Origin of the sequence: Pseudomonas frederiksbergensis, from assembly GCF_003732665.1 — a bacterium.
Classification (GTDB): Bacteria; Pseudomonadota; Gammaproteobacteria; order Pseudomonadales; family Pseudomonadaceae; genus Aquipseudomonas; species Aquipseudomonas frederiksbergensis_G.
This window is the reverse complement of the sequence record NZ_MOBP01000012.1, coordinates 115,344-308,307: the sequence shown is the minus strand read 5'-3', so window position 1 is coordinate 308,307 and position 192,964 is coordinate 115,344. Positions and strand designations below refer to the sequence as shown.

The following is a 192,964-nucleotide window of genomic DNA, read 5'->3' as shown; positions in this document are numbered from 1 at the left end:
CAGGTTAATCTCGGGCCAGCGCTTCCTGGCGCCCATGGCAAGGCAGGCCCGGGTGATGGCGCACGGGCCCGGGCGATCAAGCTCAATTGCTTTGAGAACGGATTGATCATGGAAACCGGCGGACGGCATGGCGCGGTGCTGAGGTTCCTGCCGCCGCTGACCATTAGCGAATCGGAAGTGGGTATGGTGCTGGATCGCTTCGAACAAGCGGTGAAGAAATCCGGTGAAGCGCGTCAGCTCTATGCAACTGAAAAAGCCTAAACCCTGACACCGACCCTGTGGGAGCGGGCTTGCTCGCGAAGGCGGTGGGTCAGTCACTATCAATGTTGACTGTACCGACGCCTTCGCGAGCAAGCCCGCTCCCACAGGTTTTTTTATTGCCAGGCTAATCTCGGGCCAGCGCTTCAATCGGATCCAGCCGCGCCGCGTTGCGCGCCGGTACAAACCCGAACACGATCCCGATCAACGTCGAACAGACAAACGCCATGATGATCGAGCCCATCGAGAACACCATCTGCCATTCCTTCACCAACAGTGAAAAGATGAAGCCGATGCCGAACGACAGCGCAATGCCAATCGTCCCGCCCACCAGGCACACCATCACCGCTTCCACCAGAAACTGCTGGCGAATGTCCGACTGACGCGCGCCTACCGCCATGCGGATGCCGATTTCCCGGGTACGCTCGGTCACCGAGACCAGCATGATGTTCATCACCCCGATCCCCCCGACCACCAACGAAATCACCGCGATCAGCGACAGCAGCAGCGCCATGGACTGACTGGTTTTCTGCACCGTTTGCATGATGCTGTCGAGGTTGTAGGTGAAGAAGTCTTTGATGCCGTGGCGTTGCTCCATCAGTTTGATGATGTTGTCCTCGACCACTTTACTTGGCTGCCCGTCCTTCATGCGCACGGTGATGCTGTCGAGGTAGTGCTGGCCCAACAGACGACCGGCCGCCGTTTCGTAAGGCATCCACACGTTGAGGGCCTTGCTGGTGTTGAACACGCTTTTCTTGTCTTCGGTGACGCCGATCACCGTGCACGGCAGGTTGTCGACCAGGATCACCTGGCCCAGCGGATTCACGGTCGGGCCGAACATCCGCACCCGGGTGTTGTGGTCGATCACCACCACCTGCGACTGGCGCCGGGCATCGTCCTTGCCGAACGAAACGCCTTCGCCCAATTTGATCCCACGGACCTGGAAATAACTTTCGCTGACACCGTTGACCGTCGCGGTCACGTCGATGTTTTCGTAACGCAGCAACAGGTTGCGCCCGACGTTGGGCGTGGCGCTGTCGATGTAATACTGCTCGCTCAACGCCGTGACGTCGGGCAACACCAGGGTTTCGATGGCGGCGGAGCGACTGTCGCCCCAGTCGGTGCCGGGGAAAATCTCGATGGTGCTGCTGCCGATGGCAGCAATGTCCTTCAGGACATAGCGCTTGGCCCCTTCGCCGATGGCCACGATCGACACCACCGACGTGATGCCGATAATGATCCCGAGCATGGTCAGCAAGGTGCGCATCCGGTGCGAGATCAGCGCAACCCAGGCCATGTTGAACGCTTCGCTGAACAGGCCGAGGCTGGCAATCAGGCGATTGGCTTGCTTGACCTTGGGCGCACGTTCCTCCTGCGCCGGCAGCTCTTCTACCGGTCGCTCCAGGTTGACGCGGTCGCTGAGAATCTCGCCGTCCTGAATCTCGATGATGCGCTTGGCATTGGCCGCAACTTTTTCATCGTGGGTGACGATGATCACCGTGTGCCCCGCCGCGTTCAGCTCCAGCAGGATCTTCATCACCTCCTTGCCGCTGGCGGTGTCGAGAGCGCCAGTCGGTTCATCCGCGAGGATCACTTCGCCGCCGTTCATCAACGCCCGGGCGATACTCACCCGCTGCTGCTGGCCACCCGAGAGTTGGCTTGGCCGATTCTTCAAATGGCCTTTGAGCCCCAAGCGATCCAGCAGCACCTTGGCGCGGTTGTGCCGCTGGGTCTCGGTGACCCCGGCATAGATCGCCGGCATCTCGACGTTGTGCAACGCACTCAGGTGCGGCAGCAAGTGGTAGCGCTGGAAAATAAAGCCGAAATGGTCACGCCGCAGCACCGCCAGTTCGTGGTCATCCATGTCGCTGGTCTCGCGCCCGTCCACTTTGTAGCTGCCGGACGTGGCGTGATCGAGGCAGCCGAGGACGTTCATCAGCGTCGATTTGCCGGACCCGGAGGCGCCGGTGATCGCCACGATCTCGCCGGCATGGATGCTCAGGTTGATGTCTTTAAGCGCGGTGAAATCCTTCTCCCCAGCGGTAAAGCTGCGGGTCACGCCTTTGAGTTCCAGTAATGGCTGGGTCATTGTCAGGCCCCTGCCACGGCGGGCGCTGGTTCACCGATGACGACCTTGTCGCCTTCTGCCAAGCCTTCCTTGATTTCGGCGCGCACGTTGTTGTTGATGCCGGTCTTGACGTTGCGCATCTGCGCCTGGCCCTCGGCATCCAGCACCCGTACCGGAAAGCTGCCGTCGCCGTTCTTCGAACCCAGCGCCGCCACCGGAATGGTCAGCACGTCCTTGGCCTTGTCCAGCACGATGCGTACTTGCGCGGTCATGGAGATACGCAAGCGATGGTCAGGATTGGGCACGTCGAACAGGCCGTTGTAAAACACCGCCGTGTTTTGCTTGGTGGTGCCGGAGGCCTGGGTTTCGAGGAAGTTTTGCGGGGCCGGTTCAGTGCCGCGCAGCTTGGCGTAGTAGCGTTTTTCCGACTCGCCGAGGATGGTGAAATACACCTCCTGGCCCGGGGTGATGTGAATCACGTCCGCCTCGGAGACCTGGGCCTTGACGGTCATGGTGTCCAGGTCCGCCAGTTTCAGCAGGATCGGCGCCAGTTGTTGAGCGATGACGGTCTGGCCTTCCTGGGTCACCACGCCGACGACGTAGCCATCGATGGGCGCGACGATGTGGGTGTAGGCCAGGTTGACCCGTGCGGTTTCGATCTGGATGCGCGCGTCCTTGATCTGCGCATCGAGGGACACCAGGTTGGCGTTCTGCACATCGTAGTTCGACTCGGCGGTCTCGTATTCCTGCTTGGAAATGGCGTCGTCCGGTTGCAGCTTTTTGTAGCGATCGTAGGTGGCCTTGGCGTCCTTGAGTTGCGCCGCGGTGGCGCGTTTTTTCGCCACTAGGTTTTCTTCATTGACCTGGGATTGGCGCAAGGCGTTCTGCAACACCACCGGATCGATTTCCGCCAGCCATTGGCCCTTGGTCACCTTGTCCCCCAGTTTTACCTTCAGGGATTTCAACTGCCCCGAGACCTGGGCACCGACATCCACTTGCTTGATGCCTTGCAGGATGCCGGCGGCCAGCACGGCGTTCTCGATATCGCCGCGTTCGACCGTGGCGGTCAGGTACTCCGGTGGTTTGCCGGGAGATTGAGCGCTGTAGAAAATCAGACCAGCCACCACGACCAGTACGCTCACAATAGCGATTTTGCGAAACTTCGACTTTTCCATAAATGACCACGAATGCGTTGATGTCAGACCCGGCCAGACAGCGGCCGGGAGCCATTGATGAGAGCGTCGTGCTGCCGGTGAACGTCGGCCCTCAAGGTTGGCGAAACCCTTTTTTCAGGGGATCGCCGGCATTGCCGGGTGACGACTGTTCTGCACGAAGTGACGACGCCTATACGTAGTCATTGGCGGCCTCCTCATCGAGGATCGGGAGGCTGGCCTGCCACCAGGCCGCCAGGTTGTGAACGTGTGGTGCCTTGAGGATGGTGAAATGGTTGCCCGGACCGTACCAGATACTGAGATTGGGTACATGCTTGCGCCAGCCTTCGATCATGTCTTCTTGCTCGCGTTTGTTACCAGCCGTGTCCAGGGTCGGATCGTCGGCCAGTACCAGGTTCACTGGACCGTCGTATTGATGTTGCGGTTGGTAGACCGTGCGCAACGCCGTGCCAAAGGCCCGCGCCGGTCCGTTCATGGAATTGGCCGCCGAACGCTGGGGCAACATGCCGGCGCGGACCATGCCGGCATGGAGCAAGCGCATCTGCCCGGAATCGTCCTGGGTCGCGAAAGCCTTGGCATCGATGCCCAGGGACTTGCCCGACGCCAGTTGCATCGCTTCAATCAAGCGCTTGAGCACGCCCATGGCGGTATAGGGTTTGCCGACCACGCCGTTGCCGCCCGGTGATTCGCTGTCGATCAACGTCAGCGATGCCACGTCACGGCCATTGGCGCGCAGGCGTGCGGCCATTTCGAAGACGATCCAGCCACCGAAGGAGTGCCCGAGCAAATGCACCGGGCCGTCGGGCTGCACCCGTTCCACCGCTTGCAGATAAGCTTCGGCGGCGGTTTCCACCAGGCTGTACGGCACGGTGGTGCCATCCAGTCCGCGATGTTGCAGGCCGTGGATCGGCCAGTCCGGACCAAAGGCATCGGTCAGGCCGATAAACCCGGTGACGCTGTCCCCTGCCCCCGGTACACAGAAGATCGGGGCCTGCCCGGAGCGCCCGCCCTGGATGGTCAACAGCGGTTGGTACTCGTTTCTTGAGGCGGTTGGCGCCGGGCGTGAGGCCGCGCTGTGCAGCGCTTCGTCGATGACCTTGGCCAGCGTCTGGATATGCGGGGCCTGCATCATGCTCTGGTGATCGCCGGGCACCGTGACGCACTGGATCTGCGTCTTCGGCAGCACGGCGTCCCAGCCCAGGTAACCAGAATGCTCCGGCGCATCGTCCTTGCGTTGCTCGGCGATGAACAGGTGCACCGGCGTGCTCACCGGGTACACCGTGTAGTGCGCCAGTGCATGGCCGTGGGCGACTTCGCGATCCAGGTAGTGCCACAGTTGCTCGGCGCTGTAGGCCGCCAGTTCAACCGGCAACAGACCTTCGTCGCGGCAATGCTGCACCAGGCCATCGAAATCGAAACGGTTGGCCTGCAATCCGGCCAGTTTGGCAAGCACCGGGGTGACGTCCGATGCCTGGGCTTTCCAGAACACCTCGCAGCGATCCAGCAGATGCACGTTGTGCGCCTCGCCCGGTGTCCAGCGTGCCCGGCCCTGATCCACCAGACGCGGCAGATAGGTATCGATCAAGCCGAGGAATTCGACCTTCTCGTCCAGGCCCATCAACTGGATGGCGATCTCGTAGGCCAGCACCCCGCCGAACGACCAACCGGCCAGGCGATACGGCCCTTGTGGCTGTACCGAACGGATGATGCCCACCAGGCGCGTCGCCAGGCATTCCATGGTCTGCAATTGCTCCTCGCCCCAGGGAATGCCCGGCAAACCGTACACCGGAGTGTCCGGATCGATGTGCTTGCCCAGCGCCGGGAAGTAGACGTCGAGGCCGCTGAATTCATGTACCAGGAACAGCGGATTTTTCGTCCCGGCCTCACGTACCGGCAGGACCCCGGCCGGCGATGAAACATCGCTGTCCCGGGCTTCAAGCATCGCCGCCATCGAGGCGACGCTTTCATGCTGGAACAGCTCGGCCAGGGAAATGTTCAGTCCGGCCTGGCCCATCATTCCCACCAGTCGGATGGCCAGCAGCGAATGCCCGCCCATTTCAAAGAAGTTGTCGTGACGACCGATGCGTTCCAGTTTCAGCACCTCGGCCCACAAACCGGCCAGGGTGGTTTCCAGACCGCCGTGCGGCGCTTCGTAATCGCGACTGGCGTAGGCATCGAATTCCGGCACCGGCAGTGCGCGGACGTCGACCTTGCCGTTGAGCGTCAGCGGCAACGTCTGCAGTTTTACGAACGCCGCCGGGATCATGTACTCCGGCAACAGCGATTGCAGTTGCAGGCGCAAGGCTTCGGCATCGAGGTGTTCAGCCCCGGTGTAGTAAGCCACCAGGCGTTTATCGCCCGGGCTGTCCTCGCGGGCCATGACCCAGGCTTCGCGCACGCCGTCGCACAGGTGCAGGCGCGCCTCGATTTCGCCGAGTTCAATGCGGAAGCCGCGAATTTTCACCTGGCCGTCGTTGCGATCCAGGTATTCGATGCTGCCATCGGGCAACCAGCGCCCGAGGTCGCCGGTGCGGTACAGGCGTGCGCCTGTCTTATTGCTGGTGAGGTCATCACTGAAGGGGTCGATGATAAAGCGCTCCTCGGTCAATTCAGGACGATTCAGGTAGCCCAGGGCCACGCCCGCGCCACCGATATGGATTTCCCCCGCCACCCCGACCGGCACCGGTTGCCGGGCGGCGTTGAGGATGTAGATCCGGGTGTTGCCGATAGGTCGGCCAATGGGCACGCTCGTTGCGCCCTCCGGCACTTCTGTTACCGCGTGCGTGGTGGCGAAGGTCGTGGTCTCGGTCGGCCCATAGCAATGCACCAGTCGCAGTGCCGGAGCGTGGGCCAGCAAGCGCCGGAAAGACGCCGGATCGCCGCGTTCACCACCGCACAGCAGAATGCGCAGGCGTGCCAGGGCATCGGGGATAAGCATCAGGTACTGATTGAAAATGGCCGTGGTCACGAACAGCACCGTCACTTTCGATTGGGTCAGGGCCTGGCCGAACTGCGTCGGGTTGAGCAATACCTCGTGATCAATCACCACCATGCGTCCGCCATTCAGCAGCGCGCCCCAGACCTCCATGGTGCTGGCGTCAAAGGCCGGGTTCGACACGAAGGCGATGCGCTCCTGCTCGCTGAAATCCGCGTAACCGTTGTTGATCGCCAACCGGCCAATGGCCAGGTGCGGCACGATCACGCCCTTCGGCTGACCAGTGGAACCGGAGGTGTACATGATGTACGCCGGGGTATCGCTCGTCTGCGGCAGCGCTGTGACGGGCAGTTCGTCCGGCAGCAGCAAGGTATCCAGATCCACGCGCAAGGTGCCTTCGGCCACAACCCTGTCACTGCGGGTCAGGATCAAGGTGGCCGCGCTGTCCTCCAGCATGAAGCGCTGGCGATCCTGCGGCGCGTGGTGATCCAGCGGCACATACACGGCGCCGCACTTGAGGATCGCCACTTGGCTGATCACCAGGTCGAACGAGCGATTCAGCAGAATCGCCACCCGCGACTGCGGCGTCACGCCTTGCTCGCGCAGGTAATGCGCCAGGCGATTGGCCCTTGCATCCAGTTCGCCGTAGGTGAGTTGCTGCCCGGCGTGCTCGATGGCAATCGCCTCGGGGCGAACCTTGGCCTGGGCTTCGAACAGACTGTGAACCGTCTGCTCATGGGGGTAGATCGTATCCGTGGCATTGAACTCGACCAGCAGTTGCTGACGCTCGCTCAACGGCAGGATCGACAGGCTGCGCAACGGTGCTTGCGGTGTGCGTTCCAGCGCATCCACCAGGCTTTCCAGCGCCGCATGCATATAGCCGCAGACCCGATTCGCACCGATCTGCGCCACCACCAGTGCCGTGAGCACGAACGCTTCGCCGAGATCGTCGACGTTCAGCGACAGCGGATAGTTGCTCCACTCTTCGCCGCCCAGGCCTTCGATGCCGCTCCAGGCCGACTGAGCTTCAGTCGTTACCTGGGTTGCACTGTGCCGATAGTTCAGCAACGCGCTGAACAGTGGCGCCGGCGCACTCACGCCGCTGCAACGCTGGGCCAGGGCCAATGAAGCGTGCTCATGACCGAGCAACGCGGCGAGGCGTGCATGCGTCGCCTTCACCCCGGCTTTCGCGCCCAGCGTCCCGACATCCACCCGCAACGGCAAGGTGTTGATAAACAGACCCAGCGCCCGGTCGGCGCCTTCGCCGCCCTGCATCCGGCCCATCAGTACGGTGCCGAACACCACGTCTTCGCGACCGGAGACGCCCGCCACCACTTGCGCCCAGGCCAGGTGATGCAGGCTCGCCGCACTGACACCCAGTTGCCGCGCCTGCACTCGCAGACGCCGGCTCAAGCCTTCTTCCACCACCCGTTGCGCCTGCTCGACGCCGCTGCTGTCGCCCTGCACATCGTGCAGGCCGAACGGCAAGGTCGGTTCCTTGATGTCGCCGAGCATGTCGCTGAAAAACGCTTCGTGGGCACTTTCGCTCATGCCCAGTCGAGCCTGGGCCACGTAGTTGCGGTACGGCACGGCTTCGCCCAATTGCGCTTGCTGTCCGAGCAAATACGCCTGCATTTCGTGCTGGATGACTTCCAGCGCGGTGTGGTCGAGGGCGATGTGATGGAACAGCAACAAGGCGACCCAACGTTGCTGTTTTTCGTCGAAGGCACAGGCCAGGCGCAGCAACGGCGCCTCGCGCACATCCAGACGGTAATGGCTTGGGTCGAAGCGCTCGCGAAGTTGCACGGCGACATCGCCCGGTGCGACCACGCATTCTTCAACGATCAAACGCGCTTCGCGCAACACCACTTGCACCGGCTCGCGCAATCCTTCCCACAACACGGCCGTGCGCAGGATATCGTGGCGACCGATCACGCCTTGCAGCGCATCGACGAAGGCATCCAGCCGCGCCCGATCCTCAAGGTTGAACAGCGCCTGTTGCAGATAGAGGTCACCCTGCTGCGCCGCCAGGTGGTGATACAAAATCCCTTCCTGGAGCGGCGCCAGTGCGTAGATGTCCTGCAAGTTGGCCACGCCACCCGGAATCTTCGCCACGACCTGCTCGATGTCGTCCTGGGACAGCGTGATCAACGGCAACATGTCCGGGGTGATGCGTTGGCAGTTCGGTGCGATGGCGTTGCCCGGCACCACAATTTCAGTACCGCCACCGACCGCCGCCGCCAGCGCTGCCAAGGTCGGCTGGCCGAACAGCACCCGCACATCCGCGCTCAAACCGGCCTGGCGCATACGCTCGATCAGCGTCACCGCCAGCAGCGAGTGACCGCCCAGTTCAAAGAAGTGATCGTGACGCCCGACCCGCTCGACGTTGAGTAATTCGGCCCAGAGTTGCGCCAGGGTGGTTTCGACGGCGCCTTGGGGTGCCTCGTAGCCATGGGTGACCACGGAATCCAGATCCGGTGCCGGCAAAGCCTTGCGATCCAGTTTGCCGTTCGGCGTCAGTGGCCAGGCATCGAGCTGCACATAGGCAGCCGGCACCATGTATTCCGGCAGTTGAGCGTGCAGATGTGCACGCAGGGCCTGGATGTCCTGGGTTTCGCCCGTGTAATACGCCACCAGGCGCTTGTCGCCGGCGACGTCCTCGCGAGCCAGCACCACCGCTTCCAGCACCGCTGGATGAGCCGTGAGGCGAGCCTCGATTTCCCCCAGTTCGATACGGAAGCCACGGATCTTGACCTGATCGTCGTTACGGCCCAGGTAGACGATATTGCCGTCCGCCAGATAGCGACCGAGATCGCCGGTGCGGTACATCCGCGCATTCGGTTGGGTGCTGAAGGGATCGTTGAGGAAGCGCTCGGCCGTCAATTCCGGACGGTGCAGGTAACCCCGCGCCACCTGGACGCCAGCGATGTAGATCTCCCCCGCTGCGCCCATGGGCACGGGCTGCTGATGGCCATCGAGCAGGTAGATTTGGGTGTTGGCCACCGGTTTGCCAATCGGCGTACTGTCCGGCGTCTCAGGTCCGGCGCAGTTCCACGCGGTGACATCCACGGCGGCTTCGGTCGGGCCGTAGAGGTTGTGCAACTCGGTGCCCGGCAATTGCAGTTTGAAGCGCCGCACCAGTTGCCCCGGCAGCGCCTCACCGCTGCACATCACCCGCACCAGGCCCTTGCAGTCGCTGACATCGCCAGCGGCGAGGAACACGTCGAGCATCGACGGCACAAAGTGCAGCGTGGTGATGCGCTCGGCCTGGATCACTTCGCGCAGGTACGCCGGCTCGCGGTGACCGCCGGGACGGGCCATCACCAGCCGTGCGCCAGTGAACAGCGGCCAGAAGAATTCCCACACCGAGACGTCGAAGCTGAACGGGGTCTTTTGCAACACGGTGTCTGCTGCGGTGAGCGTGTATTCGTCCTGCATCCACAGCAGCCGGTTAACCACACCGCCGTGCTCGTTCATCACGCCTTTGGGCATGCCGGTGGAGCCGGAGGTGTAGATCACGTAGGCGAGATTGTCTGAACTCAGGCCTGCTACCACAGGATCACTGATCGGCTGGGTCGAGAAGCCTTCCCCGTCCAGCAGCAAGACCCTGGTGTCCGTCGCCGGCAGGCTGGCCTGCAACGCACGTTGGGTCAGCACCACCGTCGGCGCGCTGTTTTCCAGCATGTAGGCCAGGCGATCGGCCGGGTAATCCGGGTCCAGCGGCACGTACGCAGCGCCGGCTTTCAGAATCCCCAACAGCCCCGCGACCATTTCCAGGCTGCGATCCACACAGATGGCCACGCGGTCATCCGGGCGGATGCCCAGCTCGATCAAGCCATGGGCGATCTGGTTGGCGTGGCGGTTCAGTTCTGCATAAGTCCAGTGGCTGTTTTCGAAGCTCACGGCGATGGCCTCAGGACTGACCGCGACCTGCGCGTCGAACAACCCTGGCAAGGTCAGCCCTTGCGGGTACTCGACCGCCGTGTCGTTGAAGGTGCGCAGCAGATGCTCGTGCTCGTCATCACCCAGCAGCGGGATTTGCGCGAGCACGGCGTGTTCGTCGGCGACCATGGCGCGCAGGACGGATTCGAGGTAACCGAGGTAACGCTCCATCGTCGCTTGATCAAACAGCGCAGTGGCGTACTCCAGCGAACCGAACAAGCGGCCACCGATTTCCGCCATGTCCAGCAGCACATCGAATTTCGCGGTGCGGCTGGTCACGCCCAAGCCTTGCAGGGCCATATCGCCCAGCTCCAGGCCGGCGCTTTCGCTGTTCTGCCACGACAGCATGGCCTGGAACACCGGGCTGTGGGACAGGCTGCGCACCGGGCGCACCACTTCGACGACTTGTTCGAACGGCAAGTCCTGATGGGCCTGGGCGCCCAGGGTTTGCGCCTTGACCTGTTGCAGCAAGGTTTCGACCGTCACGTCCGCCGACACTTCGATGCGCAGCGCCAGGGTGTTGACGAAGAAGCCGATCATGTCTTCGACCTCGGCGCGCAAGCGGTTGGCGGCGGGTGTGCCGATGACCACATCGGTTTGCCCGGACAAGCGACTGAGCACCGTGGCCCAGGCTGCCATGATCGTCATGAACAACGTGGTGCCCTGACGCTGGCTCAAGGCTTTCAGCGTCTGGGTCAACGTTTCGTCGAGCGCCAGACCGACAGCGCTGCCGGCATAGTCCTGCTGCGCCGGGCGTGGCCGATCGGATGGCAAGGTCAACAGCGCCGGGGCGCCGGCCAGGGTTTGCTGCCAGTAGGCTTCCTGTGTGTGCAGCACTTCCCCGGTCAGCCACAGGCGTTGCCAGATGGAGTAGTCGGCGTACTGGACCGACAGTTCCGGCAGCGGATCTTCGCCACCGGTGCGGAACGCTTCGTATAGAACGCCCAGTTCGCGAGTCAGCACGTCGGCGGACCAACCGTCCGAGACGATGTGGTGCAGGGTCACCAGCAGCACATGGTCATCATCGGCCATGCGCACCAGTCGGCCACGGACCAGCGGACCGTGTTCCAGATCGAAGGCCTGACGCGCTTCTTCGCCAGCCAGAATCAACAACTCGGCTTCGGCCTCCGGGTGCTTGGCCAGCGACTGCAATTGCAAGGCGAAACCGCTGTCGGCCGGTGCGATGCGTTGCTCGGCGTCCTGCCCGTTTACCTGCACAAAGGTGGTGCGCAAGGATTCATGACGGGCCACGATGCGGTTCAGGGCGCGGGTCAGCGCAATGTTGTCGAGTTCGCCGCGCAAGCGCAGACCGGTGGGGATGTGATACGCCGCGCTCGCGCCTTCCAACTGAGCGAGGAACCACAGCCGTTGTTGGGCGAAGGACAGTGGCAAGGCCTGGTCGCGGGAAACCGGGACGATATCCGGTTGGCTGCTGCGGGCGGATTGGGCCAGCACGTGCGCCAGGGCGATCAGGTTCGGGTGGGCGAAGACGTCGGTGAGGCTCATCTCTACACCCAGTTGCTGGCGGACCTGGGAAATCAGGCGCATGACCAGCAGCGAGTGGCCGCCGAGTTCGAAGAAGTGGTCGTGGCGCCCTACCGCATCGACTTTGAGCAAGTCTTGCCAGATCTGCGCCAGGGCGATTTCGGTCGTGCCCTGCGGCGCTTCGTGGGTGCGATTGGCGAAAGCCGTCGCGTCCGGAATGGGCAAGGCCTGGCGGTCGAGTTTGCGATTCGGCGTCAACGGCAATGCTTCAAGGCTGACGAAGGCGCTGGGCAGCATGTACTCGGCCAGTTGCGGTGCGAGTTCGGCGCGCAGGTTGGCAGCGCTCAGGGTCACGCCGGTTTGCGGCACGACATAGGCGACCAGACGTTTGTCGCCCGGCGCGTCTTCGCGGACGATCACCGCGACTTCTTTCACGCCACTGCACTCGCCCAGGCGCGCTTCAATCTCACCCAGTTCAATACGGAAACCACGGACCTTGACCTGGAAGTCGTTACGGCCCTGGTATTCGAGACCGCCGTCCGGGCGATAACGCGCCAGGTCGCCGGTTTTGTACAGGCGCGCGCGGGGTGCATCGCTGAACGGGTCGGCGATGAAGCGTTCGGCGGTGATTTTGTCGAGGTTCAGGTAACCCCGAGCCACGCCGTCACCGCCGATGTAGATTTCACCCGTGACGCCGAACGGCACCGGTTGCAGGTGCGCGTCGAGCAGGTAGATGCGGGTGTTGGCCATCGGCGTGCCGATGCTCGCATTGCTGTTCAGCGCTTCGTAGGTCACGTAGGTCGCGGTGCAGGAAACCGTGGCTTCGGTCGGGCCATAGGTGTTGACCAGTTTCGTGTGGGCTGGACGAATCTGTTCCCACATTTGCAGTTTTTGCGTGGACAGCGCATCCCCCGTGACATTGATCAGCCGCACGTCGCGCAACTGTTCCTGGGCCAGCGCCGGGTTGTAGTGCCATTCGGCGGCCAGGGTGTGCCAGTGGGCGGCGGTCAGGTGCAGGAAGGTTGGGCGGATGTCTTCGTTTTGTGAGGTGCCGAAAATGCCGCGGCTCGGGGCCAACGTGGCGCCCGCGATCAGGGCCGGGAAGATTTCCTCTACCGACAAATCGAAGTTCAGGGTGTTTTGTTGCAGCACGGTGTCGGCCGTTTTGAGGCCAAACAGTCTGATGGCATCAAGGGTGTAGTTGACCAAACCACGGTGCTCGATCATCACGCCTTTCGGTGTGCCGGTTGAGCCGGAGGTGTAGATGACGTAGGCCAGATGACGCACGCCCAAGGACAGGATCACCGGGTTGTCGTCATAGCCATCGGCGACGCGCTCGGTTTTATCGAGCAGCACCACCGGTACGTCCAGCGCTGGCAGACGGTTTTGTAGCGCACATTGGGTCAAGAGCACCGATGGAGTGCTGTCGCTGAGCATGTAGGCCAGACGTTCAGCGGGATACGCCGGATCCAGCGGCACGTAACCGGCGCCGGACTTGAGAATCGCCAGCAGACCCACCAGCATTTCCGCGCCCCGTTCGACGCAAATCGCCACCCGATCATCCGGGCGAATGCCCAAGCCGATCAGGTGATGGGCCAATTGGTTGGCCTGACGGTTCAGCTCGGCATAGCTCATCTGCTGGCCGTCGAAGATCACGGCGATGGCGTCCGGTTCGGCTTCGACCCGGGCTTCAAACAACTGGTGAATGGTTTTGTCCCGTGGATACGGCACATGGGTGTCGTTGAGATCGACCAGCAAGCGCTGGCGTTCAACCTCGTCGAGCAGCTCGATTTGTTCCACAGACACCTGATCGTCCGCGACCATGCCGCGCAGCACGCGTTCGAAATAGCCGAGGTAACGTTGCACGGTGGATTCGTCGAACAACGCCGTGGCGTATTCCAGGCTGCCGAACAACTGGCCCTGAACCTCGCCGAGTTCCAGCGACAGATCGAATTTGGCGACGTGGTTGGCCGCGCCGATGCCTTCAAGTTTCAGCTCGCCGAGCACCAGGTCGGCGTCGTTTTTTCCGCCCAGGTTCTGCCATGACAGCATCGCCTGGAACAGCGGACTGTGGGCCAGGCTGCGCACCGGGTTCAGCACTTCCACCACTTGTTCGAACGGCAGGTCCTGATGGGCCTGGGCGCCGAGGGTTTGGGCCTTGACCCGGGTCAACAGCGTTTCAACAGTTGGCGCGCCAGAGACATCAACGCGCACCGCCAGGGTGTTGACGAAGAAACCGATCAGCCCTTCGACTTCAGCGCGGGTACGGTTGGCCACCGGTGAACCGATCACCACTTCATCCTGGCCCGAGAGGCGGCTGAGCAGCAGCGCCCATGCGGCCATCAGCGTTGTGTACAGCGTGGTGCCGTGGCGTTGGCTCAGGGTTTTCAAGCCGCTGGTCAGCGCTGCGTCGAAGGCCAACGGAATTGCGGCCCCTGCGTAATCCTGTTGCGCCGGGCGTGGCCGGTCGGTGGGCAGCATCAGCAATGCCGGCGCGTCAGCCAGGGTTTGTTGCCAGTAGTGGTTCTGGGTTTGCAGCACTTCACCGCTCAACCAGCGGCGTTGCCACACGGCGTAATCAGCGTATTGCACGGTCAGCGCCGGCAATGGATCGTCGAGGCCGTGGCGGAACGCTTCATACAACGCTGCCAGTTCGGTGGTCAGCACGCCAATCGACCAACCGTCGGAGACGATGTGGTGCATGGTCACCAGCAGCACATGGTCCTCGGCATCGAGGCCAATCAAGCGGCCGCGAATCAATGGGCCGTGTTCCAGATCGAACAGTTCGACGGCTTCTTCGGCGGCCAGCAGTTGCAGTTGCACCTCGGCGTCGGCCTGGGCTTGCAGGTCGTGACGAATCAGCCTGAAGCCAATATCGGCCGGGGCGATGCGCTGGAAGGCGTCCTCGCCCTGGGCCTGGACAAACGTGGTGCGCAACGCCTCATGACGGGCAACGATCCGATCCAGTGCGCGTTGCAGAGCCACGGCGTCCAACCTGCCGCGCAGACGCAGACCCGCGGGCATGTGGTAAGCCGCGCTGCCGCCCTCCATCTGCGCCAGGAACCACAGGCGCTGTTGGGCGAACGACAGCGGCAAGTCTTCATCCCGGGAAACCGTGACGATCTCCGGCAAGGTGCTGCGACTGGCCTGGGCCACGGCTTGGGCCAGCGCGGCGAGTTCGGGTTGGGCGAACAGGTCGGTCAGACCGAGTTCCACGCCGAGGCGCAGACGCACCTGGGAAATCAGCTGGATCGCCAGCAGCGAATGGCCGCCGAGTTCGAAGAACTGATCGTGACGGCCGACTTGCGGCAGGCCGAGCAGGTCTTGCCAGATGTGGGCGAGAGCGATTTCGACTTCACCGACCGGAGCTTCATAGGTGCGGGTGATCAGCGAAGCGAGGTCCGGCACGGGCAACGCTTTGCGGTCGAGTTTGCCGTTGGGGGTGAGAGGCAATGCATCGAGGTGCACGTAGGCGGCCGGGACCATGTAGTCCGGCAGTTGGGTTTGCAGGTGCCGGCGCAGCGCGTCGATATCGAGGGTTTGCGGCGCGGTGTAGTACGCGACCAGGCGTTTTTCGCCGGGGATGTCTTCCCGGGCCAGGACCACGGCTTCGTTGATGTCTGCGTGTTGGGCGAGTTTGGTTTCAATCTCGCCGAGTTCGATGCGGAAGCCGCGGATTTTCACCTGATCGTCGTTGCGGCCGAGGTATTCGATGTTGCCGTCATTCAGGTAGCGGCCCAAATCGCCGGTCCGATACATGCGGCCGTTGCTGCTGAAGGGATCACTGAGGAAACGTTCGGCGGTGAGGTCGTCGCGGTTCAGATAGCCCCGCGCCACACCGGCGCCGCCGATGTAGATTTCGCCCGGAACACCCAAGGGCACTGGTTGCTGATGTTCGTCGAGCAAGTAGAACTGGGTGTTGGCGACCGGTTTGCCGATGTGGGCGGCGAAACCGTCCTCTCTATCCATCGAAACCCAGCTTGAGTAGGTCGTGGTTTCTGATGGGCCGTAGAGGTTGCACAGGCGCTGGACGCTGGTTTGTTCGAACAGGTTTTCTACGAGGCTGCGTTTGAGCGCTTCGCCGGCGACGTTGACCGTGTGCACGGTTTTGCTGAGGCCGCCGGATTCGAGCAAGGCCTTTAGCGCCGAGGGTACGGTGTTGATGAGGGTGATGTCGTTTTGCGGTTCCAACACATTCTTAACGACGGTAATGCTGCCGCCCGAGGTCAGCGGCGCAAAACACTCGTAAACCGCGAGATCGAAGTTCAACGACGTTGAGAACAGGGTTTTTGCCAACGTGGCGTTATCGAACGAGCGATGGGCCCAGGTCAGGAAGTTCACCGTGTTGCGGTGTTCAATCATCACGCCTTTCGGCAACCCGGTTGAACCGGAGGTGTAGATCACATAAGCCAGATGCGCCGGGGTCAGGCCTTCAATCACAGGGTTGGAGACGGATTCGTCCTGCCAAATGCTGCTATCCAGATTGATGACCGGCATCGAAGCTTCAGCCAACAGCCCCAATGTCGCGGCTTGCGCCAACACCACGGCCGGCGCGCTGTCTTCGAGCATGTAAGCAATCCGATCCAGCGGATAAGCCGGATCCAGCGGCACATAACCGCCCCCAGCCTTCAGAATCGCCAGCAACCCAACGACCATATCCGCCGTGCGCTCCACACAAATCGCCACCCGAGAATCCGCCCGCACCCCCTGCCCGCGCAGGTAATGCGCCAACCGGTTCGCCCGTTCGTTCAACTCGCGATAACTCAACCGCTGCTCACCATGAACCACTGCCACGGCGTCCGGAGTCCGCTCAACCTGAGCCTCAAACAACCCATGAACCGTCTGATCCACCGGGTACACCGCTTCGCTGGCATTGAACTCAACCAACAGCTTCGCCCGCTCCGCCACCGGAAAGATCGACAACCCGCGCAACGCCGTCTCAGGCGCAAATTCCAGCGCATCCGTCAGACTTGCCAACGCCGAGTGCATGTACTCACACACCCGTCCGGCCCCAACCTCAACCACCGCTTGCGCGGTCAGCATAAAGTCGTCACCCAGATCATCCACGTTCAGGCACAACGGATAGTTGGTCCGCTCTTCCATGCTCAGCGTCTGGATCCCGCTCCAGGCCCCAACCGCCTCGTCGGACACCGTGCCCGCCGCGCTATGCCGGTAGTTCAACAAGGTGCTGAACAGCGGCAACGAACCCGGCACCCCACTGCAACGTTGGGCCAGGGACAACGAAGCATGCTCATGCCCCAGCAACGCCGAGAGCCGGGCATGGGTGGCCTTGACCCCGGCCCGTGCACCTTGAGCCCCGACGCTAACGCGCAACGGCAAGGTATTGATGAACATGCCCAGCGCCCGATCGGCACCGTCGCCGCCCTGCATCCGGCCCATCAGCACGGTGCCGAACACCACTTCTTCACGACTCGACACCCGACCCACCACCTGCGCCCAGGCCAGATGCACCAGGCTCGCGGCGCTAACGCCAAGCTGCCGCGCCTGCACCCGCAGACGCCCGGCCAACGCTGAATCGACCATTTGATGCTGTTCTTCGATACCGCTGCCGTCGCCCTGCACATCCTGCAAACCGAAGGGCAGTGTCGGCTCATCGATATCGCCGAGCATGTCGCGGAAGAACGCTTCATGTTGCTCGCGACTCACGCCCAAACGGGCCTGGGCCACGTGATTGCGGTACGGCACCGCAGCGCCGAGTTGCTGCGACTGACCCAGCAAATGGGCCTGCATTTCATGCACCACCACTTCCAGCGCCGTGTGGTCCAGGGCCATGTGATGGAACAGCAGCATGCCGACCCAACGGTTATTGACCGGATCCTGCGCATAGGCCAGACGCATCAACGGCGCCTGGGCGATGTCGAGGCGGTAATGACGCGGGTCGAAACGGCTGTGCAACTGCTGCACCACATCCCCCGCCGCCGGATCGGCCTCGACCTGTTCAACAGCCATTTGCGCGTCGCGCCAGACCACTTGCACTGGGGTTTCGAGGCCTTTCCAGACCATGCTGGTGCGCAAGATATCGTTGCGCGCCACTACGCTCTGCAACGCCTGGGCAAATGCGTCGACCCGCTCGCGGTTGTCAAAACCGAACACCACTTGCAGCACGTACGGGTCACCTTGGGTCGCCGCCAGGTGATGGTAAAGAATGCCTTCCTGCAACGGCGCCAGGGCATAGATGTCCTGCACGTTGGCGATGCCGCCGGGCACGGTGGCGACGATGCGGTCGATGGCGTCCTGATCCAGGTCCGCCAGGGGCAGCATGTCCGGGGTGATGCGTTGGCAATCCGCAGTAATGCGATTTACCGGGACCACGACTTCCGTCTGCTCCCCCACCGCAGCGGCCAGTGCCGCCAGGGTTGGTTGACCGAATAGCACGCGGACATCGGCAGCCAGATCGACCTGGCGCATGCGTTCGATGAGTTTCACCGCCAACAGTGAATGGCCACCGAGTTCGAAGAAATTGTCATGCCGGCCGATCTGCTCGATCTTGAGCAACTCCTGCCAGATGGCGGCGATGGTGTGTTCGACTTCGCCTTTCGGCGCGGCGTATTCACGACTGGCGTAGGCTGCCGAATCCGGCGCTGGCAGGGCCTTGCGGTCGAGCTTGCCGTTGGTAGTCAGCGGGAACGCAGCCAGGGTCACGAAGGCGCTCGGCACCATGTATTCCGCCAAGGATTCCAGTAGCTGAGTGCGCAAATCCGCGACTGACAGCAGCGTGTCCTGATTGGCGATCACATACGCCACCAGGCGCTTGTCTCCCGGCTCATCTTCCCGGGCGATGACCACCGCTTCGCGCACGTTGTCGCACGCCGCCAGTTTCGCTTCGATTTCACCCAACTCGATGCGGAAACCGCGAATCTTCACCTGATCGTCGTTACGGCCCAGGTATTCAACGCTGCCGTCCGCCAACCAGCGACCCAAGTCACCGGTGCGGTACAGCCGTGCGTCGGCACGGCCGCTGAAGGTATCCGGGATAAAGCGTTCGCTGTTCAGTTCAGGACGGTTCAGATAACCACGGGCGACACCCGCGCCGCCGACGTACATTTCACCGACCACACCTACGGGCACTGGCTCGCGCTGAGCGTCGAGCACGTACAGTTGCAAATCGGGAATGCGCCCACCAATCGGGCTAATGCCAACAAGCTGAGCGTCGTCGGCGGTCAGTGGGCGATAAGTCACGTGCACCGTGGTTTCAGTGATGCCGTACATGTTGACCAGTTGCGTCTGCCCATTCTGCGCACGGGCATACCAGGGCTTGAGAATCCCGGTTTCCAGCGCTTCACCGCCGAAAATCACCTGCCGCAGGTTGTGGGTCAGAGCGCTTTCGCCCTGCGCCGCAATCAACTGGCGGAACGCGCTCGGAGTCTGGTTCAGCACCGTGACACCGGCCTCGCACAGCAGCGTGTAGCAATCTTGCGGCGAGCGGCTGACCAGTTGCGGCACCACCAGCAAACGACCGCCGTGGGTCAGCGCGCCCCAGATTTCCCAGACCGAGAAGTCGAAGGCAAACGAGTGGAACAAGGCCCAGACGTCTTGCGGGCCAAAGTCGAACCACTCCTGCGTCGCCGAAAACAACCGGGCGACGTTGCGATGTTCGACCATCACACCCTTTGGCAAACCGGTCGAACCCGAGGTGTAGATCACGTAAGCCAGGTGCGATGACGACAGGCCCGGCACCGACGGATTGGCGACGGATTTATCCTGCCAATCGTCGCCATCGAGATTGATCAGCGGCACCGAAATCGCGCCCAGCAGATGCTCGGTCGCCGATTGCGCCAGCACCGCGACGGGCGTGCTGTCTTCCAGCATGTAGCTGATCCGATCCTGGGGATACGCCGGGTCCAGCGGCACATAACCGGCGCCCGCCTTCAGAATCCCCAGCAGGCCAACGATCATCTCCAGGCCCCGTTCAACACAAATCGCCACCCGATCATCCGGGCGAATGCCCAGCTCGATCAGGTGATGGGCAATCTGATTCGCACGGTTGTTGAGCTCACCATAAGTCAGCGTCAACGCTTCAAACGCCACGGCCACTGCCTCGGGCTGCGTGAGCACCTGGGCTTCGAACTGCCGATGAATCAACGCGTCATGGGCGTAAACGCTGTCCGTGGTGTTCCAGGTTTCCAGCAACTGCAAACGCTCGGCTTTCGGCAGGATTTTCAAGCCGTGCAACAGTGCTTGCGGCGCTTGCTCCAGCGCGTCGACGAGGTTTTCCAACACCGATTGCATGTAGCCACACACCCGACCGGCACCAATCTGCGCCGAGGCCATGACTGTCAGGTTAAAACCTTCGCCGAGGTCATCCACCGACAACGAGAGCGGATAGTTGGTGCGTTCTTCACCGTCCAGCGTCTGGATGCCATCCCATGCGGCGATGGCTTCGGTGGACACCGGGCGCGTGCCGAGGTGACGGTAATTCAGCAGTGCGCTGAACAACGGCGTCGGCGCGGCAACACCGCTGCAGCGCTGGGCCAGTACCAGCGACGCGTGTTCGTGACCGAGCAACGCGGTCAATCGTGCGTGGGTGGCCTTGATCCCGGCGCGCACGCCTTGGGCACCCAGGCTCACGCGCAATGGCAAGGTGTTGATGAACATGCCCAACGCACGATCAGCGCCCTCGCCGCCCTGCATCCGGCCCAGCAGCACCGTGCCGAACACCACGTCGTCCTTGCCCGAGACGCGGGCCAAGACCTGCGCCCAGGCCAGGTGATACACGCTCGCCGCGCTCACGCCGAGCTGACGGGCCTGAGCCCGCAGGCGTTTGCTGAGCACCGCGTCCACCACCTGGCGGACTTCTTCAATGTCGCGGCCCTCGCCCTGCACATCTTGCAGGCCGAAGGGCAAGGTTGGTTCGTCGATGTCGCCGAGCATGTCGCGGAAGAACGCTTCATGGTCCTCGCGGCTCACGCCCAACCGGGCCTGGGCCACGTAGTTGCGGTACGGCACCGAGGTCCCGAGCAAGTGTTCCTGGCCGAGCATGTGCGCTTCGATTTCCGCCGTGAGCATGCCCAACGACGTCGCGTCGTCCACCATGTGGTGGAACAGCAGCATGCCGATCCAGCGCTGGTTGGCCAGGTCTTCGGCAAAACCGATGCGCATCATCGGCGCCTGACGGATGTCGAGGCGGAAATGCCGTGGGTCGAGGCGTTCGCGCAGTTGCTCGGCGATGTCGCCTTCAGCCGGGTCGAGCACAATCTCGTCCAGTCCCAGCGTGGCGGCACGCCAGACCACTTGCACCGGTTCGTCCAGGCTTTCCCAGACCACGCCGGTGCGCAGGATGTCGTGGCGCGAAACCACGCCTTGCAGCGCTTTGGCGAAGGTGTCCAAACGCTCGCGGCTGTCGAAGGAGAACATCGCGTATTGCAAGTACGGATCACCCTTCTGCGCCGCGAGATGGTGATACAGGATCCCTTCCTGCAACGGCGCCAGGGCGTAGATGTCCTGCACGTTGCTGATGCCGCCGGGCACCGCCGCTACGACGCGGTCGATGTCTTCCTGGCTCAACGTCGCCAGGGGCAACATGTCCGGGGTGATGCGGGTGCAGCCCTCAGGAATGGCGTTGGTCGGGACGACGATTTCTGTCGCGCCACCCACTGCCGCCGCCAGCGCCGCCAGGGTGGGTTGGCCGAACAGCACACGGACATCCGCCGCCAGATCCACCTGGCGCATGCGTTCGATCAGTTTCACCGCCAGCAGCGAGTGCCCGCCCAATTCGAAGAAGTGATCGTGGCGACCGACCTGCTCCAGTTGCAGCAGCTCCTGCCAGATTTTAGCGATGGCCACTTCGGCCTCGCCCTGGGGCGCTTCGTATTCGCGGCTCACCACCGAGGACTGATCCGGCACCGGCAATGCCAGGCGATCGAGCTTGCCGTTGGTGGTCAGCGGGAAGGAGGTCAGGGTCACGAAAGCGCTCGGGACCATGTAGTCCGCCAGTGTTTCCAGCAACTCGGCACGCAGTTCGGCGGCGGTCAGTTGCTCGCCGTCCTTGGCAATCACATAGGCCACCAGGCGTTTGTCGCCGGTGTCCTGACGAGCCAGCACCACCGCTTCGCGCACACCGCTGCACGCCGCGAGTTTGGCCTGGATCTCGCCGAGTTCGATGCGGAAACCACGGATTTTCACCTGGTCATCGTTGCGGCCCAGGTATTCGACGCTGCCGTCGGCCATCCAGCGACCGAGGTCACCGGTGCGGTACAGACGAGCGCTTGGGTCGCTGCTGAACGGGTTATTGAGGAAGCGTTCGGCGGTCAGTTCGGCGCGGTTCAGGTAGCCACGGGCGACACCCGCCCCACCGACGTACATTTCACCGATCACCCCGACCGGCACCGGCTCGCGCTGGGCATCCAGCACGTACAGTTGCAGGTCGGGAATGCGCCCGCCAATCGGGCTAACGCCGATCAATTGCGCATCGTCGGCGGTCAGTGCCCGATAGGTGACGTGGACCGTGGTTTCGGTGATGCCATACATATTGACCAGTTGCGTCTGCGCATTCTGCGCTCGGGCGTACCAGGGTTTGAGGATGCCGGTTTCCAGGGCTTCGCCGCCGAAGATGACTTGGCGCAAGCTGTGGCTCACATCGCTTTCGCCCTGGGCCGCGATCAATTGGCGGAAGGCACTTGGCGTCTGGTTCAACACCGTGACCCCAGCCTCGCACAGCAGCGCATAGCAGTATTGCGGCGAACGGCTGACCAGTTGCGGCACCACCAGCAATTGGCCGCCGTGGGTCAGCGCGCCCCAGATTTCCCACACGGAGAAGTCGAAGGCGAAGGAATGGAACAAGGCCCAGACATCTTGCGGGCCGAAGTCGAACCACGGCTGCGTCGCCGAGAACAGCCGCGCAACGTTACGATGCTCGACCATCACGCCTTTAGGCAGACCGGTGGAGCCCGAGGTGTAGATCACGTAGGCCAGGTGCGCCGAGGTCAGGCCCGGCACGTCAGGGTTGTGCTGTGCCGGCGGGGCTTCGTGGCTGGCTTCGATCAGGTCGAGCAACAGTGTCTGCAGGTTCATTTGCGGCAGTTGATCGCGTAATGGCAACTGCGTCACCAACACCACCGGGCTGCTGTCGTAGAGCATGTAGCCGATGCGCTCGGCGGGGTACGCCGGGTCCAGCGGCACGTAACCGGCGCCAGACTTGAGGATGCCGAGCAGGCCGACGATCATTTCCAGACCACGCTCGACGCAGATCGCCACCCGATCATCCGGGCGCACGCCCAGGGCCAGCAAACGATGGGCCATCTGATTGGCCCGGGCGTTGAGTTCGCCGTAGGTCAGGGACAGGTTTCCAAACACCACGGCGACGGCATCGGGTTGCGCCGCTGCCCGGGCTTCGACCTGGCGGTGGATCAGCTCGTCATGGGCGTACTCGATGTCCGTGGTGTTCCAGGTGTCCAGCAACTGCAAGCGTTCGGCGGCTGGCAGCACGGTCAAATCGTGCAGCGGCGTTTGCGGCGCTTTTTCCAGGGCCTGCACCAGATTGTCCAGGGCCACTTGCATATAGGCGCAAATGCGCTCGGCACCGATCGGTTTGGCCACCAGCGCGGTCAGGTAGAAGGCTTCGCCCAGGTCATCGACGTTCAGGGTCAGCGGGTAATTGGTGCGTTCGTCGCCGCCCAGGGCCGAAATGCCTTGCCACGCCGACAGCGCGTCCTCGGTGACTTCGCCGGAGCTATGTCGATAGTTGAGCAACGCACTGAACAGCGGCGTCGGCGCGGTCACGCCGCTGCAACGCTGGGCCAGTGCCAGGGAGGCGTGTTCGTGACCGAGCAACGCGGTCAATCGTGCATGGGTGGCCTTGACCCCGGCCCGTGCGCCTTGTGCGCCGACATCGACACGTAATGGCAAGGTGTTGATGAACATCCCCAACGCCCGGTCCGCACCGTCGCCGGCTTGCAGACGACCGAGCAGCACGGTGCCGAACACCACGTCGTCCTTGCCAGACACCTTGCCCAGCACCTGCGCCCAGGCCAAATGCACCAGACTGGCAACGCTCACACCGAGCTGCCGCGCCTGGGCCCGCAGGCGTTTGGACAGCGCCAGGTCCACCGGTTGGCGCGCTTCGTCGATGCCATGCCCGTCGCCCTGCACATCCTGCAAGCCGAACGGCAGGGTCGGTTCATCGACTTCGCCGAGCATGTCGCGGAAAAACGCCTCGTGCTCCTCCGCACTCAAGCCGAATCGCGCTTGGGCCACGTAGTTGCGATACGGCATCGCTTCGCCCAACTGGTCGTTCTGACCCAGCAGGTGCAGTTGCATCTCGTGCTGCATCACGTCCAGCGCGGTGTGGTCCAGCGCCATGTGGTGGAACAGCAGGATCGCCACCCAGCGGTTTTGCCCGGCATCCTGGGCATAAGCGACATGCAGCAGCGGCGCGTGGCGCAGGTCGAGGCGGTAATGCCGGGCGTCGAAACGGTTGCCCAGTTGCGTGGAGATATCGCCAGCCGCCGGGTCGAGATCGACGTGTTCCGGCTCCAGCAAGGCTTGGCGCCAGACCACTTGCACCGGTTCGTCGAGGCCTTCCCAGACCACGGAAGTGCGCAAGATGTCATGGCGACCGATCACCACCTGCAAGGCCTGGACGAAGGCGTCGAGACGTTCGCGACTGTCGAAGGCGAACTGGGTTTGCAGCACGTACGGGTCGCCCTGTTCGGCGGCCAAGTGGTGATAGAGGATGCCTTCCTGCAACGGCGCCAGGGGGTAGATGTCCTGCACGTTGGCCGCGCCGCCGGGGACGGTCGCGACGATACGGTCGATGGTGTCTTGGGTCAGGGTGGCGAGCGGCAGAAAATCCGGGGTGATGTGCTCACAGTTCGCGGGAATCAGGTTGGCCGGGACGCTGACTTCCTTGCCGCTGCCAATGGCCGCCGCCAGTGCCGCCAGGGTTGGCTGGCTGAACAGGATGCGCACATCGGCGCTCAAGTCGGCCTGGCGCATGCGTTCGATCAAGGTCACCGCCAGCAGCGAGTGGCCGCCGAGTTCGAAGAAGTGGTCGTGACGACCGACCCGTTCAACCTTGAGCACGTCGGCCCACAGCCGCGCGAGGGTTTGTTCGACTTCGCCCTGAGGGGCTTCGTATTCGCGGCTGGCGTAGGCATCGGCGTCCGGGATCGGCAGTGCGCGGCGGTCGAGTTTGCCGTTGGCGGTCAGCGGAAACAGGTCCAGTACCACGAAGGCGCTGGGCAGCATGTAGTCGGCCAGGGAGGCGGCGAGTTCGGCGCGCAGGTCTTGTACTGACAGGCTCACCTGTGGCTGTGCGATCACGTAAGCGACGAGGCGTTTTGGTCCGGATTCATCCTGACGGGCCAGCACTACGGCGTCTTTCACACCTGCGCATTCGCCCAGACGCGCTTCAATTTCGCCGAGTTCGATGCGGAAACCACGGACTTTCACCTGGTCATCGTTGCGTCCCAGGTATTCCACATTGCCGTCCGGCAACCAGCGACCAAGGTCACCCGTGCGGTACAGCAAGGCCCCTGGGCTGAACGGGTCCGCCACAAATTTCTCGGCAGTGAGTTCGGGACGGTTCAGATACCCCTTGGCCACACCGTCACCGCCGATGTACAACTCACCCGCCACGCCAATCGGCACCGGTTGGCCCTGTGTATCCAGCAGGTACAGCCGCGTGTTGCCGACCGGGCGACCAATCGGAATGCTGCCCGCGCCGGCCTGCTTGATTTCGTAGGTAGCCGAGAACGTCGTGGCCTCGGTCGGGCCGTAGCCGTTGAGCAGGTGCTGCGGCGCGCCTTCTTTCAGCACGCGGCTGATCACGGCCGGGTCGAGCACGTCGCCGCCGACGATCAGGTAGCGCAATTGGCCAAACACGGTCATCAAACCGGCGGCGTATTGGTGGAACAAACCTGCGGTCATCCACAACACGCTGATCTTTTGCTCAATCAGCAGCGTGCGGAAACGTTCCTGGGAGAGCAACACGTCCTGCTCGACGATCACCACGCAACCGCCATTGAGCAAGGGTGCCCAGACGTCGAGGGTGCTGGCATCGAACGCCGGATTCGAGGCGAACGCCACGCGATCCTGGGCGTTGAATTCGGCGTAGCCGTTGTTGATCACCAAGCGGTTGATCGCCCGGTGCGGGACCAGAACGCCTTTCGGTGTACCGGTCGAACCCGAGGTGTACATGATGTAGGCCGAGGCTTCGCTGGACTGTTGCAGTTGTGGGTCGCTGGCCAGGTTATCGAGCGTTACCGTGTCGAGATCCACGCGTTGTACGTCTTCGGGCACGACAGTTGAACTCAGCGTCAACACTGTCCGCGCCCCGCTGTCCTGCACCATGAAACCCTGGCGTTCGAGCGGCGCGCTGATGTCCAGCGGCACATACACAGCGGCACATTTGCTGATCGCCAACTGGCTGACCAGCAGTTCAAGGGAGCGCTCCAGCACAATCGCCACGCTCTCGCCCGGCTGAACGCCGAGGCCAAGCAGGTGGTGGGCCAGTTGATTGGCCCGGGTGTTGAGTTCGTTGTAAGTCAGGCTTTCGGTGTTATGAACCGCCGCTGTTGCATCCGGGTGCGCCAGGACCTGCGCTTCAAACAACCCGTGAACGGTTTTGTCCTGCGGATAGCTTCTGGCCGTCGCGTTGAAGTCCACCAACAGTTGTTGACGCTCGGCGGTCGGCAGGATCGGCAGGCTGAGCAACGCGGTGTCTGGCGCCTGCTCCAGCGCTTCGACCAGATGCTGCAACGCGATATTCAGGTACGTACAGATACGCTCGGCGCCGATGTGTGGCACGGCCAGCGCGGTGATGCGGAAACCTTCGCCCAGATCATCCACCGACAGGGTCAGCGGGTAGTTGGTGCGTTCTTCGTTGCTCAGCGACTCGATGCCGTCCCACGCCGTCAGGGTTTCTCCCGACAGCGCATGCGCGGCGCTGTGCCGATAGTTGAGCAACGCGCTGAACAACGGCAACGGCGCGACCACGCCGCTGCAACGCTGGGCCAGGGCCAACGAAGCATGTTCATGACCGAGCAATCCGCTCAGGCGCCCGTGGGTGGCTTTTACCCCGTCGCGCACGCTCAACTCACCGAGATCGACCCGCAGCGGCAAGGTGTTGATGAACATCCCCAGCGCCCGTTCGGCGCCCTCGCCTCCCTGCATCCGGCCCATCAGCACGGTGCCGAACACCACGTCTTCACGTCCGCTAACTCGGCCCAATACCTGAGCCCAGGCCAAGTGGTGCAGGCTCGCCGCACTCACGCCCAATTGCCGGGCCTGGGCACGCAGACGACGGCTCAGGTCGGCGTCGAGGTCCAGTGCGGATTCTTCGATGTCACTGCCATCGCCGCGCACGTCCTGCACACCGAACGGCAAGGTCGGCTCGTCGATATCACCGAGCATGCCGTGGAAAAACGCTTCGTGCTCCTCGCGGCTGACGCCCAGTCGCGCTTGACCCACGTAGTTGCGATACGGCACCGCTGCGCCCAACACATCGGCCTGACCCAGCAGATGCGCTTGCATCTCCTGCTGCACCACTTCCAAAGCGACGTGATCGAGGGCCATGTGGTGGAACAGCAGCATCGCGACCCAGCGCTGATTCGGCGCGTCGTGGGTGAAGGCGATGCGCATCAGTGGCGCCTGTTGCATGTCGAGGCGGTAATGCAGGGTGTCGAATTGTTCGCGCAGGCGGTCGGCGATTTCGCCTTCGGCGGCGTCAAACTTGATTTCCTCGACCGCCAGTTGCGCTTTGCGCCACACCACTTGCACCGGCTCGTCGAGGCCCTGCCAGAACACCGACGTGCGCAGGATGTCGTGGCGGTCGATGACGTTTTGCAGCGCACGGGCGAAGGCGTCGAGGCGTTCGCGATCGGCGACGGTGAACGTGGCTTTCAGCACATAGGGGTCGCCCTTCGGCGCGGCGATGTGGTGGTAGAGAATGCCTTCCTGCAACGGCGCCAGCGGGTAGATGTCCTGCACGTTGCGCGCACCACCGGAGACGGTGGCGACGATACGGTCGATGGCGTCCTGGTCGAGTTTGACCAGGGTCAGCATGTCCGGGGTGATGTGGGTGCAGCCCAGATGGATGTTGTTGGCCGGGACCACGGTTTCATGATCGCTACCCGCTGCGGCGGCCAGCGCCGCCAGGGTCGGTTGACCGAAGAGCACACGAATGTCCGCCGACAGACCGAGCTGGCGCATACGTCCGATCAGGCTCACAGCCAACAGCGAGTGACCGCCGAGCTCGAAGAAATGGTCGTGACGGCCGACTTGCGGCAGGCCGAGCAGGTCTTGCCAGATGTTTGCCAGGGCGATTTCGGTTTCGCCAACCGGGGCTTCGTAGGTGCGGGTGATGACGGCGGCGGAGTCCGGGGCTGGCAGGGCTTTGCGGTCGAGTTTGCCGTTGGGGGTTAATGGCAGTTTTTCGAGATGCACGTAGGCAGCCGGGACCATGTAGTCCGGGAGTTGGGTTTGCAGGTGGCTACGCAACTGATCGATGTTGAGTGTTTCTGGCGCGGTGTAGTACGCGACCAGGCGTTTTTCGCCGGGGATGTCTTCCCGGGCCAGGACCACGGCTTCGTTGATGTCTGCGTGTTGGGCGAGTTTGGTTTCGATCTCGCCCAACTCGATGCGGAAACCGCGGATTTTCACCTGATCGTCGTTGCGGCCCAGGTATTCGATGTTGCCGTCGTTCAGGTAGCGGCCGAGGTCGCCCGTTCTATACATCCGGCCGGTTGTGTTGAAGGGATCGCTGAGGAAGCGTTCGGCGGTAAGGTCGTCGCGGTTCAGATAGCCCCGCGCCACGCCGGCGCCGCCGATGTAGATTTCACCCGGGACGCCCAGTGGCACGGGTTGTTGGTGTTCATCCAGCAAGTAGAACTGGGTGTTGGCGACCGGTTTGCCGATGTGGGCGGCGAAACCGTCCTCTCTATCCATCGACACCCAACTTGAGTAGGTCGTGGTTTCGGATGGGCCGTAGAGGTTGCACAGGCGCTGGACGCCGGTTTGTTCGAACAGGTTTTCGACAAGGCTGCGTTTTAGCGCCTCACCGGCCACATTGACCGTGTGCACGGTTTTGCTGAGGCCGCCGGATTCCAGCAACGCTTTAAGCGCTGACGGTACGGTGTTGATGAGGGTGATGTCGTCTTGCGGTTCCAGCACATTCTTAACGACGGTAATGCTGCCGCCCGAGGTCAGCGGCGCGAAGCATTCGTAGACTGCCAAGTCGAAGTTCAACGACGTTGAGAACAGGGTTTTCGCCAACGTGGCGTTATCGAACGAGCGATGCGCCCAGGTCAGGAAATTTACCGTGTTGCGATGTTCAATCATCACGCCTTTCGGCAACCCGGTGGAACCGGAGGTGTAGATCACATAAGCCAGATGCGCCGAGGTCAGGCCTTTAATCACAGGACTCGAGACGGATTCGTCCTGCCAAACGCCGCTATCGAGATTAACCACAGGCATCGAAGCGTCCGCCAACAGCCCCAGCGTGGCGGCTTGCGCCAATACCACGGCCGGCGCGCTGTCTTCCAGCATGTAAGCAATCCGATCCAGCGGATAAGCTGGGTCCAGCGGCACATAACCCCCGCCAGCCTTCAGGATCGCCAGCAACCCAACGACCATATCGGCGTTTCGTTCAACGCAAATCGCCACCCGAGAGTCCGCCCGAACACCCTGCCCGCGCAGGTAATGCGCCAACCGGTTCGCCCGTTCATTCAACTCGCGATAACTCAGGCGTTGTTCACCATAAACCACTGCCACGGCGTCCGGCGTCCGCTCAACCTGAGCCTCAAACAACCCATGAACCGTCTGATCCACCGGGTACACCGCTTCGCTGGCATTGAACTCAACCAACAGCTTCGCCCGCTCCGCCACCGGCAAAATCGATAACCGGTACAACGCAGCCTGAGGCGTCTGTTCCAACGCCTGCACCAGACTTTCCAGCGCCGCATCCATATAAGCGCAAACCCGCTGCGCCCCGATGCCAGCGCCCACCAGCACGGTCAATTTGAAGCCATGACCCAAGTCATCCACGTTCAACGTCAGCGGATAGTTGGTGCGCTCTTCGCCACTCAACACTTCCATGCCCCGCCATGCATCCACCGCTTGGGCCGAAACATCGCCCACCGCGCTGTGCCGATAGTTGAGCAACGCACTGAACAGCGGCAATGGCGCGACCACCCCGCTGCACCGCTGCGCCAATGCCAGCGACGCGTGCTCATGACCGAGCAACGCCGTCAGCCTGGCATGGGTCGCTTTGACTCCGGCCTTCACGCCTTGAGTACCGACATCGACCCGCAACGGCAAGGTGTTGATGAACATCCCCAGCGCCCGGTCAGCGCCATCGCCGCCCTGCATCCGGCCCATCAGCACCGTGCCGAACACCACGTCCTGCTTGCCCGACACCTTGCCCAGCACCTGGGCAAAAGCCAGATGCACCAAACTTGCCGCACTCACCCCAAGCTGACGGGCCTGCGCCCGCAGACGCACGTCCAGCGCTGTATCGACAAATTGCGCATGTTCCTCGATATCGCGGCCATCGCCCTGCACATCCTGCAAACCAAACGGCAGGGTCGGCTCATCGATGTCGCCGAGCATGTCGCGGAAAAACCCTTCGTGTTCTTCGCGGCTGACACCCAGGCACGCCTGGGCCACGTAATTGCGATACGGCACGGCGGCGCTCAGTTGATCGGCCTCGCCCTGCAAGTACGCCTGCATCTCGTGCTGCACCACTTCCATGGCGGTGTGGTCCAGCGCCATGTGGTGGAACAGCAACGTCGCGACCAGACGCTGATTGGCTGCATCCTGGGCGTACGCCAGACGCATCATCGGCGCCTGACTGACATCCAGTCGGTGATGGCGCGGGTCGAAGCGCTGGCTCAATTGGCCGACAGCATCTGCGGCGGCCGGGTCGAGCGTCACCTCTTCCAGATGCAGTTTCGCTTCACGCCAGACCACTTGGGCCGGGGTCTGCAGGCCATCCCAGACCACACCGGTGCGCAGGATGTCATGGCGATCAATCACCCCTTGCAGCGCTTGAATGAATGCATCCAGACGCTCGCGGTTTTCAAAGGCGAATTGGCTTTGCAGCACATAAGGATCGCCCTGTTCGGCGGCCAAATGGTGAAAGAGGATGCCTTCCTGCAACGGCGCCAGGGGGTAGATGTCCTGCACGTTGCGGGCGCCGCCGGGGACGGTGGCTACGATGCGGTCGATGGTGTCCTGGGTCAGGTCGGCCAGCGGCAGCAAATCCGGGGTGATGTGTTGGCAATCGAGCGCAATCAGGTTCGCCGGAACGCTGATTTCCTTGCCGCTACCGACGGCGGCAGCCAATGCCGCCAGGGTTGGCTGGCTGAACAGGATGCGCACATCGGCGCTCAAATCCGCCTGACGCATGCGCTCGATCAACGTGACCGCCAACAGCGAGTGGCCGCCCAGTTCGAAGAAGTGATCGTGACGACCGACCCGTTCCACCTTCAGCACATCGGCCCACAGGCGGGCGAGGGTTTCCTCGACTTCGCCCTGGGGGGCTTCGTACTCGCGGCTGGCGTAGGCATCGGCGTCCGGGATTGGCAATGCGCGGCGATCCAGTTTGCCGTTGGGCGTCAGCGGGAACACATCCAGCACCACAAAAGCGCTGGGCACCATGTACTCGGCCAGCGAGGCGGCGAGTTCAGCGCGCAACGCTTGCGCTGACAGGCTCACACCCGGTTCGGCAATCACATAACCGACCAAGCGTTTCGGCCCGGACTCATCCTGTCGCGCCAGGACCACGGCGTCTTTCACGCCCGCGCACTCAGCCAACCGGGCTTCGATCTCGCCCAGTTCGACACGGAAACCACGGATTTTCACCTGGTCGTCGTTGCGCCCCAGGTATTCCACAGTGCCGTCCGCCAGCCAGCGCACCAAATCGCCCGTGCGGTAGAGCAAGGCATCGGCGCTGAAGGGGTCCGCCACAAATTTTTCGGCAGTGAGTTCCGGGCGGTTCAAATACCCTTTGGCCACGCCATCGCCGCCGATATACAACTCGCCGGCCACACCAACCGGCATGGGCTGTTGATAGGCGTCCAGCACATAGACCCGGGTGTTGCCCACCGGGCGACCAATCGGAATGCTACCGTCGCCGACAGCCTTGATTTCATAGGTCGTGGTGAAGGTCGTGGCTTCGGTCGGGCCGTAGCCGTTGAGCAGATGCTGCGGCGCGCCTTCTTTCAGCACGCGGCTGATCACGCCCGGGTCGAGCACGTCACCGCCGACGATCAGGTAGCGCAACTGGCCAAACACGGTCATCAAACCGGCGGCGTATTGGTGGAACAAGCCTGCGGTCATCCACAACACGCTGATCTTTTGCTCAATCAGCAGCGTGCGGAAACGTTCCTGGGAGAGCAGAACGTCCTGCTCGACGATCACCACGCAACCGCCATTGAGCAACGGCGCCCAGACGTCGAGGGTGCTGGCGTCGAACGCCGGATTCGAGGCGAACGCCACCCGATCCTGGGCGTTGAATTCGGCGTAGCCGTTGTTGATCACCAAGCGGTTGATCGCCCGGTGCGGAACCACAACACCTTTCGGTGTACCGGTCGAGCCCGAGGTGTACATGATGTAGGCCGGGGCTTCGCTGGACTGTATGAGTCTTGGGTTGGATGCCGGACTGTCGAGCGCCAAGGTGTCCAGATCCACGCGTTGAATGGCTTCGGGCACTGTCGCGGTGCTCAGCGCCAGCACGACTCGCGCCCCGCTGTCCTGCACCATGAAACCCTGGCGTTCGAGCGGCGCGCTGATGTCCAGCGGCACATACACGGCGGCGCACTTGAGGACGGCCAACTGGCTGACCAGCAGCTCAAGGGAACGCTCCACCAGAATTGCCACGCTCTCGCCCGGCTGAACGCCGAGGCCAATCAGGTGGTGGGCCAATTGGTTGGCACGGGTGTTGAGTTCGTTGTAGGTCAGGCTTTGTCCATCATGAACCGCTGCCATCGCCTGCGGTTGAGCCAGCACCTGCGCTTCAAACAACCCATGGACCGTGCTGTCTTTCGGATAGCGGCGAGCGGTGCCGTTGAAATCCAGCAACACCTGCCGCAGCTCGTCGTCCGGCAAGATACTGAGCTGATGCAGCGCCAGCTCCGGTGTCTGCTCCAGGGCCCGGGCCAGGCCCGCCAGCGCCGTCAGCATGTAGTCGCCGACCCGCTGCGCGCCGATCTCGGCCAACGCCAGAATGCTCAGGCTGAAACCTTCGCCCAGGTCATCCACCGACAAGGTCAGCGGATAGTTGGTGCGCTCTTCACCGCCCAGGGATTGCAAACCGGCCCAGGCTTTCAGCGACTCGGTGGTCGGGGCCTGCGCCGTGCCACTGTGGCGATAGTTAAGCAGCGAACCGAACAACGGCGCCGGTGCCGGCACGCCGCTGCAACGCTGGGCCAGTGCCAGCGAGGCGTGTTCATGGCCGAGCAGCGCCGCCAGGTCGGCGTGGGTGGTTTTGACGGCATCCCGCGCGCCCTGCCCGGCCAGTTTCACCCGCAGCGGCAAGGTGTTGATGAACATGCCCAAGGCCCGATCCGAGCCGTCGCCGCCCTGCATCCGGCCCATCAGCACGGTGCCGAACACCACGTCTTCACGCCCGGACACAGTGCCCACCACGCGCGCCCACGCCAAGTGATGCAGGCTCGCGGCGCTCACCCCCAATTGCCGGGCCAAGGCCCGCAGGCGCAGGCTGAGCGTGGCGTCGATCGGCAGATGCACTTCTTCGATCAGCGGTTCATGTGCCGGCACACCGGTCAAGCCGAACGGCAGGGTCGGCTCATCGATATCACCGAGCATGTCGCGGAAAAACCCCTCATGGGCGTCGCGGCCGACACCGAGACGGACCTGCGCCACGTAGTTACGAAACGGCATCGCGGCAGGCAAGGCCTCGCCCTCGCCGAGCAGGAACGCCTGCATCTCATGCTGCACCAGTTCCAGCGCGGCGTGGTCCAGGGCCATGTGATGGAACAACAGGATCGCCACCCAACGGTTGTTTTCGCGGTCCTGCGCGCACACCAGGCGCATCAGCGGCGCGAGGCCCACGTCCAGACGGAAATGCTGCGTATCGAAACGTTGTTGCAGTTGCCCGACGATATCGCCGTCGGCCGGGTCGAGCGTGATTTCTTCCAGTGCCAATGTCGCCTCGTGCCAGACCACCTGCACCGGCTCGTCCAGCCCTTCCCACACCACTGAGGTGCGCAGGATGTCATGGCGATCAATCACACCTTGCAAGGCTTGGGTGAAGTCGTCGAGGCGCGAACGTTGCTCGGCGCCGAACAGCGCTTGCAGCACGTACGGGTCACCCTGCTCGGCGGCGAGGTGATGGTAAAGAATGCCTTCCTGCAACGGCGCCAGGGGGTAGATGTCCTGCACATTACCGGCGCCGCCGGGCACGGTTTCGACGATGCGGTCGATCTCGTCCTGGGTCAGGCTGGCAAGGGGCAGCATGTCCGGGGTAATGCGGAACGCCGGGCTCAGCCAGTCGCCACCGTTTCTCGTCACCAGCGCGATCAGTTCGTTCTTATGCAGGCCAAGACTGTCCCACAGCGTGCTGTCCAGCCCTTCGTCATCGCCCAGGATCACAAGGTCACCATCATCCAGTTGGAGACGGATCGGGTGCAGAGAAAGAACGGCCATCAAATCGCTGAATTGCATCGAAGAACCTGCTTTTTTGAATTCGGGGGTGGTTGACGATGAAAAATGTGCTTTTCAGATACGGCGTGGCGCCTGAACGCGGGAATCGGCAGCGCTTCAGGGGCCGAGGGCGGCGCATGGGTCAGGGCTTTGAATGAAAGTCGGGGCAAAAAACCAGCGCTGGTCGGCAGTTGTCTGCCGCAGCAATAACGCCCTTTACTGGTCGAAAAAATTAGAACATTCGAGGCCGAATGTCTGTCATGGGAAGCAGGGACAAGCCCTGTGGTGGATCGCGGCGGATTCGCAGGGTCGGGGGCAATCCGATGGGACAGCCCCATCGGATTGAGTGTGCGCAGGGATCAGATGCGGCGTTTGCGCGTCAGCGCGGGGATTTTCGTCAGGGGCACTTCGACCCGTTGCACCCGGCCTACAGCGGCGGCCACCAAGGCCAATGTCGGTTGACCAAACAGCACGCGGACATCGGCCTCCATGTCGTCCTTGCGCATGCGTTCGATCAGGCTGACCGCCATCAGCGAGTGCCCGCCCAGTTCGAAGAAGTGGTCATGACGCCCCACCCGTTCGACCTTCAACAACTCGGCCCACAGCACCGCCAGTTTCGTCTCGATATCGCCCACCGGAGCTTCATAGTGACGGGTGGAATAGGCGCTGCTGTCAGGCACTGGCAGGGCCTTGCGGTCGAGTTTGCCGTTGGGGGTCAGCGGCAATTTTTCCAGGCGCACGTAGGCGGCGGGCACCATGTATTCCGGCAGGAGTGCTTGCAGGTGTGAGCGCAAAGCGCCTGTGGTTGGCGTTTCTGCCGAGGTGTAGTAAGCGACCAGACGTTTTTCGCCGGGCACATCTTCACGAGCGAGGATGACGGTTTCCTGGATGTCTTCGTGTTGGGCGAGTTTGGCTTCAATCTCGCCGAGTTCGATGCGGAAACCGCGGATTTTCACTTGATCGTCGTTGCGGCCCAGGTATTCGATGTTGCCGTCGTTGAGGTAGCGGCCCAGGTCGCCGGTGCGGTACATGCGGCCGGTTGTGTTGAAGGGATCGCTGAGGAAGCGTTCGGCGGTGAGGTCGTCGCGGTTCAGGTAGCCACGCGCCACGCCTGCGCCGCCGATGTAGATTTCACCCGGCACGCCCAGAGGCACCGGTTGCTGATGTTCGTCGAGCAAATAGAACTGGGTGTTGGCGACGGGTTTGCCGATGTGGGCGGCGAAACCGTCTTCTCTATCCATCGACACCCAGCTTGAGTAGGTGGTGGTTTCGGATGGGCCGTAGAGGTTACACAAACGCTGAACACTGCTTTGTTCGAACAGGTTTTCTACGAGGCTGCGCTTCAGCGCCTCACCGGCCACGTTGACCGTGTGCACGGTTTTGCTGAGGCCGCCGGATTCCAGCAACGCTTTGAGCGCTGACGGTACGGTGTTGATCAGGGTGATGTCGTCTTGCGGTTCCAGCACATTCTTAACGACCGTAATGCTGCCGCCGGAGGTCAGCGGCGCGAAGCATTCGTAGACTGCCAAGTCGAAGTTCAACGACGTAGAGAACAGGGTTTTCGCCAACGTGGCGTTATCGAACGAACGGTTAGCCCAGGTCAGGAAGTTCACCGTGTTGCGGTGTTCGATCATCACGCCTTTCGGCAACCCGGTGGAACCGGAGGTGTAGATCACGTAGGCCAGATGCGCCGAGGTCAGGCCTTCAATCGATGGATTGGAGACGGATTCGTCCTGCCAAATGCTGCTATCCAGATTGATGACCGGCATCGCAGCGTCGGCCAACAACCCCAATGTCGCGGCCTGCGCCAACACCACCGCCGGCGCGCTGTCATCCAGCATGTAGGCAATCCGATCCAGCGGATATGCAGGATCGAGCGGCACATACCCCCCGCCAGCCTTCAAAATCGCCAGCAACCCAACGACCATATCGGCGTTTCGTTCAACACAAATCGCCACCCGCGAATCCGCCCGAACACCCCGCCCGCGCAGGTAATGCGCCAACCGGTTCGCCCGTTCATTCAACTCGCGATAACTCAGGCGTTGTTCGCCATAGATAACCGCCACTGCATCCGGCGTGCGCTCCACCTGAGCCTCAAACAACCCATGAACAGTCCCATCCAGCGGATACTCAGCCTCAGTCGCATTAAACCCGGCCAACATCCGCTGCTCCAGAGCGTCCTGCAACGGCACACAACTCACCGCTGCACGAACATCCGCCACCATCGCCCGCAGCATCCGCTCCAGGTAACCGAGGTAACGCTGCATCGTCGTCGAATCAAACAGCGCCGTTGCATATTCCAGCGCCCCCTGAATTCGTCCATCGATTTCCCCCAGGTCCAGGGACACATCGAACTTCGCCGTCCGCCCCGCAGCCCCCAGCCCTTCCAGCTTCAAATCGCCTAAAGCAAGCTCCACGCTTTCGGTGTTCTGCCACGACAACATGGCCTGGAACACCGCACTGTGGGACAGGCTGCGCACCGGTTTGACCAGTTCCACCACCTGTTCGAACGGCAGGTCCTGATGGGCCTGGGCACTCAAGGTCTGGGCCTTGACCCGTTGCAGCAGCGCTTCAATGCTCGGCTCGCCCGAGACATCCACCGGCAAGGCCAGGGTGTTGACGAAGAAACCGATCAGCCCCTCGACTTCCGAGCGCAGACGATTGGCCACCGGCGTGCCGATCACCACGGTCTCTTGCCCCGACAACCGCCCGAGCACAGCGGCCCAACCGGTCAGCACCGTCATATACAACGTGGTGCCGTGGCGTTGGCTCAACGCCTTGAGGTCCGCCGTCAGGTCCGCATCGAACACCACCGGTATTGCGGCGCCTGCATGGTTCTGTTGCGCCGGTCGTGGCCGATCATGGGGCAGCATCAACACTGCCGGGGCATCCGCCAGCGCGGCCTTCCAATAATCGCCCTGGGTGGTCATCACTTCACCGCTCAACCAGCGGCGTTGCCACACGGCATAGTCCGCGTATTGCACCGGCAGTGGCGGCAAAGGATCGTCCTTCCCGTTGCGGAACGCTTCATAGAGCGCGACCAGTTCCCGGGTCAGCACGCCGATGGACCAGCCGTCCGAAACGATGTGATGCATCGTCACCAGCAGCACGTGTTCGCGCTCGCCCAGGCGGATCAACTGACCGCGAATCAGCGGCCCGTGCTCAAGATCGAAGGCTTGCGTGGCTTCCTGCGCAGCCAGTGTTTGCAGCTCACTTTGCGCCTCGGCATGGCCGCACAGGTCGACAAGCCGCATGGCAAAACCTGTGTCACTGGCGGCGATCAACTGAGTGGCCGACGACGTGAAGCTAGTCCGCAACGCCTCATGCCGGGCGACGATCCGGTCCAATGCACGTTGCAATGCGTGGCGATCCAGATCGCCGCTCAAGCGCAGGCCCGCCGGCAGGTGATAGGCCGCACTGGCGCCTTCGATGCGCGTCAGAAACAGCAGCCGTTGTTGCGCGAACGACAGCGGCAACGGTTCATCACGGCTCACCGCCACAATCTCTGGCAAGTTGCTGCGTCCCGCTGATGACACGGCTTGCGCCAGTTCGCTCAACTGCGAATGGCTGAACAACTCGCTCAACGCCAGTTCCACACCCAGACGCAAACGCACCTGGGAAATCAACCGCATCGCCAACAGTGAATGACCGCCCAGCTCAAAGAACCGGTCATGCCGACCGACTCGATCCAGGCCCAACAAGTCTTGCCAGATTTGCGCCAGCTCCGACTCAACCGCTTGCTGCGGCGCTTCGTAGCCATAGGCATTAAGCGCCCCGGCATCCGGCGCTGGCAGCGCCTTGCGATCGAGTTTGCCATTGGGGGTCTGCGGCATGTCATCGAGCAGCACGTAGGCCACCGGCACCATGTATTCGGGCAGTTGCGCGAGCATCAAGGCTCGCAGCACGTCCACCGATGGCGCCGTTTGCGCTTTGTAGTAGGCCACCAGGCGTTGCTCGCCGGGACGGTCTTCGCGAACGATTACCACCGCCTCCGTCACCCCTTGGCAGGCAGCCAATACGACTTCGATTTCACCCAGTTCAATGCGCAAACCACGGATTTTCACCTGACCGTCATTGCGCCCCAGGTATTCAAGCGTGCCGTCGGGCAGATAGCGGGCGATGTCGCCTGTTCGGTACATCCGGCCATGGCTGAATGGATTGTCGAGGAATCGCTCCTGCGTCAAATCCGCACGATTCATGTAGCCACGCGCCACGCCGGCACCGCCGATATAGAGCTCGCCCGACACACCGATCGGCACGGGTTTGCCGTGGGTGTCGAGCAGATAAATCTGCGTATTGGCGATCGGCCGGCCGATGCTGACCTGGCCGCCGCACGTGTCCTGAACCTGTAGGGCTGAGGACCAGATAGTGGTTTCGGTCGGCCCGTACACGTTGAACAGGCGCTTGACCTGCCCCGCCACGCGCACCGCGAGGTCCGCCGGCAATGCTTCACCGCCACACAGTACGGTCAGCGAAGCATCCCCCTGCCAACCCGATTCCAGCAACATGCGCCAAGTCGCCGGGGTTGCCTGGGCGATGGTTGCGCCGCTGCTGGCAATCACCTCGGCCAACAACCGGCCATCGCGGGCCTGATCCCGGGAAACCAGGACAATTCGTGCCCCGCAAACCAGCGGCAGGAACAGCTCCAGACCGGCAATATCGAAGCCCAGGGTCGTCAGCGCCAATACACGATCAGCGCTATCAACGCCGACGGTGTCCCGCATGGCGCACAACAGATTGACCACGCTGCGATGCTCGACCATCACGCCTTTCGGCTTGCCGGTCGAGCCCGAGGTGTAGATCACATAGGCCAGGTCCGTCGCTTGGGCACTCGACACCGGAGGATTGGCGGTGGACAGCTCCTGCCAGGCTTCGCTGTCGAGGTCGAATACCGGCATCGACGCTTCGGCCAGCAGGTCATGGGTGGCGGCGTGGACCAGCAACGCCACGGGGGCGCTGTCTTCGAGCATGTAGGTCAGGCGATCGAGGGGATACGCCGGGTCCAGCGGCACATACGCCGCGCCCGACTTCAAGATGCCCAGCAGGCCAACCAACATGCCCAGGCCACGTTCGACGCACAGGGCCACGCGATCATCCGGCCGGACGCCAAGGGCCAGCAGATGATGGGCGACCTGATTGGCGCGGCTGTTCAGTTCGGCGTAGCTCAACGATTGATCGCCAAACACTATGGCAACTGCATCCGGGGACGCCTCGACCCGGGCCTGGAACAACTGCGGCAGCGTCTGGTCTTGCGGGTAAGCCGCCGCAGTGGCGTTCCAGGTGTCGAGCAATTGCCGGCGTTCATCCACCGGCAGACTGTCGAGGTCGTACAGCGGCGTTTGTGGCGCGTTTTCCAGCGCCGCCACCAGGCTTTCAAGGGCCAATTGCATGTACCCGGCGACCCGTTGCGCGTCGATCCCGAGCACCGCTTGCACCACCAGACTAAAGCCTTCGCCCTCGTCATCCACGGCCAGGGACAGCGGATAGTTGGTCCGCTCTTCCCCGCCCAGGGCCTCCATGCCCTGCCACGCGGAAACCATTTGCGCCGTGACTTCGACGGCGCAATGACGATAGTTGAGCATCGCGCTGAACAACGGCGTTGGCGCCGCCACGCCACTGCAACGCTGTGCCAGCGCCAACGACGCATGTTCGTGGCCCAGCAGCCCGGTCAGGCGCAAATGGGTGGCTTTCACCGCCGCCCCCGCGCCCTGGCCGCCGAGGCTGACTCGCAACGGCAAGGTGTTGATGAACATGCCGAGCGCACGGTCGGCTCCCTCGCCCCCCTGCATCCGCCCCAGCAGTACGGTGCCGAACACCACGTCATCGCGACCGCTGGCCTGCCCCAACACCTGAGCCCAGGCCAGATGCATCACGCTGGCGGCGCTGACGCCCAACTGTCGCGCCTGACTGCGCAGGCGTTGGCTCAACCCCGCCGCCACCGCCACTTTCACTTCCTCGACCCCGGAGCCATCACCCTGCACATTCAACAAGCCAAACGGCAACGTCGGTTCGTCAATATCGCCAAGCATCTCGCGGAAAAAGGCTTCGTGTTCGCCCTGGCTGACCCCCAGACGCGCCTGGGCCACGTAGTTGCGGTACGGCACCGCGTCCCCCAACTGATCGGCCACACCGAGCAAATGCGCCTGCATCTCCTGTTCCAGGGTCTCCAGCGCCGTATGGTCCAGCGCCATATGGTGGAACAGCAGCGTCGCGACCCAGCGCTGGTTGGCCGCGTCCTCGGCAAACACCAGGCGCAGCATCGGCGCCTGACGCACATCGAGGCGGTAGTGCCGGGCATCGAAGCGTTCGTGCAACTGCGCGGCGACATCGCCGAGGTCCGGCTCAAACTGTTCGCAGATAAGTTGGGCCTGGCGCCAAACCACCTGCATCGGCTCAACCAAACCGTCCCAGACCATCGAGGTGCGGAGGATGTCATGGCGGTTGATCACCTGTTGCAGCGCTTGGGCGAAGTCGTCGAACCGCTCGCGGCTTTCAAACCCGAACTGGGTTTGCAGCACGTAGGGATCGCCTTTTTCCGCCGTCAGGTGGTGATACAAAATGCCTTCCTGCAACGGCGCCAGCGGGTAGATGTCCTGCACATTGGCGACACCTCCCGGCACGGTGGCAACGATGCGGTCAATGGCGGATTGGCTCAACGCGGCCAGCGGCAGCATGGCCGGGGTGATGCGTTCGCAGCCTTCGACGATGGCGTTGGCCGGCACGACCACTTCCGAGTGCCCGCCCACGGCGGCGGCCAGGGCCAGCAAGGTCGGTTGGCTGAACAGCACCCGCACATCCACGGCCAGATTGACCTGACGCATGCGTTCGATCAAACGCATGGCCAGCAGCGAATGACCGCCCAGTTCAAAGAAGTTATCGCGACGACCGACCTGTTCCACTTTCAACAGATCCGCCCACAAACCCGCGAGGGTTTGTTCGATTTCACCCTGCGGCGCCTCGTAAGCCTGACTGGCATAGGCGTCGGCTTGTGGCGCGGGCAGCGCCTTGCGATCGATCTTGCCGTTGAGGGTCAGGGGGAACACCGGCAGGACCACGAACGCGCCCGGCACCATGTATTCGGCCAGGGCAGCGGACAATTGCTCGCGCAACGAAGCAACCGTCAGCGTGGCATCCGGCTTGGCCACCACGTAGGCCACGAGGCGTTTTTCACCGGACTCATCGGCCCGGACCAACACCACGGTGTCCTTCACGCCTTCGCAGGTGACCAGTTTGGCCTCGATCTCGCCGAGTTCGATGCGGAACCCACGGATTTTCACCTGATCATCATTACGCCCCAGGCATTCCAGATGGCCCTCGGGCAACCAGCGACCCAGATCGCCGGTGCGGTACAGCAAGGCGCCGGGTTCATTGCTGAACGGGTCGGCGATAAACGCCTGGGCGGTCAGTTCCAGACGGTTGAGGTAACCCTTCGCCACACCCCGACCACCGATGTAGATTTCACCGACTACGCCCAACGGCGCGAGCTGCTGGCGGGCGTCGAGCAGGTAGAGTTGCGTGTTGGAAATCGGCCCGCCAATCGGCACGCTTTCGGCGTCCGGCGCCACGGTTTTCACTTCATAGGTGGTGGCGTAGGTGGTGGTTTCGGTCGGGCCGTAGCAGTGCACCAGACGCAACTTCGGCGCCAGGCTCAACAAGCGGCGGAAGGACGCCGCGTCGGCCCGTTCGCCACCGCACAGCAGGATGCGCAGGCCACCGATGGCGTGCGGGATCAGTTGCACGTATTGGTTGAAAATCGCCGTGGTGACGAACAGCACCGTCGCGCCGGAATCGGTCAACACCTGGGCGAAGCATGACGGCTCCAGCAGGGTTTCATGGTCGATCACAATCACTCGGCCACCGTTGAGTAACGCGCCCCACACGTCCATGGTGCTGGCGTCGAACGCGGGGTTCGAGGCGAAGGCAATGCGATCCTGATCATTGAAATCGGCGTAACCGTTGTTGATCACCAAACGGTTGATCGCCCGGTGCGGCACCAGCACGCCCTTGGGCTGACCGGTGGAACCGGAGGTGTACATGATGTAGGCGATGGTTTCGGCGGATTGCGCCAACGCCGGATCGTGGCTGGCCTGGTTGGCCAGACCCAGCGTATCCAGGTCGATGCGGCGTGCACCTTCGGGCGCGTCTTGTTGGCTGAACGTCAACAACACCGAGGCCTGGCTGTCTTCCAGCATAAAGCGCTGGCGTTCCAGGGACGCATTACGATCCAGCGGCACATAGGCCGCCGCACATTTGAGCGCCGCGAGTTGGCTGGCCAGCAAATCGAGGGAGCGCGGCAGCAGGATCGCCACGCGATCATCCGGTTGCACACCCACACCGATCAGGTAATGCGCCAGTTGGTTCGCCCGTCGATTCAGTGCGGCGTAGCTCAACACTTCATCGCCATGCACCGCCGCAACCGCGTCCGGTGTGTGGGCTACTTGCGCTTCGAACAACGCCAGCACGGTCTGGTCCTGGGGATAGGCGCGGGTGGTGGCGTTGAAATCCACCAGCAGTTGATTGCGCTCGGCCGGCGGCAAAATCTCCAGATGACGAAGTGGCGTTTGCGGCGCTTGCTCCAGTGCCTGCACCAAGTGCTCGATGGCCGTGTGCATGTAGGCGCAGATACGCCCGGCGCCGATGCCTTTCTGCACCAGCGCGCTCAACAGGAAACCTTCGCCCAAATCATCCACCGACAGGGTCAACGGATAATTGGTCCGTTCTTCGGCGCCCAGGTTCTGCATGCCCTGCCACGCCGTTGTCGCTTCGGCGGACACCGCGGCAACCGCGCTGTGGCGGTAATTGAGCAACGCACTGAACAGCGGCGCCGGTGCCGCCACGCGGCTGCAACGTTGCGCCAATGCCAGGGACGCGTGCTCGTGACCAAGCAACGCGGTCAGCCGCGAGTGCGTCGCCTTGACCCCGGCGCGTACGCCCTGCTCGTCCAGGCTGACCCGCAGCGGCAAGGTGTTGATGAACATGCCCAGCGCCCGGTCCGCACCGTCGCCGCCCTGCATCCGCCCCATCAGCACGGTGCCGAACACCACGTCTTCACGCCCGGACAAACGCCCGATGACCTGGCCCCAGGCCAAGTGATGAAGACTGGCCGCACTGACGCCGATCTGCCGCGCTTGAGCCCGCAGGCGTCGGCTCAGCTCGGGGTTGACTGCAAGCTTGGCTTCCTCGATGCCGCTGCCGTCGCCCTGCACGTGCTGCAAACCGAATGGCAGGGTCGGCTCGTCGATATCGCCGAGCATGTCGCGGAAAAACGCTTCGTGTTGTGCCTGGCTGACCCCCAAACGCGCCTGGGCCACGTAGTTGCGGTACGGCATGGCCTCGGCCAATCCGCCTTGCTGCCCCAGCAAATGCGCCTGCATTTCATGCTGCACCACTTCCAGCGCAGTGTGATCGAGGGCGATGTGGTGGAACAACAGCATCGCCACCCAGCGCTGGTTGGCCGGGTCCTCGGCCACCCGCAGGCACAGCAGCGGCGCCTGGCGGATGTCGAGGCGGTGATGGCGGGAGTCGAAACGCCCGTGGAGCTGGGTGACGACATCGCCGTCATCCGGGTTCCACGCCACATGCTCGACATCGAGCCGGGCCTGGCGCCAGACCACTTGCACCGGTTGTTCCAGGCCTTCCCAGAGTACGGCGGTGCGCAAGATATCGTGGCGGTTGATCACGCCCTGCAAGGCTTGGGCGAACGCCTGAAGACGCGGTTCGCTGTCGAAGGCGAACAGCGATTGCAGGACGTAAGGATCGCCCTGCCCGGCAGAAATATGGTGATAGAGAATGCCTTCCTGCAACGGCGCCAGCGGGTAGATGTCCTGCACATTGGCGGTGCCGCCCGGGACCGTGGCGACGATGCGGTCGATGGCGTCCTGATCCAGGCTGGCCAGCGGCAGCATCGCCGGGGTGATACGTAAACAGTCCGCGGTGATGCCATTGGCCGGCACTACGATTTCATTGCCACCGCCCACTGCGGCCGCCAAAGCCGCCAGGGTGGGTTGGCCAAACAGCACGCGCACGTCAGCGCTGAGGCCAACCTGGCGCATCTGCTCGATCAGGTTGACCGCCAACAGCGAATGCCCGCCCAGTTCGAAGAAGTGATCGTGACGACCGACCTGCTCCACGTTAAGCACTTGCGACCAGAGCCGGGCCAAAGTGATTTCGGTGTCGCCGATGGCCGCTTCGTAGCCACGGGTAATGATCGACGCTTGATCCGGCGCCGGCAGGGATTTGCGATCGAGCTTGCCGTTGGCGGTCAGGGGCAAGCTGTCGAGGCGCACGTAAGCGGCCGGCACCATGTAGTCCGGCAGCCGCGCTTGCAGATGAGCGCGCAGGTTTTCCAGATCCACCGCGTCATCGGCGGTGAAGTACGCCACCAGACGTTTCTCCCCCGGCACGTCTTCGCGAACCAGGACCACGGCGTCTTTCACGTTTGCGTGCTGGGACAGTCGGGCTTCGATTTCCCCCAGTTCGATGCGGTAGCCACGGATTTTCACCTGGTCGTCGTTGCGGCCCAGGTATTCGATGGTGCCATCGGGCAAGTGGCGCCCCAGATCGCCCGTGCGGTACATCGATTGACCGTTGAAGGGGTCGACAATGAATTTTTCAGCGGTCAGTTCAGGCCGATTCAGGTAGCCGTTGGCAACACCCGCGCCGCCGATAAACAACTCACCGGCCACGCCCAGCGGCACGGCGCGCAATTGCGCGTCGAGCACGTAGACCCGCGTATTACCAATCGGCCGGCCAATCGGAATGCTGCCCGCGCCAACTGACGTGATCTCAAACGTGGTCGAGAAGGTCGTCGCTTCGGTCGGGCCGTAGCCATTGAGCAGATGCTGCGGCGCGCCTTCTTTCAAGACGCGACCGATCACCGCCGGGTCGAGCACATCGCCCCCCACGATCAGGTAACGCAACTGCCCGAACACCGCCATCAAGCCATCGGCATATTGATGAAACAGCCCCGCCGTCATCCACAACACGCTGACCGATTGCGCCAGCAACCATTCGCGCAAACGGGCCTGGGACAGCAACACATCCTGCTCGACCACCACCACGCAACCGCCATTGAGCAACGGTGCCCAGACTTCGAGGGTGCTGGCGTCGAAGGCCGGATTGGAGGCGTAGGCCACGCGATCCGCCGGGGTGAAATCGGCATACCCGTTGTTGATCACCAAACGGCTGATCGCGCGGTGCGGCACCAGCACGCCTTTCGGAGTGCCGGTGGAGCCCGAGGTGTACATGATGTAGGCCGGGGTTTCGCTCGATGGTGAGCGCTGCTCACTACGAACAGGCTGGTTAGCGAAATCCATAAGATCCAGATCAACCCTGCGCACGCCTTCGGCCAACACCTCGTCACGGCGGGTCAAGGCCAGCACGGCGCCGCTGTCTTGCAGCATGAACTGCTGGCGCTCGATGGGCGCGTTGACGTCCAGCGGTACATACACGGCAGCGCATTTGAGGATCGCCAATTGACTGACCAGCAAATCCAGCGAGCGTGGCAGCAGGATCGCCACTGCTTCGCCCGGTTTCACCCCCAGCCCCAGCAGATGCGCGGCCAAGTGTTCGGCTTTAGCGTTCAGTTCGCCATAGCTCAGGGTTTGCCCGGCCTCCACAGCGGCGGGCGCGTGCGGCCGAGCCGCGACTTGCGCTTCAAACAAGGCGTGGACGGTCTGTTCCCGGGGATACGCGCGGTCGGTGCTGTTGAAGGTCTGCAACACCTGTTCGCGCTCGGCAGCCGGCAGGATCGCCAGGCTGTTGAGCGGCGATTCCGGCGCACTTTCCAGCGCAGTGACCAGGCCCTCCACGGCGGTTTGCATGTAGTCGCACACACGTTGCGCGCCGATCATCACGCTGGCCTGCACGCTCAAGGCGAAGTCATCGGAAAAATCGTCCACCGAGATAATCAGCGGATAGTTGGTCCGCTCCCCGGCGCTCAGGGTCTCGATGCCGCTCCAGGCCTGGCTGGCTTCGGCCGACATCGCCTGGGTCGCGCTGGTGCTGTGGCGGTAATTCAACAATGCGCTGAACAGCGGCGTCGGTGCCGCCACGCCGCTGCAACGCTGGGCCAGCGCCAGGGAGGCGTATTCATGACTGAGCAAGGTGCTGAGCCGCCCATGGGTGGCTTTCACCCCGTCGCGCACACTTTGCGCACCCACGCCGACCCGCAGCGGCAAGGTGTTGATGAACATGCCCAACGCCCGGCTCATGTTTTCCGAAGCCTGCATGCGCCCCAGCATTACCGTGCCGAACACCACATCGTCGCGGCCCGACACGCAACCCAACACCTGGGCCCAGGCGAGGTGGATAACACTCGCGGCGCTGACCCCCATCTGCCGGGCTTGTGCCCGCAAGCGGCGGCTCAGTTCCGGCGGCAACTGACGGTGACTTTCTTCGACAGCGCTGCCGTCGCCCAGCACATCCTGCTGGCCGAAGGGCAAGGTCGGTTCATCGACATCGCCGAGCATCTGGCTGAAAAACGCTTCGTCAGCCTTGCGCTGGCTGACCTGCCGGGTCCGGGCCACATAGTTGCGATACGGCACCGCAGCTTGCAGTTGCCCGCCCTGCCCCAACAAATACGCCTGCATTTCATGCTGCACCACGGCCAGTGCCGCATGGTCGAGGACCATATGGTGGAACAGCAGCATCGCCACCCAACGCTGGTTGAGCGTGTCTTCGGCAAACACCAGCAACAGCAACGGCGCCTGACTCACGTCGAGGCGATGGTGCCGGGGATCGAAACGCGCTTGCAGTTGCGTCATCACATCGCCGTCGACAAGCTCGGCGCTGATGTCTTTCAAGCCCAGCCGAGCATGACGCCAGACCACTTGCACCGGCTCTTCCAGCCCTTCGCGGACGATGGCGGTGCGCAGGATGTCGTGGCGATCAATCACGCTTTGCAAGGCGTCGGCAAAATCCGCGAGGCGTTCGCGGGTGGTGAGGGTGAACTGCGCTTGCAGAACGTACGGATCGCCCTGGGTCGCGGTCAGGTGGTGATAGAGAATCCCCTCCTGCAACGGCGCCAGCGGGTAAATATCCTGCACATTGGCGGCGCCGCCCGGCACCGTGGCGATGATCTGGTCGATGGCCGCTTGATCCAGGCTCACCAGCGGCAGCATTGGCGGGGTGATCCGCGTGCTTGCGGCCGGGATGGCATTGGCGGGAATGTCGATGTCGCCGGCCTTGCTGGCGTCATATTGCCCGGCCTTGATCAGTTCGATCAGGGTTGCCTTGTGTTCGCGCAGCAAGGCCAGCACCGCCGGCTCGCCCAGTGATTGTTTCCTGCCCCGTACGACGAGTTGGTCGCCCTTGACTGAGAGCTGTACGTCTTTTTCTTTTAGCGTGGCCAACAGTTCGATCACAGTCACAGGACAATCTCCATTTTTTCTGTCGTTGCCGCGTATTCCGAGAGCGTGGGTTGCTCGAACAACGTCCTGACATCCGCTTCCATGCCGGCCTGGCGCATGCGCTCCATCAGGCTGACGGCGAGCAGGGAATGCCCGCCCAGTTCGAAGAAATGGTCGTGACGGCCGACGCGCTCCACGTTGAGGACTTCCGCCCAGAGTTGGGCCAGGGTGATTTCGGTTTCGCCGATGGGCGCTTCGTAGCCACGGGTGATGACCGACGCCAGGTCCGGGATCGGCAGCGCCTTGCGGTCAAGTTTGCCGTTGGGGGTCAGCGGCAAGGCATCGAGACGCACGTAGGCGGCGGGCACCATGTAGGCCGGGAGTTGGGTTTGCAGATGAGCGCGCAGGTCTTCGATGTCTGCGGCGTTATCCGTTGAGTGCAGGGTGAAATAGGCGACCAGGCGTTTTTCGCCCGGCACGTCTTCGCGAGCGAGGACGGTGGTTTCCTTGACGGCTTCGTGTTGCGCGAGTTTGGCTTCGATCTCGCCGAGCTCGATGCGGAAACCACGGATTTTCACCTGGTCGTCGTTGCGACCCAGGTATTCGATGTTGCCGTCGTTCAGGTAGCGGCCCAAGTCGCCGGTGCGGTACATCCGCCCGTTGCTGCTGAAGGGATCGCTGAGGAAACGTTCGGCGGTGAGGTCGTCGCGGTTGAGGTAACCCCGCGCCACGCCTGCGCCGCCGATGTAGATTTCACCCGGAACGCCCAGTGGCACCGGTTGCTGGTGTTCATCCAGCAAATAGAACCGGGTGTTGGCGACCGGTTTGCCGATGTGCGGGGCGAAACCGTCTTCGCGATCCATCGAGACCCAGCTTGAGTAAGTCGTGGTTTCTGACGGGCCGTAGAGATTGCACAGGCGTTTGACGCTGGTCTGTTCGAACAGGCTTTCCACCAGACTGCGTTTAAGCGCTTCACCGGCGACGTTGACCGTGTGCACGCTGTCGCTCACCCCGCCCGATTCCAGCAGCGCCTTGAGCGCCGAGGGCACGGTGTTGATCAGTGTGATGTCGTGTTGCGGCTCCAGCACGTTGGTCACGACGGTAATGCTGCCGCCCGAGGTCAGCGGCGCGAAGCATTCGTAAACCGCCAGGTCGAAGTTCAACGAGGTCGAGAACAGGGTTTTCGCCAGTGTGGCTTCGTCAAATGAGCGATGGGCCCAGGTGAGGAAGTTCACGGTATTGCGGTGTTCGATCATCACGCCTTTCGGCAATCCGGTGGAGCCGGAGGTGTAGATCACGTAGGCCAGGTGCGCTGACGTCAGCCCTTCAATCGATGGATTGGCGACGGATTCGCTGTACCACGAAGCGTCATCCAGATCAATCAACGGCACCTGGACATGGGACAGCAGCCCGCGAGTCCCGGCCTGGGTCAACACCGCCGCCGGGGCGCTGTCCTCCAGCATGTAGGCGATCCGATCCAAAGGATAAGCCGGATCGAGCGGCACGTAACCGCCGCCCGCCTTCAAGATGGCCAGCAAACCGACGACCATCTCGGCACTGCGCTCGACACAGATCGCCACTCGCGAATCCGGCTGCACCCCTTGTTTACGCAGGTGATGGGCCAAGCGGTTGGCTTTTTCGTTCAGCTCGCGATAACTCAACTGTTGTGCGCCGTGTATCACGGCCAGCGCATCCGGCGTGCGCGCCACCTGAGCCTCAAACAACCCATGAACCGTCTGGTCAACCGGATACAACGCTTCAGTGGCGTTGAACGTCACCAATAGCTTCTCGGACTCAGCGGCCGGCAGGATCGACAACCCATGCAGCGGCGCTTCCGGCGTCTGTTCAAGCATGCCGATCAAGCCGCGCAACGTCTGCTGCACATAACCGCAGATGCGTTGCGCGCCGATCCGCGCCGGGGTCATGACGGTGAAACTGAACGCCTCGCCCTGATCATCCACCGACAAGGTCAACGGGTAGTTGGTGCGTTCCTCACCGCTGAGCAAGTCGATGCCATTCCAGGCCGACAGCGCTTCGGTCGACGTCATGGCCCCGGTGTGGCGGTAGTTGAGCAAGGCACTGAACAGCGGCGTCGGTGCTTCCACCCCGCTGCAACGTTGCGCCAGCACCAGCGAAGCGTGCTCATGGCCGAGCAAGGCACTGAGTCGCGCATGGGTGGCTTTCACCCCGGCACGCACGCCTTGCTCGCCCACTTTTACCCGCAACGGCAAGGTATTGATGAACATCCCGAGCGCTCGGTCAGCGCCCTCGCCGGCCTGCATCCGGCCGATCAGCACGGTGCCGAACACCACGTCATCCTTGCCCGAGACTTTGGCCAGCACCTGGGCCCAAACCAGGTGATACAGACTTGCCGCACTCACCCCGAGCTGGCGGGCCTGGACACGTAAACGGCGGCTGAGGTCGGCGTCGATGTCCTGACGCACTTCCTCGATGCCGCTGCCATCGCCCTGCACGTCCTGCAAACCGAACGGCAGTGTCGGCTCGTCGACATCGCCGAGCATGTCACGGAAGAAGGTTTCATGGGCCTCGCGGCTCACGCCTAAGCGGGCCTGGGCCACGTAATTGCGGTATGGCACAGAGGCCGGCAAGCCCTGTTCCTGGCCGTGCATATGCGCCTCGATTTCCGAGGCCAGCACGGCGAGTGACGTCGCGTCGTCCACCAAATGATGGAACAACAGGATGCCGACCCAGCGCTGATTCGGCGTGTCCTGGGCATAGGCGATGCGCATCAGCGGTGCCTCGCGGATGTCCAGGCGATAGTGCCTTGGGTCGAAACGCTGATGCAGTTGCTCGGCGATATCACCGGCCGACGGTTCCAGCGAAACCCCTTCGACAACCAGCCGCGCCTCACGCCAGACCACTTGCACCGGTTCGGCCAGGCCTTCCCACAGCACGCCCGTGCGCAGAATGTCATGCCGGGCGACCACGGCTTGCAAGGCGTGGCTGAAACTGATCAAGCGTTCGAAACTGTCGAAGCCGAACATCACATATTGCAGGTACGGATCGCCCTGGGTCGCCGCGAGGTGGTGATACAGGATCCCCTCCTGCAATGGCGCCAGCGGGTAGATGTCCTGAACATTGCTGACGCCGCCGGGGACCATGGACACGATACGGTCGATGGCCGGTTGATCCAGGTTGGCCAGGGGCAGCATGTCCGGGGTGATCCGTTGGCAATCCGGCGCGATCCGATTCAGCGGCACGATCACTTCTGTGTAGCCGCCCACCGCAGCAGCCAGGGCCGCCAGGGTCGGTTGGCCGAACAGCACGCGGACATCGGCGCTCAAACCGGCATGCCGCATGCGCTCGATCAGCTTCACCGCCAGCAGCGAATGGCCGCCCAGTTCGAAGAAGTTGTCGTGACGGCCAATCTGTTCGAGGTCCAGCAGTTCTTGCCAGATCGTCGCCAGGGTTGTTTCCACCGCGCCTTGCGGTGCGACGTACTGCTGCGACGCCACGGCAGACTGATCAGGTGCGGGCAATGCCTTGCGATCGAGCTTGCCGTTGGCGGTCAACGGGAACGCGGCCAGGGTGACGAAGGCGCTTGGCACCATGTAATCAGCCAGGGAGAACAGCAGTTGCGAGCGCAGTTGGCTGACGCTGAGTTGCACGCCTTCCTGCGCAATGACATACGCCACCAGACGCTTGTCCCCCGGCGCATCTTCCCGGGCGATGACCAGCGCTTCGCTGATACCGTCGCAGGTGGCCAAGGTCGCCTGGATCTCGCCCAATTCAATGCGGAAACCACGAATCTTCACCTGTTCGTCGTTGCGCCCCAGGTATTCGACGCTACCGTCCGCCAGCCAGCGGCCGAGGTCGCCGGTGCGGTACATCCGCGCGTTTGGCTCGCGGCTGAACGGATGGCTGAGGAAGCGTTCGGCGCTCAGTTGCTCGCGGTTCAAGTAGCCCCGCGCCACACCCGCGCCGCCGACGTACATTTCGCCAATCACACCCACGGGGACGGGCTCGCGCTGCGGGTTGAGGATGTACAGCTGCAAATCGGGAATGCGCCCGCCAATCGGGCTGACGCCTGGCCGCTCGGCGTCGGCTGAAGTCAGTGCGCGATAGGTCACGTGCACCGTGGTTTCGGTGATGCCGTACATGTTGACCAGTTGCGTCTGGTCATTGAGGGCGCGGGCATACCACGGTTTGAGCATGCCCGGCTCCAGCGCTTCACCGCCGAAAATCACCTGGCGGATGCTGTGGGCTCTTGTGCTTTCGCCTTGGGCGGCGATCAGTTGACGGAAGGCACTCGGCGTCTGGTTCAACACCGTGACCCCGGCCTCGCAGAGCAAGGCATAACAGTCGTCCGGCGAACGGCTGACTGCTTGCGGCACCACCAGCAAGCGCCCGCCGTGGGACAACGCGCCCCAGATTTCCCAGACCGAGAAGTCGAAAGCGAAGGAATGGAATAAAGCCCAGACATCTTGCGGGCCGAAGTCGAACCACGCCTTGGTTGCGGAAAACAGCCGGGCAACGTTGCGGTGCTCGACCATCACCCCCTTCGGCAGGCCGGTGGAGCCCGAGGTGTAGATCACGTAGGCCAGGTGCGCCGAGGTCAGCTCAGGCACCTGCGGGTTGACCGTCGATTGGCTGTGCAGCGAGGCGCAATCGAGGTCGATCACCCGCACCGATTCTTCGGCCAGCAACTCGCGGGTGGCGGCATGGACCAGGATCGCCACGGGGGTGCTGTCTTCCAGCATGTAGGCGATGCGCTCGGCGGGATACGCCGGGTCCAGCGGCACGTAACCGGCGCCGGATTTCAGGATGCCGAGCAGGCCGACGATCATTTCCAAACCGCGTTCGACGCAAATCGCCACGCGGTCATCCGGGCGAATGCCCAGCAACAGCAGGCGATGGGCAACCTGATTGGCCCGGGCGTTGAGCTCGCCGTAGGTCAGGGATTGATCCTCGAACACCACCGCCACGGCTTGCGGCTGAGCATTCGCTTGCGCTTCGAACAGGCCATGGACGGTGCGGTCATGGGCGTAAACGCCGGTCGGCGCATTCCAGGTGTCGAGCAATTGTTGACGTTCTGCCAGTGGCAACACCGTCAAGTCGCGCATTGCGTTGTGCGGCGCGTGTTCCAGCGCGTTCACCAGGCTTTCCAGCGCTACCTGCATATAGCCGCAGATGCGTTGCGCGCCAATCTGCGCCTCGACCTGCGCCGTCAGGCTGAAGCCCTGGCCCAGGTCATCGACGTTCAGGGTCAACGGATAGTTGGTGCGTTCTTCGCTGGCCAACAGGTGCATGCCGCTCCAGGCCGACAGCAATTCATCGGTGACCTGCACGGCGCTGTGGCGGTAGTTCAACAGTGCACTGAACAGCGGCGCCGGCGAGGCCACTCCACTGCAACGTTGGGCCAGGGCCAGGGAGGCGTGTTCATGCCCCAACAACCCGGTGAGCCGTGCGTGGGTGGCGGAGACGGCGGCGCGGACATTTTGCGCATCGATCTGCACGCGGATCGGCAAGGTGTTGATGAACATGCCCAAGGCTCGATCGGCCCCTTCGCCGCCCTGCATCCGGCCCATCAGCACGGTGCCGAACACCACGTTGGGTTGGCCCGAAGCCATGCTCAGGACCTGAGCCCAGGCCAGATGCACCAGGCTCGCGGCGCCGACGCCGAGGCGCCGGGCCTGGGCGCGCAGACGCAAGCTCAGGGCCGGGTCAACCGCTTCGGTCACTTCTTGAATACCGCGCCCGTCACCCTGGACCTGGGCCAAGCCAAACGGCAGGGTCGGTTCGTCGATATCCCCGAGCATGTCGCGGAAGAAGGTTTCGTGTTGCTGCTGGCTCACACCCAAACGGGCCTGGGCCACGTAGTTGCGATACGGCACTGCCGCGCCCAACTCTGCGGCCTGGCCGAGCAGGTGCGCCTGCATTTCGTGGCGTACCACTTCCAGCGCTGTGTGGTCGAGGGCCATGTGGTGGAACAGCAGCGTCGCGACCCAGCGCTGATTGAGCGCGTCCTGGGCAAAACGGATGCACATCAACGGCGCCTGGTGGAGGTCGAGGCGATGGTGGCGGGAGTCGAAACGCTCGCGCAACTGATCGGCGATATCGCCTTCGGTGGCGGTGAACGTCACTTCTTCCACATTCAGTTGCGCGTGGCGCCAGACCACTTGCACCGGTTCTTCAAGCCCTTCCCAAGCCATGGAGGTGCGCAGGATGTCATGGCGATCGACCACGACTTGCAGTGCCTGGGTAAAGGCGTCGAGGTGTTCGCGGCTGTCAAAGGCAAACTGGCTTTGCAGCACGTACGGGTCGCCCTGTTCGGCGGCGAGGTGGTGGTAGAGGATGCCCTCCTGAAGCGGCGCCAGGGGGTAGATGTCTTGCACATTGCGGGCGCCGCCGGGGACGGTGGCGATGATGCGATCGATGGCGTGCTGGGTCAGCGTGGCCAATGGCAGCAGGCTTGGGGTGATGTGTTCGCAGTCGTGCGGGATCAGGTTGGCCGGGACGTTGATCTCTTTGCCACTGCCGACGGCTGCAGCGAGGGCGGCCAGGGTCGGTTGGCTGAACAGGGCGCGCACGTCGGTGCTGAGCCCGGCCTGGCGCATGCGTTCGATCAGGCTCACAGCCAGCAGCGAGTGACCGCCGAGTTCGAAGAAATGGTCGTGACGGCTGATTTGCGGCAGGCCGAGCAGGTCTTGCCAGATGTTTGCCAGGGTCGTTTCCGTTTCACCGAGGGGGGCTTCGTAGCCTCGGGTGATGACGGAGGCCAGGTCTGGCGCCGGCAGGGCTTTGCGGTCGAGTTTGCCGTTGGGGGTGAGTGGCAGTTTTTCGAGATGGACGTAGGCCGCCGGGACCATGTAGTCCGGGAGTTGGGTTTGCAGGTGGCTGCGCAACTGATCGATGTTGAGTGTTTCTGGCGCGGTGTAATAGGCGACCAGACGTTTTTCGCCGGGGATGTCTTCCCGGGCCAGGACCACGGCTTCGTTGATGTCTGCGTGTTGGGCGAGTTTGGTTTCAATCTCGCCGAGTTCGATGCGGAAACCGCGGATTTTGACCTGATCGTCGTTGCGGCCCAGGTATTCGATGTTGCCGTCATTCAGGTAGCGGCCCAAATCGCCGGTCCGGTACATGCGGCCGGTTGTGTTGAAGGGATCGCTGAGGAAGCGTTCGGCGGTGAGGTCGTCGCGGTTCAGGTAACCCCGCGCCACGCCGGCGCCGCCGATGTAGATTTCGCCCGGCACGCCCAGTGGAACGGGTTGTTGGTGTTCATCCAGCAAGTAGAACTGGGTGTTGGCCACGGGTTTGCCGATGTGGGCGGCGAAACCGTCTTCGCGATCCATCGACACCCAACTGGAGTAAGTCGTGGTTTCGGATGGGCCGTAGAGGTTGCACAGACGCTGGACGCTGGTTTGCTCAAACAAACTTTCCACCAGACTGCGCTTCAGCGCTTCACCGGCGACGTTGACCGTGTGCACGGTTTTGCTGAGCCCACCGGACTCCAGCAACGCTTTAAGCGCTGACGGTACGGTGTTTATTAGCGTGATGTCGTCTTGCGGTTCCAGCACATTCTTAACGACATTGATGCTGCCGCCCGACGTCAGCGGCGCGAAGCATTCGTAGACCGCCAAGTCGAAGTTCAACGAGGTCGAGAACAGCGTTTTCGCCAGAGTTTCACTGTCAAACGAACGATGCGCCCACGTCAGGAAATTCACGGTATTGCGGTGTTCGATCATCACGCCTTTCGGCAACCCGGTGGAACCGGAGGTGTAGATCACATAAGCCAGATGCGCCGAGGTCAGGCCTTCAATCGATGGATTTGCGACGGATTGATCCTGCCAAATGCTGCTATCCAGATTGATAACGGGTATCGAAGCGTCAGCCAACAGCCCCAATGTCGCCGCTTGCGCCAACACCACGGCCGGCGCGCTGTCTTCCAGCATGTAGGCAATTCGATCCAACGGATAAGCAGGGTCGAGCGGCACATAACCGCCCCCAGCCTTCAGAATCGCCAGCAACCCAACGACCATATCGGCGTTTCGTTCAACGCAAATCGCCACCCGCGAATCCGGCTTCACACCCTGCCCGCGCAGATAATGCGCCAACCGGTTCGCCCGTTCATTCAACTCGCGATAACTCAGGCGTTGTTCGCCATAGATAACCGCCAGCGCATCGGGCGTGCGCTCCACTTGGGCCTCAAACAACCCATGAACCGTCTGATCAACCGGGTACACCGCTTCGCTGGCATTGAACTCAACCAACAGCTTCGCCCGCTCCGCCACCGGCAAAATCGACAACGCTCGCAGCGATGACCCCGGCGCGGACTCCAGCGCGTCCACCAGACTTTCCAGCGCCGTATGCATATACGCGCAAACCCGCTGCGCCCCAACCTGCGAAGTCACCAACACCGACAACGCAAAGCCGTTGCCCAGATCATCCACATTCAAGGTCAACGGATAATTGGTCCGCTCTTCCCCGCCCAGCGTCTCGATACCGTGCCAGGCCGCCTGATACTGCGCCGACCCATCCACCACCGCGCTGTGGCGATAATTGAGCAATGCGCTGAACAGCGGCAGTGGCGCGACCACCCCGCTGCAACGCTGTGCAAGCACCAGCGGCGCATGTTCATGCCCCAGCAGCGCCGTCAACCGCGCATGGGTCGCCTTGACCCCGGCCCGCACGCCTTGCGCACCGACATCGACCCGCAGCGGCAAGGTGTTGATGAACATGCCTAGCGCCCGGTCGGCCCCCTCGCCGCCCTGCATCCGGCCCATCAGCACGGTGCCGAACACCACGTCCTGCTTGCCGGAGACCTTGCCCAGCACCTGGGCAAAGGCCAAGTGAACCAGGCTCGCCGCACTCACACCGAGTTGCCGCGCCTGGGCCCGCAGCCGCTGATTGAGTGCCGCATCCACTGACTGTTTGGCTTCCTCGACATCACGACCATCGCCTTGTACATCCTGCAAACCAAACGGCAAGGTCGGCTCATCAACATCGCCCAGCATCTCGCGGAAGAACTTTTCGTGCTCCTGCTGGCTCGCCCCCAAACGGGCCTGGGCCACGTAGTTGCGATACGGCACCGCTGCGCTCAACTGATCGGCCTCGCCCAGCAAATGCGCCTGCATCTCGTGCTGCACCACAGCCATCGCGGTGTGGTCGAGCGCCATATGGTGGAACAGCAACACCGCCACCCAACGCTGGTTCCGCGCGTCTTCGGCGAAGGCCAGGCGCAGCATCGGTGCCTGACTGATGTCCAGTCGGTAATGCCGTGGGTCGAATTGGTCCTGCAACTGCGCGGCGACATCTCCGGCAGCCGCGTCCACATCGACCTGCTCCAGATGCAGCTTCGCCTGGCGCCAGACCACTTGGGTCGGTGCCTCCAGGCCTTGCCACACCACGCTGGTGCGCAGGATGTCATGGCGGTCGATCACGTTTTGCAGCGCCGCAATGAAGGCCTCCAACCGCTCACGACTGTGCAGTTCGAACACGGCCTGCAACACATACGGATCGCCCTGCTCGGCGGCCAAATGGTGATAGAGAATGCCTTCCTGCAACGGCGCCAGCGGATAGATATCCTGCACGTTGCCCACACCGCCCGGGACGCTGCTGACGATATGCTCAATCGCCGCTTGATCGAGGGTGATCAGCGGCAACATGGCCGGGGTGATGAGTTCGCAATTGGATGGAATCAGATTCGCCGGAACGCGCACTTCGCTGCCGCTGCCCACCGCAGCGGCCAGTGCCGCCAGGGTCGGCTGACTGAACAACACCCGCACATCGGCACTCAAGCCTGACTGACGCATCTGCTCGATCAGCTTCACCGCCAGCAGCGAGTGGCCGCCGAGTTCGAAGAAGTGGTCGTGACGACCGACCTGCTCGACGCTGAGGATGTGTTCCCAGATCCGCGCCAGGGTGATTTCGGTTTCGCCCACCGGAGCTTCGTATTCACGGGTGACCAGCGCTTCCAGGTCCGGCGCCGGCAATGCCTTGCGGTCGAGCTTGCCGTTGGGCGTCAGGGGCAGCACGTCGAGACGCACGTAAGCGGCCGGGATCATGTAGTCCGGCAACTGCGCTTGCAGGTGCGTGCGCAGCGCTTCGGCATCGGGCGCTGCGTCCTGCTCGTGCAGGGTGAAGTAGGCCACCAGGCGTTTCTCGCCGGGCACGTCGGTGCGGGCCAGCACCACGGCGTCCTTGATTGTGGCGTGTTGTGCCAACCGGGCCTCGATCTCGCCCAGTTCGATGCGATAGCCACGGATTTTCACCTGGTCATCGTTACGGCCCAGGTATTCCACAGTGCCATTGGCCAACCAGCGCGCCAGATCGCCCGTGCGATACAGCAAGGCGTGCGGCCCGGTGCTGAACGGATCGGGCACAAACTTCTCGGCGGTGAGTTCGGGGCGGTTCAGATAACCATTGGCCACGCCGTCGCCGCCGATGTACAACTCGCCCGCCACGCCCAGAGGTGCCGGGCGCTGGTGGGCGTCGAGCACATAGACCCGGGTGTTGCCGACCGGGCGGCCAATCGGAATGCTGCCCGCGCCGGCCATGGTGATTTCATAAGTCGTGGAAAAAGTCGTCGCTTCTGTCGGGCCGTAGCCATTGAGCAGATGCTGCGGCGCACCGTCCTTCAGCACACGACCGATCACCGCCGGGTCGAGCACATCGCCGCCGACGATCAGGTAACGCAACTGGCTGAACACGTCGCTCAAACCGGCGGCGTATTGATGGAACAACCCGGCGGTCATCCACAACACACTCACCGATTGCTCGAGCAGCAAAGCGCGCAAGGCGGATTGCGCGAGCAACACATCCTGCTCGACCACCACCACGCAACCGCCATTGAGCAGCGGTGCCCAGACTTCAAGGGTGCTGGCGTCGAACGCCGGGTTGGAAGCGAAGGCCACCCGATCCTGGGCGTTGAATTGCGCGTAACCGTTGTTGATCACCAAGCGGTTGATCGCCCGGTGCGGCACCAACACACCTTTCGGCGTGCCGGTGGAGCCGGAGGTGTACATGATGTACGCCGGAGTTTCGCTGGATTGCGCAAGGCGCGGGTCCTGGCTCGGCAGGTTGTCGAGCGACAACGTGTCGAGATCCACTCGCCGGGTGCCGGGGGCGACAGGTTCGTCACGGTGGGTCAGCACCACGGCGGCTTGGCTATCTTGCACCATGAAGTGCTGGCGTTCGGCGGGCGCGTTGACGTCCAGCGGCACGTAGACGGCGGCGCATTTGAGGATGGCCAATTGGCTGACCAGTAGCTCAAGGGAACGCTCCAGCAGAATCGCCACGCTCTCGCCCGGCTGAACGCCGAGGCCAATCAAGTGGTGGGCCAATCGATTGGCCCGGGTGTTGAGTTCGCGGTAAGTCAGGCTTTGCCCGTCGTGGAGCGCCGCGGTTGCCGACGGATGGGCGCGGACCTGCGCTTCAAACGCTGCGTGCACGGTGCTGCTGCGCGGATAGATGCGAGCGGTGGCGTTGAAACCGGTCAGCACCTGACGACGCTCGACCAGGGGCAGCACATCCAGACTGTGCAAGGCGGATGTCGGAGCGGATTCCAGTGCCGTGGCCAGGCGTTGCAGCGCGGTGTTCATGAACGCGCAAACCCGCTCGGCACTGACGCCGCCCGAGACCAGCACGGTCAGGGCAAAGTCGTCGCCCAGGTCGTCGACCGACAGGGTCAATGGGTAGTTGGTGCGTTCTTCACTGTCCAGGGCTTCGATGCCCTGCCACGCGGCATCGACGGCCTCCGACGGTTCGCCGGAGTGACGGTAATTGAGCAAGGCGCTGAACAATGGTGTCGGCGCGGCCACCGCACTGCAACGCTGAGCCAATGCCAGAGATGCGTGTTCGTGGCCGAGCAACGCCGTCAGTCGTGCGTGAACTGCTTGCACGCCGGCCTTGACGTCCTGACCAGCCACATCAACCCGCAGCGGCAAGGTATTGATGAACATGCCCAAGGCGCGATCAGCCCCCTCGCCGCCCTGCATCCGCCCCATCAGCACGGTGCCGAACACCACGTCGTCCTGACCCGAGACACGCCCCAGTACTTGCGCCCAGGCCAAGTGATGCAAGCTCGCCGCACCCACGCCCGACTGGCGGGCCAGACGTCGCAGGCGACGGCTCAGGTCGCGGTCGAGGACTAGCCGGGCCTCTTCGATATCACTGCCATCGCCCTGCACGTCTTGCAAACCGAATGGCAGCGTTGGCTCGTCGATATCGCCGAGCATGCCGCGGAAGAAAACTTCATGTTCTTGCTGGCTCACGCCCAAACGGGCTTGGGCCACGTAGTTGCGATACGGCACCGCTGCGCCCAACTCTGCGGCCTGGCCGAGCAGGTGCGCCTGCATCTCGTGGCGCACCACCTCCAGCGCGGTGTGGTCGAGGGCCATGTGGTGGAACAGCAGCATCGCCACCCAGCGCTGATTGGGTTTGTCCTCGGCGAAGGCCAGACGCATCAGCGGGGCCTGGGTGATGTCGAGGCCATAGTGGCGGGCATCGAAACGGGTGTGCAATTGCCCAGCGATATCCCCGGCCTGCGGGTCCAGAGCGAGTTCGTCCAGACCCAGTTGCGCCTCGCGCCAAACCACTTGTTGCGGTTCGTCGAGCCCTTGCCAGAGCACGGCGGTGCGCAGGATGTCGTGGCGGTCGATGACGTTTTGCAGGGCCCGGACAAAATCGTCCAGGCGTTGGCGGCTCTGCACCGCGAATCGCGCCTGCAGCACGTACGGATCGCCCTGCCCGGCGGACAGGTGATGGAAGAGAATGCCTTCCTGCAACGGTGCCAGCGGGTAGATGTCCTGCACGTTGCCCACGCCGCCCGGGACGCTGGCGACGATGCGGTCGATGGCGTCCTGGGTCAGATCGGTGAGCGGCAGCATGTCCGGGGTGATGCGGGAGCAGTCCGGGTGAATGCTGTTGGCGGGAACGATGATTTCGGTGCGGCCGCCGACGGCTGCGGCCAACGCGGCGAGGGTTGGCTGGCCGAAAAGGACTCGGACATCGGCGCTGAGGCCGGCCTGGCGCATGCGTTCGATCAGGGTCACGGCCAGCAGGGAGTGGCCGCCAAGTTCGAAGAAATGGTCGTGACGGCCGACACGTTCGACGTTGAGGACGTCCTGCCAGAGTTGCGCCAGGGTGGATTCGACTGCGCCGAGTGGGGCTTCGTAGCCTCGGGTGATGACGGAAGCCAGGTCTGGCGCCGGCAGGGCTTTGCGGTCGAGTTTGCCGTTGGGGGTTAGTGGCAGTGTGTCGAGGTGGACGTAAGCCGCCGGGAGCATGTAGTCCGGCAGTTGGGTTTGCAGGTGGCGGCGCAGTGCGTCGATATCGAGGGTTTGCGGCGCGGTGTAGTAAGCGACCAGGCGTTTTTCGCCGGGGATGTCTTCCCGGGCCAGGACGACGGCTTCGTTGATGTCTGCGTGCTGGGCGAGTTTGGTTTCGATTTCGCCGAGTTCGATGCGGAAACCGCGTATTTTCACCTGATCGTCGTTGCGACCCAGGTATTCGATGTTGCCGTCGTTCAGGTAGCGGCCCAAATCGCCCGTCCGGTACATCCGGCCGTTGGCGTTGAAGGGATCGTTGAGGAAGCGTTCGGCGGTAAGGTCTTCGCGGTTGAGGTAACCCCGCGCTACGCCTGCGCCGCCGATGTAGATTTCGCCGGGCACGCCCAGTGGCACGGGTTGTTGGTGTTCATCCAGCAAGTAGAACTGGGTGTTGGCCACGGGTTTGCCGATGTGGGCGGCGAAACCGTCTTCGCGGTCCATCGACACCCAACTGGAATAAGTCGTGGTTTCTGATGGCCCGTAGAGGTTGCACAAGCGCTGGACGCTGGTTTGTTCGAACAGGCTTTCGACCAGGCTGCGTTTGAGCGCTTCGCCAGCGACGTTGACGGTGTGCACGGTTTGGCTGAGGCCGCCGGATTCCAGCAACGCTTTAAGCGCTGACGGTACGGTGTTGATCAGCGTGATGTCGTCTTGCGGTTCCAAGACATTCTTAACGACCGTAATGCTGCCGCCCGAGGTCAGCGGCGCAAAACACTCGTAAACCGCGAGATCGAAGTTCAACGACGTGGAGAACAGGGTTTTCGCCAACGTGGCGTTATCAAACGACCGATGCGCCCACGTCAGGAAGTTCACGGTGTTGCGGTGCTCGATCATCACGCCTTTCGGCAACCCGGTGGAACCGGAGGTGTAGATCACATAAGCCAGATGCGCCGACGTCAGGCCTTCAATCGATGGATTGGAGACGGATTGATCCTGCCAAATGCTGCTATCGAGATTAACCACGGGCATCGAAGCGTCAGACAACAGCCCCAATGTGGCGGCTTGCGCCAACACCACCGCTGGCGCGCTGTCTTCCAGCATGTAAGCAATCCGATCCAGCGGATAAGCTGGGTCCAGCGGCACATAACCGCCGCCCGCCTTCAAAATCGCCAGCAGCCCAACGACCATATCGGCGTTTCGTTCGACGCAAATAGCCACCCGCGAATCCGCCCGCACACCCTGCCCAAGCAGGTAATGCGCCAACCGGTTCGCCCGCTCATTCAACTCGCGGTAACTCAGGCGTTGTTCGCCATAGATAACCGCCAGCGCATCCGGAGTCCGCTCAACCTGAGCCTCAAACAACCCATGAACCGTCTGATCAACCGGGTACAACGCTTCAGTGGCGTTAAACGTCACCAATAACTGCTCGGATTCAGCAGCGGGCAGGATCGACAACCCATGCAGCGGCGCCTCAGGCGTTTGCTCCAGCATTTCGATCAAGCCGTGCAGCGTCTGCTGCACATAACCGCAGATCCGTTGCGCACCGATCCGTGCCGGGGTCATGACGGTGAAGCTGAACGCCTCACCCTGATCGTCCACCGACAGGGTCAACGGATAGTTGGTGCGCTCTTCGCCGCTGAGCACCTCGATCCCGTTCCAGGCCGACAGCGCCTCAGTCGAGGTCATCGCTCCGGTGTGGCGGTAGTTGAGCAAGGCACTGAACAGCGGCGTCGGTGCCTCCACGCCACTGCAACGTTGCGCCAGCACCAGCGAGGCGTGCTCATGGCCGAGCAGCGCACTCAGCCGCGCATGGGTGGCTTTCACCCCGGCACGCACAGAGGTTGCGCCCAGGCTCACCCGCAAAGGCAAGGTATTGATGAACATACCCAGTGCACGGTCAGCACCGTCGCCGGCCTGCATCCGACCGACCAGCACGGTGCCGAATACCACGTCGTCCTTGCCCGACACCTTGGCCAGTACCTGCGCCCACACCAGATGATACAAACTCGCCGCGCTCACCCCGAGCTGGCGAGCCTGAAGCCGCAGTCGACGGCTCAGATCAGCGTCGATATCCTGGCGAAGTTCCTCGATCCCGCTGCCATCGCCCTGCACATCTTGCAAACCGAACGGCAGCGTCGGTTCATCGACGTCGCTCAGCATGTCGCGGAAAAAAGCTTCGTGGGCTGCGCGGCTCACGCCCAAGCGGGCCTGGGCCACGTAGTTGCGGTACGGCACCGAGGCCGGCAGACGTTGCGCCTGGCCGAGCATATGCGCTTCGATCTCCGAAGCGAGCATCGCCAGCGAGGTGGCATCGTCCACCAAATGATGGAACAACAGGATGCCGACCCAGCGTTGTCCGGGTTCATCCTGCGCATAGGCGATGCGCATCAGCGGCGCCTCGCGGATGTCCAGGCGATAGCGCCTCGGGTCGAAGCGTTCGTGCAGTTGTTCGGCAATATCACCGGCCGACGGTTCCAGCGAAACCCCTTCGACGACCAACCGCGCTTCACGCAGGACCACTTGCACAGGTTCAGACAGACCTTCCCAGAGCACCCCAGTGCGCAGGATGTCGTGCCGGGCGACGACCGCTTGCAGTGACTGGCCGAAGCTTTCCAGACGCGCGAAGCTGTCGAAGCCGAACATCACATATTGCAGATACGGATCACCCTGGGTCGCCGCCAAGTGGTGATACAAAATCCCCTCCTGCAACGGCGCCAGGGCATAGATGTCCTGCACATTGGCGATGCCGCCGGGCACGGTGGCGACGATGCGGTCGATGGCGTCCTGATCCAGGTCGGCCAGGGGCAGCATGTCCGGGGTGATGCGTTGGCAATCCGCAGTAATGCGATTCGCCGGAACCACGACTTCCGTCTGCTCCCCCACCGCTGCCGCCAGTGCCGCCAGGGTTGGTTGACCGAACAACACGCGGACATCGGCAGCCAGATCGACCTGGCGCATGCGTTCGATGAGTTTCACCGCCAACAGCGAATGGCCACCGAGTTCGAAGAAATTGTCATGCCGGCCGATCTGCTCGATCTTGAGCAATTCTTGCCAGATGGCGGCGATGGTCTGCTCGATTTCGCCTTTCGGCGCGGCGTATTCACGACTGGCGTAGGCCGCCGAATCCGGCGCTGGCAGAGCCTTGCGGTCGAGCTTGCCGTTGGTGGTCAGCGGGAACGCAGCCAGGGTCACGAAGGCGCTTGGCACCATGTATTCCGCCAGGGATTCCAGCAACTGCGTGCGCAAGTCCGCGACTGACAGCTCTGTGTCCTGATTGGCGATCACATACGCCACCAGGCGTTTGTCTCCCGGCTCATCTTCCCGGGTGATGACCACCGCTTCGCGCACGTTGTCGCACGCAGCGAGTTTGGCTTCGATTTCACCCAGCTCGATGCGGAAACCGCGAATCTTCACCTGATCATCGTTACGACCGAGGTATTCAACGCTGCCGTCCGCCAGCCAGCGACCCAAGTCCCCGGTGCGGTACAACCGCGCTTCGGCACGGCCGCTGAAAGTGTCGGGGATAAAGCGTTCGTTGTTCAGCTCGGGACGGTTCAGGTAGCCGCGAGCCACACCGGCACCGCCGACGTACATTTCGCCGACCACACCCACCGGCACTGGCTCGCGCTGGGCGTCGAGCACGTACAGTTGCAAATCTGGAATGCGCCCACCAATCGGGCTAATGCCAACAAGCTGAGCGTCGGCGGCAGTCAGTGGGCGATAAGTGACGTGCACCGTGGTTTCGGTGATGCCGTACATGTTGACCAGTTGCGTCTGCCCATTCTGCGAGCGGCCATACCAAGGCTTGAGAATCCCGGTTTCCAGCGCTTCACCGCCGAAAATCACCTGGCGCAATCTATGACTCAGGTCGCTTTCGCCCTGCGCCGCAATCAACTGGCGGAACGCGCTCGGCGTCTGGTTCAGCACCGTGACACCGGCCTCGCACAGCAGCGTGTAGCAATCCGCCGGCGAGCGACTGACCAGTTGCGGCACCACCAGCAAACGACCGCCGTGGGTCAGCGCGCCCCAGATTTCCCAGACCGAGAAGTCGAAGGCAAACGAGTGGAACAAGGCCCAGACGTCTTGCGGGCCGAAGTCGAACCACGGTTGCGTCGCCGAAAACAGCCGCGCCACGTTGCGATGTTCGACCATCACGCCTTTGGGCAAACCGGTCGAACCCGAGGTGTAGATCACATAAGCCAGGTGCGATGACGACAGGCCCGGCACCGACGGATTGGCGACGGATTTGCCCTGCCAATCGTCGCCATCGAGATTGATCAGCGGCACCGAAACCGCACCCAGCAGATGCTCAGTCGCCGATTGCGCGAGCACCGCGACTGGCGTGCTGTCTTCCAGCATGTAGCTGATCCGATCCTGGGGATACGCCGGGTCCAGCGGCACATAACCGGCGCCCGCCTTCAGAATCCCCAGCAGCCCGACGATCATCGCCAGGCCCCGTTCGACACAAATCGCCACCCGATCATCCGGGCGAATGCCCAGCTCGATCAGGTGATGGGCGACTTGGTTCGATCGGGCGTTAAGTTCGCCATAAGTCAGCGTCAACGCTTCAAACACCACGGCCACTGCGTCCGGCTGCTCAGCTACCCTGGCTTCAAACAAGCCCTGAATCGTAGCGTCACTGGCGAACTCGCCCAGCGGTGCATTCCAGGTGTCGAGCAACTGCCGACGTTCGGCCGCCGGCAAAATCGTCAGGTTGTGCAACAGCGTTTGCGGCGCGTGCTCCAGCGCATTCACCAGGCTTTCCAACGCCACTTGCATATAGCCGCAGACACGCTGGGCACCCACCTGCGATATCACCTGCGCCGTCAGGCTGAAGCCTTGGCCCAAGTCATCGACGCTCAATGTCAGCGGGTAGTTGGTGCGTTCTTCGCCGCCCAGCGCCTCGATTCCGCTCCAGGCCGCAGACTCGCCCAAATGGATAGGTTCCGCGTTGGAGTGTCGGAAGTTGAGCAACGCGCTGAACAGCGGCGTCGGTGCAACCACCCCACTGCAACGCTGGGCCAATGCCAGTGAGGCATGTTCATGCCCCAACAGCCCGGTTAGCCTTGCGTGGGTCGCCTTGACGGCGGCGCGTGCGCCCAGGGCGCCGACGCTGACCCGCAGCGGCAAGGTATTGATAAACATGCCCAGCGCCCGTTCGGCGCCCTCGCCGCCCTGCATCCGCCCCATCAACACGGTGCCGAACACCACTTCTTCGCGGCCCGACACCCGGCCGAGCACTTGCGCCCAGGCCAGGTGAACCAGGCTCGCGGCGCTCACACCGAGCTGCCGCGCCTGGGCTCGCAGACGCCGGCTGAGTGCGGCATCTACAGACTGTCTGGCTTCTTCGATATCACCGCCGTCGCCCTGCACATCCTGCAAACCAAACGGCAGCGTCGGTTCATCGATATCGCCGAGCATGTCGCGGAAAAACGCTTCGTGCTCCTCACGGCTGACGCCAAGGCGCGCCTGGGCCACGTAGTTGCGGTACGGCACGGCATCGCCCAATTGTTGCGACTGGCCGAGCAAATGCGCCTGCATTTCATGGCGCACCACTTCCAGCGCCGTGTGGTCGAGGGCCATGTGGTGAAACAGCAGCGTGGCGATCCAGCGCTGATCATCCTGGGCAAAACGGATGCACATCAGCGGCGCCTGGCGGATGTCGAGGCGATGGTGGCGGGAGTCGAAACTCGCCTGCATCTGCGCGAGGATGTCACCATCCTGATCCGGCATAAACGCTTGCTCGACACTCAGCACAGCATGGCGCCAGACCACTTGCACCGGCTCGTCCAGCCCTTCCCAGGCCATCGAGGTACGAAGGATGTCATGGCGATCAATCACGCCCTGTAAGGCCTGGGTGAAATCGTCCAGGCGCGCGCGGCTGTCGAACGCGAATTGTGCCTGCAGCACGTACGGATCGCCCTGCTCGGCGGCGAGGTGGTGATAGAGGATGCCTTCCTGCAACGGCGCCAGGGGGTAGATGTCCTGCACGTTGCCGGCGCCGCCGGGGACGCAGGCGACGATGCGTTCGATGGCGTCCTGGCTCAACGTGACCAGCGGCAGCATGGCCGGGGTGATGCGTGCGCAATCCAGCGCAATCAGATTCGCGGGAACCTCGACCTCGCGGCTGTCACCGCCGACCGCTGCGGCCAGCGCGGCCAGGGTCGGTTGACTGAACAGCACGCGTACATCGGCACTCAAACCGGCCTGACGCATGCGCTCCATGAGGCTGACGGCCAACAGCGAATGGCCGCCCAGTTCGAAGAAGTGATCGTGACGACCAACCTGTTGCACATTGAGGACTTGCGCCCAGATTCGCGCCAATGTGATTTCGGTTTCGCCGAGGGGAGCTTCGTAGCCGTGGGTGATAACGGCATTCAGATCCGGTGCCGGCAAAGCCTTGCGGTCGAGTTTGCCGTTGGGGGTCAGCGGCAAGGCGTCGAGGTGAACGTAGGCCGACGGCAGCATGTAGTCAGGGAGTTGCGCGTGCAGATGGCGGCGCAAGTCGTCGATGTCCAACGCTTCTGGCGCCGTGTAGTACGCGACCAGGCGCTGTTCGCCGGGCACGTCTTCCCGGGCCACGACCACGGCTTCCTTGACTTCAGCGTGTTGAGCCAAACGGGTTTCGATTTCGCCGAGTTCGATACGGAAGCCACGGATTTTCACCTGGTCGTCGTTGCGGCCCAGGTATTCGATGTTGCCATCTGGCAGGTAGCGGCCCAGATCGCCCGTGCGGTACATCCGGCCGTCGGTGCTGAAGGGGTCGCTGAGGAAACGTTCGGCGGTGAGGTCGTCGCGGTTCAGATAACCCCGCGCCACGCCGCCGCCGCCGATGTAGATTTCGCCCGGCACGCCCAGTGGCACGGGTTGTTGGTGTTCATCCAGCAAGTAGAACTGGGTGTTGGCCACGGGTTTGCCGATGTGTGCCGCAAAGCCGTCTTCACGGTCCATCGACACCCAACTTGAGTAGGTCGTGGTTTCCGAAGGGCCGTAGAGGTTGCACAGGCGCTGGACGCTGGTCTGTTCGAACAGGCTTTCCACCAGGCTGCGTTTGAGCGCTTCGCCGGCGACGTTGACGGTGTGCACGTTGGCGCTTACACCGCCCGATTCCAGCAAGGCTTTAAGCGCCGACGGCACGGTGTTGATCAAGGTGACGTCGTGCTCGCCCTTCAACAGTTCCAGCACATTAGTGACGACATCGATGCTGCCGCCGGAGGTCAGCGGTGCGAAGCATTCATAGACCGCCAAATCGAAGTTCAACGACGTCGAGAACAGGGTTTTCGCCAACGTCGATTCGTCGAACGAACGATGCGCCCAGGTCAGGAAGTTCACCGTGTTGCGGTGTTCGATCATTACGCCTTTGGGCAACCCGGTGGAACCGGAGGTGTAGATCACGTAGGCCAGATGCGCCGAGGTCAGACCTTCAATCACAGGGTTGGAGACGGATTGCTCCTGCCAAATGCGGCTGTCCAGATTGATCAGCGGCATCGACGCTTCGCTCAGCAACCCCAGTGTGGCGGCTTGCGCCAACACCACTGCCGGCGCGCTGTCCTGCAACATGTAGGCAATCCGATCCAGCGGATAAGCCGGGTCCAGCGGCACATAACCGCCCCCAGCCTTCAAAATAGCCAGCAACCCGACGACCATATCCGCCGTGCGCTCCACACAAATCGCTACCCGAGAATCCGCCCGAACACCCTGCCCGCGCAGATAATGCGCCAACCGGTTCGCCCGCTCATTCAACTCGCGATAGCTCAAGCGCTGCTCACCATTGACCACTGCCAGCGCATCCGGCGTGCGCTCAACCTGAGCTTCAAACAGCCCATGGACCGTCTGGTCCAGCGGATACTCAGCCTCGTTAGCATTGAACCCGGCCAACTGCCGACGCTCGTCCACCGACAAAATATCCAACGCCTCCAGGGATGACCCAGGCGCGAATTCCAATGCATCCACCAGGCTCGCCAACGCCGTTTGCATGTAGGCGCCCACCCGCTCAGCGTCCACCGCTCCCGCCGTTTGCACGCTCAACAGGAAGCCTTCGCCCTGGTCGTCCACCGACAACATGCACGGATAGTTGGTGCGTTCCATCACACCCAGCACTTCAGTGCCGGCCCACAGCTCGACGCCATCGTTGTCCTGGTGCGCACTGTGTCGGTAGTTCAGCAAGGCACTGAACAGCGGCAACGACGCCGGCACCCCACTGCAACGCTGGGCCAGTGCCAGCGACGCGTGCTCATGGCCGAGCAGCGCGGTGAGCCGCGCATGGGTCGCCTTCACGCCACTGCGCACGTCCTGCTCGCCCAGTTTCACCCGCAACGGCAAGGTGTTGATGAACATCCCCAGCGCCCGGTCGGCGCCTTCGCCACCCTGCATCCGCCCGAGCAAAACGGTGCCGAATATCACATCGTCGCGCCCGGAAACACGCCCCAACACCCGCGCCCATGCCAGATGATGCAGGCTCGCCGCACTCACCCCCAGCAGTCGCGCTTGAGTGCGCAGGCGCTGGCTCAGGACGGGATCAAGGTTGAGCTTGACCTCCTGGATGCCACGGCCATCGCCCTGGACCTCACGCAGACCGAACGGCAGTGTCGGTTCGTCGACATCGCCGAGCATGTCGCGGAAGAAGCGTTCATGTTGCTCACGGCTCACGCCCAGCAGGGCCTGGGCCACGTAATTGCGATATGGCGTGGCCGGGCTCAGCCCCTCGGCTTCACCGTTCTGGTAAACCAGCATCTCGTCGTGCATCACGTCCAGCGCGGTGTGGTCGAGGGCGATGTGGTGGAACAGCAGGATCGCCACCCAGCGCTGGTGGCTCGCGTCCCAGGCACAGGCCAGGTGCATCAGCGGCGCGTTGCCCAGGTCCAGACGGGTGTGGGCCGGGTCGAAGCGCCGGGCCAATTGGCTGGCGACATCGCCCAACGCCGGATCGGCTGCGATGTCTTCAACGCTCAGGGTTGCCTGGCGCAAGACCACTTGCAACGGCTGGTCCAGGCCTTCCCAGACCATCGCCGTGCGCAGGATGTCGTGGCGATCGATCATCGCCTGCAACGCCTGGATAAACCCGTCGAGTTGGGCACGGCTGGTCATGGCGAACGACGCTTGCAGCAGGTACGGATCGCCCTGCTCAGCGGAAATATGGTGGTAGAGAATGCCTTCTTGCAGCGGCGCCAGCGGGTAGATGTCCTGCACGTTGCCCGTGCCACCCGGGACTTTGGCCACGACGCGGTCGATGGTGTCCTGGTTCAATTTCACCAGCGTCAGCATTGCCGGGGTGATAAGTGAGCAATTCGGGGTAATGCCATTCGCTGGCACCACCACCTCATTGTTGCCACCCACCGCCGCCGCAAGTGCCGCCAGGGTCGGTTGACCGAACAACACTCGCACATCAGCGCTCAAACCGGCCTGGCGCATGCGTTCGATCAGCTTCACTGCCAGCAGCGAATGCCCACCGAGTTCGAAGAAATGATCGTGCCGCCCAACCTGCGCCACGCCGAGCACGTCGGCCCAGAGGCTGGCCAGGGTTGTTTCGACCTGACCGATGGGCGCTTCGTATTCACGGCTGGCAAAGGCCTCCGCCTCCGGGACCGGCAAGGCGCGGCGGTCGAGTTTGCCGTTGGGCGACAGCGGCAGTTTTTCCAGCAGCACATAGGCTGCCGGGACCATGTAGTCCGGCAACAGGGCCTGAAGATGGGCGCGAAGCGAATCAGCGTCCGGCGCAGTGCCGTCCGTTTGCGCGGTGAAGTACGCCACCAAACGCTTGTCGCCGGGGCTGTCCTCACGGGCCAACACGGCCGCCGACCTGACGCCGGCATGCTGGCCGAGGCGGGATTCGATCTCGCCCAGTTCGACGCGAAAACCACGGATCTTGATCTGATCGTCGTTGCGGCCCAGGTAATCGATGCAGCCATCCGCCTGATAGCGGCCAAGGTCGCCAGTCTTGTACAGACGCCCCTCAGCGTTGAACGGATCGCGAATAAAACGCTCGGCGGTCAGTTCCGGGCGATTCAGGTAGCCGCGAGCCACGCAGGCACCGCCAATATGGATCTCGCCGGCCACGCCGACCGGCACCGGTTGCAGGTGTTCGTCCAGCAAGTAAATGCGGGTGTTGGCCACCGGTTGGCCGATGGCGGGCAGGATTGGCCAGCTCGCCGCATCGTCCGCCAGGGTCAACGCCGTGGTCACGTGGGATTCGGTCGGGCCGTAATGGTTGTGCAAACGGCAGTCTGGCAGGCGTTCGAAAAACCCACGGATCTGTGGCGTGATGCGCAATTGTTCGCCAGCGGTGATGACATCCCGCAGCCCGCAGGCCAGTGGTCCGCTCGCGCCATCGCTGATCACCGTTTCCGCCAGGGCTTGCAGCGCCACGCACGGCAGGTACAGGCGTTCGATGTTTTGCTGGGCGATATGCTGGAACAACGCGTGGAAATTCAGGCGGGTGTCGGCATGGATCAGCGACAACTCGGCGCCCGCGCAGAGGGTGCTGAACACTTCCTGGAACGCCACGTCGAAACCGAGGGCGGCGAACTGCAAGGTGCGCGCCGGCACTAGCTGCGCGATTTGCCACTGCATCAGGTTGACCAGCGGCGCGTGGGCCATGGCCACGCCTTTCGGTTGGCCGGTTGAACCCGAGGTGTAGATCACGTAGGCCAGGTGATGCGGGGCCAATTCGCGAACATCGGGATTGGCTGTCGGCTGACCGCGGAAACCGGCGTCGAGCAGCAACACCGGCACGCTCACCTGCGGGAATCGTTCTTTCAAACGGCTTTGGGTCAGCAGCACTTTCGGCGCGCTGTCCTCCAGCATGTACGCCAGGCGTTCGGCGGGATACGCCGGGTCCAGCGGCACATAACCGGCGCCGGCCTTGAGAATGCCGATCAGCCCGGCGACCATTTCCAGGCTGCGGTCCACGCAAATCGCCACACGTTCGTCGGCAGCGATGCCCAGTTCGATCAGGCGATGGGCGATCTGGTTGGCGAGCTGATTGAGCTCGCCGTAACTCAGGCGCTGGTCTTCATAGGTCACCGCGATGGCCTCAGGCTGCGCGGCGGCATGGGCTTCGAATAACTGATGGATCAGCCCCGACGGATAGTCCGCGTCGAAAGCATTGAAGTCGTTGAGCAACTGCCCGCGCTCGGCGTCGGGCAGGAAGGCGAGGTTGTGCAGCGGCGTATTCGTATCTTTATCAAGGGCATCGACCAACGCTTCAAGCACGGTGTGCATATAGCCGCAGACGCGCTGGGCGCCAATCCCGGCGACGGCTTGCACCGTCAAGCCGAACGATTGACCGAGATCGTCCACCGACAGCGAGAGCGGAAAGTTGGTCCGCTCTTCGCCACCGAGGATCGTCACACCCGCCCAGAGCCGGGCATTGCCCGCATCTTTCGGCGCCTGCGCGCCCACGGCGCCGTGGCGGTAGTTCATCAACGCGCTGAACAACGGCGCCGGCGCGGCAACCCCGCTGCAACGTTGGGCCAGGGACAACGGCGCATGCTCGTGGCCCATCAGTGCCGCCAGCCGCGCATGGGTGGTTTTCAGCGCGGCCAGGACACCCTGCCCGCCTGCATCCACCCGCAGCGGCAAGGTGTTGATGAACATGCCCAAGGCACGCTCGGCATCTTCACCGCTGTGCAATCGGCCCATCAAAACGGTGCCGAACACCACATCCTGACGCCCGGCCAAACGCCCGACCACCTGGCCCCATGCCAGGTGATGCAGGCTGGCGCTGCTGACGCCCAACCGCCGGGCCTGGGCGCGTAACCGCTGACCCAGTTCGGCATTCAGCGGCAGCGACGCCTCTTCCATGCCGCTGCCATCGCCCTGCACATCCTGCAAACCGAACGGCAGGGTCGGCTCGTCCACGTCCCCCAGCATCTCGCCGAAAAACACTTCCTGTTGCGCGCTGCTCGCCGCGAGTCGAACCTGCGCCACGTAGTTGCGATACGGCACCGACACCGGCAACTGTGCCGAACGGCCCTCGCTGAAGGCCTCGATTTCCTGGCCCAACAGTGCCAGCGACGTCGCATCGTCGATCAAATGGTGGAACAGCAGAATCGCCACCCAACTCGCGCCGGCCACGTCTTCGGCGAAGTGAATGCGCATGAGCGGGGCCTGGCGCAGGTCGAAGCGGGTGTGGCGTGGATCGAAACGGGTTTGCAATTGATCAGCGATATCGCCCTGGGCCGGGTCCAGCACAACCTCATGGGCGCCGATCCGCGCTTCGCGCCAGACCACTTGCACCGGTTCGTCCAGCCCTTCCCACGCCACCGCGGTGCGCAGGATGTCGTGGCGTTCGATCACCGATTGCAGGGACTGCACGAAGGTGTCCAAGTGTGCGCGACTGCCCATGCGCAGCGTGGCTTGCAGCAGGTACGGGTCGCCGATTTCGGTGGCCAAGTGGTGATAGAGAATGCCTTCCTGCAGCGGGACCAGGCCGTAGATGTCTTGCACATTGGCCACGCCACCGGGAACGCTGGCGACGATACGGTCGATTTCGTCCTGGCGCAGTGTGGCCAGGGGCAGCATGTCCGGGGTGATGCGTGCGCAGTGCGGCGTAATGCCGTTGGCCGGGACGATGATCCCGGTGCTTGCACCTGCGGCGGCGGCAAGCGTGGCCAGGGTTGGCTGGCCAAACAACACGCGCACATCGGCATTCAGGTTGACCTGACGCATGCGCTCGATCAGCTTGACCGCCAACAGCGAATGCCCGCCCAGCTCAAAGAAGCGGTCGTGACGCCCTACCTGTTCGACCCCCAGCAGCTCGACCCACAACGCCGCGAGAGTAATTTCCACCGCGCCCACTGGCGCTTCATATTCACGGCTGGCATAGGCTGTTGAATCCGGTGCCGGCAAGGCCTTGCGGTCAAGTTTGCCGTTGGCGGTCAGCGGGAATGTCCCCAGCGTCACGAACGCGCTGGGGACCATGTACTCGGCCAACGAGCCCAGCAGTTGGGTGCGCAATTGCGTGGCGGACAGTTGTTCACCGTCCTTGGCGATCACGTATGCCACCAGGCGTTTGTCCCCCGGTTCGTCTTCCCGGGCGATGACCACGGCGTGACGCACGTGGTCGCACGCCGCCAGTTTCGCTTCGATTTCGCCCAGTTCAATCCGGAAGCCGCGGATCTTCACCTGGTCATCGTTGCGCCCCAGGTATTCCAGGTTGCCGTCCGCCAGCCAGCGGCCGAGGTCACCGGTGCGGTACATCCGCGCATGGGGTTCAGCGGCAAACGGATCATCGATAAACCGTTCTGCGTTCAACTGCGGCCGGTTCAGGTAACCCCGGGCCACGCCGGCGCCGCCGACATACAACTCACCCTCGACACCCACCGGCACCGCTTGGCCGTGGGCATCGAGCAGGTACAGGCGCAGATCGGGGATGCGCTTGCCGATCGGGCTGACGCCGATTAATTGCGCATCGGCGGCGGTCAACGGGCGATAGGTCACGTGCACCGTGGTTTCGGTGATGCCGTACATGTTGACCAATTGCGTTTTCGCATTGGTTTCCCGGGCATACCAAGGCTTGAGGATGCCGGTTTCCAGCGCTTCACCACCGAAGATGACCTGGCGCAGGCTATGGCTCAAATTGCTTTCGCCCTGGGCCGCGATCAACTGGCGGAACGCGCTCGGCGTCTGGTTCAGCACCGTCACGCCGGCCTCGCACAGCAGCGCGTAGCAATCTTGCGGCGAACGGCTGACCAGTTGCGGCACCACCAGCAAACGGCCGCCATGGGTCAACGCGCCCCAGATTTCCCAGACCGAGAAATCGAAGGCAAAGGAATGGAACAACGCCCAGACGTCTTGCGGGCCAAAGTCGAACCAGTCCTGAGTCGCGCAAAACAATCGGGCAACGTTGCGATGTTCGACCATCACGCCTTTGGGCAGACCGGTCGAACCGGAGGTGTAGATCACGTAGGCCAGGTGCTGTGCCAGCGAGCTGACATCGGGGTTGTGCACCCGATCCGACGCTTCGAGCTGATCAAGCAACAACACCGGCGCATCAACAGCCGGCAGCAGTTCAAGCACTGCCGATTGAGCCAGCAACGCTACCGGCGCGCTGTCATCGAGCATGAACGTCAGGCGTTCCAGCGGATACGCCGGGTCCAGCGGCACGTAACCGGCGCCGGCCTTGAGGATGCCCAGCAGGCCGACAATCATCTCCAGCCCACGCTCGACACAAATCGCCACCCGCTCATCCGGGCGCACGCCAAGGTCCAACAGGCGATGCGCGACCTGGTTAGCCCGGGCATTCAACTCGCTGTAAGTCAGGCGCTGATCTTCAAACACCACTGCCACGGCATCGGGTTGCGCAAGCACCTGGGCTTCGAACAAGCCATGGATCGTGCGGTCCTGCTCGTACACCGTCTCAGTGGCGTTCCAGGTTTGCAGCGTCAGGACTTCGGCCGGCGTCGGCAAAACAAACCCGTGGACCGGCAAACCGTGATCCGCCAAACCCTGCTCCAGCACATGCATGAAGCGCTCGACCATCGCCTCGACATCGGCTTCTTTGAAATACGCCTCGTTGTAGGTGAAGTGCATCCACGCCGTTTCGTCGTGGGGGCTGGTGCGGATGTGGATGGTCAGCGGCGTCTGTTCGTGGTTGCTGGAACTCTTCACCACACTGGCCGGCGCCTGGCCGTACAGGAACTGATGGTCGACTTGTTCATAGGAGAACGACAGGTCGAACAACTGGGCGCGGTCGTCGCGACGCAGGCCCAGGGAACGGTTCATATCGCTGAGCGGGTAACGCTGGTGGCGATAATCCTGCTTGAGGGTGCGCGCAATCTCCTGGGCCAGTTCCGCAAACGACAGCTCATCACTGAATTGCAAACGCACGGCACTGACCTGGGTGAACAAGCCCAGGGTGTTACGGAAACTGGCGTTGGAGCGGTTGAGGATCGGCAGGCCGATCACCAGCTCATCCCGTTGCGGCGTGCGCACAAAATAGACATACAGCGCCGCCAGCAGCACATGGAAGCGCGACACCTGGAGCGATTGCGCCAGGACATCGATGCGCTCGTTCAGCGAATGCGGATAGCGTTGGGTGACGACTCGGCTCGGCGCCCCACGGTCCGGGTACTGATCGCGGTAACGGGCGACGAACAACGGCTCCGGCACATCGCGGTATTTCTCCAACCAATAGGCCTGGTCACGCTGGAAGCGCGGGGACTCACGATAACGGGCATCGTCATGGATGAATTCCACATAGGACGGCGCCGCCAGCTCCGGCACTTCATCGTTTTCCAACGCGCTATACAGCACGCCAACCGAATCGAACATCAGGCTGATGCCCCAGCCGTCCTGGATCAGATGATGGACGTGGGCGACGAAATAGAACGACGCGTCACCGAGCTTGGCCAGATGAAAACGGAACAGCGGACCACCGTCCAGCGCAAAGGGACGCTCAATCTGCTGCTGCATCCAGGCTTGCACCGCGGCCTCTGGGTCGGCGCTATCGGAGAAGTCCTGCAACGGCACCTGCTCCGCCATGGCAGCGGCCAACGCCTGCATCGTCGCGCCCTCTTCGCCCACGTTGGGCAGCAACACCGTGCGCAGGGCATCGTGCTTTTGGATCAGCAGATTGATGGCCCGCTCAAAGCGCTCGGGGTCTACGCTGCCCTTGATCTGGATGTAGCCACCGATGGTGTAGAGCGGCGAGTCGCCCTGGGTCATCTGGTCGAGCCAGATGTCGCGCTGTGCGGCGGTCAATGGGTAGGCAGGCGACAGATCGAGACGTTGATTCATGCCCGGCACTCCACTGCACGCACGGCCTCAGCCACGGAAAAACCTGTCGCGACAAAGTCGCCCAACACACGAGCAGCGATAAATTTCATAAGTTCCTTCTCGAAGATTTGTCAGTGCCACCCGACGCAAAAGGCGCCGGGCACGCTTGGAGTGGGTATGGAATCAGTGCGCCGAACCGGCCTGTGGTCAGGCTCGGCGGCGATGCAGGCAGATGTGGCGGGTGCTACGCCAGGGAACTCAGGTTCTTGTCGCGCACGGTGCAGTTGATATCGGAGACGATGTTGCCGTCGGCGAGCTTGATAATGCGGTCGGCCAGTTGGAAATACTGGTCGTCGTGCGTGATGATCAGCACCGTTTTGCCCCGATGCTTGAGGTCCGGCAGCAGCTCTTCATAGAAGAACTTCTTGAACGGCGGGTCCTGGTCGGCGGCCCATTCGTCGAGCACGTAGATTGGCCGGTCTTCCATGTAGGCACAGACCAGGGCCAGACGTTTTTGCTGGCCGTAGGACAACTCCTTCATGGTCGAATAACCGAGGCCATCAATCTTGATCTTGTCCGCCAGGCCCAGGGTTTCCAGGTACTTTTGCGCCAGTGCCGGACTGCCCTCTTCTTCGTCCGGGCCGATCAGGCGATTGAACAGGTGGAAGTCGGAAAACACCGCCGAAAACAGGTCACGGAAATCGCTGCGGCTGTCATCGGTAATGTTCGTGCCGTCGAGCAACACTTCGCCACTTTGCGGGATGTATAGGCCGCAGATCACCTTGGCCAAGGTGCTTTTGCCGCAGCCATTGCCGCCGACGATGTAGATCAACTCGCCAGACTGGATGCTCAAATCGATTGGCCCCAGGCCGAACCCGGTCCCGGTGACTTTGTCCTGGTAATGCATGCTCACGGCTTTCAGCTCGATGCTGTCCCAGTATTTCTTGTGGTCCAGCAGCAAGGTGGCGGGCGCCTCGGGTTCGACCGGGTCCGGGTGTGGGTCGTTGATCGAGAAACCGAACTCGGCCAGGCGCGTACAGGCGATCCGGCCACCGGCCAACACTGGCATCGCCCCTACCAGCAGCGACAACGGCCCCATGATGTAGAGCACCGCGAGCACACTGGCGGTCATCACTTCCGGGTCAAGTGCAGCGACCATGGGCGCGGCGAACAGCAGGCAACCGATCAACAACGACAGAGTGAACTGGCCGACGTTATCGGCGGCGGTGTACCACAAGCGCTCGACGAAGTTGAAGCGCGCCACCCGGGTCGAGGACGCCTGGATCGCCGAGCGGGCAAACCAGCGACGGCGGATGCCGTTGAGCTTCAGTTCCTTGAGGCCGAACACCAGGGCATGCGTGTATTCATTGAACGAGGTGAACTCGTCTCGCACCCGGCCGGAGTAGCGTATGCCGCCGAGAAAGAAAAACGTATACAGCACCACACCGACGAACATCAGCGACAGGGTCAGGGCAAACACCACCCACGACAGGTAGGCCAGGTAGGCGATGCCGAACACAAACACCGTGGCCTCGATCAACACCGTGGGCATGACCACCAGGGTGGTGTTCAGTTGCGGGATGTCATTGGTCAACATGGTCAGCACGTTAGGCGGGCCGCGGCGGTCGACTTCTTCCAGGGGCGTGGCGAGAATCTTGCGGCACAGGGCAATGCGCAAGCGGGTCATGATGCGCATGCTGGCGTAAGCCGGGAACAACGCGGCGCCATTGCGGAAGATCAGCGCCACCACACTCAGGCCGACAAACCAGATCAGCGCATCGGTGCGCGCGCCCTCTTCATGAATGGCTTTGTTGATCACGCTGACCACGGCGATGGAAGCCACGCCGCTGATGATGCCGGTGATCAAGGTGAAGAGGGTCAACCAAGGGTGGCTACGCCACATCAGACGCATGACCGAGCCCGGTTTCGGCTTTTTGTCCTTCTTTGGCTTCTTCTCTTTCTTCTCGCCTTTCATTGATCACTGTCCTCAAATGGGCTCACCGCAAGGCATCAAGTGTACGGAGGGTGAGCAAATCGGCTGTCCCGGATTGCCGGTACAAATGCCGTACAGGCGATGCCTTATGTTTCCTGCCAGACCTGGTTGCGGGAGGTCATCTCGCCCATGGCCACGACAATCAAACGCGGCTCTTCATAAGGGTCACGGGCGTGGGCCACGAGCATGTTGTCGAGCATGATCACGTCGCCCTTTTGCCAGTCGAAGCGCACTGCGCAGGACTCATACGCCTCGCCGAGCAGCGCCATGACTTCATCTTCGATGGGCGTGCCGTCGCCATAGCTGACCATGCGCGGCAAGCGGTCTTCACCGAACATGTCGAGCAGGTCCTCGCGCATTTCTTCCCCCAGGCAGAACGGGTGATGCAGCTGCACCTGGTTGAAGAATGCCGGTTCGCCCGTGACCGGGTGCTTGATCACCGCTGGGCAGCGGGTGCGGATTTGCAGGGTGTCGGCGTCGAGCCAGGCGCACTCGGTGCCTTGTTCGCGGCAGCGGGCTTCGACCACGGCAGGGTCATCGACACCAAAGAAATCCTGCCAGCTCGGCTCGACGCCCTTGGTGAAGGTGCGGCTGTAGCTCAGTGCCTTGCGTTCGAAGGTTTCGACCACTTCGGCGGGCAGCAGGCGAATCATTTGCCGGATGTCCACCAGGGGTGTGGCGCCGCCGACACGGGAAGGCTGTTCGCAGAAAAACCATTGCTTGCGCGGCCAGCTCTCCAGGTGAGAACTCTCGTTGTGGTACAGGATCATTTCCCGCTCGGGGTACGGCGTCGAACGGTAGACATTGCGCCCGCCGGCCTTCTTCGGCAGATCGCCGTAGCTGCCATGCAGGCCCGGTGACAGGGCCTCGGCGAAAGCCTCGAAGGACGCCACCGTGTCGAGGCCGAAACCGCGAAACAGCACCGCGCCATGGCGACACAACAGGGCCTCCACCGCCTCGCGCCGGGACGCGGCCCAGGCCGCTGCATCGAGGCCGGCGGCGGCCGGTTCAATCACTGCCGGTAGCGTTAATTCAGCGCGCAATAACGAAAGCCGGACCGCTTCATCCAGACCGTTGTCGGCCCAACCGACCGGCGCCGCGCCAGTTTCAATATTCATGCATAACTCCCAAGCCATATGGATCGATCGCGCAAAGATCAAAACATTGGCACCGGTTGATGTCTGTAACCGCAAACAGGGACATGCCCTGGATAGACCAGGCAATGAGCACCTGTGGCAATACGCCTGCCTTTGTGGGAGCGGGCTTGCTCGCGAAGGCGGCATGACAATCAACATTGATGTTGAAGCCAATGGCCTCTTCGCGAGCAAGCCCGCTCCCACACATTGTTCATCGTTCGCTCCATCTGCACGCTTGTCCCCATTTCCCGCGACAGACATCCGCTTGAACACGGTGCTGAAATACGGCAGCTGCGAATCGCGGTCGGTTCCTCATTCGTCATCCGATGGGGCCGCCACATGACCTCTGCTATCGAGGCCACTGCGCCGCACCTTTCCCCATTCTCAGGAGCGTTAGTCATGCCGATATCCAACACGGGCGGGGCGCTGAACTCCGCGTCACTGCCTCTCAAGCCTGCGGCCTTGCTGCATGAATTGTTCAGTTCCAAGGCCCGGGAATTTCCCGAGCGAACGGCGGTGTCCGACGAAACCCGCGCCTTGAGTTATGCGGACCTGGACGCCGTTTCATCGAAACTGGCGGCGCGCCTGCGGCATGAAGGCGTGACGGACGGCATGCTCGTGGGCCTGTGCCTGGAGCGTGGTGTGGACCTGGTGATCGGCCTGCTCGGCATCCTCAAGGCTGGCGGCGCCTACGTGCCGGTTGACCCGTTGTACCCGGCCAAGCGCGTCGAACACATCGTGCGTGACAGCGCCATCAGCCTGATGATTTCGGCCAAGGATATCGCCAGTGTTTCGGCCAGTGCGTCACTGAAAATCCTCCACCTCGACGAGTTGCTCGCCGCTCCTGAAGTCAAAACAACGGGCCCCAAACTGGACGCGGCGACGGCCCCGGCCTACGTCATCTACACCTCCGGCTCCACCGGCGAACCCAAAGGCGTACTGGTTGCCCACGGCAATGTCAGCAGTTTGTTGGAAAGCACCCAGCGTTCGTTCGGCTTCTCCAAGACCGACGTCTGGTCGATGTTCCATTCCATCGGCTTCGATTTTTCCGTGTGGGAAATCTGGGGCGCGCTGGTGCATGGCGCCCAGGTCGCCGTGGTGCCTTACGACGTGTCGCGCTCGCCGGAAGCGTTCCGCAAGTGGCTGGTGCGCAACGGCGTGACCGTGCTCAGCCAGACCCCTTCAGCCTTCCGTGGCCTCGACGAAGTCGACCGGTTGGCCAAGGATCGCCTCGCCCTGCGTTACGTGGTGTTCGGCGGCGAAGCCCTGCCGGCGACCGTGCTCCGCCCTTGGGTCGAGCGCCATGGCGATGAAGTGCCGGCGCTGGTCAACATGTATGGCATTACCGAAGCCACGGTCCACACCACGTTCAAGCGTGTGCGTGGCCAGGATCTGGAAAGTTCGGCGATGGTCTCCATCGGTCAACCGCTGGATGGCTGGAAACTCAACCTGCTCGACGTCAACCAGGTGCCCGTGGCCCAGGGTTCGACCGGTGAGCTGTACATCGAAGGCGCCGGCGTCGCCCAGGGCTATCTGAACCGTATCGCCCTCAGTGCCGAACGCTTCGTCACGTTGCCGGGCAACTCGACGCCGTCCTACCGCACTGGCGACCTGTTGATGCAAGGCACCGACGGCGAATACCGCTATGTCGGGCGTTGCGACGAACAACTGAAAATCCGTGGTTTCCGCATCGAGCCAGGTGAAGTCGAAGCCTGCCTGCAAACCAGCCCCGCCCTCTCGGCCTGCCACGTCGGCGCCCACGATTATGGCGACGGCGACTGGCGCCTGATTGCCTACGTCGTGCCCACCGATGGCCCGAGTGCCTGGACCGAGCAATCCCGTGCGCAACTGGCCGCACTGGCCTCCGACAACCTGCCGGATTACATGCGCCCTTCCGCCTACATCGTGCTCCCGGCGCTGCCGATGACCGCCCACGGCAAGATCGACAAGGCGCAGCTGCCGTCGCCGCTGGCCGAGACGTCCGCCGCGCCGTTGCAGTCCGGCTTGTCCGAGCAAGAGCAATTCGTGCTGCGGGTCTGGTCCGATGACATCGGCCTGAAAGGCATTGGCCTCAACGATGATTTCTTCGATTTCGGCGGCACTTCCCTGGCCCTGATTCGCTCCTTGAGCAAGCTCAAGGCGCACTACCAGATCAACCTGGACCCGGGTGTTCTGGCCGACGGCGCGACCGCCAAGGTCCTCGCCAATTGCATCAAAACCTCGCTGGCTAACGCCTGATCACCGAAAGGAAAAAGCACATGTCTGAAGTCGCGGTTCGAAAATTCAATCTGACGAAGGAAGAACGAGAGTCGTTCGAAAAGAACGGTTTCATCGGCCCCTTCACGGCCTACACCCCGGAAGAAATGAAAGAAACCTGGAAACGTACCCGATTGCGCCTGCTCGACCGCAGTGCCGCGGCTTATCAGGATCTGGACGCGGTTTCCGGCGCCACGAACATTGCCAACTATGATCGCCACCTCGACGATGATTTCCTCGCCGACCATATCTGCCGCGCCGAAATCACCGACCGCATTCAAAGCATCCTCGGCCCGGAAGTGCTGTGCTGGCGCACCGAGTTTTTCCCGAAATACCCAGGCGATGAAGGCACCGATTGGCACCAGGCCGACACCTTCGCCAATGCCTCGGGCAAACCGCAGATCATCTGGCCGGAGAACGAAGAGTTCGGCGGCACTATCACCGTGTGGACCGCGTTCACCGACGCCAACATTGCCAACGGCTGCCTGCAATTTATTCCGGGCACGCAGAACAGCATGAATTACGACGAAACCAAGCGCATGAGCTACGACCCCGAAAACGCCACCGGGGTGGTGAAGGACGGCGTTCGCCGTGGTTTCTTCGGCTACGACTATCGCCAGTTGCAGATCGACGAAAACTGGAAACCTGACGAAGCCGCCGCCGTGCCGATGCAGATGAAGGCCGGCCAGTTCATCATTTTCTGGTCGACCCTGATGCACGCCTCCTATCCCCACAGCGGCGAATCCCAGGACATGCGCATGGGCTTCGCTTCGCGCTACGTGCCTTCGTTCGTGAAAATCTACCCGGATTCGGACCACATCGAAGAGTACGGCGGCAAGATCAGCCTGGAAAAATACGGCGCGGTGCAGGTCCTGGGCGATTCGACCCCGGAGTACAACCGCCTGGTCACCGAGACCACCCGAGGCAAGAAATTCGGATCGGCATAAGGCTGGTTTGAGCAACGTTGCCTAACAGGAGCACCCTTTCCATGTCCATTCCCACCGACGCCGCAACGCGCCTGTGCGAGACAGTCAGGATGCTCCGGCATCTTGCCGCCCACCTGCCGGAACCGGTTCGCCTGTGTTTCTTCGCCCCGGGGGACGACAGCACACCTGTCGTCGCTTCCCCGGCGGTGATGGCTACAGAGCACGCGGTCAGCCGTGCATTGGCACACGTCGGGGTCAGCGCCGTGCAGTACTTGCACGGCGCGCCGGCGCAACTGTCTTCGTTCGAATTGTTTATCAGCAAGAAAATCAGCCAGGCCCTCGACTTCAGCTACGACGCTTTTGATGCGCCGGAATCGTTCGAGGCGCTGTTGGCGCATTTTGATTTCAGCGGTGCCGTGCCGCAGATTGAGACCTCACGCCTGATCACCCGGGATGGCGTTCCGCTTTCGGTGTATGCCAGCTCAGGCCGGCAACGCCCACCCATCGTCCTCGCCCTGCCCTGCGGCATGCCGTTTGACCTGTGCCGTGATTGGTTTGATGCGCTGAGTGAGCGGTATTTCGTCGTGACCTGGGAGACTCGCGGGTTGTTTGGCGATTGCTCCGACTTCGACCAGATTGGCTTCGATACTCGCTCCCAAGTCGCCGATCTGTTCGCGGTGATGGATCACTTTGACTTGCCGAGCGCCCACCTGATGGGCATCTGTGGCGGTGCGGCGATTGTACTGTGCGCGGCAGCCGCTCATGGCGAACGGGCGCAAGCGTTGAGCCTGTGGCACGGCGACTACAACCTGGGCGATGACAGCCTGCGCACACCGCATCAGCAGAACTTTGAATGGCTGATGGAAACAGCGGCGCAGGATCGGGTTGAGGCGCAGGACCTACAGGCCATGTTCGTCGACCAGAAAACCCTGGCCACCACCCCCGAACCCATCGCCCACACCGTGCTGTTCCCCTACGTCAGCCCGGAACTGTTCTATCGCTATGCGCGCCTCAACGATGCGCTGAACAAAACCGAGTTGCTCCCCATCCTGGCACAGATTACGGCGCCGACACTGGTGGTGGCTGGAGACAGCGACAGCACCACGCACATCGGTGGCTCGCGGCTGATTGCGCAATCCATCGACGGCGCGACGTTGCATGTCGAGCACGACGGCAGCCACCTGGCGTTCTTCGAACGGGCGGCAGAGTCAAAGAAAACAGCGTTTCAGTTCATAGATTCAACACTTGAATTGGCTGAGGCCTAAACCCCCAGACGCAACATACCCCCTGTGGGAGCGGGCTTGCTCGCGAAAGCGGCGTATCAGTCGACATCAAAATTGCCTGACACACCGCTTTCGCGAGCAAGCCCGCTCCCACATTTGTTTTGTGTCGTTCGCGGGATTTGTGGCCGCGCCAAACCCTGTAGGAGCAAAGCTGGCTCGCGATGGCGTCAGGTCTGAGGTACTTTTTCCTCAATGGCCTACAAGGGAGTGCGTCATGAAGAAAATAGTAAGAATGGGCAATCAGACTGATATCAGCGCAATTTTTGATATCCGAACCAGCGTAAAAGAAAACCACCTGTCCCTCGGTCAACTGAAGCAAATGGGCATTACCCCTGAAACCATACGACAGGCAATGTCGCAGGCTCCATGCGTCTGGATCGCAGAGGTCGATGGTCTTCCGGTGGGGTTCTCGATGGCTGACGTCGAGGATGGATGCGTTTTTGCCGCCTTCGTTCGACCGGAATTCGAAGGACACGGCTTAGGGCGCTGCCTGATGGAAAAAGTTGAGGCGTTCCTGTTCCAGCACCACCAGACGATATGGCTCGAAACCGCTGACGCAAGCCGCGCCAGTGGCTTCTATCGACACCTCGGCTGGAGGCCGGTGGCGCACTTGCCGGAGGGTGATATTCGCTTTGAAAAGAGTCTGAAGCCATTAACAAAAGATACGTCAGCTAGATAAACGCCACATGTGACTCCGCTTTCGCGAGCAAGCTCGCTCCCACATTTGTTTAGTGTTGTTCACAAAACTTGCAGCCAACGCCTGCCCCCTGTGGGAGCGGGCTTGCTCGCGAAAGCGGCGTATCAGTTGACATCATAGTTGCCTGACACACCGTCTTCGCGAGCAAGCCCGCTCCCACATTTGTTTGGTGTTGTTCGCGAGATTTGTGTCTGACACAGATCCCTTGTAGGAGCGAGGCTTGCCCGCGAAGACGGTGTGTCAGTCGCCATCATCGTCGCTGACACACCGCTTTCGCGGGCAAGCCTCGCTCCTACAGAGCTGCGTCGGCTGGGGTTAATGCGGTGGTTTCTTCATCCCGGACCAAGCGGTCCAGCCTTCGCATCGGCCGATAAAGCAGCGTGCCCAGGCACAGCAACACACTCACCGCCCCCGCCACCACAAATAGCAACGCCACGCCCCGGCCCTTGCCTACGCCCAGCCAGGCGCCGATGGACTCGACAAACTGCCCGCCCGGCTCAAACCCTGGCTGGAACCAGTGATCGACAATCAACCCACCGCCATAGATTGCAATGCTGGTGGCGGCGATGATCAGCATGCTGATCAACGCAAACACACTGGCCCGGGAGCCGGTCGGGATCTTGCGCATCCACAGCGCACTGACGCCGCCGTCAGCCACGCTCGCGGCAGCGATGGCGACGAACACCACCGCACAGTAAGCCGTGGTATCCGACACCAGCCCAATGCTGACCACGCACAGCGATAACACCAGATCGGCACAGGCAATCAACACCATCAACCGCCCGGGATTGCCGACAAAGATCAACAACCCCGCGCCAGACAACCCGCCCAGCGCCGCCCAGGTGTAGACCACGCCCAGGGTCTGGCTGGTGTGCATCGACAGCAGCAACGGCGTGATCATCAAGGTCACCATCGACAGCAGCGCATTGCGCAGCATGGTGTAGACCAGCAACCCGGTCATCAACGGTTCGGCCTTGAAGAAACCCAGCGCATCGGTGACGTTGTTCAGCGCGCCGCGCATCACCGATCCTGCACTCGCGCCGCCGGCATCGCTCATCACAGGCTTGCGTGCATGGGCAAACGCCTTGATCACCAGCAAGGTGCCGGAGCAGAAGGTAATCAGGTCAATCGCAACAATCGTCACCAGCCCGGCCTGGGCCATGAGAATCCCCGCCAGCAGCGGCCCCACCAGTGCCGAGGCGTTCTTGCTGATGCCCATCAGCCCAGAGGCGCGGGTGAATTTGTCGGGTTTGACGATGGAGTTGACCGCCGCCTGATAGGCCGGCTGACGGAACGAGCTGACGATCGACGCCAAACCGTTGAACACATACAGATGCAGCGGTTCCAGGCGATCGGTCCACAGCAGCGCCATGACCACGAACAGCATCGCCGCGAGCAAAACGTCACTACAGACAATGATGACTTTGTGGCTGACCCGATCCGCCAAACCTCCCGCCAACGGCAAAAAGATGATCGCCGGCAAGGTCGCCGCCAGCACCACGTTGGCGAAGGCCACGGCCGAGCCGGTGTGGTTGTAGACCCACACACCCAGGGCGAACTCCATCAGCGCCGTGCCGATCACCGCGAGGGATTCGCCCATCCACAGGAAGTAGAAACCGCGCCCCAGGGAAAAGTCTGGTCGAGCCGACTTGAAAATCATCGTTTGACGAGGCGCGCAACGCCATGCAGCAACCGATACGCCAGGGAATACACCACCGCGCCCAGCACCAGCGGGGCCGCCGGGGTAAACAGGTAGGTGCGGGCCACTTTGCGGGCGATGGGATAACGCAGGTCACCGTTGATATGCAGGGGCGTGCCGAACGTCGCGGCGACGGTGATGCCGAAGTCTTCGCCAATGGACTCCACCGCGTGCCACCACAGCGCCGGGATGTACAGCGCATCACCGGGTTCGACCACCGCGCGGCTGGGGCGCAAGGCGCGGGTGCCGGGGAAACGCTCGGTGTCGATATTGAACAGGTAACCTTCGTTCTCGATCACCGGGCGCAAGCCTTGCCAACTGGCGTCGTCCGGTGGCAGCAAGAGGATTTCCTTGGACCCGATCACCTGGGTCATGAACGTCTCGTCGGTGGCATGGAAGTGCCAATCGGTATAGGAATCGCGGTACAGAAAGCCGCGATAGGACGGATACCGCCGGGCCTTGCTCAACACCGGCATGAACGGCAATCCGCCGACGTCATCCTTCATCTTCTCGAACGCCGCGCCTTCGGTGAAACCGCAGCTATCGGCCACCAACGGACCTTCGCCAACCTTCAACTCGTCAAGAAAGTCATGGAACAGGATGTCCCGGTGTCGTGCGTCCGCCTGCTCGGTCAACGCCGCCTTGACCTGCGGGCCGGACCAACCGATCACTTCCGAGACCATCGCCGAACGCACCACCACCGGGCTATTGGGCGAGTTGGCCCGCAGGTATTCGGAGTCGGTCCATTTGGTGAACGCCGGCCAGTGACGGACCGCGTTTTTGATCAGACAGGGACGGTTCTTGGTGACATAGATGCGCATGAAATCGGCTTTGGAGATTTCATGTGCATCGATCACTTCAACCGCAGCGGCTTCGGCGTAATTGGGGAATCGGGTCAGGCTCCAGGGCTTGACCGCGGGACGCTCCGTTTCGGCTGTCATGTTCATTTCAAAGGCTCTCAGAAGTACACCCAAAGGGTGGCGTTCGGACTCTGGGAAAGCATCGATTTGCCTCGAGACAGTCGAGATCCGGACACTGGCTGACTGAAGATTTGCACGGCGTTTATAGCAGCCCCCTCCCCAGATCCAAAGCGCCGCGCCGGTGCGTTGGCACGCTTGTCCCTGCTTCCCATGACAGACAGTCGGCCGTGGATGTTCTAATTTTTTCCGACCCTGTGGAGAGACCGTCAAGGCGCTCGAACGCTACGTCCGCGCCGCGAAAACCGTCCCTTTCCACGACTTATGTTTCGTCACGTCGATGCTCAGTCCAGCCCCTCAGGTATATCTGCCCATCGAACGGAGACGAGCCTTAATTGACTTAGAAACAGGTGTTTCCGATATGGCTTCGTCTACCGATATGGCGCTCTCGCACGATTCCCAAGCAGACAACCAGGCCCACGAACTGGCCTCCGTGCAGCAAGGCATCTGGCTGGATCAGATGGCCCACCCGGAGCTGCCCTACTACAACATCGGCATGGTCCTGGAGATCAAGGGCAAGATCGATGTCGGCTTGCTGGAAAAAGCCATCGAGCTGATCGCCAATCGTCACGATGCCCTGCGTCTGAGCTTCAGCCATGAAGGGGGCGTCGCCCGCCAGACCGTGTTGCCGTCCATCGAAGTCAAACTCAACGTCGTCGACTTTTCCGAGGAAGACACCGCCGCGGGACTGGCCATGGCCTACGTGCGCGAAGCCTTCCGCAAGCCCTTCGACAAACTCACCGGCAAGCTCTGGGAAGCGCGACTGGTGCGCTGCGGCCCCGAGCGTTTCTACTGGCTCAACCGCTACCACCACCTGGTGACCGATGGCGCGAGCGTGTCGTTGATCGGTCACGCGGTGAGTGATGCCTACAACGGTTTGCTTAACGGTGACGACAACCCGCCCGAAGGCCATTCCTATATTTCCTTCCTGGCCGAAGACCGCAGCTACATCGAATCGACCCGTTTCGAACGCGACCGGGCGTTCTGGCACGAGAAGTTCGCCCAACTGCCGCCAGCCCTGCTGCAGCAACGGGTCGCGGTGGCCGGCAGCGGCATCGCCCCGAGTGCGCAAGCCCAGGCGATGATTCCCCGGGCGCTGTTCAACGCCCTGGCGCAGTTCTCCAACGGCCACGGCATGTCCCTGGCCCACGTGCTGATGGCCGTGCTCGCCACGTACTTATGTCGCACCGAAGGCGTGGACGAAATCGTGATCGGCATGCCGGTGCACAACCGCACCACCGCCCGCCAGAAGGCTACGGTGGGAATGTTTTCCTCCCTGAGCCCGATCCTGCTCGAAGTCGATCCGCAAGCCTCGCTGCTGGACCTGATGCAGGTCGTGGCCACGCAACTGCGCAAATGCTACCGCCACCAGCGTTTCCCGATTGCCGAGCTGAACCGCTCCCTGAAGCTGGCCCAGCAAGGTCGCCGGCAATTGTTCGACGTGTCGCTGTCCTTTGAAAGCCTCGACGGTGACATCCATTTCGGCGGCATGCCGTCGGAAGTGTTCACCCTGGACAACGGCTACGAACGCACGCCTTTGGCGATTTTCGTGCGCGACTATCACCCGAACGAAGACGTGTACCTGGACTTCAACTTCAACACCGCGTTCTTCACCCTCGACGAGGTGAAGCAACTGCAACAGCGCATTCTCTCGATGCTCGGCACGGTGATCGAACAGCACGCCCTGCCCGTCGCGCACTTCCCGATCATGCCGGTGGCCGAGCGTCAACGCGTGCTGGGCGAGTTCAACGCCACCGAGCGCGATTACCCGCAAGACCTGCTGATTCATGAACTGTTCGAACAGCAAGCGGCGCGGCGTCCGGACGCTGTTGCGGTCAGCGACGACAGCGGCCAGGTGCTGACGTATGCCGAGCTCAATCAGCGGGCCAACCAACTCGCCCATCAGTTGATTGAACTTGGTGTCGGCCCGGATGCGCGGGTTGCCGTGTGCCTGCGGCGTAGCCCGGAAATGGTCGTGGCGCTGTTGGCGATCCTCAAGGCTGGCGGCGCCTATGTGCCCATCGACCCGGACCTGCCGGTCTCCCGCCGTGAATACATGCTCAATGACGCTGCACCATTGGCCGTGCTGAGCAGCGCAGAACTGTCCGAAACCCTGCCCGCACTGAGCGTGCCGGTGTTGGCGCTTAACCTGAATACCAACGACTTCCCCGACACCAATCCCCAAGTGCCGGGCCTCAACGCCACGCATTTGGCCTACGTGCTTTACACCTCGGGCTCGACCGGCATGCCCAAAGGCGTGATGAACGAGCACCGCGGCGTGGTCAATCGCTTGCTTTGGGCGCGGGACGAATACTCCGTCGACGAAACCGATCGCGTGCTGCAAAAGACCCCGTTCGGCTTCGACGTCTCGGTCTGGGAATTCTTCCTGCCGTTACTGGCCGGTGCGCAATTGGTCATGGCTCGCCCCGGTGGGCATCAGGAGCCGGACTACATCGCCCAAGTGATTCGCAGCGCCGGCATCACCCTGCTGCACTTTGTGCCGTCGATGCTTGAGCTGTTCCTGGAAGATCGCGACAGCCGGGGCTTCCCGGGCCTGCGTCGGGTGTTGTGCAGCGGCGAAGCCCTGCCCCGCAGCCTGCAAAAACGCTTCGAACAGCAACTGGCCGAGGTCGAGTTACATAACCTCTATGGCCCCACCGAAGCCGCCATCGACGTCACTTCGTGGCACTGCCAGCCGACAGATCGTGGCGACAGCGTGCCGATTGGCCGGCCGATTGCCAACATCCAGATTCGTGTGCTCGACAGCTATGGCGAGCCGACACCGATGGGTGTGGCCGGTGAAATCAATATCGGTGGCGTGGGCGTGGCGCGCGGTTACCTGAACCTGCCTGAACTGAGTGCCGAGCGCTTTGTCGCCGACCCGTTCTCAACCGATCCGAATGCCCGGCTCTACAAAACCGGTGACCTGGGTCGCTGGTTGGCCGATGGCTCCATCGAATACCTGGGCCGTAATGACTTCCAGGTGAAGATTCGCGGTTTCCGCATTGAGCTGGGCGAGATCGAAGCCAAGCTTGCCAACCATCCGGACGTGAAAGAAAGCGTGGTCCTGGCCCGGGAAGACGGGTCGGGCGAGAAGCGTCTGGTGGCGTATTACACGACCACATCCGGGGCGCTTGAACCGGAAACCCTGCGCTCGCACCTGCAAGCCCAGTTGCCGGAATACATGGTGCCGGCGGCTTATGTGCAGCTCGACACCTTGCCGCTGACCTCCAATGGCAAACTCGACCGCAAAGCCCTGCCCGCGCCTGACCTCGCTGCGCTGATCACCCGCACCTATGAAGCGCCGGTCGGCACCGTTGAAATCGCCCTCGCCCACATCTGGCAAGACCTGCTCGGCCTGCCGCAAATCGGGCGTCATGATCAGTTCTTCGAACTCGGTGGCCACTCGCTGCTGGCGATCCAGTTGATTTCCCAGGTGCGCCTGCAACTGGGCGTGGAACTGGGTCTGGCCGATCTGTTCGCTCAACCTGAACTGGCCGCTCTAGCGAGCGCCGTGGCCCAGGCCAGTCGCAGCACTTTGCCGGAGATCGTCAGCGTTTCCCGCGAAGCAGCCCTGCCGCTGTCCTTCGCTCAACAGCGTCTGTGGTTCCTCGCGCAAATGGAAGGCGGCAGCGCGGCGTATCACATGCCCGCCGGCCTGCGTTTGCGTGGCACGTTGGACAGCGTGGCGCTGCAACGCGCACTGGATCGGATCGTTGCGCGGCATGAGGCGTTGCGCACCACCTTCGTTCAGGATCAGGGTGAGGACGCCTTCCAGCGCATCGCCCCGGCGGATTGCGGATTTGCCCTGCGCCAATATGACCTGCGCGGTCAGGCTGATGCTGAGGCGCAATTGCAAGTCTTGGTCGCCGAAGAAGAAGCCGAGCTGTTTGATCTGGAACATGGCCCGTTGATTCGTGGTCGCCTGATTCGCTTGAATGCCCAGGACCATGTGCTGCTGGTGACCATGCACCACATCGTCTCCGATGGCTGGTCGATTGGCGTGCTGACCACCGAACTGGCGGCATTGTATGAAGCCTTGCGCCACGGCCTCGACGATCCACTTCCGGCGCTGACCGTGCAATACGCCGACTACGCGGTTTGGCAGCGCCGCTGGTTGAGCGGCGAAGTGCTGCAAACCCAGCACCAGTATTGGCAGCAGGCGTTGGCCGATGCGCCGGCATTGCTGATGCTGCCGAGCGACCGGCCACGCCCGGTGCAACAGGATTACGCCGGCGCCGCGCTGCCGGTGGCTTTCGATGCCAGCCTGACGGCTGACCTGAAAAACCTCAGCCATCGCCACGGCACCACGCTGTACATGACGTTGATGGCCGCTTGGGGGTTGCTGCTCAGCCGCCTCTCCAGCCAGGACGAAGTGGTGATCGGTTCGCCGGTGGCCAACCGCGTACGCGCCGAAGTCGAAGGGCTGATCGGTTTCTTCGTCAACACCCTGGCGGTGCGTGTCGATGTCTCGGGCGCGCCCACTGTCGAGTCCTTACTGGCACGGGTAAAAGCCCAAACCCTTGGCGCCCAGGCCCATCAGGACCTGCCGTTCGAACAAGTGGTGGAAGTGCTGAACCCGGTGCGCAGCCTGGCCCACAGTCCGCTGTTCCAGGCGATGCTGTCGTGGCAGACCGCCAATGGCGGCGAACTGGTGCTCGGCGACCTTAAACTCGAAACCCTTGAGGTGGCCAACAGGGTCGCCAAGTTCGACCTGGCCCTGGAACTTGGCGAGGTCGGCGGGCAACTGCTTGGCACCCTGGAGTACGCCACGGCGCTGTTCGATGAGCGCACGGTGCAGCGTTATCTCGGTTATTTCGAGCGCGTGCTGCGCGGCATGGTCGCGGACGATCAGGCGCGGGTCGATCAGATCGAGTTGCTGGATGCCGGCGAACGCCAGCGTTTGCTGGTGGATCTCAACGCCACCCAGGCGCCTTACCCACGCGCTCACACCATTCATCAATTGTTCGAAGCCCAGGTTGAAGCCCGGCCTGACGCCATTGCGGTGGTGTTCGATGGCGAACAGATGAGCTATGCCGAGCTGAACCGCCAGGCCAACCAGATGGCGCATCACCTGATCGGGCTGGGCATTCGCCCGGATGATCGGGTGGCGATTTGCGTCGAGCGTGGTGCGGAAATGCTGGTGGGTCTGCTGGCGATTCTCAAATCCGGCGCCGGTTACGTGCCGCTGGATCCGGCGTATCCCGCTGAACGTCTGGCCTACATGCTCAGCGACAGTACCCCGGCGGTGTTGCTGACCCAACGCGCATTGCAGGATCGCTTGCCGGTGCTGGATGTGCCGGTGGTGCTGCTCGATAACGCGGAACGCATCGTTGACGGCTATGACGACAACCCGGTGATTCTGTCCCTCGGCGTGCGCCATTTGGCCTACGTGATCTACACCTCCGGCTCCACCGGTACGCCGAAAGGGGTGATGATCGAACACCGAGGGCTGGTCAACTACACCATTGACGCGATTCGCCTGTTCGGCCTGACCCCGGCCGACACCGTGTTGCAACAAAACACCCTGAACTTCGATTTGTCGGTAGAGGAAATCTTCCCGGCCCTGATCGCGGGCGCCACGTTGGCCCCGAGCCGTAGCATTTTCGGCACGTCCCAGGACGATGTCCGCCCAACCTTCCTGCACCTGACCGCCGCCCACTGGCACACCCTGGCCGCCGAATGGCACTACAACCCGGCGCTGGCTCAGGAACAGTTGCGTGACGTGCGGCTGATCAATGTCACGGGGGATGCGCTGTCCACGCAAAAACTGCAAATGTGGGAACAGATCCGTCCAGCCCACACGAAACTGGTCAACACCTACGGCCCGACCGAGGCGACCGTTTCCTGCACCGCCACCTACGTGACCTACGAAGCACTGAACAGCAATGCCAGCATCGGCACGCCGATGGCCAACACCCGCATCTACTTGCTCGACGCGCACCTGCAACCCGTGCCGTTTGGCGTCACGGGTGAAATCTACATCGGCGGCGATGGCGTGGCCCGAGGTTACCTGAACCTCGACAAAATCACCGCCGAACGCTTTCTGCCTGATCCCTTCAGCGACCTCGCCAGCGCTCGCCTGTACAAAACCGGCGACCTGGCGCGCTACCGCCCCGACGGCGGTCTGGAATACCAGGGCCGTAACGACTTCCAGGTCAAGGTTCGCGGGTTCCGCATTGAACTCGGTGAAATTGAAGCGCGATTGGGCGAGTGCACGGGGGTTAAAGAAGCGGCAGTGATCGTCCGCGAAGACGCGCCGGGGGACAAACGTCTGGTTGCGTATGTGGTTCCACAAGCCAATGCCGTAATAACCGCCGCCAACCTGCGCGCCCAACTCGCGCCGCTGCTCGCCGAATACATGCTGCCCAGCGCCTTCGTCAGTCTCGAAGCACTGCCGCTGACGCCAAACCGCAAACTGGACCGTCGCGCCCTGCCCGTGCCGGACGCCGCCGCTTTCGCCAGCCGCACCCATGAAGCCGCGAAAGGCTCAACGGAAATCGCCCTGGCGCAGATCTGGCAAAGCCTGCTGAAAGTCGATGCGGTGGGTCGCCAGGACCACTTCTTCGAACTCGGCGGTCACTCCTTGCTGGCGGTCAGCCTGATCGAACGCCTGCGCCAGCAAAACCTGGTCGCCGACGTGCGCACGGTGTTCACCTCGCCGACCCTGCGGGACATGGCCCAAGCGATTGATCGCGACACCCGCGACCTGTTCCAGGCCCCAGCCAACCGTATCCCCGCCGATTGCACCGCGTTAACCCCGGACCTGTTGCCGCTGGTCGAACTCGACCAGGCACACATCGACCGCATCGTCGCGAACGTCCCTGGCGGCGCCGCCAATATCCAGGACATTTACCCGCTCGTGCCGTTGCAGCAAGGCATTCTTTTCCACCACTTGCTCGGCCATGAGGGCGACACCTATCTGGTGCGCTCGCTGATCGAATTCAATGATCGCAGCCGCCTCGACGCCTTCGTCGCGGCGCTGCAACAGGTCATCGACCGTCACGACATTCTGCGCACCGCCGTGCAATGGACCGGTTTGCCGCAAGCGGTGCAAATCGTCCAGCGCCACGCGGTGCTGCCGGTGCACAGCGTCACCCTCAACGATCAGGAAGACGCGCTGCTTCAGCTCGAACGCCTCAGCGATCCGCGCTTCCTGCGCCTGGACCTGACCAAGGCGCCGCTGCTGTGCGCCCACATCGCCCAGGACCCGCAGTCGCCACGCTGGTTGCTGTCACTGCTCGATCACCACATGGTCAGCGACCACGTGACCCTCGGAATCCTCCTCGAAGAGGTGCAGGAAATCCTCCAGGGCAATGGCGCCAACCTGCCAACGCCGCTGCCTTACCGCGACTTCGTGGCCCAGACCCTCGCCAGTCCGCCACAGGCCCATGAAGCCTATTTCCGCCGACGCCTTGCCGATATCGACGAACCCACCGCGCCGTTTGATCTGTTGAATATCCAGGGCAGTGGCAGCGATGTGTCCCTGGTCAACGTGCGCCTCGATTCCACGCTCGCCGGTAATATCCGCAGCGCCGCACGCAAACGCGGGGTCACCCCGGCGGTGCTGTTTCACATTGCCTGGGCGTTGGTGCTGGGCCGCTGCACCGGGCGCAGTGATGTAGTGTTCGGCACTGTCGTGTCCGGGCGTTTGCAAGGTTCGGCGGGGGCTGAACGGGCGCTCGGCGTGTTCATTAACACCTTGCCGGTGCGTGTGCGTCTGGACGAACAGACCACCCCGGCGCTGGTCGCCGACACCTATCGCGACTTGACCGCCCTGCTCGCCCACGAACAGGCATCCCTGGCCCTGGCCCAGCGTTGCAGCGGGCTGTCCGCTGGCTTACCGCTGTTCACCACCCTGCTCAACTATCGCCATCAGACCAACGACGCATCCCTGACCCACGACGGTCAGGTGCTGGCCTGGGACGGCATTCGCTTCCTCAGCAACGAAGAACGCACCGGTTACCCGATTGAAATCGCGGTGGCGGATGAAGGCACGGACTTCTCCCTCAGCGCGCAAGCGACGGCGGGCATTGATCCGCAACGCATCGCCGATTACATGACCCACGCCGTCACCGCGCTGGTCGAGGCGCTGGAAAACAACCCCGAACAACCGGTCAACAGCCTCGACGTGCTGCCCGCCACCGAGCGGCAACAGTTGCTCAGCGGCTTCAATGACACCGCCACCGACTTCGACCTGTCCCGACCGTTGCAAGCGCAGTTCGAAGCCCAGGTACGGCTGCGGCCCGAAGCGATTGCCCTGGTGTTTGAGGATCAGCAACTCACCTATGCCCAACTCAACCGCCGCGCCAACCACCTCGCCCGACGCCTGATCGCCCTCGGCGTGCAACCGGACCAACGCGTCGCGCTGTGTGCCGAGCGCAGCCCGGAAATGCTGATGGGTTTGCTCGGCGTGCTCAAGGCCGGCGGCGCCTACGTGCCGATCGACCTGTCCCACCCGGTGGAGCGCACGGCGTTTATGCTCGGCGAAAGCCAGCCGCTGGCGGTGCTGACCCAGCACAGTCTGGTGGCGCAACTGTCGGTCGGTGAAACGCCGATCCTGCTGCTCGACGAACAAGAATCCCTGCTGGCGGGCAACGATCCGTCCTTCGATCTTGATCCTGTGATCCCGGGGCTAACCCCGCAACACCTGGCCTACGTGATCTACACCTCGGGCTCGACCGGCAAGCCCAAAGGTGTGATGGTCGAGCACCGCAGCGTGGTCAACCTGTTGGCGACCATGGCCGAAAGGGTCGGCGCCAGCGCCCATGATCGTGTGCTTGCCCTGACCACGTTGGGCTTCGATATTGCCGGCCTGGAGCTGTTCCTGCCGCTGATGTGCGGTGCGCGGGTGGTGTTGGCGTCCCGGGATCAGGCCCACGACGGTCGCTTGCTGGCCGAAGTGATCGCCCGCAACGAAGTCACCCTCGCCCAGGCCACCCCGGCGAGCTGGCGCATGCTGCTCGATTCCGGTTGGCCGGGTGATGCGTCGCTGACCGCCCTGTGTGGTGGCGATGCCTTGCCCGCTGACTTGGCCCGACGTCTGGCAGGACAGGTCAAGCGCCTGTTCAACGTCTACGGCCCGACCGAAACCACGATTTGGTCCTCGGCGATCCAGGTGATCGAACAAGACACACTGGGCAGCCAGGTCAGCATTGGTCGGCCTATCGCCAACAACCAGTTCTACCTGCTCGATGCTCAAGGCAAACCGGTGCCGCTGGGTGCTTCGGGTGAAATGTACATTGGCGGCACCGGCGTGGCCCGTGGTTACTTCAACCGTCCCGACCTGACGGCCGAACGCTTCCTCAGCGATCCATTCAGCACAGTGCCGAATGCGCGGATGTACCGCACCGGCGACCTTGGCCGCTGGTTGGCCGATGGCACGCTTGAGTTCCTGGGACGCAACGACTTCCAGGTGAAAATCCGCGGTCTGCGCATCGAACTGGGCGAAATCGAAAACGCCCTGCTGGCCTGCCCCGGCGTGCGCCAAGCGGTGGTCATCGCCCGGGACGACACCCCGGAAATCGCCAGCAGCCAACGTCTGGTGGCCTACTTGTGTGGCAATCCGGTGCCCGCAGAACTGCTGCGCGCCGAATTGCTGAACAGCCTGCCCGAGTACATGGTGCCCAGCGCCTACGTGCAACTGGACGCCCTGCCCCTGACCCCGAACGGCAAAATCGACCGCAAGGCCCTGCCCGCGCCGGGTCAGGACGCCATGGCCAGCCGTGCCTATGAAGCGCCCCAGGGTGAAATCGAAATTGCCATTGCCGGCATCTGGCAAGACTTGCTGCACCTCGGGCAGGTCGGGCGACATGATGGTTTCCTCGAACTCGGCGGCCATTCGCTGCTGACCGTGCAATTGCAGGCGCGCCTGCATCAGGTATTCGGGGTCGAGATCGCCTTGCGTACGCTGTTTGCGCAAACGACCCTCAGCGCGTTGGCCGAGTGCATCAGCCAGGCCAGTCAGTCCGAGGTCCAAGGGATTGCGCTGGCTTCCCGGGAACAGGCACCGGCCTTGTCGTTGGCGCAACAACGCCTGTGGTTCCTTGATCAACTCGATCACGCCGCCAGTGCCGCGTATCACCTGCCCGCCGCGCTGCGCCTGAGTGGCACGCTGGATCGCGGTGCCTTGCTGCGCAGCCTGGATCGCATCGTTGCGCGGCATGAAAGCCTGCGCACGACCTTCGAACGCCATGGCGATGAGGTCCGCCAATACTTCGCTCCGGCGGACGTCGGTTTCACCCTGGTCGAGCACGATTTGCAGCGCGTGCCGGCCGAAGATCGGGAACAGGCCGTCCATGAAATCGCCCAGGACGAAGCCCACGCGCCATTCGACCTGAGCCGTGGCCCGCTGATCCGTGGCCGACTGTTGCGCCTGGCCGCCGACGAACATGTGCTGCTGGTGACCCAGCACCATATCGTCACCGATGGCTGGTCCATCGCGCTGCTGATCGCCGAGTTCAACGCCCTGTACACGGCGTTCAGCCAGGGGCAGGACGATCCGTTGCCGGCCCTCGCGCTGCAATACGCCGACTATGCGCTGTGGCAGCGTGAATGGTTGCAAGGTGAGGTGCTGCAAACCCAAACCCGTTACTGGACCCAGGTTCTCGACGGAGCCCCGGCGCTGCTGGAACTGCCGACTGATCGACCGCGTCCGCAAGTGCAAAGCTATGTCGGGGCCAGCGTTGCGCTTACCCTGTCGCCAGAATTGAGCACTGCGCTGCGTCGTTTCAGCCAACAACAGGGTCTGACGCCGTTCATGACCCTGCTCGGTGCCTGGTCAGTGCTGCTGTCGCGCCTGAGCAACCAGCCGCAGGTGGTGATCGGCACGCCGGTGGCCAACCGTCCTCGCGCTGAAACCGAAAACCTGATTGGCTTCTTCGTCAACACCCTGGCCCTGCGAATTGACCTGCACGACCAGCCCAACGTCGGGCAATTGCTGGCCCGGATCAAAGCCACCACCCTGGATGCCTACAGCCATCAGGAGCTGCCGTTCGAACAGGTCGTCGAAGCCCTGCAACCGGAACGCAGCCTGGGCCACAGTCCGCTGTTCCAGGCCATGCTGGTGTTTGGCAACACCCCGCACGACCGCACGCTTGAGCTGCCGGGCCTGCAACTGACCCCGCTCGACCCACCGGTGAGCACGACCCAGACTGACCTGACCCTGTCGCTCAATGACGATGGCCAGATCATCACCGGCCAGTTCGAATTCGCCACCGACTTGTTTGATGCAACGACAGTCGAACGCTGGGGCCGGCACTTCCTGCGTCTGCTCGAAGCGATGCTCGGCGACACCGCCCAGGCAGTCGGCGCCTTGCCGTTGCTGGATGCCGAGCAACACCTGCAGTTGCTGGTGGGCTTCAACCCGAGTGCCGTGGCCCTCGACGAAGACCCGGATCGCCTGCCGCAGAAAATCTTCGAAACCCAGGTCGCCCGCACGCCGGAGGCAATTGCCCTGGTCAGTGCCGGCGAAACCCTGAGTTACGCCAGCCTGAATGCCCGGGCGAATGGCGTCGCCCATCGTCTGATCAAACTCGGGGTCAAACCCGACGACACCGTGGGCCTGTGCGCCCGCCGCAGCGCCGACATGGTGATCGGCCTGCTCGGCATCCTCAAGGCCGGCGCCGCCTACGTGCCGCTGGACCCGCAATACCCGCCGGAGCGTCTGGCGCACATGCTGGCCGACAGCGCGCCACGGGTGTTGGTCCGTCAGCAAGGGCTGGAACTGGCGGTGCCGGGTGACCTCGCCACCATCGAGATCGGCAGCGACGAAATCACCCGCAACCCGCAAATCGCCGGGTTGACCGTGAACAATCTGGCCTACGTGATCTACACCTCGGGCTCGACCGGTTTGCCCAAAGGCGTGATGGTCGAACATCGCGGCTTACGCAACCTGCTCGACTGGTATCTCAAGGATCTTGCCTTCACCGCCCATGACGCGGTGCTGCTGGCGTCCTCCTACAACTTCGACCTGACCCAGAAAAACATCCTCGCGCCCGTGATGGCCGGCGGCGCGTTGCACCTGGCCGAGGAACCGTTCGACCCGGCGGCTATCGTTGCGCAGATTGCCGGGTCGGGTATCACTCACATCAACCTGTCGCCGAGCGCTTTCCACGCCCTGGTCGATTCGGACACCCACCATGCCCTCGCCAGCCTCAAGCGCGTGGTGCTGGGTGGCGAACCGATTCCGCTGGCGATGCTGGAAAAACTCCAGGCCCCACGGCCAACCGTGATCAACAGCTACGGCCCGACCGAGTGCAGCGACGTGGTGGCGTGGCACACCCTCAGCGCCGACCTCGACACCTATAAAGAGCAGGCAATCCCGATCGGCCAACCGATCCGCAATACACAACTGTACGTGCTCGATGCCCTCGGGAACCTGGCGCCGATTGGCGTGCGCGGTGAGGTCCATATCGGCGGCACCGGCGTGGCCCGTGGTTACCTGAACCAACCGGAATTGACCGCCGAACGCTTCATCAGCAACCCGTTCGCCGCCACCCCGGATGCACGCCTGTACAAGACCGGCGACATCGGGCGCTGGCTGCCAAATGGCACCCTGGAATACCTCGGTCGCGATGATGATCAGGTGAAGATTCGTGGCTTGCGCATCGAACTGAGCGAGATCGAAGCGGTGCTCGCCAGTTGTCACGGTGTGCGCGAAGTCGCGGTAATTGCTCGCGAGTACAGCCCCGGCCAACCGGACAGCACGCGACTGATCGCCTACCTGTGCGGCGAGCCGGCACCCGCCGAGCAACTGCGCAGCGAACTGCTGGCGTACCTGCCCGAGTACATGGTGCCCAGCGCTTTTGTCCGGCTCGACGCGCTACCGCTGACGCCCAACGGCAAACTGGATCGCCGCGCCCTGCCGGCGCCGGATGCCGACGCATTCGCCAGCCGTGCCTACGAGGCGCCGCAGGGTGAAGTGGAAACCATCATCGCCGGTATCTGGCAGGACCTGTTGGGTCTGGAGCAAGTGGGTCGCCATGACCGCTTCTTCGAACTCGGCGGCCACTCGCTGATGGCCGTGAGCCTGATCGATCGCCTGCGCCAGCACGGCCTCGGCGCCGATGTGCGCATGGTCTTCGCCTCGCCGAGCCTGCGGGAAATGGCCCGGGCCATCGACCGTGATGCCAAGGACATCTTCCACGCACCTGCCAACCTAATCCTGCCCGGCACCTCCTTGCTGACCCCGGACATGCTGCCGCTGATCGAACTCGATCAAGCAGAGATCGACACGATCGTGGCCAACGTGCCCGGCGGCATCGCCAATATCCAGGACATCTACCCTCTGGCGCCGCTGCAACAGGGCATTCTGTTCCACCACTTGCTCGGCCATGCCGGCGACGCTTACCTGATCCGCTCGATGATCGAGTTCGATGAACGCAGCGACCTCGACCGCTTCGTCACCGCGCTGCAACAGGTCATTGATCGCCACGACATCCTGCGCACTTCGGTGCAATGGAACGGCTTGCCGGAACCGGTGCAGATCGTTCAGCGCAACGCGGCGCTGGCGGTGCACGCGGTCACACTCGACGGGAAAAGCGACGCCTTGGCGCAACTGGAAGCCATCAGCGATCCGCGCCAATTGCGCCTCGATCTGGGCCAGGGGCCGCTGCTGCGCGCTTACATCGGCCGTGATCCGCAGTCGCAACGCTGGCTGCTGGCCTTGCTCAATCACCATATGGTCAGCGACCACGTCACCCTGGAAATCGTTCTGGAAGAAATCCAGACCATCCTCCAGGGCCAGGGCGACAGCCTGACCGCGCCGATGCCGTACCGCGATTTCGTGGCGCAGATTCTGGCGACTCCGGTCGATGCCGACGAGGAATATTTCCAGCGCCGACTGGCGGATATCGACGAACCTACCGCGCCGTTCGGCCTGCTGGATGTGCAGGGTGATGGCAGCGATGTCGAAGAAGTGACCATGCGCTTCGACGATGGGCTGAGCCGATTGATCCGGGCCCAGGCTCGCGAACGCGGGATCACCCCGGCGGTGCTGTTCCATGTGGCCTGGGCGCAGTTAATTGCCCGTTGCAGCGGTCGCGATGACGTGGTGTTCGGCACCGTGGTGTCGGGGCGTTTGCAGGGTTCGGCCGGTGCCGAACGGGCGCTCGGGGTGTTCATCAACACCTTGCCGGTGCGGATCAACCTGGCCGGGTTTGGCGCCAATGCATTGGTCGCCGAGACCCACCGCGACCTCAGCGAATTGCTCGCCCACGAACAGGCCTCCCTCGCGTTGGCCCAGCGTTGCAGCGCGGTGCCCGCCTCGTTGCCGCTGTTTTCTTCGCTGTTCAACTATCGCCATCAACTCGAAGACGACGCCGCCCCGGTGCAATGGCCGGGCGCGCGGATCCTCTCGGAGGCGGAGCGCGATAACTATCCGCTGACGGTATCGGTCAACGATTACCAACATGACCTGGGCCTGACCGTGCAGTGCTCGCCGAGCGTCAACCCGCAACGCATCTGCGACATGATGCAACGGGCCCTGGAGCAACTGACCCAGGCGCTGGCAAACGCCCCGGACGCCTTGCTCACGCAGCTGGATTTGTTGCCGGCGCAGGAACGGGAATGCTTGCTGGGCGAGTTCAGCCTGAATACACCAGATGCGCAGTGGTTCGCGGAGCATGGCTTGTCCATCAGCCAACCCCGGGTGTACGTGCTGGACCCGGCTGGGCAACTGGCGCCGATTGGCGTGACCGGGGAAATCCATGTCGGCGGCGCGGAACCGCTCAGCGGCAAACGCTTCGTCAAGGACCCGTTCAGCGCTGACCCGCAGGCTCGCCTCTACAAGTCCGGCGATCTGGGTCGCTGGCTGGCGGACGGCACCCTTGAAATCGTCGGCAGTCAAGACGATCAGGTCACCCTCGCTGGCGTGCGGATCGAGGCCAGTGACATCGAAAGCGCCCTGCTCGCCTGCAAAGGCGTCAGTGAAGCGGTGGTCATGGCGATCAAGGATGAAACCGGCAACCAACGGCTGGTCGCTTACCTGTGCGGTGAACCCGCCCCGACCGAACAGTTGCGAGCTGAACTGCTCACCCGTTTGCCCGAACATTGGGTGCCGGATGCTTTCATCGTCCTCGACACCCTGCCGCTGAAGGCCAACGGCACACTCGAGCGCCGCAGCCTGCCCGCGCCGTGGCTGGAAGCCGCCGAAGCGCTGCAATTTGAGGCGCCGAAAGGTGAAACCGAACAGACACTCGCAGCGCTGTGGAGCGACTTGCTCGGCATCGAGCGCATCGGCCGCCACGACCAGTTCTTCGAGCTCGGCGGCCACTCGCTGATCGCGGTGCAACTGACCCTGCGCGCCCGGGAACACTTCGGCGTCGAAGTCACGCTCAAGGCGCTGTTCGAACATTCATCGCTGCGTGCGTTGGCCGACCTCATCACGACCCTGCAACTGGCGCTGTACGAGTCAGAAGTGCTGCTCGATCTCGAGCGGGAACTGGCTTCGTTATCAGAAAGCGACTTGCTCGCGATCGTCTCCAAGGATGCTTAAATTGAACAGCCAAAACGATAGCCTGGAACAGCTCAAGCGTGCCGCCCTGCTGCGTCTTCTGCAGCAACGTGGCGCGGCTCGGATCGCCGGGACCCCGGACACGATCAGCCTCGCCGACCGCACCGCAGCGCTGCCGCTGTCCTTCGCGCAGCAACGCTTGTGGTTCCTCGATCAACTCGACCCGACCGCCAGCGTCGCCTATCACATCCCGGCGGCGCTACGCTTGCGCGGTCGCCTCGACCGGGCCGCACTCAAAGCCTCCCTCGACCGTTTGGTCGCCCGCCATGAAAGCCTGCGCACCACGTTTGAACGGCTGGGCGATGACCCGGTGCAGGTGATCGCCAGCCCGGAGTGCGGCTTTAACCTGATCGAAGAAGACCTGCGCCACCTGCCTGCTGAAGAAGCGGCGCGCAGTGCCGAGCGCATCAGTGATGCCGAGGCTGCCGCGCCGTTTGATCTGCTGCATGGCCCGTTGATTCGCGGTCGCCTGCTGCGCCTGGCGGATGACGAATACCAGTTGCTGATCACCCAGCACCACATCATCTCCGACGGTTGGTCCATCGAGGTGTTGGTCAAGGAATTCGCCACGCTGTACCAGGCGTTTGCCCAACAGCAGCCGGACCCGCTGCCAGCGCTGACGATTCAATACGCCGACTATGCCGCGTGGCAGCGGCGCAACCTCGATGGCGAACGGCTGGGGAAAAACGTCGAGTTCTGGCGCAGTCATTTGGCCGGCGCCCCGGCATTGCTGAGCCTGCCCACCGACCGGCCACGCCCGGCGGTGCAGGATTATCGCGGCACGACGTTGAGTTTCGACCTGCCGGCGCAACTGTCCAGCGCCATCACCCGTTTCGCCCAGGCCCGCGCCGCCACGCCGTTCATGACCTTGATGGCGGCGTGGGCCGTGCTGCTGGCGCGGATCAGCGGCCAGCAGGACGTGGTGATCGGCACCGTCGCCGCCAACCGTGATCGACAGGATGTGCAGGGGCTGATCGGTTTCTTCGTCAACACCCTGGCGCTGCGGGTCAAGCTCAATGCCAACCCGACCCTGGAAGAGGTGCTGCTGCAAGTCCGCACCCTGATGCTGGAATCGTCGGTCTATCAGGACACACCGTTCGAGCAAGTGGTCGAAGCGCTCAAGCCACCGCGCAGCACCCGGCACAGCCCGGTGTTCCAGACCATGCTGTACACCAATGCCGGGGACGATTCGCAGTCGTTCAGCCTGGCGGGCCTGACTCTGGAGTTCCTGCCGTCGCGCAAGGACAACACCCAACACGACCTGTCGTTGCATATCGATGATGCCGGCGAAGCCCTGTCGTGCAGCCTGTCGTACTCGACGGCGCTGTTTGATGCGGCCACTGTCGAGCGAATCGCCCAGCGCTTTGAGCGGGTGCTGAGTTACTTCACCGACGCGCCGCAAACCCGCATCGGCGCGCTGGACCTCGATCCTGAACTGAACCTCCCGGCGGTGCAGCCGCAACCCGATGAACCGCGCACGCCGTTGTCGTTTCACCAGGAACGCATCTGGTTCGTCGACACCTTCGAATCGGGCTACCTGTACGACGCCAACCCGATCTATCACAACATCCCGCTGTTGCTGGAGCTCCGTGGCGAGCTCAATCAACCGGCCCTGCAAACCGCCCTTGACGCACTGCTGGCGCGTCACGACATTCTGCGCTGCCGGGTGGTTTCCGACGGTGCCAGTGCCTGGCAGCGTTTCGACGCCGAGGCGAGCTTGCCGCTGACGCTGATTCAGGCGCGCCCGGAACAACGGACTGCGCTGGCGCTGGAATCCACCCGCCAACCGCTGCAAATGGACGGCGGCAGCCTGGTGCGTGCCACGTTGGTGCAGAGCGACAACCAGGACGCGGTGCTGGCCATCGCGGTTCACCACTTGCTGGCCGACCGCGCCTCGATGCAGGTGATACGCCGCGATTTGCTGGAACTCTACGCCGCTGCCTGCGCCGACCGAGCGGCGCGATTGCCTGCGCTGACGGTGCGCTACCGCGATTTCGCCGCATGGCAGCGCCAGTTCCCGGCGGCCGTCAACGAGACCCTGCATTCGTTCTGGGCCTATCAGTTGCGTGGCAAGTTGCAAGCGATGGAACTGCCGCTGAACCGTCCGCGTAACGCGGTGCACACCTACGCCGAGGCGACCCATTCGTTCCTGATCGAGAAGAAACTGATCAGCCGTCTCAACGCCGCCGCCGAACAGGCCGGCGTCAATGCCGATACCCTGGCCCTCAGCGCGTTCACCGCGTTGTTGCGCCGTTACGCCGGACACGATGAATTGGTGATCGGCACCACGGCCACCTGTCGCGAAGACCTGGCAGTACGTGACCTCGTCGGGCCGATTGGCAACCTGTCGGTGCTACGCAACACTTGCGACAACGACACGACTTTACAGGCCTTGCTGGAACAGACCGCCAGCACCCAGGCCCAGGCCTTGCGTCATCGCTACATGCCGTTCGACCAACTGGTGCTGGCGCTCAACCCCGACAAGGACATGAGCCGTACCGCGCTGTTCGACGTGCTGTTCAACTTCGAACAGGCCGCTGAAGCGTCGGAAACCGTCGCGGGCCTGTCGGTGCAAACCCTGGAAACCAACCTCGGTTATGGCAAAAACGACCTGCACCTGTTGATCGAGGCCGGTGACCCACAGTGGATGGGGCGGTTGACCTACAACAAACAAATGTTCAACGAAGACTTTATCGAACAGATGATGCGCCACTACGTGCGCTTGCTCGAAGCCTTCGCCGATGACACGGCCCAGCGGGTCGATGAAGTGCCGCTGCTGGATGGCCGTGAACAGCAACGCCAGGCCCTGGACTTCAACGACACCGAAGCGGCCTACCCCGAAGAAACCACCCTGCACCAGATGTTCGAGGAACAGGCCCGCCGCACGCCGCAGAGCATCGCGGTGAGCATGGGCGCACAAAGCCTGACCTATCGCGCCCTCAACGAACAATCCAACCAGTTGGCCCGTCGCCTGCGCGCCGCCGGTGTGGTGCCGCAAGACCTGGTGGCGATCCTGCTGGAACGCTCCCTGGACATGATCGTCGCCACCCTCGCCGTGCTCAAATCCGGCGCGGCCTATGTGCCGATCGACCCGACATCGCCCTCGGACCGCATCGCCTACGTGCTGCAGGACAGCGGTGCGCGCAAGGCGATTGCCCTGGAAGGCATGGCCGAAGAACTGCGCGGGCTGAGCATCGAGGTGTTCGACCCCAAACCCTTGAGCACCCAGACTTCGCCCGAAGTGCAGCGCGCTTCGGTGAACCTGTCCAACGTCAATGCCCCGGATCACCTGTGTTACGTGATCTACACCTCCGGTTCCACCGGCCAGCCCAAGGGCGCCTTGCTGGAACATCGCAACGTCATCCGCCTGCTGCACAACAGCCGCACGCCGTTCCATTTCGACGCTGAAGACGTGTGGTCGCTGTTCCATTCCAACGCCTTCGATTTTTCGGTCTGGGAAATGTTTGGCGCGCTGCTGCACGGTGCGCGCCTGACCCTGGTGCCCGAAGCCCTGCGCCGTGATCCCGCCGACTTCCTGGCCTTCATTGAAAGCGAAGGCGTGACGGTGCTGAACCAGACGCCTTCGGCGTTCCATCAGCTCAGCGGCGTAGCAACCCTGCGCCCTGACATCACCCTGGAGAAGCTGCGTTACGTGATCCTCGGCGGCGAAAGCCTGGAGCCGGCGCGACTCGCGGCGTTCCATCAGGCCTTCCCTCATGTTGCGCTGATCAACATGTACGGCATCACCGAAACCTGCGTCCACGTGACCTACAAACACCTGGAAGCGGCGGACATCGCCGAGGGTATTTCCAATGTCGGGCGGCCGATTCCGACCACCGTGGCCTACATCATGGATGCCCGCCAGCGCCTGCTGCCGGTGGGCGTTCCGGGGGAAATCTGCGTCGGTGGCCAAGGGGTCGGGCGCGGGTATCTGAACCGTCCGGAGCTGAGTGCCGAACGCTTTATCGTCGATCCGTTTCGCCCTCGCGAGCGGCTGTACCGCTCCGGCGACTTGGGCAAATTGCTCGGCAACGGCGAAATCGTCCATCTCGGGCGAATGGATGCCCAGGTCAAGATTCGTGGTTTCCGTATCGAACTCGGTGAAATCGAAGCGAAGCTGCAAGCCTGCGACGGCGTGTTTGAAGTCCGGGTCCTGGCCAGTGACGATAAAACCGACAGCAAACGGCTGATTGCCTACCTGATTCCGCAACCGGGGGTGGTGCTGGAAATCGCCGCCCTACGCCAACAACTCGGCGCGACGTTGCCGGATTACATGATCCCCAGCGCGTTTGTGAGCCTGGCGGCGTATCCGCTGACAGCCAACAGCAAACTGGACCAGAACGCATTGCCGGAACCGGATCTGGATGCAATGTCCGAGCGCAGTTACGAGGCGCCGCAAGGCCCGACCGAACAGGCGTTGGCGCTGATCTTCCAGGAATTGCTCGGGCTGGAGCGGGTCGGTCGTCACGACGGTTTCTTTGAACTGGGCGGGCATTCACTGCTGGCGGCGCAACTGGTTGCCAGGGTGCGCCAGACCCTCGGCGGCGAGCTGAAGCTGCGGGAATTGTTCAGCCATCCAACCGTGGCGGAACTGGCGAAAAGTGTTGGCAGCCTTGAAGCCGGCCAGCCGGACGCGATCACCGTCGTCGACCGCCACGCGCCGCTGGTGCTGTCCTTTTCGCAACAGCGCCTGTGGTTCCTCGATCAACTTGACCCGAACGCCAGCAGCGCTTACCACATGCCGGCCTCCTTGCTGCTGCGCGGCACGCTGGATCTGCCGGCGCTGAAGGCTGCGCTTGACCAATTGGTGGCGCGCCACGAAAGCCTGCGTACAACCTTTGAACGGGTCGGCGAGCAACCGGTGCAACGCATCGCTGCGCCGGACATCGGCTTCACCCTCGCCGAGCAAGACCTGCGTGCCCTGCCTTATGAGGAAGCCAGTCTCACGGCTTCGCGCCTGAGCAACACCGAGGCCAGCGCGCCATTCGATTTGCAACAAGGCCCGCTGATTCGCGGTCGCCTGCTGCGCCTGGCCGATGACGAATACATCCTGCTGATCACCCAGCACCACATCATCTCCGATGGCTGGTCGATTGGCGTGCTGGTCAAGGAATTCGCCGCGCTGTACCGCGCCTTCAGCCAACAACAGCCTGATCCGCTGCCGCCCCTGGCGATCCAGTACGCCGACTATGCCGCGTGGCAACGCCGTTGCCTGAGCGGTGAGCGCCTGAGCCAACATGTCGCTTTCTGGCGCCAACACCTCACCGGCGCGCCAACCTTGCTGTCCCTGCCCACCGACCGTCCGCGCCCGGCGATGCAAAGCTATCGCGGCGGCGATGTGCCGGTGGTCATTGCCCCGCGCATCCGCGAACGCCTGGAGCAGTTCTGCCGCGAGCACGACGTCACGCTGTTCATGACCTTGCTCACCGCGTGGTCGGTGGTGCTGGCGCGACTGGGTAACGAGCCGGACGTGGTGATCGGCGTGCCGACCGCCAACCGTGGCAGCACCGAAGTCGAATCGTTGATCGGTTTCTTCGTCAACACCCTGGCCTTGCGCGTGCAGTTGCAAGACAACCCGACCGTGGCGCAACTGCTGGCCCGGATCAAGGAAACCACCCTCGCCGCCCACGAACACCAGGACATTCCCTTCGAACAAGTCATCGACGCCCTGCAGCCGCCCCGTGCCCTGAGCCATAACCCGCTGTGCCAAGTGGCGTTGTCACTGAATAACACCCCGGACGGCGGTGAACTGGCGCTGCCGGGCTTGACTCTGACCGCCCTGGCCCAGGCCCATGAAACTTCGCAATTCGACCTGATGCTGACCCTGGCCGATGATGCTGACGGCTTGAGTGGTGTGATCGAATTCGCCACCGATCTGTTCGACCGCACCACGGTCGAGCGCTTCGGCCAGTACTTCCAGACGTTGCTTGGCGCCATGCTCGATAACGCCGAACAACCGGTGCGCGCCCTGCCGCTGCTGAGCCCGGCGCAACGCCAGGCTTCGCCAGCGGTGCTGCCACCACTGGAAGTCCGTGTGCCTGGCTTGTTGATTCACCAGCGCTTCGAACAATTCGCCGCCACCCGTCCCGAGGCTGTGGCCCTGGTGTTTGGCGATGTGCACATGAGCTATCGCGACTTGAACCGCCGGGCCAACCGCATCGCCTCGCAACTGCTGGCGCTGGGTGTGAAAGCGGATGATCGCGTGGCGATCCTCAGCGGTCGCGGGCTGGAAATGGTCTGCGCCGTGCTGGGTGTGCTCAAGGCTGGCGCCGCTTATGTGCCGCTGGACCCGGCCTACCCGGCCGAGCGCCTCAACTACCTGCTGAGTGACAGTGCCCCGGTGGTGTTGCTGGCGCAGCCGGACTGCCTCGACGTGTTGCCAGCCCTGGATATCCGGGTGGTGTTGCTGAATGCCGAGACCGTCGAATACTCCCTGGCGGATGCGTCGTTCGATATCAACCCCGTGGTCGATACGCTGCCGCAGCACCTGGCCTATGTCATCTATACCTCCGGTTCCACCGGTTTGCCCAAAGGCGTGCTGGTCGAGCATGGCAACGTCGCACGGTTGTTCGATACCACTCGCGCACTGTTCAATTTCAATCGCGATGACGTCTGGACGCTGTTCCACTCCTTTGCCTTCGACTTCTCGGTCTGGGAAATCTGGGGCGCCTTGAGCTACGGCGGCAAACTGGTGATTGTGCCGACTGACGTCGCTCGCTCCGCTGATGAGTTCTACGCGCTGGTTTGCCGGCAGAACGTGACGGTGCTGAACCAGACGCCAAGCGCGTTCCGCCAGTTCATCGATGCCAGCGGCCGCAGCGCCCAGGTGCATGGTTTGCGCGAAGTGATCTTCGGCGGTGAGGCCCTGGACTTTATCAGCCTGCGCCCATGGATCGCCCGCACACCGCTGGCCCAGACGCGGCTGGTGAACATGTACGGCATCACCGAAATCACCGTGCATGCGACCTATCACGCCGTGACTCAAAGCGAAATCGATTCCGGCGCGCCAAGCCTGATCGGCACCGCGCTGCCGGATTTGTGCCTGCGCATCCTCGATGACTACCAGCAACCGGTGCCCGTCGGTGTCCACGGCGAGATCTACATCGGCGGTGCTGGTGTGGCGCGCAATTACCTGAACCGTCCCGAGTTGAACGCCGAGCGCTTCATTAATGATCCGTACGGGACGCAGCGTTTGTACCGCACCGGCGACGTTGCGCGTTATCGCACTGATGGCGGCATCGTCTACATCGGCCGCAACGATTCGCAGATCAAGATCCGGGGCTTCCGTATCGAGCTCGGCGAAATCGAAGCGCAATTGCTTGCCTGCACCGGTGTTCGCGAAGCCGTAGTGACGGTGCGTGAGGACGTGCCGGGGGACAAGCGACTGGTGGCGTACCTGATTGCCGAAGACGCCGCCGCACCGCAATCGTCGGCGTTACGCACGCAACTGGCCGGTGTGCTGGCCGAGCACATGATCCCCGGCGCTTTCGTTACCCTGGACGCCTGGCCGCTGACCACCAACGGCAAGCTGGATCGCGGCGCCCTGCCCGCACCGGGCCTGTCGGCGCTGGTGAGTCGTGAATATGAAGCGCCCAAAGGTGCGATTGAAACCGCATTGGCGCTGGCCTGGCAGGAATTGCTCGGGGTTGAACAGGTCGGTCGTGACGATCACTTCTTCGAACTCGGCGGCCATTCCTTCCTGGTGATCAGCCTGATCGAGCGGTTGCGTCAGTCCGGGTTGTTGCTGGACGTGCGCACCGTGTTTTCCGCCCCGACGCTGCGGGCCATGGCCCAGGTGCTGGGCGGTGAGCGCAGCGCCGCATTTGTGGTGCCACCAAACCTGATTCCGACCGATTGCGACGCCATCGATCCGTCGATGCTACCGCTGCTGAGCCTGAGCCAGGCGGAGATCGACCAGATCGTCGCCGACGTGCCCGGTGGTGCCCGCAACGTGCAGGACATTTACCCGTTGTCGTCGTTGCAGGAAGGCATCCTGTTCCACCACTTGCTGCTGGCGCAAGGCGATGCGTACTTGATGCGCTCGGTGATTCTGTTTGATCAGCGCAGCCTGCTCGACGACTTCCTCGCCGCCGTGCAAGTGGTGATCGACCGCCACGACATCCTGCGCAGTGCCTTGCGCTGGTCCGGCCTGCCGCAACCGGTGCAAATCGTGCATCGTCAGGCGCAACTGCCGGTGATCACCCTGGACAGCACCGAGGGCGAAGATTCCTTGCAGATGCTGCGGGACAAGACCGACACCCATCACCTGCGCCTGGATTTGCAGGTCGCGCCGCTGATCGCGGCTTACGTGACCTACGATCCGGTGCGCAAGCAATGGCTGCTGGCCCTGCTCGACCATCACCTGATCAGCGACAACGTGACCCTGCGCCTGATCATGCTGGAGATCCAGACCCTGCTGGCCGGACGCGGCGAGACCCTGCCGCCGTCCCAGCCGTATCGCAACTTCATCGCCCAGGCGGCCGCAATATCTCAAGCCGAGCATGAAACCTACTTCCGCCGTTTGCTGGCGGATGTCGACGAAACCACCGCGCCTTATGGGGTGCTGGATGTGCGTGGCAACGGGGCGCAGATCAGTCGGGCGGTCGAACATTTGAGCGATGAGGTCAACGCCGCGATCCACCGCACGGCGCGGACCCAGGGGGTTCCGACTTCCGTACTGTTCCACGCGGCCTGGGGTTTGGTGGTCGCGGCCACCAGTGGGCGTGACGATGCGATTTTCGGCACGGTGTTGTCCGGTCGTTCCCAAGGCACCACCGGCGCCGACCATGCCCTGGGCATGTTCATCAACACCCTGCCGATGCGCATTCGCCTGCAAGACAGAAGCGTCAGCGCAATTGTGCAGGACGCGTATCAGCAACTCAGCGAACTGCTGACCCACGAACAGGCATCACTGGCCCTGGCCCAACGGTGCAGCGGCGTGGATGCCGCGTTGCCGCTGTTCACGGTGATTCTCAACTGCCGCCATGGCGATATGGTCACGGCGTCCGGGGAGATCGTCGATGAAATGGATGATTGGGAGGGCGTGGAATTTTTGGCCTCCGAGACTCGCACCAACTATCCGATTGAAATCGCCGTCGCGGCGGAGGAAACCGGGTTCTCGCTGACGGCGCAGTCGATTGTCGGGATTGATCCGCAGCGGATTGCGGATTACCTGGCCAATGCCGTGACGGCGCTGGTCGAGGCGCTGGAACGCGATCCTGCGCAACTGGCCAGCTCCATTGACGTGCTGCCCAAAGCCGAGCGTCAGCAATTGCTTGAAAGCTTCAATGACACCGCCACCGACTTCGCCCCGGCGCAGCCGATTCAGGCGTTGTTCGAGGCTCAGGTGCGTGCGCGGCCCGCTGCGGTTGCCCTGGTGCATGAAGACCAGCAACTCACCTACGCCCAGCTCAACCGTCGCGCCAACCATTTGGCCCGACGCCTGATCGCCCTCGGCTTGCAACCGGACCAGCGGGTGGCGCTGTGCGCCGAGCGCAGTCTGGAGATGATTGTTGGCTTGCTTGGGGTGCTCAAGGCCGGTGGGGCTTATGTGCCGATTGACCCGGCGCACCCGGTCGAGCGCATGGCATTCATGCTCAGTGACAGCACGCCGCTGGCGGTGTTGACCCAGCAAGCCCTCGTCGCGCAATTGCCCGTCGGTGAGATGCCGCTGCTGGTGCTCGATGAGCGTGAATCGCTGCAAGCCGCCGATGATTCGTCCTTCGATCTTGACCCGGTGATTACGGGCCTGACCCCGAATCATCTGGCCTATGTGATCTACACCTCCGGCTCCACCGGGCAGTCCAAAGGGGTGATGGTCGAGCACCACTCCGTGCATAACTTCTGGCAAGTGCTGAAGCGCACCACCCACCTGCATTGCCCGGAATTTGCCACCGTGGCGCTGAACGCCGGGTTCTACTTCGACATGTCGATCAAGGGCATTTCCCAGCTGTTCTCCGGGCATAAGCTGGTGATCATCCCGCAACTGATCCGCGCCAGTGGCCACGAACTGCTCGACTTCCTTGAGCACCATCAGGTCCACGCCTTCGACTCGACGCCCTCGCAACTCGACAGTTTGTTGAACGCTGGCCTGCTGGAACGCAGCAGCTATCAACCGGTGAGCGTGTTGCTCGGCGGTGAAGCGATCAATGCCGCCATGTGGGCCAAGCTGCGGGAATGCCAAAGCATCCACTTCTACAACATGTACGGCCCGACCGAATGCACGGTGGATGCCACCATCGACCTGATCCGCGACCTCGGCGAACGGCCAAGCATTGGTCGCCCGTTCGCCAATGTCCAAGTGCATGTGCTCGATGCCCATGGCCAGCCGACGCCTTTGGGGGTGGCCGGTGAACTGCATATCGGCGGGGCGGGTGTGGCGCGGGGTTATCTCAACCGTGCGGACCTCAGCGCCGAAAAGTTTATCGCCGATCCGTTCTCCAGCCTCCCGCAGGCTCGCCTCTATAAGACCGGCGACCTTGGCCGCTGGCAGGCCGACGGCACGCTGGAGTACCTGGGACGCAATGACTTCCAGGTGAAGATCCGCGGTTTCCGGATCGAACTGGGCGAGATTGAAAACGCCTTGATCGCCTGCCCCGGGGTGCGTGAGGCGGTGGTGATTGCTCGCGAGGACAATCCCGAGGACGGCAAACGTCTGGTCGCCTACCTGTGTGGCGATCCGCTCACCGCCGAACAACTGCGCGCCGAACTGCTGAAAAACCTGCCCGAGTACATGGTGCCCAGCGCCTATGTGCAGCTCGACGCGCTGCCATTGAATGCCAACGGCAAGCTCGACCGCCGCGCCCTGCCCGCGCCGGGCCAGGACTCACTGGCCAGCCGTGCCTATGAAGCGCCGCAAGGTGACACCGAAATCGCCATCGCCGGGATCTGGGAAAACCTGCTGCACCTGGATCAGGTCGGGCGTCACGACGGGTTCCTTGAACTCGGCGGGCATTCGCTGCTGGCGGTGCAATTGCTGTCGCGGCTACGGCGCAAACTCGGTGCGCGTCTCACGTTGCGCGAGTTGTTCGACGCGCCGACCGTGCGTGGCCTCGCCGCGCTGGTCAACGCTGCCGTGCCGACCGAAGCGCAGCCGATTCCGCTGGCCAATCGAAACGGGCGATTGCCGCTGTCGTTTTCCCAGCAACGGTTGTGGTTCCTCGATCATCTCGATCACGCGGCGGGCGCGGCTTATCACTTGCCGTTGGCGTTGCGCCTGAGTGGCGAGTTGCATGCGCCGGCCCTGCGCCAGGCGCTGGATCGTCTGGTGGCGCGCCACGAAACCTTGCGCACCACGTTCGAATTGATCGACGGTGAACCGGTGCAGAAAATCGCCCCGGCAGACCAGCGCTTCCATCTGCTGGAGCAGGACCTGCGCGAACTCAATGCCGAGCAACGCGACGCGACACTCGCCCGTTTGGGTGACGCCACCGCGTCCGAGCTGTTCGACCTGAGCAGCGGCCCGCTGGCCCGGGGTCGCTTGATTCAACTCGACGATGCAGAGCACGTGCTGTTCGTCACCCTGCACCACATCGTCTCGGACGGTTGGTCCAACAGCGTGCTCGCCCATGAACTGACCGTGCTGTACACCGCGTTCAGCCAGGGCTTGAAAGACCCGTTGCCGGCCCTGCCGCTGCAATACGCCGATTACGCGGTGTGGCAGCGTCAATGGCTCAACGGTCCGGCGTTGCAGGCGCAAACCGATTTCTGGCGCACACATCTCGACGGTGCGCCGAGCCTGCTGAACCTGCCACTGGATCGTCCGCGCCCGGCGGTGCAAAGCTATGCCGGGGGCATCATCGATTGTGTATTGCCGCCGGCCCTCAGCACTCAATTGCGCGCCTTCAGCCAGGCCCAGGGCACCACGTTGTTCATGACGCTGCTCGCCGGTTGGTCAACGCTGATGACGCACTTGAGTGGTCAGGCCGATGTGGTCGTCGGCATGCCCGTGGCGAACCGGCCGCGCACTGAACTGGAATCCCTGATCGGCTTCTTCGCCAACACCCTGGCGTTGCGGGTTACCACGGAACGGGAGGCCAGCGTGGGTGATTTGCTGACCCGTATCAAAGGCCTGACCCTCGCCGCGTTCAGCCATCAGGACCTGCCGTTCGAGCAAGTCGTGAGCACCCTGCAGCCGACCCGGAGCATGAGCCACAGCCCGTTGTTCCAGGTGATGCTGAGCCTGAACAACACCCCGCCGGCGCCGCTGCAACTGCCGAACCTGACGGTGCAAGCGGTGGACAGCGCCCACAGCACCACCCAGTTCGATTTGTCGCTGTCGCTGATCGATGACGTCGAGACCATCACCGGCAGCTTGCAATACGCCAGTGACCTGTTCGATGTCGCCACGGTCGAACACATCCTCGTGCTGTACGCCCAAGTGCTGGAAGCCATGGTCGGCGATGCGCGGCAAGCGGTGGGCGCGTTGCTCGACGCGATGCCAGCACTTTCCCGCCCAGAGCACGCGGTGACTGAATCACTTGAAGTGCAGGAACTGCCGTTCGAAGCGCCCCAGGGTGATACAGAGCTGGCCATCGCCCGAATCTGGCTGGAGCTGCTGAAACTTGAGCAGGTCAGTCGCCATGACGACTTCTTCAAGCTTGGCGGGATTTCCCTGATGGCGGTGCAGATGACTTCCAGACTGCGCAAAGTGTTGGGCAAGCCCATCGCCGTGCGCGACCTGTTCGTCGAACCGACCATCGCCGGGTTCGCCCGCACCCTCGACACGCAGTCGCGGCCATCGGCCCGCAACAACCTGGTGCCGATCCGTCGCGGCGGCTCGCAACGGCCGCTGTTCCTGGTGCACCCGCTCGGTGGCGAGGTCGGTTATGTGCGCGATCTGGCGCCGAGCCTGGATCCGGATGTGCCGATCTATGGTCTGGCTGCCACCGGGTTTGTCGCGGGAGAAGTGCCACTCAGGACCATTGCGGCCATGGCTGCGCGTTATCTGGCGGCGATTCGCGAGGTGCAAGCCAAGGGGCCATACCGGTTCGCAGGTTGGTCGGCCGGGGGCTTGATCGCTTATGAGATGGCCAGTCAGGTCATCGCCAGCGGCGAGCAAGTCGAGTTTATCGGCATCATCGACACTTCATCTCAGGCCGGTGCGGAGGAACGCGAAGTGCTGACCGAAGCACAGTTCCTGATGTCCTGGCTGCCTGAAGACATGGACCCTGCCCTGTTCGAGCAACTGACGCCGCTGGTGGCAAACGCCGGAATCGAGCCGATGCTTGCATTTTGCGCGACCCATGGCCTGCTGCCGGAGGAGCTCAGTCAGGGGATTGACGCAGGGATGTTGCGAACCCACCTGGCAGTGGCCTACGCGACGCGTCTGGCAGTCGGTGCCTACACCAGCCCTGAGCTGCCAGTGACCGTTTCTCTATTCACTGCGACTGAGCAGGAGCGTGTCGACCCAACGCTGGGTTGGCAGGCCTTGCAGGGCGAGCGCGTGCGCATCACGCCACTGCCGGGCACGCACCACACGCTGGTCCGTGCGCCCTGCGTCAACGCTCTCGGTGAGGCGATTTCCTACGCACTGAGGGACAAGTCCGAGTAACAAACCGTTGAAGGCCGTCCTGCAAACAGACCGTTGGTCGGCTTTCTCCTACATTTTTGTCCTACAACTTACAAATGATGGCCATTTGGTCGTCATTTATTCCCGCAGCCTTGCGAACTCTAAAAAAGGTTCTACCTTTCAAATGCTTATACCGCTGACAAACGCTAGTTTCGAACAAATGTTTCCCTCGGCACGGAGGCCGATATCCATGGTTATTGACGCCAATTTTGTGACATGCCTGTCCCTGTATCCCCCTACATACACCTATAAACGTGTAGGTTTTAATAATTCACCCACGCTGAATCGATTTAGTCGTGCACTAAATCAATGAAGCGCGACGGTGGAAATTTGACATGGGGGCAGGGTTATTTTCGGCCGGGCGGTCGGAAACCAGGTCAGCCAGCGATTTTGGTATGCAGGCTTATGAATCGAATCAGTAGCGTACGAAATATAGAGAATCCGCATATCTATTTCGAACTAGGGAAACTGATTTCAAGCGTAGGACATGATCACTTCGTCACGAATATGCACCAACTGATAGGGACATCAGTTTCCATCAGCCTGGTCGAACTCAGCGAATGGACCACAGACGATAGCCAGGGAAGCGTCATCGACATCCAGTCCCTTGGCAATGCAGGCCTCCCCGAGGACCTGACGTCTCCCCCCCTGCCTTGTTCCGTGACTCCCCGGCAACGAGACGAACATCCCCTCATGAAGAGCATTCTTGAGGTGGAAGACTCCATCCTGATCCACATGAACGCACCGATGATGGACGCCAAAGGGTATCAACTCAGCAGCGTGTCCCATCAATGCAGCCTGGTGTCCGGCAAGGGCAATCGGCGCTGCGTGATCTCGTTGCACCGGCCATTGGCGGAGCGCGACTTTTCCCTGAGCGAATTGTCGTTCCTGAAAAACCTCTCGGAAACCCTGTTGCCGCTGGTTGAGCGGCATGCGCGGATCAGTCGTCAGGTCAACGTGCGCAAGGCTGGCACGCCAATGGCTCGGCCGGTGGTGGCCTTCGAGCAAACCCCGCTGCAACGGGATTTCAACGAACGGCTGACGCTGTGTGACGTGGCGCTGTCGGCGCGGGAAAAAGAGGTGTGCCTGGGGCTGTTGACCGGTGGCACCGTGCCCGAAATGGCCGAGAAACTCTGCGTCAAGAACAGCTCCGTCGAAACCTACCTCAAGCGCGCCGCCGCCAAACTCGGCGTCAGCGGTCGGCACGGGCTGGCCAAATGGATGATCGGGGCCTAGAGCCCCTATTCCCCTCTGCGCGGTAAATCCCCAACGATGAGGCTGGTCAATGAGCAAGTCCCCGATGTCCCTGGCGGCCGTTGCGTTTGTTCTCGGCGGTTGTTCGCTAATACCTGATTACCAACGGCCAGCCGCACCGGTGGCCCAGCAATACCCGCAAAGCCCTGCCTATGCACCGGCCCAGGCCGACAATGGCGCAGCGGAGCAAGGCTGGCGCGATCAGTTTCGTGATCCGGCGTTGCAGCAGTTGATCCAGAGCGCCTTGAGCAACAACCGCGACCTGCGGGTGGCGGCGTTGAATGTCGAGGCGTATCGCGCGCAATACCAGATCCAGCGCGCCGACCTGTACCCGGCGGTTTCGGCCAGCGGCTCCGGCACGCGCCAGCGCACACCCGCCAAGCTGTCGCCCACCGGTGAGGCCGTCACCAGCGGTTCCTACTCGGCCGGCCTGGGCATCAGCGCTTATGAACTGGACTTGTTCGGGCGCATCCGCAGCCTGAGCGAGGAAGCGATGCAGGTGTACCTGTCCAGCGAAGAAGCCCGGCGCAGTACCCAGCTCAGCCTGGTGGCCAATGTGGCCACGGCCTACCTGACCTGGCGTGCCGACCAAGAACTGTTAGTGCTGACCCAGGACACCCTCAAGTCCTATGAAGAAAGCCTGCGCCTGACCACCCGCAGCAATACGGTGGGCGTGGCGTCGGCGCTGGATGTCAGCCAGGCACGGACCACCGTCGAAGGGGCCCGGGCCAATCTGGCGAAGTTCCAGCGGCAAGTGGCGCAGGACCTGAACGGCTTGACGCTGTTGGTCGGAACCTCGGTGCCGGACAACCTGCCCGGCCAGCCACTGAACTCCGACCTGCTCAGCGAAGTACCGGCCGGGTTGCCATCGGACTTGCTGCAACGGCGTCCCGACATTCTGCAAGCGGAGTACCTGCTCAAGTCCGCCAACGCCGACATCGGCGCTGCCCGGGCTGCGTTCTTCCCCAGCATCACCCTGACGGCGAACGCCGGCACCTCCAGCTCGCAACTGTCCGGGCTGTTCAAGGGTGGCTCCGGCACCTGGCTGTTCCAGCCGCAAATCAACTTGCCGATTTTCAACGCCGGCAGTCTGCGGGCCAGCCTGGACTATTCGAAAATCCAGAAAGACATCCGGGTTTCGCAATACGAGAAATCCATCCAGTCTGCTTTCCAGGAAGTCTCCGACGGCCTGGCGGCGCGCAAGACCTACAGCGAACAACTGACCGCGCAGCGCGATCTGGTGCAGGCCAACCAGGATTACTACCGGTTGGCCGAGCGTCGTTATCGCATCGGCGTCGACAACAACCTGACCTTTCTAGACGCGCAACGCTCCCTGTTCAGCAGCCAGCAAACGTTGATCACCGACCGCCTCGCACAACTGACCTCCGAGGTCGGGCTGTACAAGGCGCTGGGTGGTGGCTGGGCCGAACGATTGAATGTTGCATTGTGAGGGCAATGAAAATGAACACATTCGAACCCGGTGAATACGTGCGCCTGCGGGCGGGCGGCAGGAAGATGATTGTCAAACACCCCTCTTTCACCTCGGACCTGCCGGGCACGCCACTGGTGCCCTGCGAATACCGCGAGAAAAAACGCACGGTGCTGGGCTTCTATTCGGCCCGGGATTTGATCGTCGCCCCGGCCTAGGCCTCCACCGCAAGATCACTCGACAGGAAGGATTCTTATGCATGTGATCATTACGGCCATCGGCTCCGCCGGTGACGTCCACCCCTTTGTCGGTATCGGCCGCGCCCTCGCCGCCCGTGGCCACCGCGTGACCTTTTGCGCCAGCGCCGCCTTCGCGCCGTTGATCGAGCGCTGTGGCTTCACCTTTTTGCCCTTGGGCACCGCCGAGGAATATGACGCGGTGATGGCTGATCCGGCGTTGTGGCGTACCCGAACATCGCTGCCGACCTTATGGAAAACCGTCTCCAGCACCCTGCGCGAGCAGTACGAACTGCTGGAAGGCGCGCTTGACGACGACACCGTGATGCTCGGTTCCCTGTGGGCGTTTTCGGCCCGTTTGCTCCAGGAAAAACACGGCGTCCCGCTGATCACCGCGCAAGTCTCGCCATTCGGTTTCTGGTCGGCCGCCTCGCCCTCGGTGCATCCGCCGGGCACCAACCTGCCGAGCTTTGTGCCCCTGCCGGTGAAACGCCTGGTGCTGCGGCTGGTCGAGCGAACCTTCCTCGACGGGCTGATGAAACCGGAACTCAATCGCTTCCGCAAAGAGCTGGGCCTGCCACCGACCAAGCGAATCATCAGCGAATGGATTTGCTCGCCCGATGGGGTCTTGGGCTTGTTCCCTGAGTGGTTCGCCAAGGTCGAAGCGGATTGGCCGGCCCGTACCGTGTTGACCGGTTTTCCATTGTTCGATGAGTCCGGTTTCCAGCCGCCCGACAGCGAATTGGACGATTTCCTGAGCGAGGAAGCCCCGGTGGTGTTTACCCCGGGCTCGACCCAGGTCAATGGCGCCGAGTATTTCGCCGCCGCCGTTTCAGCGTTGAAAGCGGTCAATCGTCGCGGGGTGTTCCTGACCCGGCAACCGGTGGACCCGGCCATGGCCGCCGCCGGCCAGATTCTGGTGCGCCGCTACGTGCCCATGAGCCGCATCCTCACCAATACCGCCGCCCTGGTGCACCACGGTGGCGTCGGCACAACCGCGTTGGCGATGGCCGCCGGCGTACCGCAAGTGGCCACACCTTTTGCCCATGACCAGTTCGACAATGCGGCGCGCATGGAGCGCTTGGGTTGCGGCGTGAGCCTGTCGCCTCCGGCCTCGGCCGAAGCGCTGGCCAAGGCCCTGGACACGGTGCTGACCAGCCCTGAAGTAAAGGCCAATTGCGCTCGTTATCGCGGCCTGATTCCCAGCGGCGAAAGCGCCAGTGAAGCGGCCGCCCTGCAAGTCGAAGCACTGGCACTGGCGCGCGCGAAGACGTACCGCGTCGCGTAAACGGGTTATTCCAGACCTGCCTTAATCGCTGATCCCAGCAACGGACTTCTGACCTCCGTTGCTTCGCCACGCCTGCGCGAAGCCCGGTCGTCACGCTTTTCATCAGTTTTGGGCCAGGCCCACGGAGAACTTCATGACTCAGGCCAAGCCCGATTCAAGTGACCTGCTTTACCCGCTGACGACCCCGCAATTGGATATCTGGCTGGATCAGCGGCTGCACGAAGACTCGCCGCTGTACAACATCGGCGGTTACGCACGGATCAACGGCGCGGTGGATGCCGTCCGGATGCAGCACGCCATCGATCAGGTGGTCAGCCGCCACGATGCCCTGCGCATTCAACTGGTGCCCGGCTCGGTGGAGCATCCCCTGCCGCGCCAGCGCTTTTTGGCGTCGGTGAGCACCACGTATTCCTTGATCGATGTCTCCGGGCAGGCTGATCCCGAGGCTGCCGCCCTGACGTTGCTAAAAGAAAACCTGCAAACGCCGTTCTCCTTTGACGAGGGTTTGCTGTACCGCACTGAACTGCTGAAGGTGCGGGACGACCTCTATTACTTCTTCTTCAATTGCCATCACCTGATCGTCGATGGCTGGTCCTTCGCCATGATCGGCAAGGCCATCAGCGAGGCCTACTCCGCCGCGCAACCGATGCTGCCGGCGCCGAGTTATCAGGCCTATCTGTCCCAACAGAGCAGCGACAAAGCCTCGACGGCGTTCCAGCGTCAGCGCCAATACTGGCTGGAGAAATACCGCACGCTGCCCGAGCCGTTGCTGGCGCCGCGCCCGGACAGCCGCGTCGGGCAACACCTGGCGCCAAGCCAGAACCACACCTGGCGCCTGCCTCGCGGGCTCTACAATCGCCTCGGCGAATTGGCCAAGGCCAGCGGCCAGGGCTCGATTTTCCATGTGATGCTCGGTGCGCTGTACAGCTACTTTGCCCGGGTGGCCCAACGCGACGAGATCGTCATCGGCCTGCCGATCCTCAACCGCGCCAACGCCGCGCACAAGGCCACGGTCGGTTTGTTCGTCGGCATGAGCCCGGTGCGCCTGAGCCTGGGCACGGACCTGACGTTCAGCGAGTTGGTCGGCAAGATTGCCTTGACCCTGAAGCAGGACTACCGCTACCAGCGTTATCCGCTGAGCGAATTGAACCGTGAACTCGGCTTGCAGAACCTTGGCCGCTGGCAGTTGTTCGACCTGGTGGTGTCCTTCGAGCAGGACCAGGACACGTGGTACGACGGCACCCTCGCGCACCCGGTCAAACTGAGCAACGGCTACGAACAGAATCCCCTGGCCATGCACGTGCGCGAGGCCGGGCCGGAGGATGATGTGTGGATGCATTTCATCTACAACGAGGCGTATTTCGATGCCACGCAGATCGAGGCGTTGCAACAGCGTTTCATGAGCATCCTGCACAGTGTGGTGGCTGATTTTGATGTATCGGTGAGCGCCCTTGAGCTGATGCCCGACACGGAACGGGAGGTATTGGCTGGGTGGAATCGCACTGAGGTCGACTACCCGAAAACGCCACTGCTGCATGAGTTGATCGAAGCTCAGGTCACCGCTCGCCCGGAGGCGATTGCCGTGCGTTTCGAGCAGCAATCACTGACCTATGACGCACTGAATCGCCAGGCCAATCAACTGGCCCATGCCCTGCTGCAAACCGGCATTCGCCCGGACGACCGCGTGGCCATTTGCGTGGAGCGCAGCCTGGAGATGGTCGTCGGTCTGCTGGGTATTCTGAAAGCAGGCGCTGCCTATGTGCCGCTGGACCCCGGCTACCCGGCCGACCGCTTGAGCCACATGCTCAGCGACAGCGCCCCCGCGGCGCTGCTCACCACTCGCACCCTGCTGGCCGGCCTGCCCGCTGTGACGGTGCCGGTGTTGTGCCTGGACACCGACCAGGAACACCTGGCCCGGCAACCGCTGGACAACCCGACCGTCGAATTGACGCCGCAACACCTCGCCTACGTGATCTACACCTCCGGTTCCACGGGCCTGCCCAAAGGCGTGATGAACCAGCATGACGGCGTGGTGAACCGTTTGCTCTGGGCTCGCGATGTCTATGGCGTCGATGAGCACAGCGTGGTCCTGCAAAAGACTCCGTTCAGTTTCGACGTGTCGGTCTGGGAGTTTTTCCTGCCATTGCTCAGCGGCGCGCAACTGGTGGTCGCCGCTCCCGGTGGGCATCAGGACCCGGCGTATCTGATGGACACCATGGCCAGCGCCGGCATTACGTTGCTGCACTTCGTGCCGTCGATGTTGCAGGTGTTCCTCGATCAGGTTGAACCGCAACGCTTGCCGGCGCTCAAGCAAGTGCTGTGCAGTGGCGAAGCGTTGCCCTATGCCTTGCAGGAACGCTTTTTCGAACGCCTGCCGACCGTGCAATTGCACAACCTCTATGGCCCGACCGAAGCGGCGATTGACGTCACCGCGTGGCATTGCCGGCCCGACGTACACAACGGCATCGTGCCGATTGGTCACCCCATCGCCAATACGCAGATGCATGTGCTCGACGCCAACCTGCAACCGCTGCCGCCAGGCATTGCCGGCGAGCTGCATATCGGCGGCATCGGCGTCGCCCGGGGCTACTTCAATCGCCCGGAGCTGACGACCGAACGGTTTATCCGCGATCCCTTCCAGGATGATCCCCAGGCGCGCCTATACAAGACCGGCGACCTGGGCCGTTGGCTGGCCGATGGCAGTCTCGAATACCTGGGCCGCAATGATTTCCAGGTGAAGATTCGTGGCCTGCGCATCGAGTTGGGCGAGATCGAATCGCGACTGGTGGCGTGTGCAGGCGTCAAGGAAGCCGTGGTGGTCGCCCGTCAACAGGCCGAAGGCGATGCCTGGCTGTGCGGCTATTTTGTCGGCGAACCGGGTGTTGAGCTGTCAGCGCAAACCTTGCAGGAAACCTTGCTTGAGCAAGTCCCTGACTACATGGTGCCCCGGCACCTGATCCAGCTTGAGCAATTCCCGCTGAACGCCAACGGCAAGCTCGACCGCAAGGCCCTGCCCGAACCCGATGAAGACTTGGGCCGCCGGGATACAACGGCGCCGCGCACCGCACTGGAACACTTGCTGGCCGACCTCTGGCGGGACAACCTCAAGCGTTCGGAACTGGGCATTCACGACAACTATTTCATGCTTGGCGGCGACTCCCTGAAGGTCATTCACTTGCAGGTCAAGGCCCGTGAACAAGGGATTGCCCTGACGCTGGCGCAGATTTACCGGCACCCGAGCATTGCGCAACTGGCCGAAAGCGTCGAGTCGCTGGGGGGCCTGTCGACCACCCTGCAACCCTTGGTGCAAGTGGCGCCTTTCGCCTTGGTGCCAGAGGCGATTCGCCTGGCCAGCGCCGGTTTGTACGATGACGTGTTTGCTGCCTCGCAGTTGCAAGTCGGGATGATCTACCACTCGATGATGCACCCGGAGTCGGCGATTTATCACGACATCTTCCGCTATCGCCTGCGCCTGAAATGGGACGCCGCGGTGTGGGACCGAGCGTGTCGCTGCCTGATTGAGCGGCATCCGGCGTTGCGCATGTCGTTCGATGTCGGCCACACCGAAGTGCCGATGGTGCGCGTGCATTCGCGGGTGGAATCGCCGTTGCAGTTCATCGTTTCCGCCAACCCGGCGGGTCGCGAGCAGGCGGTTGCCGACTACGTGGAAGAACGCAAACTTCACCGCGAAGACTGGCATCAGGCGCCGCTGTACCAGTTCGGCGTGTTTGTCGGGGCGGATGACATCGATCTTGTCTTCAGTTTCCACCACGCGATTCTCGACGGCTGGAGCGTTGCCACGCTGATGCGTGACCTGATCACGTTGTACACCTCCAATGCGCCATTGCCGGCCCTGACCACCACCCCCGCCGATTTTGTCATCCTCGAACAGGAAGCCATCGCCAACGAAACCCACCGTCAGTTCTGGCGCGACTACCTGCACGACGCCCCCGCCGCGTCCATGACCAGTTGGACCCACGCGGTGGCCCCGGACCCGACACCCCACCGCTCGGCCTACCGGGAAATGCCCGCCGCCGATGTGGCGCGGCTTGAAGCGTTCTGCCGCGCCCGGGACCTGCCCTTGCGTGCGGTGTTGCTGGCGGCCCATGGGTTTGCCCAGGCCATCGTCTCCAATCAGCAAGAAGTGCTGTGCGGCGTGATCAGCCATGGTCGCCCGGAATTTGCCGACAGCGCTCAGGTGCTGGGCTTGTTTCTCAACACCCTGCCCTTGCGCTTCAGCACCCTTGGCACCAATTGGCTGGATGTGATTCGCGGCTTGATGGACCAGGAGCAACAGGTGTTTGCCCATCGGCGCTACCCGTTCGCGCTGATCCACCGCGAAACCGATGTGGCGCTGAACGTGGTGTTCAACTACGTCGACTTCTACGTGCTCAACGATCTGCTGGCACCCGGCGAAGAAATCCTCACTGGTTGGGAAACCACCGAGGCCAGCAACTATGACTTGCTGACCACGGCGGGCCGGCATCCGTCCAACGGCTCGCTGATGTTGAAAACCGACTACCGCACCGCCCGGGTGGCCAGCAGCCAGGTCGAGGTCTATGCCGACTACATGCTGCGCACCCTGGAACTGATGATCGCCAACCCCGACGCACCGCCTCGCATCCCGGACTGGATGCCGCCCATTGAGCACACCGCGCCCGCCGCCCACGGCAACCTCTCGACCCTGTTGCTGGACAGCTTTGCCCGGCATGACCAGCAGGTCGCCGTGAGTTTCGGCCAGGCCCGACTGTCGTATCGACAACTGGCGGACCGCAGCGCCCAATTGGCGAACTGGCTGCACCAGCGCGGCATCGGTCCGGGGGATCGGGTGGCAATCATGATGCCCCGCTCGCCGGAGCTGATCATTGCCCTGTTGGGGGTGATCCAGGCCGGCGCCGCATACGTGCCGATTGACCTGAGCTACCCCCAGGATCGCATCCGCCTGATCCTCGAAGACTCCCAGCCGCGTTTGATCCTGTCTGCCGATGCCCCGACGAACCTGGTGGCGACCCTGGCCAGCCGGGTTGAGCGGCGGTACTGGGAGGCCGTGGTCGCCGAGTTCGACGCCAACCTGCCCCGTTGCCATGAGCGGGTCGCCTCGATAGCGGCCGGGATTGCCGGCGACGACAACGCCTATCTGCTGTTTACTTCCGGTTCCACCGGGCGGCCGAAAGGCGTGGCCATGCCCCATCAAGCCTTGAGCAATATGATCCGCTGGCAAATCCGCGAGCAGGAGGTCACGGGCATGCCGCTGAAGACCTTGCAGTACTCGCCGATTTCCTTCGATGTCTCGTTCCAGGAAATCTTCTCGACCCTGTCCAGCGGTGCCGAGCTGGTGATGATCGATGAAGGGCTGCGCTACGACTTCATCCGCCTGCTGAAATTTATCGGCGCCGAAGCGATCAATCGGCTGTTCCTGCCCTACGTCGCCTTTCAGGGCCTGGCCGAAGTCGCCCTGCAACTGAATATCCGCCCGGCGTCCCTGCGCCAGATCAACGTGGCGGGCGAGCAGTTGAAAATCACCGCTGAAATCCGCCACTTGATCGACAGCCTCGACGACTGCCGCGTGGAAAACCACTACGGCCCGACCGAGGCCCATGTGGTCACCAGCCTGCGCCTGGAAGGCTCCAGCGCTGAGTGGCCGAACATGCCGCCGATCGGCACGGCCATCGATGGCGTGCGCATGCATGTGCTCGACGCCACGGGCAAAGCCTGCCCGGTCGGGGTCAGCGGCGATTTGTTTATCGAAGGGTTGTGCCTGGCCAACGGTTACTGGAACCAACCGGACCTGACCGCCGAACGCTTTGTTTATCGCGAGCTGGAGGGTGAAAACCGGCGTTTGTACGAGACCGGCGACATCGGTTTCTACCTGCCTTGGGGCGACTTGATCTATCAAGGTCGCAGCGATGCCCAGGTGAAGATTCGCGGCTATCGCGTCGAATTGGGCGAGATCGAAGTCGCCATCCTCGGCTCCCCGCTGTTCGGCGCCGACATCCAGCAAGTGGCGGTGATCGACAAACTGGCGGCGGACGGCGGTCGTTATCTGGTGGGCTTTATCCAGGTGATGCCGGGGCGCGAACTGGACCTGGATCGGCTCAAGGCCGAGCTGCGCCTGACCTTGCCCGACTACATGCTGCCCAACGCTCTGGTCAGCATCGCCAAACTGCCTCTCGGGCCGACCGGCAAGATCGATCGCCAGCGCTTGCAGAAAGTCGATGTGCAAACCACGTTGCTGCGCCCGTTTACCGCGCCGCGCAATACCTGGGAAGACTTGCTGCAAGCCTATTGGCAGGAAACCCTGGAACTGGACGACATCAGCGTCCACGACAATTTCTTCGAACTGGGCGGCAATTCGCTCAAGGCTGTGCGCTTGATCGCCATGCTCGCCAGGCACCAGGGCTGCGAGCCGTCGTTGTCGGACTTTATCCAGGCCCCGACCATCGCCGAATTTGCCCTGGTGTTGCAGCAGAATGAATCCGGCCAGGGGCAAACCGGTGTGCTGGTGGATTTCAAAAACGCCAAGCGTACGCCGACGCTGTTCCTGGTCCACCCCATCGGCGGGCATGTGTTGTGTTACGCGGCGCTGGCGCGGGTGCTCAAGGACCGGGTTCAGTTGTATGCCTTGCAAGCGCCGGGCAGTTGGGACAGTCGCCAGCCGTTGCAATCGGTGCAGGCCCAGGCCGCGCATTACGCCGATGCCATCGAGCAGGTCGCGCCCACCGGGCCGCTGAACATCGGCGGTTGGTCCTATGGCGGTGTGGTTGCCTATGAACTGGCCAGCGAATTGAAACGTCGTGGGCGGCGTCTGCACAACGTGTTCTTGCTCGACACCATCGTGCGGGTCAGTCAGGGCGAGGTGCAGATCGAGCGCAGCGAGTTCATGAACTGGTTCATGTGGGAACTGCTCAGCGGCGACGGGCAGAAGGACTACGCCTATGAAGCCCTGGACTTCTCGTCCATGAGCGACCCGCAAGCATTCGAAGCCATCAAACGGCACGGCATCGCCGAGGATGTTTTCGACGCCAGCATGACCCTGGCCACCCTGGATCAGTTGTACCGGGTGTTCCATGCCAACTGGCAATCGCTGCTGGACTACCGCTTCCCGCCCCTGGACTTGCCGCTGACATTGTTCGCCGCTGACGTCGAACTGCCAGATGTGCTGCAAGCCCCGCACGAACTGGTGGGCACGGCATTCCGCGACCCGTACCGAGGCTGGCGCACGGTGGCGCCACACGTGGAGCGCATCGCCGTGGAGGGTGATCACCTGACCATGATGCGCGAACCGCATATCCAAAGGGTCGGCGAGGTCATCAAGTCGCGGATTGACGCGGCGCGGGTCAGAAGCGCCGACACCGTGGCTGCATACGCATAGCCGTCACCGACGGTTTCAATTCAACGCCCGGTGACGCCGGGCTCGATACAGGTGAAACGGTATGACAGCAATCAAAAAAGCCATCGTGGCAGGCGCTGGCATCGGTGGCTTGACCACCGCCATCGCTTTGCAGCGAGCGGGTTGGCAAGTCGAGGTCTTCGAAGCGGCGCAAACCCTGCGCACCGGCGGCAGCGGTTTGTCGGTCATGGCCAACGCCATGGCGGCGCTGCATGCAATCAACGCCCATGGCCCGGTGGAACAGGCGGGCCAGGTGATCAAGCAGTTTTTCTTCAAGACCCAGAATGGTGAGCCCATCACCAGCATGCCCATCCATGCGATTGGCGAACAACTGGGCCATCCCAGCGTGAACATCCAGCGCCCGCTCCTGCTGCGCGCCCTGGCGCAACAGCTTGCCCCGGACAGCCTGACCACCGGGCTGCGCTGCGTGGGTTATACCCATCACGGGGAGGGTGTGCAGGTCTCGTTCGAGGACGGCAGCACCCGGCAGGCGGATCTGTTGATTGGCGCCGACGGCTTGAACTCGGTGATCCGCCAGCAGATGTTGGGCGAAACCCCCACACGCCCCAGCGGTTACATCGCCTGGCTGGCGGTCACGCCCTTCAGCCATCCGGTGATGAGCGAAGGCTATGTGGCGCATTACTGGGGACGCGGCAAGCGTTTCGGCCTGTGCGATGTCGGCGATGGCCAGGCCTATTGGTGGGGCACCTGCAATCATGCAAACGCGGCGGATGCGGCGTTGAGCATCAGCAAACAGGAAGTGCTCGACGCCTATCGCGGCTGGGCCCCGGAAGTGGTCGCCGCCATCGACGCCACGCCCGAAAGCGCCATTCTGAAAATGCACGCCCGGGACCGCGACCCCGTGGAGCAATTCTGTGACGGGCCAGTGGTGTTGCTGGGGGATGCGGCGCATCCGATGTTGCCGAGTCTCGGCCAGGGTGCGGCCCAGGCCATCGAAGATGCGGTGGTGCTGGCGCACTACCTGACGCAAACGTCTGATTTAAATGCTGCGTTGGCGCAATACCAGGCCTTCCGCCACCCACGGGCCAACGGCGTGGTCAAGGCTGCGCGGTTCATGAGTGGCATCGAACAGGCCGAATCGAAAGTGGCCTGCTGGCTGCGGGAATGGTATTTCCGCCTGACCCCGCAGAGCAGTTTTCGCAAAAAGAACCTCGACATCCTGTCGTTCAAACCCAGCGCCTGAAGTCGCCGGGTAATAAAAAGCCCCGATGCCTTTGCCAGGCCTCGGGGCTTTTGCACGTCTGCGCGAGCAGTTTCCCGGTGCAAGGACTAATCTGCGCATACGTTGCTATTTGCGTGATGGATATTTTTCCGGGTTCAGGGAGTAGAACATTATGCAAATCAGCAACAGTTACAAATGGACGGCCTTCGCCGCGATAGCCTTCACCACTTTTGCAGCGCTGATATTCCTGCTGTTCAAGTCCTACTCTTATGAAACATCGACTTATTTCGAATCCCGTGACTTTGTTCGTCAATTAAAGCAGTTGGATGCGAACTGGGGGGTGAAGATCCTGCGGGCCAAGATCGGCATCAACAGCAGTTTGTTGCTCGGTGCGCCCGTCGAGTCCGCCAGTCGCTGGGGTCAACTGGACAACCTGAACAACGCCGGCCCGCTGTCCAACCTGTGGAAAGATCGCCGCCAGGGTTATCTGAACGCGGTGCAAAACAAGACGCAATTAGTTGATCAATTCAAACAACACAATACGGTCCTGCGCGCCGCCCTTGATACGTTGCCCGATGTCGAAGACACCCTGCAAAACCTGCTGAAAGATCTCAACGGCACACAACCGCTGGAATACCTGACCCAATCGGCAAATATCCTCAACCTGACGTTGACCACCCTCGAATATGCGCTGTATGCCTCCAGCGACAATGCCAGGGAAATCGACGCGCAACTGGGCGTACTCGACCACTACGTCAACCAACTCCCCGCCGAGCGCCGCCAACCGTTCAATACGTTCGTCGCCAATGTAAACGCCATCGTTCACGAACAACCGATCGTCAACGACTTGCTCGACCGTATTAACGTCATTCCCGTCGCCCAGCAACTGGACAGCATTAATGAGTTGTTGAACGAAACCCAGCGCCGGACCGAAGCCCAGGACCGCCAATACCACATCTACCTGGCCATCTGCGCCAGCATCCTGGCGGTGCTGCTGGTGTACCTGGCGGCGCGTTTGATCCGCAGTTACACGCTGATCAACAAGATCAACGAAGAACTGCAAACGGCCAACGAACGGCTGGAACAACGGGTCGAGGAACGCACTCGGGAACTGATCGAAGCCGAGCGCGAACTGGTGGATGCCGCACGCATGGCCGGCATGGCGGAGATCGCGACCAATGTGTTGCACAACGTCGGCAATGTGCTGAACAGCGTCAACGTCTCTGCCGATGTCATCGCCCGACGCTTGTCCACCAGTAAAACCCTGGGCCTGGGCAAAGCGGTGAAGATGATCAACGATCACCCCCACGACCTGGGCCAATTCATGACCCACGATGAAAAAGGCAAGTTGCTGCCGCTCTACTTCAACCAATTGGTGGACTCCATCGCGGTCGAGCAATCGGGCATCGTCGAAGAGCTGACGCAACTGACCAAAAGCATCGACCACATAAAAGACATCGTTTCCACGCAACAGGCCTACGCCGGCGCCGCCCGGGTGGTCGAGCCGTTGAATGTGATCAACCTGTTCGAAGACGCGCTGCGCATGAACTCCGGGGCCTTGAGCCGCCACCACGTCACGGTGGTCAAGGATTACCAGCCAGTGCCGACCATCATCGGCGACAAGCACCGCTTGCTGCTGATCCTGATCAACCTGATCAGCAACGCCAAATACGCGATGTCCACGGTCACCGAACAGCAGCGGGAAATGACCCTGAGCGTCAGCCTCGCGGACGCTTCAACCTTGCGCTTCAGCGTCAAGGACCAGGGCGAAGGCATCGCCCCGGAGAACCTGTCGCGCATCTTCAATCACGGTTTCACCACCCGCAAGGAAGGCCACGGTTTCGGCCTGCACAGTTGCGCCCTCGCGGCGGTGGAAATGAACGGGCACCTGCATGTGCACAGCGATGGGCCGGAGCTGGGGGCGATTTTTACGTTGGAAATACCCCTGGAACTGGCAGACGACAGCGGCCAGCAAGCACCGGGAGACATACCCACGCGCCCGGTGCAGCCTGTTTCCAGCGTTTGATTGGCCAGCGGCCTACTTCGGCTGCGCCACCGTGCGCAGATAAGGTTTCACTGTCCGGAAACCATCCGGGTACTTCTTGCGCGCGTCTTCGTCGGAAACCGATGTCGGGATGATCACGTCTTCCCCCGGGCGCCAGTTCACCGGGGTGGCAACGGTGTGCTTGGCGTTGAGTTGCAGGGCATCGAGCAGGCGCAACACTTCATCGAAATTGCGCCCGGCGCTCATGGGGTAGATCAGCATCGCCTTGACCTTTTTGTCCGGGCCGATGATGAACACCGAGCGCACCGTGGCGTTGTCTGCCGCCGTCCGGGCGCCACCGCTGGCGTTGGGGTGGATCATGTCGTAGAGCTTGGCCACCACCAGGTTTTCGTCGCCGATCATCGGGTAATTGACGGCGTGGCCCTGGGTTTCTTCGATGTCCTTGGCCCAGCTTGCGTGATTGCTGACGGGGTCGACGCTGAGCCCGACCACCTTGGTGTTGCGCTTATCGAATTCGGGTTTGAGCCCGGCCATGTAGCCGAGTTCGGTGGTGCACACCGGGGTGAAGTCCTTGGGATGGGAAAACAGGATCGCCCACTTGTCGCCGATCCACTCGTGGAAATGGAGCGTGCCTTCGGTGCTTTCGACGGTAAAGTCCGGTGCCTCGTCGCCAATACGGATTGCCATGTTCGTTCTCCTTACTGTGAGTTCGCAGGGAAGCTCAACGGCGTTCAGGAACTGCGTTGAACCGGTCAGCGCGAAACAGTATAGAAGAGCTTCAAGACTTGGCCGTGACCGGCACCCGAGGCAGTGCTCGCTTGTGCGCGGTTTTAAGGTAGGCGCTTTCAATAATCTGCCGGGCCTGGGGCGATACGGTTTCGCCCATCAGGTAGGCGTCGATCTGCGCGTAAGTGCAGCCATAGGCCGCTTCATCCAGTTTGCCCGGTGCGAGGTCTTCCAGGTCTGCCGTCGGCGCCTTGCGCACCAGGTGCTGCGGCGCGCCCAAACCATCGGCCAGCAGGCGAACTTGAGTTTTGGTCAGGCCCGACAATGGCGCCAGGTCGCACGCCCCATCGCCGAATTTGGTGAAGAACCCCATCAAGGCTTCCGCGCCGTGATCGGTGCCGACCACCAGGCCGTTGCTGAAGTTGGCGATGGCGTATTGCGCCAGCATGCGCGCCCGGGCCTTGACGTTGCCTTTGGCGAAATCCACCAATTCCGCCGAGGGCTGCAAGCCGTCGATGGCAATGCTGGCCATCAGTCCGTCGACGCAGGCGGCGATGTTGCTGGTGGTGATCACATCAGGACGGATGAAGTCCAGGGAAGCCTGGGCGTCGCGCTCATCGGCCTGGGTTTTATACGGCAGGCGCACCGCGATGAAGCGTGCGTCGTAGTCGTCGTCACGCAGTTGTTCCACCGCCAACTGGCACAAGCGGCCAGCCGTGAGAGAGTCGACGCCGCCGCTGATGCCAAGCACCAGCGCCTTGCAACCGGAATCTCGCAGCACCTGTTTGATGAACTCGACGCGCCGGGCGATTTCAGCGGTCTCGCCACCCTGTACGAGTTGACGGTTGATCCCCAGTTCCCGGGCGATGCTGGTTTGGGTTTGTGTGGTCATATCAGGCTCCCAGTTGCGGATTGATCAGGGTGACGTTGAACACTTGCGCGGCGTAGCGCAGGAACGACACGTCTTCGCAGACATTCTTGATCGGGTCGTCGGAGAACTTCACCACCGGCTCGCCGTGGACCCGCACCAGTTTCATGACGATGCTTAACGGCTCGACGCCCTCCACATCACAGGCCAGGCTGGTGCCCATACCAAACCCGAATTTGGCCTTGCCGCGAACGTGGCGCAGGATCGGCAGGCATTTTTCGAAGTTCAGGCCATCGGAGAACATCAGGTCCTTGGTCATCGGGTTGATGCCCAGCGCCTTGTAGCGCGCCAGCACCTTGTCAGCCCAGACGATCGGGTCACCGGAGTCCTGGCGCAGACCGTCGTAGAGCTTGGCGAAGTACAGGTCGAAGTCTTTGAGGAAAAAATCGGTGCTGATGCAATCGGTCAGCGCGATGCCCAAGCGCCCACGGTACTCGTGCACCCAGTTCTCCAGCGCGGCGTTCTGGCTCTCGCGCAACCGCCCGAGTTGCTGGTGCACCATCAGCCATTGGTGGGCCATGGTGCCGATCAGCGGCAAGTCGAATTCATAGGCTAGGTGCGCGTTGCTGGTGCCGACAAACACGCCGGGGAAATCACTGCGCATCACATTCACCACTTCGCGTTGAGCCCGGAACGACAGGCGCCGGCGGGTGGAGAAGTCCGAGACACGCAGCTCGGCGAGTTCTTCACGGCTGGCGTTTTTCTCCAGCCATTCGAACTTGCGATACAGCTGGCGCGTGACATCGGCCAGCTCGACTTCAGGGTATTTCTCGCGGTTGCGCAATTCGCTGACCATCGCCAATACCGGTTGCTCGAACATGATGCAGTGCAGCATCGGGCCACGGACGCGGATGTTCAGTTGGCCGTCGATCTCCGAGACGTGGATGTAGCGCAGATTGAAGCGAAACAATCCGAGGAATTGCTCGAAGTCCGGGGTCAGGTACTCACGGAAACGCTTGTTGAACAAAAACCGCTGCTCACCTTCACGCAGTTGCAGGCCCGCGAGCTTCTCCAGCTCTTCGCGAATCTGCGGGATCAAGTGCCCGAGCCGCTCTTTGGAACGGACGATGAACTGGTATTCCACCTCGACGTTCGGGTGCTGGTGCAACACGGCTTGCATCATGGTGAAGGTGTAGTAGTCGGTGTCCAGAAGACTCTGGATCACGCCGTTGCCTGAATCGAATGCACTGTCCATGTTGATGTCCTTATGCGTTTGCCAGTTGGGCGGTTTCTGTGCGAGTCGCGGCAACCGCGATGCCCGCTTTTTGCATGTCTTTAATAGCCTGGGTAGCGCCCTCCTCGCTGATCGCCCGGCAGGCCGGGAGGTGAACGATCACTTTGAAGCCGGCGGCGGCCAGTTGCAGCGCGGTGGTCTTGACGCAGAAATCCAGGGCCAGGCCGCCGACGATGACTTGCTGCACATTGACGCTGCGCAGGTATTCGATGACGCCGGTGGAAAGCTTGCCGTGCAGGTCGTGGTAGCAGGCGCCATAGGGGTGAAGGTCCGGCTCGACGCCTTTCCAGATGAAATAGTCGTAGGCGTAAGGGGTCGGCAATTCGTCCAGCAGAGTGAAGCCTTCAGTGCCGGGGATGCAGTGGCTGACCCAGGTCAGGTCGGCGTGTTCGAGGCCGGTGGGCTGGAGCATCTGCGAGTGCTCGGCGACGACCCAAGGGGCTTTAGGTGAGTGAGCGTCCTTGCTGCCGACACGCAGGCTGGCGAGGGAGGCCATGAAGTTCAGCTCGCCGGCGATCTGGTCACCACCCGGGACGGGAAGTTCGTCTGGGCACAGCGGTGTGAAGCTCTTTTGGGCATCAACGTCGAAGGAAGCGGTTTTCACGATCGGGCTGTTCATGTCGGTCTCTCCTGTGCATGGATCAAAAGGTACACGTCATGTACTTTCGTGGCAAGCCTCTTTTTTTTCTCGTTCGCTGATCGCTCCAACGCAATGTGCTGTTGCGATCATCGGCGATTTCATCTGGAGAGAGTTTGGTGCTAAGGTACACGTCATGTACCAAACAGGAAGATCAGCCATGTTCGAAGTAGCCCTCTATGGCGGCGCTTTCAATCCGCCTCACGCCGGTCATGCCCAGGTGATGATCGAAGCGTCAGCCCAGGCCAGCCGTGTGCTGGTCGCCCCAAGCTTGCGGCATCCCTATGGCAAACGCATGGCCGATTACGAGCTGCGCCTGAAATGGCTGGAGTCGATCGTCGAACATGTACAGCCGTTATGCGGCGCTGACGTGCAAGCAAGTCGAATCGAACAGCAGGTAGCGCGCAACGTCGAAGGGCCGATCTACAGCTACACCCTCCTCGCCCACCTCGCCGAGAGCCTGGCCATCGACGGCAAACAGATTGCCCTGGTGGTGGGCCAGGATATTGCGCCGTTGCTGCCGACCTTCTATCGCGGCGCGCAATTGCTGGAGCGCTTTTCCATCCTCTGCGTGGCGGAAACCATCCACGTCCACAGCACGGCAATACGCGAACGGCTGGCCCTGGGCGAGCCGCTGCCCAGTCAATGGCTGGCGCCGGGCATGAACCCGGTAAACTACGATCACTACGTTGCCCACGGAAACTGACATGCCAGACCGCATCGCCCAACCCAATGCCTACCTGCACACCATCGACCTTTGCGTGTTGCGCTACTGCCGCCAGACCCAGGCCCTTGAAATCCTGCTGAATCGCCGGGAAGCCGAACCCTTTGCCGGCCACTGGGCGCTGCCCGGGATCGTGGTCAATGGCGGTGTCGAAGACCTGAGCCTGGGCGATGCCGTGGAGCGTTTGCGCCAGTCGAGCAAGGTCGGCATGCCCCTGGCGTGGATCGAGCAGGTCGGCACCGTCGGCGACGCCTTCCGCGATCCACGCTGCTGGTCATCCTCGACGTTTTACCTGGGCATTGTCAGCGACGAGGTGCCGCTGGCAGAACATCAGAAGTTTTTCCCACTCAAGGACGTGGCCAGCGCCTCGACCAAACTGCCGTTTGACCACAACAGCCTGGTGGCCGCCGTGCAGGAACGCCTGCTGTCGAAATCCCTCTACAGCAGCCTGCCGCTGATGTTCCTCGGCCACGAATTCAGCGCGCCGCAAGCGGTGACTATTTTCTCGCTGGTGCTGGAGCGTCCCGTGCTCAAGACCAGCATTCGCCAGCGCTTGATGAAAATGATCGAGGCTGGCCATTTGCAGGAAACCGGGCGCAAGAAGAGCGGCGACGGCGGGCGCCCGCAAGCCACCGTGGAAAATCTCAAACCGGCCAGCCTCTACCTGTTTGATCGAAGCTTTCTGGAGTGATCAGGCCCGGCCATTGGAAAACGCATTCCGATACGCCTGCGGGCTCGTACCGAGCACCCGTCGAAAGTGTTCCCGCAGGGAAGTGGGCGAACCGAACCCGGACTTCAACGCGACCTGTTCAACGGAGATTTGCGTGGTTTCCAGAATCCACTGCGCTCGCCTGACTCGCGCATGCAATAGCCATTGCAACGGGGTCACGCCGAATTGCTCGCGAAAGCGCCGGCTGAGGGTCCGGGTGCTGATCGAGGCTTTGTCGGCCATTTGCTCCAGGGTCAATGGCTGATCGAGCTCCTGTTCAATCCATCGCTGCAGCGGCTGCAAGCTTCCCGTCGATTCAAGGGGTTCATGCACGATGAACTGGGCCTGCCCGCCGGCCCGCTCCAGCGGCATCACCACCAGCCGAGCCGTATCCGCCGCCACCGCCGCACCATGGTCGTTCCTGATCATGTGCAGGCACAAATCGAAACCGGCACACGCCCCCGCCGAGGTCAGCACCTGGCCATTGTCGATAAACAGCACATTGGGATCGACAGCGATCGCGGGATATCGCGCAGCAAGCCCGGGCGCCGCCAGCCAATGGGTCGTTGCGCTGAGGCCATCGAGCAAACCACCGGCGGCGAGGATGAACGAACCGGTGCAAATGGACGCGATCCTTGCACCGGCGTCAGCCGCAGCCTTCAAGGCCTGCAACAGCACCTTGGGTATCGGCGCGGCGATATCGGCCAGGCCCGGCACAATGACCGTATCGGCGTTGATCAGCTCGTTCAAACCCCACTTTACCTGCAAGTCGAAATATTCGGTCTTGATCACCCGCGACGGCCCGCACACCCTCACTTCATAAGCACGCCGGTCGGCCCCCAGGCGCGTGCGCCCGAAGATTTCAATCGGCATAGTCAGGTCGGACGCGATCACGCCATGGAACGCGAGAATCGCAATTTTGTGGGGATTGGCTTGGGGCGGCATGGCGGCTCTTCCATTGGCTTGAATCCGTCGATGGTTGGCATTTTAGCCAATTGGCGCGATGACACAAGCTAGCCATACTCAAGCCCAGCCATTCAGAAACCCGGGCCATCTATTCATGAGTGAGAAAAAAACATTGCTACTGACCGGTGCGAGTCGCGGCATCGGCCACGCTACAGTCAAACACTTCAATGCAGCCGGTTGGCGTGTGTTCACCGCCTCGCGGCAAAGTTGGGGCAGTGAGTGTCCGTGGGCGGACGGGCAGGAGAATCACATTCACCTGGATCTGGAAGACATCGGCAGCCTCGACGCCAGCATTGCGCTGATCAAGGAGAAGATCGGCGACGGCAAGTTGCATGCCTTAGTCGACAACGCCGGGGTCAGCCCGAAAGGCCCTGATAGCGGTCGTTTGGGGGTGTTGGAAACCGATTACGCGACCTGGCTGCAGGTGTTCAATATCAACCTTTTTTCCACCGCCCTGCTCGCTCGCGGTTTGTTCGCGGAATTGAAAGCGGCCCAGGGCACGATCATCAACGTCACCTCGATTGCCGGCTCCCGGGTGCATCCTTTCGCTGGCGTTGCCTATGCCACGTCGAAAGCCGCACTGTCCGCCCTTACCCGCGAGATGGCGTATGACTACGGCCAGCATGGCATCCGGGTGAATGCGATCGCGCCGGGAGAAATTGCGACATCGATCCTCTCCCCTGGCACGGATGACATCGTGGCACGGGACATTCCCATGCACCGCCTCGGCAAGCCCGAAGAAGTGGCGTCACTGATTCATTTCCTCTGCACCAATGGCGCGTCCTACATCAACGGCGCAGAGATCCAGGTCAACGGCGGCCAGCACGTCTAGTTAAAACGGCACATCCCCCAAACTCTCCGCCCGGTGCATGACGCACCGGTTGGATTATTCTCCGATGAACTTGTCGCTGACGAAGCCGGAATAGTCAGGCAACACCTTTTCGATCTTGCCCTGCTCTTTCAGGAATTCGGCGGTTTTGCCGATTTCGCTGGCGGTGCCGCCGGCCAGGTATTGCGCGGTCTTCTGTTCCGAGGCCGACGGGAAATAAGAGCCGTCGAGCAATTCAGGAATATCCGCCGCGTTGGCGCCGGTCAGCCGGGCGATGCTTTTCACCGGTTCAGACGCGGCAGTCCAGTCCTTTTTGTGCGCCGAGTAGTCGGCAATCGCTGCCAGGCTAACCTTGGCGAAATCGGCCACGACCTTCGGGTTCTTTTCCGCGAAGTCTTTGCGCGCTACCCACACTTCAAAGGTCGGCGCGCCCCAGTTGGACACTTGCGCCGAATCGGTCAGGATTTTGCCGGTCTTGCGAATCTCGCCCAGCGCGGGCGACCAGGTAAAGGCACCGTCGATATCGCCACGGCTCCAGGCCGCAGTGATCTGCGCAGGGGTCAGGTTGACGATGTTGACCTTGCGCGGGTCCAGGTTCCAATGCTTCAGCGCCCCGAGCAGGCTGTAGTGAGAGGTCGAAACGAACGGCACCGCAATGGTTTTGCCGATCAGGTCTTCAGGCGTCTTGATGCCGCTGCCATCGCGCACCACCAAGGCTTCGGAACTGCGAATCTGCGCGCTCACAATGAACGCCACCAGCGGCATATTGCGCGACGCCGCAGCGGCCAGCGGGCTTGAACCCAGGTTGCCAATCTGCACATCACCGGAGGCCATGGCCGCCAACACCGCCGGGCCGGCATCGAATGCGCGCCAGTCGATTTTCTGGCCAATGCCCTTTTCGTATTCACCATCGGCAATCGCCCGTTTGATCGGGTCGATGCCGTTGATGTAGCCGAAGGTCAGATCGGCCGCTTGGGCGCTCAGCGACAGCGTGGCGACCCCCAGGACCGAGATAAGGCGTCGGGCCAGTTTCAGCGTCTTCATTTCTGTGGATTCCTGAGCAAATAGGCTTGATTCCCGACGTCTGAGGCGCCGATTTGCTTAGATGGTAATGATCTATAAAAAATAGAATAAATAATGTTATGGAATGAGCTTAGACGAGAGAAACCTTTTTCATTTCTGCGTCGCTTTTGCATTTCTGTGCGACAGATCCCACTTTATTGGCTCCCCTATTGCAGCTTGGCGGTGTTAGTTTGTGGACCTTTCTGACGAAACGATCAGATATTTCTTACCCACAATTCGCAAAGGAATGTCCCCAGCAATGGAATTTTCACTCAAGCACCTGACCGCGACCACGTTGATCCTGGCCAGTCTTTCGGCGTTTACCACCGCCGCCCAGGCCAACATCAGCGCGCAACAAAGCGCGACCATCCTCAAGAGTTTCAGTGACGCCCCGGTCACGGATTTTCGCCAGTTCCTCGGCAGCGTGGCCAAGAGCGACCTGGCGAAAACCGCCCACCTCGGCCCGGCCATCAGTGCCTTTCTTGACAACAAGACCCTGTCCGCAGACCAGCAGAACGAGATCGATCGCCTGCTGGGCATCTATGCGCGGGTGAAATACGGCAGCGCGGCCACCCAAACCCTGCGCGAGCTGGTGGAAATCCCGACCTTCCAGGTGGCTGGCGTCGCCCAGTACGACAATCCTGAATTCATCAAGATCGCCGCCAAGATCAAGTCCCTGGCCCAGGCGTTCAACCTGAACTTTCGCAACATCGATAACCGCGTCTACGAAATTTCCCTGGAAGGCACTGGCGATGAAGTGGTGGGCATTCACGCCCATGCCGATGTGGTGCCGGTAACGCCGGAGAACTGGGTGCTCAAGGACGGCACCAAACTCGACCCATTCAAGGTCACCCTGATCGGCGACCGCATGTATGGTCGCGGCACCGAGGATGACAAGAACGGCATCGTGGTGGCGATGTACGCGATGAAGGTCATCAAGGAAGAGAAGCTGCCCCTTGCGCGCAATTTCAAGCTGCTGGTGGACACCACCGAAGAAACCAGCGGCGAAGCGATTCCCTATTACTTCAAAACCAACCCGACGCCCACCTACAACCTGGCGCTGGATGGCAGTTATCCGGTGGTGATCGCCGAGAAAGGCTACGGCACCGTGATGGGCAACTTTCCAGTGCGTAAAGGTGAGGGCAAAGGCGCGGAAATCATCTCGATGACCGGCGGCAAGGCCACCAACCAGATTCCCTCGGCTTCGGTTGCGGTCCTGGTAACGGACACGCCCGCCGAACTGGCCGCCAGCCTGCAAAAGGCCGGGGCTGAATATGCCAAGCGCAATGGCGGCGACTTTGAAGTGAACGCCTCGGTCGACGGCAAGGATGTAAAGCTCAAGGTCACCGGCGTTTCCGCCCACTCCTCCAAGCCAGAAACAGGGGTTAACCCGGTGGCAAGGATGCTCGACTTCATCAATAGCCTCGACGGCAAGGTCGCGCTCAAGCACAACCACATTACCGACGCCGCCCGTTACGCCGCCGATAACTGGAAACTGGACTATCTGGGCGGCCAGTTGGGGGTCGGTTTTTCCGATGCATTCATGGGGCCGCTGACCACCTCCCTGACCTTCGTCGGGATGGATGACAAGACCTTCAAACTCGCGGTCAACCTGCGTGTGCCCAAGGGCAAGTCCCCGGAGGCGCTGAAGGCTGAAATCGCGGAAAAGATCGGCGCGTGGAGCAAGAAGACTCACATTGCGGCAACCTTCGACTACTCGACTGCCGAACCGATGTACCGCAACCCCGAGGGTGAATGGGTCAAGGCGCTATTGGCCGTGTCCAGCGAAAACCTTGGCATGCCACACAAGTTCGGCAGTTCCCCCGGTGCGACCTCGGTCCACGAACTGCCTAACGGGGTGCAATTTGGCTTGGCCCGTCCTGAGGTCAAATACACCGGCCATACCGACAGCGAGTTCAAGACGGTTGATCAGTTCCTGCTGGACCTGCAGATCGTGACCGAGATGATGAGTCGCGTTGGGCAGTTGCCGAAACTCTGACCCACCCTTCGGACCCGCCGTTCTGGCGGGTCCAACTACTGCCCGGTGGCCTGCCGGTACTGACGCGGAGTAAACCCGGTCAATCCCTTGAACTGGCGAGTGAACGCGCTGTGGTCGGTATAGCCGCACTGCAACGCGACGTCGGTGATGGGAATGTCGGTGTGCAGCAGGCGATGGGCGTGTTCCAAGCGTACCTTCTGGATCATTTGCCGCGGCGTCAGGTGGAACACGCGCTTGCAGTACCGCTCCAGTTGCGCAACGGAAATACCGGCGATGCTTGTCAGTTCGCTCAGGGTGACCCGGCGATTGAAATGCGCGCGAATGTATTGATCCACCGCCGCCAGCCGCTGGTAGGCCGGGTGAGTGTCGCTGGCGGATTGCAGATCCACGGAAATGCCTGCCAGACCGATGATTTCACCGTGGCGGTTGTAGAGCGGGCGTTTGTGGGTCAGGCACCAACCGGGCTCCCGGCTGCCGTACAAGTGCAATTCCAGTTGATCATCCAGCACCAGGCCTTGCTCCAGGACACGTCGATCCTGTTCGGTGTAGCCCGGCCCCAATTGTGCTGGAAAAACCTCGGCGCTGGTTTTGCCCAACAGTTGTTTCAAGCCACAGCGCTGGACCAGGGCGAGATTGGCCATGACGTAGCGTGCCTGGACGTCCTTGATAAAGATCGCGGCATTGGGAATCACATCCAGCATCGGCAGCAGCGGTGCGACGCCGGCCAGCAACTCTTCGATGGTGTCTGCGTTCCCTTGGCTCAGCATCGCCAGCGCGCTCTGCGTCATCCGTCTTATCCCCTCGGTTTATGCATCAGATTGCCCCGTGGCAAGGGTCGTGTCGAGCCTTTGCATTGTGCTGATTTCGTCATCCGCGCCCATGAAAAACATCAATCGCCCCTGCGCCGGGGAGTTCACGCTACGCCTACTGCTGCCGTGCACACACCTAAAGGAAAGGATTATGGAACTGGTTCATGTCATCGACTCCCATACCGGCGGCGAACCGACGCGCCTGGTGCTCAAAGGCTTCCCCCCACTGCCCGGCCAGACCATGGCCGAGAAGCGCGATGCCCTGCGCGATCAGCATGACCACTGGCGTCGCGCCTGCCTGCTGGAGCCCCGAGGCAACGATGTGCTGGTTGGCGCGCTGTATTGCGAACCGGTGTCGCCGGATGCCACCTGTGGCGTGATTTTCTTCAACAACGCCGGCTACCTTGGTATGTGCGGCCACGGCACCATCGGTCTGGTCAATTCGTTGCATTACCTGGGGTACATCCGCCCCGGCGTACACAAGATCGACACGCCGGTCGGCCCGGTCAGCGCCACCTTGCATGAGGACGGCACGGTGACCTTGCGCAATGTGCCCGCCTACCGCCACCGGCAAAAAGTGCCGGTCGATGTGCCGGGGCATGGCCGCGTCTATGGCGATATCGCCTGGGGCGGCAACTGGTTTTTCCTGGTGTCCGAACACGGTCAGGCGTTGCAACTGGACAACGTCGAAGCCTTGACTGACTACACCTGGGCGATGCTCAAAGCACTCGAAGCCCAAGGCATCCACGGTGACAACGGCGCCTTGATCGACCATGTAGAACTGTTCGCCGACGACGACCGCGCCGACAGTCGCAACTTCGTCATGTGCCCCGGCAAAGCCTACGACCGCTCGCCCTGCGGCACCGGCACCAGCGCCAAACTGGCGTGCCTGGCTGCCGATGGGAAGCTCGCCGCTGGTGAATCCTGGGTACAAGCGAGCATCACCGGCAGCCAGTTCATCGGCAGTTTCGAATGGGAAGGCGAGCGCGTCATCCCGTCCATTACCGGCCAAGCCTTCATGACCGCCGACGCCACACTGCTGATCGACGAGCAGGACCCCTTCGCCTGGGGCATTTGAACGGCCACGCGGCACTTCCCTCGCCATAAATCTGGAGTGACAACAATGAGCGACAGCATCTTCACTGGCTGCATCCCTGCGCTGATGACCCCGTGCACCGCCGAACGCAAACCGGACTTTGACGCCTTGGTGGCCAAGGGGCGCGAGCTGGTGGATATCGGCATGAGCGCAGTGGTGTACTGCGGCTCGATGGGCGACTGGCCGCTGCTGACCGAAGCCCAACGCCAGGAAGGTGTGGCGCGGCTGGTGGCGGCCGGTATCCCGACCATCGTCGGCACCGGTGCGGTGAACAGCCGCGAAGCCATATCCCACGCGGCCCATGCGGCCAAGGTCGGCGCCCATGGCCTGATGGTCATCCCCCGCGTGCTGTCCCGTGGCGCCTCGGCCATTGCGCAAAAGGCGCACTTCTCGGCCATTTTGAAAGCCGCGCCAAACTTGCCGGCAGTGATCTACAACAGCCCTTACTACGGCTTCGCCACCCGCGCCGACCTGTTCTTCGAACTGCGCCGCGAGCACCCGAACCTGATCGGTTTCAAGGAATTCGGCGGTGCCGCCGACCTGCGCTACGCCGCCGAGAACATCACGTCCCAGGACGATAACGTCACGTTGATGGTGGGTGTCGATACCCAAGTGGTACACGGCTTCGTCAACTGCAACGCCACCGGCGCGATTACCGGTGTCGGCAACGCCCTGCCCCGGGAAGTGCTGCAACTGGTGGCCCTGAGCAAGCAAGCGGCCAGAGGTGATGCCAAGGCCCGGCGCCTGGCCCGGGAGCTGGAATCCGCGCTGGCCGTGTTGTCGTCGTTCGATGAGGGCTGCGACCTGGTGCTCTACTACAAGCACTTGATGGTGCTCAACGGCGACAAGGAATACGCCCTGCACTTCAACGAAACGGACGGGCTCAGCGACGCCCAACGTCGTTACGCCGAGAGCCAGTACACGCTATTCCGCCAGTGGTACAAAACCTGGTCGGCCGAGCACAACGATGCCTGATCAGCCAGACATTGCCGTCGTCGGCGCCGGCATTATCGGCGTCGCCTGTGCCCTGCGGCTGGCACGCCAAGGCTTGCGGGTTGTCGTGATCGACCGACAGGACCCGGGCCATGGCGCCTCGTTCGGCAATGCCGGGCATTTGGCCACCGAACAAGTGTTTCCCATTGCCGACTTGTCCATCGTCAGGCGCCTGCCCGCCATGCTCCTGGACCCGATGGGGCCGCTGCGCCTGGACTGGAAATATCTGCCCCGCGCCCTGCCCTGGTTCGCGCGGCTGCTGCTGAACCTGCGCCCGGCGCCGTTCCAGCGCACCGTGGCCGGCCTGCGTGCGCTCAATGAAAGCAGCCTTGGCGCGTGGCAGCGCTTGCTGCAAGACATTGCCCGCCCGCAATTGCTGCGCGAGGACGGTTCGCTGCTGGTGTTTGAACGGCCCGAGTCGCGCCAGGCGATAGACGCGTTGCAGGCGCGGATGCGTCAGCAACAGGTGCCGGTGGATGTTTGGCAGGCGAAGGTCATCCGCGAGATTGCCCCGCAACTCAGCGAGGGCATCCAGGGCGGATTGTTCTTTCCCGACACCGGGCATTTTCTCGACCCGTACCGGGTGGTCTGTGAACTGGTCCACGCGGCAAAAACCAGCGGCGTGCAGTTTCTCAAGCAACAGGTCCAGGGCGGGCACCTGTATGAACAGGGTGTTTCTCTGCTCACCGATCAGGGGTCTGTGAACGCCCGAAAAGTCTTGATCGCCTGCGGCGCCCATTCGGCGAAACTCACCGCCGCGCTGACCGGCAAAAAAATCCCGCTGGACACCGAGCGCGGCTATCACCTGATGTTGCCCCACGAACATGATCGGCTACCTTTCGCCGTCACCTCACTGGAACGCAAATTCATCATGACCCCCATGACCGATGGCCTGAGACTGGCCGGCACCGTGGAATTCGCCGGCCTCGACCGCCCGCCGAGCATGGAGCGCGCCTGGCAACTGCATCGCCTGAGCAAAGGCCTGTTCCGTCGCGACTTGAACGCCGACGACGCCACGCCGTGGATGGGGTTTCGGCCGTCCTTGCCGGACTCGCTGCCGATCATCGACCGGGTGTGCGAGGGCAAGGTGCTGCTCGCGTTTGGGCATCAGCATTTGGGGCTGACCCAGGCTGCGGTGACGGCCGAGTTGATCGGGCGAATGACTGCGCCTGAGGCTGTCTGCAACAGACATGACTTGCCGAACATCGAGCCGTACAGACTGGATCGCTTTTGACGCGCAAATGGGCGTAAGTTACGGACAACCTTAATCCCCTCACAGGAAAGAGAACGTCCCATGGAGCTCCAGCCTTTCAAGATCGCCATCCCCGACGCGGCCATCGCCGATCTGCACGACCGTCTGCGGCGTACCCGGTGGCTGCATGACATCGAAGGCCAGGGCTGGAGCGAAGGTACGGACCTGAGGTTTTTGCAGGCGTTGCTCGCACACTGGGCCGACGGTTTCGACTGGCGCGCCCAGGAAGCGCAGCTCAATCAACTGCCGCAATACATCGCCCGAATAGGCGAGCAAACGGTGCATTTCGTCCATCAGCCGGGCACCGGGCCGGCGCCGCTGCCGTTGATCCTGACCCATGGATGGCCGGGTTCGTTCGTGGAAATGCAGCGCCTGATCCCGCTGCTCGCCGACCCGGCCAGCCATGGCGGCGATGCGGCGGATGCATTCCATGTGGTGGTGCCGTCGTTGCCGGGTTTCGCCTTCTCGCCCGCGCCAACCCACAAAGGTGTCGGGCCGTATGAAGTGGCGGGACTTTGGGCAGAATTGATGACGGGTTTGGGTTACGAAACGTTTGGCACCCAGGGCGGCGATCTGGGCGCCGGGGTCTCGACCTGGCTGGGGCGGCGTTTTCCAGAGCAGGTCATGGGGATTCATCTGAACTACGTACCCGGCTCCTATCGGCCGCCCCTGAACCGCGACCAGCCGCCAATCTCAGAAGAAGAACAAGCCTTTCTCGATTGCGGTGCAACCTTCGCCGAGACCGAGGGCGCCTATGCCAAGGTCCATGGCACCAAGCCCCAATCCCTGGCCATCGGCCTCAACGATTCACCGGCCGGTCTGGCGGCGTGGATCGTCGAGAAATTCCAGGCGTGGACCGACTGCTCCGGCGATCTGCAGCACGCAGTCACGCTTGACGCACTGCTGACCAACATCAGCCTCTACTGGTTTACCGGCAGCATCGGTTCGTCGTTGCGGCCGTATGTCGAAGGGCGCGCCCGGCCATTAACCTTTGCGGCCGGGGAACGGGTGCTGCCGCCCACCGGGGTGGCGCTGTTTCCCGCCGAACTGCCGATGCCGCCGCGCAGTTGGGTCGAGCGCTGTTTCGACGTGCAGCGCTGGACCACCCTGCCCAAGGGCGGCCACTTCGCTGCGATGGAGCAACCGCAGTTGCTGGCCGAGGACATCCGGGCATTCTTTCGGCCGTTGCGTTGATCTTTGCCGGTTCGCCGGGTTAAAAAAGCCTATCCCATTGCACCTGATTACCGTCTGCCCACCAAAAGGTTCGTCTTATGAGCAAAGCGCCCTATGTTCCGCCCAAGGTCTGGAAAAACGATGCCCCGTCTGGCGGCCAGTTCGCCAGCATCAACCGCCCGACCGCCGGGCCGACCCATGACAAAGAACTGCCCACCGGCAAGCACCCGTTGCAGCTGTACTCCCTGGCCACGCCCAATGGCGTGAAGGTGACGATCCTGCTCGAAGAGCTGCTGGCCCTGGGGCACAGCGGCGCCGAGTACGACGCCTGGCTGATCCGCATCAACGAAGGCGACCAGTTCTCCAGCGGCTTTGTCGGGATCAATCCGAACTCGAAGATCCCGGCATTGCTGGACCGCAGCGTCGAGCCGGCCCTGCGTGTTTTCGAGTCCGGTTCGATCCTGCTGTATCTTGCGCAAAAGTTCGGAGCCTTCCTGCCCACCGACCTCGCTGGACGCACCGAAACCCTGAACTGGCTGTTCTGGCAGATGGGCGCGGCGCCTTACCTGGGCGGCGGCTTCGGGCATTTCTACGCCTACGCGCCGGAGAAGTTTGAATACCCGATCAACCGCTTCACCATGGAGGCCAAGCGTCAGTTGGACGTGCTCGATCGTCGTCTCGCTGAAAGCCCTTACCTGGCGGGCGACAGCTACACCATCGCCGATATCGCGGTCTGGCCGTGGTACGGCCAACTGGTACGGGACAACGTGTACTCGGCGGCCGAGTTTCTCTCGGCGCACGAATACACCCACGTACAGCGCTGGGCCGAGGACATCGCCAAGCGGCCGGCGGTGATCCGTGGCCAACGGGTCAACCGCACGTGGGGCGATGAAGAAAGCCAGGTGCCAGAACGGCACCAGGCCGAAGATTTGCTTTAGTCGATCGCGTCAGTGATCACGTCGGCGGCCGGATCGGGTTCACTCGATTGCGCCGCTGGCGCCATGATTTCCCGCAGCGACATCCCTTTGAAGGCATCCACCAAACTTAGAACATAAGGGCCTTTAAATATATTTTCCGGCGCAATAAAGCGCGACACGTTATTCATGACGTCAACTCCACGCTTCAAATCAAAGGTATTAGTTAGCCACCGTGCCAACGATCCTTTGGCACGTGACTTATTAACTTTTCGAAAGGGTTAAATCACGCCAGCAACTTGAGCAGCGCTTTTGCAACGGCTTCGGAACTTGCCGGGTTTTGTCCAGTGACCAACAGGCCATCTTCGACAATAAAGGACGCCCAATCACTGCCCTTCTCATACCGGGCACCAAGCGCCTTGAATTCATCTTCGATAAGAAATGGCACCACTTCGGTCAGACCAACACCTTCCTCTTCGGAATTGGTGAACCCGGTGACACGGCGGTTCTTGATCAAGGGTTCACCGCTGGCGGCCTTGACGTGGCGCAGTGCGCCCGGGGCGTGGCAGACGAAACCGATGGGTTTGCCGGCGCGTTCAAAGGCCTCGATCAACGCAATGGAAGTGGCAGACTCAGCAAGATCCCACAACGGACCGTGGCCACCTGGGTAAAACACCGTGTCAAAGTCAGCCTGGGTCACCGAATCCAGGGTAACGGTGGACGCCAGGGCCTGTTGCGCCGCCAGATCGGATTTGAAACGTGCGGTGTATTCAGTCTGGAATTCAGGCTGATCGCTTTTCGGGTCCAGCGGTGGCTGCCCGCCGGCCGGCGATGCCAGCACCACATCGGCCCCCGCGTCTTTGAAGGTGTAATACGGGGCGGCGAATTCCTCGAGCCAGAAACCGGTTTTCTTGCCGGTGTTGCCCAGTTGATCGTGGGAGGTCAATACCATTAATACTTTCATCTGTGCGTCCTCTAAGGGTGGGGTTATCAGTGTTCGTCCACGCATCCCAACAACGTTCGCGTCATCTGCATGGCTTCTTCGAATGCAACGGTGGTAAGGGTGATCTTGGCCATGACACTCGCCCCCAGCCACAACGCGTACAAGCGCAGCGCCATGCACTCGGGGGTTTCATCAACCGTCAGCGAACCGTCTTTCATTCCGCGGTCCAGCGCGGCAGCCAGCACGCTGATGATCTGCGACGTACCGCGATCCAGGGCCAATCGCATGGGTTCGGAAAGGTCCGCGACCTCCGCCCCCAATTTCACTGCCAGACACTTGCCAGCGTCTGTGGGCTGCGTCTGGTTGTCGATCCAGCGCTGCCAATAAAATATTAGCTTCTGACGTTCCGACGTATCGGGCTGTTGGAAAATTGGCTGCACTTCGTTCAAGTAACTTTCAAAGTAGTTATCCAGCAATGCCACACCAAACGCATCTTTGGAACCGAAGTAATGATAGAACGAGCCTTTGGGAACATCGGCAGCCTGCAGCACTTCATTCAATCCCACCGCTGAAAAGCCTTTAAGGCTGACAATAACTTTGGCGGTATCGAGAATATGTTGCCTCACGCGTTTACTGACCTTCATCTTTATATCCGACTGCCTGAGTAGACCAGTCGTCTAGCTCGTTGAGTTGAATCTTAGGAGCCGGGTAAAACTCGCACAATGTCAAATCCGCAAGGATTCCGGACATCGCCGTCAAGATGTCAGTTGCCGTTTGCCGAACCACCCCCGACAATCACCGACTTGTCGCCCCCAGGAGAGATGGAATGCACAGCGTGGCATTGGTGGTTTATCCGAACTTTCAACCGCTCAGCCTTTCGGTAGGCTCGGTATTCGAATGCGCCAACCTGCTGCACGATGAGCCGGCCTACGAATTTCACCTGGTGTCGGAAACCGGCGGCGCGGTGATGTCGTCCCAGGGCTTTTCGGTGAACAGCACGCCGATTCGGGCCGAGGGTTACGACACCCTGATCGTCAGCGGCTACCTCGAATTCCAGTTGCCGGACGCCAGCCTGCTCGAATTTGTCCGCGCCGCCAGCGCACAGTCACGGCGGGTGGTGTCGCTGTGTACCGGCATCTTCGTGCTCGCCGAGGCCGGCTTGCTGGCCGGCAAACGCGCCACCACCCACTGGCTGCACGCACCGGCGTTTCAGAAGCGCTATCCGGATATTCGCCTTGAAGAGGACAAGCTGTTCGTGGTGGACGGCCAGGTGTGGACCGGCGCCGGAATGAGCGCCGCCCTGGACCTGTCGCTGGCCATGGTCGAGAACGACTTGGGCAGCGACCTGGCCCGGCGGATCTCGCGCAAACTGGTCATTTATCAGCGTCGCGGCAGCGAACAATCGCAACTGTCGGCGCTGCTGGAACTGGACCCTAAATCGGATCGCGTGCAGTTGGCGATGGCCTATGCGCGGGAGAATCTGACCGATGACCTGTCCGTCGAAGCCCTCGCCTCCGTGGCGCGGCTCAGCCCTCGCCAGTTCAGTCGCGTGTTTCGCGAGGAAACCGGGCAAACCCCGGCCAAGGCCATAGAAAGCCTGCGGGTGGAAGCGGCACGCCTGATGATGGAGACCGGCCGCCATCCCATCGAGGTGATCGCCAGGGCCACGGGTTTTGGTGATCGGGAACGCATGCGCCAGGCGTTTCTGCGTGCTTTCGGCCAGGCGCCACAAGCGATGCAAACCGCGCTGTTCAACGCCGGCTAAAGCATCTCGGCGTTGTTTCAGCTTTGCATTGATCTTTGCCGGTGCGCCGCGTAAAAAAGCCTGTCCCTTATCGATCGACCAAGGAGCATTGGATGCTGGCGTTACACACCGAGCGGCTGTATTTGCGGACCATGGTCGAGGCTGACTGGCCACTGTTCCTCAGGCTTCACTCCGAACCCCAGACCATGCAATTCGTGTTCGGCGAAATCGCCGAGGATCAGATTCGCAAAGGTTTCGATCACCGCCTCCCGGCGTGGACGCCGCAGTCTGACCATTGGCTGTGCCTGGTGGTGATCGACAAGGAAACCGGGCAGGAACTGGGCGTCAGCGGTTTTCGTATTCTGTCGCCGGGCCACGCCGAGGTCGGCACCCTGCTGTTGCCGGAGTTTCAGGGCAAGGGCTACGGCACCCAGGCCCGGCAAGCGATCATCGATTACGCCGCTGCCATTGGCCTGGAGTCGCTGGAATCGACGGTGACCGACGGCAACATTGCTTCGTGCAAAGTGCTGGAGAAATGCGGTTTCGTGTTCGACCGCCGCGTGCCCCAGGCCTATCAGATTGGCGACCGATGGTTTGACGACCTGATCTATCGGCTTCGGCTCACTTGATGAGCCAGCGCCCGAACACCTTGGCCTCTGTGCGTGCCCTGCCCCATCCAACCCGCTGGCTGTTACTCGGGATCGGATTGGCGCGGGTCGCCTCGTTCATGATCTGGCCGTTCATTGCCGTGGCCATGAACCAGCGCTTCGGCACGCCGATCACCGAGATTGGCGCGCAACTGGCCCTCGGCGCGCTGATCTCGATTGCCTTGTCGCCCCTCAGCGGTTTGCTGGGGGATCGCTTCAACTCGCGCAACCTGATGCTGTTCGGCTGCGCGTTGTGCGCCAGTTGTTACCTGTTGATGGGCCTGATGCCGGGGCAAACCAGCTATTTCGCGGCGATCATCGGCATGGCGCTGTCCCAGAGCATTCTCGAGCCGCTGCTGCGCATGCTGTTGAGTGACACGGCGGTGGATGATGCCCAGCGCACGTTCCTGTTCCATATCCGTTACTACGTGGTCAATTGCGCGGCCGCCATCGGGCCGCTGATCGGGCTGTGGTTCGCCAACCACCAGAGCGACGGTGTGTTTGCGATTGCCGTGTGCGTCTACGGGGTGCTGACGCTGACCATTCTGAATGCCGCCAAGGCACGGCTGCGCAACCCGCATCTGGCGAAAACGGCCTCGCCGCCGCTGCGGCAGATTTTCCGCGCCGTGCTCGGCAGCAAGGTGTTCCTGTCGATCATCGTCGCCAACTTTTTCCTGGTGCTGGTCTACGCACAACTCGATGAGCCACTGACCTTTTACCTGCTGCAATTGAGCGTCGACGACATCAACCACATCATCGCCATGATGAGTTTCACCAACGCCGCCGTGGTGCTGGTGGTGCACTTGTTTTTGATGAGTTGGCTGATCGCCCTGGCCGACAAGACCGCGTACCTGATGGCCCTGGGCTGCCTGATGGTGGCCCACGCGATCATTGCCTTCAACACCGGGGCCTGGTGGGCCGGCTGGTTGTTCGCCGTGGTCTTCGCGACATTCGCCGAGATCATTGTGATGCCGCTGTTCGGCACGCTGATTGATCGTTTGGCACCGCCGGGGATGCGTGGCAGTTTTATTGGCATTTCCATGCTCGCAGGGTTCGGCTCGGCTTTGGCGCCATTGCTGGGGGCGGTGGTCATCGCTCATTTTGGCGGCGCGGTGTTGTTCTCGGCGCTGGCACTGGCCTGCATTCCCATCGGGCTGCTGGGCTACCGCGTGCTGCGGGTCAGCCAGCCTGAGGGGGTGCTGGAGCCGACACCATGAGCCTGACCTGCATCGACCAGCCCTCTGCGACCTCAATCCACCCGACAACACCCGCTCCCACAGGGGGGATGTGCAGAGTTCAAGCCTTGGGTTGTTTGCCCAGGATCGTCACTCGCTCGCCATACCGCGAATGCGGGAAGTAATCCCACACGGCGTGATGCTGGGTGCAGCGGTTGTCCCAGAACACCAACGTATTAGGCGCCCAGCGCACGCGGCAGCTGAGGATCGGTTCCCGGGCCACCAGGTCGAACAGCATGTTCAGCAGCATCTGACTCTCGCCGCCCGACAACTGGACGATGTGCGAGGTAAACCCGGAATTGACGAACAGCGTCTTACGCCCGGTTTCCGGGTGGCGGACCACCACCGGGTGTTCGGTCTTGGGCAGATTGGCCGGTGGCGTGAAACCCTTCCACGGAATTTCGCCATCGTGGATCGCGGTCAATTCGCCGAGGAACTGCTGCATCGTCGGTGAGAGCATTTCCACGGCCAGGTGCATGTTGGCGAACAGCGTGTCGCCACCGGTGCCGATGGACGGGGTCTCCTTGACGTACAGCATCGAGCCCATGGACGGTTCCAGGTCCGCCGTGCCGTCGGTGTGCCAGGTTTCACCGGCGACGAACCGCGATTGTGCGTTGGCGCGAATCACCACCAATTCCGGGTCATCGCCATCGATGTCCTCCACCGGCAACGCCCGCAGCTCACCGAACACCCGGCCAAAGGCTTTGTGCTGCTCCACGGTCAAATGCTGGTCGCGAAACACCAGCACGTGATTCTCCAGAAAGGCCCGGCGTACTTCCGCCAATTGCTCGTCGCCCAGGGGTTGTGACAGGTCGATCCCGCCGATTTGCGCGCCGATGATCGGCGTCAGGCGGTCGACGGTGATGCTCTGATACGGCGCACGGGTTTGCCCGGCGATGCGCTCGATAGCCTTGAGTGCCAATTGATCCATGTTCCCTCACCTTTTTATTGGAATACCCGGAACCTGTGGGAGCGGGCTTGCTCGCGAAGGCGTCGTGTCAGTCGCCATCTTGATCGACTGCAAGGCCGCTTTCGCGAGCAAGCCCGCTCCCACAGGGGGTTGCGGTGTTCATTTCTTCAGCGACCGTGGTCGCATATCGGTCCAGTGTTCAGCGATGTAGTCCAGGCAAACCTGGCGCTCGCCACGCTGCCCCGCCTCGGTCCAGCCAATGGCCATCGGCTTGCCCACCGGCCATACCGAGTACTGGCCCTGATCGTTGATCACCACATCGAATTGCGCTTGTGTGTCACTCATGCTGATGAACCTCCCCTGATGGCGAATCCGTGCTGATGATGTCGGCGATGTCCCGTGCCCATTGGCCGGCGACGATGCCGTAGTGATCGGTGTCCAGCGCCTGCCAACTGCGCATCCGCGGCAACAGCCCCTGCCAGGCAAGTTGTAGATCGGCGATCTGCCACGCGCTGCCCATGCCGTAGGGATTGGCGCGGGTGGCGATAAACAACCGCGTTGTTGTGTGTTCCAGGCGTGACGGCTGATGCCCGGCCATGCTCGCGATGTTGTTTTTGCAACAGGCGACCAGGCTTTGCAGGTAGCGCGGCACGTCGTCTGCCGGCGCGTCGTCGGGCCGGCGTGCGGAAAACTCGCGCTGGAACACCTGTTGAATGTGCTGCTCGTCGATCAAGGCCAGTTCCGCACCGGCATCCGGCGCGGGCGGGTCGATCAGGTAGAGCAGCGGCTGGCGCAGCCCCGAGCCCTGCGCGAGGCCGCACATGGCCTGCGCCACCCAGGCGCCGAACGACCAGCCTGCCAAGCGCCACGCAACGCCCTCGGGGTGATGCGCCTGCACCGCGTTCAGATAAAGCGCTGCGCGCTCCTCCAGTGTGATGTTCGGCAACTGCGGCAAACGCAACGCCGGATCAGCGATCACGCACACGCCCAGGTCGGGATGCAGCGCCGAGACCAGTTCGCGGTAAGCCTGGACATCACCACCCACCGGGTGGATCAGGTACAGCCATTCTCGCCCTGCCCCTGGGTGCCACTGATCGATCTGCACGCCGTCGTCCCAGGTGCTTGTCACGCTGCCACTGGCGCCATCGAGCAATGTCAGCACCTCTTGCAGGCTGACTTTGTGACTGAACTGCGACAACTGGAACACCTCACCGGTGACCGATTGCAGTTCGTCGATCAGGTCGAGCAACGTCAGGGAATCGGCCCCGAGGTCGTACAGGGAATCGTCGTCCTCCAGCGCCGACACGCCGAGCCATTTGCACAGGCATTCCTGCAAGTGTCCGCGCAGGTCCACGGTCGTCGGGGTCGGCGCATTCGCGGCGCCATGCCGCACCGGATAAAAACGCCGCGCCGTGTCGATGCCGGTGGTGGAGATCAGCAATTGTGGCAGTTGCGCCGTCAGGGCCAGGTCGAACACCCGGCAGCCCTCTTGCGCCGACAGGCCCACCGTCAGATGCTCCTGATGCGCGGCATCGCTGGCGCCACTGGTGGTGGCCATGCCGACGTCGCGCCAGATATCCCAGTTGATGCCCAGGCGCAGGCAGTCAGCGTTCGAGCGGTAATGCACGAAGCCGTCGAGCACGCCACTGGCCGCCGCATAGTCCAGATGCCCGGCGCCGCCGAACAGCGCCGACATCGACGAGCAGTACAGGACAAACCCGGGCGCCAGGTGCTCGATCAAGGCTTCAACCGCAAGCATGCCGCGGGTCTTGGCCGCCATGGCTTCGCCCAGTTGTCGGGCGTCGCGATGGCGAATCAGGCTGCCGGCACCGACGCCCGCCGCGTGGATCACCCCGGCCAGGCGACCGTAACGCCGCACCAGTTGCTCCAGCACCGTTGGCCAGCGCACCAGGTCGGCGATATCGGCTTGCACGCAGTCGATCCGCGAACCGTAGGCCGCCAAAGTAGCGGGTAATTCGCCCTTTCTTGAGAGCAGAACGACCCGCCGCTGCGGCGCCTGCAACAGGTGTTCGCACAGGGTGCGACCGATACCGCCCGTGCCGCCCAGTACCAGAAACGTGCCGTCCATGGGCAGCTTGCTGGAATTCGATGCCGTGGCCGGCAACGGACTGGCCATCAACCGTGGCTGCCACAGATAACCGCCGCGCACCGCCATGCGCCGGGGCAATGCCGCCGGGTCGCTGAGCAACGCCGCCAGTTCTGGCGCATCCAGCTGCGGCGATGGCCAATCCAGCCAGTGACAACGCACCGGGTATTCCTGGGGCACCACCTCGGTGATGCCCGCCAGCGCCGCCAGCTCGGGGCGCGCCACGTCGCCGTCCACCGGACAGGCCTGCCACGACATCAGCCACAATCGCAGGCAGGCCGTACGGGTGGATTGCCCCCAGGCCTGCATCAAGGCACTGACGGTATCCACACCGGCCCACTGTGCGGCAGCCAGGCTTTGCTCATTCACCACGCCGGTCACCGACAGCGGCAAAGCGTGCAGCCAGTCCAGTTCGACCAACCCAGGCTCGGCCACTTCGCTGAGCAGTCGGGTCAAGGCCTGCGCGTCCAACGGGTCCAGTTCGAAACGATCCGGGCCATGGCGCTTGAAGCCATTGCCGGCGCGGACCTGAATCACGCGTTTATAGACAGCGTTCAGGCTCTCCAACAACATCGCGTCGGGGGCCTCGTTACCACAGAGGACCAGGGTTTCACGTTGAGCGGCAACCGCCGTATCCAAGCGTCGAACGCGTACCCACTGCCGCTGGTAGAACCACTGCGCCAACGGCTGCTGCGCAATGGCCGTCTCAGGCTCCGCCACGGCAGACGCCTGAAAGCGATAGCGCTCCAGATCGAAGGCCGAGGGCGGCAGATCCCATGGCGGTGGTGCCGAGCGACGGGGCCAGTCGAGGGTTGCACCGTCGTACCACGCCTCGATCAACGCCGGAATTGAATGTTCGTGAGCATCGAGCCGCACGCCGGACGCGATCACTTCCTTGATCAAAGAGGTGTCCAACACATCACCCGCTCGATACGCCATCGCCAGGCGCCAGCGCAACTGACGACGACCCGATTGCAAGTGACTGAGCAACGCTTGATGACGCTCGGGAAACGCCTGCAAATAGCCTTCGATGGCGGCAACATCCCGCAGCAACGCCGAACGGCTGTGGGCCGAAATCATCAGCAGCGGCAACGTATCTTCAGCCGCCACCTCGTGCTGCTGCGCGGCTCCGACAATCACATGGGCGTTGGTGCCACCAATGCCAAAACTGCTGACCCCCGCCACACGCCGACGCCCCTCGGGCCATGGCCGTGAAGTGGTCGGTACATAAAACGGCGAATGCTCAAGATCGATTTGCGGATTGATCCGGCCAAAGCCGAGGTTAGGCGGCACCACGCCGTGGAACACCGCGAGGCTGGCGCGGATCAGCCCGACCACCCCCGCCGCCGCGCCCAAATGGCCAATCTGGCTCTTCACCGAAGCCAGGGCGCAACGACCGGCCGGGGCATCGCCGAATGCCTTGCTCAACGCCGCCACCTCGACCGGGTCACCGAGCAAGGTGCCGGTGCCGTGGGCTTCGATGTAACCGATGTCCGCACCGGTCAGCCCAGCCTTGCCCAGAGCTTCGCGAATCACCGCGCTCTGCCCGGCCACCGAGGGCGCGGTGTAGCTCATCTTGTCGCGGCCGTCATTGTTCAGTGCCGAAGCCTCGACCAATGCGTAAATCCGGTCACCATCGGCCCGGGCCTGGGCCAGGGGCTTGAGCACCACCACGCCGTAGCCGCTGGCGCCGATGGTGCCGCTGGCGTCGTCACTGAACGGCCGGCACAGGCCATCACTGGAAAAAATGTGCTGCGAGCGGTGGCGATAGCCGTCGGTCAAGGTCGGGTCGATCAGCACGCCCGCCGCCAGCATCACATCGCTGTCACCCTGGCGCAGCATGGCACTGGCCAGATGCACGCCGATCAACGAACTGCCGCACGCCGCTTGCACGCTCATGGCCGGACCGGTGAGGTCGAGGTGGTAAGCGGCTTTGGTCGCCAGGAAATCCTTGTCGTGGTGCAGCGCCATCTGGAAGCCGTCCGGCAAATCACCGTCGGCGCTCTCGCGCAACATCTGCTGGAAGTAAGTGGTTTCGCCGCAACTGGCGATTAAACCGATGCGCGGGCCGTCGGCGGACGGCGTGATGCCGGCGTGTTGCAACGCCTGCACACAGGCCATCAGCAAGTGCCGCTGCTGCGGGTCCATCAGGCGTGCTTCCTGGCGGCTGATGCCGAAATATTCAGGGTCGAAATCCAGCATTCCCGCCAGTTGACTGCGGGCACCGACCCGCCCATCCGTTGCCGGGAAATGCTCGATACCCAACGCGCCACCCTGGACCATCGCCCAGAACTCATCGAGGTTTTGCGCCCCGGCGACGTTGACCGCCATGCCGATGATCGCCATGGGCTGTTGCCCGGTATCGGCGTGGCGCACTCGCTCAACGGTGACCGCTGGCGCGCTGGACAAGTGCGCCGCCAAGCGCCGCACCGTCACTTGCTCGAACAGGTCAGCCATCGCCACGGTGTGGGGCAGTTCCTTGTTATAGCGGGCATGCAGGCGCATCAGGCCAAGGCTGGTGGCGCCAGCCTCGAAGAAGGTTTGATCCGGTTCGATATCACGGCCGATCACCGCGCTGAACAGGTCGCTCAGTTGCTGTTCCAGTGCGTTCAACGGTGTGACCGTTGCCGCTGAGCGCCGGCGCTCCAGCGCTTCGCCCAAACCGTTCAACGCCTTGCGGTCGATCTTGCCGCTGGGGGTGCGCGGCCAGGCGTCGATCCGTCGATATTCATCGATGCGCACATGGGCCGGCAGTTGCCGGGCCACCTGACGATCCAGCACCTGCGCCGTCGCCGGTTCGCCGTCCAGTTGCAGGTAAGCGGTCAGGCGCGGCGGTTCGGCTTGAATCGTCACCACCGCGTTGATCACTTGCGGCACCTGCATCAGCGCCGCTTCAATCTGCCCCAGCTCCAGGCGATGGCCGCTGAGTTTGATCTGTTGGTCGTCGCGTCCCAGGTAGTGCAGACAGCCGTGGGCATCGGCCCAGGCCAGGTCGCCGGTGCGATAGAACAGCCGGGGCTCACCCTCGGTTTGCGGCCGTTCGATAAAGCGTGCGGCGTTCAGCGCCGGGTCGGCGAGGTAGCAACGGGAAATCATCGGCCCCGCCACCAGCAGGTAGCCACGGCTGCCCTTCGGCACCGGACGTTCGTATTCGTCCACCAACAGCAATCGGGCATTGCTGACCGCGTGGCCGATGGGGGCGCGCAACGGCCAGTCCCGGGCGTTGGCCGGCAAGCGGTACGCGCTGACGACGTGGGTTTCGGTCGGGCCGTAGTGGTTGAACAGCGTTGCCTGCGGCAGGCCGGCGAACCAGGTTTTCAGCGCGTCGGTACAGAGCAACTGCTCCCCGGCCGTCACCACTTCCCGCAGCGTCGGCGGGTACAGGTGTTGGGCGACGGCGGTTTGCGCCAAATGCTGCAAGGCCACGCACGGCAGGAACAGCCGTTCAATCCGCGCCTCGACCAGATACGCCAACAATGCCTGGGCATCCTGCCGCCAGCGTGGGGTGATCAGGTGATAGGTGCCACCGCCGCACAAGGTGCCGAAGATCTCCTGGAACGACACGTCGAACGACAACATGGAAAACTGCAGGGTCACCGATTTGGCCGGCAACTGGCCCTCGGTGCGCTGCCATTGCAGCAGGTTGCACAGGGTCCGGTCCGGCACCTGGACGCCTTTAGGCGTACCGGTGGAGCCGGAGGTAAACAGCGTGTACAGCGGACGTTCGCCGGTGTGGCGTGGACGCTCGAACGGTTGGGCTTCGGCGCTCAGATTCACCCGTTGCAGGGGGAAGCGACTGGCGTTCAGGTTATCCAGCGCCGCCTCGGTCGCGGTGCTGAACAACAGGCAATGGGGCTGCGCTTGCTCCAGCACCTGGCGTTGCACGGCGAGCGGATAACCGGGGTCCAGTGGCACGGCGGTAAGGTTGAGTTTGGCCAGGGCCAGCAAGGCGACGATGTGCTCGACCGAGGCTTCAAGGAACAACACCACATGCAGCGGCTCATTGTCGCGATTGGGCAACGGATGCTGCTCGATCAGGGTCGCCGCCAGGGTATCGGCCAACGCATTCAACTCGCTGTAACTCAGGCGTTGCTGCCCGGCAACCAGCGCGGTGGCGGTTGGCGTGCAATGGACCTGATGCTCGAACCAGTCAGCCATGGTGCTGAACGGCGCCGCGCCGCTGGCGCCTTCACTGGCCAGCGGCAAGTGCTGGCGATAAGGGCCGAGCAGCGTGTCCAGGGTCGCCGCCGGGGATTGCAACAGCAAGTCGAGGCCACGGTTGAACAGCTGATTCACCGCGCGCATCTGCGCTTCATCGAAGTAGCTGCACTGGTATTCCCACCAACATTCAGCGCCCACCACCAGCAAGGTCAGCGGGCATTTGGCCTGGAACTGCTCGCTGAATTCCAGGGTCGCCCGCAAGCCTGAATCGGCCAGCGCGGCGTAATCGGTGTTTTCCAGCACAAACATGAAATCGAACAACGTCGCGCTCGACGACAAGCGCAGGTCTTCCACCACATCCGCCAGGGCGACGTCCTGCAACGCCAGCACCTCGCGCACGGTGGCGGTCTGGCGGCGTAGTTGTTCGCCCAGTGCCAGGGCGTTATCGACGGTGGTCGGGATCAGCACGGTGTTGGCGAACATGCCAACGGTGTCTTCGAACTCCGCCAGGGGCCGGTTCGACACCGGGCTGGCGATGCGTGGCCGCTCGCTGCCGGTCAGGGCATAGAGGCTCCAGGCAAAGACACTGAACAGCACTTCGAAACGGGTCAGGCGTTGCTGGCTGCAAAACTGTTCTAGAGCGGCGTTGCGTGCGCCCCCCAATGGCTGGCGATAAAGCCGTGCTTGCGGGCTGACAACAGCCGTGGGCAGCAGCGCCGGTGATGGCGCTTCCTGCTGGCGGTACAACTGCGCCAAGGCCCGGCGCTGGTCGCGGTAATGCGGGTCGATGCTCCATTGGCCTTGCCACTGGCCAAATTCCAGTGCGCTCAGGCGTGGGGTCGGTTCAGGACTGGCGCGACCTTGCACGGCATCTTCGTACAGCGCGGTCAGGTCGTCGAACAACAGGTTCATCGACCAGCCATCGACGATGATGTGGTGCATGTTGAGCAGCAACCGACAACTTCCATCGGCGAAGGGCAACAGCCAGGCCTGGAACAGCATGGGCGTGGCCAGATCAAACGGGGTGCCAAACACCATCGCTGCGAAGGCCGACCAGGTGTCCTCGGTAAAATGCGCCAACGTGCGGCAAGTCGAACCCTGCTCGGCAATCACCTGATCGAGGCCATCGGCGCCGGGCGCAAATGACGTGCGCAGCCCCGGATGACGCCTCACCAGACGCCCCACGGCCTCGGCCAATGCCGATACATCGACACCCGCCGCCAGGTGCAGAATCAGCGGCACGTTATACGCGGTGGATGTCGGCTCAAGCTGCTGCATCAGCCACAGGCGTCGTTGCTCGGCGGTGGCCGGCAAACGACGGGCGCTGCTGATCGCGGGCGCGGGCGGATAGATAACGCTGTCCTGCTGGCTGATCAGGTGTTCTGCGAGTACCGCAAACGACTCGCTCAGTAACGTAGCGACAGGGATCTCACGCTGCCAATGGCTGCGAATCGCCGAACGCAGGCGCATGGCTTTCAGTGAATCGCCGCCACTGCCGAGCCAGTCGTCCTGGGCGCCCAGGGCCGGTTGACCCAACAGTGAACGGGCCTGTTCCAGCAACCAATTCAGAGCCGGTGATTCGTCGCCATCAGTCGATGCCAGTGGCCGCCACGGCATCCACGGCTGGGCCAGCAACGCCTCGCGGTCGATCTTGCCATTGGCGGTCAGCGGCAAACGCTCCAGCAGAAACAACTGGTGCGGCCGCATGTAGGACGCCAATTGCTCCCGAAGATGCGCGTCGAACTCAAGGTAATCCAGACCTTCCCGGGGCACGATAAACGCCAGCAACTGATGATCTTCAGCCGCCAGACGTCGGGTGCAGACATAGGCCTGTGCCACCCGTGGATGCTCAAGAATCCGCAGCTCCACCTCCCCCGGCTCGATGCGAAAACCCCGGACCTTCACCTGACGGTCAACCCGGCCCACGTATTCAATCAACCCTTGGTCGTTGACCTTGACCCGATCTCCCGTGCGGTAGTGCACCTGGGCGCCACCGTCGAGCCCGGGCAAGCGCACAAAACTGCGGGCGGTGTCTTCGCCACGGTTGCGATAGCCACGGGCAACGCCGCTGCCACTCAGGTACAACTCACCCACTTCACCGCCCGAAACCCTTTGCTGTCGCTCATCCAACACCTGAACGCCAGTGTCCGGCAGCGCTCGGCCAATCGGCACCGACAAGCCGCAGAAGTCCCGGGCAATCGGATAGCACAGGGCAAACGTAGTGCATTCGGTGGGGCCATAGACGTTGAAAATCTGGCACGGGCTCTCGGGATTGGCCTTGTACCAGGCGCGAACGGCCGCCGCGCTGATTTGCTCGCCACCGATCAACACCTGACGCAGGCTGGCGAAACACGCCGGGAAATCCGCGCTCAAGGTGTTGAACAACGACACGGTCATGAACAGGTTATCGACCCGCTGTTCCTCCAGCACCCGCGCCAGGCGACGCGCATCGAGCACGTCTTCATCGGCGATCATCACGCAGCAACCGCCATTGAGCAGTGGCGCCCACAGTTCGAAACTGCACGCATCGAAAGCCGGATTGGACAGGCAGGCAAAGCGGTCCGTGGGGCGAATCTCGATGTAACCACCGGTTTGCGTCAGGCGCAGCAGGCCGCGCTCGCCGACTTCCACCGCTTTCGGTGTGCCGGTGGTGCCCGAGGTGTAGAACAGAAAACTGACCTCGGCGAAGGTATCAGCCAAGGGTTGTGGGGGTTGGTCCGGGTGGTCCAGCAGCGCTTCGACGGTGGTGTGCCAAAGCGAGGATGCCGAGGCCCAGTCCTCATCCGGGGTGATCAGCCCTACGCACGCGGCATCGGCGAGCATCAGCTCCCGGCGCTTGACCGGGCTGGCACGGTCCAGCGGCACCACCACGGCCCCGACTTTCAACGCACCCAGTATCACGGCGAGCCATTGCCAGGAGCGTGGCAGGCACAGCGCCAGGGATTGCCCTGGTTGCACGCCACGCGCCTGCAAACCCCGGGCGATGCGTTCGCTGGCGCTGGCCAGTTCGAAGTAAGTCAGCCGTACCTGTTGATCGATCACTGCCAGGGCTTGGGGATCGTTGCGCACGTGTTCGGCAAACTGAGCGAGCAACGTCGGCGTATTGTCCTTGTGCGAATTCATCATTTCGCCTCCTGCGCGTCGAAGCGTTGCAGCTCCTGCCTGAGGGTCTGGGAGACCCGGTGCACTTCCGTGGTTTCGAGCATGTCCCAGTGACCGCCATTCACCAGTTTCGCCAGGTAGCCGTCGCCGGCCCGCCGCCGCCAGAAGCCCCGCAGTTCATGCAACTGCTGGCGACTGAAGCCTTCCCTGGCCTGGATCAGCACCACACGACCGGCCCGTGGCGCGCATTCGTAGCCGGCCATGGCCAGGCGATTGTGGTTGTAGAGATGGAAATAACGCTCGACCTGGGCATCTTCGATGCCGGGGTACATGCCGTTGAAGCGCACCAGTTTGTCGCGGAATTCGGCCATGTCCACGGTGCCGATCTGCTGACGGAAACTCGGGTCATCGCTGCCCTGAGTATCGAGCAACACCAGCGTTACCTGACGATGCCCCGCCGCTGTCAGGCGCTTGGCCATTTCGTAGGCCACCAGGCCACCGAACGACAGCCCGGTGAGCACCAGCGGTTGTGTCGCCAGCGGTTCGATCAGGCGCAGATAGGCTTCGGCCATCGATTCCACCGTCGGCTCGGTGGCCTCACCCGGATTCAACCCCGGCGACTGAATGCCGTAGACACCGACCGCATCCGGCAGCACCTTGGCCAGGGACAAATAACAAAACGCAGTCCCGCCCGCCGGGTGAATGCACACCACATTGCGCCGCCCTTCGCCGCGACGGAATTCGATCAGGTTGCTCTGGGCTGCCGCCGGACTGGCTCCGGCGCGCAACCAGCCACCGAGGGCTTCGATGGTCGGATAGCCAAGCACCACGCGCACCGGCACCTCGACGCCAAACGCCAAGCCGAGCTGGTGGGCCATTTTGATCGCGGCGATGGAGGTGCCGCCGACGTTGAAGAAGTTGTCGCGGATACCGATTTGCGGGGCCAGCAGCAAGCCTTTCCAGATTTGATACAGCGCCAGTTCGATATGGTCCCGAGGGCTGCTGAGGTTGACCTGACGATCAGCCAGGTCTTGATTGGCCAGGGTCGTCAGGGCCACGCGGTCGACTTTGCCATTGGCCGTCAGCGGCAAGGTGTCGAGCCATAGATAGGCGCTGGGCAGTACGGCGCTCGGCAAGGTCGTCGCCAAATGCGCGTGCACCGCCGACTCTTCCAGGGGTTCACTCACCGCACAGCACGCCACCAGCCGCTGGTTTTGCGCCGTGTCGCCGACCATCAGCACCACGGCGGCGCGCACGCCCCGGAACGCCTCCAACCGCGCCTCGATCTCGCCCAATTCCAGACGCACGCCACGCAGCTTGACCTGAAAGTCGTTGCGCCCGAGGAATTCCAGTTGGCCGTCCGGACGATAGCGCGCCAGATCACCACTGCGGTACAGCCGATCACCGGGCACGAACGGGTTGTCGATAAAACGCTCGGCGGTGAGTTGCGCCAGCCCCAGGTAACCCCGGGCGACGCCGACGCCGCCAATGTGCAACTGCCCGGTAACGCCCGCCGGCACTGGCCCGTCGCGCTCATCCAGGACGTAGAAACGGTTGTTGGCGATGGGACGGCCAATCGGCAGTTGCAGGGCCGGCACGGCGGCGCCGGGCTCCAGGGTCCAGACGCTGTTGATCACCGTGGTTTCGGTCGGGCCGTAGACGTTATGCAGGCGAGCATGGGGCAGCCGTTCCTGGAAACGCCGGGCCAGCGCCGGTGGCAGTTCACCGCCGCCGCTGAACACATCAGTCAGTTCGGTGCAGAGGCTGACCTCATCGACCTCAAGAAACAGTTGCAGCATCGCCGGCACAAACACCAGGGCCGTGACCCGCTGTTCGCGCACCACCCGAGCCATGTAGCCCGGCTCCAGATGACCGCCGGGGCGCGCCACCACCAGCCGTCCGCCGGTTGCCAGGGGCCAGAAGGTTTCCCAGGCCGAGGCGTCGAAACCGAAGGGGATCTTGTGCAGCATCACCCCGGATTCGCCGCAGATTTGCGAACACCACAACAGCAGATTGCTCAGGCCGCGATGGGCGACCATCGCGCCCTTGGGCAACCCGGTGGTGCCCGAGGTGTAGATCACATAGGCGAGATGATCGGGCATGACGCCAACGCTGCGCGGGTCGGGATTGTCCGGCGACAGTTCGGCCCAACTCGCGGCGTCGGCCTTGAGGTCGAGCACTGGCGCTTCCCAGGTCGAACCTTGCAGCGCCTCGCGCAACACTCCTTGGGCCGAGCCGAGGGTCAACAACACCGCCGGGGTGCTGTCGCTGAGCATGTGGCTCAGGCGCCCGACCGGGTAATTCGGGTCCAGCGGCACATAGGCACCGCCAGCCTTAAGCACTGCCAGCAGCGCCACCGGCAGCTCCAGCGAACGCTCGACGCACACCGCCACGCGCACGTCCGGTCCGACGCCCAAGGTACGCAAATACTGCGCGAGACGGTTGGCCTGGGCATTGAGTTCGCCGTAGCTCAACGACTCGGATTCGAACGACACCGCACAGGCCTGGGGATCACGGACGACCTGGGCTTCGACCAGTCGGTGCACACAATCGGCCGGTTGCCCCAGCGGCGCGGTTCGATTCCACTCCACGAGGATTTGCTCGCGCTCAGCCTCGGCTAATAACGACAACCCGCCAATCGCCTGCTTCGGATCGAGGGCAATCTGTTTCAGCAATTGCCGGTAATGACCGCTCAAACGCTCAATGGTCGCAACGTCGAACAGGTCGGTGTTGTATTCCACCAACAGGTTCAGCCGCCCTTCCCGTTCGACCCATTCAAACGCCAGGTCAAACTTAGCCGTGGCGCTGCTGGTGCCATAGGGCGTCAGGTTCAGGCCGGGCATCTGCACCCCGCCACCAGGGGTGTTCTGCAACACCATCATCACTTGGAACAGCGGCGAATGACCGGTATCGCGGGGTGGGTTGACGGCCTCGACCACGCGGTCGAACGGCACGTCCTGATGGGCGTGGATGTCGAGCATCTGCCCGCGCACGTCACGCAGCAGTTCGGCGAAGGTCTGTTGCGAATCCAGACGCTGGCGGATCACCAGGGTGTTGACGAAATGCCCGATCAGCGGCTCGATTTCCGGGCTGCTGCGGTTGGCGAACGGCGTGCCGATGCACAGATCCTGCTGACCGCTGTGGCGCCACAGCAACACAGCGAGTGCACCCAGCAACACGTTGAACAGCGTGCCTTGGGTCTGCCGCGCCAAAGCGTTGAGTTCCCGCAGCGTGTCGCCGTCGACGGATGAACTGAACGTGGCGCCGACGTATCGCTGCACCACTGGCCGTGGCCGATCCGAGGGCACGGTCGACAGTGACGGCGCATCGGCCAGGGTCCGGCGCCAGAAATCGAGCTGGGTTTGCAGCGCATCTCCGCCCAGGCGTTGCTGTTGCCAGCAGGCGTAGTCGGCGTATTGCACCGGCAACGGCGCCAGGCTCGACGGCTCGCCGCGCAGGCTGTCGCCATAGAGGGTGGTGACTTCATGCAGGATCACGCCCATCGACCAGCCGTCGGCGATGATGTGATGCACGCTGTAGAGCCACAGGTATTCGTCGTGGGCCAGGCGTAGCAACGAGGCGCGCAGCAAGGGGCCGGTGGCGAGGTCGAATGGCGCCCGGGCTTCGTGATCGACGGCTAGCCGGACTTTCTGTTCGCGCTCGGCGACTGGCAGATCCCGCAGATCCGTGACCTGTAGCGCCAGCGGCATGCTCGGGTGCACCACTTGACGCGGTTCACCCTCGACGCTGCAAAAAGTAGTGCGCAGGATTTCGTGGCGGCGGATCAGTTCGTTCAACGCGCCTTCCAGCCGCGACACGTCCAGCGTGCCCTTGAGCGTTACCGCCGTGGGCACGTTGTAGAAGGCGTTGCCCGGTTCCAGTTGATCGAGGAACCACAATTGCCGTTGGGAAAACGACAGCGGCCAGTGCGCTTCGCCAGCCGTGCGCAACGGAATCGCCGCAGCGTCCTGGCCACCGAGCAACCCGATCAGCTCAACCTTGTGGCGCTTGAGCGCCTGCAGCATGTCTTGCGTCAGAAAGCCACGGGGCGCCTTGCAGCGCAGTTTGTCGCCGTCCACTTCAAGGACCACGTCATGACGAGCGAACAGCTCCAGCAATTGATAGGCGTTCATACTTCAAATTCCTCCATGTCGCTGTCGTCTGCGGGCTGATCCGTGGCAAAGCTCTCGACTTGCATCCGCTGTTGTTGATCGGCGGTACGCAAGCCTCCGACCATCGAGTAGATCAACTGGTGGCTCGGCCCCAGGTCGAACAGCACCGGCAATTGCTGCTCCTCGATAGAACCGACGCCGCACAGGCCCAGGCCCTGCTCGACAGCGGTCATGGTCAGCAATTGCGCCATGGCCCCGGTTTCGATGTGGCAGAAGTCACGGCTGCGTTCGCCGTACAGCGGACGGATCGCCGCCATGTCGGCAATGAAAAACAGCGCGAACGCGGCGTTCTCGTACACCGGGCGATTGACAAAATAGTCATAGGTGTCGGGGTCGAGCACGCCGCTGTCCAGAGCCAGCAAGCGGTGCTGGCGCGGGTCGTAGTAATAGGCGCGACCGGGCACGCCGAGCACCCGCTCCGGTTTGACATAGAGGTAGGCCTGGATCGGGTACAAACCGCCCGCCGAGGGGAACTGGTATTTCACCTCGCCGTCGAGTTGGCCCTGGGCGAGCGCCGCCATCAGCTCGGCAAAGGCATGGGTGGCGATGGGTTGCGCGCCGTACTGGCGCACCGAGCGGTAAGCGCTGAAACGCTGGGCGAATGCCGGGTCTTGCGGCAGCGTCAACGCCACTTCTGGCAACGCTTGGGCAAAGTCGCGACGTCCGCGCTGGTCAGCCTTGAACTGCGTCCGCAGTTGCGGATCTTCGATGACTTCCTCGGGGCTGGCCGCGCGTTGTTGCGCGCTGCTGACCAGTTCCTGTTGCGCCAGATTCTGCCGGTACATGCCAATCAGGTGCAGCAGCGTCGGCTGCGCCAACAGTTGCGCGACGTGGGGTCGGAAGCGCAATTCGCTGGACAGCGCGTTGCTGATCCGCACGATGTCGATCGAGGTCGCGCCAAGGTTCAACAGGTTGGCATTGCCGGCAATCCCGTCGCGCTTGAGCACACCTTGCACGATAGCGACCAGCCGCTGTTCCTCGGGGCCATCGACTTCCAGCGCCGGACCGGATTGCGCCACTGGCGAGGGCTGCGGCAGGCGTTTCTTGTCGACCTTGCCGTTGGACGACAACGGCCAGGCATCGACGAAGGTAAACGACGACGGCACCATGTACGCCGGCAGTTTATCCGCCAGGTACTGCACGAAATCCCCGGCCTGCAACGCCGGATCGGCCTTGAGCACATAACCTGCCAGGCGTTTTTCGCCCAACGTGCTGCCGAGAATCTGCACCACCGCGCCTTGTACGCCGGGGTGGCGATTGAGCGCTGCTTCGATCTCACCCAGCTCGATGCGATAGCCCTGGACCTTGACCTGATTGTCTTCGCGGCCAAGGAACTCGATGTTGCCGTCGGGCAGCAAACGCCCGAGGTCGCCGGTGCGATACAGCCGTTCGCCCGTCAGCGGGTGCGGGAAGAAACTGCCGGCGCTGAGTTTTTCATCGCGCCAGTAACCCTGGGCCAAGCCGATACCGCCGATGTACAACTGCCCCGCGACCCAAGTCGGGCGCACTTGCAGGGCTTCGTCCAGTACGTAGAAGCGCTGGTGATCCAGGGCCTTGCCGTAGGGGATGCTGCGCCACGCCGGATCGACGTGCTGCACCGGGTAGCAGATCGACCAGATCGACGCTTCAGTGGCACCGCCGAGGCTGAACAGTTGCGCCGAGGGCTGCAAGGCCCAGAGCCGCTGCGGCAGGGTCAGGGGAATCCAGTCGCCGGAGAGCATCGCCAGCCGCAGGCTGACCGGCAGCACGTCGCCCTCGCCTTCCACGTATTCGAGCAACATCCCCAGCAGGGCCGGCACCGAGTTCCACAGGCTGACCCGATGGCGCTCGATCAAGTCCCGCCAATGCGCCGGGTCGAGGGCCAGTTGCGGTTCCAGCACCACCACCGCCGCGCCCACCGCCAGGGTGCCGAAGAAGTCGTAGACCGAGAGGTCGAAGCTCAGGGACGAAATCGCCAGGACGCGGTCCGCCGGGCCGACAGCGAAGCGCCGGTTGATGTCGAGCAAGGTGTTGACCGCGCCGCGATGGTCGATGACCACGCCTTTGGGCAGGCCGGTAGAGCCGGAGGTGTAGATCACGTAGGCAAGATCCGTGGGGGCTACGTGCACCGGTTGCAGCATTGGCTGATCGCCCGCGACGTCATCGGTCACCGCAATGACACTGACCTGTTGTGGCCACTCGATCATCCCGAGAAGCGACGGTTGGGTCAGCACCAGACTGACTTCGGCCCGTTCAAGAATATGCCGTACCCGTTCCGCCGGCAGCGTCGGATCAATCGGCAGGTAGGCGCCGCCCGCGTACAGAATCCCCAGGGTCGCCACCACTTGCTCCCAGCCGCGTTCCATCATCACCGCGACCAGTCGATTCGGCAGCACACCCCGTGCCTGAAGCCGAGCGCCGAGGGCGTGTGACTCAACCCGCAATTGCCCGTAGCTCAGTTGCCGTTGCGCGGCGATCACCGCGACCGCCTCCGGAGTGGCGAGGGCCTGACGCTCGAACAATTGGTGCATCAATGGCAGCGTTTCCTGGCTGTCGAGCGGTGCCGGCAAACGCGCCAACGGCAACAGTTGCGGCGTACTTTCACCCCAGGCTGACGGCTCCAGCAAGCGATCCAGCAACGCGTTATAGGCGATGAACATCTGCTCGATCATGCCTTCCGGAAACAGCTCATCGATGCTGTCCCAGTTGAACAGCAGCCGCCCTTCCAGCTCCAGCAGCGTGTGGTCGAGCCACACCTGCGGGGTCTGGGTGATGCTGTGCATGTGTTTGGCGTTCAACGCATCGGCGAGGTTGAACTCGGCCAGTTCCGGCGCCGCCTCGGACAACGTGCTGTTAAAGACGATGGGCATCGCCGTCTGCTGCACACCCCGGGCCTGGGACAATTCCCGCAGTACGCGCACACCGCTGACCACCGAGTGATCGATGTCTTGCCACAGCTGTGCCTGCACCGCCCGGGCTTTGTCGGTGAAACTCGCCGCGCCGGCAATATTGACTTCCAGCAGCACCAGAGAGGTGAAGTCGCCGATGATTTCATCGACGTCGGGGTGCAACGGCAAGCGGTTGAACAGCGGCAGGCTCAGGGTAAAGCGCGGCTGGCGACTCCACAGCGCCAGCACTTCGCTGAACGCGGTCAACAGCATCACCGACGGCGTGACCGCGAACTGCTTGGCCACGGCTTTCAGTTGTGCCCATTGTGCCGCCGGCATGTCGCGGTCGCGGCGGGTGAAGTGCGGGTTGGCGATGCTGTCCGGCTGGCGCACCAGGGGCAAGTCCGGCGCTGGGGCCAACGTCGTCACGCGCTCACGCCAGTAACCCAGCGCCTGTTCGTAGCGCGTGCCGCTGCGCAATTGGTGTTCGGCCAGCACGTAATCGCGGAAGGTCAGGCCCGGTTCAGGCAGGGCCAGGTTCGGCTCGGCGTAGAACGCCATCAGCTCGCGGGCGAGAATCTGCGTGCTCGCGGCATCGACAATCAACGCGTCCAGGCTGATGTGCAGATGGGTGATGCCGTCATCGAGCAACGACAGGCTGAACTCAAACAACGGCCAGCGGCTGGCGTCCAGCACCTGATGGGACTGGCGTTCGCGGGTGGCGTGCAAGGTTTGTTGCGCCACCTCGGCGGGCAAACCGCGCAAGTCGCTGCGGGGCATGGTGTAGGTCGGCACCTGCGCCAGGACCTGTTGTGTGCCGTCGCTGAGAAACACCACGCGCAGCATGTCGTGACGCTGAATCATGCGATTCAGCGCTAGCTCGAAGCGCGCTGCGTCGAAGTCGGGAATGCGCAGTTCTTCATAGCCGTGGGCGCTGACCCCGCCGAGGCTGACCGTGGCTTCGCGGCCGAACCAATAGGCTTGCTGGATATCGGTCAGGGGGAACGGCGCATGCCGGGCCTCGCGGTCGGCTTGGAACTCAGTGAAGGCCGGTTCGATCCGCGTGTCGTCGCCGCGCCCGGCCTGCACCTGGGCCGCCAGGTCCATCAGCACCGGGGTCTTGAACAGGCTGCTCAGGGACAGTTGCGCGCCCATGCGCTGATTGATCGCGTAGATCATCCGCGTCGCCAGCAGCGAGTGGCCGCCAAGGTCGAAGAAGTTATCGTGAATGCCGACGCGCTCGCACTTCAGCACTTCTGCCCAGATGTCGGCCATGTGTCGTTCGTTGTCGTCCCGGGGCGCCACGTAGGTCGCCCCGGCGCTGCGTTCCGGCGCGGGCAGTGCCTGGCGGTCGAGCTTGCCGTTGCGGGTCAGCGGCAGTTGCGCCATGGACACCCAGGCACTGGGAATCATGTGCTCCGGCAAGTGCCGTTGCAGTTCGGCGCGCAGGGTTTCGCTGGAGGCCGGACCGACCACGTAAGCCACCAGGCGCTTGTCCCCCGCAACGTCTTCACGTAACAGCACGACGGCTTCCTGCACGCCGGGTTGCTGTTGCAACAGGCTATCGATCTCGCCGAGTTCGATACGGAAACCGCGCAGTTTGACCTGCTGATCGATCCGCCCCAGGTACTGCACGTTGCCGTCGGCCTGGAACCGCGCCGCGTCACCGCTGCGGTACATGCGCGCCCCGGGTTCGGTGCTGAAAGGGTCCGGCACAAAGCGTTCGGCGGTCAGGTCCGGGCGATTGAGGTAACCCCGGGCCAGGCACGCACCGGCGATGTACAACTCACCCGCGACACCGACGGGAACCGGGTTCATGTCCAGGTCCAGCACGTACAACCGCGCATTGGCGATGGGTCGGCCAATCGGCGGCGCATCCGGCCAGTGCTCGGCTTCGCTGCACGACAGGCTGAACTGGCTGACCACATGGGTTTCGGTCGGGCCGTACTGGTTGTGCAACTGCGCACCGCCGAGGCCACGCACGAAGCCGCGCAGTTCATCGTTGATTTGCAGGGCTTCACCGGCGGTGACGATTTCGCAGCCACCGGCCGGCATCGGCGCATCGGCCTCGGTCAGGCCGGCAAGTTGCTGCAACACGGCAAACGGCAGGAACGCCCGCTGCACGCCTTCGGCCACCAGGCTCGGGCGCAGCGCGGCGAGGTCTTTGCGGCTGTCTTCGGTCATCAGCAACAGGCTGGCGCCCTGGCACAGGGTGCTGCAGATTTCCTGGAACGACACGTCGAAATTCAGCGAGGCGAATTGCAACACCCGGCGTGGCGCCGACGCTTGATCGAGCTGCCAGGTGATCAGGTTATCCAGGGCCCGGCGGCTGTGGGCCACGCCTTTCGGGCGGCCGGTGGAGCCGGAGGTGTAGAGCACGTAGGCGAGGTTGTCAGGGCTGACGGTCACTTGCGGATTGCTCTCGCAACAGAGCGCCCATTGCGGCGCGTCGGTGTCCAGGCAGCAGATGGTCAACTCATCCGTGACCCCATCGCGCAGTGCCGATTGAGTCAACACCAGGGTCGGTGCGGCGTCGCTGAACATGAACGCCAGACGCTCGCTCGGGTACGCCGGGTCGAACGGCACATACGCCGCGCCGGCCTTGAGGATCGCCAGCAAGCCGATGACCATCTCCGGCGAACGCTCCAGGCACAGTCCCACCCGATGCTCGGGACCCACGCCTTGTTCGATCAGGTAATGGGCGAGTCGGTTGGCGGATTGATTCAGTGCTGCATAGCTGAGTTGCCGGTCCTCGGCGAGCAACGCCACCGCGTCAGGCGTGTGCCCGACCACCGCTTCAAACCGCGCCACGCAATCGGGCATGGCCGAGGTGTCGCGCTCGGTGCGGTTCCAGTCGTGGACGATTTGCTGATGCTGTTGCGCGCTGAGCAGATCGATGCTCGACAACGGCTGATCCGGGTGTTCGACCATCTGCATCAACACCCGACGCAGGTACTCGCCAAACTGCGCCACGGTGCCCGGTTCGAACAGGCCAGAGGCATATTCCAGGCCACCGACAATCTGCCCGTCACGCTCGCTGAGCGCCAGTTGCAAATCGAACTTGGCCACATGATGGCTGCTCTCCACCGGGGTCACGTCGAGCCCAGACAGGATCAAGTCCGAGTCCTGATCCTGCTCCCAGGCAAACAGCACCTGGAACAGCGGACTGTGGGCCAGGCTGCGAGGCGGATTGAGCAATTCCACCACTTGCTCGAACGGCAGATCCTGATGTTCCTGGGCCTCCAATGCGACGCGGCGCGCCTGTTGCAGCCATTGCGCCACCGACGGCGCGCCGGAGCGGGTCATGCGCAGGGCCAGGGTGTTGACGAAGAAACCGATCAGGCCTTCCAGCTCCTGCTGGGAACGGTTGGCGGACGGCACGCCGATCACCACGTCGGTTTGCCCGGACAGACGCGACAACACCAGCGACCACGCCGCGAGCAACGTCATGAACAGCGTGGTGCCCTGCTGCATGCACAAGGTCTTCAGTTGCGCGGTCAACGCCCGGTCGAACACCAGCGGCACGAAACCGCCAAGGTAATCCTGCACCGCCGGGCGCTTGTGATCCGCCGGCAGTTCCAGCAACACCGGGGCGCCGCTGAGGGTGTCGCGCCAATAGCGGCTCTGCTGCTCCAGCACTTCGCCGGACAACCACTGACGTTGCCACACGGCGTAATCCACATACTGCACCGGCAGCGGGGGCAAGGGATCGTCGCGATCCTGGATCGCGGCTTCGTACAACAGGCCCAACTCACGGGTCAGCACGCCCATCGACCAGCCATCGGAGACGATGTGGTGCTGGGTCAGCAGCAACACATGATCGTCGTCGGCCAGGCGCACCAGGCTGACGCGCATCAGCGGCCCCTGGGTCAGGTCGAAGGGCTTGGCGCCCTCCTCGTCGATCAACTGCGTCAGACGTGCCTCGGGCTGTCCTTCCAGGTCAATCACCGACAGCTTGATGAACTGCCACAGCGCCGCGACCCGTTGCCGCCCTTCCCCTTCAATGGCGATGAACGTGGTGCGCAGCGCTTCATGGCGCGCCACCAGTTGATTGAAACTGCGCTCCAGAGCCGCGACCTGCAACGGACCGCGCAAGCGCAGGTTCAGCGGCATGTGATACGCCGCGTTGCCCCCCTCCATTTGCGCCAGGAACCACAGGCGTTGCTGGGCAGACGACAACGTTTGCGCGCCCGACCGCTCAATAGCCGTGATCGCCACGCGAGCCTTGCCCTGGTTGAGTTTCAGGCGTTCGGCGAACTGTTGCAGCACCGGCGCGGCAAACAGCGTCGAAGGCGCCACTTCCAGGCCCAGTGTGTGACGGATTTGCGCCAGCACGCGCATCACCAGCAGCGAGTGACCACCGAGGGCAAAGAACTGATCCTGACGCCCGATGGGTTCGATGCCCAGCACGTCGGACCAGATGCCGGCCAGGGCAATTTCCAGTGCGCCCCGTGGTGGCTGGTAATCGCGCTGGTCGAAAGCCTCGGCGCCCGGCACCGGCAACTCGGTGCGATCGAGCTTGCCGTTGGCGGTCAGCGGCAGCGCCTCCAGACGCACGAACGCCGTGGGCACCATGTAATCCGGCAGGCTGACGCTCAGTTGTTCGCGCAGCAAACCCGGGCTCAGTGCCGCGCCTTTGCTTTCGCAGTAGTAGGCGACCAGTCGCGATTCACCGACCGTGTCCTGGCGCAAAATCACCAGGCTTTCCCGTACCCCGGCGATATCCGCCAGACGCGCTTCGATTTCCCCCAGTTCCAGACGCAAGCCCCGCAGCTTGGCCTGGAAGTCGTTGCGCACAAGGAATTCCAGATTTCCATCCTGGCGATAGCGCGCCATGTCGCCGCTGCGGTACAGACGCTCGCCCGCCACGAATGGGCTGTCGATAAAGCGTTCGGCGGTCAGTTGCGGCAGGTTCAGATACCCACGGGCGACACCGACACCACCGATGTGCAATTGGCCCGCGACGCCCACCGGCACTGGCGCGCCCAAGGCATCGAGCAAGTAAATCCGGGTGTTGGCCAGGGCTCGGCCGATGGGCAATACGCCTTGCGCCACGCTGTCGGCGTTGAACTCGAAACAGGTACTGTCGATGCTCGCTTCGGTGACGCCGTAAGCCTGGACGATTTGCACGTGATCGCCGCACAGCGTGCGTAATTGCCGGGCGCTATGGGCGGTCCAGATGTCCGAGCCGCAGACCACGGTGTGCATGAATGACAGGTCATGGCCGGTTTCTTCCAGCCAGGCCAGCAAGGGGTTGAGCACCGCCGGCACGAAGTCGGCAAACCCGATCCGTGCCTCGCTCAACAGGCGATAGAGCGCCGCCGGGTCCATCAGCGTTTCACGCGGGCACAGCACCAGCGTGCCGCCAAAACCCAGTGCGCGGATCAGATCGGCGCTGAATACGTCGAAGGAAAAACCGGCCATTTGCAGGTGATTGAGCGGGCCGCCCAAGGCGTACAGCTTTTCCCAGGCTGCACTCACCGCGATCAGCCCACGGTGCTCGACCATCACACCCTTTGGCGTGCCGGTGGAGCCCGAGGTGTAGATCACGTAGGCCAGGTTTCGCGGGGTCACCCCGACTGGATCGGGGTTGTCCGATGGCTGTGATGCCCAGTGGCTGGCGGCGTCCAGCTCCAGCAACGTCGGGGCGCTGGACGAATGCGCCACGGCGGCGTCGAGGGCTGCTTTTGCCGGGGCGTGGGTCAACACCACCACAGGCGCGCTGTCGACGAGCATGTGCGCCAGGCGCGCGGTGGGATACGCCGGGTCCAGCGGCACATAAGCGCCGCCGGCCTTGAGCACGGCGAGCGTGCCGACCAGCATGTCCAGCGAACGCTCCAGGCACAACCCGACCCGCACGTCCGGGCCGACACCCAGGCTGCGCAGGTGATGGGCCAGACGGTTGGCGCGGGTGTTGAGTTCGCCGTAGATGAGCACGTCATCGCGCAAGCGTGCGGCAATGGCACCTGGGTTACGCAGAGCCTGGGCTTCGAATAATCCGTGCACGGTTTGATCGGCGTCGAACGGCTGTTCGGCGCTGTTCCAGTCGTGGACCAGGCATTGGCGTTCGGCATCGCTGAGCATGTCCAGGGCCATCACCGGGCGCTCTGGCTGCGCAATCATCTGCGCCAGCATTCGGCAAAAGTACCCGGCGAAACGTTCGACGGTGGTGGCGTCGAACAGCGCCGAGGCGTAATGCAAATGGCCGCTGATGCCCTCTGCCGTTTCGGCCAGGACCAGTGTCAGGTCGAACCCGGCAGGCAATGACGGCGATTGATCCCAGACAAACAGCACCTGGATCAGCGGATGGTACGCGGGGCTTTGTTCGAGGTGCAGTTGCGCCACCAGGTGTTCAAACGGCAGGTCCCGATGTTCCTGGGCGCCGAGCAACACTTCGCGGGTGTGGTCGAGCAGTTGGCTCGCACAGTGCGCGTCAGCCAGGGACAGACGTAGTGGCAGAGTATTGCCGAGATCTTCAGTGCGCGTCCCGATCATCACCTCGCGCTGGCCGGACAACCGCGCCAGCACCACGGCCCAACCGGCCAGCAGGGTCATGAACAGCGAGGTGCCGTGGCGTTGGCCCAGGGCCTTGAGCCCTTGGCTCAATGGCGCGTCCAGCGTCAGCACCTGCGAAGCGTATTCGTCATCCTGCTCCGCCGGTCGCGGCCGGTCGGTGGGCAACTCCAACAACGCCGGGGCGTCGGTCAGCCGCTCGCGCCAGTAAGCGCTCTGGTCGGTCAGTGCCGGGGGGACGGATGGATTTTCGGGTAAAGCGGTGGGCTGCGCGGAGGTCGTCCCACGCAAGGAAGATTTATCGAACATCAGGCTACCGTCCATGACTACATTATTTTTGTGTGTGGCTGGGACGCTCATCGTCTCGCCGTCGCCTGGCACTGCGTGCCGGGTCGGTCATTCGGAATCAGGGGGATGGTGCGGCGCGTGTTCGCGGGCTCACGTCGTTGACGAACGAAGTGGTGCACAGGGGATTTGCGGAGGGTGGGTTGACGATAAACGCCGCACTGCTTGAATCGACGAATGCATACCGCATGACCAATTGAAACCTCGCCTTTCGTGTGAGGGTCAACGATGGGGAACGGCCTGCGCAGGGGTGACAGCGCTTGGGTGGACCCGATCGGCTGCGATTGCCGGGTCTGTGGACACATGGCAATCCTTTGGCGCCGGACTTTTGGCCCGGTGCGCCGCCGGATAATAACCATGGTTTTTGGCACTGAAGCAAACAAAAAGTAACAAATATGAAAAACTTTTTTTAGACATTTGCTTCAATAACGCAGCGATTTCGAACGGGCCGAGCGCATGGCATGGTGCTTGCTCTAGTAGACACAATGGAAAAAATCGACCTCCACCCACCCCGTCGAGGTCGCCAAGCCATTGGCCACCTCGCTGACCCGGCCAAAGCCCTAGATCATCGGCGAACTGCTCACCACCCGCAGCGCCAACCCTTCATAGGCATCCAGGGTAATGGTGAACTCGCCCTCGGGCGTGAGATCACCTTCCACCCGCTCATTGATGATGTCGACCACCGGCCCCGGCGCGATGTTGGGCAGGTGCAGGGTTTCGGTGATGGGGGTCGAGCCGAAGTTCAGCGCGGTGATTTGCGTGCCTTTGCCGGCCGGCAATTCGTGGACCATGATCAGCAGCCCCGGATGCTCGACGTCCGGCACCAGGATCTGGCGACTGGCGGCGATATCGTAGGCGCGGCGCGCCGCCAGGATTCTCTTCAGTTGCGAGGCGAACGAGTCCGGGTCTTTCAATTGGCTGGGCAAGCTGCCGTACAGGGTTTTCGGACGCGGCATCTGGCCTTCCGACAGCAACGCATCCGGGTTGAGATCCACCAGATCGTAGGCGCCACGATGAATCCAGCGTGTGTCGCCATCGCCCATCAAATGCTCGACCTGCTCAGCGGGCAATGGCAACGCGCCCACCAGGTCCCACCCGGACAACGCAAAAACGCCGGGCTGCATGGCGTTGTACATCACCAACAGTAAATGAATCTGCCGGATCTGCTGGATATCCGCCGGGGTGATCGCCTCGAGGTCGCGAATCCCCAGGGCCGCCGTGATGATGCTCGCGGTGGTGCAGGACACACCGTTGGTGACGAATTTCAGGTTATAGGGCGCGTGCTCCCCGGCCAGGCGTTCGTACATCTGCTCGCGAATGTGCTCACGCAGGATGTTGCCGGGGAAGGTCTGGCCCTGGTAGAGGAAGGTGTCGTGGGCGTGCAGGGTCCAGAAATGCACCAGCTCCAGGGTCAATTCGTCGTGGTTCTGCAGGGCGTGAATCAGCGAGCCCGGATCAATGCCGAGGTTGTGCATCTGGCGCAGCATCAGGCGCAGGAATTCGGTGTCGCCCATCAGCAAGGCGTGCTGGTAGGCGGGACGGGTGATGAAGTCATAAGAGAGGTCGGCGCCGCCGTGGGACATGGCGGCAATGTCGTCGACGGTCAGGTTGAGCTCCTGGAAACTGAAGCCACCGGCCTTGCGAATCGCGCCGGCCAGCAACTGGTTGCCGGTGATCGACAGCGGATGACTTTCCGACCACGCGGTGCCATCGAGCTTGCGCTCCACGCCAAGGAATCCGTTGGCGTCCAGGCGCAGGATCTTCGCGCCCATGACGTCGATGGCATGCAGGGCATCACCGATGATCATCTGCTGTGCGGCGAAGGTCGGGTCCAGCCAGTTCAACGACGGCTGCCCTTCCTTGAAGTAATGCAGGTACACCCAGCGCCGTGGCTTGCCGTCGACCCCCATCACAATCGGCGTCGCGCTCCAGTCGGTTTCCTTGATACCGGGTTCGAAGAAGATCACCCGTTGCAACTGGCCGACGATGTAGTGTTTGTCACGCAGGATGTCGACCTGCGCTGGGCTGAGGTTCTGTGCGTCGCGGCCCTCGGCCACGTCGGGTAGCAGTGGCCAGTCTTCCTCGCGGATTTCCACCATGTGGTAGAGGCCGGGATAGTCCTCGTAGGCCATCTCGGCCAGGCGAAAATCCGCGCCCTTGCCGGTGTGCGACGGGATCACGTCGTCGATGATCACCGCGTTGTGCGCGGCGGCCATGCGCACCAAGGCCTGAAGTTGCGCTTCGGTGCCCAGTTGCGGATCGATCTCGAAGCTGATGCGGTCGAAATTGCCGTCAATGGTCGGCGTGTGCTTCGTGCCCGACAGGCCCCCGGATCTTTTCAGCGGGCCGTTGTGAATGCCCTGGATGCCGATTCTCGATAAGGCGTGCCACAGGGTTTCGTCCCCCAGGGCTTCCAGCACCGTGCCGTTTTCCCGGGTGACAATGGACGCGGGATACGCGGTGAACCACACCGACGCCAGGGCCGAGGCATCACGGGGCCGAGTGTGTGCAAAAGGCTGCTGCCACAATCTCCCCTGCCCCGAGTAGAGCTTGGCCCGCTGCCGTGCCGCGTGCAGCATCGATTGTTCAACCAGCCAATCCACATGATTTTTTTCAGCCATCGTCATAAATCAATCACCTGTTGCCCTGAATTCATCGATCCCGGCTACTTGCACCGACCGCACCGCTCGTTTTCATATGAGGGCTTGAAGTGGCATTCGTTGCATTGGATCGGGCAGGCAGGCCCGTTATGTCGGCAGGAGCGTCCAGCAATGGCGCGCCATGGTCGAGCGCGGCGCATGAGATAAAAACGCCTCTGCCATACTGGGCTGACTAACCCGCAACCCCGGAGCTCCAAATGCCCGCCTCCGAATCGAGCCTCCTGCAAAGTTGGCACCACAACGCTGCTGCCTGGATCGAAGCGATCCGCAGCGCCAGCATCGAAAGCCGTCAGCAGGTCACCGATCAGGCGATTTTGCTGGCGGTGCTCAGTCGCCAGCCCGAACGTGTGCTCGACCTCGGCTGTGGCGAAGGTTGGTTGTTACGGGCGCTGGCCGACCGGGGCATCAACGTCGTCGGCGTGGATGGCGATGCCTCACTGGTGGAAGCAGCGCGGGCGGCGGGTTCTTCAGCGGTGCATGTCGCGAGTTACGAAGCGCTGGTCGAGACGCAGGTCGACATCGGCAGCGGCTACGACCTGATCTGCGCCAATTTCGCCCTGCTGCATCAGGACATCATCCCGCTGCTCGCCGCGATGAACGCCCTGCTCGCCCCTGGCGGAGCGCTGGTTATCCAAACCTTGCATCCGTGGACTGCGGCGGCGGGCGATTATCAGGATGGCTGGCGCGAAGAGACCTTCGCCGGGTTCAAGGGCCAATGGCAGCCCATGCCCTGGTATTTCCGCACCTTGTCCAGTTGGCTCAATGCCCTGGACATGGCGGGTTTTCAACTGGTCAGCCTGCAAGAGCCGCAACACCCGCAGAGTCCGGTGCCGCAGTCGTTGCTTTTAATGACCGCGCCGCGCTGTAGCGGTTGACCGGCACCGGCAAGCCCAGGTGACCGCGCAACGTACTGTGGCTGTATTCGCTGCGGAACAGGCCGCGCTCGCGCAGCAGCGGCAGGACTTCGTTGGTGAAGCGCGCAAACTCCCCCGGCGCACCGACGCGGATGTTGAAACCATCGACCGCCCCTTCGACAAACCAACGCTCGATCTCGTCGGCGACGGTTTTTGGCGAGCCGACAAAATTGGAAAACGGCGCAGCGAAACGCAGGGCTGCCTGGCGCAGGGTCAACCCTTGATCACGGGCGACGTGCTTGATGTGTTCGGCATGCCCGCGATAACCATTGCTGCCCAGGTCGCCCAGATCCGGGAAGGGTTCGTCGAGCGGGTACTGGGTAAAGTCGTGATAGTTGAACGGCCGCCCCAGGTGCACCAGGGCTTTGTGCAGATCCAGCTCGCCGTTGCGCTCGCGATCAATGGCCTGGGCCTCTTCGTCAGTGTCGGCAATGATTGGCGCGATGCCCGGCAGGATGGTGACGTGATCGGGGTTGCGCCCGGCGGCGGCGGTACGTTGTTTGATGTCGGCGTAGTAGGCGCGGGCATCGTCGAAATTATCCACGCCGGCGAAGATGCCTTCGGCAAAGTGGGCTGCCAGATTACGCCCGGATTCGGAAATCCCGGCCTGGAAAATCACCGGTTGACCTTGGGGCGAACGCGCAATGTTCAGCGGTCCGGTGACCGAAAAGAACTCGCCCTGGTGATCGAGGCGATGCTGGCGTTGGGGGTCGAGAAACACCCCGCTCTGCTTGTCCCGCACAAAGGCGTCGTCTTCGTAGGAATCCCACAACCCTTGCACCACTTGCAGGTGTTCGCCGGCCCGGCGATAGCGCTCGGTGTGATCAATGTGTTGCTCGCGCCCGAAGTTGCCGGCGGCACCCTCAAGCCCGGTAGTCACCACGTTCCAGCCCGCCCGGCCACCGCTGATCAGGTCCAGCGAGGCGAACTGCCGGGCCACGTTGAACGGTTCGGTATAGGACGTCGTCAGCGTGGCGACCAGACCGATCTTCGACGTCGCCCCCGCGACGGCGGACAACAGCGTCAGGGGTTCCAGGCGGTTGAGATAATGCGGGGCCGATTCCGGGGTGATGTAGGGGCTGTCGACGATGAAAATCAGATCAAACTTCGCCGCTTCGGCCTGTTGCGCCTGCTGGCGATACCAGTCGATATCGACGCTCGCATCACCGGGAATTTCCGGGTGCAGCCATTCATTCTGGGCCGTACCGACGCCGGTCAGAATCGCGCCGAATTTGAGTTGTCGTGGTGAAGTGGACATCTGGATATTCCCCCGGAGATGGCAGCACGGCTGGCCTTTGAACCACGACCTTATGCGCTGGAAAAACGCTTGTGAAATGCTTTGTTGATCTATCCTAATTATTAAAAACAATGATTACGAACAACTTTAATATTCTATCCATGCATATAAAACCCACGAACAAAACCAGCCCTCCTCTGCAATAGCAGCCTTCGCACCGCGTGTTCCAGGTATATCCATAGTGAAAAACGATATTGGTATAGACCAGATTGCTCCCTTATAAATCGCCGCAATCAAACACAGTGCCTGGCGTCATCACGGGGCGTCGGGCTGGAGTCGATAGCGATGGTTTCTGTAAGGGTAATGCTGGAGTACTTTCACCCCTGGCCGAATTCGGCGGGTTTGTATCTGGCTCGCGAACGGGGCTGGTACGAAGAGGCCGGGCTGGATGTCGAGTTGGTGGTGCACGACCCATGGCGCGGTGACACCCTCGATCACCTGTTGGCCGGCGCCGTGGATTTCGGCGTTTTCCCCAGCAACCGCTTGCTGGTCCGTCGGGCCCTGGGGCAACCGCTTCGAGGGGTGGCGGCGATCAACCATCGGGGGCTGGAATCGATCCAGACGCTTACTGACTCAGGCATACAGCGACCACGGGATCTGGCGGGCCGGCGCCTGGCGCTCAACCCCACCCCGCGTGGCCTGGCCATGGTCCGGCATCTGGTGCGGGTCGATGGCGGCGATCCCGATGCGCTGATTCTGGTAGACAGCGGCACCCGTGAATTGCGTCCCGAGCAACTGGCCGCCGGCATCGCCGATGCCAGTTTTGGTGGCTACTGGGCCTGGGAAGCGCTGATGTCCAGCCCGGTGGAAGCCGAGCGGCGCGTCGTCTGGCCGGTCGATGACCTGGGGGCGCCGGCCTATCACAGCTACCTGCTGGGCGCCCATGAGCGAACCCTGGAAACCCAACCCGAACTGACCCGCGCCTTCCTCGCCGCCACTGCCCGGGGTTACCTGGCGGCTGCGGCCGATCCCGCCAGCGCCCTGCAAGCCTATGAAACGGCCACCCCCTATTTCCCTCGGGAACTGCTGGCCGCGTCGCTGCAAAGCATCGCGCCCACCTGGTTGCACGAAGGCGCCTGGGGCCGGCAACGGGATGAATTGCTCGAACCTTATGCTCAGTGGTTGCAGGACAACGGCGTGCTCGACGATGCCCAAGCCTGGCGTCAGGCAACCAGCAATGCATACCTGCCGGAGACAGTCTGATGGCGGCACTCAACGCCCTGAAGTCCCACGGCCTGAGCCTCGATCCGGTGGCTGCCGACTGGCCGGCCCTGCAAACCCGCGACGTCGAACAACTGTTGCTCGGCTACCCGCAACTCGGGGCGCCGCTGAGCCTCGACTGGCATAGCCCGCGGCCCTTTTCGGCGGCCAGCCTGGTGCAGACCGATGCCGCCACGCTGTTTATCAAACGCCACCATCAGCGCGTCCGGACACCCGCGTGGCTGAGCGAGGAACATCGGTTCATGGCGCATTTGCGTCAGCGTGGTATGCCGGTGAGCCAGGTGCTGGCCGACCGTAACGGCGCAACGGCGGTGGCCTTGGGTGAATGGACGTACGAGGTGCATGCCTTGGCCGAAGGCCAGGACCTGTATCGCGATGCTCTATCCTGGACGCCATTTTTCAGTCAGCAGCAGGCTTGGTCCGCCGGTGCGTCCCTGGCCCGATTGCACCTCGCCGCCGAGGACTATCAGGCCGCCCCGCGCCAGACCCCGGTGCTGGTGGCGAACTTCAAGTTTTGCTCCGGACAGGACCTCGGTGCCAGTCTGCAAACGGCCATCGAGCGGGACCCGGCGCTGACCGACTACTTCAACCAGCACGACTGGCGCGAAGAATGGCTGCCATTGCTGCTGCCGTGGCAGCGGCAATTACAGCCACTTCTGGCTCGGCAGCCCGACTTGTGGACCCATAACGACTGGCACGGCTCCAACCTGCTCTGGGATTCAACCGCCGACGACGCGCAGGTCAGTTGCGTGCTGGACTTCGGTCTGGCAGACCGCACCTTCGCCCTCTTCGACCTGGCCACCGCCATCGAGCGCAACGGCATTCCCTGGCTGGAACTGGACAGCGGCGGCAGTGCCCCGCCGGCGCTGGATGACATCGACGCCTTGCTGGAGGGCTATGCCAGCGTCAAACCTTTGTCCTCGGCTGATCTGCTGACACTGGCGGCCCTGCTGCCCTTGGTCCACGTGGATTTTGCCCTGTCCGAAATCGCCTATTTCCAGGGAGTCGTGGGTTCAGTCGCCAGTGCCGATGTGGCGTACCACGCTTACTTGCTCGGGCATACGCGTTGGTTTTCTACAGTCCAGGGCGAGCGCTTAATCGACCACCTGAAGCGGAGTGCCGGGTCATGACCTCGATACTGATCAGCCCGCAGGCGTTGGCCCATCGCCTGGGCGATCCCGACCTGAGAATCGTCGATGCCAGTGTCGAGTTGCCGGCACCGCGTTTCGATCAGGACTATCGCGCAACCAGTGGCCGTGAAGGCTGGTTGCACCATCACATCCCCGGTGCGCTGCATGCCGATCTGCTGGAGGATCTGGCCGACCCTCAGGCGTCGCTCAGCTTTGCCCTGCCCCGGGCCGACCGGCTCGCCAACGCCTTGGCCCGGCTGGGCATCGGTGCCGACAGTCCTGTGGTGATTTATGACCGTGCCGATGGCTTTTGGGCTGCGCGACTGTGGTGGATGCTGCGCAGCGTCGGGCTTGAGGCGCAGGTGCTGGATGGCGGTTTCAATGCCTGGCGAGCGGCGGGTCTGCCTCTGGGTCAGGGCGAAGAGATACCCTTGCCTGCAGCCGAACTGACGTTGCAGCAACGTCCGGGATTCTGGGTTGATCGTCAAGGCGTGCAGGCGGTGCTGGCTGGCGAGCGTCCGGGAGTGCTGATTTGCGCCTTGTCCGAGGCGTTGTTCAGCGGCGCTGCCCCGAGCCGCTACACCCGACGCGGGCACATTCCCGGCAGCCTCAATCTGCCGGCGCGCAACCTGCTGGACGCCCAGGGTCGCTACCTGCCCAAGGAGCAACTCGAGCAACAGTTGGGTGTTGAATTGATCACTACGCAAGATCCGCTGGTGCTCTATTGCGGCGGCGGCATTTCGGCCGCTGCGGTGGCCCTGGCGCTGACAGTGGTCGGACGGAACACCATCCTCTTGTATGATGGCTCGCTTCAAGAGTGGGCCGCGGATTCGAACTTGCCAATGACCACCGGAGCAACTCCGGCCTGACGCCCTCAGGGCACACATCGCTTTTTCCTGTCTTAACAGCACGGCTCTTTCCCGGAGCGCGCCTGGGTCCCTGTGCCCGGGGTCCGCCTGGCCCGGGATCGCAATCGTCGAGGAGTATTCATGGATATGCTTTACCGGACGCCCCGCCAGGGAGCGCCCGCCCCACGGTTCACGCTCAATCTTCTGACCCTGGGCTTGCTGCTGGCCAATACCGTGCATACGGCGCAGGCCGCCGATACCGAACTGCCGGCGGTGACCGTGACCGGCGAAGACACCTCGGGCTATCAAGTCAGCAGCGCTTCGGTGGGCGGTTTTGACGCCGCGCCGTTGCTCGACACACCGGCATCGATTTCGGTGATCAGCGACGCCTTGATCAAGGATCAGCAGGCGCGCCTGCTCAGCGAAGTGCTGAAGAACGACGCCTCGGTGGGTGAAAGCTACGCGCCGGTCGGCTACTACGAAAACTTCGTCGTGCGCGGCTTCTCGTTGAACTCCGCCAGCAGCTACAAGATTAATGGCCGTACCATCACCGGCGAGCAGAATGTCGGCCTGGAAAACAAGCAGCAGGTGGAATTGCTCAAGGGCCTTTCCGGTTTGCAGAGCGGCGTCAGCGAGCCTGGCGGACTGGTCAACTACGTGACCAAGCGCCCGGCCAATGTGCGTTCGGTCACGGTTTCCACGGATGATCGCGGCAGCGGTTACCTGGCCACGGACGTGGGGGGATTCTTCGGCAGCGAGCAGCAATTCGGTCTGCGCGCCAACGTCGCCCATGAAGATTTGCATTCCTATGTCGAACACACCAACGGCCAACGGGATTTCGCCTCCCTGGCATTCGATTGGAACATCAGCCCCGATGCCCTGCTGCAACTGGATGTCGAGTACCAGACCAAGGAGCAGCGTTCGGCGCCGGGTTACCAATTGCTCGGCGGCACCAGCCTGCCGCACCATGCTTCGCCGAAACAATTGTTGGCCCACCAGAGCGGTTCGAAACCCGTCACCAACGACGCCCTGAACCTCAACGGCAATTTCGAATACCGTTTCAGCGACACCTGGAAAGGCAACCTCAGCGCTTCCCGCAGCCGTGTGGTGATCGATGACTACAGCTCGTTCGCCTGGGGTTGCTACGGCTCGGCCAGTTGCGCCGGCGCCGCCGTGCCGAACTATTTCAGCCCGGAAGGCGACTACGACATTTACGACTTCCGCAGCCCGGACGATACCCGCCGCAATGACGAGGTGCAGGCCACACTCAGCGGCAACTTCAACACCGGCAGCCTGGGGCATGAACTCACCGTGGGGACCAGCGCGTTCCGCCGCGTGGTGGATCAACGGGAACCCATCAACGTGATGATCGGCAGCGCCAATATCGACAGCGAACCCGCCGATTTCCCGCGCTACGACGGGCCACTCAACGACTCTTACCGACGCCTGGACAGCCGCCAATACGGGCTGTTCTTCAATGACCGCATCAGCTTCAACGAGCAGTGGCAAACCGTGCTCGGCGGGCGCGAAGTGCGTCTGGATGAAGAGACTTTCGACAGCCAGGGCGACACCACCCGCCACACCCAGCGCTATGTGTTCCTGCCCCAGGCAGCGCTGATCTACAAACCGGTGCAGAACCTTTCGTTGTACACCCGCTACAGCAAGGGCCTGTCCCTGGGCGGCGAAGCGGCGTGGTTCACCACCAACGCCTTTGAAATCCTCGCGCCCACCGTGTCGCGGCAGATCGAGGCCGGCATCAAGTACGACTGGCAACGCATCAGCCTCGCCGCTGCGCTGTTCCAGATCCGCCAGGCGTACCAGTATTCACGGCCAAATGAGGATGGCACCTTCACGTTTACCCAACAGGGCGAACAGAAAAACACCGGGCTGGAGCTGTCGGCCAATGGTTGGGTCAGTGAGCGTTTGCAGATTTCCGCCAGCGTCGCGGCGATCCGGGCCAGGGTCAGCGACAGCGGCACCCCAGCCTATGAAGGTCATCAGGCGATCAATGTGCCGACCCTGCGCGCCAGTCTCTCCGGCGACTACGCCCTGCCCTGGTTCGACGGCCTGGCCCTGCTCGGTGGCGTGCAGTACAGCGGCAGCAAATACGCCAACCGTCAGGGCGAGGTGCAGACCGGCGCCTACGCCATTTTCAATGTCGGTAGCCGCTACAGCACCCGCATCGACGGCTACGACACGGTGTTTCGCCTGACCGTCGACAACCTGTTCGACAAACGTTACTGGCGTGACGCCGGTGAATACCTGGGCGATGGCTACCTGTTCCAGGGCGCGCCACTGACGGCGCGGTTGAGTGCCTCGATCAATTTCTGATAGCTCCCCTTATCGTTTCAGTTGAGGAACACGTTATGTCCGATCTTGAAATCATTGCCGTGCTGATCAACATCCTCGGCGTCTGGCTGACCGCCCGGCGCATCCGCTGGTGCTGGCCGGTCAGTGTGCTGGCGGTGTTGCTGTATGCCTGGATCTTTTTCCAGGCCAAGCTCTACTCCGACACGCTGTTGCAGGGGATTTTCGCCCTGCTGCAAGGCTACGGCTGGTGGCGCTGGAGCCAGGGCGGCTTGAGCGAGGGCAAGGTCCGGGTGGCCCGGTTGCCCTTGCGCGAAGGATTGCTCGGGTTGCTCGCCGGCCTGCTCGGCGCCGGGCTGCTGGGCGGTTTGATGTACCGCTTCACCGACGCCGCCGTGCCGTGGTTCGACGCCACGTTGACAGCCTTCAGCCTGGTGGCGAGTGTCTGGGCGGCACGCAAATACGTGGTCAGTTGGTGGTTGTGGATCGTCCTCGATTGCCTGTACGTGGGCCTGTTCCTGTTCAAGGACCTGCGCCTGACGGCCGCGCTGTATGCCGGTTTTGTGCTGTTGGCGGTGTATGGTCTGCGGGCCTGGCAACAGGATCTGGCGCGCCAGGAGCAACAACCGGACGCCGATGCCAGCGCATTTGCCAGTGGCTCGACGGCGGGCGAGCCGATTCGTTAGTGTTAGCAGCTTATCGATGGCGTCCACGGCGCCATCGCTCTCATCGATCCGCCAACGGGCGCCCTACAGCATGCCTTTCGACCCTCTTTCACCGCACTACCAGCGGATCCGCGAGCAGATTGCCAACGACATTGCCGCTGGCACGCCCCAGGCCTATGAGAAATTTCCCTCCGAACGGGACATGATCGAACGCTTCGGCTGCACCCGGGTTACGTTGCGCCAGGCGCTGCAACAACTGGAAGCCGAAGGCCTGGTGTATCGGGAAAACCGTCGCGGCTGGTTCGTCAGCCCCCGACGCATCCGCTACAACCCCACGCGCATCAGCGGTTTCATGGAGTACGTGAGTGCCCAGGGCCGCACCCCGCGCACGGAATGTTTGCAGGCCGAGCTGCGCCCTGCCGGTGTTTGGCTGGCCAAACGCATGGGCCTGGCATCGGAAGACGAACCGGTGTTTTTCCTCCAGCGCCGGCGCTGGATCGATCGCCGTCCGGTGCTGCTGGAGTTCAACGCGCTGCTGGCGAGCTGGTGTCCGGGGTTGCTCGACGCTGACTTGAACACCTCCTTGACCCGGGTGTTGCGCGAGCGCTTTTCCCGGGTGCAATCGCGCTGTGAATTGGAGATGCACATCGGTACGGTCAACGAGCAACAAGCGGAACTGCTGCAACTGTCCCCGGGCTCGACCAGCGTTTATCTGGAGCGCCTGAACTTCGGCGAAGAAGACCAGGCCGTGGAGTTCGACCAGGAATTCTGGCGCCCGGACGCGTTGTCGATCGTGATGGAAACCCGTTACCCCGGGACGACGTGAATGAACATTCAAACTTGCTGACGTAGGCCGGCGCGGCTGCCCGGTCAAAAAAACAAAAATTGCCATGTGTTTCCTTCGTACTTCCTAACGTCGCAGTTCTTCACTGCCCGTTCCTGCACGTCTGGAGTTTTCTCAATGCCCTCGCCAAAATCCCTGCCTGCCGCGTTGCTGGGCCTGGCCCTTGTTTGTCCAGCCATGGCCGAAGCCGAAGGCTTGGAGCTGGGGCAAGTGCTGATCGGGGCCGAGGAATTGAGCGGCGAGGATGCGTCGATGGAGGACGCCAAGACCCGGTTGGCCCAGGTTCCCGGCGGCACCAATGTGGTTGACCTGCGCCGTCCGTTGCAGGGTCGCGTGGCCAGCAATCAGGATGTGCTGGCGTATCAGCCAGGGGTCTACGCGCAGTCGGCGGGGAATGAAGGGGTGAAGATTTCGGTTCGCGGCTCGGGCATCAACCGCGCACCCGGCGCCCATGCCTCGGGGTTGTACACGATGCTCGACGGCCTGCCGCTGAGCGGCCCCGGTGGCACGCCTTATGAATTGCTGGAACCGCTGTGGCTCGATCACGTAGAAGTGCTGCGCGGCGCCAATGGTTTCGACCGGGGAGCCTTGGCCTTGGGCGGGGCCATCGATTACGTCAGCCACACCGGCTACAACGCGCCGAAGTTGCAGGTACGCTACGCCATGGGCAGTTATGGTTATCAGCAGCGCCAGGTCAGCTCCGGGCAGGTACTGGGCGACTTCGATTATTACGTGTCGATGACCGACTCGAACGCCGACGGCTATCAGGATCACACCGCCAGCGAAAGCCAGGGCGTCATCGCCAACTTCGGTTACCGCTTCAACCCGAACCTGGAAACCCGTTTCTACTTCCGCTATCGCGAGACGGACAACAACCTCGCCGGCCGCGTGACGAAGCGCTCCATCGAGCATGATCCACGGGCCGCCAACCCGGCCTATGTGTCGCGGGACGACAGCCGCAAGCAGCCCGGCAGTACCTTCTTCGGCAACAAGACCACCTACTACATCGACGACGATTCAAGCATTCAGACCGGCCTCGTTTACCACGACTATCCGATGGATTTGCGCGAGGGGCCGAACCGCTTGAAGGTGGCGTACACCGATGTCAGCGGCACGTTCGACTACAAGCGCCGCGATACGCTGTGGGGCCTGGAAAGCCGCAGCACCGTGGGTTTGCGCGTGACCAAGCACTTGCCCAATGACGGCGCCAGCGAACTGGTGCGCATCCCCACCGGCAACACCGCCGGCTACGCGCCGGGCACGCATATGCGCAACTTCACCTATCAGGGGTCGGACACGGTCCTGCATGTGGGCAATGACCTGGAGATCGCCGACGACCTGTGGCTGACCACCGGCCTCGCCGCGATCTACACCCGTCGCGAAAGCGCCGTGACCTACCCCCAAGACGGCGGCAAGACCAGCATGAACGACTGGGACTATGCCCCGCGTGTGGGCCTGCGCTACCAAGTGACGCCGGACCTGCAAGTGTTCGGCAACCTCAGCCGCTCGGTCGAAGCGCCGCACCCGTGGTCGCTGATCTACAGCTCCAATATCCGCTTCCCGGCGGGCAGCGGCGCCGCCACCGGCGCCCAGCGCGATCCGATCAAACTGCAAAACCAGACCGCGACCACCCTGGAATTCGGCGGCCGTGGCGACAGCACATTGGGACAATGGAGCCTGGCCTGGTACTACGCCCAGGTGCGCCACGAATTGCTCTCGGTGTTGCCGGACGCCAACGCCACCACGCCCTACGAACTCAACGCCAGCCCCACCGTGCACCAGGGCGTGGAAGCCAGCCTGCAAAGCAACCTGTGGACGCGGGACGATGGCGGCCAGTTGAGCCTGCGCCAGAGCTACACCTTCAGCGACTTCCACTACCGCGACGACGACCGCTTCGGCGACAACCGCCTGCCGGGCCTGCCGATGCACTATTACCAGGGCGAGCTGCGCTACGACTGGCCCCAGGGTTTCTTCGCCGCGTTCAACACGCAGTTAGTCTCCAAAGTGGCGGTGGATTACGCCAACAGCTACGACGCCGATCCTTACGCCCTGTTCGGCGCGACCCTGGGCTACAACGAGCCCAAGGGCGACTGGCAGACCTGGCTGGACCTGCGCAACCTGACCAGCAAGCACTACGCCGCCACCGTCACCCCAGGCTACGACGACAAGGGACTGGACGCCGCCCGCTCAACCCCGGGTGAAGGCCTGGCGGCGTATGTCGGGGTGTCGTGGAGCCTGCGCTAAGGCTGGCGCGAGAGATCAATTGATCCCCGCGACCTTGCCGCCGCTGCTGTCCCAACCACCGCCCAAGGCTTTATAGATCGCGACGATGCCCCGGTACTGATCGGTTTCACCCAAGGCCTGGGCATCTTCGGCATTGAGCCGCTCGCGCTGGGCGTCCAGCAGCACCAGATAATCCACCGTGCCTTCCTTGTACTGAATGGCCGCGAGGTCGGCGGCGGCGCGGCTCGATTCACTCTGCTTGATCAACGACAACAGGCGTTGTTGGCGCTTGTTGTAGTCGCTGAACGCGTTTTCGGACTCTTCCAGCGCCAGCAGCACCTGCTGCTCATAGGTGGCCAGGGCGCCTTCGGCTTTGGCGTCGGCACCCCGGATACGTGCGCGCACGCTGCCGAGGTCAAACGCCGCCCAGGTAATGCTCGGGCCCAGACTCCAGGCCCGGGCAGCGCTGGAGCCAATCTGCGAACCACGGCCGGCGGTAAAACCGAGGAAACCGCTCAAACTCACTCTCGGGAACAGGTCGGCGGTGGCCACACCGATATCCGCAGTAGCGGACGCCAGCCTGCGCTCGGCGGCCAGCACATCGGGACGCCGGCGCAGCAGTTCGGCGGGATCACCGATTGGCAGCGCTTTGGCGATAGCCGGCAACTCGGCGGGACTCAGCGACACGCTCATGGTATTCGGGCGCTCGCCCAGCAGCGTAGCGATGCGGTTTTTCTGCCGCACCTGCTCCGCTTGCAGTTGCGGCACCGTGGCCTCGACCGCCGCCAGCCGTGCGTCGGCCCGCACCACGTCGAGTTCATTGCCGACGCCGGCATCCCGCAGGCTGACCGTCACGGCGCGGGAATCCTGCTGATTCTTCAGGTTGGCCAGGGCGATTTTTTCCCGCAGTTGCGCGCCACGAAGTTGGCCATAGGCGTCCACCAGTTCGGCAATCATGGTCACGCGAAGCTGATACAAGTCCGCCGCAGCGGCGTCTTCCTGGGCATCGCTGGATTCCAGTTGCCGCTGAATCCGCCCAAACAAGTCGACTTCCCAGGCCATGTCCAGGCCCAGGTCGTAGCGTTCCTGATGCACGCGGCTCTCGGTCTGGCCGGGCACTTGCCCTTTGCCCTGCTGGCTGCTGACGCGGCTGGTGACCACCGGCAGATTGTCGTTGCTGACGTCATCGCGAATCGCCCGGGCCGCTTTCCAGCGAGCAAACGCGACGCGCAGATCACGGTTGCCTTCCAGGGATTTGCTCACCAATTGGTTGAGCGTCGGGTCATCGAACTGCTGCCACCACACCGTTTCAAACCGCGATTGATCGTAGTGCCCGCCCTGGACCGATACGACCGTGGCCGGCGCGGTGTCAGGGGTTTTGTAGTCGGGGCCAACCGTACAAGCGGCCAGTGCGGCGACCAGAAGGCTGGGTAAAAACAGCTTGAAAGCGTTCATCAGTGGGCCTCCGAATTCAACGAATGGGTTGGGTTAATGCGAGCCGCTTTGCGCGCGTTTTTGCGCTCGATGGCGCGACGAATCAACACGAAAAACACGGGCGTCAGCAGCAACCCAAAGAACGTCACGCCGAGCATTCCGGAGAACACCGCCACCCCCATCGCCCGACGCATTTCCGAGCCGGCGCCGGTGGACGTCACCAACGGGATCACGCCCATGATGAAGGCGAAGGACGTCATCAGGATCGGCCGCAACCGCATGCGGCAGGCTTCCAGGACGGCATCCAGCGGCGACATGCCCTGCTCCTGTTTATCCTTGGCGAACTCGACAATCAGGATTGCGTTCTTGCACGCCAGGCCCACCAGCACGATCAGGCCAATCTGGGTAAAGATGTTGTTGTCACCCTTGGAAATGATCACCCCGGCAATCGCCGACAGCAGGGTCATCGGCACGATCAGGATCACCGCCAACGGCAGGCTCCAGCTCTCGTACAGCGCCGCGAGGACCAGGAACGCCAACAGCACGCAGAGCGGGAACACCAGCAGCGCGGTGTTGCCGGACAGAATCTGTTGATAGGTCAGGTCGGTCCATTCGTAGGTCATGCCATTGGGCAGCTCTTCCTTGAGCAGCTTTTCAATCGCTGCCTGGGCCTGGCCGGAGCTGTAGCCCGGTGCCGCGCTGCCGTTGATTTCCGCGGTGACGAAGCCGTTGTAGTGGGAGACGCGGTCAGGCCCCGACGTCGGGCTGATCTTGACGAACGTCGCCAGCGGGATCATCTCGCCTTTGTTGTTGCGTACTTTCAGTTGGCCGATCTGCTCCGGCTCCTGGCGGAACTGTTGCTCGGCCTGCACGTTGACCTGATAAGTCCGGCCGAAACGGTTGAAGTCGTTGGCATACAGCGAGCCCAGGTATACCTGCAACGTGTCGAAGATGTCGTTGATGGCCACGCCGTGGATCTTGGCTTTCTCCCGGTCAATGGCGGCGTCAAC

60 protein-coding genes and 7 pseudogenes (1 of these 67 running past the window's edge) are annotated in these 192,964 nt (G+C 62.6%); 34 read left to right on the top strand and 33 right to left on the bottom strand.

The genetic code is table 11. The annotated features are described in order from the left end of the window. Positions 1–261: pseudogene (locus BK665_RS18530) on the top strand (hypothetical protein); the annotation flags it as partial. A 124-nt stretch (positions 262–385) separates the two neighbouring features. Here the strand turns inward: BK665_RS18530 and BK665_RS18525 are convergent. From BK665_RS18525 to BK665_RS18495, 12 genes and pseudogenes are all read right to left on the bottom strand, one after another. Then, on the bottom strand, positions 386–2,347 hold the full coding sequence (locus BK665_RS18525) for a MacB family efflux pump subunit (protein WP_123407971.1): 1,962 nt from the start codon (positions 2,345–2,347) through the stop codon (positions 386–388). A gap of 2 nt (positions 2,348–2,349) precedes the next feature. Continuing rightward, positions 2,350–3,501 carry a macrolide transporter subunit MacA gene (gene macA / locus BK665_RS18520; protein ID WP_123407969.1) on the bottom strand — a complete coding sequence of 384 codons (1,152 nt, stop codon included), beginning with the start codon at positions 3,499–3,501 and terminating at the stop codon, positions 2,350–2,352. Between the two features lie 169 nt (positions 3,502–3,670). After that, positions 3,671–34,504: a non-ribosomal peptide synthase/polyketide synthase gene (locus BK665_RS18515; protein WP_123407967.1), complete on the bottom strand. Its 30,834-nt coding sequence runs from the start codon at positions 34,502–34,504 to the stop codon at positions 3,671–3,673. A gap of 338 nt (positions 34,505–34,842) precedes the next feature. Next, positions 34,843–47,853, bottom strand: coding sequence for a non-ribosomal peptide synthetase (locus BK665_RS18510; protein WP_259699626.1), 13,011 nt, complete (start codon positions 47,851–47,853; stop codon positions 34,843–34,845). Between the two features lie 65 nt (positions 47,854–47,918). Beyond that, positions 47,919–54,275: pseudogene (locus BK665_RS35535) on the bottom strand (amino acid adenylation domain-containing protein); the annotation flags it as partial. 114 nt (positions 54,276–54,389) lie between these two features. Beyond that, positions 54,390–57,410: pseudogene (locus BK665_RS35530) on the bottom strand (non-ribosomal peptide synthetase); the annotation flags it as partial. Between the two features lie 171 nt (positions 57,411–57,581). Next, positions 57,582–60,644: pseudogene (locus BK665_RS35525) on the bottom strand (non-ribosomal peptide synthetase); the annotation flags it as partial. A gap of 162 nt (positions 60,645–60,806) precedes the next feature. Further along, positions 60,807–67,088 (bottom strand): annotated as a pseudogene (locus BK665_RS35520) (amino acid adenylation domain-containing protein); the annotation flags it as partial. A 168-nt stretch (positions 67,089–67,256) separates the two neighbouring features. Next, positions 67,257–70,280: pseudogene (locus BK665_RS35515) on the bottom strand (non-ribosomal peptide synthetase); the annotation flags it as partial. Between the two features lie 120 nt (positions 70,281–70,400). Further along, a pseudogene (locus BK665_RS35510) lies at positions 70,401–76,799 on the bottom strand (amino acid adenylation domain-containing protein); the annotation flags it as partial. A 223-nt stretch (positions 76,800–77,022) separates the two neighbouring features. Further along, positions 77,023–78,753, bottom strand: a complete 1,731-nt coding sequence (locus BK665_RS18500) for a cyclic peptide export ABC transporter (protein WP_123407964.1) — start codon at positions 78,751–78,753, stop codon at positions 77,023–77,025. Positions 78,754–78,857: 104 nt separating this feature from the next. Further along, positions 78,858–79,889 (bottom strand): TauD/TfdA family dioxygenase, encoded by a 1,032-nt coding sequence (locus BK665_RS18495; RefSeq protein ID WP_259699625.1) that lies wholly within the window; start codon positions 79,887–79,889, stop codon positions 78,858–78,860. A gap of 417 nt (positions 79,890–80,306) precedes the next feature. On the opposite strand from BK665_RS18495, the gene BK665_RS18490 reads away from it, so the two are divergent. From BK665_RS18490 to BK665_RS18470, 4 genes are all read left to right on the top strand, one after another. Next, positions 80,307–82,145: an amino acid adenylation domain-containing protein gene (locus BK665_RS18490; protein WP_123407960.1), complete on the top strand. Its 1,839-nt coding sequence runs from the start codon at positions 80,307–80,309 to the stop codon at positions 82,143–82,145. A 20-nt stretch (positions 82,146–82,165) separates the two neighbouring features. Beyond that, positions 82,166–83,110, top strand: a complete 945-nt coding sequence (gene syrB2 / locus BK665_RS18485; protein ID WP_123407958.1) for a syringomycin E biosynthesis L-threonyl-[L-threonyl-carrier protein] 4-chlorinase SyrB2 — start codon at positions 82,166–82,168, stop codon at positions 83,108–83,110. 41 nt (positions 83,111–83,151) lie between these two features. After that, on the top strand, positions 83,152–84,354 hold the full coding sequence (locus tag BK665_RS18480; RefSeq protein ID WP_123407956.1) for an alpha/beta fold hydrolase: 1,203 nt from the start codon (positions 83,152–83,154) through the stop codon (positions 84,352–84,354). 232 nt (positions 84,355–84,586) lie between these two features. Next, positions 84,587–85,051: a GNAT family N-acetyltransferase gene (locus tag BK665_RS18470; RefSeq protein ID WP_123407954.1), complete on the top strand. Its 465-nt coding sequence runs from the start codon at positions 84,587–84,589 to the stop codon at positions 85,049–85,051. Between the two features lie 310 nt (positions 85,052–85,361). On the opposite strand, the gene BK665_RS18465 is transcribed toward BK665_RS18470, so the two are convergent. Further along, the gene (locus BK665_RS18465) at positions 85,362–86,729 is read right to left on the bottom strand and encodes an MFS transporter (protein ID WP_123407952.1); all 1,368 of its coding nucleotides are present in this window, start codon (positions 86,727–86,729) and stop codon (positions 85,362–85,364) included. Further along, on the bottom strand, positions 86,726–87,709 hold the full coding sequence (locus tag BK665_RS18460; RefSeq protein WP_259699624.1) for a cupin-like domain-containing protein: 984 nt from the start codon (positions 87,707–87,709) through the stop codon (positions 86,726–86,728). Before BK665_RS18460 ends, BK665_RS18465 begins: the two co-directional genes overlap by 4 nt. A 397-nt stretch (positions 87,710–88,106) precedes the next feature. Here BK665_RS18460 and BK665_RS18455 point away from each other — a divergent pair, with 397 nt between their 5' ends. From BK665_RS18455 to BK665_RS18415, 9 genes are all read left to right on the top strand, one after another. Beyond that, entirely contained in the window at positions 88,107–103,241 is a 15,135-nt protein-coding gene (locus BK665_RS18455) for a non-ribosomal peptide synthetase (protein WP_221179261.1), read from the top strand. Between the two features lies 1 nt (position 103,242). Then, positions 103,243–116,811: a non-ribosomal peptide synthetase gene (locus BK665_RS18450; protein WP_123407946.1), complete on the top strand. Its 13,569-nt coding sequence runs from the start codon at positions 103,243–103,245 to the stop codon at positions 116,809–116,811. Positions 116,812–117,234: 423 nt separating this feature from the next. After that, complete coding sequence (locus BK665_RS18445; RefSeq protein ID WP_123407944.1) at positions 117,235–118,065, top strand: helix-turn-helix transcriptional regulator; 831 nt, start codon at positions 117,235–117,237, stop codon at positions 118,063–118,065. Between the two features lie 49 nt (positions 118,066–118,114). Then, positions 118,115–119,533 (top strand): AdeC/AdeK/OprM family multidrug efflux complex outer membrane factor, encoded by a 1,419-nt coding sequence (gene adeC / locus BK665_RS18440; RefSeq protein WP_123407942.1) that lies wholly within the window; start codon positions 118,115–118,117, stop codon positions 119,531–119,533. An 11-nt stretch (positions 119,534–119,544) separates the two neighbouring features. Continuing rightward, entirely contained in the window at positions 119,545–119,730 is a 186-nt protein-coding gene (locus BK665_RS18435; protein ID WP_123408424.1) for a hypothetical protein, read from the top strand. 37 nt (positions 119,731–119,767) lie between these two features. Then, a complete protein-coding gene (locus BK665_RS18430) occupies positions 119,768–121,036 on the top strand; it encodes a glycosyltransferase (protein ID WP_123407940.1) in 1,269 nt (422 codons plus the stop codon). 133 nt (positions 121,037–121,169) lie between these two features. Next, positions 121,170–128,408 carry a non-ribosomal peptide synthetase gene (locus BK665_RS18425; protein ID WP_123407938.1) on the top strand — a complete coding sequence of 2,413 codons (7,239 nt, stop codon included), beginning with the start codon at positions 121,170–121,172 and terminating at the stop codon, positions 128,406–128,408. Positions 128,409–128,469: 61 nt separating this feature from the next. Next, the gene (locus BK665_RS18420) at positions 128,470–129,630 is read left to right on the top strand and encodes an FAD-dependent monooxygenase (protein ID WP_123407936.1); all 1,161 of its coding nucleotides are present in this window, start codon (positions 128,470–128,472) and stop codon (positions 129,628–129,630) included. Between the two features lie 151 nt (positions 129,631–129,781). Further along, complete coding sequence (locus BK665_RS18415; RefSeq protein ID WP_123407934.1) at positions 129,782–131,635, top strand: DAHL domain-containing sensor histidine kinase; 1,854 nt, start codon at positions 129,782–129,784, stop codon at positions 131,633–131,635. A gap of 12 nt (positions 131,636–131,647) precedes the next feature. Here BK665_RS18415 and BK665_RS18410 read toward each other — a convergent pair whose 3' ends face one another. From BK665_RS18410 to BK665_RS18395, 4 genes are all read right to left on the bottom strand, one after another. Further along, positions 131,648–132,301, bottom strand: coding sequence for a peroxiredoxin (locus BK665_RS18410; protein WP_123407932.1), 654 nt, complete (start codon positions 132,299–132,301; stop codon positions 131,648–131,650). A 91-nt stretch (positions 132,302–132,392) separates the two neighbouring features. Next, positions 132,393–133,232, bottom strand: coding sequence for an NAD(+) synthase (gene nadE / locus BK665_RS18405; RefSeq protein WP_123407930.1), 840 nt, complete (start codon positions 133,230–133,232; stop codon positions 132,393–132,395). 1 nt (position 133,233) lies between these two features. Beyond that, positions 133,234–134,463 carry a nicotinate phosphoribosyltransferase gene (gene pncB, locus BK665_RS18400; protein ID WP_123407928.1) on the bottom strand — a complete coding sequence of 410 codons (1,230 nt, stop codon included), beginning with the start codon at positions 134,461–134,463 and terminating at the stop codon, positions 133,234–133,236. Positions 134,464–134,473: 10 nt separating this feature from the next. Then, positions 134,474–135,121, bottom strand: a complete 648-nt coding sequence (locus BK665_RS18395) for a nicotinamidase (protein WP_123407926.1) — start codon at positions 135,119–135,121, stop codon at positions 134,474–134,476. A 178-nt stretch (positions 135,122–135,299) separates the two neighbouring features. Here BK665_RS18395 and BK665_RS18390 point away from each other — a divergent pair, with 178 nt between their 5' ends. Together BK665_RS18390 and BK665_RS18385 are read left to right on the top strand one after the other, a co-directional pair. Continuing rightward, positions 135,300–135,845 (top strand): adenylyltransferase/cytidyltransferase family protein, encoded by a 546-nt coding sequence (locus BK665_RS18390; protein WP_123407924.1) that lies wholly within the window; start codon positions 135,300–135,302, stop codon positions 135,843–135,845. Between the two features lies 1 nt (position 135,846). Beyond that, a complete protein-coding gene (locus BK665_RS18385) occupies positions 135,847–136,554 on the top strand; it encodes an NUDIX hydrolase (RefSeq protein WP_123407922.1) in 708 nt (235 codons plus the stop codon). Here BK665_RS18385 and BK665_RS18380 read toward each other — a convergent pair whose 3' ends face one another. Then, a complete protein-coding gene (locus BK665_RS18380; protein ID WP_123407920.1) occupies positions 136,555–137,517 on the bottom strand; it encodes a GlxA family transcriptional regulator in 963 nt (320 codons plus the stop codon). Positions 137,518–137,632: 115 nt separating this feature from the next. Between BK665_RS18380 and BK665_RS18375 the strand changes: the two genes are divergently transcribed. Continuing rightward, complete coding sequence (locus tag BK665_RS18375) at positions 137,633–138,370, top strand: SDR family NAD(P)-dependent oxidoreductase (protein ID WP_123407917.1); 738 nt, start codon at positions 137,633–137,635, stop codon at positions 138,368–138,370. A 54-nt stretch (positions 138,371–138,424) separates the two neighbouring features. On the opposite strand, the gene tauA is transcribed toward BK665_RS18375, so the two are convergent. Continuing rightward, positions 138,425–139,411: a taurine ABC transporter substrate-binding protein gene (gene tauA / locus BK665_RS18370; RefSeq protein ID WP_123407915.1), complete on the bottom strand. Its 987-nt coding sequence runs from the start codon at positions 139,409–139,411 to the stop codon at positions 138,425–138,427. A gap of 277 nt (positions 139,412–139,688) precedes the next feature. Here tauA and BK665_RS18365 point away from each other — a divergent pair, with 277 nt between their 5' ends. Beyond that, positions 139,689–141,428 (top strand): dipeptidase, encoded by a 1,740-nt coding sequence (locus BK665_RS18365; RefSeq protein ID WP_123407913.1) that lies wholly within the window; start codon positions 139,689–139,691, stop codon positions 141,426–141,428. A 35-nt stretch (positions 141,429–141,463) separates the two neighbouring features. On the opposite strand, the gene BK665_RS18360 is transcribed toward BK665_RS18365, so the two are convergent. Then, the gene (locus tag BK665_RS18360; protein ID WP_123407911.1) at positions 141,464–142,216 is read right to left on the bottom strand and encodes an AraC family transcriptional regulator; all 753 of its coding nucleotides are present in this window, start codon (positions 142,214–142,216) and stop codon (positions 141,464–141,466) included. A 172-nt stretch (positions 142,217–142,388) separates the two neighbouring features. Between BK665_RS18360 and BK665_RS18355 the strand changes: the two genes are divergently transcribed. The 5 genes from BK665_RS18355 to yghU all read left to right on the top strand — a co-directional run bounded on the left by BK665_RS18355 (position 142,389) and on the right by yghU (position 147,689). Next, a complete protein-coding gene (locus BK665_RS18355) occupies positions 142,389–143,315 on the top strand; it encodes a 4-hydroxyproline epimerase (RefSeq protein ID WP_123407909.1) in 927 nt (308 codons plus the stop codon). A 45-nt stretch (positions 143,316–143,360) separates the two neighbouring features. Further along, on the top strand, positions 143,361–144,308 hold the full coding sequence (locus BK665_RS18350) for a dihydrodipicolinate synthase family protein (RefSeq protein WP_123407907.1): 948 nt from the start codon (positions 143,361–143,363) through the stop codon (positions 144,306–144,308). Further along, positions 144,301–145,560 carry an NAD(P)/FAD-dependent oxidoreductase gene (locus BK665_RS18345; RefSeq protein ID WP_123407905.1) on the top strand — a complete coding sequence of 420 codons (1,260 nt, stop codon included), beginning with the start codon at positions 144,301–144,303 and terminating at the stop codon, positions 145,558–145,560. Before BK665_RS18350 ends, BK665_RS18345 begins: the two co-directional genes overlap by 8 nt. A 60-nt stretch (positions 145,561–145,620) precedes the next feature. Further along, entirely contained in the window at positions 145,621–146,772 is a 1,152-nt protein-coding gene (locus tag BK665_RS18340; RefSeq protein ID WP_123407903.1) for an epoxide hydrolase family protein, read from the top strand. Between the two features lie 77 nt (positions 146,773–146,849). Continuing rightward, positions 146,850–147,689, top strand: a complete 840-nt coding sequence (gene yghU, locus BK665_RS18335; RefSeq protein ID WP_123407901.1) for a glutathione-dependent disulfide-bond oxidoreductase — start codon at positions 146,850–146,852, stop codon at positions 147,687–147,689. Here yghU and BK665_RS34485 read toward each other — a convergent pair. From BK665_RS34485 to BK665_RS18325, 3 genes are all read right to left on the bottom strand, one after another. Further along, the gene (locus tag BK665_RS34485) at positions 147,686–147,856 is read right to left on the bottom strand and encodes a hypothetical protein (protein WP_185076558.1); all 171 of its coding nucleotides are present in this window, start codon (positions 147,854–147,856) and stop codon (positions 147,686–147,688) included. The genes yghU and BK665_RS34485 overlap by 4 nt on opposite strands. Positions 147,857–147,951: 95 nt before the next feature. Further along, positions 147,952–148,629: a type 1 glutamine amidotransferase domain-containing protein gene (locus BK665_RS18330; protein ID WP_123407899.1), complete on the bottom strand. Its 678-nt coding sequence runs from the start codon at positions 148,627–148,629 to the stop codon at positions 147,952–147,954. A gap of 26 nt (positions 148,630–148,655) precedes the next feature. After that, positions 148,656–149,252: a TetR/AcrR family transcriptional regulator gene (locus BK665_RS18325; RefSeq protein WP_123407897.1), complete on the bottom strand. Its 597-nt coding sequence runs from the start codon at positions 149,250–149,252 to the stop codon at positions 148,656–148,658. Positions 149,253–149,434: 182 nt separating this feature from the next. Here BK665_RS18325 and BK665_RS18320 point away from each other — a divergent pair, with 182 nt between their 5' ends. The 3 genes from BK665_RS18320 to BK665_RS18310 all read left to right on the top strand — a co-directional run bounded on the left by BK665_RS18320 (position 149,435) and on the right by BK665_RS18310 (position 152,216). After that, positions 149,435–150,373, top strand: a complete 939-nt coding sequence (locus BK665_RS18320; RefSeq protein ID WP_123407896.1) for a GlxA family transcriptional regulator — start codon at positions 149,435–149,437, stop codon at positions 150,371–150,373. A gap of 92 nt (positions 150,374–150,465) precedes the next feature. After that, positions 150,466–150,981 (top strand): GNAT family N-acetyltransferase, encoded by a 516-nt coding sequence (locus tag BK665_RS18315; protein ID WP_123407894.1) that lies wholly within the window; start codon positions 150,466–150,468, stop codon positions 150,979–150,981. Beyond that, positions 150,981–152,216 (top strand): MFS transporter, encoded by a 1,236-nt coding sequence (locus BK665_RS18310; protein WP_123407892.1) that lies wholly within the window; start codon positions 150,981–150,983, stop codon positions 152,214–152,216. Before BK665_RS18315 ends, BK665_RS18310 begins: the two co-directional genes overlap by 1 nt. Before the next feature lie 79 nt (positions 152,217–152,295). On the opposite strand, the gene BK665_RS18305 is transcribed toward BK665_RS18310, so the two are convergent. The 6 genes from BK665_RS18305 to treS form a co-directional block, all read right to left on the bottom strand. After that, the gene (locus BK665_RS18305; protein ID WP_123407890.1) at positions 152,296–153,165 is read right to left on the bottom strand and encodes a TauD/TfdA dioxygenase family protein; all 870 of its coding nucleotides are present in this window, start codon (positions 153,163–153,165) and stop codon (positions 152,296–152,298) included. A 138-nt stretch (positions 153,166–153,303) separates the two neighbouring features. Beyond that, positions 153,304–153,489, bottom strand: coding sequence for an MbtH family protein (locus tag BK665_RS18300; RefSeq protein WP_123407888.1), 186 nt, complete (start codon positions 153,487–153,489; stop codon positions 153,304–153,306). Beyond that, positions 153,482–162,535, bottom strand: a complete 9,054-nt coding sequence (locus BK665_RS18295; RefSeq protein WP_185076586.1) for a hybrid non-ribosomal peptide synthetase/type I polyketide synthase — start codon at positions 162,533–162,535, stop codon at positions 153,482–153,484. The genes BK665_RS18300 and BK665_RS18295 overlap by 8 nt, the downstream gene beginning before the upstream one ends. Further along, entirely contained in the window at positions 162,535–166,647 is a 4,113-nt protein-coding gene (locus BK665_RS18290) for a non-ribosomal peptide synthetase (protein ID WP_123407884.1), read from the bottom strand. The genes BK665_RS18295 and BK665_RS18290 overlap by 1 nt, the downstream gene beginning before the upstream one ends. Further along, a complete protein-coding gene (locus BK665_RS18285; protein ID WP_123408423.1) occupies positions 166,644–176,375 on the bottom strand; it encodes a non-ribosomal peptide synthetase in 9,732 nt (3,243 codons plus the stop codon). The genes BK665_RS18290 and BK665_RS18285 overlap by 4 nt, the downstream gene beginning before the upstream one ends. 596 nt (positions 176,376–176,971) lie before the next feature. Continuing rightward, the gene (gene treS / locus BK665_RS18280) at positions 176,972–179,038 is read right to left on the bottom strand and encodes a maltose alpha-D-glucosyltransferase (RefSeq protein ID WP_123407882.1); all 2,067 of its coding nucleotides are present in this window, start codon (positions 179,036–179,038) and stop codon (positions 176,972–176,974) included. Between the two features lie 230 nt (positions 179,039–179,268). Here treS and BK665_RS18275 point away from each other — a divergent pair, with 230 nt between their 5' ends. Next, a complete protein-coding gene (locus BK665_RS18275; RefSeq protein WP_123407880.1) occupies positions 179,269–179,946 on the top strand; it encodes a class I SAM-dependent methyltransferase in 678 nt (225 codons plus the stop codon). On the opposite strand, the gene BK665_RS18270 is transcribed toward BK665_RS18275, so the two are convergent. After that, complete coding sequence (locus BK665_RS18270; RefSeq protein WP_123407878.1) at positions 179,864–181,243, bottom strand: LLM class flavin-dependent oxidoreductase; 1,380 nt, start codon at positions 181,241–181,243, stop codon at positions 179,864–179,866. The two genes, BK665_RS18275 and BK665_RS18270, sit on opposite strands and share 83 nt — an antisense overlap. Before the next feature lie 324 nt (positions 181,244–181,567). Between BK665_RS18270 and BK665_RS18265 the strand changes: the two genes are divergently transcribed. The 7 genes from BK665_RS18265 to BK665_RS18235 all read left to right on the top strand — a co-directional run bounded on the left by BK665_RS18265 (position 181,568) and on the right by BK665_RS18235 (position 190,541). Then, entirely contained in the window at positions 181,568–182,485 is a 918-nt protein-coding gene (locus tag BK665_RS18265; protein WP_123407876.1) for an ABC transporter substrate-binding protein, read from the top strand. Further along, the gene (locus BK665_RS18260) at positions 182,485–183,633 is read left to right on the top strand and encodes a phosphotransferase enzyme family protein (protein WP_123407874.1); all 1,149 of its coding nucleotides are present in this window, start codon (positions 182,485–182,487) and stop codon (positions 183,631–183,633) included. The genes BK665_RS18265 and BK665_RS18260 overlap by 1 nt, the downstream gene beginning before the upstream one ends. Next, positions 183,630–184,502 (top strand): sulfurtransferase, encoded by an 873-nt coding sequence (locus BK665_RS18255; protein ID WP_123407873.1) that lies wholly within the window; start codon positions 183,630–183,632, stop codon positions 184,500–184,502. The genes BK665_RS18260 and BK665_RS18255 overlap by 4 nt, the downstream gene beginning before the upstream one ends. A 120-nt stretch (positions 184,503–184,622) precedes the next feature. After that, on the top strand, positions 184,623–186,812 hold the full coding sequence (locus tag BK665_RS18250; protein WP_123407871.1) for a TonB-dependent siderophore receptor: 2,190 nt from the start codon (positions 184,623–184,625) through the stop codon (positions 186,810–186,812). A gap of 35 nt (positions 186,813–186,847) precedes the next feature. Then, a complete protein-coding gene (gene pnuC / locus BK665_RS18245) occupies positions 186,848–187,474 on the top strand; it encodes a nicotinamide riboside transporter PnuC (RefSeq protein WP_123407869.1) in 627 nt (208 codons plus the stop codon). A gap of 70 nt (positions 187,475–187,544) precedes the next feature. Further along, positions 187,545–188,279, top strand: coding sequence for a UTRA domain-containing protein (locus BK665_RS18240; protein ID WP_123407867.1), 735 nt, complete (start codon positions 187,545–187,547; stop codon positions 188,277–188,279). A gap of 135 nt (positions 188,280–188,414) precedes the next feature. Continuing rightward, complete coding sequence (locus BK665_RS18235) at positions 188,415–190,541, top strand: TonB-dependent receptor family protein (RefSeq protein ID WP_123407865.1); 2,127 nt, start codon at positions 188,415–188,417, stop codon at positions 190,539–190,541. A gap of 15 nt (positions 190,542–190,556) precedes the next feature. Here the strand turns inward: BK665_RS18235 and BK665_RS18230 are convergent, their stop codons facing one another. Both BK665_RS18230 and BK665_RS18225 read right to left on the bottom strand, forming a co-directional pair. Continuing rightward, positions 190,557–191,975 (bottom strand): efflux transporter outer membrane subunit, encoded by a 1,419-nt coding sequence (locus tag BK665_RS18230; protein WP_123407863.1) that lies wholly within the window; start codon positions 191,973–191,975, stop codon positions 190,557–190,559. Beyond that, positions 191,975–192,964 carry the end of an efflux RND transporter permease subunit gene (locus BK665_RS18225; protein ID WP_123407861.1) on the bottom strand. Its footprint extends 2,202 nt past the window's final position, so the window shows 990 of its 3,192 coding nt (coding positions 2,203–3,192); its start codon lies beyond the right edge, outside the window; its stop codon occupies positions 191,975–191,977. Before BK665_RS18225 ends, BK665_RS18230 begins: the two co-directional genes overlap by 1 nt.

Excerpts from the sequence above, each read along its gene's own strand:
- BK665_RS18525 (WP_123407971.1), bottom strand. The coding sequence starts at position 2,347 with ATGACCCAGCCATTACTGGAACTCAAAGGCGTGACCCGCAGCTTTACC.
- macA (WP_123407969.1), bottom strand. The coding sequence starts at position 3,501 with ATGGAAAAGTCGAAGTTTCGCAAAATCGCTATTGTGAGCGTACTGGTC.
- BK665_RS18515 (WP_123407967.1), bottom strand. The coding sequence starts at position 34,504 with ATGCAATTCAGCGATTTGATGGCCGTTCTTTCTCTGCACCCGATCCGT.
- BK665_RS18500 (WP_123407964.1), bottom strand. The coding sequence starts at position 78,753 with ATGAAAGGCGAGAAGAAAGAGAAGAAGCCAAAGAAGGACAAAAAGCCG.
- BK665_RS18495 (WP_259699625.1), bottom strand. The coding sequence starts at position 79,889 with ATGAATATTGAAACTGGCGCGGCGCCGGTCGGTTGGGCCGACAACGGT.
- BK665_RS18490 (WP_123407960.1), top strand. The coding sequence starts at position 80,307 with ATGCCGATATCCAACACGGGCGGGGCGCTGAACTCCGCGTCACTGCCT.
- syrB2 (WP_123407958.1), top strand. The coding sequence starts at position 82,166 with ATGTCTGAAGTCGCGGTTCGAAAATTCAATCTGACGAAGGAAGAACGA.
- BK665_RS18480 (WP_123407956.1), top strand. The coding sequence starts at position 83,152 with ATGTCCATTCCCACCGACGCCGCAACGCGCCTGTGCGAGACAGTCAGG.
- BK665_RS18470 (WP_123407954.1), top strand. The coding sequence starts at position 84,587 with ATGAAGAAAATAGTAAGAATGGGCAATCAGACTGATATCAGCGCAATT.
- BK665_RS18465 (WP_123407952.1), bottom strand. The coding sequence starts at position 86,729 with ATGATTTTCAAGTCGGCTCGACCAGACTTTTCCCTGGGGCGCGGTTTC.
- BK665_RS18460 (WP_259699624.1), bottom strand. The coding sequence starts at position 87,709 with ATGACAGCCGAAACGGAGCGTCCCGCGGTCAAGCCCTGGAGCCTGACC.
- BK665_RS18455 (WP_221179261.1), top strand. The coding sequence starts at position 88,107 with ATGGCTTCGTCTACCGATATGGCGCTCTCGCACGATTCCCAAGCAGAC.
- BK665_RS18445 (WP_123407944.1), top strand. The coding sequence starts at position 117,235 with ATGAATCGAATCAGTAGCGTACGAAATATAGAGAATCCGCATATCTAT.
- adeC (WP_123407942.1), top strand. The coding sequence starts at position 118,115 with ATGAGCAAGTCCCCGATGTCCCTGGCGGCCGTTGCGTTTGTTCTCGGC.
- BK665_RS18435 (WP_123408424.1), top strand. The coding sequence starts at position 119,545 with ATGAACACATTCGAACCCGGTGAATACGTGCGCCTGCGGGCGGGCGGC.
- BK665_RS18430 (WP_123407940.1), top strand. The coding sequence starts at position 119,768 with ATGCATGTGATCATTACGGCCATCGGCTCCGCCGGTGACGTCCACCCC.
- BK665_RS18425 (WP_123407938.1), top strand. The coding sequence starts at position 121,170 with ATGACTCAGGCCAAGCCCGATTCAAGTGACCTGCTTTACCCGCTGACG.
- BK665_RS18420 (WP_123407936.1), top strand. The coding sequence starts at position 128,470 with ATGACAGCAATCAAAAAAGCCATCGTGGCAGGCGCTGGCATCGGTGGC.
- BK665_RS18415 (WP_123407934.1), top strand. The coding sequence starts at position 129,782 with ATGCAAATCAGCAACAGTTACAAATGGACGGCCTTCGCCGCGATAGCC.
- BK665_RS18410 (WP_123407932.1), bottom strand. The coding sequence starts at position 132,301 with ATGGCAATCCGTATTGGCGACGAGGCACCGGACTTTACCGTCGAAAGC.
- nadE (WP_123407930.1), bottom strand. The coding sequence starts at position 133,232 with ATGACCACACAAACCCAAACCAGCATCGCCCGGGAACTGGGGATCAAC.
- pncB (WP_123407928.1), bottom strand. The coding sequence starts at position 134,463 with ATGGACAGTGCATTCGATTCAGGCAACGGCGTGATCCAGAGTCTTCTG.
- BK665_RS18395 (WP_123407926.1), bottom strand. The coding sequence starts at position 135,121 with ATGAACAGCCCGATCGTGAAAACCGCTTCCTTCGACGTTGATGCCCAA.
- BK665_RS18390 (WP_123407924.1), top strand. The coding sequence starts at position 135,300 with ATGTTCGAAGTAGCCCTCTATGGCGGCGCTTTCAATCCGCCTCACGCC.
- BK665_RS18385 (WP_123407922.1), top strand. The coding sequence starts at position 135,847 with ATGCCAGACCGCATCGCCCAACCCAATGCCTACCTGCACACCATCGAC.
- BK665_RS18380 (WP_123407920.1), bottom strand. The coding sequence starts at position 137,517 with ATGCCGCCCCAAGCCAATCCCCACAAAATTGCGATTCTCGCGTTCCAT.
- BK665_RS18375 (WP_123407917.1), top strand. The coding sequence starts at position 137,633 with ATGAGTGAGAAAAAAACATTGCTACTGACCGGTGCGAGTCGCGGCATC.
- tauA (WP_123407915.1), bottom strand. The coding sequence starts at position 139,411 with ATGAAGACGCTGAAACTGGCCCGACGCCTTATCTCGGTCCTGGGGGTC.
- BK665_RS18365 (WP_123407913.1), top strand. The coding sequence starts at position 139,689 with ATGGAATTTTCACTCAAGCACCTGACCGCGACCACGTTGATCCTGGCC.
- BK665_RS18360 (WP_123407911.1), bottom strand. The coding sequence starts at position 142,216 with ATGACGCAGAGCGCGCTGGCGATGCTGAGCCAAGGGAACGCAGACACC.
- BK665_RS18355 (WP_123407909.1), top strand. The coding sequence starts at position 142,389 with ATGGAACTGGTTCATGTCATCGACTCCCATACCGGCGGCGAACCGACG.
- BK665_RS18350 (WP_123407907.1), top strand. The coding sequence starts at position 143,361 with ATGAGCGACAGCATCTTCACTGGCTGCATCCCTGCGCTGATGACCCCG.
- BK665_RS18345 (WP_123407905.1), top strand. The coding sequence starts at position 144,301 with ATGCCTGATCAGCCAGACATTGCCGTCGTCGGCGCCGGCATTATCGGC.
- BK665_RS18340 (WP_123407903.1), top strand. The coding sequence starts at position 145,621 with ATGGAGCTCCAGCCTTTCAAGATCGCCATCCCCGACGCGGCCATCGCC.
- yghU (WP_123407901.1), top strand. The coding sequence starts at position 146,850 with ATGAGCAAAGCGCCCTATGTTCCGCCCAAGGTCTGGAAAAACGATGCC.
- BK665_RS34485 (WP_185076558.1), bottom strand. The coding sequence starts at position 147,856 with ATGAATAACGTGTCGCGCTTTATTGCGCCGGAAAATATATTTAAAGGC.
- BK665_RS18330 (WP_123407899.1), bottom strand. The coding sequence starts at position 148,629 with ATGAAAGTATTAATGGTATTGACCTCCCACGATCAACTGGGCAACACC.
- BK665_RS18325 (WP_123407897.1), bottom strand. The coding sequence starts at position 149,252 with ATGAAGGTCAGTAAACGCGTGAGGCAACATATTCTCGATACCGCCAAA.
- BK665_RS18320 (WP_123407896.1), top strand. The coding sequence starts at position 149,435 with ATGCACAGCGTGGCATTGGTGGTTTATCCGAACTTTCAACCGCTCAGC.
- BK665_RS18315 (WP_123407894.1), top strand. The coding sequence starts at position 150,466 with ATGCTGGCGTTACACACCGAGCGGCTGTATTTGCGGACCATGGTCGAG.
- BK665_RS18310 (WP_123407892.1), top strand. The coding sequence starts at position 150,981 with ATGAGCCAGCGCCCGAACACCTTGGCCTCTGTGCGTGCCCTGCCCCAT.
- BK665_RS18305 (WP_123407890.1), bottom strand. The coding sequence starts at position 153,165 with ATGGATCAATTGGCACTCAAGGCTATCGAGCGCATCGCCGGGCAAACC.
- BK665_RS18300 (WP_123407888.1), bottom strand. The coding sequence starts at position 153,489 with ATGAGTGACACACAAGCGCAATTCGATGTGGTGATCAACGATCAGGGC.
- BK665_RS18295 (WP_185076586.1), bottom strand. The coding sequence starts at position 162,535 with ATGAATTCGCACAAGGACAATACGCCGACGTTGCTCGCTCAGTTTGCC.
- BK665_RS18290 (WP_123407884.1), bottom strand. The coding sequence starts at position 166,647 with ATGAACGCCTATCAATTGCTGGAGCTGTTCGCTCGTCATGACGTGGTC.
- BK665_RS18285 (WP_123408423.1), bottom strand. The coding sequence starts at position 176,375 with ATGTTCGATAAATCTTCCTTGCGTGGGACGACCTCCGCGCAGCCCACC.
- treS (WP_123407882.1), bottom strand. The coding sequence starts at position 179,038 with ATGACGATGGCTGAAAAAAATCATGTGGATTGGCTGGTTGAACAATCG.
- BK665_RS18275 (WP_123407880.1), top strand. The coding sequence starts at position 179,269 with ATGCCCGCCTCCGAATCGAGCCTCCTGCAAAGTTGGCACCACAACGCT.
- BK665_RS18270 (WP_123407878.1), bottom strand. The coding sequence starts at position 181,243 with ATGTCCACTTCACCACGACAACTCAAATTCGGCGCGATTCTGACCGGC.
- BK665_RS18265 (WP_123407876.1), top strand. The coding sequence starts at position 181,568 with ATGGTTTCTGTAAGGGTAATGCTGGAGTACTTTCACCCCTGGCCGAAT.
- BK665_RS18260 (WP_123407874.1), top strand. The coding sequence starts at position 182,485 with ATGGCGGCACTCAACGCCCTGAAGTCCCACGGCCTGAGCCTCGATCCG.
- BK665_RS18255 (WP_123407873.1), top strand. The coding sequence starts at position 183,630 with ATGACCTCGATACTGATCAGCCCGCAGGCGTTGGCCCATCGCCTGGGC.
- BK665_RS18250 (WP_123407871.1), top strand. The coding sequence starts at position 184,623 with ATGGATATGCTTTACCGGACGCCCCGCCAGGGAGCGCCCGCCCCACGG.
- pnuC (WP_123407869.1), top strand. The coding sequence starts at position 186,848 with ATGTCCGATCTTGAAATCATTGCCGTGCTGATCAACATCCTCGGCGTC.
- BK665_RS18240 (WP_123407867.1), top strand. The coding sequence starts at position 187,545 with ATGCCTTTCGACCCTCTTTCACCGCACTACCAGCGGATCCGCGAGCAG.
- BK665_RS18235 (WP_123407865.1), top strand. The coding sequence starts at position 188,415 with ATGCCCTCGCCAAAATCCCTGCCTGCCGCGTTGCTGGGCCTGGCCCTT.
- BK665_RS18230 (WP_123407863.1), bottom strand. The coding sequence starts at position 191,975 with ATGAACGCTTTCAAGCTGTTTTTACCCAGCCTTCTGGTCGCCGCACTG.